This is a genomic window from Halorientalis persicus (genome assembly GCF_900110215.1).
In the GTDB taxonomy this organism is placed as follows: domain Archaea; phylum Halobacteriota; class Halobacteria; order Halobacteriales; family Haloarculaceae; genus Halorientalis; species Halorientalis persica.
The window spans coordinates 54,491-278,105 of the sequence record NZ_FOCX01000004.1 but is presented as its reverse complement, the minus strand read 5'-3'; the positions used below and the strand labels follow the sequence as shown (position 1 = coordinate 278,105).

232 protein-coding genes, 1 tRNA gene and 1 pseudogene (2 of these 234 cut by a window edge) are annotated in these 223,615 nt (G+C 67.2%); 132 read left to right on the top strand and 102 right to left on the bottom strand.

Annotated features, from left to right (window positions below; genetic code table 11):
- The 4 genes from lipA to BMX17_RS06845 form a co-directional block, all read left to right on the top strand.
- Positions 1-484, top strand: the 3' portion of a protein-coding gene (lipA, locus tag BMX17_RS06860) for a lipoyl synthase (protein WP_092658741.1). It extends 443 nt beyond the left edge of the window; the window shows 484 of its 927 coding nt (coding positions 444-927); the start codon falls outside the window, past its left edge; the stop codon is at positions 482-484.
- A 146-nt stretch (positions 485-630) separates the two neighbouring features.
- Positions 631-2,385, top strand: a complete 1,755-nt coding sequence (locus tag BMX17_RS06855; protein WP_139203438.1) for a COG1470 family protein — start codon at positions 631-633, stop codon at positions 2,383-2,385.
- A 210-nt stretch (positions 2,386-2,595) separates the two neighbouring features.
- Positions 2,596-2,907 (top strand): AbrB/MazE/SpoVT family DNA-binding domain-containing protein, encoded by a 312-nt coding sequence (locus BMX17_RS06850; protein ID WP_092658739.1) that lies wholly within the window; start codon positions 2,596-2,598, stop codon positions 2,905-2,907.
- Positions 2,904-3,326: a PIN domain-containing protein gene (locus tag BMX17_RS06845; RefSeq protein ID WP_092658738.1), complete on the top strand. Its 423-nt coding sequence runs from the start codon at positions 2,904-2,906 to the stop codon at positions 3,324-3,326. The genes BMX17_RS06850 and BMX17_RS06845 overlap by 4 nt, the downstream gene beginning before the upstream one ends.
- A gap of 29 nt (positions 3,327-3,355) precedes the next feature.
- Here BMX17_RS06845 and BMX17_RS06840 read toward each other — a convergent pair whose 3' ends face one another.
- On the bottom strand, positions 3,356-4,471 hold the full coding sequence (locus tag BMX17_RS06840; protein WP_092658737.1) for a hypothetical protein: 1,116 nt from the start codon (positions 4,469-4,471) through the stop codon (positions 3,356-3,358).
- A 283-nt stretch (positions 4,472-4,754) separates the two neighbouring features.
- On the opposite strand from BMX17_RS06840, the gene pdhA reads away from it, so the two are divergent.
- Genes pdhA through BMX17_RS06815 form a run of 5 tightly spaced genes read left to right on the top strand, consistent with a single transcriptional unit; the run spans position 4,755 to position 9,125 of the window.
- Complete coding sequence (pdhA, locus tag BMX17_RS06835; RefSeq protein ID WP_092658736.1) at positions 4,755-5,861, top strand: pyruvate dehydrogenase (acetyl-transferring) E1 component subunit alpha; 1,107 nt, start codon at positions 4,755-4,757, stop codon at positions 5,859-5,861.
- A 1-nt stretch (position 5,862) separates the two neighbouring features.
- Positions 5,863-6,870, top strand: coding sequence for an alpha-ketoacid dehydrogenase subunit beta (locus tag BMX17_RS06830; protein WP_092658735.1), 1,008 nt, complete (start codon positions 5,863-5,865; stop codon positions 6,868-6,870).
- A 1-nt stretch (position 6,871) separates the two neighbouring features.
- Complete coding sequence (locus BMX17_RS06825; RefSeq protein WP_092658734.1) at positions 6,872-8,545, top strand: 2-oxo acid dehydrogenase subunit E2; 1,674 nt, start codon at positions 6,872-6,874, stop codon at positions 8,543-8,545.
- A 49-nt stretch (positions 8,546-8,594) separates the two neighbouring features.
- Positions 8,595-8,885, top strand: a complete 291-nt coding sequence (locus BMX17_RS06820; RefSeq protein WP_170845348.1) for a hypothetical protein — start codon at positions 8,595-8,597, stop codon at positions 8,883-8,885.
- Between the two features lie 12 nt (positions 8,886-8,897).
- Positions 8,898-9,125, top strand: coding sequence for a hypothetical protein (locus BMX17_RS06815; RefSeq protein WP_092658732.1), 228 nt, complete (start codon positions 8,898-8,900; stop codon positions 9,123-9,125).
- On the opposite strand, the gene BMX17_RS06810 is transcribed toward BMX17_RS06815, so the two are convergent.
- Positions 9,122-9,652 (bottom strand): HVO_2922 family protein, encoded by a 531-nt coding sequence (locus BMX17_RS06810; protein ID WP_244514943.1) that lies wholly within the window; start codon positions 9,650-9,652, stop codon positions 9,122-9,124. The two genes, BMX17_RS06815 and BMX17_RS06810, sit on opposite strands and share 4 nt — an antisense overlap.
- 72 nt (positions 9,653-9,724) lie before the next feature.
- On the opposite strand from BMX17_RS06810, the gene lpdA reads away from it, so the two are divergent.
- The 11 genes from lpdA to leuS all read left to right on the top strand — a co-directional run bounded on the left by lpdA (position 9,725) and on the right by leuS (position 22,324).
- Positions 9,725-11,149, top strand: coding sequence for a dihydrolipoyl dehydrogenase (lpdA, locus tag BMX17_RS06805; protein ID WP_092658730.1), 1,425 nt, complete (start codon positions 9,725-9,727; stop codon positions 11,147-11,149).
- Between the two features lie 145 nt (positions 11,150-11,294).
- Complete coding sequence (locus BMX17_RS06800; RefSeq protein WP_092658729.1) at positions 11,295-11,921, top strand: hypothetical protein; 627 nt, start codon at positions 11,295-11,297, stop codon at positions 11,919-11,921.
- Between the two features lie 90 nt (positions 11,922-12,011).
- On the top strand, positions 12,012-13,007 hold the full coding sequence (locus BMX17_RS06795; RefSeq protein ID WP_092658728.1) for a hypothetical protein: 996 nt from the start codon (positions 12,012-12,014) through the stop codon (positions 13,005-13,007).
- Between the two features lie 60 nt (positions 13,008-13,067).
- Complete coding sequence (locus tag BMX17_RS06790; RefSeq protein ID WP_092658727.1) at positions 13,068-14,018, top strand: hypothetical protein; 951 nt, start codon at positions 13,068-13,070, stop codon at positions 14,016-14,018.
- A gap of 93 nt (positions 14,019-14,111) precedes the next feature.
- Positions 14,112-14,924 (top strand): prephenate dehydratase, encoded by an 813-nt coding sequence (gene pheA / locus BMX17_RS06785; RefSeq protein ID WP_092658726.1) that lies wholly within the window; start codon positions 14,112-14,114, stop codon positions 14,922-14,924.
- Positions 14,925-14,993: 69 nt separating this feature from the next.
- Positions 14,994-16,310 (top strand): methyl-accepting chemotaxis protein, encoded by a 1,317-nt coding sequence (locus BMX17_RS06780; protein ID WP_092658725.1) that lies wholly within the window; start codon positions 14,994-14,996, stop codon positions 16,308-16,310.
- Positions 16,311-16,371: 61 nt separating this feature from the next.
- Positions 16,372-16,791, top strand: coding sequence for an Hsp20/alpha crystallin family protein (locus BMX17_RS06775; RefSeq protein WP_092658724.1), 420 nt, complete (start codon positions 16,372-16,374; stop codon positions 16,789-16,791).
- Between the two features lie 37 nt (positions 16,792-16,828).
- On the top strand, positions 16,829-17,284 hold the full coding sequence (locus tag BMX17_RS06770) for a peroxiredoxin (protein WP_092658723.1): 456 nt from the start codon (positions 16,829-16,831) through the stop codon (positions 17,282-17,284).
- A gap of 80 nt (positions 17,285-17,364) precedes the next feature.
- Positions 17,365-18,969 carry a bacterio-opsin activator domain-containing protein gene (locus BMX17_RS06765; RefSeq protein ID WP_092658722.1) on the top strand — a complete coding sequence of 535 codons (1,605 nt, stop codon included), beginning with the start codon at positions 17,365-17,367 and terminating at the stop codon, positions 18,967-18,969.
- A 47-nt stretch (positions 18,970-19,016) separates the two neighbouring features.
- Positions 19,017-19,406, top strand: coding sequence for a DUF7344 domain-containing protein (locus BMX17_RS06760; RefSeq protein ID WP_092658721.1), 390 nt, complete (start codon positions 19,017-19,019; stop codon positions 19,404-19,406).
- 56 nt (positions 19,407-19,462) lie between these two features.
- A complete protein-coding gene (leuS, locus tag BMX17_RS06755; protein WP_092658720.1) occupies positions 19,463-22,324 on the top strand; it encodes a leucine--tRNA ligase in 2,862 nt (953 codons plus the stop codon).
- Between the two features lies 1 nt (position 22,325).
- On the opposite strand, the gene BMX17_RS06750 is transcribed toward leuS, so the two are convergent.
- Positions 22,326-24,182: a bacteriohemerythrin gene (locus tag BMX17_RS06750; protein ID WP_092658719.1), complete on the bottom strand. Its 1,857-nt coding sequence runs from the start codon at positions 24,180-24,182 to the stop codon at positions 22,326-22,328.
- 101 nt (positions 24,183-24,283) lie between these two features.
- On the opposite strand from BMX17_RS06750, the gene BMX17_RS06745 reads away from it, so the two are divergent.
- Positions 24,284-24,718, top strand: coding sequence for a pyridoxamine 5'-phosphate oxidase family protein (locus tag BMX17_RS06745; RefSeq protein WP_092658718.1), 435 nt, complete (start codon positions 24,284-24,286; stop codon positions 24,716-24,718).
- 68 nt (positions 24,719-24,786) lie between these two features.
- Here BMX17_RS06745 and BMX17_RS25985 read toward each other — a convergent pair whose 3' ends face one another.
- Entirely contained in the window at positions 24,787-24,939 is a 153-nt protein-coding gene (locus tag BMX17_RS25985; protein WP_211611299.1) for a hypothetical protein, read from the bottom strand.
- A gap of 177 nt (positions 24,940-25,116) precedes the next feature.
- On the opposite strand from BMX17_RS25985, the gene BMX17_RS06740 reads away from it, so the two are divergent.
- Together BMX17_RS06740 and BMX17_RS06735 are read left to right on the top strand one after the other, a co-directional pair.
- Complete coding sequence (locus BMX17_RS06740) at positions 25,117-25,329, top strand: DUF7535 family protein (RefSeq protein WP_092658717.1); 213 nt, start codon at positions 25,117-25,119, stop codon at positions 25,327-25,329.
- A 102-nt stretch (positions 25,330-25,431) separates the two neighbouring features.
- The gene (locus tag BMX17_RS06735; protein WP_092658716.1) at positions 25,432-26,919 is read left to right on the top strand and encodes a methyl-accepting chemotaxis protein; all 1,488 of its coding nucleotides are present in this window, start codon (positions 25,432-25,434) and stop codon (positions 26,917-26,919) included.
- Between the two features lie 12 nt (positions 26,920-26,931).
- Here the strand turns inward: BMX17_RS06735 and BMX17_RS06730 are convergent, their stop codons facing one another.
- Positions 26,932-27,924: an ornithine cyclodeaminase family protein gene (locus BMX17_RS06730; protein ID WP_092658715.1), complete on the bottom strand. Its 993-nt coding sequence runs from the start codon at positions 27,922-27,924 to the stop codon at positions 26,932-26,934.
- Between the two features lie 93 nt (positions 27,925-28,017).
- Here BMX17_RS06730 and BMX17_RS06725 point away from each other — a divergent pair, with 93 nt between their 5' ends.
- Positions 28,018-28,716: a hypothetical protein gene (locus tag BMX17_RS06725; protein ID WP_092658714.1), complete on the top strand. Its 699-nt coding sequence runs from the start codon at positions 28,018-28,020 to the stop codon at positions 28,714-28,716.
- A 221-nt stretch (positions 28,717-28,937) separates the two neighbouring features.
- Here BMX17_RS06725 and thsA read toward each other — a convergent pair whose 3' ends face one another.
- Positions 28,938-30,620, bottom strand: coding sequence for a thermosome subunit alpha (gene thsA / locus BMX17_RS06720; RefSeq protein WP_092658713.1), 1,683 nt, complete (start codon positions 30,618-30,620; stop codon positions 28,938-28,940).
- A gap of 210 nt (positions 30,621-30,830) precedes the next feature.
- Between thsA and BMX17_RS06715 the strand changes: the two genes are divergently transcribed.
- Both BMX17_RS06715 and BMX17_RS06710 read left to right on the top strand, forming a co-directional pair.
- Positions 30,831-31,325 (top strand): hypothetical protein, encoded by a 495-nt coding sequence (locus tag BMX17_RS06715; RefSeq protein WP_092658712.1) that lies wholly within the window; start codon positions 30,831-30,833, stop codon positions 31,323-31,325.
- A gap of 51 nt (positions 31,326-31,376) precedes the next feature.
- The gene (locus BMX17_RS06710; RefSeq protein ID WP_092658711.1) at positions 31,377-32,930 is read left to right on the top strand and encodes a uracil-xanthine permease family protein; all 1,554 of its coding nucleotides are present in this window, start codon (positions 31,377-31,379) and stop codon (positions 32,928-32,930) included.
- Positions 32,931-32,936: 6 nt separating this feature from the next.
- Here BMX17_RS06710 and BMX17_RS06705 read toward each other — a convergent pair whose 3' ends face one another.
- From BMX17_RS06705 to eif1A, 3 genes are all read right to left on the bottom strand, one after another.
- Positions 32,937-33,485, bottom strand: a complete 549-nt coding sequence (locus BMX17_RS06705; RefSeq protein ID WP_092658710.1) for a KH domain-containing protein — start codon at positions 33,483-33,485, stop codon at positions 32,937-32,939.
- A gap of 84 nt (positions 33,486-33,569) precedes the next feature.
- A complete protein-coding gene (gene rio1, locus BMX17_RS06700; RefSeq protein WP_092658709.1) occupies positions 33,570-34,451 on the bottom strand; it encodes a serine/threonine-protein kinase Rio1 in 882 nt (293 codons plus the stop codon).
- A gap of 61 nt (positions 34,452-34,512) precedes the next feature.
- A complete protein-coding gene (gene eif1A, locus BMX17_RS06695) occupies positions 34,513-34,800 on the bottom strand; it encodes a translation initiation factor eIF-1A (protein ID WP_092658708.1) in 288 nt (95 codons plus the stop codon).
- A gap of 206 nt (positions 34,801-35,006) precedes the next feature.
- Here eif1A and BMX17_RS06690 point away from each other — a divergent pair, with 206 nt between their 5' ends.
- Positions 35,007-36,074 carry a zinc-dependent alcohol dehydrogenase family protein gene (locus BMX17_RS06690; protein WP_092658707.1) on the top strand — a complete coding sequence of 356 codons (1,068 nt, stop codon included), beginning with the start codon at positions 35,007-35,009 and terminating at the stop codon, positions 36,072-36,074.
- 40 nt (positions 36,075-36,114) lie between these two features.
- Here BMX17_RS06690 and BMX17_RS06685 read toward each other — a convergent pair whose 3' ends face one another.
- Positions 36,115-37,758: a carboxypeptidase-like regulatory domain-containing protein gene (locus tag BMX17_RS06685; RefSeq protein ID WP_092658706.1), complete on the bottom strand. Its 1,644-nt coding sequence runs from the start codon at positions 37,756-37,758 to the stop codon at positions 36,115-36,117.
- A gap of 164 nt (positions 37,759-37,922) precedes the next feature.
- Between BMX17_RS06685 and BMX17_RS06680 the strand changes: the two genes are divergently transcribed.
- Complete coding sequence (locus BMX17_RS06680; RefSeq protein WP_092658705.1) at positions 37,923-38,117, top strand: DUF7470 family protein; 195 nt, start codon at positions 37,923-37,925, stop codon at positions 38,115-38,117.
- On the opposite strand, the gene BMX17_RS06675 is transcribed toward BMX17_RS06680, so the two are convergent.
- The 3 genes from BMX17_RS06675 to rnz all read right to left on the bottom strand — a co-directional run bounded on the left by BMX17_RS06675 (position 38,114) and on the right by rnz (position 41,539).
- Positions 38,114-40,090 carry a DUF460 domain-containing protein gene (locus BMX17_RS06675; protein WP_092658704.1) on the bottom strand — a complete coding sequence of 659 codons (1,977 nt, stop codon included), beginning with the start codon at positions 40,088-40,090 and terminating at the stop codon, positions 38,114-38,116. The two genes, BMX17_RS06680 and BMX17_RS06675, sit on opposite strands and share 4 nt — an antisense overlap.
- Positions 40,091-40,159: 69 nt before the next feature.
- On the bottom strand, positions 40,160-40,576 hold the full coding sequence (locus BMX17_RS06670) for an HIT family protein (RefSeq protein ID WP_092658703.1): 417 nt from the start codon (positions 40,574-40,576) through the stop codon (positions 40,160-40,162).
- Between the two features lie 30 nt (positions 40,577-40,606).
- Positions 40,607-41,539 carry a ribonuclease Z gene (gene rnz, locus BMX17_RS06665; protein WP_092658702.1) on the bottom strand — a complete coding sequence of 311 codons (933 nt, stop codon included), beginning with the start codon at positions 41,537-41,539 and terminating at the stop codon, positions 40,607-40,609.
- 266 nt (positions 41,540-41,805) lie between these two features.
- Here rnz and BMX17_RS06660 point away from each other — a divergent pair, with 266 nt between their 5' ends.
- From BMX17_RS06660 to BMX17_RS06650, 3 genes are all read left to right on the top strand, one after another.
- The gene (locus BMX17_RS06660) at positions 41,806-43,953 is read left to right on the top strand and encodes a DUF7282 domain-containing protein (RefSeq protein ID WP_092658701.1); all 2,148 of its coding nucleotides are present in this window, start codon (positions 41,806-41,808) and stop codon (positions 43,951-43,953) included.
- Positions 43,954-44,221: 268 nt separating this feature from the next.
- A complete protein-coding gene (locus tag BMX17_RS06655; protein WP_092658700.1) occupies positions 44,222-45,439 on the top strand; it encodes a DUF7282 domain-containing protein in 1,218 nt (405 codons plus the stop codon).
- 79 nt (positions 45,440-45,518) lie between these two features.
- The gene (locus tag BMX17_RS06650) at positions 45,519-46,529 is read left to right on the top strand and encodes an AAA family ATPase (protein WP_092658699.1); all 1,011 of its coding nucleotides are present in this window, start codon (positions 45,519-45,521) and stop codon (positions 46,527-46,529) included.
- Positions 46,530-46,547: 18 nt separating this feature from the next.
- Here BMX17_RS06650 and BMX17_RS25050 read toward each other — a convergent pair whose 3' ends face one another.
- Positions 46,548-46,688, bottom strand: coding sequence for a rubrerythrin-like domain-containing protein (locus BMX17_RS25050; protein ID WP_139203437.1), 141 nt, complete (start codon positions 46,686-46,688; stop codon positions 46,548-46,550).
- 48 nt (positions 46,689-46,736) lie between these two features.
- Positions 46,737-47,744 (bottom strand): THUMP domain-containing protein, encoded by a 1,008-nt coding sequence (locus BMX17_RS06645; protein WP_092658698.1) that lies wholly within the window; start codon positions 47,742-47,744, stop codon positions 46,737-46,739.
- A 162-nt stretch (positions 47,745-47,906) separates the two neighbouring features.
- On the opposite strand from BMX17_RS06645, the gene BMX17_RS06640 reads away from it, so the two are divergent.
- Both BMX17_RS06640 and BMX17_RS06635 read left to right on the top strand, forming a co-directional pair.
- The gene (locus tag BMX17_RS06640; RefSeq protein WP_092658697.1) at positions 47,907-48,470 is read left to right on the top strand and encodes a TATA-box-binding protein; all 564 of its coding nucleotides are present in this window, start codon (positions 47,907-47,909) and stop codon (positions 48,468-48,470) included.
- Between the two features lie 36 nt (positions 48,471-48,506).
- Positions 48,507-48,902, top strand: coding sequence for a DUF7473 family protein (locus BMX17_RS06635; RefSeq protein WP_092658696.1), 396 nt, complete (start codon positions 48,507-48,509; stop codon positions 48,900-48,902).
- Here the strand turns inward: BMX17_RS06635 and BMX17_RS06630 are convergent.
- From BMX17_RS06630 to hisG, 3 genes are all read right to left on the bottom strand, one after another.
- Positions 48,899-49,300 (bottom strand): DUF7344 domain-containing protein, encoded by a 402-nt coding sequence (locus BMX17_RS06630; protein WP_092658695.1) that lies wholly within the window; start codon positions 49,298-49,300, stop codon positions 48,899-48,901. The genes BMX17_RS06635 and BMX17_RS06630 overlap by 4 nt on opposite strands.
- A gap of 90 nt (positions 49,301-49,390) precedes the next feature.
- The gene (locus tag BMX17_RS06625; RefSeq protein ID WP_092658694.1) at positions 49,391-50,332 is read right to left on the bottom strand and encodes a helix-turn-helix transcriptional regulator; all 942 of its coding nucleotides are present in this window, start codon (positions 50,330-50,332) and stop codon (positions 49,391-49,393) included.
- Between the two features lie 52 nt (positions 50,333-50,384).
- Complete coding sequence (gene hisG, locus BMX17_RS06620) at positions 50,385-51,233, bottom strand: ATP phosphoribosyltransferase (protein ID WP_092658693.1); 849 nt, start codon at positions 51,231-51,233, stop codon at positions 50,385-50,387.
- Between the two features lie 131 nt (positions 51,234-51,364).
- On the opposite strand from hisG, the gene BMX17_RS06615 reads away from it, so the two are divergent.
- The 3 genes from BMX17_RS06615 to BMX17_RS06605 all read left to right on the top strand — a co-directional run bounded on the left by BMX17_RS06615 (position 51,365) and on the right by BMX17_RS06605 (position 55,142).
- Positions 51,365-52,948 (top strand): methyl-accepting chemotaxis protein, encoded by a 1,584-nt coding sequence (locus tag BMX17_RS06615; protein ID WP_092658692.1) that lies wholly within the window; start codon positions 51,365-51,367, stop codon positions 52,946-52,948.
- 46 nt (positions 52,949-52,994) lie between these two features.
- Positions 52,995-54,299, top strand: a complete 1,305-nt coding sequence (locus tag BMX17_RS06610; RefSeq protein ID WP_092658691.1) for an amidohydrolase — start codon at positions 52,995-52,997, stop codon at positions 54,297-54,299.
- 132 nt (positions 54,300-54,431) lie between these two features.
- Positions 54,432-55,142: a hypothetical protein gene (locus BMX17_RS06605; RefSeq protein ID WP_211611298.1), complete on the top strand. Its 711-nt coding sequence runs from the start codon at positions 54,432-54,434 to the stop codon at positions 55,140-55,142.
- A gap of 45 nt (positions 55,143-55,187) precedes the next feature.
- Here the strand turns inward: BMX17_RS06605 and BMX17_RS06600 are convergent, their stop codons facing one another.
- The gene (locus tag BMX17_RS06600; RefSeq protein ID WP_170845346.1) at positions 55,188-56,120 is read right to left on the bottom strand and encodes a type IV pilin domain-containing protein; all 933 of its coding nucleotides are present in this window, start codon (positions 56,118-56,120) and stop codon (positions 55,188-55,190) included.
- 114 nt (positions 56,121-56,234) lie between these two features.
- Here BMX17_RS06600 and BMX17_RS06595 point away from each other — a divergent pair, with 114 nt between their 5' ends.
- Together BMX17_RS06595 and BMX17_RS06590 are read left to right on the top strand one after the other, a co-directional pair.
- A complete protein-coding gene (locus BMX17_RS06595; protein ID WP_092658689.1) occupies positions 56,235-57,512 on the top strand; it encodes an adenosylhomocysteinase in 1,278 nt (425 codons plus the stop codon).
- A 39-nt stretch (positions 57,513-57,551) separates the two neighbouring features.
- On the top strand, positions 57,552-58,334 hold the full coding sequence (locus BMX17_RS06590; protein WP_092658688.1) for a class I SAM-dependent methyltransferase: 783 nt from the start codon (positions 57,552-57,554) through the stop codon (positions 58,332-58,334).
- Here the strand turns inward: BMX17_RS06590 and BMX17_RS06585 are convergent.
- Positions 58,326-58,685, bottom strand: coding sequence for a DUF5658 family protein (locus tag BMX17_RS06585; protein WP_092658687.1), 360 nt, complete (start codon positions 58,683-58,685; stop codon positions 58,326-58,328). The two genes, BMX17_RS06590 and BMX17_RS06585, sit on opposite strands and share 9 nt — an antisense overlap.
- 113 nt (positions 58,686-58,798) lie before the next feature.
- Here BMX17_RS06585 and BMX17_RS25045 point away from each other — a divergent pair, with 113 nt between their 5' ends.
- Positions 58,799-58,981, top strand: a complete 183-nt coding sequence (locus BMX17_RS25045) for a hypothetical protein (protein ID WP_139203436.1) — start codon at positions 58,799-58,801, stop codon at positions 58,979-58,981.
- On the opposite strand, the gene BMX17_RS06580 is transcribed toward BMX17_RS25045, so the two are convergent.
- Entirely contained in the window at positions 58,978-59,874 is an 897-nt protein-coding gene (locus BMX17_RS06580) for a DMT family transporter (RefSeq protein WP_092658686.1), read from the bottom strand. The genes BMX17_RS25045 and BMX17_RS06580 overlap by 4 nt on opposite strands.
- Positions 59,875-59,985: 111 nt before the next feature.
- Between BMX17_RS06580 and hjc the strand changes: the two genes are divergently transcribed.
- Positions 59,986-60,519 carry a Holliday junction resolvase Hjc gene (gene hjc, locus BMX17_RS06575; RefSeq protein WP_092658685.1) on the top strand — a complete coding sequence of 178 codons (534 nt, stop codon included), beginning with the start codon at positions 59,986-59,988 and terminating at the stop codon, positions 60,517-60,519.
- Here the strand turns inward: hjc and BMX17_RS06570 are convergent.
- On the bottom strand, positions 60,516-61,127 hold the full coding sequence (locus BMX17_RS06570) for an SWIM zinc finger family protein (RefSeq protein ID WP_244514942.1): 612 nt from the start codon (positions 61,125-61,127) through the stop codon (positions 60,516-60,518). The genes hjc and BMX17_RS06570 overlap by 4 nt on opposite strands.
- A 201-nt stretch (positions 61,128-61,328) precedes the next feature.
- On the opposite strand from BMX17_RS06570, the gene BMX17_RS06565 reads away from it, so the two are divergent.
- The gene (locus tag BMX17_RS06565; RefSeq protein ID WP_244514941.1) at positions 61,329-61,538 is read left to right on the top strand and encodes a DUF7472 family protein; all 210 of its coding nucleotides are present in this window, start codon (positions 61,329-61,331) and stop codon (positions 61,536-61,538) included.
- A 27-nt stretch (positions 61,539-61,565) separates the two neighbouring features.
- Here BMX17_RS06565 and priL read toward each other — a convergent pair whose 3' ends face one another.
- The 4 genes from priL to BMX17_RS06545 all read right to left on the bottom strand — a co-directional run bounded on the left by priL (position 61,566) and on the right by BMX17_RS06545 (position 66,029).
- The gene (priL, locus tag BMX17_RS06560) at positions 61,566-62,660 is read right to left on the bottom strand and encodes a DNA primase regulatory subunit PriL (protein ID WP_092658684.1); all 1,095 of its coding nucleotides are present in this window, start codon (positions 62,658-62,660) and stop codon (positions 61,566-61,568) included.
- Between the two features lie 61 nt (positions 62,661-62,721).
- On the bottom strand, positions 62,722-63,336 hold the full coding sequence (locus BMX17_RS06555) for a cell division protein CdpA domain-containing protein (protein WP_092658683.1): 615 nt from the start codon (positions 63,334-63,336) through the stop codon (positions 62,722-62,724).
- A gap of 54 nt (positions 63,337-63,390) precedes the next feature.
- On the bottom strand, positions 63,391-65,220 hold the full coding sequence (locus tag BMX17_RS06550) for a formate/nitrite transporter family protein (RefSeq protein WP_092658682.1): 1,830 nt from the start codon (positions 65,218-65,220) through the stop codon (positions 63,391-63,393).
- Positions 65,221-65,285: 65 nt separating this feature from the next.
- Positions 65,286-66,029 carry a DNA polymerase sliding clamp gene (locus BMX17_RS06545; RefSeq protein WP_092658681.1) on the bottom strand — a complete coding sequence of 248 codons (744 nt, stop codon included), beginning with the start codon at positions 66,027-66,029 and terminating at the stop codon, positions 65,286-65,288.
- Positions 66,030-66,178: 149 nt separating this feature from the next.
- Between BMX17_RS06545 and BMX17_RS06540 the strand changes: the two genes are divergently transcribed.
- The 3 genes from BMX17_RS06540 to BMX17_RS06530 all read left to right on the top strand — a co-directional run bounded on the left by BMX17_RS06540 (position 66,179) and on the right by BMX17_RS06530 (position 67,953).
- Positions 66,179-66,742: a hypothetical protein gene (locus BMX17_RS06540; protein WP_092658680.1), complete on the top strand. Its 564-nt coding sequence runs from the start codon at positions 66,179-66,181 to the stop codon at positions 66,740-66,742.
- A gap of 100 nt (positions 66,743-66,842) precedes the next feature.
- On the top strand, positions 66,843-67,025 hold the full coding sequence (locus tag BMX17_RS06535) for a hypothetical protein (protein ID WP_092658679.1): 183 nt from the start codon (positions 66,843-66,845) through the stop codon (positions 67,023-67,025).
- A 169-nt stretch (positions 67,026-67,194) separates the two neighbouring features.
- Entirely contained in the window at positions 67,195-67,953 is a 759-nt protein-coding gene (locus BMX17_RS06530; RefSeq protein ID WP_092658678.1) for an RlmE family RNA methyltransferase, read from the top strand.
- On the opposite strand, the gene BMX17_RS06525 is transcribed toward BMX17_RS06530, so the two are convergent.
- The 4 genes from BMX17_RS06525 to BMX17_RS06510 all read right to left on the bottom strand — a co-directional run bounded on the left by BMX17_RS06525 (position 67,954) and on the right by BMX17_RS06510 (position 71,643).
- Positions 67,954-68,676 (bottom strand): queuosine precursor transporter, encoded by a 723-nt coding sequence (locus BMX17_RS06525; RefSeq protein WP_092658677.1) that lies wholly within the window; start codon positions 68,674-68,676, stop codon positions 67,954-67,956. It lies immediately after the preceding gene.
- Positions 68,669-68,842, bottom strand: coding sequence for a ribbon-helix-helix domain-containing protein (locus BMX17_RS06520; RefSeq protein WP_092658676.1), 174 nt, complete (start codon positions 68,840-68,842; stop codon positions 68,669-68,671). The genes BMX17_RS06525 and BMX17_RS06520 overlap by 8 nt, the downstream gene beginning before the upstream one ends.
- A 57-nt stretch (positions 68,843-68,899) precedes the next feature.
- The gene (locus BMX17_RS06515) at positions 68,900-69,238 is read right to left on the bottom strand and encodes a HalOD1 output domain-containing protein (protein ID WP_092658675.1); all 339 of its coding nucleotides are present in this window, start codon (positions 69,236-69,238) and stop codon (positions 68,900-68,902) included.
- A 188-nt stretch (positions 69,239-69,426) separates the two neighbouring features.
- Positions 69,427-71,643 (bottom strand): twin-arginine translocase subunit TatC, encoded by a 2,217-nt coding sequence (locus BMX17_RS06510; protein WP_092658674.1) that lies wholly within the window; start codon positions 71,641-71,643, stop codon positions 69,427-69,429.
- A gap of 109 nt (positions 71,644-71,752) precedes the next feature.
- Here BMX17_RS06510 and tatC point away from each other — a divergent pair, with 109 nt between their 5' ends.
- The 3 genes from tatC (at position 71,753) to BMX17_RS06495 (ending at position 74,111) form a co-directional block, all read left to right on the top strand.
- Positions 71,753-73,084, top strand: a complete 1,332-nt coding sequence (gene tatC, locus BMX17_RS27265; protein WP_170845345.1) for a twin-arginine translocase subunit TatC — start codon at positions 71,753-71,755, stop codon at positions 73,082-73,084.
- A gap of 43 nt (positions 73,085-73,127) precedes the next feature.
- On the top strand, positions 73,128-73,766 hold the full coding sequence (locus BMX17_RS06500) for a histidine phosphatase family protein (RefSeq protein WP_092658673.1): 639 nt from the start codon (positions 73,128-73,130) through the stop codon (positions 73,764-73,766).
- Positions 73,767-73,862: 96 nt separating this feature from the next.
- Complete coding sequence (locus tag BMX17_RS06495; protein WP_092658672.1) at positions 73,863-74,111, top strand: hypothetical protein; 249 nt, start codon at positions 73,863-73,865, stop codon at positions 74,109-74,111.
- A gap of 58 nt (positions 74,112-74,169) precedes the next feature.
- Here BMX17_RS06495 and larE read toward each other — a convergent pair whose 3' ends face one another.
- Positions 74,170-75,063 carry an ATP-dependent sacrificial sulfur transferase LarE gene (larE, locus tag BMX17_RS06490; protein ID WP_092658671.1) on the bottom strand — a complete coding sequence of 298 codons (894 nt, stop codon included), beginning with the start codon at positions 75,061-75,063 and terminating at the stop codon, positions 74,170-74,172.
- A gap of 124 nt (positions 75,064-75,187) precedes the next feature.
- On the opposite strand from larE, the gene BMX17_RS06485 reads away from it, so the two are divergent.
- Positions 75,188-76,537 (top strand): P-loop NTPase, encoded by a 1,350-nt coding sequence (locus BMX17_RS06485; RefSeq protein ID WP_092658670.1) that lies wholly within the window; start codon positions 75,188-75,190, stop codon positions 76,535-76,537.
- A 61-nt stretch (positions 76,538-76,598) separates the two neighbouring features.
- Positions 76,599-78,638, top strand: coding sequence for a helix-hairpin-helix domain-containing protein (locus tag BMX17_RS06480; RefSeq protein WP_092658669.1), 2,040 nt, complete (start codon positions 76,599-76,601; stop codon positions 78,636-78,638).
- 219 nt (positions 78,639-78,857) lie between these two features.
- On the opposite strand, the gene BMX17_RS06475 is transcribed toward BMX17_RS06480, so the two are convergent.
- On the bottom strand, positions 78,858-79,289 hold the full coding sequence (locus BMX17_RS06475; RefSeq protein ID WP_092658668.1) for a DUF1691 domain-containing protein: 432 nt from the start codon (positions 79,287-79,289) through the stop codon (positions 78,858-78,860).
- 304 nt (positions 79,290-79,593) lie between these two features.
- Between BMX17_RS06475 and BMX17_RS06470 the strand changes: the two genes are divergently transcribed.
- The 3 genes from BMX17_RS06470 to BMX17_RS06460 all read left to right on the top strand — a co-directional run bounded on the left by BMX17_RS06470 (position 79,594) and on the right by BMX17_RS06460 (position 84,005).
- Positions 79,594-81,015: a sensor histidine kinase gene (locus tag BMX17_RS06470; RefSeq protein ID WP_092658667.1), complete on the top strand. Its 1,422-nt coding sequence runs from the start codon at positions 79,594-79,596 to the stop codon at positions 81,013-81,015.
- Positions 81,016-81,063: 48 nt separating this feature from the next.
- On the top strand, positions 81,064-82,200 hold the full coding sequence (locus BMX17_RS06465; protein WP_092658666.1) for an ORC1-type DNA replication protein: 1,137 nt from the start codon (positions 81,064-81,066) through the stop codon (positions 82,198-82,200).
- Positions 82,201-82,385: 185 nt separating this feature from the next.
- Positions 82,386-84,005 carry a hydroxymethylglutaryl-CoA reductase gene (locus BMX17_RS06460; RefSeq protein WP_092658665.1) on the top strand — a complete coding sequence of 540 codons (1,620 nt, stop codon included), beginning with the start codon at positions 82,386-82,388 and terminating at the stop codon, positions 84,003-84,005.
- Positions 84,006-84,008: 3 nt separating this feature from the next.
- On the opposite strand, the gene BMX17_RS06455 is transcribed toward BMX17_RS06460, so the two are convergent.
- Positions 84,009-84,707, bottom strand: coding sequence for an SDR family NAD(P)-dependent oxidoreductase (locus tag BMX17_RS06455; RefSeq protein ID WP_092658664.1), 699 nt, complete (start codon positions 84,705-84,707; stop codon positions 84,009-84,011).
- A gap of 255 nt (positions 84,708-84,962) precedes the next feature.
- Here BMX17_RS06455 and BMX17_RS27700 point away from each other — a divergent pair, with 255 nt between their 5' ends.
- Positions 84,963-85,121 carry a DUF7563 family protein gene (locus BMX17_RS27700; protein ID WP_449272158.1) on the top strand — a complete coding sequence of 53 codons (159 nt, stop codon included), beginning with the start codon at positions 84,963-84,965 and terminating at the stop codon, positions 85,119-85,121.
- 38 nt (positions 85,122-85,159) lie between these two features.
- Here the strand turns inward: BMX17_RS27700 and glmM are convergent, their stop codons facing one another.
- Positions 85,160-86,467, bottom strand: a complete 1,308-nt coding sequence (gene glmM, locus BMX17_RS06450; protein ID WP_092658663.1) for a phosphoglucosamine mutase — start codon at positions 86,465-86,467, stop codon at positions 85,160-85,162.
- 85 nt (positions 86,468-86,552) lie between these two features.
- Between glmM and rpiA the strand changes: the two genes are divergently transcribed.
- Positions 86,553-87,233, top strand: a complete 681-nt coding sequence (gene rpiA / locus BMX17_RS06445; RefSeq protein ID WP_092658662.1) for a ribose-5-phosphate isomerase RpiA — start codon at positions 86,553-86,555, stop codon at positions 87,231-87,233.
- 58 nt (positions 87,234-87,291) lie between these two features.
- Here rpiA and BMX17_RS06440 read toward each other — a convergent pair whose 3' ends face one another.
- On the bottom strand, positions 87,292-87,459 hold the full coding sequence (locus BMX17_RS06440) for a DUF1931 domain-containing protein (protein WP_092658661.1): 168 nt from the start codon (positions 87,457-87,459) through the stop codon (positions 87,292-87,294).
- A 283-nt stretch (positions 87,460-87,742) separates the two neighbouring features.
- Between BMX17_RS06440 and larB the strand changes: the two genes are divergently transcribed.
- The 5 genes from larB to BMX17_RS06420 all read left to right on the top strand — a co-directional run bounded on the left by larB (position 87,743) and on the right by BMX17_RS06420 (position 91,575).
- The gene (gene larB, locus BMX17_RS06435) at positions 87,743-88,504 is read left to right on the top strand and encodes a nickel pincer cofactor biosynthesis protein LarB (RefSeq protein ID WP_092658660.1); all 762 of its coding nucleotides are present in this window, start codon (positions 87,743-87,745) and stop codon (positions 88,502-88,504) included.
- 120 nt (positions 88,505-88,624) lie between these two features.
- Positions 88,625-88,774, top strand: a complete 150-nt coding sequence (locus BMX17_RS25980; RefSeq protein WP_170845344.1) for a DUF7563 family protein — start codon at positions 88,625-88,627, stop codon at positions 88,772-88,774.
- Positions 88,775-88,911: 137 nt separating this feature from the next.
- Complete coding sequence (locus BMX17_RS06430; RefSeq protein WP_092658659.1) at positions 88,912-89,157, top strand: GIY-YIG nuclease family protein; 246 nt, start codon at positions 88,912-88,914, stop codon at positions 89,155-89,157.
- Between the two features lie 75 nt (positions 89,158-89,232).
- Complete coding sequence (locus BMX17_RS06425) at positions 89,233-90,606, top strand: phosphoglucomutase/phosphomannomutase family protein (RefSeq protein WP_092658658.1); 1,374 nt, start codon at positions 89,233-89,235, stop codon at positions 90,604-90,606.
- Between the two features lie 96 nt (positions 90,607-90,702).
- On the top strand, positions 90,703-91,575 hold the full coding sequence (locus BMX17_RS06420; protein ID WP_092658657.1) for a winged helix-turn-helix domain-containing protein: 873 nt from the start codon (positions 90,703-90,705) through the stop codon (positions 91,573-91,575).
- Between the two features lies 1 nt (position 91,576).
- Here BMX17_RS06420 and BMX17_RS06415 read toward each other — a convergent pair whose 3' ends face one another.
- A complete protein-coding gene (locus tag BMX17_RS06415; RefSeq protein ID WP_092658656.1) occupies positions 91,577-91,942 on the bottom strand; it encodes a GNAT family N-acetyltransferase in 366 nt (121 codons plus the stop codon).
- A gap of 60 nt (positions 91,943-92,002) precedes the next feature.
- Positions 92,003-92,209 (bottom strand): ubiquitin-like small modifier protein SAMP2, encoded by a 207-nt coding sequence (gene samp2 / locus BMX17_RS06410; protein WP_092658655.1) that lies wholly within the window; start codon positions 92,207-92,209, stop codon positions 92,003-92,005.
- 250 nt (positions 92,210-92,459) lie between these two features.
- Between samp2 and BMX17_RS06405 the strand changes: the two genes are divergently transcribed.
- A complete protein-coding gene (locus tag BMX17_RS06405) occupies positions 92,460-93,437 on the top strand; it encodes a replication factor C small subunit (protein ID WP_092658654.1) in 978 nt (325 codons plus the stop codon).
- Here the strand turns inward: BMX17_RS06405 and BMX17_RS06400 are convergent.
- Positions 93,434-93,946, bottom strand: a complete 513-nt coding sequence (locus BMX17_RS06400) for a TspO/MBR family protein (RefSeq protein WP_092658653.1) — start codon at positions 93,944-93,946, stop codon at positions 93,434-93,436. The two genes, BMX17_RS06405 and BMX17_RS06400, sit on opposite strands and share 4 nt — an antisense overlap.
- Positions 93,947-94,094: 148 nt before the next feature.
- Here BMX17_RS06400 and alaS point away from each other — a divergent pair, with 148 nt between their 5' ends.
- Positions 94,095-96,866 carry an alanine--tRNA ligase gene (alaS, locus tag BMX17_RS06395; RefSeq protein WP_092658652.1) on the top strand — a complete coding sequence of 924 codons (2,772 nt, stop codon included), beginning with the start codon at positions 94,095-94,097 and terminating at the stop codon, positions 96,864-96,866.
- A 12-nt stretch (positions 96,867-96,878) separates the two neighbouring features.
- Here alaS and BMX17_RS06390 read toward each other — a convergent pair whose 3' ends face one another.
- From BMX17_RS06390 to BMX17_RS06380, 3 genes are all read right to left on the bottom strand, one after another.
- Entirely contained in the window at positions 96,879-97,379 is a 501-nt protein-coding gene (locus tag BMX17_RS06390) for a hypothetical protein (protein WP_211611297.1), read from the bottom strand.
- Positions 97,376-98,320: a hypothetical protein gene (locus BMX17_RS06385; protein WP_139203435.1), complete on the bottom strand. Its 945-nt coding sequence runs from the start codon at positions 98,318-98,320 to the stop codon at positions 97,376-97,378. The genes BMX17_RS06390 and BMX17_RS06385 overlap by 4 nt, the downstream gene beginning before the upstream one ends.
- A 133-nt stretch (positions 98,321-98,453) precedes the next feature.
- Positions 98,454-99,557, bottom strand: a complete 1,104-nt coding sequence (locus BMX17_RS06380; protein WP_092658650.1) for a helix-turn-helix transcriptional regulator — start codon at positions 99,555-99,557, stop codon at positions 98,454-98,456.
- A 288-nt stretch (positions 99,558-99,845) separates the two neighbouring features.
- Here BMX17_RS06380 and BMX17_RS25975 point away from each other — a divergent pair, with 288 nt between their 5' ends.
- The 7 genes from BMX17_RS25975 (at position 99,846) to BMX17_RS06350 (ending at position 107,242) form a co-directional block, all read left to right on the top strand.
- On the top strand, positions 99,846-100,007 hold the full coding sequence (locus tag BMX17_RS25975) for a DUF7331 family protein (RefSeq protein ID WP_170845343.1): 162 nt from the start codon (positions 99,846-99,848) through the stop codon (positions 100,005-100,007).
- 1 nt (position 100,008) lies between these two features.
- On the top strand, positions 100,009-102,399 hold the full coding sequence (locus tag BMX17_RS06375) for a hypothetical protein (protein WP_092658649.1): 2,391 nt from the start codon (positions 100,009-100,011) through the stop codon (positions 102,397-102,399).
- A 110-nt stretch (positions 102,400-102,509) separates the two neighbouring features.
- Positions 102,510-104,045 carry a glycosyltransferase family 39 protein gene (locus BMX17_RS06370; protein WP_092658648.1) on the top strand — a complete coding sequence of 512 codons (1,536 nt, stop codon included), beginning with the start codon at positions 102,510-102,512 and terminating at the stop codon, positions 104,043-104,045.
- A gap of 58 nt (positions 104,046-104,103) precedes the next feature.
- Complete coding sequence (locus tag BMX17_RS06365) at positions 104,104-104,892, top strand: alpha/beta fold hydrolase (RefSeq protein WP_092658647.1); 789 nt, start codon at positions 104,104-104,106, stop codon at positions 104,890-104,892.
- A 43-nt stretch (positions 104,893-104,935) separates the two neighbouring features.
- Positions 104,936-105,115 carry a hypothetical protein gene (locus BMX17_RS06360; RefSeq protein ID WP_092658646.1) on the top strand — a complete coding sequence of 60 codons (180 nt, stop codon included), beginning with the start codon at positions 104,936-104,938 and terminating at the stop codon, positions 105,113-105,115.
- 82 nt (positions 105,116-105,197) lie between these two features.
- Positions 105,198-105,926, top strand: a complete 729-nt coding sequence (locus BMX17_RS06355) for a type 1 glutamine amidotransferase (protein WP_092658645.1) — start codon at positions 105,198-105,200, stop codon at positions 105,924-105,926.
- A gap of 152 nt (positions 105,927-106,078) precedes the next feature.
- Complete coding sequence (locus BMX17_RS06350) at positions 106,079-107,242, top strand: acyl-CoA dehydrogenase family protein (RefSeq protein WP_092658644.1); 1,164 nt, start codon at positions 106,079-106,081, stop codon at positions 107,240-107,242.
- A 59-nt stretch (positions 107,243-107,301) separates the two neighbouring features.
- Here the strand turns inward: BMX17_RS06350 and BMX17_RS06345 are convergent, their stop codons facing one another.
- From BMX17_RS06345 to BMX17_RS06340, 3 genes are all read right to left on the bottom strand, one after another.
- Complete coding sequence (locus BMX17_RS06345) at positions 107,302-107,769, bottom strand: cupin domain-containing protein (RefSeq protein WP_092658643.1); 468 nt, start codon at positions 107,767-107,769, stop codon at positions 107,302-107,304.
- A 57-nt stretch (positions 107,770-107,826) separates the two neighbouring features.
- Positions 107,827-107,991: a DUF6757 family protein gene (locus BMX17_RS25970; RefSeq protein WP_170845342.1), complete on the bottom strand. Its 165-nt coding sequence runs from the start codon at positions 107,989-107,991 to the stop codon at positions 107,827-107,829.
- Between the two features lie 62 nt (positions 107,992-108,053).
- Positions 108,054-108,827 (bottom strand): PHP domain-containing protein, encoded by a 774-nt coding sequence (locus BMX17_RS06340; RefSeq protein WP_092658642.1) that lies wholly within the window; start codon positions 108,825-108,827, stop codon positions 108,054-108,056.
- A gap of 107 nt (positions 108,828-108,934) precedes the next feature.
- Here BMX17_RS06340 and BMX17_RS06335 point away from each other — a divergent pair, with 107 nt between their 5' ends.
- From BMX17_RS06335 to BMX17_RS25965, 3 genes are all read left to right on the top strand, one after another.
- On the top strand, positions 108,935-109,222 hold the full coding sequence (locus BMX17_RS06335) for a DUF5789 family protein (RefSeq protein ID WP_092658641.1): 288 nt from the start codon (positions 108,935-108,937) through the stop codon (positions 109,220-109,222).
- A gap of 126 nt (positions 109,223-109,348) precedes the next feature.
- Positions 109,349-111,358, top strand: coding sequence for a beta-propeller domain-containing protein (locus BMX17_RS06330; RefSeq protein ID WP_092658640.1), 2,010 nt, complete (start codon positions 109,349-109,351; stop codon positions 111,356-111,358).
- A gap of 97 nt (positions 111,359-111,455) precedes the next feature.
- Entirely contained in the window at positions 111,456-111,629 is a 174-nt protein-coding gene (locus tag BMX17_RS25965; RefSeq protein WP_170845341.1) for a DUF5786 family protein, read from the top strand.
- Here the strand turns inward: BMX17_RS25965 and BMX17_RS06325 are convergent.
- The 3 genes from BMX17_RS06325 to BMX17_RS06315 form a co-directional block, all read right to left on the bottom strand.
- Positions 111,607-112,326 (bottom strand): DUF7530 family protein, encoded by a 720-nt coding sequence (locus tag BMX17_RS06325; protein WP_092658639.1) that lies wholly within the window; start codon positions 112,324-112,326, stop codon positions 111,607-111,609. The two genes, BMX17_RS25965 and BMX17_RS06325, sit on opposite strands and share 23 nt — an antisense overlap.
- On the bottom strand, positions 112,326-113,255 hold the full coding sequence (locus tag BMX17_RS06320; protein WP_092658638.1) for an NAD(P)H-binding protein: 930 nt from the start codon (positions 113,253-113,255) through the stop codon (positions 112,326-112,328). Before BMX17_RS06320 ends, BMX17_RS06325 begins: the two co-directional genes overlap by 1 nt.
- 124 nt (positions 113,256-113,379) lie before the next feature.
- The gene (locus tag BMX17_RS06315) at positions 113,380-113,886 is read right to left on the bottom strand and encodes a DUF7858 family protein (RefSeq protein ID WP_092658637.1); all 507 of its coding nucleotides are present in this window, start codon (positions 113,884-113,886) and stop codon (positions 113,380-113,382) included.
- A gap of 186 nt (positions 113,887-114,072) precedes the next feature.
- On the opposite strand from BMX17_RS06315, the gene BMX17_RS06310 reads away from it, so the two are divergent.
- On the top strand, positions 114,073-114,933 hold the full coding sequence (locus BMX17_RS06310) for a transcription initiation factor IIB (RefSeq protein WP_092658636.1): 861 nt from the start codon (positions 114,073-114,075) through the stop codon (positions 114,931-114,933).
- 4 nt (positions 114,934-114,937) lie between these two features.
- On the opposite strand, the gene BMX17_RS06305 is transcribed toward BMX17_RS06310, so the two are convergent.
- From BMX17_RS06305 to BMX17_RS06270, 8 genes are all read right to left on the bottom strand, one after another.
- A complete protein-coding gene (locus BMX17_RS06305) occupies positions 114,938-115,672 on the bottom strand; it encodes a DUF8081 domain-containing protein (RefSeq protein ID WP_092658635.1) in 735 nt (244 codons plus the stop codon).
- Between the two features lie 27 nt (positions 115,673-115,699).
- A complete protein-coding gene (locus tag BMX17_RS06300; RefSeq protein WP_092658634.1) occupies positions 115,700-116,383 on the bottom strand; it encodes a MinD/ParA family ATP-binding protein in 684 nt (227 codons plus the stop codon).
- Complete coding sequence (locus tag BMX17_RS06295; RefSeq protein ID WP_092658633.1) at positions 116,380-117,174, bottom strand: DUF7857 domain-containing protein; 795 nt, start codon at positions 117,172-117,174, stop codon at positions 116,380-116,382. Before BMX17_RS06295 ends, BMX17_RS06300 begins: the two co-directional genes overlap by 4 nt.
- Positions 117,175-117,205: 31 nt before the next feature.
- Positions 117,206-118,021 carry a DUF7856 family protein gene (locus tag BMX17_RS06290; protein ID WP_092658632.1) on the bottom strand — a complete coding sequence of 272 codons (816 nt, stop codon included), beginning with the start codon at positions 118,019-118,021 and terminating at the stop codon, positions 117,206-117,208.
- Complete coding sequence (locus BMX17_RS06285) at positions 118,018-118,356, bottom strand: DUF7855 family protein (protein ID WP_092658631.1); 339 nt, start codon at positions 118,354-118,356, stop codon at positions 118,018-118,020. The genes BMX17_RS06290 and BMX17_RS06285 overlap by 4 nt, the downstream gene beginning before the upstream one ends.
- 52 nt (positions 118,357-118,408) lie before the next feature.
- A complete protein-coding gene (locus BMX17_RS06280; protein WP_139203434.1) occupies positions 118,409-119,008 on the bottom strand; it encodes a DUF7504 family protein in 600 nt (199 codons plus the stop codon).
- A gap of 65 nt (positions 119,009-119,073) precedes the next feature.
- Positions 119,074-119,379 carry a DUF7854 family protein gene (locus tag BMX17_RS06275; RefSeq protein ID WP_092658629.1) on the bottom strand — a complete coding sequence of 102 codons (306 nt, stop codon included), beginning with the start codon at positions 119,377-119,379 and terminating at the stop codon, positions 119,074-119,076.
- Positions 119,380-123,393, bottom strand: a complete 4,014-nt coding sequence (locus BMX17_RS06270) for an LAGLIDADG family homing endonuclease (protein ID WP_092658628.1) — start codon at positions 123,391-123,393, stop codon at positions 119,380-119,382. It abuts the gene before it with no gap.
- A 159-nt stretch (positions 123,394-123,552) separates the two neighbouring features.
- Here BMX17_RS06270 and BMX17_RS06265 point away from each other — a divergent pair, with 159 nt between their 5' ends.
- On the top strand, positions 123,553-124,683 hold the full coding sequence (locus BMX17_RS06265) for a hypothetical protein (RefSeq protein WP_092658627.1): 1,131 nt from the start codon (positions 123,553-123,555) through the stop codon (positions 124,681-124,683).
- On the opposite strand, the pseudogene BMX17_RS06260 reads toward BMX17_RS06265, so the two are convergent.
- The 4 genes and pseudogenes from BMX17_RS06260 to BMX17_RS06235 form a co-directional block, all read right to left on the bottom strand.
- A pseudogene (locus BMX17_RS06260) lies at positions 124,684-125,031 on the bottom strand (thioredoxin family protein); the annotation flags it as partial.
- 231 nt (positions 125,032-125,262) lie between these two features.
- Positions 125,263-126,066, bottom strand: coding sequence for a group I intron-associated PD-(D/E)XK endonuclease (locus BMX17_RS06250; RefSeq protein ID WP_092658624.1), 804 nt, complete (start codon positions 126,064-126,066; stop codon positions 125,263-125,265).
- 333 nt (positions 126,067-126,399) lie between these two features.
- A tRNA-Pro gene (locus BMX17_RS06240) sits at positions 126,400-126,472 on the bottom strand.
- Between the two features lie 65 nt (positions 126,473-126,537).
- Positions 126,538-128,409: an SLC13 family permease gene (locus tag BMX17_RS06235; protein WP_092658757.1), complete on the bottom strand. Its 1,872-nt coding sequence runs from the start codon at positions 128,407-128,409 to the stop codon at positions 126,538-126,540.
- Positions 128,410-128,660: 251 nt separating this feature from the next.
- On the opposite strand from BMX17_RS06235, the gene BMX17_RS06230 reads away from it, so the two are divergent.
- Positions 128,661-130,460, top strand: coding sequence for an L-aspartate oxidase (locus BMX17_RS06230; protein ID WP_092658622.1), 1,800 nt, complete (start codon positions 128,661-128,663; stop codon positions 130,458-130,460).
- 18 nt (positions 130,461-130,478) lie between these two features.
- Here BMX17_RS06230 and BMX17_RS06225 read toward each other — a convergent pair whose 3' ends face one another.
- The 6 genes from BMX17_RS06225 to BMX17_RS06200 form a co-directional block, all read right to left on the bottom strand.
- Positions 130,479-132,599 (bottom strand): ICP22 family protein, encoded by a 2,121-nt coding sequence (locus BMX17_RS06225; RefSeq protein WP_092658621.1) that lies wholly within the window; start codon positions 132,597-132,599, stop codon positions 130,479-130,481.
- Positions 132,600-132,667: 68 nt separating this feature from the next.
- A complete protein-coding gene (locus BMX17_RS06220; RefSeq protein WP_092658620.1) occupies positions 132,668-134,707 on the bottom strand; it encodes a DEAD/DEAH box helicase in 2,040 nt (679 codons plus the stop codon).
- A gap of 55 nt (positions 134,708-134,762) precedes the next feature.
- Positions 134,763-135,140: a cupin domain-containing protein gene (locus BMX17_RS06215; RefSeq protein ID WP_092658619.1), complete on the bottom strand. Its 378-nt coding sequence runs from the start codon at positions 135,138-135,140 to the stop codon at positions 134,763-134,765.
- Positions 135,141-135,189: 49 nt separating this feature from the next.
- Positions 135,190-135,747, bottom strand: coding sequence for a metal-dependent hydrolase (locus BMX17_RS06210; protein WP_092658618.1), 558 nt, complete (start codon positions 135,745-135,747; stop codon positions 135,190-135,192).
- A gap of 39 nt (positions 135,748-135,786) precedes the next feature.
- Positions 135,787-136,551 (bottom strand): CDP-alcohol phosphatidyltransferase family protein, encoded by a 765-nt coding sequence (locus BMX17_RS06205; RefSeq protein WP_092658617.1) that lies wholly within the window; start codon positions 136,549-136,551, stop codon positions 135,787-135,789.
- Positions 136,548-138,521: an aldo/keto reductase gene (locus BMX17_RS06200; protein ID WP_092658616.1), complete on the bottom strand. Its 1,974-nt coding sequence runs from the start codon at positions 138,519-138,521 to the stop codon at positions 136,548-136,550. Before BMX17_RS06200 ends, BMX17_RS06205 begins: the two co-directional genes overlap by 4 nt.
- 83 nt (positions 138,522-138,604) lie before the next feature.
- Here BMX17_RS06200 and BMX17_RS06195 point away from each other — a divergent pair, with 83 nt between their 5' ends.
- The 6 genes from BMX17_RS06195 (at position 138,605) to BMX17_RS06170 (ending at position 143,589) form a co-directional block, all read left to right on the top strand.
- Positions 138,605-138,973 (top strand): DUF7475 family protein, encoded by a 369-nt coding sequence (locus BMX17_RS06195; protein ID WP_092658615.1) that lies wholly within the window; start codon positions 138,605-138,607, stop codon positions 138,971-138,973.
- A gap of 176 nt (positions 138,974-139,149) precedes the next feature.
- A complete protein-coding gene (locus BMX17_RS06190) occupies positions 139,150-140,154 on the top strand; it encodes a zinc-binding dehydrogenase (RefSeq protein WP_092658614.1) in 1,005 nt (334 codons plus the stop codon).
- Between the two features lie 145 nt (positions 140,155-140,299).
- On the top strand, positions 140,300-140,692 hold the full coding sequence (locus tag BMX17_RS06185) for a 6-pyruvoyl trahydropterin synthase family protein (RefSeq protein WP_092658613.1): 393 nt from the start codon (positions 140,300-140,302) through the stop codon (positions 140,690-140,692).
- Positions 140,677-141,747, top strand: coding sequence for a glycosyltransferase family 4 protein (locus tag BMX17_RS06180; protein WP_092658612.1), 1,071 nt, complete (start codon positions 140,677-140,679; stop codon positions 141,745-141,747). Before BMX17_RS06185 ends, BMX17_RS06180 begins: the two co-directional genes overlap by 16 nt.
- On the top strand, positions 141,744-142,664 hold the full coding sequence (locus BMX17_RS06175; RefSeq protein WP_092658611.1) for a hypothetical protein: 921 nt from the start codon (positions 141,744-141,746) through the stop codon (positions 142,662-142,664). The genes BMX17_RS06180 and BMX17_RS06175 overlap by 4 nt, the downstream gene beginning before the upstream one ends.
- Positions 142,665-142,800: 136 nt before the next feature.
- Positions 142,801-143,589 carry a GTP cyclohydrolase III gene (locus BMX17_RS06170; RefSeq protein ID WP_092658610.1) on the top strand — a complete coding sequence of 263 codons (789 nt, stop codon included), beginning with the start codon at positions 142,801-142,803 and terminating at the stop codon, positions 143,587-143,589.
- On the opposite strand, the gene BMX17_RS06165 is transcribed toward BMX17_RS06170, so the two are convergent.
- On the bottom strand, positions 143,586-144,320 hold the full coding sequence (locus tag BMX17_RS06165) for a competence/damage-inducible protein A (protein ID WP_092658609.1): 735 nt from the start codon (positions 144,318-144,320) through the stop codon (positions 143,586-143,588). The genes BMX17_RS06170 and BMX17_RS06165 overlap by 4 nt on opposite strands.
- Positions 144,321-144,386: 66 nt before the next feature.
- Entirely contained in the window at positions 144,387-144,827 is a 441-nt protein-coding gene (locus tag BMX17_RS06160) for a hypothetical protein (protein WP_092658608.1), read from the bottom strand.
- A 179-nt stretch (positions 144,828-145,006) separates the two neighbouring features.
- On the opposite strand from BMX17_RS06160, the gene BMX17_RS06155 reads away from it, so the two are divergent.
- Genes BMX17_RS06155 through BMX17_RS06145 form a run of 3 tightly spaced genes read left to right on the top strand, consistent with a single transcriptional unit; the run spans position 145,007 to position 147,622 of the window.
- A complete protein-coding gene (locus BMX17_RS06155; RefSeq protein WP_092658607.1) occupies positions 145,007-145,660 on the top strand; it encodes a LolA family protein in 654 nt (217 codons plus the stop codon).
- Entirely contained in the window at positions 145,657-146,559 is a 903-nt protein-coding gene (locus tag BMX17_RS06150; RefSeq protein ID WP_092658606.1) for a S49 family peptidase, read from the top strand. Before BMX17_RS06155 ends, BMX17_RS06150 begins: the two co-directional genes overlap by 4 nt.
- A complete protein-coding gene (locus tag BMX17_RS06145) occupies positions 146,546-147,622 on the top strand; it encodes a motility-associated ABC transporter substrate-binding family protein (protein ID WP_092658605.1) in 1,077 nt (358 codons plus the stop codon). Before BMX17_RS06150 ends, BMX17_RS06145 begins: the two co-directional genes overlap by 14 nt.
- Here the strand turns inward: BMX17_RS06145 and BMX17_RS06140 are convergent, their stop codons facing one another.
- From BMX17_RS06140 to BMX17_RS06130, 3 genes are all read right to left on the bottom strand, one after another.
- Entirely contained in the window at positions 147,623-148,396 is a 774-nt protein-coding gene (locus BMX17_RS06140; protein WP_342027687.1) for an HNH endonuclease, read from the bottom strand.
- Positions 148,397-148,791: 395 nt separating this feature from the next.
- A complete protein-coding gene (locus BMX17_RS06135) occupies positions 148,792-149,457 on the bottom strand; it encodes a 2-phosphosulfolactate phosphatase (protein ID WP_092658603.1) in 666 nt (221 codons plus the stop codon).
- Positions 149,458-150,516 (bottom strand): phosphotransferase family protein, encoded by a 1,059-nt coding sequence (locus BMX17_RS06130; protein ID WP_092658602.1) that lies wholly within the window; start codon positions 150,514-150,516, stop codon positions 149,458-149,460.
- Between the two features lie 123 nt (positions 150,517-150,639).
- Between BMX17_RS06130 and BMX17_RS06125 the strand changes: the two genes are divergently transcribed.
- The 3 genes from BMX17_RS06125 to BMX17_RS06115 are packed head-to-tail and all read left to right on the top strand — an operon-like array spanning position 150,640 to position 153,174.
- Entirely contained in the window at positions 150,640-151,899 is a 1,260-nt protein-coding gene (locus tag BMX17_RS06125; RefSeq protein ID WP_092658601.1) for an acyl-CoA dehydrogenase family protein, read from the top strand.
- Complete coding sequence (locus BMX17_RS06120; RefSeq protein ID WP_092658600.1) at positions 151,896-152,669, top strand: SDR family NAD(P)-dependent oxidoreductase; 774 nt, start codon at positions 151,896-151,898, stop codon at positions 152,667-152,669. The genes BMX17_RS06125 and BMX17_RS06120 overlap by 4 nt, the downstream gene beginning before the upstream one ends.
- A 49-nt stretch (positions 152,670-152,718) precedes the next feature.
- Positions 152,719-153,174 carry a DUF5814 domain-containing protein gene (locus tag BMX17_RS06115; protein WP_092658599.1) on the top strand — a complete coding sequence of 152 codons (456 nt, stop codon included), beginning with the start codon at positions 152,719-152,721 and terminating at the stop codon, positions 153,172-153,174.
- Here BMX17_RS06115 and BMX17_RS06110 read toward each other — a convergent pair whose 3' ends face one another.
- Genes BMX17_RS06110 through BMX17_RS06100 form a run of 4 tightly spaced genes read right to left on the bottom strand, consistent with a single transcriptional unit; the run spans position 153,175 to position 154,621 of the window.
- Entirely contained in the window at positions 153,175-153,381 is a 207-nt protein-coding gene (locus BMX17_RS06110; RefSeq protein WP_092658598.1) for a DUF8149 family protein, read from the bottom strand. It lies immediately after the preceding gene.
- 43 nt (positions 153,382-153,424) lie between these two features.
- On the bottom strand, positions 153,425-154,225 hold the full coding sequence (locus BMX17_RS06105) for a PAS domain-containing protein (RefSeq protein WP_092658597.1): 801 nt from the start codon (positions 154,223-154,225) through the stop codon (positions 153,425-153,427).
- Positions 154,222-154,362 (bottom strand): hypothetical protein, encoded by a 141-nt coding sequence (locus BMX17_RS25960; RefSeq protein WP_170845340.1) that lies wholly within the window; start codon positions 154,360-154,362, stop codon positions 154,222-154,224. The genes BMX17_RS06105 and BMX17_RS25960 overlap by 4 nt, the downstream gene beginning before the upstream one ends.
- 4 nt (positions 154,363-154,366) lie before the next feature.
- Complete coding sequence (locus BMX17_RS06100) at positions 154,367-154,621, bottom strand: HalOD1 output domain-containing protein (RefSeq protein WP_092658596.1); 255 nt, start codon at positions 154,619-154,621, stop codon at positions 154,367-154,369.
- Positions 154,622-154,974: 353 nt separating this feature from the next.
- Between BMX17_RS06100 and BMX17_RS06095 the strand changes: the two genes are divergently transcribed.
- The gene (locus tag BMX17_RS06095; RefSeq protein WP_092658595.1) at positions 154,975-158,850 is read left to right on the top strand and encodes a PAS domain-containing protein; all 3,876 of its coding nucleotides are present in this window, start codon (positions 154,975-154,977) and stop codon (positions 158,848-158,850) included.
- 19 nt (positions 158,851-158,869) lie between these two features.
- Here the strand turns inward: BMX17_RS06095 and BMX17_RS06090 are convergent, their stop codons facing one another.
- The 3 genes from BMX17_RS06090 to BMX17_RS06080 all read right to left on the bottom strand — a co-directional run bounded on the left by BMX17_RS06090 (position 158,870) and on the right by BMX17_RS06080 (position 160,965).
- A complete protein-coding gene (locus BMX17_RS06090; protein WP_092658594.1) occupies positions 158,870-159,316 on the bottom strand; it encodes a DUF8146 domain-containing protein in 447 nt (148 codons plus the stop codon).
- Positions 159,317-159,413: 97 nt separating this feature from the next.
- Positions 159,414-160,031 (bottom strand): RPA family protein, encoded by a 618-nt coding sequence (locus BMX17_RS06085; RefSeq protein ID WP_092658593.1) that lies wholly within the window; start codon positions 160,029-160,031, stop codon positions 159,414-159,416.
- A 1-nt stretch (position 160,032) separates the two neighbouring features.
- Positions 160,033-160,965, bottom strand: a complete 933-nt coding sequence (locus BMX17_RS06080; RefSeq protein WP_092658592.1) for a replication factor A — start codon at positions 160,963-160,965, stop codon at positions 160,033-160,035.
- Between the two features lie 198 nt (positions 160,966-161,163).
- On the opposite strand from BMX17_RS06080, the gene BMX17_RS06075 reads away from it, so the two are divergent.
- From BMX17_RS06075 to BMX17_RS06050, 6 genes are all read left to right on the top strand, one after another.
- Entirely contained in the window at positions 161,164-161,559 is a 396-nt protein-coding gene (locus tag BMX17_RS06075) for an ArsR/SmtB family transcription factor (protein WP_092658591.1), read from the top strand.
- Complete coding sequence (locus BMX17_RS06070) at positions 161,556-162,008, top strand: arsenate-mycothiol transferase ArsC (RefSeq protein WP_092658590.1); 453 nt, start codon at positions 161,556-161,558, stop codon at positions 162,006-162,008. Before BMX17_RS06075 ends, BMX17_RS06070 begins: the two co-directional genes overlap by 4 nt.
- Entirely contained in the window at positions 162,001-163,164 is a 1,164-nt protein-coding gene (gene arsB, locus BMX17_RS06065; protein ID WP_092658589.1) for an ACR3 family arsenite efflux transporter, read from the top strand. Before BMX17_RS06070 ends, arsB begins: the two co-directional genes overlap by 8 nt.
- 147 nt (positions 163,165-163,311) lie before the next feature.
- A complete protein-coding gene (locus tag BMX17_RS06060) occupies positions 163,312-164,070 on the top strand; it encodes a CPBP family intramembrane glutamic endopeptidase (RefSeq protein WP_092658588.1) in 759 nt (252 codons plus the stop codon).
- 42 nt (positions 164,071-164,112) lie between these two features.
- Positions 164,113-164,394 carry a DUF7091 family protein gene (locus BMX17_RS06055; RefSeq protein ID WP_092658587.1) on the top strand — a complete coding sequence of 94 codons (282 nt, stop codon included), beginning with the start codon at positions 164,113-164,115 and terminating at the stop codon, positions 164,392-164,394.
- A gap of 31 nt (positions 164,395-164,425) precedes the next feature.
- Positions 164,426-165,424 carry a mannose-1-phosphate guanylyltransferase gene (locus BMX17_RS06050; RefSeq protein WP_092658586.1) on the top strand — a complete coding sequence of 333 codons (999 nt, stop codon included), beginning with the start codon at positions 164,426-164,428 and terminating at the stop codon, positions 165,422-165,424.
- Here BMX17_RS06050 and BMX17_RS06045 read toward each other — a convergent pair.
- From BMX17_RS06045 to BMX17_RS06025, 5 genes are all read right to left on the bottom strand, one after another.
- Entirely contained in the window at positions 165,421-166,206 is a 786-nt protein-coding gene (locus BMX17_RS06045; RefSeq protein WP_092658585.1) for an SDR family oxidoreductase, read from the bottom strand. The two genes, BMX17_RS06050 and BMX17_RS06045, sit on opposite strands and share 4 nt — an antisense overlap.
- A gap of 33 nt (positions 166,207-166,239) precedes the next feature.
- Positions 166,240-166,713 carry a Tfx family DNA-binding protein gene (locus tag BMX17_RS06040; protein WP_092658584.1) on the bottom strand — a complete coding sequence of 158 codons (474 nt, stop codon included), beginning with the start codon at positions 166,711-166,713 and terminating at the stop codon, positions 166,240-166,242.
- A gap of 136 nt (positions 166,714-166,849) precedes the next feature.
- A complete protein-coding gene (locus tag BMX17_RS06035; RefSeq protein WP_092658583.1) occupies positions 166,850-167,326 on the bottom strand; it encodes a TRAM domain-containing protein in 477 nt (158 codons plus the stop codon).
- Between the two features lie 189 nt (positions 167,327-167,515).
- Positions 167,516-168,283, bottom strand: a complete 768-nt coding sequence (locus tag BMX17_RS06030; RefSeq protein WP_092658582.1) for an alpha/beta fold hydrolase — start codon at positions 168,281-168,283, stop codon at positions 167,516-167,518.
- A 77-nt stretch (positions 168,284-168,360) separates the two neighbouring features.
- A complete protein-coding gene (locus BMX17_RS06025) occupies positions 168,361-169,200 on the bottom strand; it encodes an alpha/beta fold hydrolase (RefSeq protein ID WP_092658581.1) in 840 nt (279 codons plus the stop codon).
- Positions 169,201-169,313: 113 nt separating this feature from the next.
- Here BMX17_RS06025 and BMX17_RS06020 point away from each other — a divergent pair, with 113 nt between their 5' ends.
- Positions 169,314-169,484, top strand: coding sequence for a DUF5786 family protein (locus BMX17_RS06020; RefSeq protein WP_092658580.1), 171 nt, complete (start codon positions 169,314-169,316; stop codon positions 169,482-169,484).
- Positions 169,485-169,765: 281 nt separating this feature from the next.
- On the opposite strand, the gene BMX17_RS06015 is transcribed toward BMX17_RS06020, so the two are convergent.
- From BMX17_RS06015 to BMX17_RS06005, 3 genes are all read right to left on the bottom strand, one after another.
- The gene (locus BMX17_RS06015) at positions 169,766-170,521 is read right to left on the bottom strand and encodes a hypothetical protein (protein ID WP_244514939.1); all 756 of its coding nucleotides are present in this window, start codon (positions 170,519-170,521) and stop codon (positions 169,766-169,768) included.
- A 114-nt stretch (positions 170,522-170,635) separates the two neighbouring features.
- Entirely contained in the window at positions 170,636-172,582 is a 1,947-nt protein-coding gene (locus tag BMX17_RS06010) for a methyl-accepting chemotaxis protein (protein ID WP_092658579.1), read from the bottom strand.
- 420 nt (positions 172,583-173,002) lie between these two features.
- The gene (locus tag BMX17_RS06005) at positions 173,003-173,998 is read right to left on the bottom strand and encodes a radical SAM protein (protein WP_092658578.1); all 996 of its coding nucleotides are present in this window, start codon (positions 173,996-173,998) and stop codon (positions 173,003-173,005) included.
- Positions 173,999-174,103: 105 nt separating this feature from the next.
- On the opposite strand from BMX17_RS06005, the gene BMX17_RS06000 reads away from it, so the two are divergent.
- The 3 genes from BMX17_RS06000 to BMX17_RS05990 all read left to right on the top strand — a co-directional run bounded on the left by BMX17_RS06000 (position 174,104) and on the right by BMX17_RS05990 (position 176,167).
- On the top strand, positions 174,104-174,658 hold the full coding sequence (locus tag BMX17_RS06000; RefSeq protein ID WP_092658577.1) for a phosphate-starvation-inducible PsiE family protein: 555 nt from the start codon (positions 174,104-174,106) through the stop codon (positions 174,656-174,658).
- Between the two features lie 93 nt (positions 174,659-174,751).
- A complete protein-coding gene (locus BMX17_RS05995; protein WP_092658576.1) occupies positions 174,752-175,834 on the top strand; it encodes a DUF373 family protein in 1,083 nt (360 codons plus the stop codon).
- 84 nt (positions 175,835-175,918) lie between these two features.
- Positions 175,919-176,167: a type II toxin-antitoxin system HicB family antitoxin gene (locus BMX17_RS05990; protein WP_092658575.1), complete on the top strand. Its 249-nt coding sequence runs from the start codon at positions 175,919-175,921 to the stop codon at positions 176,165-176,167.
- Between the two features lie 173 nt (positions 176,168-176,340).
- On the opposite strand, the gene BMX17_RS05985 is transcribed toward BMX17_RS05990, so the two are convergent.
- From BMX17_RS05985 to BMX17_RS05965, 5 genes are all read right to left on the bottom strand, one after another.
- Positions 176,341-177,183: a polyprenyl synthetase family protein gene (locus BMX17_RS05985; protein WP_092658574.1), complete on the bottom strand. Its 843-nt coding sequence runs from the start codon at positions 177,181-177,183 to the stop codon at positions 176,341-176,343.
- A 91-nt stretch (positions 177,184-177,274) separates the two neighbouring features.
- Positions 177,275-178,336 (bottom strand): zinc-dependent alcohol dehydrogenase family protein, encoded by a 1,062-nt coding sequence (locus tag BMX17_RS05980; protein ID WP_092658573.1) that lies wholly within the window; start codon positions 178,334-178,336, stop codon positions 177,275-177,277.
- A gap of 355 nt (positions 178,337-178,691) precedes the next feature.
- Complete coding sequence (locus BMX17_RS05975; protein WP_092658572.1) at positions 178,692-179,663, bottom strand: electron transfer flavoprotein subunit alpha/FixB family protein; 972 nt, start codon at positions 179,661-179,663, stop codon at positions 178,692-178,694.
- Positions 179,660-180,454, bottom strand: a complete 795-nt coding sequence (locus BMX17_RS05970) for an electron transfer flavoprotein subunit beta/FixA family protein (protein ID WP_092658571.1) — start codon at positions 180,452-180,454, stop codon at positions 179,660-179,662. Before BMX17_RS05970 ends, BMX17_RS05975 begins: the two co-directional genes overlap by 4 nt.
- Positions 180,455-180,563: 109 nt before the next feature.
- Positions 180,564-181,769 (bottom strand): helix-turn-helix transcriptional regulator, encoded by a 1,206-nt coding sequence (locus BMX17_RS05965; protein ID WP_092658570.1) that lies wholly within the window; start codon positions 181,767-181,769, stop codon positions 180,564-180,566.
- A 190-nt stretch (positions 181,770-181,959) separates the two neighbouring features.
- On the opposite strand from BMX17_RS05965, the gene BMX17_RS05960 reads away from it, so the two are divergent.
- Positions 181,960-183,222, top strand: coding sequence for a DUF7096 domain-containing protein (locus BMX17_RS05960; protein ID WP_092658569.1), 1,263 nt, complete (start codon positions 181,960-181,962; stop codon positions 183,220-183,222).
- A 27-nt stretch (positions 183,223-183,249) separates the two neighbouring features.
- Entirely contained in the window at positions 183,250-183,714 is a 465-nt protein-coding gene (locus tag BMX17_RS05955) for a type IV pilin domain-containing protein (protein WP_092658568.1), read from the top strand.
- Positions 183,715-183,889: 175 nt separating this feature from the next.
- On the opposite strand, the gene BMX17_RS05950 is transcribed toward BMX17_RS05955, so the two are convergent.
- Complete coding sequence (locus BMX17_RS05950; protein WP_092658567.1) at positions 183,890-184,513, bottom strand: methyltransferase domain-containing protein; 624 nt, start codon at positions 184,511-184,513, stop codon at positions 183,890-183,892.
- Between the two features lie 173 nt (positions 184,514-184,686).
- On the opposite strand from BMX17_RS05950, the gene ahaH reads away from it, so the two are divergent.
- From ahaH to BMX17_RS05890, 12 genes are all read left to right on the top strand, one after another.
- On the top strand, positions 184,687-185,019 hold the full coding sequence (gene ahaH, locus BMX17_RS05945; protein ID WP_092658566.1) for an ATP synthase archaeal subunit H: 333 nt from the start codon (positions 184,687-184,689) through the stop codon (positions 185,017-185,019).
- Positions 185,006-187,273: a V-type ATP synthase subunit I gene (locus tag BMX17_RS05940; protein WP_092658565.1), complete on the top strand. Its 2,268-nt coding sequence runs from the start codon at positions 185,006-185,008 to the stop codon at positions 187,271-187,273. Before ahaH ends, BMX17_RS05940 begins: the two co-directional genes overlap by 14 nt.
- A gap of 199 nt (positions 187,274-187,472) precedes the next feature.
- Positions 187,473-187,745, top strand: a complete 273-nt coding sequence (locus tag BMX17_RS05935) for a F0F1 ATP synthase subunit C (protein WP_092658564.1) — start codon at positions 187,473-187,475, stop codon at positions 187,743-187,745.
- Between the two features lie 21 nt (positions 187,746-187,766).
- On the top strand, positions 187,767-188,351 hold the full coding sequence (locus BMX17_RS05930; RefSeq protein WP_092658563.1) for a V-type ATP synthase subunit E: 585 nt from the start codon (positions 187,767-187,769) through the stop codon (positions 188,349-188,351).
- Positions 188,348-189,412: a V-type ATP synthase subunit C gene (locus BMX17_RS05925; RefSeq protein ID WP_092658562.1), complete on the top strand. Its 1,065-nt coding sequence runs from the start codon at positions 188,348-188,350 to the stop codon at positions 189,410-189,412. The genes BMX17_RS05930 and BMX17_RS05925 overlap by 4 nt, the downstream gene beginning before the upstream one ends.
- On the top strand, positions 189,409-189,735 hold the full coding sequence (locus BMX17_RS05920) for a V-type ATP synthase subunit F (protein WP_092658561.1): 327 nt from the start codon (positions 189,409-189,411) through the stop codon (positions 189,733-189,735). Before BMX17_RS05925 ends, BMX17_RS05920 begins: the two co-directional genes overlap by 4 nt.
- A 3-nt stretch (positions 189,736-189,738) precedes the next feature.
- Positions 189,739-191,499, top strand: a complete 1,761-nt coding sequence (locus BMX17_RS05915) for an ATP synthase subunit A (RefSeq protein ID WP_092658560.1) — start codon at positions 189,739-189,741, stop codon at positions 191,497-191,499.
- The gene (locus tag BMX17_RS05910) at positions 191,499-192,920 is read left to right on the top strand and encodes an ATP synthase subunit B (protein ID WP_092658559.1); all 1,422 of its coding nucleotides are present in this window, start codon (positions 191,499-191,501) and stop codon (positions 192,918-192,920) included. The genes BMX17_RS05915 and BMX17_RS05910 overlap by 1 nt, the downstream gene beginning before the upstream one ends.
- Before the next feature lie 152 nt (positions 192,921-193,072).
- Complete coding sequence (locus BMX17_RS05905; protein WP_092658558.1) at positions 193,073-193,765, top strand: V-type ATP synthase subunit D; 693 nt, start codon at positions 193,073-193,075, stop codon at positions 193,763-193,765.
- Between the two features lie 39 nt (positions 193,766-193,804).
- Positions 193,805-194,197 carry a DUF6276 family protein gene (locus tag BMX17_RS05900; protein ID WP_092658557.1) on the top strand — a complete coding sequence of 131 codons (393 nt, stop codon included), beginning with the start codon at positions 193,805-193,807 and terminating at the stop codon, positions 194,195-194,197.
- Between the two features lie 132 nt (positions 194,198-194,329).
- Complete coding sequence (locus tag BMX17_RS05895) at positions 194,330-194,923, top strand: LemA family protein (protein WP_092658556.1); 594 nt, start codon at positions 194,330-194,332, stop codon at positions 194,921-194,923.
- Entirely contained in the window at positions 194,923-195,672 is a 750-nt protein-coding gene (locus BMX17_RS05890; RefSeq protein ID WP_092658555.1) for a hypothetical protein, read from the top strand. The genes BMX17_RS05895 and BMX17_RS05890 overlap by 1 nt, the downstream gene beginning before the upstream one ends.
- Here the strand turns inward: BMX17_RS05890 and BMX17_RS05885 are convergent.
- Together BMX17_RS05885 and prf1 are read right to left on the bottom strand one after the other, a co-directional pair.
- On the bottom strand, positions 195,661-196,572 hold the full coding sequence (locus BMX17_RS05885; RefSeq protein WP_092658554.1) for a hypothetical protein: 912 nt from the start codon (positions 196,570-196,572) through the stop codon (positions 195,661-195,663). The two genes, BMX17_RS05890 and BMX17_RS05885, sit on opposite strands and share 12 nt — an antisense overlap.
- A 122-nt stretch (positions 196,573-196,694) precedes the next feature.
- Complete coding sequence (gene prf1, locus BMX17_RS05880; RefSeq protein ID WP_092658553.1) at positions 196,695-197,948, bottom strand: peptide chain release factor aRF-1; 1,254 nt, start codon at positions 197,946-197,948, stop codon at positions 196,695-196,697.
- Between the two features lie 269 nt (positions 197,949-198,217).
- Between prf1 and BMX17_RS05875 the strand changes: the two genes are divergently transcribed.
- Both BMX17_RS05875 and BMX17_RS27260 read left to right on the top strand, forming a co-directional pair.
- Positions 198,218-199,060 carry a MinD/ParA family ATP-binding protein gene (locus tag BMX17_RS05875; protein ID WP_092658552.1) on the top strand — a complete coding sequence of 281 codons (843 nt, stop codon included), beginning with the start codon at positions 198,218-198,220 and terminating at the stop codon, positions 199,058-199,060.
- Between the two features lie 87 nt (positions 199,061-199,147).
- Positions 199,148-199,270: a hypothetical protein gene (locus tag BMX17_RS27260; protein WP_280141362.1), complete on the top strand. Its 123-nt coding sequence runs from the start codon at positions 199,148-199,150 to the stop codon at positions 199,268-199,270.
- On the opposite strand, the gene argS is transcribed toward BMX17_RS27260, so the two are convergent.
- The 3 genes from argS to BMX17_RS05860 form a co-directional block, all read right to left on the bottom strand.
- Positions 199,271-201,034 carry an arginine--tRNA ligase gene (gene argS, locus BMX17_RS05870; RefSeq protein WP_092658551.1) on the bottom strand — a complete coding sequence of 588 codons (1,764 nt, stop codon included), beginning with the start codon at positions 201,032-201,034 and terminating at the stop codon, positions 199,271-199,273.
- Positions 201,035-201,300: 266 nt separating this feature from the next.
- Entirely contained in the window at positions 201,301-201,852 is a 552-nt protein-coding gene (locus BMX17_RS05865; protein WP_092658550.1) for an HTH domain-containing protein, read from the bottom strand.
- 47 nt (positions 201,853-201,899) lie between these two features.
- Positions 201,900-202,442, bottom strand: a complete 543-nt coding sequence (locus BMX17_RS05860) for an HTH domain-containing protein (protein WP_092658549.1) — start codon at positions 202,440-202,442, stop codon at positions 201,900-201,902.
- A 186-nt stretch (positions 202,443-202,628) separates the two neighbouring features.
- Here BMX17_RS05860 and twy1 point away from each other — a divergent pair, with 186 nt between their 5' ends.
- The 5 genes from twy1 (at position 202,629) to BMX17_RS05835 (ending at position 207,867) form a co-directional block, all read left to right on the top strand.
- Positions 202,629-203,594, top strand: coding sequence for a 4-demethylwyosine synthase TYW1 (gene twy1, locus BMX17_RS05855; protein WP_092658548.1), 966 nt, complete (start codon positions 202,629-202,631; stop codon positions 203,592-203,594).
- A gap of 235 nt (positions 203,595-203,829) precedes the next feature.
- Entirely contained in the window at positions 203,830-204,531 is a 702-nt protein-coding gene (locus BMX17_RS05850; RefSeq protein ID WP_092658547.1) for a DUF120 domain-containing protein, read from the top strand.
- Positions 204,515-205,192 carry a 3,4-dihydroxy-2-butanone-4-phosphate synthase gene (ribB, locus tag BMX17_RS05845; protein WP_092658546.1) on the top strand — a complete coding sequence of 226 codons (678 nt, stop codon included), beginning with the start codon at positions 204,515-204,517 and terminating at the stop codon, positions 205,190-205,192. The genes BMX17_RS05850 and ribB overlap by 17 nt, the downstream gene beginning before the upstream one ends.
- Positions 205,193-205,517: 325 nt before the next feature.
- A complete protein-coding gene (locus BMX17_RS05840; RefSeq protein WP_170845339.1) occupies positions 205,518-206,744 on the top strand; it encodes a glycosyltransferase family 87 protein in 1,227 nt (408 codons plus the stop codon).
- 193 nt (positions 206,745-206,937) lie between these two features.
- Positions 206,938-207,867, top strand: coding sequence for a branched-chain amino acid transaminase (locus tag BMX17_RS05835; protein ID WP_092658544.1), 930 nt, complete (start codon positions 206,938-206,940; stop codon positions 207,865-207,867).
- Here BMX17_RS05835 and BMX17_RS05830 read toward each other — a convergent pair whose 3' ends face one another.
- From BMX17_RS05830 to BMX17_RS05820, 3 genes are all read right to left on the bottom strand, one after another.
- Entirely contained in the window at positions 207,868-208,146 is a 279-nt protein-coding gene (locus BMX17_RS05830) for a hypothetical protein (RefSeq protein ID WP_092658543.1), read from the bottom strand. It abuts the gene before it with no gap.
- Positions 208,147-208,238: 92 nt separating this feature from the next.
- Positions 208,239-208,892, bottom strand: a complete 654-nt coding sequence (locus BMX17_RS05825; protein WP_092658542.1) for a DUF502 domain-containing protein — start codon at positions 208,890-208,892, stop codon at positions 208,239-208,241.
- 35 nt (positions 208,893-208,927) lie between these two features.
- The gene (locus tag BMX17_RS05820; protein ID WP_092658541.1) at positions 208,928-209,758 is read right to left on the bottom strand and encodes a proline dehydrogenase family protein; all 831 of its coding nucleotides are present in this window, start codon (positions 209,756-209,758) and stop codon (positions 208,928-208,930) included.
- A gap of 85 nt (positions 209,759-209,843) precedes the next feature.
- On the opposite strand from BMX17_RS05820, the gene BMX17_RS05815 reads away from it, so the two are divergent.
- Genes BMX17_RS05815 through BMX17_RS05800 form a run of 4 tightly spaced genes read left to right on the top strand, consistent with a single transcriptional unit; the run spans position 209,844 to position 213,110 of the window.
- Positions 209,844-210,386: a CDP-2,3-bis-(O-geranylgeranyl)-sn-glycerol synthase gene (locus tag BMX17_RS05815; RefSeq protein ID WP_092658540.1), complete on the top strand. Its 543-nt coding sequence runs from the start codon at positions 209,844-209,846 to the stop codon at positions 210,384-210,386.
- Between the two features lie 45 nt (positions 210,387-210,431).
- The gene (hemC, locus tag BMX17_RS05810; protein ID WP_092658539.1) at positions 210,432-211,571 is read left to right on the top strand and encodes a hydroxymethylbilane synthase; all 1,140 of its coding nucleotides are present in this window, start codon (positions 210,432-210,434) and stop codon (positions 211,569-211,571) included.
- A gap of 25 nt (positions 211,572-211,596) precedes the next feature.
- Positions 211,597-212,376, top strand: a complete 780-nt coding sequence (gene cobA, locus BMX17_RS05805; RefSeq protein WP_092658538.1) for a uroporphyrinogen-III C-methyltransferase — start codon at positions 211,597-211,599, stop codon at positions 212,374-212,376.
- Positions 212,373-213,110, top strand: coding sequence for a uroporphyrinogen-III synthase (locus BMX17_RS05800; protein ID WP_170845338.1), 738 nt, complete (start codon positions 212,373-212,375; stop codon positions 213,108-213,110). The genes cobA and BMX17_RS05800 overlap by 4 nt, the downstream gene beginning before the upstream one ends.
- Before the next feature lie 17 nt (positions 213,111-213,127).
- On the opposite strand, the gene BMX17_RS25955 is transcribed toward BMX17_RS05800, so the two are convergent.
- A complete protein-coding gene (locus BMX17_RS25955) occupies positions 213,128-214,540 on the bottom strand; it encodes a HEAT repeat domain-containing protein (RefSeq protein WP_092658537.1) in 1,413 nt (470 codons plus the stop codon).
- Between the two features lie 144 nt (positions 214,541-214,684).
- Here BMX17_RS25955 and BMX17_RS05790 point away from each other — a divergent pair, with 144 nt between their 5' ends.
- From BMX17_RS05790 to BMX17_RS05745, 10 genes are all read left to right on the top strand, one after another.
- Complete coding sequence (locus tag BMX17_RS05790; RefSeq protein ID WP_092658536.1) at positions 214,685-216,097, top strand: RecJ family nuclease; 1,413 nt, start codon at positions 214,685-214,687, stop codon at positions 216,095-216,097.
- Between the two features lie 330 nt (positions 216,098-216,427).
- Positions 216,428-217,198, top strand: a complete 771-nt coding sequence (locus tag BMX17_RS05785; RefSeq protein ID WP_092658535.1) for a helix-turn-helix domain-containing protein — start codon at positions 216,428-216,430, stop codon at positions 217,196-217,198.
- 70 nt (positions 217,199-217,268) lie between these two features.
- Positions 217,269-217,559, top strand: a complete 291-nt coding sequence (locus tag BMX17_RS05780) for a hypothetical protein (RefSeq protein ID WP_092658534.1) — start codon at positions 217,269-217,271, stop codon at positions 217,557-217,559.
- Between the two features lie 36 nt (positions 217,560-217,595).
- Positions 217,596-217,922, top strand: a complete 327-nt coding sequence (locus BMX17_RS05775) for a DUF5783 family protein (RefSeq protein WP_092658533.1) — start codon at positions 217,596-217,598, stop codon at positions 217,920-217,922.
- Positions 217,923-217,964: 42 nt separating this feature from the next.
- Positions 217,965-218,369, top strand: a complete 405-nt coding sequence (locus BMX17_RS05770; RefSeq protein WP_092658532.1) for a RidA family protein — start codon at positions 217,965-217,967, stop codon at positions 218,367-218,369.
- A 76-nt stretch (positions 218,370-218,445) separates the two neighbouring features.
- Positions 218,446-219,927, top strand: coding sequence for an NCS2 family permease (locus tag BMX17_RS05765; RefSeq protein ID WP_092658531.1), 1,482 nt, complete (start codon positions 218,446-218,448; stop codon positions 219,925-219,927).
- 138 nt (positions 219,928-220,065) lie between these two features.
- Positions 220,066-220,440: a NifU family protein gene (locus BMX17_RS05760; RefSeq protein WP_092658530.1), complete on the top strand. Its 375-nt coding sequence runs from the start codon at positions 220,066-220,068 to the stop codon at positions 220,438-220,440.
- Positions 220,441-220,536: 96 nt separating this feature from the next.
- A complete protein-coding gene (locus tag BMX17_RS05755; RefSeq protein ID WP_092658529.1) occupies positions 220,537-220,929 on the top strand; it encodes a hypothetical protein in 393 nt (130 codons plus the stop codon).
- Positions 220,930-220,969: 40 nt separating this feature from the next.
- Positions 220,970-221,509, top strand: a complete 540-nt coding sequence (gene pyrE / locus BMX17_RS05750) for an orotate phosphoribosyltransferase (RefSeq protein WP_092658528.1) — start codon at positions 220,970-220,972, stop codon at positions 221,507-221,509.
- A 7-nt stretch (positions 221,510-221,516) separates the two neighbouring features.
- The gene (locus BMX17_RS05745) at positions 221,517-221,801 is read left to right on the top strand and encodes a hypothetical protein (RefSeq protein ID WP_092658527.1); all 285 of its coding nucleotides are present in this window, start codon (positions 221,517-221,519) and stop codon (positions 221,799-221,801) included.
- A gap of 16 nt (positions 221,802-221,817) precedes the next feature.
- Here the strand turns inward: BMX17_RS05745 and BMX17_RS25950 are convergent, their stop codons facing one another.
- Positions 221,818-221,994, bottom strand: coding sequence for a hypothetical protein (locus BMX17_RS25950; protein WP_170845337.1), 177 nt, complete (start codon positions 221,992-221,994; stop codon positions 221,818-221,820).
- Positions 221,995-222,062: 68 nt separating this feature from the next.
- Positions 222,063-223,615 carry the 3' portion of a cytochrome b gene (locus tag BMX17_RS05740; RefSeq protein ID WP_092658526.1) on the bottom strand. 253 nt of this gene lie beyond the right edge of the window, so only the last 1,553 of its 1,806 coding nucleotides appear in the window; the start codon falls outside the window, past its right edge; it ends in the stop codon at positions 222,063-222,065.

Here is a 223,615-nt window from a genome sequence, read left to right as displayed (position 1 = left end):
CGATCTCGTCCGGAAGATCGTCGACGCCGACCCCGACGTGATCGCCCACAACATCGAGACCGTCGACCGCCTGCAGTGGCCCGTCCGGGACCGCCGGGCCGGCTACGAACAGTCCCTCTCCGTACTCCGGCAGGTGGATCGGGAATCGGACATCTACACCAAGACCAGCCTCATGCTCGGCGTCGGCGAGTACGACCACGAGATCTACCAGACCCTGCGGGATCTCAAGACGGTGGGCGTCGACGTGGTGACGCTGGGCCAGTACCTCCAGCCCTCCCGCTCGCACCTGGAGGTCAGCGACTACGTCCACCCCGACGCCTTCGAGACGTGGCGCAGAGTGGCCGAAGAGGAACTGGAATTCCTCTACTGTGCCTCCGGCCCGATGGTCCGGTCTTCCTACCGGGCCGGCGAGTTGTTCGTCGAGGCCGTGCTGGCGGGCGAGGACCCGGCCGAGGCCCGCGAACGGGCGCGAGCGAGCGAGTAGCGAGAGCGGGTCCGGTACCGGATTGAGCGGACGACAGATCGAACCCCACAGCCCCAGCCACCGCTCGCTCGCGGCCAGTAGTTAATTTAAATTATCTTTAAGTAAAATTATTACTCGCTATCGGCTTGGTAGCGTAAGGGCAAAGAATGATCGCAGCTAGCAGGCGGGCATTGGTCGTCGGGGTCGTGATCGCCCTCGTTGCGGGGACGGGGACAGTCGCGGCCACGACGCCGGCAGCCACACAGTCCGACGACACCCAGAAATTCGAATTCGACCTCGACGGCAACGAGAGCGACGGCAGATTCCAGTTCAGTGGGAACAGCAACGGCTCGGTCTTCGACTTCAGCGAGACCAGGGACTCGCCGGACTTCAGCTTCGGCGAGACAAGTGAACCGCCGGACTTCTCGGGCATCGGTGACGACGACGGGTCACCGTTCGATTTCTCGGGCATCGGTGACGACGGCGAGGCCCCCGACTTCTCCGGCATCGGTGACGACGGCGAGGCTCCCGACTTCTCCGGCATCGGTGACGACGGCGAGGCCCCCGACTTCTCCGGCATCGGTGACGACGGCGAGGCACCCGACTTCTCCGGCATCGGTGACAGTGACGACGACGGCGACGACGGGCAAGAGCCCGGTGACGGTGACAGTACCGAACCGAACGCGCCTGCTACCTTCCAGATCTCGAACATCGGCACGAACTCGCCGGTGACGGAAGGCGAGACGCTTACCGTCGACGCGACGGTCGAGAACGTCGGCGACCGTGAAGGAACCCAGTCGGTCACGCTGTCGGTGCTCGACCAGAGCAGCAGTTCCGACGTGACGCTGGCCGGCGGCGCGACGGAGGAGATCGCGCTGTCGGTGCCTACACAGCCCGGTGACGCCGGCTCCGTCACCGCGATGGTCCAGACGGTGAATGACTCCCTGAGTACGAGCGTGCAGATCAACGAGGCCGACTCGGCGGCGAACTTCCAGCTGTCGAACCTGCAGGCCCCCGAGACCGTCCAGGCGGGTGAGACGATCGAGGGGTCGATCGACATCGAGAATATCGGCGGCCGCGAGGGGACCCAGACCGGCGGGTTCGGGGTCGACGTCGACGGCGACGGCGACATCGAGACGCTGGAGGAGCGCACCGTCACGCTCGCTCCCGGCGAGCGAACGACCGAGACTCTGACGCTCCCGCTGGCGGAGTCGTTGCCCGGCGGAACCGTCACGTTCGGCGTACACACCGAGAACGAGACGGTCACTCGACAGGTCTCGGTCGTGGCGGCGGACGGGTCGACAGCCGACGACCTGCCCGAGTACCGGTCGTTCACGGCCTACGTCGAGGAGGGGTACATCGAGGTCGGCGAGAAGGACCGCCGGGGCGACCTCCCGGACTGTCCGAGCGGGATCCCCGAAAACGAGACGAAAGGCTGTGCGCAGTTCACCGCGAGTTTCGACCAGACCACCGGGGAGTACACCGTCACGCCCGAGAACTTCCGGTTCCCGGTGATCCGTTTCGAGTCGGACACGCTCGACGATATGCCGACCAACATCTCGGCCACGACGACGGTCGAGGGCTCGCTCGACACCGCAACCGGCTACAGCACGTTCGAAGCATCCACCTTCGCCAACCTCCTGATCCCAGAGATCGAAGGCTGTGGGATGCCCGTAGTCGTGAACGGCACGACCGGTGACAGCGGCAGCCTGTCCGGGAGCAACGGGAGCACCAGGTCGGTCATCACGACCGGAACGTCGAACGCCACGCTGGTCGACAACGAGTTCACCGTCCCGGGCGCACGGAGCTGTGACGGTCTCGAAACCGCAATCGGCAACGACGTCGGCCTGCCCGCCGGTGCCGGCGAGAACGAGTTCGTGATGGAACTGTACATCGAGTTCCACGCGGAACCGGTCGCCTGACCGGTCGGCTCCGGCGGTCGGCGACGCGATTTTGCGTCACCAACGCGGCGGCGACGGAGACCCGGAACTCGAACGGGAGCGTGTGGCGCGGGCGAGCGTGTGAGCAAACGCAAGCGGACCGGTGGGGGACAGGCGGTCACGAGGCGACGGCTCGGCGGCGTCAGCAACACCGTTTAGTATGAATCTCTCGAAGTAATGGGTAGAGAAAGTATGAGTGGAACAGAATCAGAGAAAGTGGTCTCGGTGTCGTCGCGGGGGCAGGCGACGATTCCCAAGGAGTTCCGGGAGGAGTTGGGAATCGACACGCCGGGGCGTGTGAAGTTCGTCCGGACAGACGAGGGCGAAATCGTCGTACGGCCGATCCGCTCGGCGACCGATCTCCGGGGCATACTGGCAGGCAAAACCGACGACGAGGGACGGACGGCGACGGAACGGCTCCAGGAGAGTCGAGAGCGTGACGCCGCCAGGGAGACGAAATTGCGCGACCGCGACCGCGACGAAACCGAGGGAACGGACGAATGACAGACGAGTTGCCTGAGACGGTCGTCTTCGACGCCGAACCGCTCATCGCGTACTTCCGCGACGAACCCGGAAGTGACGTCGTCGAGAGATACATCGGCGGCGTGGAGGGATCTGTGGCGGGATACATCTCGGCAGTCAACCTCGCTGAAGTCCACTACGTCGTTCGAGGCCTCGACAGCGAAGAACGCGCAGAGATGATCGTCGACGTGCTCAAAGAGAGCGGGATCGAACGGATCGACACGGCAGAGACCTGGCGACTCGCCTCGGAGTTCAAGTCTCACCACGCACCCGCACTCGGAGACGCGTTCGCACTCGCGACGGCGACCCACGTCGACGGCACGCTGCTCGTCGGTGCCGACGACGATTACGACAGCATCACGGACGTTCCGATCACGCAGTTCCGAGACGAACCGGCATGACCGTGACTGTCCGTTCCAGTGAGTGACGATTATCGTCGGCCACGTTCGCCGTCGGGAACCAGCACCAGCGCCGGGCCGTCGGTGGTCCCGGGACAGCTATCGGCCCGGCGGACCGGGACGGTTCCGAGGTCGCGGATTTCCGCCAGCGACCGTCCCTCGACGCTGTCGAGGAGGACGACGACGCCGTACTGGTGGTGCTCTCCGCCAGCGAGTCGTACCTGGTCGACGGGACTGGCATACTCGTCGTTGCCGACGACCAGAACCGGACCGTGGCCAGCGGTCGTCTGTATTCGCTTGCCGCCGGTGTCGTACAGACAGGCCGTGTACGCCGGAACGTCGGCGGTCCGTTCGAACCCGAACGCGTTGTCGACCGAGACTGTCCCGATGGGTACGGATAGCGACCGAAACCCGTAGTCCGTGATGGAGTACGTGCGGTTCTCGGCGGCCGAGAGGTTCGCCGTCGCTTCGGTGTCGAGATCCGTCGCCGGACGAGGGCCGGACAGGTCGTAGGCCATCACGCCGCCGGCGACGAGCGCGAAGACCACCGCGAGCGAGACCGAGACGCAGCGGTCGATGGGCGAGTTGGTCCCCAGCCAGCCTCGGACGACCAGGAGTGCGATGATTGCGACGGGGACGGCCAACACCAGACCGATGCCGCCGACGAGCAACGACAGCGCCACCGGCACCACAAACAGGTGGGTCGTCGCCGCGGCACTCAAGAAGGCCGTATCGAGACCCTGAACCGACACCGCGTCGCCGAGTAAAACGAATGTGACGACGGCCGCCGACAGCGCCACCAGCGGGAGCGTCGTCGAGAGCCAGTCCGGGACACCGAATACCAGTCCGCCACCGGCGAGGGCCCCGGCGACCGTGGCGACCAGGCTGACGCCGGTCACCTCTTCCCACACCGACGCCGCCGACCCACCCGAAGGATCGGTCGTTATCACGACGATCTGTGAGAGCGGCGCGAGGATCAGCAGGTACAGAACCGCCATCACCGGAATGACGAGGGGCTGACCCCACCCGTCGAGGTGAAGCAACGGAGCGAGCGTCCCGCTGAGAATCCCGAAATGGAACGCCAGCCAGAGCGCGGTCACGGCGGTGACGTACTGCACACACAACCGGACCGGCCCACTCAGTGACACGTTTCGTCCGACCCCGGCCCCCAGAATAAGTTTTGTGTCACTGGCCACATTGTATGACACGCGGACGCGAGCGCGCACGCTCCGCCACGGGCATCGCCGACGAGCGCCACGAAACGTTCGTCCACTTTTCTGCCCGACTCCGCCCGAGAAGTGCGAAGAACAACAGTCCAGAACGACCGTCCGCGAAGCCGCGCGCGCAAGATTGCGTGGTAACGAAAGCTATTTGCCAAAAACATATTAGCGAGCGCCGCGAGGTGTCTGGTATGTGTTGTCGGAGGGCAGTATGAGTACCCTACAGCGTGGCCCGGGCGAACGGGTCGAAATTCTCGACGAGGATGGCCAGGTCCGGGATGGCGCGACGGTACCGGACCTGGGCGACGAGGCGTTGGTCGGGATGTACAGACAGATCACGTTAGCCAGACACTTCGACCAGCGGGCGGTGTCCCTCCAGCGCCAGGGCCGGATGGGCACCTATCCCCCACTCTCCGGCCAGGAGGCCTCCCAGATCGGGAGCGCCCACGCACTGGACGAGGACGACTGGCTGTTCCCGAGCTACCGGGAGGCCGGCGCGGCGGTCGTTCGCGGGGTGCCCCTGGAGAAGATCCTCCTGTTCTGGATGGGCCACGAGGATGGCAACGCCGTCCCCGAGGACGTGAATATGTTCACGATGGCGGTCCCCATCGCCACGCAGGTCCCCCACGCGACCGGGGCGGCCTGGGCCTCGAAACTCGAGGGCGAGCGAAAGGCCTTCCTCTGTTACTTCGGGGACGGCGCGACCAGCGAGGGCGACTTCCACGAGGGCATGAACTTCGCCGGCGTGTTCGACACGCCCACCGTCTTCTTCTGTAACAACAACCAGTGGGCAATCTCGGTGCCCCGCGAGCGCCAGACGGCGAGCGCGACGCTGGCCCAGAAGGCCCACGCCTACGGGTTCGAGGGTGTGCAGGTCGACGGGATGGACCCCCTCGCCGTCTACCAGGTGACCCGCGATGCCGTCGAGAAGGCCAAAGACCCCGACGAGGGCGAGTTGCGGCCGACGATGATCGAGGCCGTCCAGTACCGCTTCGGGGCCCACACCACCGCCGACGACCCCTCGGTCTACCGGGACGACGACGAGGTCGAGGAGTGGAAGCGCAAAGACCCCATCCCACGGCTGGAGACGTTCCTGCGCGAGCGTGGCCTGCTGGACGACGAGACCGTCGCCGCCATCGAGCAGGAGAATTCGGATCGAGTGGCCGAGGCGATCGACGCGGCGGAGTCGGTCGAGCGCCCCGCACCCGACGAAATGTTCGCTCACGTCTACGCGGAGATGCCCCAACGCTTACAGCAACAGCTTGAGTACTTCGAGCGCATCAGGGACCGACACGGCGACGACGCCCTCCTCGAATAACATGAGTCAGGCAACCGATACCGAGACCGAGGCACAGGACCTCACGCTCGTACAGGCCGTCCGCGATGGATTGTACGGCGAGATGCAACGGGACGACGACGTCCTCGTGATGGGCGAGGACGTGGGCGAGAACGGCGGCGTCTTCCGGGCCACCCAGGGGCTCATCGAAGAGTTCGGTGACGACCGGGTGATCGACACGCCCCTCGCGGAGTCGGGCATCGTCGGCACCGCCATCGGCATGGCCGCCTACGGCCTCCGCCCGGTGACTGAGATCCAGTTCATGGGGTTCATCTACCCCGCGTTCGATCAGATCGTCTCCCACGCCGCCCGCCTGCGCACCCGAAGCCGGGGCCGGTTCACCTGCCCGCTCGTGGTGCGGGCCCCCTACGGCGGCGGCATCCGGGCACCGGAACACCACTCCGAGTCCAAGGAAGCGTTCTTCGTCCACGAGGCCGGTCTCAAGGTCGTCATCCCCTCGACGCCGTACGACACCAAGGGGCTACTCGCGAGTGCCATCCGCGATCCGGACCCGGTGATCTTCCTCGAACCCAAACTCATCTACCGGGCGTTCCGCGAGGAAGTGCCCGACGAGCCCTACACCGTGCCGCTGGGCGAGGCCGCGGTCCGCCGGGAGGGCAGTGACGTATCCGTGTTCACCTGGGGTGCGATGACCCGCCCGACGATGGAGGCCGCCGAGACCCTCGCCGAGGAGGGGATCGACTGCGAGGTGGTGGACCTCCGGACGCTCTCGCCGATGGACGAGGACGCCATCAAAGAGTCGTTCAAGAAGACCGGCCGGGCGGTCGTCGTCCACGAGGCCCCCAAGACGGGCGGCCTCGCGGGGGAGATCATCGCCACCATCCAGGAGGACGTCCTCCTCTACCAGGAGGCCCCGATCAACCGGGTGACGGGCTTCGATACGCCCTATCCGCTGTACGCCCTGGAGGACTACTACCTGCCGGAGGCCGCCCGCATCGAGGACGGCATCCGCGAGACCGTGGAGTTCTGAGATGGTCCGTGAGTTCAAACTCCCCGACGTGGGCGAGGGCGTCGCCGAGGGCGAGATCGTTCAGTGGCTCGTCGGCCCGGGCGACCCCGTCTCGGAGGACCAGCCAGTCGCAGAGGTCGAGACCGACAAGGCCGTCGTCGAGGTTCCCTCGCCGGTGAACGGCACGGTCAAAGAACTGCGCGCCGAGGCCGGCGAGGTGGTCCCCGTCGGCGAGGTCATCATCGTCTTCGAGGTCGAGGGCGAAACGGACGAGACTGGAAGCGAACCGGCCGGTGGGGAGGAACCCGCGGACGCCGAACCGACCGACGCCGAAGCGGCGGAGCCGACCGAGGACTCCGCGAGCCCAAGCACGAACGGCGAGTCGGGCGGTCGGGTGTTCGCCGCACCAAGCGCTCGCCGACTGGCCCGCGAACTCGGGGTCGACCTCGCCGCCGTCGACGGTTCCGGTCCCGGCGGTCGCATCACGGAGATGGACGTTCACACCGCGGCCGAGGGCGATGCGACCGAACCCGAACCGACGGCCGAGACGGGGGCGGCCGAGGCTGACGCGACGACTGCCGGCGACGAGGCCGAGACCGCCATCGCCGAGGCCGAGGAACCGCTGGGCGGCGCCCAGCCCACCGTCGTCGAGGGGAGCCAGCCCACGACGGAGGACGCGGGGGCCCCCACAGCGGCCGAACCGGCCGACCGCGACCGCACGCTGGCGACCCCGGCGACCCGCGGCGTCGCGAAGGAACTCGACGTGGACATCGACGCGGTGCCCGCGACCGAGGAACGCGACGGCGAGGCCGTCGTCACGACCGCGGCCGTCCGGGAGTACGCCGAGGCCCAGCGCGAAGCGCAGGCGGCCGACGCCGAGGCGATTTCGGCTGGCGGCGAGCGCGAAGGAGCCCCAGCGGCCGAGTCCGACCGGGCCGAGGTCGCCGCCGGCTCCGAGGAACGGATCCCCTACCGCGGCGTGCGAAGGACGATCGGCCAGCAGATGGAACAGTCGAAGTTCACTGCGCCCCACGTCACTCACCACGACCGGGTCGACGTGACGGAACTGGTCGCGGCCCGCGACGACCTCGCGGAACGCGCCCAGCAACGGGACATCAAGCTCACCTACCTGCCCTTCGTCGTGAAGGCAGTCGTCGCCGCGCTCCGGGAGTACCCGATCCTCAACTCCCAGCTCGACGAGGAGGCAGAAGAGATCGTCACGCGAGGCGACTACAACGTCGGGGTCGCCACCGCCACCGACGCCGGGCTGATGGTGCCCGTCGTCGAGGACGCCGGGCGGAAATCCCTGCTCGACATCGCCAGCGAGGCCAACGAACTGGTCGCGAAGGCCCGCGAGCGGTCGATCAGCCGCGAGGAGATGCAGGGCGGCACCTTCACCATCACCAACTTCGGAGCCATCGGCGGGGAGTACGCCACGCCGATCATCAACTACCCCGAGACCGCGATTCTCGGCCTCGGGGCGATCAAAAAGCGGCCGTGGGTGGTCGAGAACGACGACGAGGACGAGGGGATGTTCCCGAGCGAACAGTCGGTCGGCGGCGAGGTCGTCCCGCGCCACGTCATGACCCTCTCGCTGTCCATCGACCACCGCGTGATCGACGGCGCGGAGGCCGCCCGGTTCACGAACACGCTGAAGGAGTACCTGCGGGACCCGACGCTGCTGTTACTGGAGTAGACCGCGGGCGGACCGCTACTTTTTCGTTGCCTCCATGACACGACTCGGCGTGTCCTCCACCATCGATCCGAAACGGCTGTTCGTCGAAACCGTCGCAGTGGCCGAGATCCTGTTACTCTGGGGTCTCGTTGCCGTTCTCGCGGAGACCCTGGTGCGCGGTTACCGAGCGGCCGGGACCGCGGCGCTCGGTCTTCGGGTGGCCGGAATCGTGATGGCGTTCGTATACGTCGCCGCACGTGCGGACGCGCTCGCGGGGTCCCGGCCGTGGACCGACTGGCCGGGAACGGGCAGCGGACAGATCCGCGAGAACTGGCGGGTCCTGCTGGCGGCCGCACCCTAGGTCCTGGCCGCGGTGGCGACGCGGTTTCTCCCACCGCTGACCCAGTTCGGCGTCCCACCGCTGTATCGAACGATTCTCGACCCGGTGGCGTTCGCGCTCACGGGGGCCGCGGCCGCGCCCGCGGTGCTGTACGCCGTCGCGTTCGGCCTCGCGTGGGTTCGACAGGAGTGGCGACCGCGGGACGACACCGGCGACGCCGACCGTTCGTCCGACGGAAGCGGCGCGACGGCCGACGACTAATCCTCTAGCTCTACGTCCGCACCGGGCGCGTTGCGCTGGACGCTTTCCAGCCCGTTAATCGCGCCACGCTTGCGGTTGTACCCTTCACCGCTGTCGGCCACGATGTTGCCGTTGCGGTGGCGGAGCCGCCAGCGCCACTCGTCGGCCCTGTCCCGGTACACCTCGAAGGCGGCCTGCGAGTCGGGCGTGGCGTTGCCCGGGGCGTTCGTGGGGCCGGTCGTCGTGTCGGCAGCGTCCGTCGTCGGTGGCCCGTCGGTCCCCGCCGACTCGGTCTCCTCGGCCGCTCGCTCGTCGTCGGGGTCCCACGTCAGTTCGACCGCCAGATCGCGTGTCTCACCGTCGTCGGTCGTCACCCGGTCGACCTCGAACTCGATGTCCATCTCGGTCGGGACGCCGACGTCGACGTCTTCCCCGGCCAGGGCGTCGAAACCGATGCCGGACTCCAGATCGTCCGCGAGCGAGCGCAGCAGCGCCGCGGTCGCCGCGGCGTCACGGCGGTCGGTCCGCGAGAACAGTTGCTCTTCCATGCACGGGAACTCGGGGCGACGAGGCATAAAGCCAACCCGCACACTCAAAGTCCGGGGGTGCGTTGCCGTGGTATGGTCGTCGGCGACATCGCGACTGGCACCGACGTACTGGTAATCGGCGCGGGCCCCGGCGGGTACGTGGCGGCGATCCGGGCCGCCCAGCTCGATCTGGACGTGACCCTCGTCGAAAAGGACGCCTACGGCGGGACCTGTCTCAATCACGGCTGTATTCCCTCGAAGGCACTCGTCTCGGCGACGGACGTGGCCCACGAAGCACGCGAGGCCGAACACATGGGCGTCCACGCCGATCCCGCCATCGACATGGCCGGCATGGTCGGCTGGAAAGACGAGGTGGTCGATCAGCTCACCACCGGCGTCGAACGGCTCTGCAAGGGCAACGGCATCAACCTCGTGGAAGGGACGGCCGAATTCGCCGACGAGAACACGGCGCGGGTCGCCCACGGCGGCGAGGGGCAGGGCTCGGAATCGATCGAGTTCGAACACGCGATCGTCGCGACGGGGAGTCGGCCGATCGAACTCCCCTCGCTGCCGTTCGACGGCGACCGGATTCTCTCCTCTCGGCACGCGCTGGCCCTCGACTCGGTGCCCGACGAGTTGCTCGTCGTCGGGGCCGGCTACATCGGGATGGAACTGGCGACGGTGTTCGCCAAGGCCGGCAGCGACGTGCGAGTCGTCGAAGCGCTCGATCAGGCGCTCCCGATGTACGAGGCCGACGTGACCCGCGTGGTCACCCAGCGCGCGAAATCCCTGGGCGTCGACTTTCACTTCGAGGAGGCCGCCGCCGACTGGGAGGCACGGGACGAGGGCCTGACCGTCGTCACCGAGGGTGAGGACGGGACGGTCTCGGAGTACGACGCCACGAAGGCGCTGGTCGCCGTGGGCCGCGAACCCGTGACCGACACCGTCGCCCTGGACGCGGCGGGCGTCGAGACCGACGACGACGGGTTCGTACCGACGGACGACCGCGCGCGCACGAACGTGGATCACGTCTTCGCCGTCGGCGACGTGGCCGGCGAGCCGATGCTCGCCCACCAGGGGATGAAAGCCGGCGAGGTCGCGGCGGAGGTGATCGCGGGCGAACCGGCCGCGCTGGACCAGCAGGCCATCCCCGCGGCGGTGTTCACCGACCCGGAGATCGGGACCGTGGGACTGACCGAACGCGAGGCCGAGGAGGCGGGTTTCGAGCCCGTCGTGGGGGAGTTGCCGCTCCGCGCGTCCGGGCGGGCGCTCACCCACGACGACACCGACGGGTTCGTCCGCATCGTCGCCGACGAGGCCGACGGATTCGTCCTCGGGGCCCAGATCGTGAGCCCGGACGCCTCGGAGTTGATCGCGGAGGTCGGCCTGGCCATCGAGATGGGAGCCACGCTGGAGGACCTGGTCGCGACCGTCCACACCCACCCGACGCTCTCCGAAGCCGTGATGGAGGCGGCCGCGAACGCGATGGGGCAGGCGATCCACACCCTGAACCGCTGAACCGGACCCGTCCGCAGTCGGGCGAAAATCGTTCACATTTTCCGACAGTCGTGGCCCCCTCGGTGGGTTGGTTCGGTGCCGGACACGACCAAAAGAGATATACTTTCGATTTCGAAAGTCGGCACCACGAGCCGATCGGATAGCCATGACAGACGAGACGGACGACCACGACGATATCACGAGCGCGATTCTCTCGGGCTCGATGTACGATCAGTTGCGCCTCCGGCGACGGACCTACTTCTCCCAGCCGACGGTCACGAAACTGACCTGGCAGAGCCTGCTTCTGGGCGGACTCACCCTGCTCTTGCCGATCTATCTCCTCTTTCCCACGACAGTGAGCGAATACGTCCCGTCGGCCGACCCGGCGCTCGCCTCACCGAAGGTCCTCATCCTGGGGCTCGTGGGTGCGAGTATCGTGACGTGTACCGCCCTCCTGTTGATCGGCGGGGCGGTGTACCGCATCCGGAATCACCCGCTCGACGAGTCACAGGCCCGGGCCGTCCTCAACGTCGAGGATTTCGCCTCCTACCTGGCGTTCGGGACCGGCGGGCTGGCCATCGGACTGACCGTCGTCTACTTCCTGCTGGGGTTGGGTGGCGGCGCGGCCGTCGAGAGCTACGTCCAGACGATGGACGGCGTCAATCCCTTCGCGGCCTCCGGCACCGGGCTGTCGGTCGTCGAACTGGCCGTCGCCTCCTTTCTCGGCTGTATCGTCTTGCTCATGATCCGACTGTATCTCAAACTCCGACTGCTCGAACTCGACGGCGTGTGAGCCGATGGCCGCCGAACGCGGCGGTTCAGTGATCGCTGCCGAACCCATACCATCGATCATCTTTTATGTTATTACATACAGGAATGGGGCATGGAGCAGACACGTCGGCGGTTTCTGGCCGCCAGTGCGGCGCTCGGGTCAGGTGCGCTCGCGGGCTGTAGCGCGGTTTCGGACGCGATTCCGTTCATCGGCGGAGGTGGGCTGGGTGACTACGAACAGTGGGTCTACGAGCCGGATCGGTTCGCCAGTGCCGACGAGAGCGGGGAGTTCGGCGACGACAGTGTCGCGTTGAGTATCTTCGCGATCAACCAGCAGTCGATCTACGAGAACCGCGAGGAACTGTACCCCAGCACGTACAGCTCCCTGTCGCGGAACTTCGTGTCGAACACGGGGATTCTCCCGCGGAACGTCTCCATGGTGCTCAACCTCCCGGAGGGAGTGGTCCTCTCGGGGTCGTTCGAGCGGGGCGAGGTCACCGCCGAACTCGAAGCCGACACCAGCACCGAGTACGAGAGCGACGGCAGTCACGAGGGGTACGACCTGTACGTCCGGGCCGAGCGCGAGGAATCGCCCGACGCGTTCGGCGTCGCCGATGGCACCGTCGTGCAGGGCCAGCGGGTCGACAACTTCGGCTCCGACGCCGACTCGGTCCCGGCCACGGACGTGGTCGAAGGGATCATCGACACCAACAGCGGCGGTGCCACCCGGTACGTGAACGCCAACGACGCGTTCGGGACGCTGGTCAGTTCGCTCAGCGGCAGCAGTTTCCTCACCGCCACGGTCCGGAGCGACCCCATCGGCTCCGACGAGGCCGACGAAAACAGCGGTGAGTTCGAGGGACTGGTCGCCAGCGGACAGGCCTCCACGATCAACGGCGCGACGACCGACTCACAGTCGGTGTTCGTCTTCGACTCCCAGAGTGACGCCGACACGGGCGCCGTCACCGACTACGTCGAGTACAACGACAACGAGGGGCAGTTCGCCCGCGCCCGCAACGTCGAGGTCAGCCAGAGCGGCCGGACCATCACCGTCACCGCCACGGCCGACACCTACACCGCCCCCAATCTCGGCAGTGGAACCGAGTAACGGGCCGATCCGGTGGTTACTATCGAATATATTTTATGTGATAACATACACAAATTGCACATGGAGCAGACACGCCGGCGGTTTCTGACCGCCAGTGCTGTGATGGGTACAGGTGCGCTCGCTGGCTGTAACGCGGTCACGGACGCGATCCCGTTCATCGGCGGTGGTGGCCTGGGGGGGTACCAGCAGTGGGTCTATCCGGCCGATCAGTTCAATCAGGACGCGGATAGTCTGAACTTCGACGGGACGAACCAGAAGGGAGTCTACGACAGCCGCAAAGCGTTCTATCCGAGTACCTACAGTTCGCTCGCGGCCAACTACGGCGCGGTCGGGCTCACGGGCCGGTCCGTGAAGATGGACCTCAGCCTGCCCGAGGGGCGCGTGCTGAAAGGGTCCTACGACACGGCCGAGGTCGTCGCCGAACTCGAAGACGATGCCAGCACCGAGTACGAGAGCGACGGCAGTTACAGCGGCTACGAACTGTACGTCCCGTCGGACAGGGACGAGCCCAACCGGGCGGTGGGCGTCTCCGACAGCGCCATCGTGTTCGGCCGGCGCGTCGAGCCGGGGTTCGGTGCCGACTGGGACGCGGCCGCCGCGACGGACGTGGTCGAGGGCATCATCGACACCAAGGGCGGGAGCGCCACTCGCGCTGTCAGCGAGAACGACGATCTGGCGACGCTGGTGAACGCGCTGAACAGCGGGACCAGCGTCAGCGGCGGGACCCGGAGCGACGAGGTCGATTCCGACCGGGCCGACGCCGAGTCGGGCGTCTTCGACGGGCAGGTCGCCAGCGGCCAGTCCTGGTCGGTCAACGGCGACACGACGAGCCGTCAGTGGGTGTTCGTCTTCGACTCCGAGGGCGACGTGAGTACCAGCGACCTCAACGACTGGGTCGAAGCCAACGACAACGGCGGTGCGTTCACCCGCGCCCGCAACGTCAAGGTGAACCAGAACGGACGGGCAGGCGTCGTCACCGCCAAGATCGACACCTACGACCTCTTCCGTTAGACCGGGCGATTACACCGAGCCGCGGCCGCCGCTGGCGATATTTCCGGGCCGACACCACGACGCTTTTCACCGCCAGGAGCGAACACGCCGGCGATGAAGGCACTCACGCTCGGTCCGGCGGGGACCTACTCACACCGGGCCGCGACGGCCGTCGCCGACGAGGTGGCCTTTACCGAATCGGTGACGGCCATCGTCGAGGCCGTGGCGGGGGGCGAGTACGACCGCGGCGTCGTCCCGGTCGAGAACAGCATCGAGGGCAGCGTCACCGAGTCGCTGGACGCCTTCGCCGAACACGACGTGGCGGTCGTCAGGGAACTGATCACGCCCATCCGCCACGCCCTGCTCGCCCAGGGCCCCGACTTCGAGTTGATCGCCAGCCACGCCCAAGCGCTGGCCCAGTGCCGCGAGTATCTGGACGCTGAATACCCCGACGCCGACCTGGAAGCGGTCGCCTCGACCGCTCGCGGCGTCGAGCGCGCCCGCGACGACCCGTCGGTCGCGGCCATCGGCCACCCCGAGAACGCGACCAACGGAACGGACCTCGAGGTGCTCGCGAAAGACATTCAAGATCAGTCCTCGAACGCGACGCGGTTCCTGGTGGTCGCACCGGAAAGCGAGCGCTCCGAGGGCGGCGGCAAGACCTCGCTGATCGTCTACCCCAACGTCGACTACCCCGGCCTCCTGCTGGAGATGCTGGAGCCGTTCGCCGACCGGGACATCAACATGACCCGCGTGGAGTCCCGTCCCAGCGGCGAGCGGCTGGGCGATTACGTCTTCCACATCGACATCGCGGCCGGCCTCTACGAGGAACGGACCCAGGACGCCCTCGACGAGATCGAAGCCATCGCCGAGGACGGGTGGGTCCGCCGGCTGGGGTCGTACGACACCGAACACGTCGTGGAGTGAGACTCGTTATCGCGTTCGATAACCTCGCCGAAACGTTGACGCGGGGGGTCCGAGAACGCTCATGAAGAGATGTCAGAGCACGAGCGGCGCGGGGAAGCGGCGGGCGTCTACGCCGACTTCGACGACGCCGAGCTGATGTGGGTGCAGGCGTTGCAGGATCTGCCCGTCCCCATCGTCGTCACCGACGCGGAGTCGAACATTCTGCTGTTCAACCCGTCGATGCAGGAGTTGACGGCGCTCGATCCCAGGGAAGTGCCGGAGATGGAGGGCCACGAGGTGTTCCGGACCGAGGAGACCCACGGGACGAAGACGACGACGGCCCAGCGGACGATGGCCAACGAGACCCAGATCAGGGGCGTCGAGTCGACACTGCTGAACCACGACGACGAGGAGCGAACGGTCAAGATTACGAGTACGCCGATGTACGACGCAGCGGGCGAACTCACGGGCTCGGTGACGGCGCTCCAGGACGTGACCGAGTTGCGCGAGAAGGAGCGCCGCCTCCAGGAGAGCCAGGAACAGGTCGCCGAGCGGCTGACGGGCGTGATCGCGCGCCTGGAGACGGTCGCGGGGGACGTGGCCGACAACGCGGCCGACATCGAGGACCGGGCGGTCGCACAGGACGACCGGCTCGACGAGATCAGTTCGGAGATGGAGTCGCTCAGCGCCAACATGGAGGAGATCGCGGCGACGACCGACGAGGTGGCCGAGACGGCGGCCAACGCCCGCGAGGCCGCCCGCCGCGGGCAGGACGCGGGGGCGGAGGCCGAGTCGGCGGCCGACGACATCCTCGCGACCAGCGAGGACCTGGAGGCGACGGTCGACCGACTGGCCGACCGGATGGACGACATCGAGGCGGTCGCCGAGATCATCGCCGACATCGCCGAACAGACGAACATCCTGGCGCTCAACGCCAACATCGAGGCGGCGCGGGCGGGCGAATCCGGCGAAGGGTTCGCCGTCGTCGCCGACGAAGTGAAAGACCTCGCGGACCAGACCCGCGAGTACACCGACGAGATCGGCGAGGAGATCGCGGCGATCACCGGCGAGACCGACCGGACGGTCGAGGCGGTCGAGCGGGCGAACGAACGCGCCGTCGAGGTCAGCGACCGCGTCGACGAGACCCTCGATTCCCTAGAAGAGATCGTCGAGCACGTCGAAGACGCCGCCGAGGGGGCAGAAGAGATCGCGACGGCCAACGACGACCAGGCGGCTCACATCGAGGAAGTGACCGCGTCGGTCGAACAGAGCGCCACCGAGGCGACCGAGATCCACGAGACCGCCACCGAGACCGCCGACCTGACCGAGCGCCAGCACGACATCGTCGAGGAGGTACGGGAGGCCGTCGAGGAACTCTCCGAGGACCTCGCCGAAGGGGACGACTGACGCGGGGCCGTCGCCGACAGACAGTTTTAGCAGGCCGTCGTAGTCCCGGTGGGGTGAGCTCATGGATCGACAGAACCCATTCGAGGAGATCGACCGTCTGTTCGACCGGATCAGCAGCGAATTTTCGGAGCTCCCGGCGGCCGGACCGGGTGGCAGCGTCGCCGTCGACGTGGCCGATACGGGCGAGGCCTTCGAGGTCACGGCCGACGTGCCCGGCTACACCAGCGACGACATCGACGTGACGCTACCCGACCCGCGGACGGTGCGGATCGCCGCCAGCCAGGAGACGACCAGCGAAACCGAAGACGAGGACCACCAGTACCTCCGGCAGGAACGGACCCGTCGCTCGATGAGTCGGACGGTGCCACTGCCCGATCGCGTCGAGAAGGAGTCCGCGGAAGCGAGCTACGACAACGGTGTGTTGACGATCACGCTCCCGAAACAGGAGGCCAACGAGGGAACGGACATCCCGGTGAACTAGCACAACGGCCTTCCCGTCGGCCGTCGAACTGCTGGGTATGCTCGAACCGGGCGACCCGGCACCCGACGTGACGGCACGGAACCAGCACGGCGAGTCCATCTCGCCGACGTTTACCGACCCGACGGTGGTCTACTTCTATCCCGAGGACGGGACGCCGGGCTGTACGACCGAGGCCGAACAGTTCGCACGCGAACGCGAGACGTACGACGACGCCGGCGTCACGGTATACGGCGTGTCGACCGACGACGCCGAGTCCCACCGCGAGTTCGCCACGGAGACCGGCGTCGAGTTCGACCTGCTGGCAGACCCCGACGGCGAGGTGGCGGCGGCCTTCGGCGTCCCCCTGGACGCGCCCGGCGACGCGACGCCCCGGACGACGTTCGTCCTCACCGACGGGACCGTCGAGCGCGTCCACACCGGCGTGAACCCGGACGGCCACGCCCGCGACCTCCTGCTCGAACTGCTGGACGACGGCGTCGTCGCGCTGGAGTGACGGGGCCCAGTACGGTACGAGTGGTGATAAAATTTCCACGCTGGTAGTTTTTTTAGTAGTGGATATCGAAACGGTATGTCATGGTCGACGAGAGGTCGCCGGCGGACACTGCTGGGCACGACGGGGGCGGGCGGGGCGGGGCACCCGCGGCGACGAACGGGCAGGCCGGACGATATCAGCTGGCCGCCGACGGGACGGTCGTCGAAGTCGACGACGGGCTCTGCCGGCTCACGGGGTACGACCACGCCGAGGTCGTCGACGAACACGTCTCGACGTTGCTGGGTGCGGACGGGAGCGAGCGGTACGGTGTCGCGCTCGGGAAGGCCCGCCAGCGCGGCGAGTTGTGCCGGACCGACATCGCCGTCACGCTCGACACCGCCGGCGGCGACCGGATCCCCTGCACCGTCCGCCTGCAGGCACTCGGTGGCGGGTCCGGGACGTGGGCGAGTCTCGGCGAACTCCACCCACAGCAGGTCGAGAAGCCAGACGGAGCCACTGATCGACGGGACGAACCGACCGCTGGCCGATCCGCCCAGCCACCGCTGACCGACCGCATCCGCGGCCTCGGCCGCGAACTGGGGACGGCCCCGACGCGCGTCGAACTGGCCGAGCGTGTCTGTGAGCGGCTGGCGGCCGTTCCACAGTACCGGGCCGTCTGGTTCGGCCGGAGCCACTGCAGTGACGCGGTCCTCGAGCCGGACGCGACCGCCGGGGTCGACGACGTGACGCTCCCGACGGACGGGGACGGACCGATCGGACGCGCCGTCGACACCGCGGCGGTGCAGGTAGCCGGGACCGACGCCGCCCGGGACCTCCCGCCCGCGCTGGCGGAGACCGGGACGACAGTGGCGGCCGTCCCGCTCGCTCACGGGGAGACGGTGTACGGCGTGCTCGTCGTGACGGCGACGGGAGCCGACGCTCTCGGCCCGGCCGAACAGACGGCGTTCGCGGACATCGGAACCGCCATCGGGAACGCGCTCTGCTGTCGCCGGGCTCGGCGGACGCTGATGACCGGCCGCGTGACCGAGGTGACGCTCCGGGTCCGTGACGGCGGCTCGGTCCTGTCGGCGCTGTCCGAACGGCTCGACTGTCGCGTCACGGTCGAGGGCGTCGTGGCCACGTCGGACGGGCGGCCCCAGCACTACGTCACCGTTCACAGTGCGGCGACCGACCGGATCCGTGCGATCGAGGGCGACTGGCCCGGCGTCGAGCGGTTCGAGATCGTCAGCGAACACGACGACGCGTGCGTGGTCAGAGTCGAGCCACCCGAACCGACGCTCCACCGGGTGACCGCCGAACACGGGGGGTCGGTCCGGGAGCTCGACTTCGAGTGTGGTGACGCGACGGTCACGGTCGAGTTGCCCGACGCGGACGGCACGCGGGAGTTGCTGGCGGCCCTGCGAGCGAAGTTCGAGACGGTGACGCTGGCGGCCCGGCGGGAGGCCGACCGGTCGATCCAGACCGAACGGCAGTTCCGGTCGTCGCTGCTCGACCGACTCTCGGATCGGCAGCGGACGGCGCTCCGACTGGCCTATCGGGCCGGCTACTTCAACTGGCCACGCGAGAGTACCGGCGAGGACATCGCGGCGTCGATGGGCGTCTCGGCACCGACCTTCCACAAGCATCTCAGACACGCCGAGGCGAAACTCGCCGGTGCGGTGGTCGCGCCCGAGGAGGGGTGCTAATTCTTTACCCGTCTCACTCATAGGCCAGGAGCAGAGACGTATACACAATGGGTAAGAACGGACCCTTCGGCGAGCGTAGCGGCGGTCCGGTCGGGTCGCCGGTCGAGGGGAACACCACCCGGGACGAGTTGTTCAGAGCGCTCGCCCACGCCCGTCGTCGCCGCGTCCTCGCGTACCTCCGCAGCGAGGGGCGCGCGGTCCCGGTCGAGCACGTCGCGACGTACGTCGCCACGACCGAGACGGCCGGCGACGACGACGCGGCCTACACCGAGGTCGAAACCTCGCTGTATCACGTCCACCTGCCGAAACTGATCGACGTGGGGCTGGTCAGGTGGGCCGACCCCGACCACCGGGACGCCGTCCGGTTGACGACGCTGGGTGCGGAGTTGCCGACGACCCTCGGGTGGGTGCCCACCGATCTGACGAGCGGCGAGTGAACGGGCCAGGAGTCGGATAGGGAGTTCTTTTAGGCTTGCCGAGGGAACCGTAGGATATGGATTACGAGCCCCAGGAACTCGAAACGAGGTGGCGTGATCGCTGGGCCGAGGCGGGACGGTACGAGGCCGATCCCGACGGCGAGGCCGAGCCGACGTTCATCACCGTTCCCTACCCCTATCCGAGCGGCGGGATGCACATCGGACACTGCCGGACCTACACCGTCCCCGACGTGTACGCCCGCTACCGCCGGCTCCAGGGCGACGACGTCCTCTTTCCCATCGCCTGGCACGTCACCGGCACGCCGATCATCGGTGCCGTCGAGCGCCTGAAGAAAGGCGAGGAAGACCAGCTGTCGGTCCTGCGAGATACCTACAACGTTCCCGAGGACACGCTCGAAGACCTCGAGACCCCGATGGGCTACGCCCGCTACTTCATCGAGAACCACTACAAGTCGGGGATGAAGCAACTCGGGCTCTCCATCGACTGGCGGCGGGAGTTCACGACCAACGACGAGCGCTACTCGAAGTTCATCACCTGGCAGTACGAACGGCTCAAGGAACGGGGCCTGCTGGAGAAGGGGCTCCACCCCGTGAAGTTCTGCACCGACGAAGAGAACCCGGTCACCACCCACGACCTGCTCGAAGGCGAGGAGGCCGAGTTCCAGGAGTACACGCTCGTGAAGTTCGAGGGCGAGATCGGCAGTGACGACGTGATCGCCCCGATGGCCACACTCCGGCCCGAGACCGTCCGGGGCGTCACGAACGCCTACGCCCATCCGGACGGCGAGTACGTGCGAGCCACGGTGGATTCGGAGACGTGGGTGGTCTCCAGCGCGGCCGTCGAGAAACTGCGTCTGCAGGAACGCGACATCGAGATCCACGAGGAACTGTCGGGCGCGGACCTGATCGGCGAGACGGTCACCAATCCGATCACCGGCGACGAGGTGCTGATCCTGCCGGCGACGTTCGTCGACACCGACAACGCCACCGGCGTCGTCATGTCCGTCCCGGCCCACTCGCCGGACGACTACCTCGCCCTCCAGGAGGCCAAAGAAGACGAGGAGCGCCTGCGCGAGTACGGGATCGACCCCGCCGACGTGGCCGATATCGAGCCGATCCCGATCCTCGACATCGAGGAGTACGGCGACGTTCCCGCCAAGACCGCCGTCGAAGCGGCCGGCATCGAATCCTCGGACGACCCCGAGCTGGCGGACGTGACGGCCGACCTCTACCAGGCCGAGTTCCACCAGGGAGTCATGCACGACGACTACGGCGAGTTCGCGGGCATGACCGTCGAGAACGTCCGCGAACAGTTCCGCGCCCACTACGCCGCGGAAGGCGCGTTCGACGAGATGTACGAGTTCACCGAGGAGGTCGTCTGTCGCTGTGGCGGCGACGTGGAGGTCGCCAAACAGGACACCTGGTTTTTGCGCTACAACGACGCCGAATGGAAGCAGAAGGCCCACCAGGTGCTTTCCGGGATCGACACGATCCCGGAGAACACCCGCGACCAGTACGACCACACCATCGACTGGCTCAACGAATGGCCCTGCATCCGTAACTACGGGCTGGGCACCCGCCTGCCGTGGGACGAGGACTTCGTGATCGAGCCCCTGTCGGACTCGACCATCTACATGTCCTACTACACCATCGCCCACCGGATCGAGGACGTTCCGCCCGAGGACCTCGACACCGACTTCTTCGACGCCCTCTTCTACGGCGAGGACGCCGTCGAGAATCCCGACGAGCGTGCCCTCGACCTCCACGAGGAGTTCGACCACTGGTACCCCGTCGACTGGCGCTGTTCGGGCAACGACCTCATCAACAACCACCTCACCTTCTTCCAGTTCCACCACGGCGAACTGTTCGACGAGAGCAAGTGGCCCGAGGGCATCACGATCATGGGCATGGGCCTGCTCGAAGGGGAAGCGATGTCTTCCTCGAAGGGCCACGTAGTTCTACCTTCGAAGGCAATCGACGAGTACGGGGCCGACACGGTTCGGTTCTTCCTCTTGAACTCCGCGGAGCCGTGGCAGGACTACGACTGGCGCGACGACCTCGTGGGCAGTACGCGCGACCAGCTCGAGCGGTTCTGGAGCCGGGCCCAGGAAGTGCTCGATTTCGACGTACCCGACGAACAGCCCGACCTCGAACACGTCGACCGCTGGCTCCTCTCGAAGCTCCAGGGGACGGTTCGAGAAGCGACCGAGGCCATGGACGGTTTCGAGACCCGGACGGCGAGCCAGGCGGTCTTCTACAGCTTCGAGGAACACCTGAAGTGGTACCGGCGGCGGGCCGACCTCGACCGCGAGGGCGCACAGTGGACGCTCCGTGAGGTCCTGCGGACGCGCCTGCGCCTGCTCGCGCCCTTCGTCCCGTTCATGACGAACGAACTCCACGAGCAGTTGACCGGCGAGCCGGCCGAAGACGCCGACTGGCCTGAACCCGACCCCGCGTTCGAGGACGAACGCGTCGAGCGCCGGGAGCGACTGGTCGAGAGCGTCACCGACGACATCCACGACATCGTGGACGTGACCGGCACCGACCCCGACACGGTGCGGGTCTACGTCGCGGCCGACTGGAAACGCGACGTGTTCGAGACGGTCCGGGAGACCGGCACGAACGTCGGCGCGGTCATGGGCCAGGTCATGGAGGACCCGGACCTCCGCGAGAAAGGCGACGCGGTCAACGACCTCGTGCAGGACCTCGTGGAACTGGTTCGGGAACGCGACGACGACGAGCTCGCCGCGCTGGCGGGCGTCGACGAACAGGCCGTCTACGAGGACGCGGAGGCCTTCCTCGAGACCGAGTTCGACGCCACCGTCGAGGTCTACGCCGAGGACGACCCCGACGCCGACGACCCCGACGGCAAGGCCGACAGCGCGGTCCCGTTCCGACCGGCGATCCACCTGGCGTAGGTCACTCCAGCGAGAGTCGACCGTCCTCGAGACGCCCCTCGGTTCCCGTGTAGTACCAGCCGTCGCGGAGCGCGTGGGCCGTGTTTTGCTCGTCGAGACAGCCGTCCATCACGGTCGGGCCGCCCAGCAGGACGGTCCCGTCCTCGGCCAGCGCCAGTTCGGTGCCAGCCATCGGCGTTCCGTCGGTGCCGGGTCGGAACGACGCGGCGCGGTTCAGGGTCCCGACACCGGCCGTCTCGACGGGGCCGTACAGTTCCGTCAGGGACACACCGACCCCGCGGAAGAACTCTATCAGGTGGTCGTCGAGCCGTTCCAGCCCCGAGAGGGCGTACTCCAGATCACCCAGGCCGAACGCCTCGCGGAGCGGGCGGAAGACCAGCCGTTTCGCGGCGCGGTACTTCAGCGGCGTCCCCTCGCCCGCGAGGATGCCCCGGCCGTAGGCGGTCGCGCGCCCGGCGAGTTTTCGCTTCATCCAGCCCATATCGCCGATCCGGTCCTGCAGGGTCCCGTAGAGTTGCTGGTAGAGTTTTGGCACGCCGACGAGGACGTCGGGGTCGATCTCCCCGAGTCGGTCGATGGCGTCCTCGAACGGCGCGTACGCGACCGCGCCGCCGGACGACCAGAGGTGGTAGGTGAGGACGCGCTGGTAGGCGTGTGCCAGCGGCAGGAAACAGGTACCGGTCGCGCCGGGATCGAGCGGTAACTCGGCGTCCAGCGCGGCGACGGCCGCCCGCAGGTTCCGCCCGGTCAGCACACAGCCCCGGTCGGTCGGCGTGCCCACGTCGAAGACCACCGTCGCCGGGTCGTCGGGATCGGCCTCGAGTCCGGGGAGTGCCCGCGGATCGGCGGTCGGGAGGTCGTCGACGTGGACGACCGTATCCGCGGCTTCCTGGACCGCGACGGGCGTGTCCACGTCCGCGACCAGGCCGTCGACGCCTGCCCGCTCGGCACGCTCACACATTCGGTCGTCGGCCGCGGAGGGGTACAGCGGCACCGACACCAGCCCGGCCAGGTGACAGGCCAGGTCGACGACCGACCACTCGTAGCCCGAGGGGAGCGGGACGGCGACCCGGTCGCCCGGCGTGAGGTCGGTCGTGAGGAGACCGCCGGCGACGGCCCGTGCCCGGTCGTAGAGGTCGTCGAAGGTCCGCTCGGCGTACCCGTCGCCCGTGGGGACGAGCGCGGCCGTCCGGTCGCCGTGGGCCTCCGCGATGTCCGTGAACCAGGTCGCCATCGACTCCGCGGGGACCGCGAGCGACCCGCCGTCTTCGACTTCGCTCCCGAGTGTGACCGACTGGTCCTCGACGACGTCGGCCTCCTCGGCGTCGCCAGCGGTCTCGGGCGTGTCGTCCGTGGAACCGGCGTCGTCGGTCGCGCGGTCGCGTTTCAGCGTCCCCGGACTGTACTCGTAGTCCGCGTCGACCTCGGACTCGTAGTAGTCGCTGTATCGCTGGTCCTCGTCGGCCGCGGCGATGTGTGAGTCCAGCCAGTCCCGGGCGAACACCAGCACGTCCATCGTGACGTACTCGCCGTTCTCGTGTCGCTCGCGGAGTTCGCGGACCTTCTCCTCGAACTGCTCGTGCATCTCCCGGTGGTCGAAAAAGCAGTCCGCACAGTCCATCGCGTACCCACAGTCCTGCATGAACTCCTCTTCGTCGCCGAAGTGATACTCCGTGTACCGCTCCAGTTCCCGCAGAATGTCCCCCACCCGCTCCTCCGAGTGCCCCTCGTCCATCGCAGTGTGCAGATCGTTCAACAGTCCGAACAGTCGTCGATGCTGTTCGTCGAACCGCTCGATACCAGTACTGTACCGGTCGTCGTCCCACTCGGCGAAGGTCTCGCCGGAACGAGAGGTCATAGTCGAGATAGACCGCGGTGGCTGAAAAAGGAGACAACGGGTTCCCGGCGTGTGAAAATACGCCCGACAGTCATTAGGTCGGCGTGTGTGGTATCGGGGGAATGCGACAGCTCAGCGACGCGGAGATCGTCGAGGTCCTCACCGGGAACCGTGTCGGCGTCCTCGCCCTGGACGGGGGACAACACCCCTACCCACTCCCGGTGTCGTTCGGGTACGACCCCGACGCGGACCTGTTCGTCCTCCAGCTCGAAGGCGACGACGAGACCCGCAAGCGGCGCTGTCTGGACCGCGACGACGCGGTCGGATTCACCGTCTACGAGGAGACCGAGCCGGGACGGCGGTGGCGCAGCGTCGTCGTCAGCGGCCGGTTGGTCGAGACGAGCTACCAGGCGGCCGAATCCGCGCTCGCCACGCTCGCCCGGAGCGCACAGTCGGTCCCCAACCCGGTCACCTGGAGCGACGCGTCGGCGGTGACGCCCTTCGAGTTACAGATCGAAGACTGGAGCGGGCGAGCGTTCGACGTGGGCGGCCCCTGAACGACGCCACACCGGGAGACCGCGACGATGCAGCCGAAACGGCCCCCGGATCGAGCCGCCGCCGTCCGCTACACCTCCGTGAGCGAGTCGTACTCGTTCCAGCAGTCACAGTCGAGGTCGTCCAGCGAATTCACCTCGTCCGGCAGGTCCGACAGCGGCATCCACCCCGACTCCTGTTTGGCGCAGTCGTCGGCGTGAACGCTGAAATCGTCACCCGACATATATGGCATATCGAGCCCAACGGCCACAAGATTGAAAACAGTACCGTCGGCTTTGGGGTGAGAAACCGACACCCGACCGATGGCGGCCCCGGCGTAGACGGAGCTTACCGAGACGGCGACAGCTGCGATCGGCGAACGATCACGGTGTTTTATCGGTCCGTTCCTGGAGCAGGCGGCGTGACCGAGCGAGACACCGAGTCACCGCTATCGGAGCCGCTTCGGACCGTGACACCGCCGTACGCCGGGCGACCCGACGCGGAGATGGACGTGATCGGCTGGGCGATCGTCCTCGTGATGGTCGTGGCCGTCCTGCCGCTGGCTATCCTCGGCGGGTTCGGCTGGCTCGTCTGGAAACTTATCACTAGTTTATTCGATAGCGAAGACGAGTAGAGAAACAGTGAGAAATCCCACAGAACTTGTTTTTCCGCCATCGTTCTCCGAAACCCTCCGATAGGTTATTGTGTGGGTCTCAGAAACCCCTCGGCGAGAACCATGGCGTCACAGGACGGAACTGCGGACGGAGTGACGGCGAGCGACAGAACGGGTGCGGACGATCTCCGGTTCCCGCTCTCCTTTGGCCCGATACTCGATCACGTGGACGCGGCGATCTTCGTGCTGGACGCCGACCACGAGGTCGTCACGTGGAACGACGAGCTACGGCGGCTGACGGGCCACGACGAGGCCGAGGCAAAGTCCATGGAGATGGCGAGTCAGGCGTTCTACCACGACGGCCGTCGGTCGAAGACGCTGGCCGACAAGGTACTGGACGCCCCGGAATCGGCCGACGAGGAGTTCGGCGTCCCGCGGGTCGAGGACGTCGACTACACGCTGTACCGGGACACGAGCACGATGCTCGCGGCCGACGGCACCGAGCGCGACATCGAGTTCAGCGCCGCCCCGATGTACGACGACGGGGAGCTGGTCGGTGTCGTCGAGAAAGTCCGGGACCGAACCGAGGAAGTCCAGCGCGAGCGGGAGTTGCAGGGACTGATCGACGAAGTGATCCGGACGCTCGGGGCGATGGCGGACGGGGACCTGCGCGCCCGGGCCAGCTACGAGTCCGAGCGGATCGACGAGGACCTGCTGGCGGTCGTGGACGCAGTCAACGAGATGGGCGAGCGACTGGCGGAGGTGGTCGACGACATCGGTACCCGGACCGACGAACTGGAGCGGTCGGCGGCCGACGTGGCCGAGAGCGCCAGTCAGATCAGTGACCTGGCCGACGGACAGTCCGACGAGATCGAGGCGGTGGCCGACGAGATATCCGATCTCAGCGCGACCGTCGAGGAGATCGCCTCCACGTCCGACGAGGTGGCTTCGACCAGCCGGGAGGCCGCGAACCTCGCCGAGGAGGGGCGCGAGGCCGGTGAGCAGGCCATCGACGTGATGAACGACGTGGGCGACTCGACGGCGTCGGTCACCGACGAGGTCGAGGACCTCCGGAACCGCATCGAGGAGATCGACGCGGTCGTCGAGATCATCAACGACATCGCCGATCAGACGAACATCCTCGCGCTGAACGCCTCGATCGAGGCCGCACGCGCCGGCGAGGCCGGGGAGGGCTTCGCCGTCGTCGCCGACGAGGTCAAGGAGCTGGCCGGCGAGTCTCAGGCAAACGCGAGCGAGATCGAGTCGATGGTCCGGGCGATCCAGGCCGACGCCGCGGAGACCGTCGAGAGCCTCGACGCGATGGCCCGGGAGGTCCAGGCGGGGATCGACGGGGTCGAGCGGGCCGTGGATCGCCTCGACGAGATCACCGAGGTCGCGAAGGAGGCAGCGGACGGCGTCGAGCAGGTGTCGAACGCGACCGACGACCAGGCCGCGAGTACCGAGGAGATCGCGAGCATGATCGACGGGATCGTCGAGCGCGCCGAGGACGTCTCCGCCGAGATCGAGGACGTCGCCGCCGCCAACCAGGAACAGACCGCGTCGATCGGCGAAGTCAACGAGTCACTTACTCGGCTGACCGAGGCCGAGTGACCGCGAGGCCGCTCACAGATCGGTCCCGACGAGTGCCATCGACTCGCCCACGTCGTGGTCGCGGGCGTACTCGTAGACGACGTGGGCGCTGGCCACGTCCTGGATAGCCAGTCCCGTGGAGTCGAAGACGGTGATGCCGTCCTCGTCGGTTCTGCCACTGGCTTCGCCGACCACGACGTCGCCCAGTTCGGCGTGGATATCGTCGTCGGTCAGCGTCCCGGCGGCGTAGGGGACGTTGATCTCCCCGGAGTGGGTACACTGACCGTGGTCGTCGATGACGAGTTTCGCGTCGAGCAAAATTTCGTCGGCGAGTTCGTGTTTCCCCTCGGCGTCGGCCCCCATCGCGTTGATATGGGTGTGCTCGCCGACGGCCTCGCGGGGGACGATGGGCTCGCGGACCGGCGTCGTCGTGGAGACCACGTCACAGCCGACAGCGTCGGCGATGGAGCCTTCCCGAACGTCGAACTCGTCTGCGGCGTCCGCACGGAACGCCTCGACGGCGTCGGAGTCCTTGTCGGCGACGACGACGGTCTCGATGTCCCGGACGGTGGCGATGGCGTCGAGTTGGGCGTGGGCCTGGACGCCCGCGCCGACGAGGCCGAGCGTGGTGGCATCCTCGACCGCGAGGTGGTCGGTGGCGACAGCGGCGGCCGCGCCGGTCCGTTTCATCGTGAGCGTCGTCCCGTCCATGATCGCCAGCGGGACGGCCGTCTCGGGGTCGGAGTAGATCATCGTCCCCATCACGGTCGGCAGGCCGTGGTCGTCGGGATTCGACGGGTGGGAGTTGACCCACTTGACGCCCGCGCCGTCCCACTCGCCGGTGTCCATGAACGCCGGCATCGACCGGAAGTCCCCGTCGTACTGCGGGAGGTCGATGTAGGACTTGGCGGGCATCGTCGCGTCACCGCGGGCGTAGGCGGCGAAGGCCGCCTCCACGGCGTCGACGACCGCCGGTAACTGGGCGCTCTCCTCGACGGCGGCCGGGTTCAACAGCAACGTCTCCATACCCGCATCTGGTCGGCCGGGCGACTTAGTTCCAACCCCGCACCCTGCCGAGCCCGCCCCGAGGTTTATCCCAGCACAGTCCTACCAGTGGTCATGTCCCGCCTCGCGCCGGTCTTGCTGTGCTGTGCCGTCCTCGCGGCCGGCTGTGCCGGGTTCGCCGCCGACGACCCCGAGACCCCCGGGCCCGTCTCCGTGCCAGAGGTCACGGTCCCGACGCCCGAGGCGACGCCGACCGCGACCGCACGCTCGCGGATCGCTCCGGGCGCGACTCGTGCTGGGGTCGTCGACCCCGACGCACTCGTGACCGGGCACGTCGAGCGACTCCGGAACGCCTCGGCCCTGTTCACCTACGAGCGGACGGTCACCGCCGCGAACGGGACGGTCCGGCGCCGGGTGATCGACGGTCGTGTCGACCGCGGCGCGAACACCACGACGACCTGGACCGTGACGACGGCGAGCGACGACGGCACCAGAACCGAAGCACGGTCGGGGGACAACCGGTCGTTCTCACCGTCGTTCCGGGATCGACTGGGGCCGGTTCTCTCGGCGGTCGAACTGGTTCGGGCCGACAATCCCAGCGGGGTCCCACTGCGGACGACGACGTACTACTACCGGGCCAACGCGACGACGGCAACGGTGTTCGGGGAGCGAGCGCGGAACGTCTCGGTCCTGCTGGAAGTCGAGCCCAGCGGCGTCGTGATGTCCTACCGACTGCGCTACGAGCGGGTCGGGACCGGCGAACGAGTGGTCGAGCGCCTGAACTACGGGGCGGTCTGGTTCGGGAACGACTGAGCCGTCGCTGGTCGAGCGGTACCGAAAGAAAGCGTACGTTGCGTTCGACGGAGCGATGCGGGTGCGGTGCGGCGGACACTTGGGTATCGTACCGCACGCGAGGGCCGTCAGGCCCGAGCGCGCGGAACCTCGGCGTCCGACGAACGGGAGGACGCCGAGATTTTCCCCAAGTTTTTGCCGCGAGTCGCGCCTCTGGCGCGACGAGCGTGCAAAAAGTGGGCTTACATCATGCCGCCCATGCCGCCGCCCATGCCGCCCATGCCGCCGCCCATACCGCCGGGCGCGCCGCCGGGTCCGCCGGCAGGTGGTCCTTCGTCACCGTCGTCGTCGCTCTGGCCACCCTTGAGGTCGCCGGCCGCGATGACGTCGTCGATGCGCAGGATCATGACTGCGGCTTCGGTCGCGCTCTCGACGGCCTGGGTCTTGACGCGGAGGGGTTCGACGACACCGTCTTCCTCCATGTCGACGACCTCACCGGTGTAGGCGTCCAGCCCGGACGTGGTGGAGCCGCCGTCGTGCTGACTGCGGAGCTCGACCAGCGAGTCGATGGGGTCGAGCCCGGCGTTCTCTGCGAGCGTGCGCGGGACGACGTCGATGGCGTCCGCGAAGGCCTCGACGGCGAGCTGTTCGCGGCCACCCACGGAGTCGGCGTAGTCACGCAGACCGAGGGCGAGCTGGGTCTCGGGGGCACCGCCGCCGGGCAGGACCTGCCCGTCTTCGAGGGTGACGGACACGACGCCCAGCGAGTCCTCGATTGCGCGTTCGACCTCGTCGACGACGTGGTCGGTACCGCCGCGCAGGATCATCGTGACGGCCTTGGCGTCCTCGACGTCCTCGACGAAGATGCGCTGGTCGCCGCCGATGTCTTTCTCGGCGACGGAGCCGGCGAAGCCGAGGTCGTCCTCGGTGACGTCGTCGATGTTGGAGACGACGCGAGCGCCGGTCGAGCGCGAGAGGGCCTTGATGTCGGACTTCTTGGCCCGACGGACTGCGAGAATACCCTCCTGAGCGAGGTAGTGCTGGGCCATGTCGTCGATGCCTTTCTGGCAGAAGACGACGTCAGCACCGGCTTCCTTCAGGTTGTCGACCATCTCCTTGAGCTGTTTCTCCTCCTGGTCGAGGAACTGCTGGAGCTGGTCGGGGTCGGTGACGTTGACCTCGGTGTCGAGTTCGGTCTCGGGGACCTCGATGGCCGTGTCGAGCAGGGCCACGTTGGCGTCCTCGACGGCGTAGGGCATATTGTCGTGGACGCGTTCCTTGTCGACGATGACGCCCTCGACGAGTTCGGACTCGTCGATGGAGCCGCCGACGACCTTTTCGACTTTGATGTTGTCCGTGTCGATGCCCTCGTCGTCGGCGACGGCGCGAACCGAATCGACGACGAGCGAGGCCAGCGTGTCCTTGGCGTTCTCCGCGCCCTTGCCGGTCATGGCGGTGGCGGCGATCTGCTCGAGGATGTCGGTGTCGTCCTCGTCGACCTCGATGGCCATGTCCTCGAGGATCTCCTTTGCCTTCTCGGCGGCCTGGCGGTACCCCTGAGCCAGGATGGTGGCGTGGATGTCCTGGTCCAGCAGGTCTTCTGCCTTCGCGAGGAGTTCACCGGAGATGACGACCGCAGTCGTCGTGCCGTCGCCCACCTCGTCCTCCTGGGTCTGGGCGACCTCGACGATCATGTTGGCCGCGGGGTGCTCGATGTCCATCTCGTCAAGGATGGTGACACCGTCGTTCGTGACGACGACACTACCCGTGTCGCCCACGAGCATCTTGTCCATCCCCTTCGGACCGAGGGTGGTCCGAACGGACTCGGCGACGGCCTTCCCGGCCGTGATGTTCATCGACTGTGCGTCCTTCCCGGATGTCCGCTGACTCTCCTCGGAGAGTACGATGAGGGGCTGGTTACCCATCTGCTGAGCCATAGTCAAGCAAAAGATTGTATTGCCATTCTATATAACTGTTGTGGTACCCCACAGTCGAAACCGCCAACGGGCGGCCCGTCCGTCTGGCGTGTCACCGGATACCACGACAGGGTTTAAACAGCCCGAAGGCGACCGTTCCAGTCCCCAGGGGTCGGCAGGCACCGGGATTTACGTGACCCGTTGACATACGTTCGACCGATGGAGATTCGCCTACGTCTGGACGACGATCTGGTCGCCGAGTTGGACGAGGAGGCACAGCTCCAGGGGTTCGACGACCGGGGTGCGTACCTCCGATGGATCGTCGCCAACCGCCCGATGTCGGATCTGGCGACGACACAGGCCCCGGCGGTCGCGAGCCGCGTCTCGGAACTGGAAGAGCGCGTGAAACTGCTCGAACGACAGCTCGACCTGGACGAACCGACGAACCCCGACACCGACCTCGGGCAATCCGGCGGCACGGGGACGGCGTCGACGGGTGCCGATACCGGCGGCGCGGAACTGGAGCCGAGTACCACGAGCGAGCCGGACGACACCGCCGGCGGCGAGCCCGCGAGCCTGGACGAGGACATCGAGCCCGAGCAAGAGGCGATGGACCTCGACGAGGACGAGGAGAGCGAGGAGGAGGCCGCGGCCGACGACGACATCGCCGAGGCCATCGGGGACGTATCACTGGAAGACGACGACGAGGAGTGAGCGTCGGCCGAGACCGACGGGGTTTTGCCCGCCAGGCCACAGCCCCGACCGATGGGTACTGAGGCCGAGGCCGACGAGAGTTCGGAAGCGTCGTTCGTCGAGTACGGGGTCGACGACTGGCCGGGAACCTGGCCGTCGATACTGCTCGGCCTCCAGCACTACCTGACGATGGTCGGGGCCAACGTCGCCGTCCCGCTGATCCTCGCGGGCGCGATGGGGATGCCGACCGACGTGACCGCGCGGTTCGTCGGCACCTTCTTCGTCGTCTCCGGCGTGGCGACGCTGGCCCAGACCACCCTGGGGAACCGCTATCCGATCGTGCAGGGCGCGCCCTTCTCGATGCTCGCACCGGCGATCGCCATCGTCACCACCGCGACCGCCACGGCCGGGCTCCCGGGCTGGCAGGCCAAACTCCAGGTCCTCCAGGGCGCGATCATCGTCGCCGCGCTGGCGGAGGTCGCTATCGGCTACCTGGGAATCGTCGGAAAACTCAGAGCCTTCCTCTCGCCGGTCGTCGTCGCCCCCACGATCACCCTCATCGGCCTGGCGCTGTTCGACACCCCCCAGGTCACCGCCGCCACCACGAACTGGTGGTTGCTCGGCCTGACCCTGGGCCTGATCGTGCTGTTCTCCCAGTACCTCGACCGCAGTCACCGCGTGTTCAGCCTGTTCCCCGTCCTGCTGGGCGTGGTGATCGCCTGGGTCGTCGCAGCCGCCCTCTCCGTGACCGGCGTCATCGCCCCGAATGCGCCGGGCTTCGTGGACCTCGGCGCGGTCACCGACGGCCGGCCGCTGTTCCCCATCTACCCGCTCCAGTGGGGGCTGCCCCGCTTCGAGCTGGCCTTCGCCATCGGGATGTTCGCCGGCGTCCTCGCCTCCATCGTCGAGAGCTTCGGCGACTACCACGCCGTCGCGCGCCTGACCGGGAGCGGGATGCCCAGCGAGCGCCGCATCAACCACGGCATCGGCATGGAGGGACTCACCAACGTCTTCTCCGGAATCATGGGGACCGGGGGCGCGACCTCCTATTCGGAGAACATCGGCGCGATCGGCCTGACGGGCGTGGCCTCGCGCGCAGTCGTCCAGATCGGCGCGATCGTGATGCTGGTGGTCGGGTTCGTCGGCTACTTCGGCCGGCTGGTCGCGACCGTGCCCGACCCCATCGTCGGCGGCCTGTTCGTCGCCATGTTCGGCCAGATCGTCGCCGTCGGCCTCTCGAACCTGAAGTACGTCGATCTGGACTCCTCGCGGAACGTGTTCGTCCTCGGCATCTCGCTTTTCGTCGGCCTCGCCATCCCCGAGTACATGGCCAACGTCGGCGACGTGGCCACGTTCCAGGCGGGACTGGCCGGGATCCCCCTCGCCGGCTCGGTCCTGGGCACGGAGGCGGTCGCCAACACGGCCTACGTGATCGGCACGACCGGCATGGCCGTCGGCGGCCTCACGGCGCTGGTGTTCGACAACACGATCCCCGGGAGCGACGAGGAGCGCGGGCTCAGCGACTGGGACCGCATCTCCGAGGCCGAGGACGCCTTCCAGCCGCTGTGGGCGAACTGGTTCGGACGAGGAGCGGCGGATTCGGCGGAGACGACGAACGAAGAGTAACCGGCGTCAGCCCGTGAACTGGTGGTACTCCATACCCTTCTGTTTCATCTCGTTGTGGCGGCGCTCCAGGAACGAGTAGACCGAGCCGTGGGGCGCGCCGTCGAGGATCATCTCGGCGGCCTCCCGGACGGTGTCGACCTGTTCTGGCTCGCCGATGATCGACAGCGTCGAGCCGTAGATGACGACGGCCGCGCCGGACAACTCCTCCATCAGCTCCCGCGTCCGGCCGTCTTCACCGATGAGCCGCCCTTTCTTCCGTCGCATATCTTTCTTGTTCCGGGCGGCGGCCTTCAGGTCGACCACGTCGAACATCATCAGGTCGTCTTCGAGCAGTTCCAGTGCGTCCTCGGGAGCGAACCCGCGGCCGATGGCCTTCACGATGTCCGGGCCGTTCAGCCCCACGATGGGGTCACCGACCGTCTCGACCTTTACCGAGCCGCTCTCGGAGTCGATGTCGAGGCGAACCTCCGCGCGCTCTTCGATCTCGCGCATCGTCTCCCCACCTTCGCCGATGAGCACGCCGATGCGGTCCTGCGGTATCTTCACGTGCTGCATAATATGCTCGTCACTACGATACCACGCGTTTTCAAGCCTTCGCACGGTGGCCGCCACTGAACCGTCGCGGTCCGTGGCCGCCAATCAGTCCGCACCGCCGGTCACGAACGCCAGCAGGTCGTCGTCCTCGACCGCCAGTCCCTGCCGGCGGAAAAACGAGGCGACGTTGTGACAGTCCCGTTCGAGGAAGTCGCGGCTGTTGGGGTGGTGGACAGTGACCGCCTGCCCCAGGTCGATGACGACCAGTTCCTCGCCGTGGAGGATAATGTTGTACTCGGAGAGGTCGCCGTGGACCAGCCCGGCGCTGTGGAGGCGGCGCATATACTCCCGGACCACCTCGAATGCGGTCTCGGGGTTCTCGACGTGGACCTCCGCCAGTCGCTTGGCCCGACCCTCGTCGATCCCCAGCAGTTCCATCACGAGGACGTTGCGCTCGACGGCGATGGGTTCGGGGACGCGGACGCCGGCCGCCTGCGCGCGCCTGAGGTTGGCGAACTCCTTGCGGACCCACGCCTTGACGACATCGCTCTTGTTCGAGCCGATGCCGTCGAACCGGGGGTCGCCGTCGAGGTACCCGCGCATATCCCGAAAATCGGAAGCGTTGATCCGGTAGACCTTGACGGCGACTTCGGGCGAGTCCGCGGCGTCCAGCGCGTCGGCGGCCGCCGACCCGCCCAGCGCGGAGTAGACGTTGGCTTCCTTGCCCGTCGAGATCGGCCCGCCGAACGCGTCGATGTGGCCGTCCTGGACGAGTTTGTAGAGGGCACCGAACGTCGCGTCGTCGAAAACGGATGCTTCGACCTTGAACTGGTCTGCATCTTTGATCCGTTCGCGGAACTGGCTGAACTCCCGGTCGCGGCTCCGGGCGATACGGTCGGCCTCGGTGTCGGCGACGTCGATCTCTTCCCACTCGTCGCCCGGTGAGTCGATATCGTCGGTGTCGACGAGATCGAACTCGGTGGTCATCGTGCCCTCTCTCGGCGTGCCCGCGAGTCAGTCCCGTCGGCACACCCCGCGATGGAACACATCACTCTTGGATGTGACCCTCCTGCCGAAGCTGGTCCGCCTCCTGTTTCTCGTAGCGCCAGGTGATGTCCGCCTTCTCGTCTTGCCAGTCCCACGGTTCGACCAGTACCACGTCGTCTTCGCGGATCCAGATGCGTTTCTGCATCTTCCCGGGGATGCGTGCTGTGCGTTCGACACCGTCCATACACCGGACACGTACCCGGTTCGCACCGAGCATATTCGTGACGACCGCAAAGACCTCGTCGTCGTCGGGCATCCGAAGGTCTTTGCGTCCCTCGTTGTCACTCATAGTCGCCCCTTCGGCGGGCAGACGGTTTAAGTTTTTCAACACCAGGAGACGGACGAACAGCCCCCGAAGCGTCCGATACCGCCCGCACACGCATGATAGCACGCCCCATGAAATACGGCCCCATATAACCGGATAGACCTCAAAAATTGGGGGTATGAAAAGGCCTACCAATGTTTTATTACGGTGTCTCTATTGATAGGGGCTGTATGAAAGCAGCAGTCTTTCAGGGGGTAGAAGAGCCCCTTGAGATTCAGGATGTCGAAGAGCCGACGGCCGACGAAGACCAGGTGGTCGTCGAGACAGAAGCCTGCGGGATCTGCCGGAGCGACTGGCACGCCTGGAAGGGGGACTGGGGACACATCGGCGTGGTCCCGACGGAAGGACTGATCTTCGGCCACGAACCGGCCGGCCGCGTCGTCGAGGTGGGGGACAACGTCGAGCGGTTCCGCGAGGGCGACATGGTGACCGTCCCGTTCAACCTCTCGGACGGTACCTGTCAGCACTGCCGTGACGGCCGCGGGAACATCTGTGACCGCATGGTCCCGCTCGGCTTCCTGGGGATGGCCCCCGGGGCTTTCGCCGAGCGGTTCCCCGTCCGGGAGGCCGACCACAACGTCGTGAAACTACCCGACGACGTGGATCCGGTCAACGTCGCCGGTCTGGGCTGTCGGTTCGCCACCGCGTTCCACGGCCTGGTCAGCCGCGTCGACGTCACGCCCGGCGACTGGGTCGCCGTCCACGGCTGTGGCGGGGTCGGGCTCTCGGCGGTCCACATCGCCGACGCGCTCGGGGCAAACGTGATCGCCGTCGACATCAAGGACGAACAGCTCTGGGCCGCCGAGGAACTCGGTGCCGACGAGATCATCAACGCGACCGATGTAAAGGACGCCGCCCAGGCGGTCAAGGCCCACACCGATTCCTCCCAGGGCGTCGACGTGGCCGTGGACGCGCTGGGCGTCGCCGAAACCTGCAAGGCCGCCATCAACTCCCTCGGGAAGGCTGGCCAGCACCTCCAGATCGGGCTCACAACCGGCGAGAACGACGGGAACGTCGAACTGCCGGTCGACAACATGGTCATGGACGAGCGCGAGTTCTACGGCTCCTTCGGGATGCCACCCAACGAGTACGACCAGATCTTCCGCATGATGTCCCGCGGCAAGATCGACCCCGGCCAGATCGTCACCGAGACCGTCTCGCTCGAAGAAGTGCCGGACGTGATCGGCAACATGGGGAACTACGAAACCGTCGGCATCCCCGTCTGCAACGAGTTCTAGCGGCTTTTCCGACCACTTTCTCGCAAAAACGGGAGTCCGGCTAGTCCGACGGGAACTCGAACGCCGGCGCGTCCGATCCGGCCTCGAAGTCGAAATCCGGCCCCCCGCTGTCGGTGCCGAAGTCGAACGTCGGCGCGTCCGATCCGGTCTCGAAGTCGAAATCCGGGCCATCGGAGCCGGTGTCGAACTCGAACGTCGGCGCGTCCGAATCGCTCGTGTTGACGCCATCGAACGTCGGGTCAGTGTCGTTCCCGATCCCCTCGAACGACAGGTTTGCGTCGGCCGAGTCCTTCCCGATCCCCTCGAACAGGTCGCCACTGGAGTCGTTGCCAGTCCCGAACGTCGGGTCGGCACCGCCGGTGTCGTCGGTGCCGCCGTTGGTGGCCCCGTCGTCGGTCCCGCTACCGTCGGACGTGTTCAGCGACGGATCGACGGTGAGGACGGTCGACGCGGCCGCGTCGCCGCTTTGCACCGTCGCCGTGTAACTCCCGTCGGCGTCGGCGCTCGCCGTCCAGACGAGCGTGACCGACTCGCTCGCACCGGCGGCCACCGAGGCGAACGTGTCGTCGACGGTCTCGCCGTCGACGACGAGCGCCACGGTCTGGCTGACCGTCTCGTCGCGCCGGTTGGTCAGCGACGCGTCGACGGCGACCGTCCCGCCCGGCGCGACCGGATCGGACGTGTCGGCGATTGCAACCCCGAGTGGCGACGCCGAGGCGTTCCGTGCGGTGAGCGAGAGGTCGGTCTCCGTGGTCTGGCCCGCCTGCACGGCGACCTCGCTGGTGGTCGGCTGGTAGCCGTCGGCGTCGGCGACCACCGTGTACGAGCCTTCGGCGATCGTGAGATCGAAGGCACCGTCGGTATCGGTCGCGGCCGACGCCGTGCCGTTCAGCGTCGTCACGGTCGCGTTCGGGATCGGCGTCCCGCTCTCGTCGGTGACCGTCCCGGCGATTCCCCCGTCAGCCCGTTCGATCGTGAAGTTCCGGGTCAGCGTCGCACCCGGCGAGAGCGAGACGGACGTTACCTCGATCTCGTACTCGACGCTCCCGGCACCGAGGTCGTATTCGCCCGGGTCGGCGGCGAGCTGATAGTACCCGTCGGTGTCCGGTTGCGTCCGCGCCACGTACTCGGTCGGGAACTGGGCCATGTCCTCGAACCTGCCGGGTTCGCGCAGTTCGACGAGCACCGGACTGATCGGCTGGCCGTCGCTGTCGGTCACCCGCCCCTTGATCGTCGCGGTCACCGCGACGGTCAGGTCGACGGCCGTCGTCGCGTTCGCCGTCACGTTCACCGACCGCGTGGCGACCTGCTCGCCGGCGACCGACACCGCGAGCGTGTCCGTCCCGGTCGGTACCGTGACCGCGTACTCCCCGGTCGCGTTGGTCGTCGTCGCCGATCCGACCGTGACGGTCGCGTCCGCCACCGCCGAGCCACCCTCGTCGGTCACCGTCCCCGCGACAGTCCCCGTCGCAGTCTCGTTCGTCGTGTCCGTCGAGTCCGTGCCGTTCGTCGTATCGGTGGTGTTCGTCGTCCCATCGGTCGTGTTCGTCTGTACCGTCCCGAGCGACGCGTCAACCGCGCCGGCTGCTGTCACGGTGTCGCCACCGACTGCACCCGCAACCCCCACAGCTGCGATACCGAGTGCAAGGGTGGCGACTACTGCTGCGATTCGTATCTCCCCCATAGTGTTCACTTAATTTCTATATTTTTTGCTTAAAATTTTTCTGTCTGATTTAATTATAAACCTGTGTCGTGTTCCCGTCGCTGAGATCTCCGTTACAGCCGACGGTACCGGCCCTCTCGTGTCGAGTCACCGTTTTTAAGCTATCCGAGACGGGAGGGGAGTGTATGCTGGACAAGATTGGGACGGCAGGAGTTCTGGGGCTGGTCCTCCTGCTCGGTGGGATCGGCGTCGTTGCGATAGAGAACCCCCTCATCGCGGCTGGCATCTGTTTCGTGATCGCCGGACTGTTGCTGGTCGCCTACGGGTTCGTGACGACGATACTGGGCACGCTCGGGATGGGAATGGGTGACGTGACCTAGCTCTCCGGGCGGTCGGCCCGGTGTTCGCTGATCAGTCGATCCACCATCTGCTCGTTGTTCTGTTTCTCGCGTTCCTCGGCCCGGTCCTCCCAGTCGTCGATCACGGTCTCGACCTCGCTTTCGCGAGCCACCGCGAGTTCGTCGACCTCCTGAATCCGCACGTCCTCTGCGGGGCCGACCGGCACGTCGTGTTCGAAGAGCAGGTCGTCGGCGGCCTCGGAGAGCTGGCCGCCGTCCCGCAGGACCACACGCGGGTTCACGTCCGTGAGTCGCTGAGCGGTCGACCGCCCGGCACCGCTCCCGTCTCGCAGGTAGAGCACGTCACCCTCGGCGAGTCCGAAGGCCTCGTCGGCGTGCTCGATGGCGTCTCTGGTGAACTCCTCGATGACCTTCACCGGGACGAGATCGGCCTGTTTCTCCGAGACATCCGCGAAGTTCGAGTGGTCGAGTTTCCACAGCGACTTCAGCCGTTCGAGTTTGGTCTCCAGGTCGTCGACCCGCTCGCGCTCCGCGTCGAGTTCCCGTTCGAGCCGTTCGTTCTCCCGTTCGAGGCGGGTGATCTCCCGCCGCTCGCGAGCCTCGCGGCGTTCCTCGCGGCGGGCCTCCGAGAGCTCCTGCTCGTACTCCTCGATCCGCTCGTCCTTGCGCGCGATGGTGTCTTTCAGGTCCTCGTTGTGGTCCTCTAGCCTGTCGACCCGCGCTTCGAGTCGCTTGATCTTTTTCTCCTCGGCGGTGAGTTCCCGGGGCGTGTGCTCGGTCGTCTCCTCGTCCTCTTCGGGATCGCGTTCCAGCTCCGAGATCACGGCCTCGACGGATTCCTCGCCGGCGACGACGCGGGCCAGCACCTCCCCGAGGTCGAACTGGGGCGGCACCTTCTCGGCGATCCGCTCGAACTGGCCCTCGTGAGCGTCGAACGCCGACAGCGCCGCCGCCAGGGCGTCGCGCTGGTGGTCGTCGTCGTACCCCTCCTCGCGGGTGCGGTGTTTCTTCTCGTCGACCGGGAGGTCGCTGGCGGGCACCCACGCGGCCGCCTCGAAGCTCCGCCGGATCTTCTCGACGGTCTCGGGCATCGGCTCCACGTCGGCGGCGACGACGATGGGCCGGCCGCGCTCGATGATCCACTCGATCACGTCCGCGGTGTCGGCAGTCCGGGTGCTGAACACGTCCAGTACGTCGCCGTGCACGTCGACGACGGCCGCCGCGGTCGTCGTCCCGGGATCGATGCCGACGATGACGTGATCCCGTCGCTTGACCAGCGGCTGGAACTCGATGCCGTCGCGGCGCTCGCGCTCGATTTCGACCCGCACGTCGCCCGAGCGGTGTGCCGAGACGGGAATGTCGGTCGGCCGCCCCTCGACCTCGAAGACCGCGTTCGAGAACCCGCCGTACTTCTCGGTCGCGTCCCGGTCGTAGTCGAGCCCGGCCTCGTCGAGTTCGGACTCGACCTCGCGGGTCCGTTTCTTGACTGCGCCGTGGATGCGGCGGGTGTAGCGGTCCTCCGACCAGCCGCCCTTGCCGGTCGAGCGCCCGCGAGCGACCTTCACACGGGTGGTGTTCGTGAAGGCCGAGACTTCCTGCCCGACGTTCATCGCGGCGAGTCGTGCCGCGGCTTCGGCTTCCTTCATCGGATCCTTGCCGTATGGGACGTTGTGCCGGCCGGCGACCCGCGAGAGCGGTTCCGGGCGCTCCGCCCCCGTGACCTGGACGAGTGTCGTCTCGTCGGGAAGTTCGCCCAGAAAGTGGATCAGGGCGTCCTTGTCCTCTGCGAGTTCGTACGTGTTGTCCGTCGCGACGATGGCCGGCTCCCGGTCGTCGATCAGCCGGCGGAGTTTCCGGCGGGAGACCACGTCTCGGCTCACGGACTCGCCGTCGAAGACGACCAGTGCGTACGACGGTGCCGACCCGCGTACGTCACCGCTCTGAATGTCCACCCCGAAGACGACTGCATCGAGCGCGCTCGTACGGGCGTTCACGACTACCACGGGCTAGGGACCTGCGCGGCATAAACTTCGTGCCGGGTCGCTCTCGCTCGCTCCGGCGATCTACAGTTCCGCGGCGACAGCGTCGGCGAGGGCGTCCAGCCGTTCGCGTCCGGGCTCGGACCGCTCGAATCCGAGCGTCACGTCGTCGTCGGCCGTCCGGGGAATGACGTGCAGGTGGACGTGAAAGACCTCCTGGCCCGCGACTGCGCCGTCCGCCAGGAAGAGGTTGATCCCCTCGGTCGGCACGTCCGACGCCCGCAGCGCCGCCGCGATCTCCTGGCCCACCCGAAACAGTCGGCCGCCGGTGTCGTGGTCCAGTCCGTCGAGCCCCGCCGAGTGGATCTTCGGAATCACCAGCGCGTGCCCCACCGTGACGGGCGCGATGTCCATGAACGCGAGCGTGTCGTCAGTCTCGTGGACGACGCTGGCCGGCGCGTCGCCGCTGACGATGGCACAGAACGGGCAGTCGTCGGGCATACCGGCGATGGGGCGGGCGAGGTGAAAAGTTCAGTCCCCGGCAGTGTCCGGGAAGGGCACGTCGAGTTCGTCGCCGTCGTCGGGGAGGAAGGCCTCGCCGTCGAACACCTCGCAGGCCTCCTTCTCCAGTCGGCCGGACTGGCCGGCGTAGCGCGTCGAGACGTGGGTCAGCGCCAGCCGTTTGGCTCCCGCGCGGTTGGCGATCTCGGCGGCCTGTTTCGCCGTCGCGTGGCCGGTCTGGCCCGCCCGTTCCCGGCGGTCCTCGGCGAAGGTCGCGTCGTGGATCAACAGGTCCGCGTCCTCGGCGGCTTCGACGACGCCCTCGGTGGGACAGGTGTCGCCGGTGTAGACGACCCGCCGGCCCGGCCGTGGCGGGCCGACGACCTGTTCGGGCTGGACGACGGTGCCGTCGTCGAGTTCCACCGACTCGCCGTTGTGGAGCTTGCTGTACTTCGGGCCGGGTTCGATACCGAGTTCCTGCTGGGCTTTCTCGCGGTCGAACCGGCCCTTCCGGTCGTCCTCGACGATGGCGTAGCCGACCGACGTGGTCCGGTGGTCGGTCTCGAACGCCCGGACCTCGAACTCCCCGCCGTCCAGTGCCACGTCGCCGGGCGAGACTTCGTTGACGCGGACGGGAAAGGACGGTTCGTTGCCGGTCACGGTGATCAGGTCCCGGATCCGGCGACGGGTGCCCGCCGGCGTGTGGATTGCCACGGGCTCTTCCCGGTCGTTGAAGTCCCAGGTCTGGATCAGGCCGGGGAGGCCGAGGACGTGGTCGCCGTGGAGGTGGGAGACGAAGACGTGGGAGACGGCGAAGCCGGTGGAAAAGCGCATCATCTGGCGCTGGGTCCCCTCGCCGGCGTCGAAGAGGAAGCGCTCCCCTTCCCGTCGAACCATCACCGCGCTCGGGTTGCGCATCGTCGTCGGAACGGCCCCGCTGGTCCCGAGAAAGGTCACGTGCATATCCGTCGGGAAGTCCGTCGGCGGTAAACCCGCTTCGAAACGGCCCCATGCTGGCGGACTGCGGGCCGTTTCCGACCGTTGCGCGGCTCGAAATTCCAGATTTCTCGCTCGAAAGGTAGCCCTATTCGGTTTCGCGGTCCACGGGACGGAACAATCCCGTCTTAGACACGTTGGGGTCAGCGTACGTCCATAATTCTACGGTGAAATATCTTGAAGTAACTGTCCAGTTTATCCTCCTAAATCCCCACTCGTTCCGTCGCAGGACGATGAATACACGACAGTACGCAGTCTTGATCGCCGGCTTCGTCGCGCTCTCGGCAGGGGCAGCGGCAATCCTCCCCGCGGGGGCACTCGGCAGTCAGGCTCAGGAGACAGCGAGCGTATCGTTCACAGATCAAACCGTCGACGACGACACCGTCACGGTCGAGTCGGCCACCCTCCCCGAGGGCGGGTTCGTGGTGATTCACGAATCCGACGACGGCGATGCGGGTGACGTCGTCGGCGTCTCCGAGTACCTCGAATCCGGCGAGTCGGCGGACATCGCGGTGGAACTCGACGACGACGTCGAGGACGAGGAGGACCTCGTCGCGATGGCCCACCTCGACTCCGACGGCGACGAGGCCTTCGACTTCGTCGAGACCGACGGCGAGGAAGACGGCCCGTACACGACCGACGGTGAGGCCGTGGTCGACAGCGCGACCGTCACCGCCGAAGACCAAGAGGACGAGGGCGGTCCGCCCGAGGAGGCCGGACCGGCGGAGGACGCCGACCCGCCTGACGAAGAGGCGGACGACGATGAAACCGACGAGGCAGCGGTCGACGGGCTCGCAGTGACCGAACTCGACGCGCCCGCGGACGCGGTCGTCGGTGAGACGCTGACCGTCACCGCCACGGTCGAGAACCAGGGCGACTCGGAGACGACCGAGCGGGTGGAGTTCCGCCTCGACGGGCAACTGGTCGCGAATCAGGACGTGACCGCCGAGGCTGACGAGGAAGCGACCGTCAGCTTCGCGGTCGACAGCGGCCTCCGGAACCGCAGCGAGGGCGAGTTCCGCCACGGCGTGTTCACCGAGAGCGACTGGCAACTGGCCTCGATCGACATCGAAGAGTCGTTCGAGCTGGTGGACCTGGACGCGCCCGCGAACGCGACCGTCGGTGAGACCGTGACGGCCGACGCGACCGTCCGGAACCCCAACGAGGCGGAGACGACCCAGACCGTCGCGTTCCGCTTCGACGGCGCGGTCGCGGATAGCACCGACGTCGATCTCGACGGGGGCGAGGAAGAGACCGTCTCGCTGGACGTGAACTCTAGCGGGGTCGATCCCGGGAACTACACCCACGGCGTCTTCACGGTGACCGAGGGTGCCTTCGCCGACATCGAGCTCGTGCCGGCACCGCCCGAGGCCTCGATCGACTTCGACGACCAGCCCGTCGACAACGACACCGTCACGATCGATTCGGTGTCCGTCGAGGAGGGCGGGTTCGTCGCGATCCACGACGACTCGCTGCTCGACGGGGACGCGGTCGGAAGCGTGATCGGCGTCTCCGAATACCTCGACCCCGGCGAGTACGAGGACCTGGAGGTCGAACTCTTCGACGTGCCAGGGGCCGACTTCGAGAACGAGACGCTCGACGGGAACGGGACACTGATCGCGATGCCACACCTCGACACGAACGACAACGAGACCTACGACTTCGTCGCCACGGACGGGGCGGCGGACGGCCCCTACACCGACGAAGACGGTAACGCGACGCTCGACGACGCGGCCGTGACCGTCGAGGAAGCAACCGCAGAGGAAACCGAGGAAGCAACCGAGGAAGCAACCGCAGAGGAAACCGAGGAAGCAACCGAGGAAGCAACCGCAGAGGAAACCGAGGAAGCAACCGCAGAGGAAACTGAAGAGCCGGCACCCGTAGCGCCGGACACTGAAACGGAAGAAGAGACTGAAGAACCGGCTACCGAGGAGAACGAGACCGCGGACGATGAGACCGAGACGCCACAGGACGAGGAGTCCAACGCGACCGCGACCGTCGACCTCGGAGATCAGGCGAGCAACGGGACGACCGTCACGGTCGATAGCGTCGACATCTCCGAGGGCGGCTACGTGGCCGTCCACAACGTGTCACTGCTCGACGGGGACGCGGTCGGGAGCGTGATCGGCGTCTCCGAATACCTCGATCCCGGCGAGTACGAGGACGTGGAGATCGAACTCTTCGACGTGCCTGGCGTCGAGTACGAGCGGGATCGGCTGGCGGTCGGTCAGACGCTCTACGCGATGCCGCACCGCGACACCGACGACGACGAAGCGTACGACTTCGTCGCGACCAACGGATCCACCGACGGCCCCTACGCCGACGAAGACGGTAACGCCATCGTCGACGACGGCAATCTCGTAGTCGAAAGCGAGGAGTGACGCCGCCGCGGCCGTCTCGGTCGTCGACCAGCCCCGTCGACTCCGGACAGCGCGGCCGTCGATGTCCGGGACTCGTCGGCGCGAACGCGGTTTGTGGCTCGGATCGGTGCCGCCAGCGGAGCAGTCGGCCCCGCAGTTTCGTGGGTCACGCTCGGGGGAAACGCGGTCTTACCGTCCGGTAAGACCGGGTTCCAGTTGTTGACGGGCAGAGACTCACGTGCAACGGTTGGGCCGATTTAATCACGCCTTCGTTGACCTGCCGACGGACATGAGACAGACAACGGAGCGCACAGTGGCGACAGCCGTCGCGGTCGTCGTCGTGCTGGGCCTCGGCGTGGCCGGTGCGATGGCGGTCAACGCCGGCACGAGCGGTCCCACGGCGGCCCAGAACGCGCAGGTCGCACAGCAGACACCCCCGGAGGATCCGGGCGTCACCGTGGAGAATCAGGAGACCGAGGGCGACACGGTCACGGTCGATCAGGTTCGCCTCCCCGACGGTGGCTACGTGGTGATCCACGACGGGAGCCTGCTCGACGGGGAGGCCGTCGGGAGCACTATCGGCGTCTCCGAGTACCTCGACCCCGGCACGCACGAGAACGTGACGGTGGACCTGTACGACGTCGAGGGCGCGGAGTTCGACGACGACGAACTGGCGAGCGACTCACTGTTGATCGCGATGGCCCACGAGGACTCGAACGGCAACGAGACGTTCGACTTCGTGACCAGCGACGGCGAGGTCGACCCGCCCTACGCCACCGACGCCGGATGGCCGATCATGGACGGCGCACTCGTCTCCGTCGACGAACCCGACGACGATGGGGACGGCGGGGACGACAGGGACGTGCTTGACATCGTCATCCAGCCACCCGACGACGATGACGACGATGACGGCGATGACGAGGACGAGGACGAGGACGACGATACCCCGACGACCAACACCACGACCCCGAACAACACGACCACGACGGACGACAACACGACGACGGCCCCCAACAACGAGACCACGACGGACGACAACGAGACCACGACGCTACCGATCGGGGACGACATCGATACGACGACGACGCCCGAACCCGCGGAACCGGATACCCCCGAGCCGGACACGCCCGAGGACGACACTGAGACGCCCGATGTCGACATCGGAACGCCGGACGACGAAGCCGACGAAGACGAGGACGCCGACGGTGAGGACCAGGAGGGCGCTGAAGAGGACGACGGGGAAGCCAACGGTGACGAGAACGGTGTCGACGAAGACGAGAGCGACGAGACCGGCGCGGACGAGGACGATGAAAACGGTGCCGACGAAGAAGACGGCGACGAAGAGAACGGCGACGAAGAAGACGGCGGTGAGGGCGAGGAAAATGGCGGTGACGGAGAAGAGGATGGGAACGGTGCCGACGAAGAAGATGGCAGTGACGAGGAAGACGGCGGTGGAGGCGACGAGAACGGCGAAAACGGCGACGAAGAGAACGGCGACGAATCCTGAGCGGCCCGGGCGGTGAAGCGCGGTCGCGGTCGGTCCGCGACCGACCGATTCTTACCGCGGGTCCCCGTAGCCGACCCCAATGGACGCCCCACTGTGGACCGAGGCGCACGCGCCGGAGATCGACGATCTCCCACAGTCCGGGGTCCGCGAGTCGCTGTGGCGAGCGGTCGACGAACCCCTCAATCTCGTCGTCCACGGCCCGCGCGGGAGCGGCAAGACCGCCGCCGTGCGCGCACTGGCCCGCGAGACCCACGCCGACCCCGACAACGACTTCGTGGAGATCAACGTCGACGACTTCTTCGGGATGACCAAAAAGGAGGTGAGCGAGGACCCACGGTTCAGTTCGTTCATCACACCCAAACGTCGCCGCGAGTCCTCGAAGGCCGACCTCATCAACCACGTGCTCAAGGAGTCGGCCAGCTACTCCCCGGTCTCGGGCGAGTACAAGACGATCCTGCTCGACAACGCCGAGTCGATCCGCGAGGACTTCCAGCAGGCGCTGCGCCGCGTGATGGAGAAGTACTACGAGACCACACAGTTCGTCATCGCGACCCGCCAGCCGTCGGCGCTGATCCCGCCGATCCGCTCGCGGTGTTTCCCCGTCCCCGTGCGCGCGCCGACCCACGACGAGACCGTCTCTGTCCTCCAATCGGTCGTCGAGGACGAGGGTGTCGAGTACGACGCCGACGGCCTGGAGTACGTCGCCGGCTACGCCGACGGCGACCTCCGGAAGGCCCTGCTTTCGGCCCAGACCACCGCCGAGACCGAGGGCGAGATCACGATGGACACCGCCTACGCGGCGCTCGGAGAGGTCGGCACCGACGACCGCATCAAAGAGATGCTCGACGACGCCGAAGCCGGCGAATTCACCGATGCCCGGAAGACGCTGGACGACCTGCTGGTCGACGAGGGCTACAGCGGCGAGGAAGTCATGGAAGACCTGTTACGGGTCGCTCGCTCGCGCTACGAGGCCGACCGGCTGGCCCGACTCTACCAACTGGCCGGCGAGATCGACGTGGACCTGAAAGACGGGACCAACGAGCGCCTCCACGTCTCCCACCTCCTCTCGAAACTGGCCCAGACAGCCTGATCGACCTGTGGCCATTCGTCAACGCGGCACCGTCAAATCCTCCAGATACCCACCACAGTCGGGGCAGAGCCGGTCGTCGACCGCCTCGGTGATGCGCCGATCACAGTCCAGACACTCGTAGTAGGGGTCCGTGTCCGGCGTCGGTTCGCTCAGTGGCATTCCTCAGTGCAAGCAACGTCACCGACCCTTGTTAATCCCTTGCACAGTTCAGCTGTCAGCCCGAACCAGTACGAGGACGTGCCGGGTCAGCGACCGGTGGACGCGGCGCTCGAACCGGTCGGTCACCCGCCAGTCGGCCTCGCGGGCGGCGTCGTCCCAGGCCCGGTCGGCGACGACGACGGCCCGCGGTGCGACCCGGCGGGCCTCGGCGAGCGCGCCGGCCACGAGGTCCGCGAGTGGCTGATTGGCGATCTTGGACTGGCGGCCGTAGGGCGCATCGAAGACCACGCCGTCGACCGCGTCGTCGGGGAGGGCAAGCGCGGTCGCGTCCCCGCGGAGCGTGTGCCAGGCACCCGGCTCGGGTAGACCGGCGGGCGACCGTGCGGCCGTGAGGCAGTGTTCGAGGTTCTCGGCCGCACCGCTGACCATCTTCGACTGGGCGTCGACTCCGATGACATCGGCCCCGACCAGCCCGGCCTCGATCAGGCCCCCGCCGGTGCCACACATCGGGTCCAGGATTGTCGCTTCGGGGCCCGCCCCCGCGATGTTCGCCAGCGCACGGGCCAGGAGCGGGTCCATGCTCCCGGGCTGGAAGAAGGGGCGGTCGGTGGGCTGGCGGTCGCCGAAGTCCCGGATACTCTCCTCGGCGAGCCACCCGATCACACAGGCGTCCGACGAGAACACCGCGCGGAGTTCGTGGTCCGGGTCGTCGAGGTCGACGGCGAATCCGCGGTCCACGAGGACCGCGCCGAGTTCCCGCTCGGCGTGCTGGGTGTCGATACCGGCGAGACTCCGAACGTCCCGGGCCCGAACCGCGACCGTCCCCGACCGCTCGATAGCGACGGCCTCCAGCAACGCCCGAGCGCTCGCCACGTCCGGGTCGGTCCGGCCGACGTACTCGCTGGCGCGGTGGGTGTACGCGAGCCCCCGTGTCCGCGCATCGATGCCACGAGCGGTCGCCAGCCCCGGTGCGAGCCGGCTCACGTCCGTCGCGACGGCCGCAGCCTCCCGGGCGGCGAAGGCGTCGTCCTCGCCGGCCAGTTCCAGCAGGTACACGCCCGCAGATGGCGTCCTGTGGCCTATACGCCTTCCGGTCGGGCGTGCCGGGCCCGCCGGTCGGCCGACAGCGACGACCCCGGCGGGACCCCTAAGCACAGCGACCTATCATCGACAGGTACCAAACTTTATAACCCTTAAATACGTGTTTTAAGTCGAGACATGGTTGACCCCAAGGAAACAATCAATATTGAGAACGTCGTCGCCTCGACCGGCATCGGGCAGGAGCTGGACCTCCAGAGCGTCGCGATGGACCTCGAGGGAGCGGATTACGACCCCGAGCAGTTCCCCGGCCTCGTCTACCGGACCCAAGAGCCCAAGTCGGCGGCACTCATCTTCCGGTCGGGCAAGATCGTCTGTACTGGCGCGAAAAGCACGGACGACGTGCACGAGAGCCTGCGGATCGTCTTCGACAAGCTGCGTGACCTGAACATTCAGGTCGACGAGGACCCCGAGATCGTCGTCCAGAACATCGTCACCTCGGCCGACCTGGGCCGGAACCTCAACCTCAACGCCATCGCCATCGGGCTGGGGCTGGAGAACATCGAGTACGAGCCCGAGCAGTTCCCCGGCCTCGTCTACCGACTGGACGACCCCGACGTGGTCGCGCTCCTCTTTGGCTCGGGCAAGCTCGTCATCACGGGCGGCAAACAGCCCGAAGACGCCGAGGAAGCCGTCGACCGGATCGTCTCCCGGCTCGAAGAACTGGGCCTGCTCGACGGATAGCACAGGCTACATACCCACGCCACACCAAGCGCGGGTATGCTACCGCTACAGGTCGACGCGACGGCGACGGGTGGTGGGCCGCTGGCGATCGTCGTCACCTTCCTGCTCGTCGCCGCCTTCTACGCCGTCACCCTCCACCTGGCGGCGACGTTTTTCATCGGTGACGTGCCCAGCCAGCGCGCCGCCTACGTCGCCCCAGCCCCGGCACTGGCCTCCCTGTTGCTCCAGCAGTGGGGCCTGCGTGGGTTCGGTCCCCTGTCACCGAGTCTCGCCGCCGGCATCGCCATCCTGGCGATCCTGGCCGCCGACGCCATCGCTATCAGCTACGTCTACCGGCTCAAGTGGTCGTCGGCGCTCCCGCTCACCCTGTTGCACTTCGGGTTCGCCGCGATTCTCGGCTTCGCCCTGAACAATATCTTCGGCCTGCTCTAGGCCTCCTCGAAAGCCACGTCGTCGAGCAAGCGGTGGAACCGGTCGTCCTCGACGGTGTAGCGGGCTCGCCCGTCGTCCGGATCGTACGTGATCACGTCCGCAGCGTCGAGTTTCGGCAGGTGGGTGTGGTGGAGTTGGATGCGGATCGCCGCCAGCGGGGGTCGGTCGTCACCGGTCGCGGGCACGTCACGCCGGGCCAGGACCCCCCGTGCGAGAACGTCGAGCGAGAGCCACCCGGCGTCCTGGAGGACTCTGAGCGCCGCACGGCGATGGGGATGTGCCAGTGCGTCGAGCATCCACGTGATGTCGTCGGCGTTCAGGGGGGTAGCTGTCCGACGCCGCCCGTCCAGCGTGGTCCGGGTCGCCGTCCACTCGGTCGCCGGGGAGTCCTGGCCCATACGCCCGATAGCGGTCGACTGCCCAATCAGGGTATCCCGTGCACAGTGTGCAGGGGTTGCACGTGCCGCGACGGCAGCACCGCGTCGCGGTCACCACTGCCCGAACGCCGTCGCTTCGGTGCGGTACTCCTCGACGGTGCGTTCGGCCCACCGGCGGGCACGCGCGTCCTCGGTCGCCACCAGTGCGGCGGGTTGCCCGTCGTCGACCAGGCCGAGTTCGACGGTGTCGGCGTACCGACCGAGGTAGTAGGGGAACTGCCCCTCGTAGACCCACAGCGAGGCCGTCTCGGCCGCCTGCAGGTCCGCGACCTGTTCGCGGTAGTCCGGTTCGCTCCGGACGTTCTCCGCGACGGCAGGCGTGACCACCAGTTCGAGATCCGCCCCGGCTTCGGTGACCTGCTGGTGGAGTGCGTCCAGTGCCTGCGCGCAGGTCAGCGGGAACAGCATCCGGAGGTACTCGGCCCCCTCGATGTGTTTGACCTGCTCGTGGATCATCTTCAGCGGGTCGGCCGGATCCGGCGTCGTCACCGACACGTCCATGTGTCGGAGGTCCAGGTCGACCGCGTCCGTATCGACGTGCTCGTAGACCGGCGCGAGTTCCGTCGCGGTGTCGACGGTCCGCACGAGGTGACCGAAGTCCTCGGCGACCCACTCACCGGCCTGTGTGGCGTCGTACTCACGGTTTCGTTCCCGGACCCAGCCCCGTTCGACCAGCGCGTCGAGGTTTCGCTGGACCGTCGTCCGGGCGGCGTCGAACCGTCGCTGGAGGTCGTCACGCGTCAGCGGCCCCGATTCGGCCAGCGCGTCCAGGATCCGGACTCGCGTCTCCGACCGCGCGAGGAACTCGACAGCCCCGATGGCGTCGCTCCGGTCGCCCGCCGTCGTCGGCATCGGTCGCTCACCGCCGGCCCCCGGCGTCGCACCGCCAGCCGTCCCGCCGTCCGTCCGTTCGGTACCCGTCGCCCCGTCAGCCTCCGACGCCCGCTCCTCGGTCCACTCGTCCGGCCGCCCACCGTCTGTCGGCTCGTCCATGTCGCCGTTCTATTCAAACCAGCGACACATAAAACCACACACGCCGTGACGGTCACTCGACCAGCCGCTCGATCTCGGTCACCAGCACGTCCGTCGCCCCCTCTGCCTTGAGATCGGTGATCGTCTCGAACACCGACCGCTCGTCGACGACCGCGTGCACCGCGACCATGTCCTCGCCCGCGATGTCCATCACCGTCGGCCCGCCCATGCCCGGAATCACGTCTTTCACCGCCTCGACGTTCTCCTCGGGGACGTTCATCATCAGGTAGCGTTTCCCCTCGGCGGTCTTGACCGACGAGAGTGCGGTTCGTACCTGTTCGACCTTCGGGTCGTCGGTCACGTCCTCGCGGGCGAACAGTCGCACCGAACTCTCCAGCACGTCGTCGATCACCGCTAACCGGTTCATCCGAAGGGTCGTGCCCGTGCTCGTGATGTCGACGATAGCGTCGGCGATGTCGACGTGTGGCGTGAGTTCGGTCGCACCCGAGACCTCCGCGATGTCGGCGTCGACGCCCCGTTCGTCGAGGTACGCCCGGGTGACGTTGGGGAACTCGGTGGCGACGGTTCCACCGTCCAGATCGCGCACGGACTCGACGGGACCGTCCTCGGGCGCGGCCAGCACGAGCCGACAGGCCCCGAACTCCAGATCGAGCAGATCCACGAGGTCGCCCGTGTCGGCCTCCCGTACCTGGTCGAGACCGGTGATCCCCACGTCGGCGGCCCCGTCGCTGACGTACTCGGGGATGTCGGCGGCCCGGGCGTAGAGGATCGTCACCTCGGGGTCGACGGTGTCGGCGTAGAGTTTCCGGTCGGCCCCGTCGACGACGTGGAGGCCGGCCCGTTCGAGCAGATCGACCGACGGATCGTGTAAACGCCCCTTGTTGGGCACGGCGATGCGCATACCGACTCTTCCGGACCCGCGGGCAATTGCTTTTCGCACGCCGCCCCGAGCGCTCGACCGCCCGGAAAATCGTTATCAGCCGCGATACTGCCGGAGCAATCGACTTATACGGCGCTGGATCACGGGAGAACATGGCAAACGTACTGGATAGGCTCTTTCTCTCACTCCCCGATCCGGTTCGGGAGCGGCTCTGGGGAAAATTCGCGTTCGCACTCGGGACGGTCGCGGTCCTCTCGGTTCTTCTCACGGCGGGCCTCATCGTGGTTTTCGACCTGCCGTGGGTGCCCCTGCTGTTGCAGTGGGCGATCCTGATCGGGCTGGCGACCGGGACCAGTATCTACGTCGGCGCGGACTTCATCGGGCAGATGCAACGCGTCGAGCGCAAGGCCAAGGCCATCGGGCAGGGCGAGTTTGACACGCGGGTGACGACGCCCCGTGAGGACGAAGTGGGGGAGGTCTTCGACGCACTGGCGACGATGCGTGACAAGCTTCAGGAGCGCATCGAGGAGGCCGAGCAGGCCGAGGCGGCTGCCGAGCGTGAGCGGGAGAAAGCCGAGGCACTGAGCGCGGAGGCCGAGGAGTTAAACGACCACCTCGAACGGAAAGCAGGCGAGTTCGGCGAGACCATGGCGGCCTGTGCCGACGGCGACCTGACCCGCCGGCTCGACGCCGACGGCGAGAGCGAGGCGCTGGCCCGGATCGCCACGGAGTTCAACGAGATGATGGACGAGATCGAGGCGACCATCCTCGACCTACGAGCGTTCACGGACGACGTGGCGGCCGCGAGCGACGACGCCAGATCGGGCACCGACGCGGCCCGCGAGGTCGGCTCGGAAGTCCGGGAACACATCACAGATATCGCCGACGGGGCGAGCGAGCAGGATCGAAAACTCCAGTCCGCCTCCGACGAGATGAGCCAGCTCTCGGCGACGGTCGAGGAGATCGCGGCCACCGCCGACGAGGTGGCCGACGTGTCCGACCGCGCCGCGGAGGCGGGCGACCAGGCCAGAGAGGCCGCCGAGGCGGCCGTCGGCGAGATGGATCGGATCACCACCCAGACCACCGAGGCCGTCGAGGAGGTCGAGGAACTCGACGACGAGATGGCCGAGATCGACGAGGTGGTCGGCATCATCGAGGACATCGCCGAGCAGACCTCCGTGCTGGCGCTGAACGCTTCCATCGAGGCCGCTCGCGCGGGCGAGGCCGGCTCCGGGTTCGCCGTCGTCGCCGACGAAGTGAAAGACCTCGCGGAGGAGACCCAGGCGGCGACCACCAGAATCGCCGAGCGCGTCGAGCGCATCCAGCGGCGGACGGAATCGGCCGTCGACGGGATGCACGAGACCAGCGACCACGTCGAGGAGGGGGTAGAGACCATCGCGGCCGGCCTCGACTCGCTGGAGCAGATGGCGGAACTCGTCGGCGACGCCAATCAGGGGGTTCAGGAGATCGACGCGACGACCGACGAGCAGGCCGCCCGCACGCAGGAGATCGTCGCGACCGTCGAGGAAGTCGCCGACATCAGCGAGCGGACGCGCGAGGAGACCGACGCCGCGACCGAAGCCGTCGACCGCCAGCAGGAGACGCTGGAGGCGGCGACCGACACGGTGGACGGCGTCGCCGACCGGACCGACGAATTGCGCGACCTGGCCGACTACTTCGAGGTCGACGCCGACACCGAGCGCGCGACACTCGCGGCGGACGGTCGCGGCGACTGAGCCGGGAGACCCCGTCTTTATACCGTCCGGCCGCGGACGCCCGGACATGACGACACTGCGAATCGCGGACGGTCGCGTCCTCCGCCCCGACCACACCGTCGAGCGGGCGGACGTCCTCGTCGACCAGGCGAGCGGCGAGATTCTGGCGGTCGAACCCGAGGGCGAGGGGCGTGCCAGCGCCGACGACCGTCTCGACGCCGAGGGTAGCCTCGTGATCCCTGGGCTGGTCAACGCCCACACACACGTCGCGATGACGCTGTTGCGGGGCTACGCCGACGACAAACCGCTGGACGCCTGGCTCCAGGAGGACATCTGGCCGGTCGAGGCCGAACTCACCGCCGAGGACGTGCGAGCGGGGGCACGACTGGGTATCCTGGAGATGATCCGGTCGGGCACCACCGCCTTCGCGGATATGTACTTCTTCATGCCCGAGGTCGTCGCCGCCGTCGAGGAGTCGGGGATGCGCGCACTGCTCGGCTACGGCGCGATCACCGTCGGCAACGACGACGAGGCCGCCCACCAGGAGATGCGGGACGGCCTGGACTTCGCCGAGGGCTACGACGGCGCGGCCGACGGCCGCGTCTCGACGGCGTTCATGCCCCACAGCCTCACCACGGTCGGCGAGGACTACCTCCGGGAGTACGTGCCCGAGGCCCGCGAGGCCGGAATCCCGATCCACTTCCACGCCAACGAGACCGCCGGCGAGGTCGACCCACTGGTCGCGGACCACGACGAGCGGCCGCTGGAATACGCCGACGACATCGGGATGCTCGCCGACACCTCCTTCCTGGCCCACGGCGTCCACACCGATCGGACCGAACACGAGTTGCTGGCCGAGCGCGACACCGCCGTGATCCACTGCCCGGCCTCGAACATGAAACTCGCCAGCGGGATGGCCCCCGTGCAGGCGATGCGAGATCGGGGTGTGACGGTCGGCCTGGGCACAGACGGCGCGGCCTCCAACAACGACCTCTCGCTGTTCGACGAGATGCGCGACGCCGCCATGCTCGGCAAACTGGCGGCCGACGACGCCAGCGCGGTCGCCGCCGACGCGGTCGTCGAGATGGCCACACAGGGCGGCGCGGAGGCGCTCGGGCTGGCTTCGGGCCGACTCGAAGCCGGCGCGAACGCCGATCTGGCGGTGCTGGATCTGGACCAGCCACACCTGACGCCGGACCACGATCTCGTGAGCCACCTCACCTACGCCGCCAGCGGGTCGGACGTGCGCCACACCGTCTGTGACGGGCAGGTACTCATGCGTGATCGGACGGTGCAGACGCTGGACGAACAGGCGGTGCTGGCAGACGCTCGCGAGCGCGCACAGGCGCTGATCGACCGCGCCGAATCGTAGCTTGGCGTGTGAATTAAACGCCCAGAGGTGCTTTTGAACGTTCTTCGCCGTTCTAGCAACGTTTTGGACCGCAGTGAATTCACTGAACGGGAATCCGGGTTTATGCGGGTCTCTCGCCTGGATACAGGTGAGATGCAATCGAGAAGTACACTGTTCGCACTCGTGTCCGTGGCACTGCTCGTCGGCGCGGCGCTCGGGCCGGCCGTGGCCGCCGGCTCGCCGACCGCCGTGTCGAGCGGGGCCGCGCTCGCACAGGACGAGACCAACGAGACAGCCACGAACGGAAGCGAACTCAACGAAACTGCCGACGGCAACGAAACCGATCTCAACGAAACTGACGACGACAACGAGACTGAGTCCAACGAGACCCGGGTCCCGTTCGGTCAGCTCGTGTCTGCGTTCATCGAGAACACGCGTTCCCAGATGAACAGCACGAACAGCACGAACGGGTCCAGCACTCCGTTCGGGCTACTGGTCGCGGCGTTCGTCACGGAGAACAACCCCGGGAACGCACCCGACCACGCGGGACCGCCCGCACACGCCGGCCCCGGCGGCAACGAGACGAACGCGAGCGAGCGCGGCCCACCCGAGAACCGCGGCCCCAGCGAGGACAGGCGACAGGGCCCGCCGGAGGACCGCGGTCCCGACGGTGACGACGACCGTCGCGGCCCGCCCGCGGACCGCGGACCCGACCGTGACGACGACGCAGACACCGAGAGCGACGGCGACGACGGCGGCGACGGCGGCGGTCCGCCCGCGAACGCCGGCGGTAACGGTGGCGGTAACGGCGGCGGTAACGGTGGCGGCGGTCCGCCCGCGAACGCCGGCGGTAACGGTCGATAGGCCGACTCTTTTCTGACGCGCCGATTCGTCGCGCGCTCTGACGGCTCAGTCGGACTCGGAGACGGCGACGTTCCGGTACGCCGAATCGTGCGAGCCGCAACTGATCCCCTCGTTCCCATCGCAGTCGTTGACGATGAGCAGTGAGTCGGCGGCGCCGAGGTTGTTCCTGTCCCGGTACACTTCGCCGATGGGGACTTCGTAGCGGGTCCAGCCGTCGCCGGTCTTGTAGTACGATCCACCGTAATCGCTGACGTTGACACCCCATTTCTGGACGCCCGAGAGCTGGACGACCCGGCCGCTGTCCTGCCCACTCCCGGCGTTCTGGAACCCGATGCCGTGGATCGCGCCTTCCGTCGTACTCCTGAACTCGAAGGTCAACACCGTGTCCTCGGTGACCGTGTAGTTGTTCCCGATCAGTTGCCACTTGTTGCCGGTCACTTCGATGCGTCGCCCGCCGTCCGAGATCGTCGTCGTCGCCGACGGGTCGTTGACGTTCCCCTGGAAGTCACTGAGCGAGTCGGCGTCGGCGGTGATCAGTTCGCCGGCGATGCCGTCCGCGATCCAGAACTGCCGGGTGTGCAGGACCGCACCGCTTTCCTCGTGGACGACCGTAACCGCGAGTTCGCCCCGGATCACGTCGTGGGGGAGCCGGTACCGGTCACCGGCGGTGATCTGGTCGTCGTCACCGCCAGCGACTGGGGCGAGCGACGACAGCCTGACGCGCCGCGCGTCGTCGCTGTGACGCAGGACCGCGACCGTCTCGGCGGCCGACAGACCGTCCCCGGCGGTGTGGACGAGGGTGACGTTCCCCGCGGAGACAGACGACGAGAGCGACGCCGTCGTCGGGTCCCGGTTCGTGTCATCGGCGAGCGAGAATCCGAGGACGGCGACCGCACCGATCAGGACGACGCCGACCGCGACGAGCAGGAGGCTCCCGATGACCTCCGACTGCCCCCGACCCCGACCGAAGCCTCGCATATCTGAACGTGGGGTCGCACTGAGTAATCGTTTTCGACCGTCTCGATCCGTGAGCCGGGTCCTCGCCGACCCCGCTTCGGCAGCGTTTTCACGCTGCTGTCCAACTCTCGGACAATGACTGCGCCGATCAGCGAGCGGCTCGACGACCCCGAGACTGCACGGGAAGAGGGCCGCCGGAAGATGGACTGGGCGCGCGAACATATGCCGATCCTCGCCTCGCTCCGCGAGGAGTTCACCGAGAGCCAGCCCTTCGCGGGCGAGGTGATCGGGATGGCGATGCACGTCGAGGCCAAGACGGCCGTACTGGCCGAACTGCTCGCCGAAGGCGGTGCCGAGGTCGCCATCACTGGCTGTAACCCACTCTCGACCCACGACGACGTGTCCGCGGCGCTCGATTCCCACGAGAACGTCACCTCCTACGCCGAGCGCGGCGTCGACGACGACGCCTACTACGCCGCCATGGAGGCCGTCATCGAGCACGACCCGACCATCACCGTCGACGACGGGATGGACCTCATCGCCGCCATCCACGAGGACTACCCCGAACTCATCGACACCATCGTCGGCGGGTGTGAGGAGACCACCACCGGCGTCCACCGCCTGCGCGCGATGGACGACGACGGCGCGCTGGAGTACCCCGTCTTCGCCGTCAACGACACGCCGATGAAACGGCTGTTCGACAACGTCCACGGCACCGGCGAGTCCGCACTGGCGAGCATCGCCATGACGACGAACCTCTCCTACGCCGGCAAGACCGTCGTCGTCGGCGGCTACGGAGACTGCGGCCGCGGTGTCGCAAAGAAGGCCGCCGGCCAGAACGCCCGCGTGATCGTCACCGAGGTCGACGCCCGCCGCGCGCTGGAGGCCCACATGGAGGGCTACGAGGTCATGCCGATGCAGGAGGCCGCCACGGAGGGCGACGTGTTCATCACGACGACGGGCAATCGCGACGTGATTACCGCCGAGGACTTCGAGGTCATGCAGGACGGCGTCTTGCTGGCCAACGCCGGCCACTTCGACGTGGAGATCGACCTCGTCGCACTGGAGGAGATGGCCGCGGAGGTCACCGAACCCCGCGACGGTATCGAGGCCTACGTCATGCCCGACGGCCGCGAGTTGAACGTGCTGGCGGAGGGGCGCCTCGTCAACCTCGCGACGCCCGTGGCGCTGGGCCACCCCGTCGAGGTCATGGACCAGAGCTTCGGCGTGCAGGCGGTCTGCGTCCGCGAGCTCGTCGAGTCCGGCGAGGCGTACGACGCCGGCGTCCACGACGTACCCGACGATCTGGACCGGGAAGTCGCGGAGATCAAACTCGACGCGGAGGGCGTCGCCTTCGACGACCTGAGCGAGGCCCAGGCGGAGTACATGGGCTCGTGGCAACACGGGACCTAGGCCGGTCGATTTTTCCTGTCGCCCTGTGAATCGGCAAGTATGGACGACGGTGCCCGGAACCGCTGGAACCCGGACGACTACGACGGTGACCACGACTACGTCACCGAGTACGGTGAGGGGGTGGTCGACTTGCTCGACCCGAAACCGGGGGAGCGCATCCTCGATCTCGGCTGTGGGACCGGCCACCTGACCGCCGAGATCGCGGATGCGGTGGGCGAGTCGGGGACCGTCGTCGGCATCGACCGGTCGGCCGAGATGGTCCGGGAGGCCCGCGAGACCTATCCCGACCTCTCTTTCCAGCGGACCGACGCACGGTCGTTTCACGCACGCGAACCGTTCGACGCCGTCTTCTCCAACGCCGCGCTCCACTGGATCTCCGACGTAGACCAGAACCGGGTGCTGGCGGGCGTGGCCAACGCGCTCCGTCCGGGCGGCCGCTTCGTCGTCGAAATGGGCGGCGCGGGCAACGTCGACCGGATCGTCACCGCGACGCTCGCCGAACTCGACGCCCGGGGCTACGACGCGACACACCCGTGGTACTTCCCGACGGTCGGCGAGTACGCCCCGCGGCTGGAGACCCACGGCTTCGAGGTCCGCCACGTGCGACTGTTCGACCGGCCCACGGAACTCGACGGCGGCGCGGGCGGGCTCGCCAACTGGCTCTCCATGTTCGGCGACAGCATCTTCGCGGGCGTGCCCGACGACGAGCGCGCGGCCGTCGTCGAAGCCGTCGAAGACCGGCTCCGACCGGATCTGTTCGACGGCGAGACGTGGACGGCGGACTACCGGCGACTGCGCTTTCTCGCCGTCCGCTCAGAGTGAGAGCAGTGTCAGGGCGTTGAGCCCGACGGTGAGCACGGAGATGACGGCGAAGCCGGTCAGGACCAGTTCGGCCGGCCGGTCCGGGAGGAAATGCCAGGTGACCACGAGGACGACCAGCGCGGCGAACTTCAGCAGGCCGATCCCGGAACTGCCGTAGGTCGCCAGGAACGCGCGGGCGACACCGTTACCCTCTGCCAGTCCGGCCCCGAGACCGGTGAGCGTCGTCACCACGTCGAACGCCGCCGCGACGATGATGACCGTCCACAGCACGGCGTGGGACTCGGGCAACTCCCGCTCGAAGCGTTCGAGCGGGTCTGGCCCGTCCGGCGGCGACCCCGATTCCGACCCCATCCTATCGAGGGGGAGACTGGACAACCACATAACGGTCCCTGCGGTGTCGGGACGTGAGCCGTTCGGGACGCCGAGCCGGCAGGTAATTCTTGGTCGTGTGGCCCGTACACAGGGTGACAGCATCGACCATGCCGCTGATCCCACCGCAGACCGACGAGATCCGCGCCGAGATGTCGAAGGACCACCGCCGCTTGCTTCACTGTCTCGACTGTGGCGGGCAGGTCGTCGCGATCCGCCACGGCGGCTCTTGCATCCTCTGTAGCTCCGAGGCCGTCGTGGTCGAAGAGTGGGACTAAAGCGTGATCAGGACGGCCCCGACCACGACCAGCGCCGCGCCGAGGACGACGCCGCGGGTCACCCGCTCCACGTCCCGCAACAAGAGGGCGGCGAAGACGGTCGTGAACAGCGGGGCCGTCGCCGCCAGCGAGTCGACGACGGCGACCCGTCCGGCCTCCATCGAGAGCGCAGTGAAAAAGGACAGCAGGGCGACGGCCGTGACGAGCCCGCTCCCGCTGAAGTACGCGTAGGACGCACGGGGCGTGTCCAGAGCGTCGACCCCCTTCGTGGCGAGGGCGTAGGCCGCCAGCGCGACGAGGGCGGCGGTCTCGTTGATCGTGACGGCCTGCAGGGGCGTCGCGACGGTGTCCCCGAAGCCGTAGCGCCGGAGGACGTTCCCGGCCCCGAACACCGCCGCCGCGCCGACCGGGAACAGCAGGTCCCGGGGCTTCCACCCCGACACGTCCCCGCCCTTGGAGTAGGTCAGGACGACCAGTCCGCCGACGAGGACGACGATTCCGACCCCGGTGAGCGGACCGAGGGGTTCGCCGAGAAAGCCCAGCGCGAGCAGGGTGGCGAACAGCGGACGCGTACTGATGCCGGCGCTGTTGATGCTCGCCCCGACCCGCTCGACGCCGGCGAACACGAGGATGCGCCCCATCGCAGTACCGAAGAGGCCGGCGACGGCGAAAATCGCGACGAGATCGAGCGTTAGCCCCGAGAGCGGGTTCGGCCAGGAGGTCACCAGCAGGGCCAGCCAGTACAGGACGGCGTCGACGACTACGACGACGATGGCGGCCTGGGTCGCCGTCCCGCCGGCGTCCATCCCGCGCTTGTCGAAGATAGGCCCGAACCCCCAGAGAACGGCGGGCAACAGTGCCAGCGCGTACACGGCGAGTGGTGTCCCCGTCACCGACGGCTCACTCCGATCACGTCGGTCCTCGGGGTGGCCCGCTCAAGTGGTTTCCGTTCAGTTCCGCCCCGCTCCCGTGTCCCTTTTGCCCCCACCCGGCCAAGCCGTGGTATGTCCTCGAACCGGAAAGGCGACCGGCGCGAGCGGGAACTCGTCAACGCCCTCGACGAGTCCGGGTTCGCGGTGATGCGTGCCCCCGCCAGCGGGAGCGCCACCGAGCGGGAACTCCCGGACGTACTCGCTGGCGACGGCGAGGCCTTCTACGCCATCGAGGCGAAATCCTCCGCGGGCGATCCCATCTACCTCGACGGCGAGGAGATCGAAGCCCTGCTGTACTTCGCCCAGAACTTCGGCGCGAAACCCCGCGTCGGCGTCCGCTTCGACCGCGAGGACTGGTACTTCTTCCACCCCGGCGACCTCTACACGACCGACGGCGGCAACTACCGCGTCAAGAAAGCGACCGCACTCGCCGAGGGCACCGACTTTGCGGAGTTCGTCGGCGACACCCAGAAGGTCACGCTCGAAGAGGCCGCACAGGCGGCCGACAGCGAGGGCGACGACGCGGACGACGAGGCCGTCCGCGACGTACTCGAAGCGTTCGAGCGCGGCGACATCACGCTCGAAGATGCCGTCGAGATGCTCTAATCGACGAGTTCCGCATCCTCGACCTGCCGGAGTCGCGAGTAGGGGAACGCGTACACGCGAGGGTCGTCGTTGCGTAACTGATCGCCGAGATAGACAGCCTCGACCACCAGGTCGTCGGCCGGGTACGCCTCGTTCGTGTCGTGTTCGGCCACGCTCGCCCCCGTGGCCTCGATGACGTACTCGTCGGCGCGGTCGGGGTGCACCCGGCGGACGACGAGGGTATCGGCGGTCTCGCGGTCGACGGCCACGTCGCCGTCGGCGAGCCGGCAGTCCGCACACAGCGGAACCGCGTCGGTCTCGGGGACGAACGACTCGTGGCCGCAGACGGCGCAGTCGGCCCGCCGCTGGCCCGGGGCGGGGAGCCGACCCTGCGTGATCTCGATGGCGACCCGGCGTCGGTGTTTGCAGTTCGTGCCCCGGTAGCGGTAGTCGGGGCAGGTACAGCGGTGGCCGGGCACGTCGACGGTGTAGGTGTCGTCGTCGGTGTCGACGCGGTAACAGCCGCCGCCCAGCGGCGTGACGGCCATCGACTCGGTCCATGCGCGAACGGTCCGCTCGTCACAGTCCCGGAGGTCGGGTGCGAGCGGGGTCTTGGAAGCTCGTGACATCGGCGATCAGGACGCTGCTGGTTTCCGTCGCGTCCGTTCGAAGTGAGGTGCCCGAGCTACCTAAGTGATACGCCCGGCCTGGCCGAAATCAGCGGGGTAGACGGGCTGTAGAGGGTAATTCCCCGCGCCCAGAGAGTGTCGAAAACGGCCGCGTCCGGCGGCATCGAAGCCCTTTTGCACGGGCCGGTGAAAGCCGCGCATATGAACATCGAGCGGGAGACGGTCGTCGAAGCGGGCGTCTCGTTCGCGGCAGTACTCGTCTTCATCGCGGCCGTCGTGGGCGTCGGCACGGCGTTCGGGACCGACGGTGGCAACCTCTCGGGAACCGGCGGTCTCGCCGTCCTCGGCGCAGTCGTGCTGTTCATCGCCGTCATGACCGGCGTCGGCTACTGGCTCTCCTCTCAGGAGTGATCGGTCCGGGCCGGTGACCCACAGCCGTTACTCCGCGTCGTCGTCCTCGTCCTCGCCCTCTCGCCAGTCCACCAGTTCCTCCTCGTCGGCCTCCTCCAGCCGGTGTTCGTAGTAGTTCAGCGGGTGTGACTCGTTGATCACGTCCTCGCAGATGTCGTCTTTGTTCACGCAGTCGCCGTAGGACTGCATCGTCGCACACGCCGGCGCGGAGTACTCGGTCGGACTGGTCTCCCCGCGGATGTGATCGACCTGGTAGCGCGTGGCCTCCTCGCCGAAGCCGGGGTTGACCTGAAAGAGGTCGACGATCTCGTCGGTTGTCATCCCGATACTCGTCAGGAAGGCGGCGATGGCGAACCGGGAGTGGTGTTCGAGGTGTTCGCCCTTCTGGACCTTGTCGAGCAGGTGGCGCATACACGGCGGGAACAGGTCCGGGACCACCGTGTCGATATCGCGGGTCAGGTCCAGATCGGCCAGCACCTCCCGGACACGTTCGGCTTCGTCCTCGAGTTCAGCGGCGATGGCGTCGGGCACCGAGAGAGGGAGCCCGTCCTCGACGCGGCGACGGACGGCCTGGCGGACGAGCAGGAGGAGTTCGTCCTCGGCGACCGGGACCTGACCGTCGGACAGCGGGCGGTTGACCAGCCGCCACTCGTCGCCGAACTGCCCGGCCGTGTGTTCGAGGTAGGTTCCCACGTCCACCCGGTAGTCTCCGTCTTCACCCGCGACCGCGTGGACGTGCCCCGCCAGATCGAATTCGGCGAGCAGGTCCTGCAGGTCCAGCCGCTCGGTGCGAGTGCTCTGGAACTCCGCCGTCGCGGTCAGTTCCTCGGAGAAGCGATCGTAGGCCGTCGCCGCCTCCGCGCGGGCGTAGCGGCGCAACAGGATGTGTTCGTCGACCAGCGACACGAGGACTCTGGCGACGGGATAGGAGAGCAACTCGACGCGGGTGCGACGGTGTGGCTCGCCGACGGTGCCCTCGGTGACCGCCCACTCGACGCGCTCCAGGCCGCGCTCGACCGCCGCCGAGTCGCTGGCGACCAGCTCGGCCAGATCGACGCCGGCGGTCTCGACCGCCTCCCGGGCGGCCGACAGGAACGGGTAGCGGGCGTGAAGCGCCTTCATCGACGCCTTGGTTGCCGCCGGGTCCGAATAAACCCGACGGTCCGGGGAGTGAGTCGCCGCGTCACCGCTCGTGGCGGTGTTCGATCTCGGTGACGATCTCCTCGTTCTCAGGACCACCGTCGGCCAGTTTCGACCGGTACTCCTGCAGTTCGGCGGGCGTAACCTCCATGCGGCGTGTCTCGCCGCCCTTCTCGATCTCGAGGGTGACGGTGCCGTGAGGGTCGTTGCGCCGGCGGAAGTTCGCGACGGCGACGAAGACGTACCAGAGCGCGACGAACGCGCCGACGAAGTAGACGACAGCCGTCTCGAAGACGAGGGAGTCGGCCGCCCGGACCCAGCGTTGCGGGTAAGCGACGGAGAACAGAGAGACGCCGGCGACCGAGACGAGCGAGCCGGCGACGACCCCGAGTTGCTGGCGGCGCTTCGAGGGCAAGACGGCGACGACCCCGAGCAGGACGGCCGGGCCGCCCAGCCCCGCGAGGACGCCGCCCATGTGTTTGGCGGCGATGGCGTCGGTGGCCCCGAGGAGGTCCCCGAGCGGCGTCGTCACCACGAGCAGGGCGACGACGAGCGCGAGCGCGCCCGACAGCGACACGGCCGCGCCCAGCGCGACCCGGCGTGGGTCACGCTTCCCGCGGTCGCGTCGGTCGGTGTAGGCCTCCGAGAGGCTCGGCATACGTCCGTATGGTCGCTCCTCCTACAAAACGATGCGTCAGACGCGCGTGTGACGCTATCGGCGGCCGAACAGCCGCTCGAGGATCCCGCCACCCTTGCGCTCGGCCATGAGTACCGACACGTCGACGTCGTCGATCACGTCCATGTGCAGGGAGTCGGAGACGAGTCGCGAGAGGAGGCCGCGCTCGGTCGCGCCCATGATCACGAGCGACGCGTCCTCGGCCGCGTTCTCGATGGCCGTCTCCAGATCGCCGGAGTCGTCGACGGTCATCGTCGCCTCGGCGAGGTCCTGCTCGACGGCCCAGTCGGCGAGGAACTGCTCGCCGGCCTCGCGCTCCCCGGGCCCGTCGACGACGTGGAGTAACTCCACCGACGCCCCCGAGACGGCCTGGAGGGTCCGGGCCACCGACGCGCTCAACTCGCAGTTCGGCCCGCCGTCGGTCGGCAAGAGGACGTTCGAGGTGTCCAGCCCGCGGTCTTTGAGGATCAAGAAGTCGCTGGGGAGCCGGCGGGTGAGGTCGCTCAGCGACCGATCCGAGCGGGCCGCCGTCCAGAGACGGTCGTCGCTCCAGCCCATGACCACGGTGTCGGCGTCCTTGCGCCGGACGATGTCGAAGATTTCCTCGAACGAGCGGTGGGAGACGACCGTCGACGTCTCGAATCCCACGTCGTAGCCCGCGGCGGTCTCGTGGAGCGGTTCGAGGAGATTCTCGGACTCGTCGACGATCCGCCGACGGTTCGGGCCGCCGTACCCCCGCACGCCCCGGTCGGGTTTCTGGACGATGTGGACGGCGTGGACGGTCGCCTCGTCGTGACCGCGCGCGAGCATACAGGCCAGTTCGACGAGATGCGTCTCCGTCCGGGGGTTGGCGATGGGGACGATCACGCGGTGGTGATCGCCGTTCTCGGCGGCTGGCTCGACGGTGTCGATCAGGGGGACGTACGAGCGACCGACGAAGCCGCCGAACAGCCACTCACGGATCGAGAGCTGACGGGTCGCGCCCTCGAAGCGGGCCGACTCCAGCCGGGTCTCGGTCGTCTGGAAGTAGTTGACCAGCGTCACCAGCACGACGCCGCCGAGGGTGTTGCCCAGCAGTACCGGGAGGACGAACTCGACCATCCCGGTCACGAAGAGGAGGTCGCCGCGCAACACCAGGTACACCATCTCCGTGAAGGAGACCACGGAGTGATAGAGGCCGCCCAGCGGGATCGACAGGAAGGCCAGATAGATGACCACCAGCCGCGAGATGGTGTCGCGGGCGGCGTACTCCACCCAGACGACGCCGGCGACGATGAGGCCGGCGAACGCGGCCTTGGAGAACAGCGACCACCACTCCGTGGCGATCCCTTTCTCGGCCAGATAGGTCGCCGCCGTCGCGGCTTCCGGCGAGAGGACGCCGCCGAAGACGAGCGCCACTGCGCCGAGCGCGCCCCCGGCGAAGTTCCCCAGCAGCACCACGGTCCAGTTGCGCAGGAGTGCGGGGATCGACGCCAGTCGCTCCAGCGTCAGCGCCACCGGCGGCAACGTGTTCTCGGTGTACAGCTGGTACCCGCCGATGATGATGTAGATGAACCCCAGCGGGTAGAGCATCACGCTCAACACCGTGTCCCCGTCGGTCGAGGCCGTCAGGGAGGCGTACATGAGGAACGTAATGGTGATCGCAAAGCCCGCGGCGAGGCCGCTGAAGAACAGTTCCCGGCTGCCAGCGGTGATCTCCTCGTCGGCCGCCGCGATGATCCGCTGGAACACCTCGTCGGTCGAGAAGCGGTCACGGACGACCCGGCCGACCGCCGGCGCGCCGCTCCGGGAGCGTTCGACGGCCTCGCGAACGGATTCTTCGGGATCGGGCTCGCGGTCGGTCGGTCCGTCGTCGGGTCCAGCCATGACGGGTCAGTGCTCGGATAGAAGCGAGGGCAACGTGATGAAAAGGGCTGTGGTAGACAGCGGGGTCAGTCGCTCTGGATACGCGGCGCGAGCATATACGTTACCGTCCCGTCGCCCTCCGCGATGTCGAAGTGCATCTTGACGGGGAACTCCTCGCCGAGTTCCATCTCGATCTCGGCGTCTTTCGGGATGGCCTTGTTCATGTCCTTCAGATAGTCGAGCGAGAACAGCGAGTGGGCGTCACCAGCCACGAGGTCGATGAGGTCGTCCCGACCGAGCTCGAAGTGGACGTCGTCGGTGTCGCCCTCGGCGTCGACGTAGAACACCTCCTCGTCGGTCTCGACACCGAGCGCGATGTGATCGGAGACCATGTCGGCGGCCGTCACGGCGCGGTCGATATCCTTGCCTTCGAGGACGACCCTCGCGGGCAGGTCCAGGTCGGGCAGGTCGGGTTCCTGCCGGATCGAATCGGGGTCGATCAGCGCAAGGGTCCCCTCTAGCCCATCGATCTGGACGTGAAGCTTCCGGGTCTCTTCGTCGAGTTCCAGCTGGATGAGCTGGCCCGCGTCGGCCATGCCGGCGAACTCCTCCAGCCGCGAGAGGTTGACACCGATGATCCCGCCGTCGGTCTCGTAGGACTCGAAGGCCGCGGCGTCGAGCCGCAGGTCGACCATCCCGACGTTGGCCGGGTCGACCGCCCGGATCTCGATGCCCTCGTCCGTGAGGTGGATCTTGCACTCGTCCACCAGGACGCTCACGGAGTCGAGCGTCGCCCGGAGCGTGTCTGCACTCACGATGGCGTTGAACATCTTGACCCGGGCTACGCCCGCATCTGTTAAAAAGTCCCGTCTTTCCGTTCCCCGGCGGCGTCGCCACGGCGAGGTGAACGACGGCGGCCACAGCGGGGTCACGGGCGACCACCCCCGAAGTTTCGTGTCCGGCCACCGAAAGACGTGGTATGAGCGAACAGACCGCACACGAGTTGATGGAGTCCTACGCTGAACTGGCGGCCGAGGAGGCGAAGTACCGCCGGGAGAAAGGCGACGTACTCGGCACGGTGAGCCGGCAGCTGGCCGACAGCGTCGCCGACGCCGTCGAGGAGACCGGGCTCAACGTCGAGGTCGTCCACGCGTCCTCGGACGGGACCCACCAGACGCTCCGGCCCCGCTTCGATCGGGCCGCCCTCGTCGCGGCCCTGAACGACCACCTCCCCGACGGGTTCGTCGTCGAACACGTCAACGAGGACGGGACACTGACGGTGCAGTGGGACGAGCGCGAGACCGTCCGGGAGCGGCGTCACAACGGCGCGATCCTGAAGGCCATCGTCGCCGAGGAGACCGAAACCGACGGCGACGGCCTCATCGAGTCAGTGCCCACTCGCGAGCGGGTGATCGCCCGGGCCGTCGACCTCGACGTTCCCGAGGACGCCGCCGCGGACCGGCTGGCCCGACTCGCCGACCTGGACGTGGTCGACCTCGCGGACGGGAAGGTCTACCCCGACTCGAACTTCTCGAAGGTCTGAGGGCGCCAGCGAGCCTCGCCGGTACCGTCGAACCGTTCCGCAAGCGGCCGGCGTGGCCAGTGTTCGGTGAGCGCCACAGCAGAGATGAGTTAACGCCGCGGTGTCGTATCCCCCAAACCGTGGCAGACGCGAGCGAGAGGAGCCGGTCGGCTACCAGACCAACCGCTTCGTCTACGGACCCGGACAGTACGAGTTCCGGGATTTCGTCCGCGTCGGCGGCCCACTCCAGGTACTGCTGGCAGTCGTGACGACCGTCGGGATCGCCGCCTTCTGGGGGTTGTAGCGCCGAGTTCGTCAGCCTCGGCCGTCCGAGGACGTGACGAGAGCGGATCGCACGGGACGGACGCCACATCCGATGTCCCTTTCCGCTTCGACGGCGTCTGCCCTCGTATGAACGCAGCTTCGTCCGCAGTCGCCGCGGGCACCGCGCCACGTCATTCGGTGAGCGAACCATGACCGGGAAAGACGAATACTACAACCGTGCCAAACAGGAGGGGTACCGATCGCGGTCGGCCTACAAGCTCAAACAGCTGGATCGGACGGCGAACCTCCTCGACGAGGGCGCGACCGTCGTGGACCTCGGGGCCGCCCCCGGCGGCTGGCTCCAGGTCGCCCAGCAGGAGGTCGGCGAGACCGGCACCGTGGTCGGGGTCGACCGCCAGCGGATCGACGCCCTCGACGGCGTCGAGACGGTCCGTGGCGACATGACCGAGGAGTCGACCAAAGACGAGGTCCGCGAGATCGTTGGCGAAGCGGACGTGGTCCTCTCGGACATGGCCCCGAACATGACCGGCGAGTACGACCTCGACCACGCCCGGTCGGTCCACCTCGTCCGGCAGGCCCTCGAGGTCGCGCTCGACCTGCTCGGGCCGGGCGGGGACTTCGTCGCCAAGGTGTTCGACGGGCAGGACCTGGACGACCTGAAAGCGGACATCGAACCGGAGTTCGAGTACGTCCGCGAAGTCCGGCCCGACGCCTCCCGGGAGTCGTCTTCGGAACTGTTCCTGGTCGGGAAGGGGCGGTTGACCGCGCCCGTCGCCGAGGGCGACACGGTAACCGTCGAGATCGTCGACACGGGCCACGAGGGCGACGGCATCGCCAAGGTCGAGGGCTACACGCTGTTCGTCTCCGGAGCCGAGACGGGCGAGGAAGTCGAGGTGCGGATCGACGAAATCAAGCCGAAGTACGGGTTCGCACAGCCCGTCGAGTGATCACCGGGGCTCGCTCTCGGCCGAAACGACCGGCGAGTCACGTGACCGGACGAACCCGACGACGGCGTAGACGAAGGGGGTGTCGACCAGCGCGATCAGGAGTTTGAGGAGGTACTGGCCGACGATCAGACTGGCGATCACGGGAAGCGGCGGTGCGACGCCGACGCCCAGCAGTTCGGGGACGACCAGAAAGCCGAGCGTGACGAATATCACCGTATCGAGCAACTGGCTGGAGGCCGTCGAGGCGATGTTGCGGAGCCACAGTCGGTCGCCGTCGGTGGCTTCCCGGAGTCGGTGGAAGACGATCACGTCCCAGTTCTGGCTCACGAGGTAGGCCGCCAGACTCGCGATGACGATGTTCGTGCTCGCACCCAGCACCTGCCGGAACTGGGCCGGGTCGATGCTGGTCGGGGCCGCCGGTGCGAGGATCGTACTCCAGACCAGCGCCAGCAGGACGAAGTTCATCACGAAGGCGACGTTGACCATCACCTGCGCGGCCCGCTTGCCGTACAGTTCGGCGTAACAGTCCGAGGCGAAGAACGTCACGGCGTAAGCTAGCGCCGCCCCCGGCAGGGAGAGCGTCGCTCCCGTGACCGGCAGCGAGAACGGGAGCGAGAACGCCAGGATCTTCGCGGCGGTCACCTGCGCGGTCACCAGCGCGGTGACGAACAGCGCGATCAAAGCGACCTGCGGGACCGCGAGTGAGTCAGCCCGCTCACTCATCGTCGAGTCGGCCCTGCCGCTGGTCGATCTCGTCCAGCAGATCCAGCGTCTTGCGGATCGACGCCCGGATCGCCTCGCTCCGGTTGACGAACTTCCCGTCCTCGCCGACGTGATCGTCCAGATCCTGCAACAACTCCTCGGGCACCTCCACGCTTATCTTGGGCATACCGAGATAATACCGCAAGCGCGGCTTAACGGTTTTCGTCGGTCGCTGGACTGGGGATCACTCCGGCGGCAGGCCGTCGGCGATCTTGATGAGCGAGACCTTGCCGTCCTGATCGATGGTGATGCGGTAGCCGGCGTACGAGAAGGAGAGTTGCGCCTGCGCTTCGGGCGAAGGCGGGTTCTCGTACATCTTGGTCACGAGGTGATCGATCCGGTCGTAGATCGGCGGGAGTTCCGTCACGTCGATCCCCTCGACCTCGGCGATCAACCGCAGGAGTCGGTAGTCGGCGTCGCCGGCTTTGGGTTCGATCCGCCGGTGAACGATCTCGTCCTCGCGGTCGGCTCCCTCGCCGCGATCCACTCGGTCGTCACCGTCGGCCGGGCCGTCAGGTCCCATGCGAGGTGATTGTTCACGCCGGTAAAAGTGACAATTGTCGTGATAGTTCCGGAGTGGATACCCGAAGCCCCGGATCTACAGGCGGAGTAGGCCGAGTGCCTCGGGGTCGTTCGGAAATCGAAGATTTCCGTGATGACGAGAGACTCCGTCTCTCGAACCACTTGACCCCGAGGCGGTTCACTTGCGGGTCACTCCACGCTGGGTTCCTGGGGTTGTGGGCGACCCCGACGCCCGCCGAGGGTGATCAGCCACAGCAGGCCCAGGCCGGCGAGATACGCCAGCGCGGCGGGGATCGCCATCAACAGCATCGTGAACACGCCACGGGGCGAGATAAAGGCCGCGAGGCCGAAGATGGCGACGACGACCTCCCGCCAGTACTTGCGCTGGGTGTGGTAGGAGGCGACCCCGCCGACGTGGAACAGCGCCATCGAGACGGGGACCTCCAGCAGCAGACCGATCCCGACGGTCGTGTAGATGACCAGCCAGCCGAAGTTGTTGATCCGGTAGGCGATCACCATGTTGGCGGCGATGGCGTCGGCGGCCAGCCAGGAGATGACGGCGGGCGCGACGAACAGGAAGCCGACGATGCTCCCGACGATCAGCCCGAGGATCAGCGACCCGCCCCAGACGAGCATCACGCGGGCGTCGCCGCGGACCCAGCCCCGCGCTTTCATCGACGGCCAGGCGTAGTACAGCAAGAGCGGCAGCGTCGTCACGATGGCCAGCAGGGTCGAGAACTTGATCTGGAAGATGAGCGCCTCGACGGGGTGGAGCGTCACGATCTCGATGCTCCCGCCGACGCCCTCGGGGACCTGGCGGAAGAAGGTATCCTTCACCGTCCTGATCCCACCCTGGTAGAGCCAGATGAACGAGCCGGCCAGCACGGCCATGAACAGGCCGACCAGCCGGAAGGCCTTGGAGGTCAACGACTCGAGGATGAAGGCGATGTCGTAGTAGTAGCCGCCGATGTCCTCCTCGGTCGTCTCCTCTTCGGTGAAGGCGTCGACCATGCCCGCGGCGGTCGCGGTGGCCGTGCCGGCTTCGTCTTCGTCGTCTTCATCGTCGCCCTCGGCCGCTTGCTCGCGGGCTTCGAGCTGTTCTTGCACCTCGTCGTAGCGGTCGAGGATGGCCTCAGCCTTCTCGTGATCGTCCTCGTCCATGGCCGCCCGGGCCTTGGCGACGGCGTCGTCCTCCGAGAGGTCGGCGAAGGCCTCGGGCGGGGCGGCTCGCACGCCGCCGGCGTCGAGGGCGTCGAGGCTAATCTCGGAGGGCGCGCCGGCGCTGGCCGGAGCGGGACCGGTGACCCTGGCCCGGTCGGCCGCGCCGAGGGCCCGCGAGACGAAGACGAGAAGGGCGACACCGACCGCGACCAGCGCGACGACGAGGCCGAGCAACGCCGCCGCGATGGCGTCGGGCAGGCCGAGCAACTGGGAGGCCCGGGCCACGCGGAAGGACGTGTCGAACGGCAGGGACGCGATGGCCCGGTTGGCCGCGGCGACACCACCGCGAGTGAAGAAGCCGTAGACGGCGACGCCGGCGAGGAACGCCACGCCCGCCAAGACGTTCCAGTTGGCGCGAGCGACACCGGGCACGTCGATCTCGCTCCCGCTCCGTTTGGCGATGACGACGATCTTCGTCAACTGGAGCGAGAAGGCATAGAGGATCAACAGCGGGATCGCCCACATGATCTGGGTGAACGGTTCGGGCGGGGAGAACAGCGCACCGAAGACGAAGATCGCGACGACGGCGTGTCGCCACTTGTCCCGGAAGGTCTCGTAGGGGACGATGCCCGAGTACGCCAGCGCGCTCATCGCCAGGGGCAACTGGGCCGCCAGGCCAAACGAGATGGTCAGCAGGAAGACGAACTCGGCCCACTTGACGATGGAGTAGGTCGGCTGGAACCCGACGTTGTAGGCGTTCGCGGCCAGGAAGTCGAACATGATGGGGAAGAAGATGTAATAGCCATAGGAGACCCCGACGGCGAGCAGGAGAATCGACATACAAACGATCAGGGCGATCTTCCAGCGGGCGACGCGCTCGCCGGGCCAGAGACCGCGCTGGCGGAGGCCGTCCCGCGAGTACCACAGGAAAAGCGGGAGGCCGAGCAGGATCCCGACGGCGAGGCCAATCTTCACTTGCAACAGGATGACGTCGAAGGGCGTGCGGGCGACGATCTCGGTCGACTCGAAGGCTTCGGGATGTTTTGCGGCCAGCCGGGCGAACAGGTCCCGTTTCAGGATCGCCCAGCCGAACTCCCGGAGGGCGTAGATCGTCCCCATGAGACCGAGGACAGCGACGATGAACACCTTCTGGAGGTGCGATTGGGCGGCCGACAGCATCGCCCCGATGGTCTGCCGACCGCTAGTGACGGCTCGGCGGGTGTCATCGTCGATCGCCCCGGACATTATCGTGCGGTGATTGCCGACACCCGGTTATCAACCTTTTCGATGCGCGTGGCCGCGCCGGGGCCGGGAAAAGAAAGTTTACAACAGCCCACCAGCTACTGGTCCTCACATGAGCGACGGCGAACCGGGGCTCTACTCGGAGATGGATATCGAGGGCCCCGACCGCCCGGAGCCGGACCCGAACCCGCCCGGCGGTGATCCGCCGGGGGCAGGGACGGGCACCGGCACCCCGGGCGCGCCCGACGACGAGGAGATGCCCCTGACGGAACACATCGAGGAGATGGTCCGTCGACTGGGCGTCGTCGTCCTCGCCATGGCCGTCGTCGCCGGCGTCGCCTTTCCGTTCGCCGACCGCCTGATCACGTTCCTGTGGTTCTCCTTCCTGCCGGGCGTGGCCTCGCAGTGTCCCCCGCCGGCCGGCGCAACCGCCTCGTCCTGTCCGCGGGTGTACCACCCGCTCTCGCTGATGATCGCCCGCCTGAAGGTCTCGACGCTGGCCGGCTTCATCATCGCGCTCCCAGTGTTCGTCTACGAGACGTACCTGTTCATGCGCCCGGGGCTCTACCCCCGCGAACGGAAGTACTACCTCGCGGCGGTCCCGACCAGCCTGGTCCTCGCGGGCGTCGGCGTCGCCTTCGCTTTCTTTTTGGTCTTGCCGGCCATCTTCACCTACTTCCTCTACTACTCGGAAAGCGCCGCCGTCATCGCCTTCGGCCTGAGCGAGACGTTCAACCTGATGGTGATGATGCTCGGCCTGTTCGCCTTCATCTTCCAGATTCCGCTGTTCGTGATGCTGGCGATCATGATGGGGCTCGTGACCCGGCGCTGGCTCGAAGCCCGACGGCTCTACTTCTGGGGTGGTTTCCTCACCATCGCCTTCTTCTTCAGTCCCGACCCGACCGGGATGGCACCGATCCTCGTCGCGTCGACGATGATCGTCCTGTTCGAGGGGACGCTGGGCCTGCTCCGGTGGACGGGGACGGACGCACGGACCTCGGCCGTCGAGCAGGTGGCGTCGCTGCGCCCGCTCCTGTACACGGTCACCGCCGCCGTCGCCTACGTCGTCAGCCCGGCCCCGATGCCGGCGGGCTACTTCGGCCAGTTCCCGGCGGTCGTGATCGACGGGCTCGCCGCCCTCGGGCTGACCTCGGCCACGCCGATCATCGTCGGCCTCGCCATCATCGGTGCCTTCGAGGGGCTCAACCGCCTCGTCCGACGCGTCACCCGTGACTACCGGGTCCGGCGACTGCTGGCCCGCGCCCGGGTCCCGGTCTGGCTCGGCGCGGTCGTCCTCGGCTACCTCGCCAGTCCGGACCCGACACTGCTCCAGGATCTGGACGTAACCTACCTCTCGTCGGCGGAGACGGCCGTCGCCGTCGGGGCGGTCGTCGTGCTCTACGAGGGCGGCCTGGCGCTGTGGCGCTGGCGACGCAGTCGGTAGCAAACCTGCACACTCTTTTCGACCCCCGCCGAACCCCCACCCGATGACGACGGTCGTGGTGGTCCGACACGGTGAGACCGAGTGGAACCGCGAGGGGCGCATCCAGGGCTGGGCCGCCTCGCCGCTGAACGAGCGCGGCCGCCGGCAGGCACGCGCCGTCGGCCGCCACCTCGACGACACCTACGGCCTCGACCGTATCGTCGCCTCCGATCTCCGGCGTACCCGCGAGACCACAGCCATGGCTCGCGAGGGCGGCGAGCTCCCCGAGCCGGAGTTCACGAAAGGGTGGCGCGAACGCTCCTTCGGCGAGTTTCAGGGACTGACCTACGAACAGGTGTTCGGCGAGTTCCCGGAACACCGCGGGTCGACCGGGATGCTCGGCCTCGAAAGCGTCCCTGCGGGCGGTGAGAGCCTCTTGCAGGCCCGCGAGCGCGTCCTCGTGGCGTGGGAGGACCTGCTGGAGCAGGCCAGCCCGGACGAGGAGGTGCTGGTGGTGACCCACGGCGGCCCGATCTACGTGTTGCTCGCGCACGTCCGCGGGATGGACCTCCCGACGGCGATCACGACGCTCTCACAGCGCAACTGCGCGGTGAACGAACTCCGCTACGATCACGAGACCGGTGAGACCGACGTCGTCCGGGAGAACGAGACCGGGTATCGGGACATCGAGGCGACGGAGTGAGCGACGGTGTCCGTTCTGAGAGACAGATCGGCTGTCGAAGAGATGGTTTTCGGAGCGAAAGAAGTATTGACCCACTGACTGATTTGGCGACTACCGATGTCCAGTTACGACGAGGAATCGAACCCGTCCAGCGGAATCAGTTCGGAGTCGTTCGCGAGGCTGTTGCTCGCACTCTTGCTCGGTTCGGTCGTCGTCGGGACCGCGGTCGTGGCACCGATCGAGTACGCGGTCGCAGCCATCGTCGTCTCGCTTCTCGTCGTGATCGTCTTTCAGTTGTGGGCCCTGTCTCGTTCCGTGGCGGAGCTGAACCAACGGATAGAGGCCATCGAAGAGCGATCCGAGTAGTTCACGCGCCCGTGACTGCGCGACCGGCTCGTCGTTTTGGATCCAGTTTCGCGGACAGTCACTCCCCGGTCGGATAGTCGGCGTCGAACACGTCCTCGACCAGTGGTTCGTCGTCCTCGTCGTCGGGGCTGACGCTGCCAGTCTGGTAGCCGTGCAGGTCCAGCGTCACGTGATCGAAGCCGAGGTCGCCGATGTGGTCCCGTGCCGCTCGCACGAAGTCCGGGTCCAGTGCCACGTCCAGCTCGTCCTCGGCGACCTCGATCCGGGCGAGGTCGTCGTGGTCGCGCACGCGAAACTGCTCGAAGCCCCACGTCCGCAGGAGGCGTTCGGCCTTCTCGATCCGGGAGAGCCGTTCTTCGGTGACTTCTAGCCCCGTCGGGATGCGCGAGGAGAGACAGGCCATCGAGGGCTTGTCGGCGACCGAGAGGTCGTACCGGCGAGCGATCTCTCGAACCTCCGGCTTGGTGATACCGTGTTCCAGGAGCGGCGAGTAGGCGTCGAGTTCCTCGACGGCCCGGAGGCCGGGGCGGTGGCCCTCGCCGGTGTCGGAGGCGTTCGTGCCGTCACAGACGACGCCGATGTCGAGTTCGCGGGCGTGGTCGTACATCGCCGAGAGGCGCAGCGACCGGCAGTGATAACAGCGGTCCTCGCCGTTCTGGACGAACTCGTCGCTGGTGAGTTCCGAGAACTCGACGATCTCGTGCCGGATGCCGATCTCGTCGGTCACCCGGTTCGCGTCCTCCAGTTCCTCGGCGGGGAGGGTCTCGCTTTTGGCTGTGCAGGCGACGGCGTCGTCACCCAGTGCGTCGTGAGCGAGGGCGGCGACGACGCTCGAATCGACGCCACCGGAGAAGGCGATCAACACGCCGTCCATCTCGGCCAGGTCGTCGCGGACGGCCGCGATCTTGTCCGAAACCGCGTCCGCGTCGACACTGGTGTCCTCGGCTGCCATGACCCCGGCTTGGCCGTCGCGGCGCAAAAGCCCGTTGTCTCACGTCCGACAGCGGTGAAATCATTTAAACTGCCGGCAAGTAACGGCGCCGATTATATCAGTCGGTAGTGTCGTGAAACGAACGATGGGGGACGGTATTTACGCAATCGCCGGCGGCAAGGGAGGCGTCGGCAAGACGACGGCAGCGATCAACCTCGGCGTCGTGCTGGGACAGGCCGGCTACGAGGTGGTCGTCGTCGACGCGGATCTGGCGATGCCGGACGTGGGGCGACAGGTACACGTCGAGCACGAACCGGGGCTCCACAGCGTGCTGGCCGAGGAGGCGGCAGTGCGGGAGGCCGTCGTCGACGGCCCGGGCGGCCTCGCGGTGATTCCGGGCGACCGGGACCTCGCGTCGTTCGCCGACGCGAACCCGGACCGCCTCCGGAAGGTGTTCGATCTGCTCGGAATCGCCTACGATGTGGTCCTGGTCGATACAGCCCCGGGCCTGCAGAACGAGTCGGTCATCACCTACCAGGAGGTCGACGGGGTCGTGCTGGTGACGACGCCTGAATCGAACGCCGTCGAGGACATGGAGAGGGCGGGTCGACTCGCCGCCGACGTGGGTGCGGATTTGCTCGGCGCGGTCGTGACCCACGGCGGAGGACGGCGGGCCCGAGCGGCCGCCAGCGAACTCGACAGTGACCTGCTGGGGATCGTCCCACACCACACGACCGGCGGGCCGATCACGGCCGCCGCACCCGACGACGCGGCCGCCGACGCCTACCGGCAGATCGGCGCGGCCCTCCCCGCGGTCGACGCGGCGGCCGTCGTGCCCGACGGAGAGACTGCGAGCCCCGACGGCGTTCCGGACGTGGACCGACACGAACCCGATACTGACGAAGCGACCGCCGACACGGACAGCGGCGCGACCCCCAGCGCCGGGTCGGAACCAGGAGAGACCGGCGCGGAACCGGCGACGACCGGCCCGGAAGAGTCCGAGAATGCCAACTCCGACGACGCCGACCCCGACGACCCCGCCGGGACGGTGGATACCAGCGACGGGGCCGAATCCGGCGCAGACGAGCGGGTCGACTCGGTCGACGCCGGTGCCGACGACACCGAACCGGACGAGCGGGGCGGAGATACGGGCGAACCTGTCGACGCCGTGGCCGCGACGAGCGATGGCGACACCGAAACCGAGACGGGATCGGACGGGACGGCAGAGCCGCGGCTGACGGCCGAGATCCCGCGGGCGACAGCGATGGCCGGGGACGACACGGCGGAGACGGACGGGAGCGCGACCGAAGCCGACGAGGGCGACGTGCTCGAACTCGTCGACGACGCGGTCGAGAGGGCTCAGGACGCGGACGTAGATCACGTGGACGACGAGATCGAGTCGGCCGCGGACACGGCCGACGCGGACGAGCAGGGGGCGGCCGCGGCGTTCGAAGACGAGCCCGACGTGTTCGATCTCGGCTCGGACGGGTCCTGAACGCGGGCCCGTCGTGCCGACCCGGGAACGCTTTTGGCCTCGGGTTCGGTAGGAGGGGGCGATGGACCTGGAAGCGATTCCCGGGGTCGGCGCGAAGACGGCCGAGCGACTGGCCGAACTCGACGATCCCGAGCGTGCGCTCCGGGAGGGGGACGTGGCCGCCATCGCCCGCGCACCCGGCATCAGCGAGGGACGGGCGGCCCGGATCGCGCGCGGCGCGATCAGGCGCGACCACGACGATCCCGGCGGTTTCCTCGGGACCGACCGCGCGAACGAACTCTACCGCGAAGCGCTCGCCTTGCTCCAGGAACGGACGGTCACCGACTACGCCGCTCGGCGACTGGAGACGATCTATCCCAGTGCCACCGCATCCCGGATCGAGGAGGTCCGCGAGTTCGCGACGGCGGCAATGGACCGCGACCCCGACCCGGCGGTCCGGGACGCGCTCGCGGACGTGGAACCGCTCGACGCGCCCGGTGACGTGCGGATCCGCGACCGCTGTCTCGCGACCGGCGACGCCGAGACCTACGCTCGGGCCCAGGAGGCGATCCCGGAGGTCAGCGTCGAACTCGTCGACGACGCCCGGACGCTCTCGGAACTCGCGCGGGGGTACGCCACCGTGATCGCGCTCGACGAGAACTTCACGGGTGTCGAGGTCGACGGCGACGTGCGCGTCGAACCGGACGCGCTGGAGAACCCGGCCGAGGTCGTTCCCGAGCGCGTGCTGACTTTCTTCGCGCGCAACCGCGACAGCCTCCGGGCGGCCGCCGAAGTGGCTCGGCGGGCCGGTATCGACGTGGACTGTGACCTCGACGAACTGGCCGACGCCCTCGCCCAGCTCGACGACGACGGACAGGTCCGGGGCGACGAGGAACTCGACCGGCTGACGACGGCCGTCGACGACCTGGACGCCGCGGTCTCGACCGCCGAGTCCGTGGCCAACGACCGACTCCGCGAGGCCATCGAGGAGCGCGACGTGACCATCGAGGGCGCGGACCTGCTCACGCTGGTCGAGCGCGGCGCGGGCGTCGACTCGCTTTTGGGTCGGGAACTGGCCGACGAGTACGCCGAGGCCGTGGCGGCGGCCCGCGACCACCTCGTGGACGCACTGCAGTTGCGCGACACCGAGAGCATCGCCCGGCAGACGTTCCCGGACGAGCCCACCTTTCCGGTCGAGCGCGACGAGTCCGTCGTCTCCCGCCTCCGCGAGGAGTTGACGGCGGCCCGCGACCGGCGGGCGACCCGGCGCAAGCGAGAACTGGCGGGCGAGCTGGCCGACGCGCGCCCGGCCGCGGAGGAACTGGTCGACGCCGCGCTGGATCTGGACGTAGAGCTGGCAGTCGCACGCTTCGCCCGCGATTTCGACTGCACGATGCCGACGCTGACGAACGCCGACGGGGAACGCGGCTTCGAGATCGAGGGCGGGCGCTCGCCGCTGCTGGACGTGCCCTTCGAGGCCGTCGAGCCCGTGGACTACGGCGTCGACGGCGTGACGCTGTTGTCGGGCGTCAACAGCGGTGGGAAGACCTCGACGCTGGATCTGGTGGCGCTGATCGTCGTCCTCGCGCACATGGGGTTGCCGGTGCCGGCCCAGGCGGCCCGCGTCGAGCGACTCGCCGAACTGCACTACCACGCGAAGACCCAGGGTACCCTCGACGCGGGAGCCTTCGAATCCACGCTCCGGGAGTTCGGCGGGCTGGTGACCGGCGTGGGCGACGAGCGGGGGAATGGTGACGACGGCGAGACGCCCGCCTCGGCGCGGAAGCTCGTGCTGGTGGACGAACTGGAGTCCATCACCGAACCGGGTGCGAGCGCGAAGATCATGGCTGGGATTCTGGAGGCGCTCGACGAGCGGGGTGCGACGGCCGTGTTCGTCTCCCACCTCGCCCGGGAGATCCGGGCGGCCGCCGACTCCGACGTACAGGTCGACGGGATTCAGGCCGTCGGGCTCGAAGACGGGGAGCTTCGGGTGAATCGGTCGCCGGTCAAGGGCGAGTTGGCGCGCTCGACGCCGGAGTTGATCGTGGAGAAACTGGCCGAGGACGGGGACGAGCGGTCGAAGGCGTTCTATCGGAGATTGTTGGCGAAGTTCGAAGAGTAGGGAGGCTCGAACGGACGTAGTCCGTGAGAGGAACGACCCGCGAGTAGAGGGGTCGAGCGGGGCTCCCGTGAGCGGAGCGAGCGGGTGCTCGGAAGACGAGTAAAGCGAGTCTTCCGGTGCGAGACCCCGAGAACGCGAGCGGCGACCGCTGGAGCCGCGAGCAATGTGGTCGAGCGGAGCGAGGACGACCGCAGGGAGCGCCTCCAAAATGCGAGCGGGTCAGACGAGGTGGATACACGCGCCGAGTTCGAAGTCGAGGACGACGGTGAAGATCGCGCCGACGACGGCGGGGAAGAAGGCACCGGCGGTCACCTGGAGTGCGCCGATCATGGCGCGGCGGCCCCGGCGCTGGCGGTCGGCACGGGTCGAGCCGAGAGCGTTGAACGCTGTCGTCGCCTTGATCGCTCCCGCCACGACGTGGAAGACCGCGAGGGCCGCCAGCACGAAGGTGACGAGGTCGCCGATGCCGAGCTGGCACGCGACCGTTCCCACCTGATCGACCGCGCCGGCGCTCGCCGTCCCGACCAACAGCGGGACGGCGACGGTCGGCGCAGTCACTCGGGCGGTCGTGCCCGCTGAGTCACACCCGAGCACACGCAGTGTGACACCAGTACCGACGACGAGAGTCGAGGCGACGAGTACCCAGTGCATTGATCCCCACGTCCCCCGGACGTGTTGCCTGTCGCGATGGTTCTGGTGTCGTGCTGTTAACTCTTTACCACCGCCGGCACACCCGACGGCGACACTGTCTCCCGGCCAGTCGCGTGCGTCGGACGCCGATTCCGGGTCGTGGTGAATCGCGATGCAGCGTCCCACGGGGTTAGGGCCCGAGCTAACCGGGCGGTCGTCGCCGGTTGGCGACGGGCAACGTGTCGGTGGGCGGGAGCGGCAGGCCCCGGTACCGCGTCCGAGGCGGGCAAAAGCGTCATGTGCGGGATCGACATAGGTGCCAAGAATGACGGGTGAAGTAGATTACCGGGCACTCTTCGAGCACGCCGCCGACGCGCTCGTCGTCTTCGATCCCGACACTGGGGAGATTCTCGACGCCAACGAACGGTACTGCGAGTTGCTAGGCTACAGTGCGGACCAGGTCGACGGCGTGACGCTGTCGGACGTGACGGCCGACGGCTGGGAGTGGCCGGCGAGCCCCGACGAACTCGTCGATCGGGCGCGGGAACACGGACCGACGCGGATCGAGTGGTACCACCAGCACAGCGACGGCACGACGTTCTGGACGGAGGTGGCGCTCTCGGTCGTCGGATCGGGTGACGACGAAACCGTCTGTGCCAGAGTCAGGGATATTTCCGATCTAAAAGACTCCGAGCGGGAAGCCACCCTCTACGAGACGATCGTCGAGAACGTGAGCGACGGGGTGTACGTCTTCGACACCGACGGGACGATCGAGTACGTCAACCCGCGGATCGCCACGGTCACGGGAATCGAACGGGAGCGCTGGATCGGCAACACGGTGCGAGTCTTCGCCGAGGAGGGCGTAGCCAGCGAGGAGCCCGTCGAACAGTTCCAGCGGGCCTTCGAGGCGTTCGTCGAGAGCGGCGACGACCGGACACAGCTCGACATCGAGTCGCCGAGCGGTATCTTCGACGTGATCGACATCCGGCTGTCGGCGGTCCGGTTCGGTGGGGAGTTACGGAAGGTCGTCGCGACGGTCAGGGACATCTCCGAGCGGGTCGAACACCAGCGACGACTGGCCGAACGGACCGAACAACTGGCGGTCCTCAACCGGGTCGTGCGCCACGACATCCGCAACGACATGACCGTCGTGCTGGCGTGGCTGGAAGCGCTCGAAGCCCACGTCGACGAGGGGGGCAGGGACGCCCTCGACCGGATCGAGCGGGCCAGCGAACACGTCGTGGAACTCACCGAGATCGCCCGGGATCACGTCGACGTCGTGGTCGGCGACGGGGAGATCGAACCCGAACCGACCGACCTCACCGATGCCCTCGGGACCGAGATCGAGAAACACCGCGAGTCCTACCCGGACGCGACCTTCGAGGTCGACGGCGAGTTGCCCGACGCCCGGGTCGCGGCCGACGGGATGCTCCCGTCGGTGTTTCGGAACCTGCTGAACAACGCCGTCCAGCACAACGACGGGCCGTCGCCGACGGTGTCGGTCGGAGCCGAGCGCGACGGCGACGTGGTGCGTGTCCGCGTGACCGACGACGGACCCGGCGTCCCCGATTCACAGAAGGAGACGATCTTCGGGAAAGGCGAGAAGGGACTGGACAGTCCGGGCTCGGGGATCGGCCTCTATCTCGTGTACTGTCTCGTCGAGGGCTACGGCGGCGACGTGTGGGTCGAGGATCGGCCCGACGACACGTCCGGGGCCGTGTTCGTCGTCGAGTTGCCGGTGGCCTGAGCGAAGGCTGGCGAAACACTAAGTGCGACGGGGAGCCTGGTGAAAGTGATGACCGACGACCCCGAGGAGGGGATGCTCTCGTGGGACGAGTCGGTGTTCCGGGACGAACACGTCTTCGAAATCGACTACCTGCCCGAGACGTTCCACCACCGCGATTCGCAGATGGAGAGCCTGAAGTACGCGCTCCGGCCGGCGGTCCGGGGCTCGCGACCGCTGAACGTCGTCGCCCGCGGCCCGCCCGGAACGGGGAAGACGACGGCGATCCAGAAGCTGTTCACCGAGTTGCGGGCAGAAACCACGGACGTGCGGGCAGTCCGTGTCAACTGCCAGGTCAACGGCACCCGTTATTCGGTCTTTTCCAGACTCTTCGAGGGCATCTTCGACTACGAGCCGCCATCCTCGGGCATCTCCTTCAAGCGGCTGTTCGAGCAGGTGACCGACCGGCTGGTCGACGACGAGGAAGTCCTCGTGGTGGCCCTGGACGACGTGAACTACCTCTTCTACGAGAACGAGGCCTCGGACACGCTCTATTCCCTGCTTCGCGCCCACGAGGAACACGCCGGTGCGAAGATCGGCGTCATCTGTATCTCCTCGGACCTCGATCTGGACGTGATCGAGGAACTCGACGGCCGCGTCCAGTCGGTGTTCCGGCCCGAGGAGGTGTACTTCCCGAAGTACGGCGAGGCCGAGATCGTCGACATCCTGCGCGAGCGGGTCGACCGGGGCTTTCACGACGACATGATCTCGCCGACGGTGCTGGACCGGGTGGCCGAACTCACCGCCGAGTCCAACGGCGACCTGCGGGTCGGGATCGACCTGCTCCGGCGGGCCGGGCTCAACGCCGAGATGCGCGCCGCCAAGGAGGTCAGCGTCGCGGACGTCGAGGAGGCCTACGACAAGTCCAAGTTCGTCCACCTCTCGCGAGCGCTCCGTGGCCTCTCGGACAGCGAAGCGGCCCTCGTCGCCGTGATCGCCGAACACTCCGGCGAGCAGGCCGGCGAAGTCTACGAGACCTTCCACGAGCGGACCGACCTGGGCTACACCCGCTACTCCGAGATCATCAACAAACTCGACCAGCTCGGGATCATCGACGCCACCTACACCGACGTGGACGGCCGCGGCCGCTCGCGGGAGTTGACGCTGAACTACGACGCCGACGCCGTGCTCGATCGACTGGAGACCTGACGGTCGTGGCCCCAGGTAGACGTGTCTCGACTCGACGACACCGACCAGCGGCGGCACCGGACAGCTGAGAGGGGTCAAGCACGGCCGGATTTGTTCGGGCATTTTAATCCTAGATGCTATATCTTCGGCCATTCTTGAATGAGATGGAAAATTTTAATCTTGTTTTTCGGGAAGAAACAGATACAATGGTCGTCCCGAAGCCAGACAGCGGTATACTGAACAGGCTCTACGCGAACCTCGTCGGCGGGAGCGGCGTCGTCTCGCTCGACGTGCCCGAGAAGGTGCTGAAACGGCTCTACACGTACGGGAGTCTGACGAACACCGACGACGGCGTTCGCTTCGAGGTGAAAAACAGGTTGCAAGACGCCGAATTCGGCGGCCTCGAACGGCTGGAGATCAACGGCGACGAGGTCATGCCCAGCGACGTGACCCTCGAAACCTCGGAGGGAGAAACCTACGGGCTCACCGAGGTCGACGAGGACGACCCGCTGGGGTTCCCGGTGGGACGGACGGTGTACGTCACCGTCGCGGAGCTGGAACTCCCGACCGGCGACCACGACATCGAGATCGACTTCGTGGCCCATCCGTTCGGCTCACTGTCGCTGTCGGTCACCGACACCATTCGCGACGAGGAGACGGTGCCGAGCGTCCCCAGGGACGAAGCCGACAACTACAGCGAGGCCGCTATCGACGAGCGCCACGAGTATCTCGCCGAGCGGACCGACACCGACATCGAACACATCGCGGAGTACTCCGTCGATCCCCAGGAACTGGAAGGCAACATCGAGAACTTCGTCGGCGTCGCCCAGATGCCGATGGGGCTGGCTGGCCCGCTCAAGGTGAACGGCGAACACGCAGACGGCGAGTACCCGATCCCGCTGGCCACCACCGAAGGAACCCTCGTCGCCTCCTACAGCCGCGGGATGAAGGCGCTGAACCTCAGCGGCGGCGTCAAAGCCACCGTGGTCGACGACCGGATGAACCGCGCGCCCGTGTTCGTCTTCGAGGACGCCCGCACCGCCCGTGACTTCCGGGACTGGGTGTTCGACCACTACGACACCGTCAGGGAGAAAGCCGAAGAGACCTCCAGCGTCGCCGAACTGGTCGAGATCGAGGACTATCTCACCAACAACCTCGCGTTCCTCCGGTTCGACTTCAAGACCGGGGACGCCGCCGGCCAGAACATGGTCGGAAAGGCCACCTTCGCGGCCTGTAACTGGATCCTCAGCGAGTTCCCCGGCTACGTCGAGAACTTCTATCTGGAGGGAAACTTCGCGACGGACAAGAAACACTCCCAGGTCAACGACATGATGACCCGCGGCAAGCGGGTGACTGCGGAGGCCACCATCCCCGAAGAGGTGTTCACGCACCACCTCGGAGCCGATCCGGAGAGTCTGGTCCACCACGGCGAGGTCGCCAACCTCGGGTCGATGCTGGCGGGGGCCAACACCAACGGTGCGCACCCGGCCAACGGGCTGGCGGCGCTGTACATCGCCACCGGACAGGACGAGGCCAACGTCGCCGAGTCGTCGGCGGCGCTGGTCAACGCCACGTTGCTCGAAGACAACTCGGTCCACGTCTCGGTCACCATTCCCTCACTCATCGTCGCGACCTACGGCGGCGGGACGGGTCTGCCGACCCAGAACGAGGCCCTAGAAATGCTGGACTGTGACGGCGCGGGCAACGTCAACAAGTTCGCCGAGATCGCCGCCGGCGTGGTGCTGGCGGGCGAACTCTCGCTGGCCTCGGCCATCTCGGCCTCGGACTGGGTGACCAGCCACGAGGAACTCGGCCGGAATCGCTGACCCTCAGAAGTTCTCGGTGTGCGGTCGCAAATCGAGCTCCAGCGTCCACGCACCGCGGTCCTGCTCGATCAGGTGCCAGTAGCTGTCGGCGATGGCGTCGGGGTCGAGGTAGTCCGCGTCGTTCTCGACCTCGCCGTCGGGCGGTCGGATCATCCCGTCGAGGACGACGTGGGCGACGTGGACGCCCTCGGGGCCGAGTTCGCGGGCCATCGACTCGGCCATTCCGCGACAGGCGAACTTCGCGGCGGAGAACCCGACCGCGCCCTCCCGACCCCGGACGGAGGTGGTCGCGCCGGTGAAGATCACCGTACCGCCCTCACCGTCCAGCATATCCCCGACGGCTTCCTGCGAGCAGTGGAGCGCGGCTTTCGGTCCGACGGCGAGCGCGCGGTCGAACGACTCGGCGGCGATATCGGTGAGGCCATCCCACGAGGCGGCACTGGCGTGGTTGACGAGGATGTCGACGGGGCCGAAGGCATCGCGAACGGCCGCGAACCCGGCGGCGATGGCGTCCGGGTCGGTCAGATCGGTCGGGACCGCGAGCCCAGCGCCGGCGGTCTCGTCCAGCTCGGCCGCGAGATCGTCCAGATACGACTTCGAGCGGGCGAACAGGGCGACCTGACAGCCCTCGTCGGCGAATCGTCGGGCGATCGACTCGCCGAGTCCGGGCCCAACACCAGCGACGACGGCAGTACGTGCCATAGCCCGGCGTAGGGCCGCCACCGGCAAAAGGCTATGTCGGTGTCGCCCCCGGCGTTCCCGTGACAGCAGTGTGAGAAGACGCGCACGACGATCGGTGACTGCGATCCGGCACATCGCGGTGCCGACGTATCGGCAAGCCGTTCCGGTAGCGACCGGACTGGCGGTCCGTGGCGGTTTCCGAGGCGTTCGTCGGCGCGGGAGAGTGTCACAACCACCACCCAAAGTTAAGACAACACCCTCCTATGCATCGGATGTATGCCGGAATGTCAGAACTGCGGCGCTTTTGTCACTGCCGCGTATGCACGTGTCTTCACACCGAACGGCATCCAAGCACCACGGGTCTGCCCGCAGTGTGAGGACAAGATTCGCGACGGCGCTGACGTCCGACAAGCGCGGTCGACGCGGCGCGGATAGCCACCCCGGCGGGACGCCCGCCACCCGGAACCACCCCTTCACTTCCTCGCGGTTTCCAGCAGGTCCCGAGCGTCCGCGAAGATCGTCTCGGCCCACCCAGCCTCGCGAGCCTCGGCCGTGATCCGGACCAGCGGCTGGGTGCCGCTGGCTCGCAGGAGGAACCAGCCGTCGCCCAGATCGACGCGCACCCCGTCCAGCGTCTCGACGGCGTCGTAGCGCTCGGTGACGAGGTCCCGCACCTGCTCCATCACGGCGGCCTTGTCGTCGACGTCGACGCTGTCGCGGCGGATCGGGTAGGTGTCAACCTCGGCGGCCCGCTCCGCCAGCGGGCGTTCGGCGGCGAGTTCGACCAGCCGGCAGGCCGCCAGCGGCCCGTCGGGACACAGCGTCGCGTCGGGCCAGATCCAGGCCCCGCTGGGTTCGCCGCCGAAGGCCACGCCGTCCTCGGCGACCTGCTCGGCCACGTACACGTCGCCCACTTTCGTGCGCTCGACGGTCACGTCGATCTCGGCGAGGTGATCGGCGACAGCCAGACTCGTGTCGACGGGTGCGGCGACGCACTGGCCGGGCTCGGCGGCCGCCCGGGCGAACAGCGCGAGCGTCACGTCGCCCGAGAGATAGGTGCCGTCCCCCGCGACGGCGCGCATCCGATCCGCGTCCCCGTCGTGGGCGATCCCGAGGTCGGCGTCGGTCTCGGCCACGAGCGTCGCCAGCGACGCGCAGTTCTCGGCGGTCGGTTCGCTGGGACGGCCCGGGAACGAGCCGTCGGGCTGGGCGTTGAGCGTCTCGACGGTACACCCCAGTTCCTGCAGGGCGTCGACGGTGACGCCGCCGGCCCCGTTGCCCACGTCGACGATCACCGACGGCGGATCCGCGATCTCGACGGCGTCGACGAGCGCCCGGACGTGGCGCTCGCGGGCGTCGACCTCGCGGCGGTCCCCAAGGCCGTCCCAGTCCCGCAGGTCAGCTACCTCGTCGCGGACGCGCTGGCTGATGGTCTCGCGGCGGTCGGCGTCGAAGGCCTGGCCGCTGGCCTGCCAGAGCTTGATCCCGTTGTCCTGTGGGGGGTTGTGCGAGGCGGTGATGGAGACACCGGCGTCGGCCTCTTCCCACGCCACGGCGCGGGCGACGGTCGGCGTCGCCGCCAGGCCCAGATCCAGTACGTCGGTCCCGGACTCGCGCAGGCCGGCCGTCAGGGCATCGGTGAGCAGTTCGCCGCTCTCGCGGGGGTCTCGGCCGACGACGACCCGCGCCGTGTCGACCCCGAGGGCACGCCCGACCGAGAGCGCCAGATCCGCAGTCACCGTCTCACCCACCGGGCCCCTGATGCCGCTGGTTCCGAACATACGCGGGGCGACGGGTCTGACCCTCAAAAGTATCCACCTCATAGGAATCCGCGGCTTTTTGTCCGCGGACGCGGTGCCCCCGGACATGAAACGCGGCGGGAGCGACGAGGAGAAGCGACGCGCCGGCGAGGCCGCCGCCGAGGCCGTCGACGACGGGCAGGTCGTGGGGCTAGGCACCGGCAGCACCGCGGCCCACGCCATCCGGGCACTCGGCCGGGCGGTGGACTCGGGGCTGGACATCGAGGGCGTCCCCACGTCCTACCAGTCGCGGGCACTCGCCCGCGAGGTCGGGGTTCCCCTGACGACGCTGGACGACGCGACGCCGGACATCGCCATCGACGGGGCCGATCAGGTGGCCGACGGGAACCTGATCAAGGGCGGCGGGGCGGCCCACACCCGCGAGAAGCTCGTCGACGCCGCCGCCGACCGCCTGCTGATCGTCGCCGACGAGTCCAAACTCACAGACCGACTGTCGGCCCCAGTTCCAGTCGAAGTCCTCCCCGACGCCCGCGAACCGGTCGCCACCCACGTCCGCGATTTGGGCGGCGACCCCGAACTGCGCGACGCCGAACGGAAGGACGGCCCCGTCGTCACCGACAACGGGAACCTCGTGCTGGACTGTGCGTTCGGACAGATCGACGAGCCTGCGGGTCTGGCCGCCGACCTCTCGGCACTACCCGGCGTCCTCGAACACGGGCTGTTCGTGGACCTGGCCGACGCGATCTACGTCGGGACCGACGACGGCGCGACGGTTCGGGAACCGTAGGCGAGACCCGCGGCTGGTGGTCGTTGTACCCGGTGAAAAAACGAATGAACGTGCCAGCCTACAGGTCGCGCGGCTGGACGGTCTTGCGGTCGTTCTCCTCTGCACGACGCGCGGCGTCCTCGAGCAGTTCGTCGACTTCGTCGTCGAGTGCGTCGTAGAAGTCAGATGCGACGTTCATGTCATCGAGCGCTTCCTTCACGGCGGCTTTGACGATCAGGTCTGCCATACAGGCGGCCTTTCCAGAGGGTGGTTTAAATACTTTCCCGTTTGTGCAGTTTCTCGCCGGTACTAACGGGGGTCTGAGCCGATTTCGCGGGTTCCGCTTTTTAAACCCACTGGCCAGTATTTAACGGCCACCCTACATCGACCCTCGCGAACCGGCGAACTGGTCGTGTACACCCGTCAGCCGGTCGCTCGCGCGCGCTTTGGTCCGAAAGAATATATGTCGATTCGTTGTCTTTTTGTGGCCGAGTCGATGGGTAAGAGTGGGTCGAGCGTGGAGGGGGTGTATGCGCGAGTTGCTCGAAGCGGTCGCGGCGGGCGAACTGAGCCCCACCGAGGCCGAGGCAGAACTTGCGGGCTACGCCACCGGCGAGGCCGGACGCTTCGACGCCGCCCGGGTGACGCGATCGGGCGTCCCCGAAGCGATTCTGGCCGACGGGAAGACGCCGGCGGAGGTGGCCGATCTGGCGGCCACGGCCATCGAGACGACCGGCCGTGCCATCGTGACGCGACTGGACGCCGAGGCGCTGGCCACAGTGCGAGAGCGACTGGAGAGCCACGAGGCCGCGGACACGTACCACGAGCGCGCCCGCGTGCTGGTGGCCCACGCCGACGGATTCGAGCGCCCGGAGCTAGACGCCACCATCGGCGTCGTCACCGCCGGCACGTCCGACGCCGAACCCGCGGGCGAGGCGGCGGTACTCGCCCGTGAGATGGGCGCACAGGTCGACCGCGTCGACGACGTGGGCGTGGCCAGCATCGTCCGCCTGCTCGACCAGTTGCCCGCGCTCCGGGACCTCGACGTGTTGATCGTCGCCGCCGGCCGCGAGGGAGCGCTTCCCACAGTGGTCGCCGGTCTCGTCGACACGCCGGTCATCGGCCTCCCCGTCTCGACGGGCTACGGCCACGCCGGCGCGGGTGAAGCCGCACTCGACGGGATGCTCCAATCCTGTACCGCCCTGACCGTCGTCAACGTCGACGCAGGCTTCACCGCGGGCGCACAGGCCGCACTGATCGCCCGCACGATCGACGCCGCCCGCGAGGAGTGAGGACCGAAAACCGAGGGACTGCACGGCCCCGACAGGATACCTTACTGGTCCGGTATGGAGGATATGTACACGCGACCCCTACGTATAGTGTCGGCAGTCGGTCGCTGCCGGCAGTGACGAATGCCAGACTGTAATCACTGCGGCGCGCACGTGTCCGACCAGTTCGCTCGGGTCTTCGCGGACGAGTACGGCGAGGTCCACGCCTGCCCGAGTTGCTCGGCGAACGCTGGCATCGCCGAGGTGGCACGCGAGCGCGCTCACAAAGCGTGACGGCCACTGTGGCCACCCGAATCGTGGTCTAGACACCACGCGAAGCCCATCTCAGCGGCACTGCTCCGGCAGCGGGCCGGGCGACACTGCCCTTTCCCGTCGTAACACTCACCGCCGAGTACGTCCTCCGTCCGGCCGTGCCGGATCACTACGTCTACGTGCTGCGCTGTGCCGACGACACCCTCTATACGGGCTACACGACCGACGTAGAGCGTCGGGTCGCCGAACACGACGCCGGCGAGGGCGCGAAGTACACCCGCGGTCGCACTCCGGTCGAGTTCGTCCACGTCGAGGCTTTCGACTCGAAATCGGCCGCCATGTCCCGCGAGTACGAGATCAAACAGTACTCCCGGGCCAAGAAGGAGCGACTGATCGCGGAGTGAGCGTCGGTCGGCGTGGAACCCCCACAGGATTGTCAGCAACCGTGACTTTTTGCAGGGCCACGAGCGAGAGCACGTATGGACCAGATTTCGTTCGGGACCGACGGGTGGCGAGCCACCCTGGAGACGTTCACCGACCGGCGCGTCCGGATGGTGGGACAGGGTGTCGCCACGGTATTGCAGGCGGAACACGAGGGTGGGACGATGGCAGTGGGGTACGACGCCCGCGAACACTCGCGTGGCTTCGCGGAGGAACTCGCCCGCGTCCTCTGTGTCAACGGGTTCGACGTCTTGCTCCCCGAGCGGGACTGTCCGACCCCAGTCACAGCCTGGACCGTCCGGGACCGTGACCTCGCCGGCGCGCTCGTCGTGACCGCCTCGCACAACCCGCCGGAGTACAACGGCGTGAAGTTCGTCCCCGCCGACGGGTCGCCGGCCCCCGCGGACGTGACCGACCGCATCGAAGCCAACCTGGCCGAACCCGACCCGCGTCCCGAGAGCGACCACGGGACCGTCGAGGAAGTCGACTTCGTCGGCCCGTACGTCGACCACGCCCTGTCGTTCGTCGACGCCGAACTCGACGGGTTGACCGTGGCCTACGACGCGATGCACGGGAGCGGCCGCGACGTGACCGACCGCCTGCTGGAGGCCGCCGGTGCGGACGTGGTTCGCCTGCGCTGTGAGACCGACCCCGAGTTCGGCGGCGAGTCGCCCGAACCCAGCGCCGAGAAACTCGGCGGGCTGATCGAGCGGGTCGAGAGCGGCGACGCCGACCTCGGGATCGCCAACGACGGTGACGCCGACCGGATCGGCGTCGCCACGCCGGAGCGCGGCGTGCTGGACCCCTCCCTGTTTTTCGCCGCCGTGTACGACTACCTGCTCGAATCCGAATCGGGGTCGGCGGTCCGGACGGTCTCGACCAGCGCCATCGTCGACCGAGTGGCCGAGGCTCACGGCGAGACCGTCGCCGAGACGCCGGTCGGATTCAAACACGTCGCCGAGGCGATGCAAGAGACCGACGCCCTGATGGGCGGCGAAGAGAGCGGCGGCTTCGGGGTCCGGGGCCACCTCCGGAACAAGGACGGCGTCACGCTCGCCCTCCTGACCGCGGCCGCGGCCGTCGAGCGCCCGCTCGACGCGCGCGTCTCCGCACTGGAGGCCGACCACGGTGAAGTCCACCAGGACCGTGTCAGCGTCGACTGTCCCGACGAGCGCAAAGCCGAGGTTATCGCGGATCTGGACGGGGCACTGCCCGAGGAGATCGCCGGCACAGCCGTCGAGCGCGTCAACGACGTGGACGGGTTCAAGATCTTCCTGGCGGACGGGGCCTGGCTGCTGGTCCGCCCCAGCGGTACCGAACCCAAACTCCGGGTGTACGCGGAGGCCACCAGCGACGCGCGGGTCGCGGCGCTTCTGTCGGCCGGCCGTGACCTCGTCGAACCTCTCGTCTGAGTCAGGTATCGGAACCGGAAATACCGGGATTAAGAGGCCTCTAGAGGCGATTTTCCCCCAAAGAGCTAAGGAAACGACTGGGGAATACTACCCGCTATGGCGGCCCAACCCCGGGCAGCGCAGCACCTCGATCAGCTGTTCGACCTCGCGGAGATCGTGTTCGATCCGAACCAACCGTTCGAACAGCGGCTGGAGGCGGCGCTGGCGACCGAGAGTGACCACCTCGACGTGCCGTGTGGCTTTCTGACGAACATCGACGTCGAGGCCGACAGACAGGAGATCGCACTCACGTGGGGCATGGCGGGGAACCTCCGGGAAGCTGAGACGGCTCCGCTCTCCGAGTCGTACTGTCGGAAGACGATCGCGTCGGACTCGGGGACCCTCACCGTCGCCGACGCCAGGGCGGAAGGGTGGGACGACGATCCAGCCTACCGACGGTTCGAGCTGGAGACGTACGTCGGCTCGACGGTCGAGTTCGCGGGGCAACCACGGGGGACACTCTGTTTCGCCGACGACACCCCTCGCGACGAACCGTTCGGCGAGACGCCCGTCGCGTTCGTCGAGTTGCTCGCGCGGTGGGCGAGCTACGAACTGGCCCACCGAACGGGTCGTGAGCCGGCGGAGCCGCTCGGGGACCGGCTCGCGTCGTTCCGCGAGGGCGTCGAGCCGTCGGTCGTCGACACGGCGTTGGACCTGCTAGCCAACCGGACTCGTCGGGACCTGCTTTCGTACCTCGCAACGGCGGACGGGCCGATCACCGTCGAGGAGGCCGCCGCCCACCTCGCGAACACGGGCGGCGTGCACGGACAGTCGCCCGGACGGCTCGAAATCGCGCTCGTCCACTCACACGTCCCGAAGCTGGCGGACGCGGGCGTCGTCACCTACGACGCGCCGACAGGGGAACTCGACTATCGGCCGGACGACGCCATCGAGCGGGTCCGCAGACGCGTCCGTCCGCTGGAGGACTGACTCACTCGCGGACACCCCGATACCGCTCCGGTTCGTCCGCGGGTTCGATCTCGAACCCGAGCGACGCCCAGAACGGCCGCACCCGCGGGTCGAACTCGGCGACGAGCCGGCCCCGGCGGTCGGCGGCGGCCTCGACCAGCGCCGCCCCGATGCCCTGATCGCGGCGCGCGCGCCGGACCGCGACTGCATCGATCTCCTCGCCGGCCAGCAGACAGGCCCCGAGCACGCGGCCCTCGGTCGCGGCCACCAGCAGGTCACCCCGGTCGATGGCTTCCCTGACGGCGTCGACGTCGGTCGCCAGCATGGCTCCGTCGAAGACCGTCATCACGGCCGGGAGGTCCTCGACCGTCGCCTCGCGTATCTCCATCGGGTCGATCTTTCCGCCCGCGAGTAAAGAGCGCGTGGGAGCGGGCGCGCCTCGCCGGTGCTACCCGCCCTTGATCAGTCGCAGGATACGGACGTGGTCGGCGTCGACCGCCCGATCCTCGGGAACCGGCTGGTCGTCGACCAGCACGGACACCTCGTGGGGGCTGTAGTCGACGGCCCGCACCAGGTCCGCGTAGGTCGGATCGGACCCGAGTGTCTCGGGGTCGATCTCGCGGGTCTCCTCGCCGACGACTTCGACCGTGACCATGTGCGAACGAGCGGGCGACCGGATTTGAGCGTGTCGCTCACCGCCGGGTCCGTCGGTTCCGGAGGGCACTGGCCAGCACCCAGACCGACAGCCCGAACCCGATGGCGGTGACGAGGCGGAAATCCGTTTCGCGGTCCATACCGGCGGGCGGGCCCGGAGGGCAGTAGTTACTGAGGGCCTACCCGGGGTGGGACGGTCCGAGCAGACCGGTCCCGGGCAGTTTATGACGAGCCCACTCGTTGCCCGGACTATGAGCGAGGCCGACACCGAGTCGCGGGCCGGGCGGGACGAGATCTGGATCGAGAAGTACCGCCCGCAGACGCTCGACGAGATCGTCGGACAGGAGACCATCGTCGAACGCCTCGAAAGTTACGTCAGCAGGGACGACCTGCCCCACCTCATGTTCTCGGGAGAGGCCGGAATCGGGAAGAGCACCGCGGCACTCGCCATCGCCCGGGATCTGTACGGGGAGAACTGGCAGGAACACTTCCTCGAACTCAACGCCTCCGACCAGCGCGGGATCGACGTGGTCCGGGAACGGATCAAGAGCTTCGCCCGGTCCTCCTTCGGCGGGGCGAATTACCGCATTATATTCCTTGATGAGGCAGACTCCCTCACGGCAGATGCGCAATCAGCACTCCGCCGGACGATGGAGGAGTTCTCGAACAACGTCCGCTTCATCCTCTCGTGTAACTACTCCAGCCAGATCATCGACCCGATCCAGTCCCGCTGTGCCGTCTTCCGGTTCAACCCGCTCTCGGACGAGGCCGTCGCGGAGCAGATCCGGATCATCGCCGAGGAGGAGGACATCGAGGTGACCGACGACGGGGTCGAGGCGCTGATCTACGCCGCCGACGGGGATATGCGCCGGGCGATCAACGGCCTCCAGGCCGCCGCGGTCACCGGCGACGTGGTCGACGAGGAGGGCGTCTACGCCATCACTTCGACCGCACGCCCGGAGGAGATCCACGAGATGGTCACGCAGGCGCTGGACGGCGACTTCCTCGCCGCCCGGTCGACGCTCGACGACCTGCTCACAAACGAGGGGATCGCCGGCGGTGACGTGATCGATCAACTGCACCGTTCGGTCTGGGAGTTCGATCTGGACGACGAGGCCGCCGTCACCCTGCTTGACCGCATCGGCGAGGCCGACTACCGGATCACCGAGGGCGCCAACGAGCGCATCCAGCTGGAGGCGCTACTGGCCTCGCTCGCGCTGGACGACTAGTTGAGCCGCCAGAGTTCGTAGTTCAACACTGCCGCGAAACTCACCCACAGCAGATAGGGAACCAGCAACAGCGCCGCCCGTCGGTCCACGCGGGCGAAGGCCCGGATCGTCGCGACGATGGCGAGCCACAGCGCGACGATGACGACCAGCCCGAGCAACGGCGAGCGCAGGCCGAAGAAGGCGCCGGACCACGCGACGTTGCACGCGAACTGGATCCCGAAGAGCGCGAGCGCGAGCCTGACCGACCGGTCGTCGAGACCGCCCCGCCAGACGAGCCACGCGGCTGTGCCCATCAGGGCGAACAGGGTGATCCAGACAGGGCCGAACACCCAGCCCGGCGGGTTGAACGCCGGTGTCGTCAGCGTGGGGTACCACGTCGTGACGCCGGACAGGGAGAGGAGGTTGCCGAGGCTGCCGACCAGTTCGGACGCGAGGATCGCGAGGACGAGCGTGGCGATCGGGCGGCGTTCGGGGAGCCGTGACGCCGTGCTGAGTGCGGTGTCGGCCATGCCGATTACAGACCGGCGAGGGGCAAAAAGAACGCGGCGGCCCCCCGTGATCGGGGCGGCGCTGGATCTCGAAACGTCCAGACGGCGGCGAATCTCGCCGGCTGTTCGGAACTGTTTTACCGCCCGGTTGGCCACATTAGAGCAACGAATGAGTGAGCTCGAGGAGGAGTACAAACTCCAGTACTTCGAGGATAAGGGGTTTCACCGGCTGGAGTGTTCGGCCTGTGGGGACCACTTCTGGACGCTCGACGGGAGTCGGGCAACCTGTGGCGAGCCCCCGTGTGCGGAGTACAGTTTCATCGACAATCCGGGGTTCGACGACGAGCTGTCACTGTCGGAGATGCGCGAGACGTTTCTCTCCTTTTTCGAGGACCACGATCACGAGCGGGTCGATCCCTACCCCGTCGCCGCGAACCGCTGGCGTGACGACGTGCTCCTGACGCAGGCGTCGATCTACGACTTCCAGCCCCACGTCACCTCGGGGCAGTCGCCACCGCCGGCCAATCCCCTCGTGGTCTCCCAGCCCTGCATCCGGATGCAGGACATCGACAACGTGGGCAAGACCGGCCGCCACACCATGGCCTTCGAGATGGGCGGTCACCACGCGTTCAACGCCGCCGAGGATTCCGATTACGCCTACGAGGGCGAAGTCTACTGGAAGGACCAGTGTGTCGAGTACTGCGTCGACTTCTTCGAGTCACTGGGTGCGGACATGGGCGAGTTGACGTTCATCGAAGACCCGTGGGTCGGCGGCGGCAACGCCGGCCCGGCCTTCGAGGTCATCTACCGCGGGCTGGAACTCGCCACGCTCGTGTTCATGTGCTTCGAGCAGGACCCCGAGGGCGAGTACGAGCTCAAGGACGGCAACCGCTACTCCCGGATGGATCGGCGGGTCATCGACACCGGCTACGGCATCGAGCGCTGGACCTGGATGAGCCAGGGTACGCCGACCGTCTACGAGGCGATCTACCCCGACATGATCGCCTTCCTGAAGGACAACGCCGGGGTCGAGCTGACGAGCGAAGAGGAGTCCATCGTCCACGACGCCGCGCGCCTCGCCGGGGGGCTGGACATCGACGACGTGGACGACGTGGAGGCCGCACGCGCCGACATCGCCGCAGAGGTCGGCGTCTCGGCCGACGAACTCCGGGACCTGATGGCACCCCTCGAAGATATCTACGCCATCTCCGATCACGCCCGAACCCTGGCGTATATGCTGGGCGACGGCATCGTGCCCTCCAACGTCGGGACCGGCTATCTCGCGCGGATGGTCCTCCGACGGACCAAGCGCCTCTGTGACAACGTCGGCGTGGACGCGCCGCTGGACGAGCTCGTCGATATGCAGGCCGAACGGCTCGACTACCGCAACCGCGACACGATCCGCGACATCGTCCGCACCGAGGTCGAGAAGTACCGCGAGACGCTCGACCGGGGCGGCCGGAAGGTCCGCCAGCTGGCCGAGGAGTACGCCGCCTCGGGCGAGCCGATCCCGACCGAGGAACTGATCGAGCTGTACGACAGCCACGGCATCCAGCCGGACATGGTCGAGGAGATCGCCGCCGAGCGGGGCGTCGACGTCGCGGTCCCGGACGACTTCTACTCGCTGGTCGCGAACCGTCACGACGCCGAGACCGTCGAGGCCGAGAGCGAGGCGTCGACCCACGGCGAGCGCCTGGCCGACCTGCCCGAGACCGACCGCCTCTACTACGAGGACCAGGAGCGCATGGAGTTCGAGGCGATGGTGCTCGACGTGTTCGAGCGCGAGGACGACGGCTACGACGTGGTGCTGGATCAGACGATGTTCTACCCCGAAGGTGGGGGCCAGCCCGCCGACCACGGGACGATCACGACCGACGACGTGACCGCCGAGGTCGAGGACGTACAGATCGTCGACGGCGTCGTCCTCCACCGGGTCGACGAGGACCCGGGCAAAGGTGAGTTCGTCCGCGGGGGGATCGACGCCGACCGGCGACGGCGGCTCATGCGCCACCATACGGCGACCCACATCGTCGGCCACGCCGCCCGAAAAGTGCTGGGCGATCACATCCGACAGGCCGGGGCGCAGAAACACACCGACAGCGCCCGGCTGGACGTGCGCCACTACGAGCCGATCACGCGCGAGCAGGTCAAGGAGATCGAACGCCTCGCCAACGAGGTCGTGATGGACAACACGTCGGTCAGTCAGGAGTGGCCCGACCGCCACGAGGCCGAAGCCGAACACGGCTTCGACCTCTACCAGGGCGGGATTCCGGCCGGCGAGCAGATCCGGCTGATCCACGTCGACGAGGACGTCCAGGCCTGCGGTGGGACACACGTCGCCCGCACCGGCGACGTGGGTGCGATCAAGCTCCTCAACACCGAACGCATCCAGGACGGCGTGGAACGACTCACGTTCGCCGCCGGTGACGCCGCTGTCGAGGCGACCCAGGCGACCGAGGACGCCCTCTACGACGCCGCGGACACCCTCGACGTGAGTCCACAGGACGTGCCCGAGACCGCCGAACGGTTCTTCACGGAGTGGAAAGAGCGGGGCAAGACCATCGAACAGCTCAAAGAGGAACTGGCGGAAGTCCGGGCGGCCGGCGACGACGGCGAGGAAGTCGACGTGGGCGGGACGCCCGCGGTGATCCAGCGGCTCGACGCCGACATGGACGAACTCCGGGCGACCGCGAACGCCCTCGTCGAGGAGGGGAAGATCGCCGTCATCGGGAGCGGGCAAGACGGTGCGCAGTTCGTCGTGGCGGTGCCCGACGACGCCGGGATCGACGCCGGCGAGGTCGTCGGCGAACTCGCGAGCAAAGTCGGCGGTGGCGGCGGCGGCCCGCCGGACTTCGCCCAGGGCGGCGGCCCCGACGGCGACGCGCTGGACGACGCGCTGGACGACGCCCCGGACGTACTCGAACAGGTCCTGAGCGCCTGAGCGAGAGGCCGACTAGTCTGTTTCCGTGTCGTGCTCGGTGTCGCCAGCGGCGGCCCCGTCTCCCCCACCGGTGTCACGTGCCGGCGGCTGGACTCGCTCGAATCGGTCGGGGTCGAGCGCGAGCAGGTCGGTCGCGTCGAGGTTGACCCCGGCCCACGCGCGGCCGGCGGCGAGGACGAGCGCGAACGAGACGGGCCAGACAGTGACGTGGGCCTCGTTGAACAGCAGGGTAGCGAGGCCGACGAGGGCGGCGAATGCGGCCGCGAGTCGCGGAGCGCGGTCCAGCCGCCACAGGAGAACAGCCGGGAGTGTGGCCACCCCCGCGAGGACCGCGACGGCGAGGAGGACCGCGGCGACGAGTGCCCCGATCCGGTCGCCGTCGGCGTATCCCACAGCGAACAGCCCGACCGCGAGGACAGTCTGGAAGGCGATTCCAGCGACGGCGATGCGTTCGGCGGCCGGCAGCCTGTCGAGCAGGGCACCCAGCCGGCGGAGGTGTGTCGTGGGTGTCATAGGAGCCAGGTGAGGAGGCCGACGACCAGCCGGGCGGCACCGAGCGCGAGGTCGACGACGGCCCACTTGATCGCGGCGAGGGGGCCGACGCCCCGGACCGTGATCTTCCCGGCCGCGAACGCCTGCCTGAGCGCCGCGTCGGACTGCTCGGCCGTCAGAACGCGTCTGGCCGTCGGTTCGTCGACCGTGACGACCAGCGTCGTGTCCGGGTGTGCCCCGGCCCGGAGGTCCCGGATCCGACCGTCCTCGGTCGTCCGGAACGAGACGACGCCGGTGCCACCGTCGGTCCGGTCGATCCGGAGCGTGACGCGTTCGCCGTCGACGTGTGCCCCGAGGACGCCGAGGTCGTAACTGCCGGCGCTGGCGTTGTACGCCGCGACCGTTGTCGCGAGGCGACGATAGAAGCCCGCGCCGAGGCCGGCGGTCCCGCCGGGGTCGGCGGCGATCACGTCCGCGGCCCGGGACTGCACCGCGTCGATCCGGTCACCGGTGACGGTGGCCTCGCGGCGGACGGCGGCGTTCAGCGATACTGTCGCCGTCCGGACCCGCTGGACGCGTCTGTCTACCGCCCGGGCACGCGCCGCGACCGGTCCGATCCGGGCCGCGTAGGCGTCGGCATCGAGCGTCCCTCGCTCACGGGCGGCGCGCAACGAGTCCGTGCGGGCTTCGAGCGTGGTGAGCCGTGACTCCGCGTCGTCGAGCGCGGCGGCCGCGACGCGGGCTCTCGCCGCCGGCGTCTCGGCGGCGGCCAGTCGGTCCCGGAGGTCGGCGGCGGCGAGGTCGCCGTCGAGTTCGGCACGCTGTGTGTCGATGGCACCGGCGACGGCCGTGCCCGGAGCGGTCGCGTTGTGCTCGGGCGGCGTCGCCGCCAGCGCACTCCCGGCGGTCGCGAGTGCGACGAGGAGTGCCACGACGACGACGGCGCGACTGAGTCGAGTCATTCGTCGGTCCACCTCTCGGGTAGGCACCCGGGAGAGTTGAAAGGCACAGACGTTCCGGCCCAATCAGCGCCGTTTCGGAACCGTTCAATCGCCGGACGTGGACGGGGCGATGGGGAACACGGGACGCGCACGGTCACACCTCGATCTCCCCCGGGAGTGCGAGGACGTTCTCGCGGCCGAGTCGGTAGACCTCGATGCGCTCGGCCTCGTGCATCTCGTTGACCACGTCGCTGGCCTTCGTCCGCGACCAGTCGACGGCCGCGATGAGGTCCTGTTGTTTCATGCGACCTCCCTTGGCCTCCAGCAGTCCCAGGACCCGTTCCTCGTCGGTGAGCAGTTCCTCCGGTGGGTCGTCGGCGCTGTCCTCGGCAGTTCCGCTCCCGCGCGCTCTCGTCTCGTCTCCGCCGGCGTCGGCAGGAGCCGCTGTCGTCCCGCCGGCCGGGCCGTCGTCGGCCGTCGCCGACTCGCCCCACCACCGTCCGTAGCCGTACCAGCCGACGGCGAGGACGAGCGCCAGGGCCACGCCGCCGAGGGCCGGCAGTACCGGGTCGAAACCGCCGACGCCGGTCGCGTCCAGCGCGACCGTCGGGTCTTCGGTCCGGAACTGCACGGGCCCCGTCCAGCGGACGGCGTGGGCCTGACTGGCGTCGGGGTCGGGCGTGACCGACGCTCGCTCGAAGGCGTCGGGCCACTCCATCCAGAGCGACTCGTTCGCACCGAGGCGGAGGCCGCCGATGGCGTCGCCGAGGACGTACCGGTCCGACGCGGGCGTCGCGGCGAAGTTCGTCCAGGTGAAGCGGTAGGTCACGACGCCGAACCGGCCGGAGGGTACCGACCGGTGGGTCCGGACCGACCCGTTCTCGACCGCCATCGACCGCCCCGTCTCTCGCTGGGCCCGGTCGACGGCGCGTCGCATCCGTCCCACGAAGACACCCGGCGGATTCGAGACGTTCGTTCGTGCCCGCGCGAAGGCGCGCCGCGCGGCCCGGTCGGTCAGTTCGTAGCGGAATTCCACCTGCCAACGAGCGTCCCCGTCCCGGTCGAGATCGATCCGCGTCACGACGGCGTCGTAGCCCGACACCGGTGCCAGCGCGCCGACGGAAGACGGATTCGACCCCACGGCCCCGGTCGCGCCCGCGGACGCGGACGCACCGAACGCGACCGCGACCAGAACCGTGACAGCCGCTCCGAGGGCGACCAGGCGAACGACTCGATCCCCGATGGCGCTGTCTGACATTCCTCACCCCGCACGACGCGTGTTCGAATCGGTCGTGTTCGTGAACCGACTTGATAGTGGGGGATCGTTCGAAATGACGCCACGGACCACCGGAGTGGCCGTCGGCAAATCGCCGGCGGATGTTCTGCTATTTAAAACCTTTTACCGTTTACGTCCTTACTTCGAGGTCGGAATACAGAATCGCAATACTGCAGTGGTTCTGATTGGCGCGGAGCGTGGGTGAGCGTCGCTGATTGGCGCTGAGGCTGAGGGGTTTATACGTACATCCCGGCCCGAGAAGGGAGTGTGATGGCTCGAAACCACATCACGAACGGTTCGCATCGAGCGACGACCGGCCCGTCGACCGAGACGGTCGAACTCGCGACGGGTGGCGCGGTCGTCTACGACCGGGAGAACAAGGACGCCTGGATACAGGCCGAGACCACGACCGACCTCACGGAGGTGCGGTGAGATGTGCGTTCGCAGTCGACTCCGGCTGGGGCTCGTCGTCGTGGGTGCAGTGTTGCTCACGCTGAGTCTCGTGCCGACGGCCGCCGCCAGCGGGGCGGGTGGCTCGGGCGGCGCACACGCGTCGACCACTGTGGACACGGACGAGTCCTCTGCGGTGACGGTCACGAAGTCCCTGTCGGCGGCCAACGGGAAGACGACCCTCTCCGGGACGGTCCAGTACCGCGGCGTCGACGGGAATCTCCAGCCGGCCCGGCAGGTGACGGTCAAGATCCGACACGACGTGGTCGGCCCGGTGAATCCGGTGATCGCGAGGACGACCACCGACGATCAGGGTCGCTACTCGGTGCAGATCGACGTGGCGGAGTACGAGGCCGACGTGGATTTCGACAAGAAGCTCTTCCTGCACGTGCAGGCAGTCGCGAAGAACCCGGCGGTGAACGTCGTCAACTTCGGGCAGAACCTGGATACGGCCAACGGCAACACCTGGACGCTCAACCAGGAGGCGACGCTCAAGCGCGGACAGAACTCGGCGACGGTCGACCTGACCGCGACGAAAGAAAAGCCCCGCCGCGCCTTCCAGGTCGCCAACTGGACCCTGGAGGCGTACCGCTTCACCGAGCGTGAGGCCGGCTGGACGCGCAACCGCGTGAAAGCGCGGTACCCGGCGGTCAATCCCAACAACAGCCAGTTCAAGTCCCCCTTCGAGAAGTTCGTCATCGGGAGCAACGGCTGGGACGCGGACAAGCGCCACACGGTCCACCACGAGTACGGGCACGCGGTGATGAGCGGCCTGTTCAAGTACAAGGGCTGGCAGATTCCCAAGCCTGCTAACTGGGGCCCACACTGCGTGTGGAGCGACACCGGGCGCATCACCGCCTGGTACGAGGGCTTCGCGGCGTTCTTCGAGGCCGCAGTCAACGACAGCCCCCGGACGGACGGGATGTGGCTCGAACAGCACCACTACTACAACGAGACCAACGAACACGGTCCGCAGTGTCCCGAGTCCCACGCCAACGACGGCTACGACGGGGCGAAGGTCGAGGGCGCGGTCGCGAACGTCCTCTGGGACCTGTACGACCCGGCGGACGAACCCCACGACAACGTCGACGGTGACCTCGGGACGATCTTCGACGCCGTCAACGAGACGGACAACCAGCAGCGGGCGAAACGGCCGTTCAACAGCGACCGGACGACGGACATCCACGACTTCTTCGTCCAGTACCTGGACAACACCGGCCGCCACGAGGACCTCCGGAAAATCTACTTCGAGTACGGCATCGTCAAGCCCGACCGGTTCGATTCGACCGCCTTCGACGAATCCAACCCGTTCGTCGAGTGTTCGGTCCACTACTACCCCTGTTCGAAGCAGCCGAACCAACACTGGACGACCCTCGACCCAGACGAGAGCGTCGACGTGCTGTACCACGGGGGGGAGGCGGACGACTACGTCGTCCCGCTCTCGAAGGGTGAGCGTGCCACCGTGACCCTCGAGGCCGGCGCGGGGAACACGAACCTCGACTACAAGATCGTGAAGGGCTCGCCCCCGTGGAACGGGAACGACATGAGCCACAAACCCTGGCCGCAGGTCGGCTCACCGACCGACAACGGCGACGTCGTCACCCAGACGTTCACGGCGAACGAGAGCGGCGATTACACCGTGATGGTCAGCGACAGCCCCGGCGGCGGTCGGATCTCGGCCTACACCATCTCGGTCAACCACACGACCGAGTCCGGGGACGGTGGCCCGGGATACCGGGGCCCGGACCTGGACTTCGACGGTCCGTGCGACGAGACCCACGAGTCCTGCGAAATCCCGGACTTCGACGACTTCGGCTCGAATAACAGTTCCAGCGGCCCCCGTCCCGACGGATCTGACGACGACTCGGACGACTCCAGCGACCCAGGGACCGACGAGTCGAACACGACCGGCTCGGACGGCAGTTCCGGCGACGACAGCAGTTCGACGACCGACTCCGGAAGCGGTAGTTCGGGGACCGACGCCGATCCCGGAAGCGACGGCGGGTCCGGCGACGGCGACTCGACCGACGGCACGTCGAGTGCGAGTGCAAACGCGACGACCGACTCCGGGTCGGCTGCCGAGAGCGGCACGGGCGGCAACACCACCGACTCCGGGTCGGCTGCCGAGAGCGGCACGGGCGACGACTCGACCGACTCGGGGACCGCCGCGGACGGCGACACCGACGCTTCGACGGGGAGAGACGGTGGGTCGGCGAACACGACCGCGACTCGGACGGTGACCGACAGCGGGGCCGCGGACGACCCCGGCGAGGACTCCAGTGACAGCGACAGCGGTTTCGGCGTCTCCTGGCTGGCGTTACTCGCCCTGCTCCTGGCGTTGCTCGCGGTGCTGATCGCGGTCCTGCGGCGCTGATCGCCCCCGGTTCACATACCGGTCGACGGCACTTTTTCGACGCTCGTTTCCAGCACCCGAGCGACTTCCACAACAGCTAACACCTCCGCCGTGAATCTCGACCCACGGGTATGGGGGGTTTCACGGACAGACTCCGGTCGGTACCGGTGGCGCTGTACGGTGTCGTCGTCCTGGCGGCCGGGCTCAGACTGTACAGTCTCGGTCGTGAGAGCTACTGGCTCGACGAGATCGCGTCGCTGAATCTCGTGGCCGGGCGCACGCTGCCGGAGGTACTGATCCAGGTGCCGACCGTCGACCGACATCCGCCGCTGTACTACGCGCTCCTGAAAGGGTGGATCGACCTGTTCGGAACGGGCGAGGTAATCACGCGGCTTCCGGCGGTGGTGTTCGGCGTCGCGGCCGTCGTCGTCATCTACGGCGTCGGTGCGCGTCTCTACGACCGACAGGTGGGCCTGCTGAGCGCGACGCTCCTCGCCGTGGCGCGGTTCCACATCAACCACTCACAGGCCACGCGGATGTACAGCCTGTTCGCCCTCCTGACGCTCCTGTCGTTCTACCTGCTCGTTCGGGTCGTCGAGCAGCCGACGCGCCGAACCGTCGCCGGGTACGCGCTGGTGACGGTTCTGCTGCTCTACACCCACGCGTTCGCGCTGTTCGTCGTCCTGGCCCAGAACGTCTTCGTGGTCGGCTCCCGATGGCTCGACGACGAGGGACCGGCCGTCCCGTTCCGGACGTGGCTCGCGTCACAGGCCGTCGTCGGGCTGGCCGCGCTCCCGTGGGTCGCGGTGTTACTCGGACAGGCGCTGTCCTCGGGCGGGCCGACGGGACTGAGCTGGATCCCCGAGCCGACGGTCGCGAGTGTCCTCCTGACGTTCGGGGGCTACGTCGATCCCTGGAATCCGATCATCGGCTCGCTGGCGCTGTTGCTCGTCGGGGGGTTCGTCGCCGCGGACTACGCCATCGAGCGGGTCGACGCGGACGGCGACACGGCCGGGGGCGAAGCCGAACGAGCGCCTGCGGCGGACGGGTCGGGACTCGGCACACGAGGGCGGACGGCGTTGCTCGGGTGCTGGATCGGTGTCGTCGTCTTCGTGCCGGTAGTCATCTCCTACGTACTCACGCCGATCTACGTGGCCCGCTACACCATCGGGGCGGCGATGGGGGCGTACGTCCTGCTGGCGGCACTGATCCGACTCGTCGGGAGCGTCGAGATGCGATACATCGTGGGCGGCGTCCTCGTCGTCGCGTTCCTGCTTCCGCTCCCGGTGTACTACACGCAGGACCAGCACGCCCAGTGGGACGAAGTATCCGAAGCCGTCGGGACGAACGCGGCCGCCGGGGACGTGATCCTCATCAGCCAGCCCTCCTACGCGAACCCCTTCGAGCACTACGTTTCGCGCGAGGACGTATCCGTGAAACCGCTCCCGGCGTCGGCGTCGACCACCGAGATCCGGGCCGCAGTTCGTGGCCACGACACCGTGTGGCTCGTCACCACACAGCTCCCGCCGGACGCGGTGCAACGCTACCGTGCCACGCTCGAAGCCAACCGGAGCGACACCGGCGTGACGGAGTTCAGAGGGTTGACGCTGTGGCGGTTCGACCCGGGCAACAGTTCGCGGGCGAACGAGACGGACATCCGGACGTGAGCGGGGACGCGACCGTCATCAGGAGGGTTCAAGCGCGTGGACGGGCAAGCCCGACGTGATGCCGACCGCGACCAACGGCGACGTGGAGTTGTACTACGAGACCGCGGGCACGGGCCCGACGGTCGCGTTCGTCGAACCGGCGGGCTACGGCGCGTGGTGCTGGTCGTGGCTCGTCGACGCGCTCGCCGGCCCCGTCGAGACGCTCGTCTGGGACCACCGGGGGACCGGCCGCTCCGATGCCCCGCCGGGACCCTGCGACGTGGCGACGCTCGCCGCGGACCTGGAAGCCGTCCTCGCCGATCACGGCACCAGGACTGTGCACCTCGTCGGCGCGGGACTGGGTGGGATGGTCGCGCTCCAGCACGCCCGCGACCACGGGCGGGCGGCCACGCTCGCCCTGCTCGGGACGACGGCCGACGGGAGTCGCGTCGACGCCGGAGCCCTGCGAGACCTGCAGGCCCCGCGGGACGACCCCGACGCGCTCCGGAGTTCGCTTCGCGACGCGTTCTCGCCCGGCATCGTCGAGGATCACCCCGAGGCCGTCGACCGGATCGTCGACTGGCGGGCCGAGGACGACGCCGATTCCGCGGGGTGGGAGGCACAGCGGGGTGCGATGACCGACTTCGCGATGCCGGACCTCTACGAGGTGACGACGCCCGCGCTCGTGGTCCACGGGCGACACGACGCCGTGGTCCCGGTCGAGGCGGGCCAGGACCTCGCGGAAGACCTGCCACGGGGAACCTTCGATGGGATCGACGCCGGCCACCTCGTCGCCGCCGAGGAGCCGGCGGTCGTCGCGGACGCGCTGACGGGACAACTGGACGAGCACGCGGACCTCGACCGCTGAGCGAGACCGCACCAGTTATCAGGCAGTAGTGTGTGTTTCGCACATGACTGTTCCACTCCAGATGCTCGGCGGGTACGGCATCGGTCGACTGGTCCTCCTCCTCGTCGTTCCGGTGCTGGTCGTCGCTTTCGGGTCGTACGTCGGTGTTCTGATGGCGCTACAGTCGTTTTTCGGCGCGTCGTCGTGGCAGGAGGCCGTCGACAGCAGCACCGACGAGTCGTGAGTGAGGGTGAGCGCGGGGGCGGGCACGGCAAGACGTGTCGAGACAGACGAGCCTTTCAGTCTGGAGTCGTTGCTAGAGCGTGATGACGCGGCCACGCATCGCCCTGTTGAACGCGGCCCACGACGGTGCAGACACCCGACGGAACTTCCGTCGCGAACTCGACGCGGACCTCGTCGAGTTCCACTGTCCGGAGGGTGAGGTGCCCGAGAGCTTCCGCTACGACGGGTTCGTCGTGACGGGCTCGCGGGCCTCCGTCTACTGGGAGCGGGAGTGGATCGGCCAGTTGAAGGCCTGGGCCGGCGACGCCATCGAGGCCGGCCTCCCCGCGCTGGGCGTGTGTTACGGCCACCAGTTGCTCGCGGATGTCATGGGCGGGCGCGTCGAAGCCATGGACGAGTACGAGATCGGCTACCGAACCGTCGAGCAGGAGGGCGACAACCGACTGCTCGACGGTGTCGACGACGACTTCACCGTCTTCACGACCCACTCCGACCGGGTGGTCGAGGCCCCGCCTGGCGCGACCGTCTTCGCCCGGAACGACTACGGCATCCACGGGTTCCGGAAGGATCGCGTGTTCGCCGTCCAGTTCCACCCCGAGTACGACATGGAGACGGCGGCGTCGGTCACCGAGGGGAAAGACGACCAGTTGAGCCAGGACCGCATCCAGCGGGTACTCGACGGCATTCACGCCGACAACTACGACGCCGCCTGCGAAGCAAAACGTCTGTTCGACAACTTCACCGCCTTCGTCCAGGACGTGCAGAGCGAGCGGACCGGCGGCGACGGGGCGAGGAATGCCGCGGACGACTGACGCGACAGCGACGTTCCGCCGAAACCACGCAATTCTCCCCACAGAACGCCACACAGCACGTTCTCTCTCGACGACCGGGCCGTCGACTCGGCGGTTAACAAACAGCGGTTCGGTTGAGTAGTGTTTTTACCACTGGAAACCTAGGCCGTTGTATGCTCGATTACTACGGTGTGGAAGCGGACCTGTCGGAAGAAGAGCGGATGATCCAGGAGTCGGCGCGGGAGTTCGTCGACGAGAAGGTGCGACCGGACATCGGCGAACACTGGATCGAGGGCACCTTCCCCAAGGACCTGATCCCGGAGATGGGCGAGATGGGCTTTTACGCGCCCAATCTCGAAGGGTACGGCTCACCAAACGTCAGCGAGAAAGCCTACGGCATCCTGATGCAGGAACTGGAAGCGTGTGACTCGGGCCTGCGCTCGATGGCCTCCGTGCAGGGCGCACTCGTCATGTACCCGATCCACGCCTACGGCTCCGAGGAGCAGAAAGAACACTGGCTGCCCAAACTCGGTTCGGGCGAAGCGGTCGGTTGTTTCGGCCTCACAGAGCCGGAACACGGCTCGAACCCCACCGCGATGGAGACTCGTGCGGAAGAAGCCGACGAGGGCTACGTCCTGAACGGCTCGAAGACCTGGATCACGAACTCACCAATCGCCGACGTGGCCGTCGTCTGGGCCCGCGATCAGACCGACCCGGACACGCCCGTCCGCGGGTTCCTCGTCGAGACGGATCGTGACGGCGTCAGTACGAACAAAATCGACGAGAAACTCTCCCTGCGGGCGTCGATCACGGGCGAAATCGGCCTCAACGACGTGTACGTGCCCGAGGAGAACATCCTGCCAGGCGTCGAGGGCATGGGCGGCCCGCTCGGTTGTCTCACGCAGGCGCGCTACGGCATCGCCTGGGGTGCCATCGGGGCGGCGCGTGACGGCTTCGAGACGGCGCGGGACTACGCCACCGACCGCGAGCAGTTCGGCGGCCCGATCGCCCGGTTCCAGCTCCAGCAGGACAAACTCGCCGAGATGGCCACCCAGATCACGCTGGCGCAACTGCTGGCTCATCGGCTGGCGGATCTCAAGGAACGGGGCGATCTGCGCCCCCAGCACGTCTCGATGGCCAAACGCAACAACGTCCGGATGGCCCGTGACCAGTCCCGGATCGCCCGCGAGATGCTCGGCGGCAACGGCATCACCGCCGACTACTCGCCGATGCGTCACATGGCCAACCTCGAAACCGTCTACACCTACGAGGGCACCCACGACATCCACACCCTGATCCTCGGGGAGGATCTGACCGGGTTCGCAGCCTACGAGTGACGCCCTAGGCGGTGCGAGTTCGGTGCGAACGCGGGCAGTGACCAGGTTCGCAGTCTATTCTACTCGAACCGGCCAGTTTCGGCCCCACACTCGGCACAGACCGTCAGAATGGCGTCGCGGTCGTCGGTGAGTTCTAGCTCCTGTTCGGTCTGGCCGTCACAGTCGGCACAGTGGCGGAGCATCTCGGTCTCGCCCATCTCCTGTGGCGCGCCCATGGCGAGCGCGACCACGGGCTCGTCGCCCTCGTTGGTGCCGAGTTGCCACTCGCCGGGAGCGAAGCGGACGCACTCGCCCGCCGTGGCCTCGATCTCGCCGTCTTCCGTGTCGAAGGTCACGGTGCCCTCGGCGATGTAGAACACTTCTTCCTGGTCGCTGTGGCGGTGGTAGCCGAAGCCGAAGCTGTCGCCGGGTTCGAGTTCGTAGTAGTTCAGCGCCATGTCGGTCGCGCCGACGGCGTCGCCGACCTTGCGCTTGGTGTCGGCCGGTCCCATCCGGTCGTCCACGTCGTCGACTGTGGCTCGCTTCATACTCGGGCTTTGCGAGCCGGGATCAAAAGTCTACAGGCGGTCGACTCGGCGGCGGACTTACTCGTGGCCGTCGATGTCGAGTTCCTCTTCGAGGTTCGCGATGGCGTCGCTGTCGGCGAGCGACTCCATCTGTTCGCGGAAGTGCGTCTCACACACGCCCACCTTGACGCCGTCTTTCTCGACCGCGATGTCCGCGTCGCGGTCGCAGTAGTGACACCGCATATCCCAGTCTAGAACGCCCGTGGCTTTGAACCCTGCGAACCCGTCAGCCGACTGTCTGACGGTCAGAGTGTGGCGAGCAATCGCTCGGTCGCCGCCCGGTCCAGTCCGGCTCGGCCCAGCACTTCGTCGTGAGCGTCGCTCCCACCGGTCACGAGCAGGTCGTGGGCCTCGATAGCCCGGTCGACCGGGGTCGGGTCGGCGTCGTGCGCGTAGGGATAGTAGCGCTCGACGGCGTCGAGGTCGCCCGTCAGATCGAGCGCGGCTTCAGGGTCCCCGTACCGGAGCGGATGTGCCAGGCCGACCACGCCACAGGCCTCGGCCAGGACCTCGCGGCCGCGTTCGAAGGTCGGGATGTCGCGGGCGACGTAGCAGGGACAGTCGTCGCCGATCAGGTGGTCGAACGCGTCCTGATAGCCGTAGTCGGCGGGGCTCTCCGCGACGGCACGGGCGATGTGCGGCCGACCCAGCCCTGGCCGCGGTTCCACGTCGAGTGCCACGCCGAGCCGGTTCTCGACACACTCGATGATGGTTCGGCCCCGTTCCGCGCGGTCACGCTGGATTTTCTCGACCAGTTCCGTGAGCGCGGGCGTCCGTTCGACGCCGTAGCCCAGCAGGTCGACCCGCAAATCGCCGGCGTCGACCCGGAGTTCGATCCCGTGGACGAGAGTGATCCCCTCGCGCTCGACGACGGGCGCGTCGAGTGTGGGCTGGATCCGGTCGTGATCGGTCAGCGCCACGACCTCGACACCGGCCGAGCGAGCCGCCGCCGGCACCGCGTCGAGGGTCAGCGTCCCGTCCGAGCGCGTCGTGTGAACGTGTACATCCGCGACGACCATGCCGGCGCTGTGTCCCCCGCCCCCATCGCGCTTCCGGTCGTGGCCCTTAATGTCACTAGAAGACTCGATAGCGAACGTTTATGAACGACCATTAACGACTGAAATGTATGCGACTACTGAGTGGGCTGGACGACCGGATCGGTGCGCAGGCGTACCCGGCGACGACCGAGGAAGTCATCGAGGAGTACGGGGACATCGAACTCGAACTGCCCAACGGCGACGAACAGCTGGGCGACGTGCTGGGGCGACTCGACAGCGAGACCTTCGAGACGGCCGAGGACCTGCGCCTGGCGACGCTGTCGGCCGTCAGCAGCAACGCCATCGGCCGGAAAGGGTACAGCGACCGCGACCCGTCCTGTCTCGGCGAGGACGGCCACGAGCAGGTCTCGTTCTGAGGGGCGAGCGTCGCTGACAGCGGCGTTCGGCGATTCGATCGGTGTCGGTCCGTCGTATAGCCGGAGAGTCAAACGGCCCTTTGAGTCAACGATATAACCTTTATCGCGGCTGTGGGAGTCGCCCGTATGGAACGGACTCGGCTCACGAAGACGGGATTCGCGGTCGTCGTCATCACCGCCGTCGTGGTCGCCGGTGCGCTGGCGCTGGGCGGTGCCACCACGCGCCCGCCGGCGGACGTGGCGAACGACAGCGACGGCGCGCCGAGCGACAACGCGACGGTGACACAGTTCGAGAGCGAAGCGGCGGTCGCGGCGTACGTCCAGCGCGGCCAGCGGCTCGCGGCGGTCGACACGCCGTTTCGGGTGCGGCGCGTCCGGTTCACGGCCCAACCGACCGCCGTCAGCGGAGAGCCGACCCTCGAACAGCCCATGCCAGCACGGACCGACACAGCCGAGAGCGAAAGTGCGTCGGGCGGGGCTGGCAGTGAGAGCGCCCCCGAGCGCGTCTCGAACACGAACGTCCAGGTAGCGGGCCTTCAGGAGCCGGACATCCTGAAGACCGACGGGCGACACGTCTACTACTCGGCACAGCGACAGCGGTTCGAGCCGTGGGGGGAGCCACGCCGACCGGACTACGGCGACGACGAAACCAACGTCCTCTCGGCGACCCCACCCGAGGCACCCGAAGAGATCGGGTCGATCGACGCCAGCGGCCGACTCCTGCAGGTCGAGGACACGCTCGTCGTCATCGAGAACGACGCGGTGCGAGGGTACGACGTGAGTGATCCGGCCGCGCCGACGCAGGTCTGGACCCATCCCCTCGAAGACGAGGTCGTCACCGCGCGCGAACGCGACGGGCGGCTCTACCTGGTCACGCGGTCGTCGGTGTCGGTCGACGACCCCTGTCCGGTGGAACCGCTGGGCGGCGACGCGGCCATCGGTTGTGACGACATCTATCGGCCGACGCGGCAGGTGCCGGTCGACGCAACCTACTCGGCGCTCGCACTCGACGCCGAGAACGGCGCGGTCGGTGACGCGATCAGCTTCGTCGGTACGCAGGACGACACGGCGGTCTACATGTCCAACCGGTCGCTGTACGTGACCTACACCGAACGCAGTGAGCGGGGCGAACGCAGGGTGGACTTCCTGCTCGAACGGCAGGCCGACCGGCTCCCGCCGTGGGCGGTCGACCGACTCGAAGAGATTCAGGGATACAACATCTCCGCGACCTCGAAAGAGCGGGAGGCCAACCGCATCCTCGGGCAGTACCTCGCTACCCTGAACCAGTCGAAACGCGACCGCGTGGCCAGCGAGATCCGGAACGACTACCGGTCGTACCTCGGGGCCAACCAGCGCGACCTGCTCACGACGGGCATCGTCCGGGTCGGCGTCGACGGCACCGACCTCGCCGTCGAGACCGTCGGGACGGTGCCGGGCCGACCGTTGAACCAGTTCTCCCTCTCGGAAGAGGCGGGGACGCTCCGGATCACGACGACGGTGCCGGCCGCGGGGAGTGCCCAGTCGGCCAACGACCTCTACACGCTGGACGCCGAGAGTCTGGATCGGCTCGGTGCCGCGAAAGGCATGGGACTGAACGAGGAGGTGTTCGCCGTCCGCTACGTCGGTGACACCGCCTACGTCGTCACGTTCCGGCGGGTCGACCCCTTCCACGTCGTCGACGTGTCCGATCCCCGGAATCCCGAGGAAGTCGGCAAACTCGAACTCCCGGGCTTTTCCTCGTATCTCCACCCCGTCGACGAGAACCACGTCCTCGGCATCGGCCAGGAGGACGGGCAGGTCAAGGCCGTGCTGTTCGACGTGTCCGACACGTCCGACCCGACCATCGACGACGATCGGCTGTTCGGCGCGGGCTGGTCTGCCATCTCCGAAACCCACCACGCGTTCCTGCTCGACCGCCGCCACGAGGTCTTCTTCCTGCCGACCGGACAGGGCGGGAAGATCGTCGACTACAGCGACGGTGACCTCGCGCTGAAAACGACGGTCGACACCGACGGTGCGGCCACGCGTGCGATGTACGTCGACGACTTCATGTACGTCTTCGGCCGCGACGAACTGGTCGTCGTCGACGAACGCACCTGGAACCGAACCCGGACCGTCGCGCTCGAGGGCTCGTAGCCGGCCCGACGAGCGCGCTATCGGTAAAACATCAACAATCCTATTATTTACCGTTACATTCATAGTCAGCTACCGCCTAGCGTGGGTGTGAGTAACAATGTCGATGGGTGCCTACGACGAGGAAGAGCACGAGCGCCGTGAGCGGAAAAACAGCGAGGTAGACGCTGACTTCGACGACGAGCGGACGAACTACCACGGCGAGGTCGAGTACGACAGCGGCGAGTCCACGGAGGATCTCCTCGACCAGTTCAAGGAGATGAACTCGGAGTAGCTGTTTCTGTCCGGACCCGCAAGAACAGTATCGACGTGCCCGTCACGACAGTGACGGCCAGGACGTGTCCGACGACGGCCGTCCGGAGGACTGGTGCCGAGGCGAGAAACGGAACCAGCACCAGTTGGAGGACGCCAAAGCCCATCGTCTCCAGATCGGCCCGCTGGAGCGCCCGGGCCGTCGCCGGGTCGAACCGGTAGCGGACCGACCGCCACAGTGCCACGACGCTGGCCCACCAGCCCGTCCCGATGCGGTAACACACGTCCCACAGCACCAGCAAGACCAGATAGACCACGAGGATCGGTGGTTCCGGGCCGAACAGCGTGGTCAGCAGCGGCGTCCCCGAGCGCGGGTCGAACACGAACAGGTGCGTGATCAGCGCCACGTACGCCAGCACCGAGAGGACGACCTCGACGCTGGACCCGAACAGCAGGCGGCGGTAGCTCTCTGGCACGGCCTCACCGCGGACGAACCGGCTGATCCGGAGCATCTCGACGCTGCCGGCACTGGCGACGACGACCGCGACGGTGCCCGCGGCCGCCGCCACCCAGAGGTCGTAGATCGCCGCCAGCACGAGGACTGCAACCTCGAAGACGAGAAACTGGATAAAGACGGCCGCTCGCGTCGAGACATCGATGCCCGGCAGTGCCCCCACGATGCTCTCGTAGGTCCAAGTCTCCCCGTATTCGGGTTCCATCACCGCTCCCCCGCGGCGACCGACTTCGGCTCGGGGGTGTCGGCACCGTCGCCGACCGCCCGCCGCACCGCCGTCTCGAACGGCGTCAGCTCGATGGGCAGGTACTCGCGAACGCTGTCGTCTTGCACCACCACCGCGTTCTTCAGTCCCAGAATCAGGGGATGGGCGACGGAGCGCGGCACGTCGGTCACGAGGTTCACCCAGTACGCCGAGAGTTTCGGCGTCAGCACGGGCACCGGGACGATCACCGGCCGCCGGCCGGTGACGATCTCGGCCGTCCGGGCCATCACCTCCTTGTAGCTCATGACTTCCGGGCCGCCGATCTCGACCGTTCGCCCGGCGAGTTCGGGCACGTCGAGGACCCTGACCAGATACGTCACCACGTCGTCGATCGCGATGGGCTGACAGGGCGTGTCGACCCACTGGGGCGTGACCATCACCGGCAGGCGAACCGCCAGCTGCCGGACCATCTCGAAGCTGGCGCTGCCGTCGCCCACGATGATCGCCGCCCGGAGACTCGTCAACGCGAAGTCCGCGTCCGCCAGGATGTGTTCGACCTCCCGCCGTGACTTGAGGTGTTCCGAGAGCCGGTCGCGCTCCTCGCCCAGTCCACCGAGGTAGAGCACTCTCTCGACGCCGGCATCGTCGGCCGCGGCGACGAAGTTCGACGCCGCTCGCCGATCCCGTTCGGCGTAATCCGGCCCCGCCCGCATCGAGTGGACCAGGTAGTACGCCGCCTCGACGCCGTCGAGGGCGTCGTCGAAACTCCCGGGTTCGAGCAGGTCGCCCTCGAAGACCGTCACGTCGTCGGGCCCGTCGTAGCCCGCACGGTCACGGACCAGCACCGACACGTCGTGGTCGGCCGCCAGGAGCGCCGGCACGAGGTGGCCGCCGACGAATCCCGTCGCACCGGTCACCAGTACGCGCATACCATATGCAAGGCCCGATGTCCCTTAACTGGTCCCCAGAACTCCCACAGTGACGACCGCCCGTCTAGGACTCACGCAGGTCGGCGACGATACTCACTCGCAGTCTCAGCGACGAACGCTTCACCTACGGCTCGCGCAGGTCGCTCACGCTACTCATCGCCTCGTCCAGCGGTTCCTCCCCGCCGAGCCCCCGCGAGAGCGTCGCCGCGACGGCCTCCCGTACCGCCGGAATCGGCTCGTGGGTCTCGACGTACGCCGCCAGCGCGAACGCCCGCTCGCTGGCCCCGGCCAGCTCCATCGCCTCGGTCCGGGACAGTTCCGCGTCCATCCAGTCCCGGACGATCTCACGTCCCGTCGGGCCCAGCGGCGAGACCTGTTCGCCACACAGATGTAACGTCTTCGCGGCCGTCGTCGGCGCGACCTCGGCGACGCTTGCCGCCGTCTCGATAGAGCGGCCCTCGGCGTACACCTCGACGACCGTCGCGGCCACCGCCGGCTCGCAGGGAAGCGCGTCCGCGTGGTCTGCCAGGCGCTCGGCGAGGTCCGCGTCGGTCTCGTCGACGGTCGCCACGCCACGGTCCCGCTGCTCCGTCGTCACCTCCACCCCTGCGGCGATGTCCGACAACCCCATACGCGGCGGTTCCGCTATCTCCCCAATAAATGTTCGTGGACCCGCACGAGGACAGTTCCGCGGGAGCGCCGCTCGCTCGCTCCAAACGTACCGGTTACCGGTACGTTCGTCCGGCCGGTTTCGGGCGTTTCCGGGCCGCTCGGACGGTCTTTAAATAGTGATCCCGGGCCAACCTTCGACTGTAAGATGGCTACGTCAACGCAGTGCTGTCCGGAGTGTGAGGGTAGACTCCGCGAGGGCGAGAGTGAAACGGTGTGTGGAGAGTGTGGCCTCGTCGTCGCGGAAGACAACATCGACCGCGGGCCCGAGTGGCGGAGTTTCGCCGACGACGAGACCGAGAAAGAACGGACCGGTGCGCCGCTGACCCGGTCGCGTCACGACCGCGGTCTCACCACGGAGATCGGCCGGTCGACCCGCCTCAAGGGACGCAAGCGCCGTCGGTTCGCCCGGATGCGCCGCCAGCACAACCGGTCTCGTATCAAGTCCAAGGCAGAGCGCAACCGGGTGTACGCCTTCGGTGAGATCCGCCGGCTCGTCAGCGCGCTCGACCTGACCGACCACGTTCGCGATCAGTCCTGCGTCCTCTTCGAGTCCGCACAGAGCGAAGACCTCCTCCGGGGTCGCTCCATCGAGGGGTTCACCGCGGCCGTCGTCTACGCGACCTGCCGGACCGCCTCGGTCTCGCGGACGCTCGACGAAGTGGTCGACGCCGCCCGCGCCTCCGAGGCCGAACTCACCGCGGCCTACGACGCGCTCAATCGCGAACTGGGCCTTCCGACCGGCCCCATCGATCCCGCGGAGTACCTGCCCCGTTTCGCCAGCCGGCTCGACCTGCCCCAGGCCGTCGAGCGCCGGGCCGACGCGCTCGTCGACACCGCCCGGGAACGCGGGCTGGTCTCGGGTCGGGACCCCTCAGGCGTCGCCGCCGGCTGTCTCTATCTCGCCGCACGGCAGGAAGAGTACGACCTCACACAGGCCGAGGCGGCCGAAACCGCCGACGTGACGCCGGTGACGCTCCGGTCGACCTATCAGGACCTGCGGGAGTGATCGCTCAACCCGGGTCGGCCCAGTCGTCGAGCGACCGCTGGTCCGCATCCGTCGGCGTGTCCCGCGACGTTTCGCCGAACTGCTCGAAGGAGACCTCGTACTCTCGGGGGAGGCCCGAAACGTCGACACGAGCGTAGATCACCGGCGTCTCGCGGGCCGCGTATTCGATCAGTTCCCGCTGGGACCGTTCGAGCGAGCCCCCGCCCGTCTTGATCTCACAGCGGTAGCGTGCCACCGTCCGTCCGGCGACCGCGACCGACAGCGCGCAGTCGGGCCGCCAGCGCCCGGGCGTCCCGGGTTTCGTGACTGCCGGTGGCGACTCGTCCACGTCGATCGACAGCGACGTCTCCGGGTCGAGTTCCAGATCGTGGCGCACGTACAGCGCCAGCGGCCGAGCCGTCCCGTCGCCCGCCGTGAGCAGGGCTTCGCCCAGCGCGCCGTACTGGCTCGCGTCGACACCGAACTGCCAGCCGTCGTCCGGCGCGGCTGCCGGGATCGTCGCCCTGGTCCGACTGCCGGCGACCAGATACGCATCGGCGTCGGTGTCGTCCTGGGGCGCGACTCCCTGGATCCGCACCGGACTCTCCCCGCGTCGCGTCAGCTCGGCCGCGTCCGCACGAGCGTCTCCCTCGCCGCCGTAGGAGAGCCGTTCGCCCGCGGTCGCGACCAGTTCCGCGACCGCGGAGTTCCGGTCGATGGCGGAGGGCTTCACCTCGACCCGGAACTCGTCACCAGCCATGCGTGTGGTCGACACGGCCGTCCCGAATTAAGTTCCCGGATTCGTCGCCGACCGGACGGTCGTCCGCACCCCCTCGGCCAGTGCCTCGATACGCGCCGCAGCGGTACTCTCCGGCGCGGCCTCGACGACTGGCTGTCCCCGGTCCTGCGCGTCGGCAAGGGCCGCCGAGTCCGGGATGGCCGTCACCGGCGCGCCGAGTTCCCGGGCGAGCGCGTCGGCCGTCGTCCGGTCGGTGGCCCGGTTCAGGACGATCCGGGCCAGCCCGGCGTCCAGTTCCCGCGCCAGCGCCCGGGCCCGAACCGCGTCGGCGACTGCCGGCTCGGCCGGCGTCGTCACCAGCACACACGCCTCCGCGACACACAGCCCCAGTCCAACGTCGCCACCCAGCCCGGCCGGACAGTCGACGACCACCCGCCCGTACTCGGCCGCGGCCGACTCGACGGCCGAGACCAGCCGGGTCGGCTCGGCCGCCCGCGCTCCCGCCAGCGACCGCCCGCACGGGAGGATGGCGACGGGCCCATCCTCCCGGACCGCTTCGACCGGATCGGCACGGCCGGCGAGGACGTCGTGGAGGTCCGGCCCGCGGGCGGCCGGCAGGTCGGCCATCCCCAGATCCGCGTCGACGACCACCGCGTCCAGTGCGGCCGCCAGGTTGTACGCCACCGTCGACTTCCCGACGCCGCCTTTCCCACCGGTGACTGCCAGAATCATCGCACCCGATCCAGCCGTTCGACCGGTACCGTCACCGCCTCGGCGCGATCCGCGAGCTCCGACGCCCGGGTCGCCAGTCGAGACAGCCGCTCGGCGTCACAGGAGAGCTGGGCCTCTAGGTCGCGAGCGCCGGCGATGCCGCCGACCGCCTGGAGCGTCTCGGTCGCGTCCGGCACTCGCGTCGCCGCCGAGAGCCGTTCGGCAGTCTCGACGCGAACCGCAACGGCATCCAGCGCCGCCCCGACCGGCTCGTCAGCCGGTTTCGGCTCGACCCTGTCACGGTCCACCCTCGTCCCGTCGCCACCGTCGACCGCCCCCGCGGCTGGCGATGGCTCGGCACCGCCGGACTCTGGGGGGCTCAGTTCGGTATCCCGGGACTCCGACGGCCACCCACTATCGGGCGTCGGCACGGCGTCCCGCGGCGGGCGGGGCGCACCGAGCGCCCTGACGACCCCGTCGGCCGTGGACTCGACGGCCGGCACGGCGACCCGTGGCTCGACACCGCCATCGTCGGCGTCGACGGGGTCGGTCTCGGCGACGGTCAGCGGCGGATCGGCTGGCGGTGCCGGACTCGCGAACCCCAGCGACCGGACCTCGCCGGCCGCCAGGACGCACTCGAACCCGTCCTCGTCCCAGCCGTCGGCGGGCACGCCCTGTCGACGCGGCGGCCAGAGCGGGCCGTCGAGACGACTCCGCAGTCGGACGCGACGACGGTCGTCCGGGTTCTCGACGCGACCGGTCACGAGCGTCACGCCGTTCTCGCGCGACGCGGTACAGGAGAGCGTCACCATGGGACGGGCTGGTCCCGGCTTCGGACTTAAACTACAGGCGAAGGACCGCGGCGTCCAGCCAGTCCGCCGCCGTCGCCGGGTCGGCGAAGCGATCACAGGACAGCACCACCGGCGCGCGCAGGTCGGCAACCCGTGCTACCGCCAGCGCCGCCGTCACGTCCCCGACCTGGAACGGGTCGGTCGGCGTCTCCCACGGCGCGACCGCAACCGCCTCCCGATACTCGTCGGTGAGGCCGTCCGCGAGGGACGCACGGGCCGCCCGCCGGCGGTTCGCCAGTCGGTCTTCCAGTTCCATCCGTCGCTCGCGGGCGTCCCGTGCCGCCCGAGCGGCCTCGGTCGCGGCCTCGTGGTTCTCGCGAGCGGCGATCAGGTCGGTCTTCGCCGCCGTGAACTCCTGTATGGCCGCCGCCAGGTCGGCCTCCACGTCGTCGGTCTCGGCGTCGCGCTCGCGAAGCGCCTGCACCCGCCCGCGCAACTCCGCCACCCGTTCGTCGAGTCGCTCGACGTCGTCGGCCCGGTCGGCGACGGCCGCCCGTTCCGGCCGCGTCGACGCCGTCGGGACCGTCAACTCGGCCAGTTCCGATTCGATCTCCGCGATCCGGTCGGCCTGTGGTGCAGTGTGGCCCCGCGAGCGCGCCGCCGCCGCGAGTGCCGTCCGGATCGAGACGCCGATTTCCGGGTGTACGTCCCCGACCCGCTCGTGTGCGGGACCGGGTTCGGGACACTCGACGGTGACGGCCGTGGCGTCCCTCCGGATGGCCGCGACGGCATCGGCCCGCGAGAGATTCAAGTCGCGTGCGTCGACGACGCGCCCCGCCCGAGCCGTCTCACCGTCGTCGAGTCTCATAGCTCGCGGTCCTTCATCGCCGCCGGGTCGGGATACTCGTCCCCACTCGCGAACTTCGCGTACGGCGTGCTGGCGTGCTCCCGGTCGGCGTAGGCCCGAGCGGCCTCGCGGACGCCATCTGGGACCGTCTCGAACTCGTTGAGCGGTGCCGTCCGTTCGACCTGCACGTCGACACCGTACTCCGCCCGGAGCCTGAGTGCGAGGAAGGCCCCGAACTCGGTCTCCTCGAACAGCGCCGCACGGCCGAGCCGGCGCACGACCGTCTCCTCGTGGGCCTCACACGCGTTCCGGAGCGTCTGCCGGGCCGCCCGGGAGTAGGCGATTACCAACAGCACAGACGAATCGCCACCCCAACACGTCAAAAAAGTATCTGAATCCGCCGATCAGTCACCCGACGAGATTGCGAGTGCGGACGCTCGCGGTCTCGTCTTCGCCGAGTCGAACTTCGGCGTCGAACAGCGACAGCAGTGTGTCGATGGTCTGCTGGTCGTGTGCGTTCGGGTCGATGTGGAAATGGGACGTAGCGCCGACCGAGTACAACTGGCCGGTCAGCGCGTGGAGGAACTCGTAGGCGGTTTCCAGGTCCACGTACTGCAACAGGGCGGTCAGCGAGTCGAAACAGACCGCGATCTGCTCGTCGCGTCCGGAGATGAACTCACTGACCTTGATGCCGATGCCGGTGAGGTCGCTCGCGTTCGAGATCGTCTGGACGGCCTGGGGATCGATGTCGGCGTTCCCGCCGCCACCGCCGACCGTCTCACCGACGACGATCACACCGAAATCCGCCGGGTCCGTATCGTGAACCGACCGCCAGCGGTCGAGACAGGCCCCGGCCGGCTTGGTAAAGGACACCCACAGAACGCTCACCGCCCCGGGATCGTCCTGTGTGAGCAGGTCGACACAGGTCGCGTCGGCCCCGCCGCTCATCGACGGCGCGCCGAACATGACTGTCGTCGCGTCCCCGATTCGCTCGTTGATATCAGACATCTCGGCTGTCACCGGCGCTCTGTCACCCTATTTGGGAGAGTCTGCTAAAACCCTTCGGGTGTTGTCTAGTCGCCCGACTGGCCGGCCCCGACGTCGGCGATTCGGCCCACGTCGACCGCCCCGTCCGACACCCCGTCGAACAGTGAACGTACCCGCTCGCGAGCCTCGGGTTCACCGGTCGCCATCACGACCGCCCCCGCCATCCGTTCGGGACTGGTGACCCGATAGGCCGCCAGCTCACCCTCGAACTCCGTCGCGTACGTCCGCAAGATACCACGCACGTCCCGTTCCAGTCCCTCGAGATCCGTCTCTCCGTCCTCGAACGATTCGAGGGCGTCTTCGAGGTTCCGTAGCGCCGAGATCCGGTCCATCTATGTCGTCCTGAGGTGGTCGTTCCGAGGCTCGTACACCTCGCCTTGCTGTTTGAGCTTGTCGATCTCGTGTTCGGCCTTCGAGCGTTCCATCCCGGCCTCCTCGGCACGTTCGAGTACGCGCTCGACCGGTGCCCCCTCGTCGTACTCGTCTTCGATGTCGCCAATCAGCGTCTTCAGGTTCTTGATCCGGTCGCGCTGGCTCTTGGAGGTCCCCGTCTCGATCACGTCCGCGTCGAGTTCGCCCGTCTCCGGGTCCATCCCGATGTCTTCGAGAGTCCGCTGGACGATCTCGATCACCCGCTGGGCATCGTGGACCTCGACCGTATCGGACAGCCGAATCCGGGCACTCGCCTCAGCCAGTCGCACCAGCGCCTCCAGTTTCCGGGCCGTCACCGGCACCGGCGCGTCCTCGTCGGTCCCCTGGGAGCGCAGGTCGACGTAGAACTCCCGGATCTCGGCTTTGGCCTCCTCGGTCATCGTCGGGAACACGTTCCGCTTGGCGTAGGCCACGTACTTCCGGAGCAACTCGGCGTCGATTTCGGGCGCGACCTCGTCGGTGACCCGCGCGACCTCCTCTTCGGTGTAGTCGGACGCCTGTGTCTCCGTCCGGTGGGTGTTCAGTTCCCCCGCGTAGTTGGTCGTCAGGATGTGTTCCGCGAGGTTGCGGTCGGCCTCCTCGTCGGGCTTGTCCGTCACCGTGAAGATCAGGTCGAACCGGGAGATGAGCGCCGGTTCGAGGTCGATCTGCTCGGCGATGGGCTCGTACTGGTCGAAGCGACCGTACTTCGGGTTGGCCGCGCCGAGGAGTGAGCAGCGACTTTTCAGCGTGGCGTTAATACCAGCCTTAGAGACCGAAATCGACTGCTGCTCTAGCGCCTCATGCATTGCTGAACGGTCTTCTGAGTTGTGAACGACCATCCCATTGGCAACGAAATTATGTGTACCTTCGACGGTCAGATCGTACACTTTTGGTTCTCGATTGGACTCAATGGAGTCGAGTAATTCGGTCGCTTCGTCGTTGATTTGGTCGATTCGATCCTCGACAGTCTGGCGAACATCATCGAACCGATCCGTTTCGACGACTCCGTTGAACCAGCGAGAGATCGTCGATCCGGCGACACCGAGATCGCGTCCAATATCCTGATACGAAATGCCGTACGTATCGAGTGTCGAATCCAAATCGTCCCACGTGTCAGTAGCCGGGTCGGCGGACAGTAGCTGACGAGCGCGCTGTTCAGCAACGTCGGTGTCACAGCCCAGTAGATTTGCGAGTTGCTGTTTCTGAAGAAGGATCTGGTCCTCGTTAGCTTTCGTAGACGAAACAGTCTCGGCCGTCTGGACTTTTCGCCATTTCACGTCGCCATAAACAAGGGATTGCAGTCCGCTCAAATCAGTCTCTGCGACGGCAGTGACAAACTCCGAGAGGCGCTCGCGCACACGTTCCCGAAGTGCCTCATTACTCCCCCACAGTCGTGACACTTGTTGCTGGCTATATCGCGTTCCGTCTGCGATCTGCTGTTGCGAGACGTGATATCGGTCTCGCAGCTCCGTTAGCTGCGACCAGTCGGCGTTTTCGATGCGGTGCCGGTCGGTCTGGGCCTGCTGCTTGCGCTTTCTGAACGCTTCCAGCACCGTCCGGGCCGCACGGATGGAAATGTTGGCATCGCCGTTCTCGAAGTTGCAATAGGTCGAATCGACGAGACCACACTCCGACTGGTGGAGGCGAAGTGATTCTCGTCTCTCCCCAAGCAGATCACCGATATCCGGGACCACATCGAGAATCGTCCGGTCGCCGGAAACGGTCTCGACTACGTCGTCGAGTGCGCGTTGTTTCCTGTCGAGCGTGAAGCCGACGTACTGATCGAACGCAGCCAGCGACTCGGCGTCAGTGATCGCCAGCACGTAGAGGTCCCGCCGCCCGTCCCGCTCGCGTGTCTGAATCTGGCTGGAAATTCCGAACTCCAAGAGAAGATGTTTCGTCCCCATGAGGAGTTCGTAACTGGCCGAGTGGATCCTCACGTTCCTGTCGTCGACCGTTCCCTCGCTATCGGCGAGCGCGCGGACGAATGCAGCCTTTGCAGCCCTCCCGGCCGTGGAAACGCTTTCAGGAAGACGCTTCCCGTCGTACGTTTCAAGATTCATACCGGCGTCGAGTACCGTGTCGGCGTGCTCTTTTCCGGGGACGCGAACCGTCTCGACGCCGTCATCACGCTGTTCACTTACCGGGCGAACCGGCTGTGTGTCGAAGGCGTCGCGGCACGCTCGCTCGAAGTCTACCAGCAGTTCCTCTTCGGCGTTCGTAAACCGAATCCCGTAGACACCCTCGTCTCGGTTATAGTAGACGTTTCCATCGCCGGACAGATAACCGAGAACGGTTGCCAGCGACGTGGAAAGTTGCGACTTCGTATCCACTGTCGGGTCTGCAGCCGTCGCGACGCCACCATCTGTCGCTGTTTCGGATAGCTGGCGTGGGACGTAAACCCAATCGTCCGGTTCGAGTTCTCCCGCTGGCTTCTCGATACGCTCCCCGTCGTCAAAGACGAAGAACGGATGATCCTCGGTCGCAGTCAGTCGCTCCCCGCTCTGGAGCCTCACTTGCGTCAGTTCTTCGGGCGAATCGTACTCGTGAATCGCCGTCACCGGTCGACGGGCTAACTGGCCGTCGTCGGTCATCGTCCAAGCCTGGACGTCGGGGTCTCTGATACTCCGGCCGTTGGGTAGTTCTTCAATCCGACCGTTTTCGGACGCTTCGTTCGCCAATTGGCCGATACGACAGATTCGCCCATCTCCAAGGTGAACTAGCGTGTCGCCGGTCACACAGCGCATCTTGTCCAGTTCGTCCACCGCTGCGATGCCCTGATCGGCGAGAACGAGCGCGCCTGCCTCCAGTGTCCACTGCTGACCGTCACCGAAGTCGTCACGGACGGCCGCCGCAGTGAGCCCCGCCGAGGACGAACCTTTACCTGATGTATAGACAGAACGAGGCGCGATCTCTCGGATGTACTGAAGCATCTGCGATTTGCCCGTACCAGGGTCCCCTATCAGGAGCATGTGCAGGTCGCCCCGAATCCGCGATTCGTCGGGGAGGTGCTTCGTGACGCCGGAGAAGAGCTGGAGGATCATCGCCAGTTTGGCCTGGCGGTAGCCGTAGATCGAGGGGGCGATGGAGTCGACCATCTGCTCGTAGATGTCCTCTTCCTCCGAGAGGGAGACGATCTCCTTTTTGTCCTCGTCGGTGATGTCCATGTCCTCGAACTGCTCGTCTTCGATCTCGACGGCCGAACCGTCCATGTACACGTCGAACATGGCCGATTTCTCCCCCTGGTTGCTCCGTTGATCGAGGTTGAGTTCGCCGCTGACCCGGACGTGGTCGCCGGCAGTCACCCGACCGGTGATGTCGTCTTCGATGTTCACGTCGATGCTCTGGGGCGTCTCGCCGCCCCGGAGCCCTTCGGGACTCTCCTGCACGCGGAGTTTCTGGGCGTCGACGAACTCCGATTGGTCGTAGTTGATGCGGAAGGGACCCTGGCGTTCACAGCCCTGGCACTCGTGGGGTTCCTGAAAGTCGCCGGCGGCCTGGGGGATGCGGGTGAGTGTACCACAGCGCTGGCACTCGAAAGCGGCGGTCGTCACTTTGGGGCGCACGTCGGTGGCTTTCCGGACGATCCCTGTGACGGCGATCAGCTTGCCGCGGTGGTCGGCCCGGATGTCGCGGATGCCGGTCGTCTCGGGCAGATTCTGGACGCGGACGTGGGCCTGCCCGAGTTTCACGTCCACAGGTAAGTCGTAGAGTCGCAGGGCCTCCTCGGCGTAGTCCTGGAACTGGCTGGGGTGGTTGCGGTAGTCGTCGGCCAGGTCGGGATCGAATCGGTAGAGGTCCTGCCAGTCGACGTAGAGAGACTTCTGCTCGTTGGGGTACTTCTGGGCGAGTTCACCGATCTCGTTGCGGTAGTAGTTGCGGTAGAACTCCTCGAAGAGATCGATTACTTCGGTGTCCTCCGCGCGAGCCATCTGTCGTCACCGGGTTGTGCCCACTCGCCTAAGAAGGTTCGCAACGCAGGGTGAAAGTGACCCTCGTCCGGGACAGTCGGATCGCGGGCGTGTCGTACGCTGGCAGTAAAATCGGTCGGATGGACAGAGTTAACACGCCAACCACACATCCACGAACTGATGCGCCGCCGCACCCTCCTCGCGACCGTCAGTGCCGGGCTCGTAACCGGCTGTTCGGAGTCGATCCCGGTTCTCGACGACGACACCCCCGCGAACACCGAGTCCACACCACCGAACGGCGAGTCACCTTCCGAATCACCGCCGACCGAGACGGCCGACGCGACCGCGACGGACACAGAGCCCACCGAAGAACCCACCGAGACCGAGACGCCGAACCGGGCCGAGCGTCAGGGTGCCGAAGTCATCGGAACCGCCCGCGACCATCTCGGGACCGCCTACGAGGCGTACGTCGGCTTCGCCGACGCCGGTGGAACCAGCGGCGGGAGCGAACCGGCCACGCTGCTCGATGTGACCGTCGCGACCGAGGTAACGTTCTCGCGCGTGACCACTCCCGTCGGCAAGGCCCGCAGTACGCTCGCGGAACTCCCGCGTCGGGCGAGCGGTGAGCAGTACGACGCGAGGCGGCGACTCCGTGGCGTCGCGACCCTCCTCGATCAGGGGATTCGCTGCCAGGACGACCTCCGCGAAGCCTACGACGAATTCGAGTTCGTCCTCGGCCGGATCTACGCCGACAACACCGGAACGGTTCCCAACGCCCTCGGCAGAATACGCACCACCCGGTCGGCCGCCGCCGAACACCTCGCCACCATCGAGAGCGAGACGGCAGTCGAGGACGTCGACGCGTTCGACCGGATCGACGCGTCGGCCTACGAGGCGAAAGTCGCCCAGCTCCAGCGTGCCGTCGCGGCCTTCAGGACGCTCCCCGACGCGCTCGCGAACGTCAAGCGCGGGCTCGACGCGTTCAGGAGTGCCGCCCAGAACTACCGAAACGAAGGGTACCTCTCCGCGGAACGAGAGTTCGTGACGGCCGCGGACGCACTGCGTCAGGCCAGCGACACGCTGTCGAATCTCGACGCACCCGAACCGATGGCCGACGACATCACGGATCTTGCCGGCGTCACCGACGCGCTCGCGCTGGCCGCCGTCGACCTCGAAACCGCCGCCGGTGCGGGCTCGCGAGGCGAGCGCGAGAACCGCGAGGCCGCACTCGCCGACGCGAGGGCGCACCTGCGCGAGTCCGAGGTGGCCGTCGAGCGCCTCGAAGTCGTCCAGCGCCTCTTGAACCAGTAGCTACGCCTCGACGAACCCTTCGAGTTCGTCCGCACCCACGAACCCCTCCGCTTTCCGCGCGACGGGCTCGCCGTCCTCGAATAGGACCAGCAACGGGACGCTCTGCACCCGAAACCGGTCGACCAGCGGCGGATCGTCGCGGGGATTCACCAGCCCGACCGGGACATCCGTCGCCCGCGCCACGTTCCCCAGCACCGGCTCCATGCTCTGGCAGATCGTACAGCCATCCGTGTAGAACTCCACCAGCGCGCGGTCGTGGTCGTCCACGAACGCGTCCAGTTCCGCCTCGTTTTCGAGGTTCACGGGCCGGTTCTCTGTTTGCTCGCTCATACGCTCCCGAGGGGTTCGAGCCGTTTAGCCTCGGCGGCCTGCACCTGTCGGCTGCTCTTGACTCGCGCCGGCCGAGCCTCGACGCCACAGTCTCGAAAGGGGAAAGAACTGGAAGCGGCTGGCGTCCCGCTGGATATCCCGGCGATGACGGTACTGGAGTTGTACATCGGGATCGGGAAAGTCGCCAGCACCCACAGGGACGACAACAGGTCGAGGCCATCCTCGGAATGACCGAAATAGCGAGAGAGATCAGGTGAGTTGGTCAACACGAGAACCGAGTTCGTACTCCTCGGCCCAGTTGATTTGAGGGCGATTCTGCACGTCGTCATCGACACGGAGCGAGATTGACTTGTCGAACTCATCCGAAGAAACGAGATAGCAGGTCTTGAGTTCGGCTGCATACACCACAAACCAGTCTAAACGTTCCCTGTCTGTGGAACCGGGATCGAACGTCACACATCCATCTCTCAGCCAACCGGGTGTAACAGTAATCCGCTGGAACTGCTTACCGTCCGATTCGACGATTATATCACACCCGTCGAGGTTCAGTGAACGAGCGACCGAGAGTTCGTGTCTTTTCAGCTCGGCGGCGACCGTATCGACGATTTGGCTTCGCATCGCGCGGTTACAGTCGTCCGATTGCGGCGGCCATCGCTCGTCGAACTCGTACTCCTCGGCCCAGTTGATCGTATGGTGAACCTGCTCCGGTTCCTCGACTCTGAGTTTCATCGAAGAATCGAACTCCCACTCACCGACGACGTGAATCGTCTCCAGTTCCGGGGTGTAGACGAAGAAGTAGTCCACGTCACCGTCGTACTTCTCGTACGAATTCCCCGTCGAATTGGTGTGCTGTGAACGGGTGTGAAAGTCGATTTTGCCGTCAGTTAGCCGACCAGTTTTGATTTGCACCCTGAGAATCCGGTTTTCCGGTGTTTCAACCAGTACATCGTATCGTTCGTTATCACCGACTGGCTTGGAAACTGGAATCGCACGGCGTTTCAGTTCGGCAATGACTGTAGCTTCAGTCGCATCACCCCGTAGGTGCGTCTGCATTTGATATCCCCTCAGTAACCAATCGTTCGCCGCTATTTATAAAGTTGCGTAATGTTGCAACCCCGTCGTCTATTACGATCCGAGAAAATCACTCAGGAAATGTCGCGTGCGTTACTGACAGAAACCGAGCGTAAACGCATCGCTGGCGAAGTGGAGAACGAACAGCGGCGTCACGAATCGATCTCACGAGTTCGGCGGCGAATCAGTGAGGAATTGCCCCGAGATATAGAGATTCTTCGACAGAATCATCCAACGCTGTTCGCCGAACTGGAATCCGTAGTCTGTGACGGCGAGGATTAAAATCAGAGCCTCGTCGATTGAGAGCGACGAAAGTGGGATCGCCCGGATTTGAACCGGGGGTATGGCGTCCCAAACGCCAAAGGTTACCAAGCTACCCCACGATCCCGTAGGTACCAATCGCCGACGGCGAGAGGTAAGCGTTTCGTTGCGGGACTGCTCCGTCCAGCTCGGCTAGAGCCCGAAGAAGAAGGCGATCCCGAGCGTCGTGGCGACGGCGAAGATCACCTGTAGTGGGCCGCCGACGCGGATGTAGTCGGTAAAGCGGTAGCCGCCGGGACCGTAGACGAAGAGGTTGGTCTGGTAGCCGACGGGGGTCATGAAGGCGGTCGAGGCGGCGAAGGTGACCGCGAGGACGAACGAGAAGGCCGAGGCACCCAGTTCGATGGCGACGGTCACCGCGACGGGGACCATGAGGACGACGCTGGCGTTGTTGCTGATGACGTTCGTCAGCAGGGCGGTGACGACGTACATCAGGCCCAGCACGGCGATCGGGGGGAGCGACGCCGCGGCGAGGACGACCAGATCGGCGATCAGGTCAGCGCCGCCGGTCTGTTCCATGGCGATGCCCAGCGGGATGACGCCGGCCAGCAGGAAGATCACGTCCCACTGGACGGCCTCGTACACCTCGGGCGGGCGCAGACAGCCCGTCGCGACCATCGCTAGTGACCCCGCGAGCGCGGCCGTGACGATAGGCAGGAGGCCGATAGCGGCGAGGCCGACGACGGCGGCGACGATCCCCAGCGCGACGGGAATCTTCGACTCCCGGAAGTCGGGGCGTTCGATCTCGCCGGCGACGATGAAGTTGCGGTCCCGGTCGAGTCGCTTCAGCGACTCCGGCGACCCCTGCACGAGCAGTGTGTCGCCGACACGCAGCGACACGTGGTCCATCCGTTTCCGGAACACCTCGCCGCCACGCCGGAGCGCGAGGACTGTCGCGTCGAACTGCTGGCGAAACTCCGAACTCGCGAGTGTCTCGCCGACCAGCCCTGCACCGGGCGCGACGACGACTTCGACGAGGTTCTGGCGCTCGTTCGCGGCCTCCAGTTCGGCCTCGTCCACGTCGACTTCGGGGAGCAGGTCGAACCCCTCGGCGTCGCTGACCTCCACGAGCGTGTCCCGGTCGGTCCGGATCGCGAACACGTCGCCGGCCCGGATGGTCTTCTGCCCGAGCGGTTCGAGGAAGACCTCGTCGTCGCGGATCAACTGGATCAGGTCCACGTCGAAGTCGAACTCCCCCATGGCCCCCCGGACCGTCCGGCCGACGACCGGTGAGTCCTCCCGGACGACGACTTCCGTGAGGTACTCTCCCATCTCGAACTCCTCGGTGAGGTCCTCGTCGGGCTTGATCCGGGCGGGCGTGAGCCACCGGCCGGCGGTCATGAGGTAGGCCGCGCCGACGACGGTCAACACCAACCCGAGTTCGGTGAACTCGAACATCGAGAACGTGTGCAGGTCCAGCGTCGGGTACCGCTCGCCCAGCCGCCCCGCGATCTCCGAGGCCAGGATGTTCGTCGAGGTCCCGATCAACGTGAGCATCCCGCCGAACATCGAGGCGTAGGACAGCGGGAGGAGGAGTTTCGAGGGCGAGGTCTTCCCCTCGTGGGCCAGGTCGGTCACCATCGGCAACAGGATCGCGACCGCAGCGGTGTTGTTGATAAAGCCCGAGATGGGGCTGACGAAGCCGATGGTGGCCCCGAGCTGGCGGGCCTCGCTGTCGCGGGTGATCGCGGCGATCTTGCGGCCGGCGATCTGGATGATGCCCGTCCGCTGGACGCCGGCGCTCAGGATGAACATCGCCAGCACGGTGATCGTCGCCGGATTCGCAAAGCCCGAGATACCGCGTTCGACGGCCGAGATACCGCGTTCGGGATCGCTGAGGACGATCAGCGGATCGGCCAGCAGGCCGAGATCGGCGGCGAGCACCGAGAGCGGTTCGACGAGCAAGAGCGCGACCATCACGCCGATCGCGGTGATGTCGATGGGCACCGGCTCCGTCGCGAACATGACCAGCGCGACGAAGATCAGCGCGAAGACGAACACCATCCCAGGCGTGATCGGCGCGAGTGCCACGCCTGACCTCTCTCGGGCGAGGTTTGAAAAACCAGAGGATGTCGACGAGCGGGAGTGCCGTCCAAATAATAAGTTTCTTTACCGTTCTATCCGGCCTCGAAATTCGGTCGGTGAATCTACCCGATTCCGGCCTTTAGCGCCCTCTCGTGCACACTCATTAGGGTTTCGACGGTGCATACTTGAGCGCAGAGCCCCTAGCATATATCGAGGAAACCATACGAATTATGACTACTATCACACCGGTCGAGACCGACGCGTCCGAGGGCGAGCGCGGGGACTACGAGGAGGTCACGGTCCCGGTGCTGGTAATCGGGGCGGGGGCAGCGGGCGCGCGGGCGGCCATCGCGCTGGCGGACCACGGGATCGAATCGCTCGTGATCGGGAAGCGCGACCACGGTGACGCACACACGGTGTGGGCCGCCGGCGGGATCAACGCCGCGCTCGGGAGTCTCGATCCCGAGGACGACTGGGCGATCCACGCGGCCGACACCATCGACGAGGGCCACCACCTCAACGATCCGACCGCCGTCGAGACGGTGACGCGGGCGATGCCCGACCGGATCCGCGAACTCGACGAGTGGGGGACGGAGTTCGCCCGGACGCCGGACGGAGAGATCGACCAGCGGTACTTCGGCGCGCAGTCGTTCAGACGGACCTGCTTCGTCGGCGACCGGACGGGCGAAGCCATGCTCGACACGCTGGTCGGGCGAGCCCAGGAACTGGAGATCCCCTACCGGGAGAACGTCATGGTCACGAAACTCCTGTCGGACGGCGACCGCGTCTACGGCGCGGCCGGCTACGACATGGAGGACGGCCAGGCGATCCTGTTCCGGGCGAGTCACGTCGTCCTCGCGGCTGGCGGGTTCTCGGCGCTGTGGTCGCGCCACTCCTCCCGCGAGGACGAGAACACGGGCGACGGACCGGCGCTGGCACTGGAGGCCGGCGCGAACCTGCTCGACGTGGAGTTCGTCCAGTTCCACCCGACCGGTATGGTCGCGGACGACGAGTGGGACGACGACTGGAACGGTCGCCTCGTGACGGAAGCGGTCCGCGGCGAGGGCGGCCGCCTCTACAACGCGAACGGCGACCGATTCATGGAGCGGTACTCGCCGGACCAGATGGAACTGGACGCCCGCGACGTGGTGGCTCGCGCCATCCAGGCGGAGGTCGACGCCGGCCGCGGCACGGACAACGGCGGCGTCTACCTCGACATCAGCCACCGCGACCGGTCGTTCCTGCAAGAGCGCCTGCCCCGGATGTACGAGCGGTTCCAGTCGCTGGGCGTCGACCTGGCCGCGGAACCGGTCGAAATCGCCCCGACGGCCCACTACACGATGGGCGGTGTCGACGTCGACTTCAGGACCGGCGAGACGAACGTCGACCGGCTGTACGCGGTGGGCGAGACCACCGCCGGCGTCCACGGTGCCAACCGACTCGGCGGCAACTCGCTGGCCGAGACCGTCGCCCTGGGAAAGATCGTCGGCGATCACGTCGCGACCGAATACGCGCCCCGACGCGTCGACCGCCTGCCCGAACGGGTGCGGGCGACCGCCGAACGGGAGTTCGACCGCCTGGCCGCGCTCGCGGCCGCCGACGGCGACGAAGACCCCCGGGCCCTGATCGAGGAACTGGGCGAGTTGCTCTGGGAGTACGCCGGCATCCGCCGGGACGGGCCCTCGCTCGCCGACGGCCGTGCGGCCCTGGCCGACCTGCGCGAGCGAGCTCGCCACGTCGGCGTCGTGGGCGACCGCACCGGTCGTCCCTTCGAGTTCGCCGTCGACCTGGGCTTCATGCTCACGCTCGCCGACGCGGTCCTCGGGGCCGCCGCCCGCCGGACGGAATCGCGGGGCGCACACTACCGGACCGACTACCCGGAGGTCGACTCGGACTGGCGGCGGAACGTCCTCGTCAGCCTGGACGGCGACGACCTCCGGCTGTCGACCCGAACGCCGGGGACGCCCAGCGAGCGGGTCCAGCGAGCGCTCGACGAGGGCTACGAACTCGACTACCACCACCTCGAATAAGCCGACGATCCGACCGCCTCACGTACCCAGCCGATCCCGGATGGCCGCGTAGGTCGCGGCGAACGAATCGTCGCCCCGGAAACACCCCGCGGCGACCCCGAGCGGGTCCAGCCGCGCGACGCCGTTTGCCCCCTCGACGACGAACTGCAGTCCCGCCTCGCCGTGCTGCCACTCCCCGCCGACAGTTCCCTCGATCACCAGCGCGAAGTAGCCGCCGACCTCGGTCACGCGGTCGATCTGGAACTGCGAGTCCGGATCGTCGAGGTCGAAGTCCGCGAACGTCGCCGCGTCGTACTCCTCGGTGACGAGGCGGTCCAGCCGCTCCAGCGAGTCCGGCGAGAAGTCGAGATCGTAGCCCGGGTACGTCGCCGCGAACGCCTCGGCGTTGTCGTGTAACTCCGCCGGCGTCGGCAGCGTCGGCCCCGACTCGGCCGGCCCGCTGTCGCTGATCTCCGCGGCGAGGGCCTCGCGTTCGGCGTCCCCATCCGGGTCCGACCCGCCGGCTCCGGCGTCAGGCGTGGCCGCCGCGGAATCCTCGTCGTCGGATCCCGGACCGCCGTCGGCCGGTTGCGCGTCTGTCGTCGCCATCGTCTCGGCGGCGTCGGGTCCGTCGGAATCAGTCGCGGCCGCGGTCGTCGCCGTCTCGTCTCCCTCCCCATCTTCGTCCGGACGGTCGACTAGCCCCGCCGCGACCGTCTCTGCGATGGCGGTTTCGAGCGGGGACTTCCCCTCTGGGTCGACCGTGGGCTCGGCATCGGTCGCTTCGTCGGCGGCCTCGGCATCGGCGGTGTCGGCCACCCTGTCCGTTTCCGCGTCGACGCCGCCGTCATCGGCGGCATCGGTTCCGGTGGGTCCGGGTTCCGTCACCCTGTCTGCACCGTCTTCGGTAGCCGTGTCGTCCGCTCCATCGACCACCGACGCGGCCAGCGCATCGGTGTCGTCTCCGTCGTCAGGATCGTCGCCGGTCGGCTCCGTATCCGTCTCGGCCACCACACCGCCGTCGACCGACTGCGCGTCGGCCTCCGCATCGACCGCCTGAGCCGTGTCTGCCGGGTCGTCGGTGGTCTCGGCGTCGGCAGCGGTCGCCGGCGTCGCCGGTTCGGTATCGACATCGGCCTCGTCGTCGGTCTCGCTGTCGGGTTGCACCGCGGTCAGGTCCTCGTCCTCTCGGTTCGTGGCGGCGGGGGTCTCGGCGCTGGGTGTCACGCCCGCGGTTGTCGCTACCGCCGGGACTTCCAGGTTCACCCGGTCGGTCAGCTCGTTGAACCGCGTGGCGAACACCGACGGCCCGGACAGCGAGTCAGCGGCGACCGAGAAGACCGGAACGGGGACCGGCGGTGCACTGGTATTACCTTCGACGGCAACGACGATGTCGTCGTCCCGGCGGGTCCACTCGGCGTCGAGGCTTCGGATCAGCGTCTCGCCGTAGTAGCTGCCGAGTTGCTTGACCAGTTCCGTGTACATCCCCGAGTCCATGTCCTCGCCGCCGAGTTCCGCGTCACGGAAGCGGTCGTCGTCCCACTCGCTGTCGGCGAGTTCGTCCAGTCGAGCCAGCGAGCGCGGCGCGAAGTTCAGGTCGTAGCCGTCCCAGTACGCGGCGAGTTCCTCGGCGTGGGACTCGATGTCGCTCGTGTCGACGGGAGCGGGTCCCGAGTCCTCGGCCTGGTCGTCGTCCTCGGTGAACCGGTCGGCAACCTCGCCGAAGACCGGTTCCTCCGCGAAGGAGTGGCCCGCCAGCTCGAACACGTCGACGGTGGCGCGGTCGCCCTCGTACTCCAGCGAGACGGCCCAGCGCTCGCCGTCTTCTACCCACTCGCCGTCGCGCTGGCGGACGAGTACCTCACCGAGGTAGCTCCCGGCCTGGATGGTGTAGCGGGTGTGAAGGTCGGCGACGGTGTCGTCGCCCTCGTCGTGCATCACGTCGAGTTTCGCGCCCTGCTTGTCGGCGAAGTCGTCGAGTCTGGAGAGCGAGTCGAGCGAGTAGTCCAATTCCTGGGCGTCCCAGTCGGCGACGGCGTCGGCGGCCTTGTTCCGGAACGTCGTCGGCGTCGGGTCCCGGCGCTCGGGCGCGGCCGCGTCGTCGTCCCCCGGCTCGTCGTCCCCCGAGACGAGTCCGCGGACGGAGTCGAAAAGCCCCATACTCCGCTGTCCGGTCGCGGCGCGAATATGTGTTACGGGGGACCGAAACACGTCCGGCAGCGGACCCGTCACTCCTCGTCGCGCAACTCCAGATCCGCGACGATTTTGGCCGGATCGTTCCCCTTCCGAATCCCGTCGAGCATCAGGAAGGCCTGATCGGGCGCGAGGAAGTGCCGGGTCACCGCCCGCCCCAGCGGTGTCGGGGAGAGCCCGTCGATGAACTCGTACTCCAGGAGTTTCCCCAGCGCGTGTTTCGTCGGCACTTCCCCGACCATCCGGTCGTTGAGCCGCTTTGCTCCCTTCCCCGCGACCGTGACGTTCGCCAGGGTCTCCTCGACCGCGGCGCTCTCGTCGTAGCGGGTGATGACCGGCTCCATGTCGCCTTTCAGGAGCTTGAACGCCACCTCGTCCTCGGTCATCTCCATGCTGTTGTGGTAGACGCCGTCGGGTTCGACCAGCATATACACCGTCCCCTCGTCGTGGTAGTCCGGCCGACCCGCCCGGCCGAGCATCTGCTCGAACTCCTGGACGGTGAGCCACTCGATCCCCATGGCCAGCGAGTCGAAGATCACCTGCGAGGCCGGGAAGTCGACCCCAGCCGCCAGCGCCGCGGTCGTCACGACCGCCGCGAGCTCCTGGTCGGCGAACTGTCCCTCGACCTTTTTGCGGCGTTTGTAGTCCAGCCCCGCGTGATAGGGCGCGGAGTCGTACTGCAGTTTCCGGGAGATTTCGTGACAGCGTCGCCGGGAGTTGGTGAAGATGATCGTCTGGCCGCGATACCCCTTCGAGGACTCCTGGTCGAAGGCTCGCTTGACCAGTTTGTCCTCCACGTCGAGTTTCTCGCGCCCGTCCGCGAACGTGAGGTGCCGTTCGATGGGGACCGGTCGCTCCTCGAACTCGATCAACTGGGCGCGGAGCTTCTCGGCCAGCTGACCGGGGTTGCCCACCGTCGCCGAGAGGTAGATGTACTGGGTGTCGGCCGCGCTCTGATGTGTTTCAGTGTAATACTTCAGCCGCGAGATCAGGCCGTCCAGTCGGTGGCCCCGCTCTTCCTCGCCCAGCGTGTGGACCTCGTCGATGACGACGGTGCCGATGTCGCCCAGATCCTTCCCGGTCCGGAGCGCGTGGTCGATGCCTTCGTATGTCCCGACGATGATGTCGGCCTCGGGGGAGAAGCGGTTGCCGTCGTCGTTGATGCGGCTGGCACCCACCCGGATCGTCACGTCGGCGATATCGCCGTACCGTTCCTCGAAGGACTCGTGTTTCTGGTTGGCCAGCGCGACGAGCGGGACGAGAAACAGCATCTTGCCCTCCCCGTTGAGAACGCGGTCGAGACCGGCCATCTCGCCGATCAGGGTCTTCCCGGTCGCAGTGGCGCTGACCACGAGTTGGTCCCGCCCGTTCAGCACGTCGTTCTCGACGGCCAGACTCTGGACCGGGAGCAGGTCGTCGAACCGCCCTTCGAGTTTCGACTGGATGCCCGGGTGCAGGGAAAGCGAGTCGACGGGGACGGGCTCCACGTCGTCGAGCGTCGCGCTGATCTCGTCGAACTTGGTCAGGTCGGGGTCGAGTCGGCCCTCCAGTAGATTGGTGATGCGGTCGAGGTCTTGCACCTCCAGCAGGAGTTCTTCGAGGCGCTCGCGGGCGCTGGCGCTCATCGACCCCTGCATCGTCACCTGCCGGTCGAGTTCTTCTTTCGCGCAGTCGGGACAGATCGCCTCGTCGTCGGCCTCGATGGCCGTCTCACTCGTGATCGGCGAGTAGCGGCCGTCCCGGGCGCAGAACCGACAGGTTCGGACGACCTTCGCGTCCAGTTGATAGCCGTCGAGCATCGCCAGCAATCGCTGGCGGCCAGTTTGAGAGGTCTGCTGTGAGATGCGGATGCGCGAGGCCCGGCGCGCGATGTCGACGAATTCGTCGGGGCTGCGCGGTTCTTCGCTGGTTCCCTCCTTGATCCGGAACCGCCCCGGGCGCGGGCCGGCGTCGGTCTCCTTGAGTTCGAGGACGGCCTGGAACAGCCGCTGGCCGTCCCGCTCGACGACCACCCGGTAGTCGTCGCCGGACTCGTGGAGGAACAGCGTATCGACCTGCGCGACCTGCCGTGACACAGGTCCCGATACTCGGGTGAGGTATTTCAGTCGCTCGGAACCCGAACAGGTCCGGTCAGTCCACGAGTTCGATCTCGTCGTCGCCGTTGGGCACCGCACAGACGAACGCACCCGTCTCGTCGCCGTCGTTGCGATACCAGTGGACGACGCCGGCGGGGATCAACAGCGAATCGCCCGCGGAGACCGCGTACGCCTCGCCGTCGATCCCGACGGTGTACTCCCCCTGCAGGACGTACTGCTCGTGTTCGATCTCGTTGGTATGTTCCGGAATCTCACCGCCCGGCGCGATGGTGAACCGCCGGATCGCGAAGTTCGGCGCACCGTGATCTTCGGTTATCAGGACGCCCTTCTCGACGCCTTCGGCGGCGTCGACGGTCTCGTAGTCGATCTCTGCGGCCCGGCGGATCAGCGGGTCGGGGTCGCTGTCGCTCATAGTATTCGGTACGACCGGCAGTCCCAAATCGCCACTGGTGGCGACGCCCTCACTCGACGATGGGCTCGAAGTACTTCGGGAGCCGCTTGCGCAGGGCGGTGTAGACGCCGGCACCGGCGACGAGCGCCAGCGTCAGCCAGCGGATCGGCCCGGAAAAGACGAGGACGACCGGCACCGCGAACGCGGCCGTGACCAGGAAGTCACGCGGTGCGCCGTCGTAGGGGACGACGTACCGAGCGCGCAACCACCGGCCGGCGGCGTGGCAGTAGACGGCGTTCGGGTTGGTCCGCTCCCAGGGGCGCAGTTCCTCGCCGGCCCCCAGGGCGTCGCTGGCGGAGTGGACGGCCGCCGCGAGGAACGCGACCGCGACCGCGACCGCGAGCGGCGTCGGTGCGGCCAGCGCGAGGCCGGCGGCCAGCGCCGCGGGGACGAACAGGAGCGCGGGCGCGTGCAGCGTCCGACGGTGCTGGCCGACGAACAGGTCCACGTCGGGCGCGGCACCGCCGATTGCGCCACCGATCGCGGCGGCGGTCCCCAGCGACGGCTCGACAGTCGCGACGGCAGCCCCGAGCGCGAGTCCGACCACGACGTGTGTCGGTGCCATCATGGCTGTGCAGTTCGGGCCGGGGTTGGGACGGGGCGAGTATCACTGTTCCGCCGCCTGCGACAGGTAGCCGGCCACGACCAGGTAGTCCCGGGCGAACAGCGCCAGCGACGGGGCCAGCACCACGGCGGCGAGAACCGCGAGTGGGCCAGCCGGAACGAGCGGGACCAGCGCGACGGTGACGAACACCATCTGCAGCCCCGACAGTTGCCGGCGGCGCTCGCTGGGGGGTAACTCGTGGACCGGCTGGCCGCGAACGCGCCGGAGCCCTCGCCCGGCCTTGAACAGGTACCGGGCCGCCGACAGCGACAGGTACCAGACCGGGAGCCGTCCCCAGACGACGGCGACGACCGGGGCGACGAGAAAGCCCAGCGTGTCGAACGCCATGTCGAGCCGTTCGCCCAGCCGCGTCCCCCCGCTCGTCCGGCGGGCGATCCGGCCGTCGAGCCAGTCGAGAGCGACACCGGTGCCGTAACAGAGCCCCGGGAGCCAGGCGACCAGCGCCGTCGGCGACAGGACGGCGAAGCCGGCGACGGCGGCGTAGAGCCACCCCCGGACTAGCGTGACGGCGTCGGCGACCCGCAGGGCCGGCCCCGCGGTCGACACCCGATCACGCCGGGAGTGGTAGAACCAGGCCTCGAAGCCGACGATGGGGATCACGACGAGCGCCCAGGCGGCCGCCCCGGCCGGATCGACCAGCCGTGCGAGCGCGGCCGCGCCGGCCGTCGGCACCAGCACGGTCCCAGACCCGAGGAACAGCCACCGCCGCCGTCGCCGAGTGAGACGTGCGCGTTCGGTCCCGCTCATCGTGAGAACTCCGGATCTTCGAGCGTCGCGATCCGGGCCCGCGCCTCTGGGTCCAGTCGCTCCCCCGCCGCCGCGAGGTTGGCGACGACGTGGGCTTCGTCGTTGCTCGACGGGATCGGGACGACCCCCTCGGTCACGTTCCACGCGATGACGACCGCGGCGGGCGAGAGCCCCCGGTCGGCCGCGATCTCGTCGAGGACCGGTTCGTCGAGGAGGCCGGGAGCCGACAGCGGCGAGTGAGCGATCACGCGGATGCCCCGTTCGTGGCAGAACTCCACGAGTTCCGTCCGGGGCTGGTAGGGATGGCGCTCGACCTGCACGACCGCGGGTTTCACCGAGCCAGCCTCCAGGACGGCCTCGACTTGCTCGCGGGTGACGTTACAGAGCCCGAGCGTCCGCGCCCAGCCCCGGTCGTGGACCGTCTCCAGATTGGCCCAGGAGTCGGCGAGCGACAGCTCCACCGTCTCGATCTCCCCCGTCTCGTCCTCGGGGAAGGCGATGGCTTCCTGCTCGGGGACCGGTTTCTCGGCGAGTCGTTCAAGCGGCCCCTGATACGCCCACGAGTCGGGCCAGTGCAACGCGTAGCAGTCGAAGGTCTCGATCCCGAGTTCCGCGCGGCTCCCGGCACACGCCTCTGCGACGTGGCCGTGGTTCGTGTTCCAGACCTTCCCGAACAGAAACAGGGAATCCCGGTCGGGCGTCCCGGGCGCGGCCAGCAGGTCGCCGATCCGGTGTTCGTTGCCGTACAGTTCGGCGGTGTCGAGCAACCGGTAGCCGGCGTCCAGCGCCGTCGCGATGGACTCGACCCGACCCACGTACTCGTCGCCGCGGTAGCGCGAACAGCCGAAGCCGATGGGCGGGAGGCGGAGCGAGCGGTCGTCCTCGAACGGCGAGCGGGGGCCGTCCTGGCGCGGACGAACGGACGGTTTCGCCGGTCGATCCGCCGCCGTGCCGAAGTCGGGGACCGGGGCAGGATCGGCCCCCGCCGCGACGCGTTCGACGGCATCACAGATCGCGACGACGTGTGCGCCGCGGCGGGCGGTCGCACGGGGTCGTCGCCCGTCGGCCACGGCGGCCGCGAGCCGTTCGACGCCGTCGAGGTAGGTGCCGGCGCGGGTCGGCTGTTGGGCCGGCATGGGGGTGTACTCCCGGCCCTGGCGGCCGAACGAGACCGAATCGACCGCGGCGTCGAGCGTGCCGGCGTCCCGGAGCCGCAGGGAGCCGTCGTCGCCGTGGAGTTCGACGCCGTAGAACTCCCGGCTCCGGTGGGGCGCGTAGAAACTCGCCGTCAGGCGGACGACCGGCCCCGAGGCGAACTCCAGGGTCGCCTCGACGTGGGTCGGGGCCTCGGGAGTCGCGGCCTCGCGGGCCGGCCACACGTCCAGCGCGTCGGCGGCCCGGACCCGTTCGACGGGGCCAAAGAGCGCGACGAGCACGGTGAGCGGGTAGACCGCGCCGTCGTACAGCGGTCCGACCGACAGGAAGCCATCCGGACTCTGGTGCCACTCGGTGACCCGCCCGACGTGCGCGTAGGCGTAGCCCAGCCCGACCCGACCGAGTCGGCCGTCGGCGACGGCGCGGCCGGCGAGTCGCTGGGCCGGGCATCGCGGTGCGACCGGCGCACAGCCCAGCGCGCGGTCGCGGTCGGCGGCCAGCGCGAGCAGATCCGTGGCGGTGTCGGCGTCGAGCGCGAGGGGTTTCTCGCTGTAGACGTGGCGGTCGGCGGCCAGCGCGCGCCGCGTCACGGTCGCGTGTGCGCCGTGACTCGTGAGGTTCACGACCACCGGGGCTCCGCAGGCGGCGAGTGCGTCGTCGATGTCGACGTACGCGGCGGCCTCGTGGCTGGCGGCCAGCGCCTCGGCGCGGTCGGCGTCGGTGTCACAGACGCCCGCCAGGGTGAGCGGGCCGTCCGCGAGCCCGGCCGCGTACCGGTCGGCGACGGCCCCCGCACCCACGAACAGGCAGTTCACAGACCTATACAGGGATTGAACGGCATAAATTCACGGCCGGATCGGCGGCCAAAATTGAAGCCACTCGCGTTCCCACTAGGGATATGACAGAGACAGCCGCGGGCGGACGCACGGTCGACACGGCATCGCTGTCGCCGCTCCACTGGGTCGCGTTCGGCCTCGCGGCGATCACCGGCGTGTTGCACATCTGGCTCGGCGTGCAGTTCGTCTCCTCGCCCGTGGGGATCAGCTTCCTGCTGGCCGGCGTCGGGTTCTTCGCGGGCGCGGCGCTGGTCGCGGTCGACTACCGCCGGCGACTGGTCTACGCCATCGGCGTCCCCTTCACCGCCGTCCAGATCGTCGCCTGGTATCTGGTCAACGCACCCGACTTCTCGCCGATCGGCTACCTGGACAAGGCCGTCCAGGTCGCCTTCATCGTGGTGCTGGTGGTGCTGTACCGGCGCGAAGGGTGACCGACAGCCGAACCCGGCGGCCGAGCGAGGGATTCGTGGAGAATTTCCGCCACACACAGGTTTTATCGGTTACAGCCCTTGGCGATGCCATGGCGATTCAGCCCGCGTCGACGTTTCGGACCGAGATCGCAAATCGGATCAGCGACGACCGACGCCGAACCCGGGCGTGATCGACCGTGGCTGCACGCTCGCTCTACTTCACCGGACCGCGTGAAGTGACGGTTCGCGAACGCCCGGTCCCGGACCCCGGACCCGACCAGGTGCGCGTTCGGACGGAACGCTCGGCCATCAGCCCCGGGACCGAACTGTTGCTCTACCGGGACGAAGCGCCGGCCGGCGTCGAGATCGACGAGACCATCGACGCGCTGGACGGGACCCTCTCGTACCCACTCCAGTACGGCTACGCGGCCGTCGGCCGCGTGACCGCGACCGGCGCGAACGTCGACGCCGACTGGGAAGGCCGCCGCGTGTTTGCGTTCCATCCCCACGAGAGTCACTTCCTCGCGACGCCCTCGGAACTGATCCCGGTCGACCAGCCCGCCGAGCGGGCGACGCTGTTGGCCAACGCCGAGGCCGCCGTCAACTTCGTGATGGACGGCCGGCCACGCGTCGGTGACCGGGTCGCCGTCTTCGGCCAGGGAATCGTCGGCCTGCTGACGACCGCCGTCCTCGCGGAGTTCCCGCTGGGTGAACTGGTGACCGTCGACCCCTACGAGCGGCGGCGAGAACTCTCGGAGCGACTCGGCGCGGACGCGGCCGTGGCCGACGCCGGCGCGCTCGGCGATGCGGTGGCGAGCGACCACGTCGACGGCGCGGACCTGACTTTCGAGCTCTCGGGCAACCCGGACGCGCTCGACGACGCCATCGACGCGACTGGCTACGCCGGGCAGGTGATCGTCGGCTCGTGGTACGGCGACAAGCCGGCGACGCTGCACCTCGGCGGGGAGTTCCACCGGAGTCACGTCCGGGTCCAGAGCAGTCAGGTCAGCCGCATCGATCCGGACCACAGCGGCCGCTGGGACAAGGAACGCCGGCTCTCGCTGGTCCGTGACCTCCTGGCCGAACTCGACGTGTCGGCGCTGTTCAGCCACGAGTTCCCCGTCGAGCGGGCCGAAGACGCCTACGAACTGCTCGACGACGCGCCCGAGCGCGCGTTGGGTGTCGTGTTGACGTATCAGTGACCGGGAGATGCGAGCGGAGCGAGTATCTCCGGACGAGCGAGCGGTGACGACGGAGCCGCGAGCCGACGGATGCGCGAGCGGACCGAGCCGCGAGGCCTTACACCAGCGGCGGGAGACTTAGGTGGCGACGGGCACAGGAACTGGTATGTACACAGTCACGGTGCTGGAGTCGTTTATCGCACAGCACTTTCTCACTGTACCGAACGCGGGCCCCGAGGGGGAGCCACACTCCCACCGCTACGAGGTCGAACTCACGTTCAGGGGACCGGAACTGAACGAGTTCGACTACCTCGTCGACATCGACGACGTGGAAGCGGCGCTGGATGGACTCCAGAGTCGCTACGCCGACGCGATGCTGAACGACCTGCCGGAGTTCGAGGGACATAACCCCAGCGTCGAGCGGTTCGCCCGGGCGGTCTGGGAGCGGGTGACCGAGAAGGTGACCGACGACACGGTGACCGAACTGACCGTGACGATCTGGGAAGACGACCAGGCACACGCGGCGTACGAGGCATCCGTCCCATGCGCGTCGGCCTGACGCTGTACGGGAGTCTCGACGACCAGTCGGGCGGGTTCCGGTACGACCGCCGACTCGTCGAGGCGCTCCGCGACGCCGGCGACACCGTCGACGTGATCGAACTCCCGCGCCGCCGGTACGCCCGTGGCCTGCTCGACAACCTCTCGTCGTCCCTGCGCGACCGACTCGCCGTCGACGTGGACGTGATGCTCCAGGACGAACTCGCCCACCCGTCGCTCGTCCGGGCGAACCGCGACCTGCCCTACCCCGTGGTCAGCGTCGTCCACCACCTGCGAGCCAGCGAAGGCCGCCACCTCGCCGGCCTCTACCGGGCCGTCGAGCGCCGCTATCTCGGCGGCGTCGACGCCGCCGTCTGTAACAGCACCGCGACCCGGAGCACCGTGACCGAGACCGGCGGGCCGCCGAAGGGTCGAACGGTCGTCGCCCCGCCCGCCGGCGACCGCTTCGATCCGGACATCGGCACCGCGACCATCGAATCTCGGGCCCACGAGGGGGCACTGAGAGTTGCCTTCGTCGGCAATATCGAGCCCCGGAAGGGGCTGGACACGCTCGTCGACGGGCTTGCCGAGGTCGACGAACCCTGGGAGTTGACGGTCGTCGGGCGGGCGGAGAACCCCTCGTACGTCCGGACGGTCGAGAACGCGATCGCTCGCAGCGGTGCCGGCGGCCGCATCGACCTCCGCGGGCGGCTCGCGGACGACGAGCTCGCGACCGTGCTCCGAGGGAGTCACGTCCTGGCGATCCCCGCGCGACACGAGGGGTTCGGCATCGCCTATCTGGAGGGGATGAGCTTCGGCCTGCCGGCAGTCGCGTCGGCCGCAGGCGGGGCACGGGACTTCGTGACCCCAGGTGAGACGGGAGCGCTGGTCGAGCCAGACGACCCAGAGGGTGTGGGGCGAGTGCTGGGCGCGCTCGCCCGTGACCGCGACCGCCTCGCGCGGATGGGGCAGGCGGCGCGCGAACGATACGAGGCCCACCCCGGCTGGTCCGAGACGACCGCGCGAGTCCGGGAGTTCCTGCAGGGAGTGGCCGGCGGCGGAGGGGTCGCCGCATGACGGCCGACGACTTCCAGCGGTACCTCGACGCCAAGCGGTCCGTCGACGACCGGAGTCTGGACCGCCGGCTCTGGCGACAGCTCCGGATGAACCTGGCGACGGCGGCCGACGACGAGGGACCGTTCCGCGTGCTGGAGGTCGGTGCCGGAATCGGGACGATGATCGAACGCGCCGTCGAGTGGGATCTCTTCCCCGGGGACCGGGACGTGGTCTACACCGCCGTCGATCAGGAGCCCGACAACACCGCGGCGATCCCCGGCCGCCTCGCGGACTGGGCGGCCGACCGACCGGTCGAGGCCAGCGAACGCGACGACGGAATCGACCTCGTCTGGCCGGAGCGCACCGTCGCCGTCCGGCCCGTCACCGCCGATGCCGAGGCCTTCGTCGCCGACACCGACCAGTCGTGGGATCTGCTGGTCGGCCTGGCCGTCCTCGACGTGATGGGCCTGGAGACGCTGCCGACACTCCTGTCGGGGCTCGCGTCCGGCGGCTACTGGTACTTCCCGATCACCATCGACGGCGGGACGCGGTTCACACCGGACCACCCGGCCGACGACGCCGTCGAGCGCGCGTACCACGGCCACATGGACACGAAACCGGGGGGCGACAGCCGCGCGGGCCACCACGCGCTGGCGCGACTCCGGGACCTGCACGGCGCGACGGTCGCTGGCGTCGCGGGGTCGGACTGGGTCGTCTACCCGGACGAGAACGGGTACCCGGACGACGAGGCGTACTTCCTGCGGTACATCCTGGACACCATCGAGGGCGCACTCGGGGAGGGCGACCGCGGCGCGAAGCTGGACGACGACAGCCTCGACGACTGGCTCCGGACACGCCGCGAGCAGGTCGCAAACGGTGAACTCGTCTACGTGACCCACCAGCTGGATCTGCTCGGCCAGTGGACGGGCGAAGAGTGAGGCGGGGCGGGGACACCTCGGTCGAGCCTCCCTGCTCGCGGCTCCGTCGTCACCGCTCGCGTGTTCGACGGACTCCCTTCGGTCGTCCGTCCGGCTTCCAAAGAACAATACTACTCTACCCCGTACGACAGGTGTCGTGACAAACACGCAGGTTACGCTGATCCAGATCGACAACTACGGGCCCTGGACAGTCACGCCGACGCCGCGCCGTGAGGTCGACCTCCAGACGATGCAGTCGCGGCTGTACGCCGACGTGTCACAACTCGTCGGCAACCGCCAGGGGTACGCCTTCTTCGGCCGATTCGACAACATGGTCGCCGTGACCAACGGGTTAGACGTCGAGGACCTCGCACTGGTCCAGGAGTCCATCGGCAACCGCTATCCGGTCACCGCGAGCGTGAGCGTCGCGGTGGACGCCTCGCCGGTCGCCGCGCTGGGCCGGGCCTCCGACCGCCTCCAGGACGCCGGGAGCGCACAGGACGAGACCCGCCGCGAGATCCTCCGCGGTGAGACGCTGGCCGACGAAGATCGGACGGACGAGGACGTGCAGATCGCCCACTTCGACGTGAACGACGCGACAGGCAAGTACACGGACGAACTCAACGAGTTCGACACGTTCATCCGGATCGAGCAGGGCTACGCCGAGTTGATGCGGTATATGCGCCAGGCCCACGACTCGCTGTCCTTTTTCGTCGGTGGCGACAACGTCATCGCAGTCTGTGCCGACCTCGACGCGGCTGACTACCGCGACGCCATCGACCACGTCAACGAGGCCGTCGACGTGGACCTCAAGGTCGGCGTCGGGCAGTCGGGCGTCGCCCAGGCGGCTGGGATGGGCGCGAAACACGCCCTGGAGGAGTGCCGCGAAGACGGGACGGCAGTCGAATTCGCCGAGCGGCCAGCGGTCGTCGCCGACGACGATTAGTCGTCCTCGTCGCGGGGTTCCTCGCCCGCGTCCACTTCCGCGGCCAGCCACGCCGTCGCGGCGTCGACCTGGTCGGGATCGTCACCGGTCACTTTCAGGCGATTGTGCCCCGCGTCCCGGTCCGGGTAACAGCCGACGGTCACGTCGAACTGCGCGCCCGCGTCGGTCAGCGCGTCCACGAGGTTGGCCTCCGGTTTCTCCGTGTAGAGGAACTCCGAGACCGAATCCCCCTCGAACTCGTCTTCGATGTCCTCGAACATCGTCTTCATCTCGTCGGGGATGCCCGGGAGGACGTAGACGTTCTCGATCACACACCCGGGAGCCAGTCCACCGCGATTGATGAGGGGGCGACTCCCCGCGGGAATCGTCGCCTCGGCTCTCGCGTCGACTTCGAGGTCGGGATAGTCGCCGGCGATGGCTTCGAGGGTCTCTTCCACGTCGGCCAGCGCCAACTCGTCGACGGCGAGGTCGCTGTCGAAGGCGTCGGCCACGGCCGCCATCGTCACGTCGTCGGGCGTCCCCCCGAGTCCGCCGGTGACGAGGACGGCGTCGTAGGCCTCACTGTAGGCCCGCACGCGTTCGGCGATCTCCGTGCGCTCGTCGGGCACGACCAGCACGCGCCGCACCGACACCCCACGCTCGGCGAGGCGCTCGGCCAGCCACGCGGCGTTCGTGTTCACCGTATCCCCCGCGAGCAACTCGTCTCCGACCGTGACCAGTGCGACCTGCACGGTCGATGGAACGGACCCGCCCGCAAAAGAGGTAACGGGGACCGACGGTCACAGCTGGCGGCACCACTAGATCAGGATCTTCCCGACCAGCGGGACGAGTCCGTCGTTCACCAGTGATCCCTGTTTCTCGATGGCCGCCGCCGAGAGCCCGCCCGCCAGCCGGACCGACTGGGTGGCCGCGAACAGCGGGAGCGAGACCAGCGACGCCGCAGGCACGTCGTTGCGGGCGTGCCCGAACGGCTGGTAGTGCGGGTTGACGCGGTCGAGCGACACCACCCATCGATCCCGGTACTCCTTGAGCTGGACGTGTTCGCCCGGGCTGTCCTCCCGATAGACCCGGAGCGCACCGCTGTGAATCGACCACGGGAAGTTCGACGACCGGAGGTCGAGCGACTCGGGCAGACCCGGCTCGTCCACTTTGGAAACGACGACACGGTTCCCGTGCCCCACCTGTCGCACGCGAGCCAGGCCCTCGTCCCACCCCGCCGCCTCGTAGGTCTCGACCATGTGAGATCCTTGTCACGGCGTAAAATAAAACGCTCCGTCTGTCATCGGCCGAGCCGTCCGTGATCGATACCGAGGCCGAGATCCCAGCCAGCCCAGGGTATAAAGCTTGTGGCCAGTGTGCTGTCTCAGAAACTACGCGAGAAGGCCATGTACGTCCTGTGTGTAGATAGGGGCGAAACATGACACCACCACTGCGGAGCAGACACCGGCGCGCGTTACTCGGCGTCGTCGGTCTCGTGTTCGTGACGGCCGGCTGTCTCGGGGCACCCGGGACGGAAGTCGACGATCCGTCGGTCGTCGCCGAACAGGTCGAATCGAGATACGAACGATTGGACGGATTCCAGGCGACGATGATCCAGCGGGTCACGGTCGGCAGCGAGACCGAAACCACGCGGGCCACCGTCACCTTCGACAAGGGTGACTCGCTCCGGATCGCCTACGAAACGGGCCCGAAAGCCGGCGATGTCGCCGTGATCGAGAACCCATCGGCGAAGCTGTTCGCCGGTGAGGCCCGCACCGATGCCGAGGCCAGCGCGCGCCTCGGAACGGTCGCCGCCGACCTCGTGCGCGAAAACGAGGTCGTCTTCGAGGGGACCGAGCGACTCGACGGTCGCTCGACGGCGGTCTTCTCGATCACCCCGCCGGACGACGGCGCCGCGACCCAGCCGGAGCGCCGCGTCTGGGTCGACGCGAAGCAGGTCGTCCCCCGCCGGATCGAGTCGACCTGGACCGAGGACGGCCAGCGGGTGAACGAGACGATCCGCTTCGAGAACGTCTCGCTGGGCGTTCCCGCGACCGACGCCGATGCGACTCCGGGAGGTGCGACGGCATGAACCGTGAGCCTGGCCTCCTCGACCGACTCGGCGGTCCAGTCGTCGTGTTCGGCGTCGTCGGCCTCGTCGTCGGTGCCGCACTCGTCCCGTACGCCTGGGGCGCGTCGACCGAGCCCGACGGGACCGTCGCCGTCGTCGAGATGCACGGCACCATCAACGGCGACACCGCCACGGCGGCCATCGAGGACCTTCGCGAGGCACGCCAGAACGACTCCGTACAGGCCGTCGTCCTCGACATCAACAGCGGCGGCGGGCTGGCCTCGGTCAGCGAACAGCTCTATCTCGCGGTCAAACGGACCAGCGAGCAGATGCCCGTGAAAGTCGCCGTCACCGGGATGGCGGCCTCGGGAGCGTACTATATGAGCGCCCCCGCCGACGAGATCTACGTGACGCCGGCCAGCACCGTCGGCAGCGTCGGCGTCCGGGCGGTCGTTCCCCCGGGCGGCGCACCGGACAACCAGATCACGACCGGCCCCGACAAGGCGACCGGCGCGACCGAGGCCGAAGCGCGCCAGCGCGTCGAGGCACTCCGCAGTGCGTTCGTCGACAGCGTCGTCGCCGAACGCGAGGACGAACTCAACCTCTCGGCGAGCGAGTTGTCCTACGCGAAAGTGTACTCCGGCACCCGTGGCGTCGAACTCGGACTCGCCGATCAGATCGGCGGGCTCGACGCCGCTGTCGACGCTGCGGCCGACGACGCCGGTCTCGACGACTACCGGACCGTCCGGAAGGAGTCCCCCACTCCCAGCGCACTGAGTTCGATCGGACTGAACAGCTCCGGCCCAACGGGCGGCGACGGCCTCACCGTCGAGACGACACAGTACCTCATGCTTCACGGACAGCTGGATACCCCCGGCGACGGGAACGTAACGGAGGTGAGCGCCGATGGCGCGAACTAACCTCCTGAAAGGAATCGGTGTGTTCGCAATCGTCGTGATAGTGGTGGTCGGAGCGACTGCCGCCACCGGAACGCTGCTCTCGGGTGCGTCCCCGTCCGGCGACACGGAGGCCCCGGCCTACGACTCCGGACTGCTCCCGACCGCCGTCGACGACAGCGGCACCGTCGAACCGCCCCAGAGCGACGAGACCAAAACCGTCGTGATCGACCAGAGCCACGGCAACGCGGTCGGCGAGAGCGACATGGAACCGCTGGTCGACGCCCTGATCGAGAGCGGGCACGACGTGCGGTTCTACTCCGGCGGCACCGACAGCGGCTTCGGGGGCGGCACCGGCGGCCTCTCCAGTGGCGGATCCGGCCTCAACGCGACGCTCCGGTCCGCCGACGCCTTCGTCGTCGCCAACCCCGCCAGCGCCTACACCAGCGGCGAGATCAACGGCATCGAGTCATTCGCCGACGCCGGCGGCCGCGTGCTGTTGCTGGCCGACCCGGTCCCGCCGTCCGCGTCCACCCAGTCGATCCCGGTCAACATCCCGATCGGCACCGGGAGCGGCACCGCGACCACGCCCGGCCAGCCGACCAATCTCGCCGCCAACTTCGGCATCTCCTTCGGCGCTGGCTACCTCTTCGACATGGAGAACAACGCCAACAACTACCAGCGCATCTACGCCGATCCGTCCGGCGACGATGCCCTCACTGCCGGCGCCGATCGACTGGTCTTCGACGACGCGACCGCGCTGACGACCGACGCCGACGCGACGCCGATCGTCCAGAGCGACGCCCAGTCGTCCGCGACCCGCCGCGACGGCACCTACCCCGTCGCCGTCCGGACCGACAGCGTCGTCGCCATCGGGAACACCGAGTTCCTCGCACCCGACAGCGCGACCGTCGCCGACAACGACGCCTTCGTGAGCAACATCGCGAGCTTCCTCGTCACCGGCGACAAACAGCCCGGTGTGCCGGAACCGGCGGACGCTGCGACCGGCCCCGGCACCGGCACCGGCGGCTTCGGCGATCAGCCCGACACGACGCCGACGCTCCCGGGCAACGGCACCTCGCCGTAGTCACTCCGCGGCCGGCGGCTCTTTTTCGAGCGGACGTGGACCTCGTTCTCGATCGATCCCGCCCGAGGATCCACACGTTTCCTGCCCCGTCGAGACGGACGACCGGAGCCGTTCCTTCGGAATCGCGCCGAAGTCCGCCTTCCGGTGGCAGTCGACACACAGCGACACGACGTTGTCCAGGAAGTGGGCGTCTTCCTTCTCGTACTCCTCGGCCCCCGCGAACACTCGCACCGGAACGATGTGATGCACGTCGGGATTTCGGCCGATCTCTTCCTTGGACTTCCCGCAGTGCGTGCACTCGTAGCCGTCCCGCTCCAGTGCCTGCTTTCGCACGCGGTTCCAGCCTTTCCCGTAGTTGCCCGTGTCGCCGCCTTCCCAGTTGGGGTGACCCTCGCCGGTGAACGCCTCGGAGAGCCACTTGTACTGGCACTCGTCGCTGCAGAAGGTCGCTTCGCCGTTGATGTTCCAAGAGTTGCGCTCGACCGTTTCGCCACACTGTTCGCAGTCGAGTTCCCGCTTGCCACCGGACCAGCGGTAATGGTCCGACCCACTGATCTCCGGCGGCTCCCGCCAGTCAGCGTTCTCGACACACTCAGGACAGTACAGTCCTTCCTTCTCCGAGGGATAGTATTCGAAGGACGTGCCACAGATTTTGCACTCGGCTTCGGTCTTCCCACCGTCGTAGTTCGGGTTGTCCTCGCCCTCGTAGGAAACGGCCGCATCCCGGCAGTCCTCGGAACAGTATCTCTTCTCGTGTTTACAATGGAAATCCATCCCACACTCCGCACACCTCCGGTTCGGTAACTTCTCGTCGTGTGCGTGGCTGTGATGGACAGAGAGTCCGCGACGACTGTCGAACCCCTCTCCGCACGTCGGGCATTCTTCTTCCGGCATGGCCTGTTGTTACACACGCCCAGCTCTTCATTCCGAGCCGCCCGTGGTGAAAGTGAAACTGGAGATGGGTCTCGCTGGCTTGTTATTTGTAAAATGTTTTATAGGTCCGGGCGTGGGAATCGAACCCACTTCGTATCCGCCACAGGGATACAGGATACCAGTACCCCAGCCCGGACACGCACGTCAAGGTAGGCTACCTACACCTGAAATACGTTACGACTCCCGGAACGCCCTGCAACGGTGTGACAGGGCACTCGCCAGTCGTACCCGGCCCGTCACTCGTGGACGAACCGACCCTCCCGCAACCGCGGCACCACGGCGCTTTCGTCGAACGTACAGAGGTCCTCGACCTCGTTCTCGAAGCCCAGGTCTTGCAGCCACTCGGCGGTGCCGCTCTCGCGGACCTGCCTGGCGAGGTCGTCGGGCGTGAACTCGGCCGCCTCGTCGGCGTAGTGGCGACGGATCAACTCGACGCCCGCGGAGTCTTCGGGCGTGCGGTCGCCCTGCCGGCCGGCGGCGACCAGCCACACGTCGCCGTCGCGTTCGCGCAGATGGTCGGCCACGGCGGCGGCGTTGACGGTGCTGCCGATCAGGATTTCGGCGTCGGGGCCGATACGGTGGACGGCGCGGGTCCCGTTGGAGGTGAGGATGCCTACCGGGCGGTCCTCGAAGTCCCGCTCGGCGATCAACGAGGGTAGCGGCGAGCAGTCGAAGCCGTCGACGGGCTGACCGCCCTGCTCGCCGACGAGGACGGCGTCGTCGGTGTCGATCGCGAATTCACGGGCCTCGTCGGCCTCGGCGAAGGGCCGGACGTAGCTGGCACCCGCTTCGAGCAGGCGGACGATGCTGGTCGAGGAGATTATCACGTCGACGACGACGAAGACGCCGTCGGACGCGGGCTCTGGCACGTCCTCCAGGCGGTCGACGGTGTGGACAGTCATCTACAGGGGGCGTTCGCCGTCGATGATCTCGACAGCGTGGTCGGCCATCGTCGGGACGCCGTCCTCCATCATCTGGTAGAGGGTGTTGTCGGAGTTCCCCATCAGGTAGCGGGCGAAGAACATCTCGCCCAGCGCGGCCATCTTGTACACCGCGAGGACGCGGTAGAACCGCTGGTTCTCGACGGTGACGCCGGTCTGGTCCTCGTAGCGTTCCACCAGTTCGCCGCGGGTGAGGTAGTCCTCGTCGGCGGTGAAAGAGGGAGCCATCGTCTGCATCAGCGGCGAGAGGTCGTCTTCGGGATCGGGCCAGAAAAAGAGGAGCCACCCCAGATCACAGAGCGGGTCGCCCAGCGTCGACATCTCCCAGTCGAGGACGCCGCCGATCTCGGGCGGCGAGCCCGGCGTGAAGATCACGTTGTCGAGTTTGTAATCACCGTGGACCAGTGCGTGGGCGGACTCCTCGGGGACGTTGTCGTCGAGCCAGTCGCCGATGCGGTGGATCTCGGTGACTTCCCGCTCGTCGGTTGTTTCCTCGAAGGCCCACTCGAACTGCTCGGTCCAGCGGTCGACCTGCCGCTGGGCGAAGCCCTCGGGGGTGCCGAAGTCGCCGAGGCCCACAGTTTCGACGTCGACGGTGTGAATGGCCGCGAGCGTGTCGACCATCTCCTCGCCGACCTGTCGGCGCGAGTCGGCGTCGGAAAAGCGGTCGAGTTCGACGAACCGCATGACATCGCCGTCCAGTCGCTCCATGACGTAGAACGGACAGCCCATCACGTCGGTGTCCTCGCTCTCGGCGACGGTCGTCGGGACGGGCACGTCGGTGTCCTGCAGGGCGTGGACGACCTCGTACTCCCGGAGCACGTCGTGGGCGGTGTCGGCGGTCTCGCCCGGCGGCGGGCGACGGATGACCAGTTCACGGTCGCCCCAGGTGACGAACAGCGTCTCGTTGGAAAAGCCCTGATCGTGTCGTTCGACATCGAAGGTATCGGTCTCGCCCAGTCGCTCCGCGAGGAAAGCCCGCAGGCGGTCGCGATCGACGAGATCGGCTTCGTCTGGCATTGCCACGGCGTAGCGTGGTCTGCAGTAAATGCGTTGTCATCCCACTGCCACTATCCGAGGGGGTTAAAACAGCCTCGTTAGGGCGGCAGTGCAACTAACCCCGCTGTTTCACACTGGTAGGGCATGGATCTCACGTACCAGGATTCCGAACGAGCGCGCGAGGTTGCCGAGCGGGCACGCGCGTTCGTCGACGAGGAAGTCCTACCTAGAGAGCGGGAGCTACTGGGCCAGCGCGACGCGGCGAGCGACGCCGACCGCCAGGAAGAGGGGCACGAACTGATGGAGGACCTGCGGGAGATCGCCCGCGAGCGGGACGTGTTCGGCCCGCAGATCCCCGAGGAGTACGGCGGCCTCGGCATGGCGTTTTCGGACCTGCTCCCCGTCTTCGAGCAGGCCGGGCGGTCGATCTTCGCGATGGGGGCGATGCACGTCGCCGCGCCCGACGAGGGCAACATGGAGATCCTCGAACAGGCGGGCACCGAAGCACAGAAGGAGGGGTATCTCCGGCCGCTGGTCGACGGCGAAGTGTCCTCGGGGTTCTCGATGACCGAGCCGATGGACGGGGCCGGCTCCGACGCCAAGCAGATCAAGACGACCGCCGAGAAGGACGGCGACGAGTGGGTCATCGACGGCCACAAGTGGTGGACGAGTTTCGGGCACAGCCAGCCCGACTTCCTGATCGTCGTCGCCCGGACCAACGAGGACGCCCACCCCTACGTCGGGACCTCGGCGTTCATCGTGGACGCCGACGCCGACGGCGTCGAGTACGTGCGTGACATCCCACACATGGGTGAGTCCGGGATGGGCCACGCCGAGATCGTCTACGACGGCGTGCGCGTTCACGACGACCAGATGCTCGGCCCGAAAGACGGCGGTCTGGCCATCGCCCAGCAACGCCTGGGCAAAGCGCGGCTCACCCACTGTATGCGCTTCATGGGGATGGCCGACCGGTCGCTGGACATCGCCAAGGCGTACATGGACGAACGCTCGGCCTACGGCGACAAACTGAGCCAGAAGCAGGCGCTCCGGTTCGACATCGCCGACGCCGAGATGCGGCTCCACGCCGCCCGGACGATGGTGCGCCACGCCGCCCGGACCATCCAGGAGGAGAGCCAAGCCGACACCGAGGTCTCGATGTCGAAGGTGTTCGCCGCCCGAACGGTGCAGGACATCGTCGACACCTGCGTCCAGGTGTGTGGCGGCAACGGCATCGGCAAGGACCTCCCGCTGGCGGACTTCTACGAGAACGTCCGCGCGTTCCGCATCGTCGACGGGGCCGACGAGGCACATATGCGCTCGATCGCCAAGGGTGCCTTCGACGACGACGAGATCGTGCCCGAAGAACTCGAGTACGTCACCCGCTTCGGGGAGCCCCAGCGATGAACGCACTCGACAAATTCCGACTCGACGACGAGGTGGTCCTCGTGACGGGCGCGGCGTCGGGCATCGGGAAGGCGATCTCGGAAGCCTGTGCCGACGCGGGGGCACGGCTGGCGCTGGCCGACAAGGACGTCGAGGGCGTCGAGACCGTCGCAGAGGAGGTCGACGCCGAGACGCTGGCGATTCCGGCGGACGTGTCCGACCACGACCAGGTCGTCGCGATGGTCGAGGAGACCGTCGAGGAGTTCGGCGGGCTGGACGTGACCTTCGCCAACGCCGGCATCGGCCGGCTCGGTGCGACCGTCGACGACTACGACATCGACCAGTGGCACCAGGTGATGGACGTGAACTTAGACGGCGTGTTCTACACGATCCGGGAGGCCGCCGCGGTGATGGAGGAGGGCGGCCGCATCGTCACCACGGCGTCGGTTCTCAGCCAGATCGCCTCTGACTTCCCCGGCGTCGCGGCCTACGTCGCCTCGAAGGGCGGGGTCGCCCAGCTGACGAAACAGGCCGCCGCCGATCTGGGCCCGCAAGGTATCCGGGTCAACGCCATCGCGCCGGGCTGGGTCCACACCGGTATCGGCGGCGGTGCCTTCCGCAAGGACTCGGGCATGGACCACCTCCACGAGCAGATGGAAGAGGAGACCATCATGGGCCGGCTGGGCGAGCCCGAGGACCTGAAAGGCGTCGCGCTCTTTCTCGCCAGCGAGGCCTCGGCCTACTGTACCGGGAGCGTGCTGACCGTGGACGGCGGCTGGACGACGACGTAGGGGCGGTCCGAGACACTTTTGCGCGTCAGCCGTCAACGAAGGGGTACGCGTGGCCATCACGGACAAGATCTACGTGAAGAACCACCGGCAGATCGCCTCCCAGCTAGAGACCTCCATCCCGAAGGGGGCCTTCTCCGGGGCGACGCTGGACATCCTCTATCAGGGCGACGGGCTGGCCAAACTCGACGACGCCACCCGCGACCGGGTACTGGAGTTCGCGGAGGACTTCCTGGACTGTGACTGTGAGGCCAACCCCCACTGTGGCCACCCCGAGGAGAAGTTCGTCGACTACCTGCTGGAGTTGCGTGCCCAGGGACTGGGGCCCGACGCCATCGTCGACGTGATGGGTGACGATTATATGCTCTATGCCTATCCGGGCGACATCCTCTCCTTTCTCGACGACTCCGTCCGGACGCTAGAGGCCGTCGAGGCGCTGGCCGACGTGGACGACGCCCCCGAGATGGCCGACCGGGCGCGGCGACTCCGACAGGATCTGGTTCGGTAGCTACTCCTCGTCGAGCAGTCCGAGGTCGTCGACCACCAGGTCGGCGAGGTGATCGGCGATGTCGGGGTCGACCTGTGCGATCTCCTCGCCGTCGTGGAGCTGGTCGTTGTGGCGCTCGATGGCCTCGCCCACGTCGTCCAGCGGCACTCGCGTCGTGGTCCCGCAGTCGTCACAGAAGACCGGAACGGACGGCTGTTCGTCAGACATCGGTGTGTAGTACTCGCCCAGCGGACGGTATAACGGGGTCGGTTCAGGACTGTGCTGCGTCGCCGTCGTGAACGATCACGAGGCTCGCGTCTTCCAGGCGAACGATGCGGGCCTGCACGGCGACCGTGTCGCCGTCGTTCCGGCGGGCGACGCACTCGCCGGTCCAGCGCCAGTCGTCGGCGACGGCCGGTAGGACCGACGAGGCGATCCGGTCGGCCTCGGCGTCGGTATAACAGTCCTGCCACGGCCGCCCCTCGATCTCGCCGGGCTCGTAGCCGAGCCGTGTGGCATAGACGGTGTTGACGAACTCGACGATGCCGTCCGGGTCGACGATGGCGATTCCCTCCCCTGCGGCCTGGGCCGCTGCCAGCCCCCGCTGGGCCGTGATCCTGGTGGTCTGGTGAGCCACGAGTCGGCGGACGCGCTGGTCGAGCAGTTCCAGCGACCGGAGGCCGTTCTTTTCGAGATAGTCAGTCCAGAGCCCGTCGAACGTGGTCCCGGGCACGTCACGGAGCGATTTGACCGTAAAGAGGACGAACGGGAGCGTCTCGTCCCGGTCCCGGACGGCCGCGAGCAGGTCGTCACCGTCCGGGGTCGAGCCGTCGAGGTTGCTGACGACGCAGTCGACGCTGTCGAGGTGTTCGAGTGCCGCCTCGACAGAGCCGACCGTGACCACGTCGAGCCCCTCCTCGGCCCCGAGTGTCGCGTCGACCAGCGAGGCGAACTCCGCGTTGTCGTCGGCGTAAAGGACCCTGATCGGCGCGGACGAGGCAGTCAAACCCGGGCCCGGAAGCTGGTCCGGTGCCGGTCCCGCCGCCGTCCCGTCGTGCCAGTGCCGGCTCATGGTTCGACCGGCCGGGTGACGTTCGATTGGATCCAGGCGTGTTCGTTCTCGCTGTCCGAGATCATAGCGACCGTGACCGATCCGAGTTCGTACTCCTCGTAGATATCGCCCATCCGCTGTCGGAAGTCGTCGTACATGGTATCAGGCCTCGTAGACCGCGCCGCCGACCTCGATACGACCGTCGCCGTGGACCGTCACCGTCGTGCCGTCGTAGGTGAAGGTGACTGCGATGTCGTCGGTGTCGCCGCCACAGAGCCGGTCCAGTGCTTCGAGGTCGATCTCCCAGTACAGCGGAACGTCGAGTTCGGTCGGGTCGACACCACGTACGTCCGCGATTGCCTCGATCACCCGCGTGCTGAACCGCTCGGCCGTCTTCGGTCGAGAGTGCGCTCCCATACACGCTCGAAGGGGACCCGTCACCATCCGTCTCTCCAACATATGCCGAGCCACCGGTCCGATCCGGACGCTATGTGTATAGCCCCACCGTGTCGACGGCCGTTCCGTCGGCCGATCCGTCGGCGCTGGGCTGTCGATTGCGGCGGGTTCGTCGGGTTCGGTCGGCACCTGCACGGGAGTGTGCTGCACCGGTTGCCACTTCTCGGCGGTTCCGTGTCGATTTCGTTCAACGATCGTGTAGATTTTTCAACCTGCTGTCCGTAGAGGAACGGGTGTGCGCTCGCGTTCGCTGTCATCCGGTCGGCTGGGGGCGACCGGGACGAGGATGGCACTGGGTCCTGGCGGTCATACTCGTGGCCGTCGGGAGTGTGTGGCTGGCGGTCTCCGGCGGGGCGTGGCTCCGATGGCTCGCCGGGAGAGCCGCCGGTGAGGGTATCGTCCCGGTACTGTTCGTGGGGCTCGCGGTCGATCACGACGCCGATGGCGTCATCGACCGCCTGATCGAACAGGTGCGACGGCTCGAAGCCGGCAACTACGACCTCGACCTGCCGACCGACCGTGACGACAGCGTCGGCGAACTCGCGACCGAACTCGACGAACTGGCGACGGCACTGGCAGCCGCTGACGACCCAGAGACAGCCACCGACCGCGAAGTGCCAGCGGTCCCACGTGACAAGCGCCGGTTCGAGGCCGTCTTTCAGGACCCGGAGATGCTCGTCGGACTGCTGGATCCCGACGGGACCCACCGGCGGAGCAACGACACCGCGATGTCCTACATCGACGCGGACGCGGACGCCGTGGCTGGCGTTCCCTTCTGGGAGACGCCGTGGTGGGCGGGGGACGAGGAGGCACAGTCGATGATCCGGAGAAAGATCGAACGGGCGGCCAGCGGCGAGTACGTCGGGTACGGGGCTGACCTCACCGACGCGAACGGCGAGCGGTTCAGCAGGGAAGGGACGATTCGACCCGTCACCGAGGACGGCGAGGTGGTGTCGCTGGTCGTCTCGGCCCGTGACGTGACCGAGCGCAAAGAACACGAGCGAACCCTCGAACGGTACCGGAGCATGGTGAACGCGATGCGGGACTCAGCCTGTATCTACGACGCGGACGGGCGGTTCGAAGTCGCCAACCAGGCGCTCGCGAACTTCTACGGGACGACCCCCGAGGACCTCGAGGGCAGGCAGAGCCACCTCGTCGAGCAGGTCCGAGCGGACGCCGACGGCGACCCATACCAGGAACTGGTCGACGGGCAGAGAGCGGAGATTCGCGGGGAGTACGAGTCGGCGTATCCGAACGCCGGGCACGCAGTCGTCGAGTACCGGATGACACGCCTGACCGTCGACGGTGAATTCGAGGGTGTCGTCGCGGTCGCACGCGACGTGACAGAGCGCAGAGCACGCGAGCGCCAGCTCAAGGCCATCGTCGAGAACACGATCGACCCCATATACATCAAAGACCGCGAGGGCAACTACCAGTTCGCCAACGAGGCCAGCGCCGACTTCTTCGGCCTCGACCGGGACGAGATCGTCGGCAAGACCGACCACGATCTGTTCGACGAGGAGAGTGCGGCCTCGATCCGCGAGGACGACCGGGAGATCCTCGAAACCGGCGAGTCCATCGTCGTCGAGCGGATCCGGCGTATCGACGGCGAGAAAGCCGTCTTCCTCGACAACAAGTATCCGTTCCGCGACGAGAACGGTGAGATCGTCGGCACCATCGGAATCAGCCGGGACATCTCCGAGCGCAAGGCCAAAGAGCGAGAACTCGAACGCTACAAAGAGTTCACGGACGACATCCTCGACGCCATCGACGACGTGTTCTACGCGCTCGACCGGGACGGCACCCTCGATCGGTGGAACGAGAGCCTGGTGGACGTGACCGGCTACGACGACGCGGCGATCGCCTCGATGCACGCCACCGACTTCTTCGCCGAGAGCGACCGGAGCGAGATCGAGACGGCAGTCGACGAAGTGGCCGAAACCGGGCGCACTCGCTTCGAAGCGGACCTCCTGACCAGCGACGGGGAACGACTCCCCTACGAGTTCGTGGCGACGCAGGTACAGACCCCCGACGGCGAACCTGCCATCGCCGGCATCGGCCGGGACGTTAGCGAGCGCGAAGCGCGCGAAGCACAGCTCCGCGAACGGGAACGGGAACTCTCGACGCTGATCGGCAACATCCCCGGCATGGTCTATCGCTGTGCGAACGAACCGGACTGGCCCTTCGAGTTCGTCAGCGAGGGGTGTCGCGCCGTGACCGGCTACGAGCCCGAGGCGATCGAGGACAGCGACGTAAACTGGGCCGAAGAGGTCATCGACGACGACAACGACGAAATCTGGGCCGAAGTCCAGCGCGCCATCGACCGCCGGGACCCCTTCCAGGTCACCTACCGGATCGAGGACGCCGACGGCGAGCGCCGCTGGCTCTGGGAACAGGGCCGCGGTGTGTTCGACGACGGCGACCTCCAGGCGCTCGAGGGCGTCATCATGGACGTCACCGACCGGAAGGAGCGCGAGCTGGCCCTGCAGTCGCTCCACGACGCGGCCCGCCGCCTGCTAGGAACCGAAACCGAGAGCGACGTGACCGAACTGGTCCTCGACGTTGCGACCGAGGTCGTCGACACGCACACCGTCGGCATCTACCTGCTCGACGACGAGACGAACACGCTCGAACCGGTCGCGTGCACCGAGTCATTCACCGACCTCTACGACGGGCCGCCCGCGGTCACCGTCGGCGACGACGATTCGCTCGTCTGGGACACCTTCGTCACCGAGACCCGGACCGTGGTCGAGGACGGTGAGGCGACCGACGACACGGGGCTGTTCGACGACGGCGTCCGGAACGGCGTCCTCGTCCCCATCGGCGACCACGGCGTGTTCGTCGCCCTCTCGCGGGACGGACGGATCGACGGCACCACTCGCCAGCTCGTCGAGACGCTCGTGGCGACCACCGAGGCCGCGCTGGACCGACTGGACAGCGAGGCGACGCTCCGAGAACGTGACGCCGAACTCAAAGCGCAAAACGAGCGTCTCCGCCGACAGATCCAGATCACCGAGATCATCCGCTCGATCGACCAGTCGCTGATCGGCACGCACACCCACGAAGAGATCGAGCGTGCGGTCTGTGAGCGACTGGTCGCCGACGACACCATCGGCTTCGCCTGGATCGGCACACTCGCTCCGGACGGCGAGTCCGTCACCGCCCGCCAGTGGGCCGGCGAGGGCGAGAGCTACCTCGATGCCATCGCCGCCGACGGCAGTGCGGCCACCCCGGAACCGGCCTGGCAGGCCGCCCGGACCGACTCCCCCGTCGTCGTCGAGAACGTCGTCGACGACCTCCGACGGGAGGGATGGCGCAAGCCCGCACTCGCTCACGACTTCCACTCGGCGATCGCCGTCCCCCTCGTCTTCGACGAGTACTCCTACGGCGTCCTCGGGGTTTACGCCACCGAACCCGGTGCATTCGGCGACCTCGAACGCTCCGTGTTCGCCGAACTCGGCGAGACCATCGCCAACTCGATCACCGCCGCCAAGACCCGCCAGGCGCTCCACGCCGAGACCCTGCTCGAACTCGACCTCCGGTTCGAGGACGCCGACGACCTGCTGGCCCGCATCGCCCGCGAGGCCGACTGCCGCGTCGAGTACGAGGGACTGGCCAGCGTCCCCGACGACGACGACCGGGTCTTTTTCGTCGCGCGTGACGCCGACCCCGACGCCGTCCGCGACGTGCTGGACGGCCTCGTCTCCGTGACCGACAGTCGCCTGATCAGCGACGCCGACGGCTCCCTGTTCGAGGTGACGACCGCCGCCCCGCTGGTCGCCGCGAAACTCGTCAGCCACGGCGGCCGCCCCCAGTCCATCACCGCCGACCACACCGGCATGGACGTGGTCGTCGACCTCCCGACCGGCACCGACGTGCGCGAGTTCGTCGAGATGCTCCAGGAGGACCACCCCAGCGTCGAACTCGTCGCCCGGCGACACGTCGAGCGCAGCACCCACACCAGGCGGGAACTCGTCACGACGCTGTTCGAGACACTCACCGACCGCCAGCGCGAAGTGCTCGAAACCGCCTACCTCGCGGGCTTTTTCGAACAGCCCCGCGAGACGACGGGCGAGGAGCTCGCCGCGATGCTAGGTGTCGCACAGCCCACCATCAACCGCCACCTCAGACTCGCCCAGCAACGGCTCATGGAACAACTGTTCTCGACCGGCACAGGAAATATCGAGTGATAGAACCGAGACAGCCGGGTCAGAGCGACTCGTCGAAGCTACTGCCGATCCGATAGGACGGTTCGTCGTCTTCTTCCTCCTCGCCGTCTAAATCTTCGAGTTGGATGACCTCTTCACCGTCCTCGTGGGCGTCGAGTTCCTGCCGGAGCTTCGTCACGTAGCGTTTGTGTTCCTCCAGTTGCTCGCGGAGGTGTTCGGCCTCCAGTTCCAGCCGCTCGTGTTCGCGGACGAAACTCTTTGGCACTTCGACTTTCGGCGGGAAGCTCGTCCCGTCGCTCGTGTCTGTACTCTCCGTGATCTCGTGTTCCGGGACGACCTCGACCTGGCCGTCGTGGGCAACGAGCAGGTCCACGTAGTCGCGGAAGACGGCCGAGAGCGAGAGATCCCGCTCCTCGGCGATCTCGCGGAGCGTCTCGAACTTCTCCTGGCTCACGCGAAAGGAGATCGTCTTGTTCTTGTTGCCCATCGTATGCCCAACTCGTCACTACTCCTACTTGAAGGTTTGTCAGACGCTCGCACGTCACCGTGGCGGGTGAAAGAAAGTCGAGCGCGGCCCGGTCGTGTCAGGGAGAGGCTTCGACCTGCTCGTCGTCCGCTTCGAGACTCTCCAGGGCCTCGGTGGCGGCCCGCCGGTAGTTCTCGACCGGCAGGTCGTACTCCTCGCGGGCCATCGAGACGTACTCGTCGACGGCCGCGCCGTCTTCCCCGTCGGCGGCCTGGTACTCCTGGATCCGCTCGATCGTTCGCTCGGCGGTCTCGACGACCCAGCGGTCGCGGGTGGCCTCGCCCACGGTAGTGATCGATTCGGGCCGAACCGAGACGTTCACCTCGCCGTCGTCGGTCTCGTAGGTCCGGGGTTTGCCGACGACCGAGACGTACGCCGGCGGTTCGAGTTCCCGGAGCATCGAGGCGGCGTCGGGCTGGTACTGCCCGGCGTACATGAAGAACGTGTTACCGTTGGGATCGACGACCCGACCCTGCCAGTACTCGCTGTCCTCGCCCACGTCCTCGGTCTCGGTGAGCGTGCCGACCAGGAAGATCCGATTGGCCCGCTCGCCCGTCGGGAGCAACAGGTAGACCGGCGCGCGTTCGTCGTCCGATTCCTTGAACGTGTAGCTCGCGTCGTTGAACTCGCGGGCGAACACGCGCCGTGCGACCTCGCGGGATGGGACTGCTGCCATGTTAGATCGACCTCGCTTTGATGAGCGTCTCTTCGGCATCGACCGGCCCGTCCAGCTCCTCGACCTCGTCGGCCAGGACGTACCGGCTGAAGGTCGGCCCCGTCACCCGGTAGTACCGACCCAGCGTCTCCTTGCGCATCTTGTCGGCCACGACGGTGGTGTCCAGCGCGTCCATGGCCATCTCTTTGGCCTCTTCGAGCGTGATCCCCGTGAAGTCCTCCGTGGCTTCCTTGTCGAAGATCACCTCGTGGACGTCCTCGCCGTCGTCGAGCACCCCCTTGATCCGGAGGTCGAACTCGCCTTCGGCCTCGCCGTGTTCCGAACAGCGGCCGTTCTGGAGCACGCGCGTACAGTCCTCCTCGGGACAGCGCTTGATGAGCCCCGAGCCGCTCTGGATGTCCACCAGCGCGCCCTCCACGGTCGTGTCGTCGTCGCCGACCTCGATGTCTTCCTCGGCGTCCTCGATCACCGTCGTCCGGTTCAGTTTGACCGAGAACCGACCCTGGTACTCGTCGGTCACGACGTTCCGCAGGTGGTAGACCTCCCCCTCTTCGAGTTCCTGCAGGTCCGACTTCGACCACTTCGTGAACTTGATCGTGCCCGTCTCGTCGCCGAGCAGGCCGACCTGTGCCACCGCGTCGCTGTTTGGCTCCCACAGTTCGACGACCTTCGCCGTCAGGTCGACCCACTGTTCGGCCGCGTCCACGTCGCTGACCTGGACCTGCTCGTTGCCGCCGCCGCCCGACAGCTCCTCGCGGTCCATGCCCGCTTCGTCGAGGTACGTGCTCGTGACGCTGCGCCGCGCCTCGTCGAGGGGCACCTTGTACTCGTCGACCAGCGTCTCCAGTCGCTCGTGGACGTCGTCCACGTCGATCTCCAGCTGATCTGAAAACTGCTCGTGTATCTCTTCCGCCTGGGTACGCAAATCTGTCATTGCTCTCACTGCCTCCGCGTCGTTTTCAATGGGAGGCATTCGACGGTTGGTCGCCTTCGGTCATAAAGGCTCGCCCCACCCGGAGTGAAAGTGTAACCGAGAGACAGGAGCCGTATGGCGTGACGACCGGGCGGCTGTCGCGACGGCCCGCCCCGCGATCCGACAAGTCTATATGAACAGTTGCTCAGATATGCAAGTGTGAGCGAGACCGAGCGGATCGAGCGGCTCATCACCGAGGAGTCGGGGGAGTGCTGTGCCGCCGACGTGGAGGAACGGCTGGACACGCTCAGGGAGTATCGGTCGTCCGTGGCCGGCGACGACTACACGGGCGATCTGAACGCGCTGAAGACGCTGGGCGACGACACGCGCTACGAGATCGTGCGGCTGCTGACGGCGGCCGGGCGGGAACTCTGTGTCTGTGAGATCGACCCCGTCGTCGACGTGAGCGACAGCGCGATCAGTCACGCGCTCTCGGACCTCCGGGAGGCCGGGCTCGTGACCCGGCGGAAGGACGGCACCTGGCGCTACTACGAGGCGACCGAGCGGGCCGAGGCACTGCTCGCCGCGCTGGACGACACGCGGGGTGAGCGATGACCGTCCGCGTCGCCTTCGTCTGCGTCCAGAACGCCGGCCGGTCCCAGATGTCGACGGCCTTCGCCGAACGGGAACGCGAGGAGCGCGGACTCGAAGACGAGGTCGAGATTCTGACCGGCGGCACCCACCCAGCCGAGGAAGTCCACGACGAAGTGATCGAGATCATGGACGAGGCCGGATTCGACCTCTCGGGCCGGGAGCCCCGCGAGATCGGCACCGAGGAGTTGCACGCCTGTGACTACGTCGCGACGATGGGCTGTTCGACGCTCGAACTGGACGCGGACGGGCCGGACGTCCGCGACTGGGCACTCGACGATCCGGACGGACAGGACCTCGACGACGTGCGCGAGATCCGTGACGAGATCGAGAGCCGCGTCGGTGACCTCTTCGACGAGATCGAACGAGTGGTCGAACGGGACGGTGCGACGGAGGTGGCTGCCGATGAGTAACGCCGCCCACGACCACGGCCCGGACTGTGAGTGTGAGAGCTGTGGCGACCCGCGGTCGATGGACTTTCTCGACAAGTACCTCACCGTCTGGATCTTCGGCGCGATGGCCGCCGGGGTCGGTCTGGGCTTCGTCGCGCCCGAGGTAACGAGTCCGATCCAGGACTTCCATCTCGTGGAGATCGGGCTGATCGCGATGATGTACCCGCCGCTGGCCAAGGCCGACTACTCCCAGTTGCGCGCGGTCTTCAGCAACTGGCGCGTGCTGAGTCTGAGCCTCGTCCAGAACTGGCTCATCGGCCCGACGCTGATGTTCGGGCTCGCGGTCGTGTTCTTCAGCGGCCTCGTCCCCGGCCTGCCCGCGCGGCCGGAGTACTTCCTCGGGCTCGTGTTCATCGGCATGGCTCGCTGTATTGCCATGGTGTTGGTCTGGAACGAACTGGCCGAGGGCTCGACCGAGTACGTCACCGGCCTCGTCGCGTTCAACAGCCTCTTCCAGATCCTCACCTACGGGGTCTACGTCTGGTTTTTCGGCCTGTTCCTGCCGCCGCTGTTGGGCATGGACGCGCTGGTCGCCGGCATCCAGACCTTCGACGTGACGCCGATGCAGGTGTTCGAGGCCATCGTGATCTTCCTCGGCATCCCCTTCGCCGGCGGCTTCCTCACCCGCTACGCCGGGACCCGGTGGAAGGGCGAGCGGTGGTACGACGAACAGTTCGTCCCGAAGATCGATCCCCTGACGCTGGTCGCGCTCCTCTTTACGGTGATCGTGATGTTCGCGACGCAGGGCGAGAACATCGTCGCCGCGCCCGGTGACGTGTTGCTCATCGCCGTCCCGCTGACGATCTACTTCGTCGTGATGTTCCTCGTCAGCTTCGGCATGGGCAAGGGCATCGGCGCGGACTACTCGACGACGACGGCCATCGGTTTCACGGCCGCCTCGAACAACTTCGAGCTGGCCATCGCCGTCGCGGTCGCGGTGTTCGGCGTCGGTTCCGGGGTCGCCTTCACGACCGTCGTCGGCCCGCTGATCGAAGTCCCCGTCCTGCTCGCGCTAGTCAACGTCGCGCTGTACTTCCAGCGGCGGTTCGACTGGACTGGGACCACACCCGATGGTCGTGACCCGTCGCCCGCCGACGTAACCACCGAGGACGATTGACGAGGGCCGCGAGACTCGACCGAACGGAGAGTCTCGAAATGCGAGCGGGCCTTGCCCGCGAGCCGGGCGGTTCGCTCGCCCGAGCAAAACCGTCGGGCAGGCGATGAGAACTCGCCGGTATTTTGGTCGGTCACACGAACACTCGGTATGGACGTATCGACGGCGCTGCCCTGGCGACGCCTCGGGCTGCTCACGGCGGGTCTGGGCCTCACGATCGGCGGCATCGTTCTCGGCCTGGCCGTGCTGTTCACCCTCATGGCCGTTCTCATCTTTGGTCTCGGACTCGAACTGTCGAGTCAGAGTCTCCTGATCTTGAACCTGATCGCCGTCCAGGGCGTGGGCTTTCCCGTCGCCGGCTACGCCTACCTCCGGTACCGTGGACGGCGCGTTCGGGAGTTCGTGCCGACCACCGTCCCGAGTCTCGGCCAGATCGGCGTGATCGTCGCCGGGTGGATCGGAGCGCTCGTCCTCGTCAGCATCGCCGGTGTCATCATCCAGATCACCGGCACGACGGCCGCGGAGAACCAGGCCGGACAGGTCGTCACCGAGAATCCCGAGTTCGTCCCCTACCTGTTGCCCTTCGTGTTCCTGCTCAACGGCCCCGGCGAGGAGTTCCTCTTCCGCGGGGTCATCCAGGGTCGGTTCCGCGAGGAGTTCGGCCCTGCGGCCGCCATCGTGCTGGCCACGCTGATGTTCGCGCCGATCCACGTCGTCTCCTTCGTGGGTGCCACCCCACAGGCGGCGCTGGTCACGATCAGCATCCTCACCGTCCCGAGCCTGATCTTCGGTGCAGTCTACGAGATTACGGACAACTTCACCGTCCCGGCGCTGGTCCACGGCCTCTACAACGCGACGCTGTTCGGCGGCATCTACCTGAGCAGTCTCGTCGGCACCGCGGGCTGGTAGCCCGAACGCCGTCCCTTAGTAGCCGGCCCGCCAACTTCGAGTATGGACGATGACGGGCGACTCAGTCGGTTCGTCGAGAACCTCCGGTCGGCCGGCGACCAGTTCGCCGAGGCCAGACGCGCCTACAGCGACGCCAAGCGGGCCGCGCTGGCCGACCTCCCGCAGGACGACCGGGGCCGCGCGAAGCTCGTCTGTCGCCGCTACGCCGAGAGACGCGCCGTCACGCTCGACGAGGACGGCCGCCCGGAGTGTTTCGACCCCGACCACCGCGACTGCCGGGGCTGTGTCGAGGACGTGCGCGAGGGCATCGTCGAGACCTGGTAGGCTTTTTCCCCCGAGCGGCCGTCACGCCGGTATGGACCGTCCGCTCGTCGCCGTCGTCCTCGCCGGCGGCACCGGCACGCGGCTCTACCCCGCCAGCCGGAGCCACCGGCCCAAGCAGTTCCAGTCGTTCGGCCACGAGCAGTCGTTGCTCTCGGCCACCGTCGACCGCGCCGGCTTCGCCGACGAGGTGTACGTCCTCACCCGCCCGGAGTTCGCCGAGTCCGTCCGGGAGCACGCGCCCCAGGCCGCCGTCCTCACCGAGCCCGAACCGCGAGACACGGGCCCAGCCATGGTGTACGCGGCCCACCGCATCCGCGACCAGCTGAGCGAGGCCGTCATGGTCACCCTGCCCAGCGACCACCGAATCGACGGCGACTTCGCCGGCACCGCCCGCACCGCCGCCGAGGTCGCCGACAGCACCGGCGGCCTCGTCACCGTCGGCGTCGAACCCACCCGCCCCGCGTCGGGCTACGGGTACATCGAACCAGGGGAAAGACGAGACGGCTACCACACCGTCGCCTCCTTCACAGAGAAGCCCGACCGCGACACCGCCGAGCAGTACGTCGATCAGGGCTACTACTGGAACGCTGGCATCTTCGCGTGGACGCCCAACGCCTTCCTCGGCGAGGCCCGCCAGTCCCCGCTGGGCCCGCTCGTCGAGGCCATGGACGACGGCGACCCCGAGCGGGGCTTCGCGGCCGTCGATCCCGTCAGCGTCGACTACGCCGTCCTCGAACGCACCGACAAGGCCTACGTCGTCCCCGCGAGTTTCGAGTGGGACGACCTCGGGTCGTGGGACGCCGTCGAACGCCTCTTCGAGGCCGACGAGGCGGGCAACGTGGTGCTGGGTGACGCGCTACGTTCCGACGCCACCGACAACGTCGTCGCCACCGACGGCCACGTCAGTGCCGTCGGCGTCTCAGACCTGGTGATCGCCAGCTACGGTGACCGAACGCTGGTGATCCCAAAAGACCGCGCACAGGAAGTCCGCGAGGTTGTTGCGCAGTTGCGCGAGGAAGACCGGTATTAACTCCGCAGACTCCCGCCGTCGACCGGCACCGCCGCGCCGGTGACGTAACTCGCCGCCTCGCTGGAGAGCCACGCCACCGTCTCGCCCAGCTCCTCGGGGTCGCCGATCCGTTCGAGGGGAATGCCGTCCGACCAGTCGTCCAGCCCCTCGTCGTAATCGTCGTACTCGCCGCGGTCGATGTTCTGCTCGATCAGCTCTTCGATCCGACTGGTCTCGTGGGCCCCCGGCAGGACCGCGTTGACCCGCACGTCGGGCGCGAACTCCCGAGCCTGGGTCTTCATCAGCCCGATCACCGCCCGGCGGACCGAGTTCGAGAGGACCAGGCCGTCGATGACCTCCTGGACCGACCGGGAGGTGATGTTGACCACGGTCCCGGCGTCGCTGTCCTGCAAGTGCGGATAGGCCTCGCGAGTGGTCCGCACGACGCTCATCACCAGCAGGTCGTACGCCGAGTAGAAGTCCTCGTCGTCCATGTCGAGGAAGGGGCCGCTCGGCGGGCCGCCTGCGCTCGTGACGACGTGATCCAGCCCGCCGAACGCGTCGACCGTCTCGGCGACGAAGCGCTCGATGTCGTCGGCCTCGGTGATGTCGGCCTCGACGGCCAGCACGTCGCCGTCGCCGAGTTCCTGCAGGTCGGCCTCGGCCTCGTCGAGTCGGTCGGCCGAGCGGCCACAGATCGCCACGTCCGCGCCCTCGCGGGCGAACGCCTCGGCGCTGGCCAGCCCGAGGCCGCTGCTGGCTGCCGTGCACAGTACCGCGTTCCCGTCGAGTTCGAGATCCATATCCGGGCCGACGAGCGCCGACGGCTAAAAGGCTCACTCCTCGGGCCGCTGGCGCACCCGCACTGCCCCGTCGCTGGTGACGCCGACGAACAGCCGCCGCTCGACGTTGCGCCCGACCACCGCGTCGCCCGCCTCGTCGCTGATCCGCTTCATCAGTTCCGGGGCCGTGTGGTTCACCTTCACACCGACCTCGTCACACTCCGCGAACACCCGCGCCGGCACGTCGTAGAGGTCCGTCCCCGGCTCGACGGTGATCCGGACCGGCGCGCGCAGCGTCTCCGCGAACGCGATCGTCTCGCGCGCCTTCGAGACGTTGTCACGAGCGCTGGACTCGACGCTGGAGACGTTCGCTCGTGACGTACCCAGCAGGTCGGCGATTTCGGCCTGGGCCAGCCCGCGCTCGCGCAGTGCCAGCACTTCCGCCTGTCGCCGCGTCAGAACGTTCTCCGCGGAATCGAATCCCGCCCGGTCGAGAATCCCGTCGACGTCGATCTCGTCGTCAGTCATTCGTGTCTCCCACGCGTCCGTTGCACAGCGTAGCACCGCCCCCGCGAAAAACCCACCGTCCGAACGGCCACCGAACTGCGACCGCCGGCGGACTGGATTGTCCACAGTCCTGCCGGTCACGACCCCGCGGACCGCCCTAGCTGCCCCAGAAGTTGTCCCGGCTCCCGAGGTGTGGATCGTCCTCGTCTTCGTCTTCGTCCTCGTCGACCTCGTCGGTCTCGGCCTCGTCGCCGACCTCGGCCGCTTCCGCGTCGTCGTCTGCCTCCTCGTCCTCGTCTTCCAGTGGCAGCCGCTCGATCTCCTCGGCCTTGGCGTGGTTCGAGTGGACGCGCGTGATCTGTACGCGAGACCGGGCCTCCGGCAGAACGCCGTCGACCATCACGATGAACCCGTCCTCGGTGCGGCCAACGCCGGCCCCACTCTCGTGGATGTCTTCGACCGTCACGACGACTTCCTCGCCCGGCTGGACCGGCTGTTCTTTCAGGTCGCGGATCGGCTGGTTGTAGTGATTGCACCACTCCGCGCCGCCACGGTCCCCGTAGTGCTGGCACCCCATGCCTTCGATTCGTTCGCTAAAACTGGGGCAGTCGTCGGCCAGTGGACAATCCGGCATACTGAGGCGTAGTCAGAGGGGCAATTAAACGCTTACGACCCACCTTTTTACTGCGGGGGGTGGCGGCGAGCCGCCACCCCCGCTTGCAAAAACGTGGGCGAAAAAGGCGCGAGCGCGGCGATGCCGCGCTCGCGTAGAACCGCGCGCCACAGGCGCGCGGATGCTCGACATCTTTCGCTACCGCCTCCGCTACCGCACCGCCGCCGCGAACCGCCTGACTTCCGTGGCGACCTGCGCGGGGTCCGAGAAGATCGCCGTGTGGCCCACACTCTCCAGCTCAGCCACCTCGGCGTCGGCCAGCCGGTCGTCCAGTTCCCGTACCGCGTCCCGCAGGTGTGTCGGCCCGCGTTCGCCCGTCAGGAGAAGCGTCCGCTGTGGAAGTGTGAGGTCGTCGGCCAGCCGGTAGTCCTCGACGGCGTAATTCTCCCGCACGACCGTCTCCGCGAGGTGGAAGTTCACCCCCTCTGGCCAGAACGGAAGCCGTTCGGGATCATCGACCTCCCCCGAATCTCGGAAGAACGCTGCCATCGCCTCGCGGCGCTCGCCCTCGTCGAGGTGGGCGTCCATCCGGGCGGCCAGGTCGTCACCGCGATGCTCGCCAACCAGAATGGCCGGCTCGTAGAGAATGGTACCGGCGAGCCCGCCGTCGCTGGCGACTTCCAGCGAGACCAGTCCACCGAAAGAGTGCCCGAACAGGATCGGCTCCCCCTCGACCGCCTCGACGACCGCCCGTACGTCCGCGACCTCGCGGTCGAGGCTGTACGCGTCCGAGTCACCGCTCTCGCCCCGTCCCCGGCGGTCGGGAGCGACGACCGTGAACGCCTCGGTGAGAAGGGGCACCAGCGCGTCCCAGCTGTGGTGCGTCCCGGACCCACCGTGGACCAGCACGAGCGGCTGGCCGTCACCGGTTCGTTCGCACGCGATCTCCGTTCCATCTGCGGATTCGACCGTGAACATGAGCGGGCTTCCGCGTTGTGGGGTGACCAGAATAACCCCTTCTCTCACTACTTGGAGTGTTGAAGTACCGCCACGACTCAGGCGAAAAACTCCCGGATCGGCTCGATCTGTTCGGGCGTGTTCAGCGCCGGCGCGTGCCCGCAGTCGATCTCGACCGTCTCGGCGTCCGGTTGCACGTCGAGCATTCGCTCGTAGGCATCCGCCGGCAGGATGTCGGAGTCGACGCCACGGAACAGCAGGATCGGCACGTCGATGGCCGCCCACACGTCCCAGGGGTCCGGCCCGTCGTCCTCGCCCGAGACGAGAATCTCGGGGTCGTACGCCGGCGCGAAGTCGCCGTCCCCGGTCCGCCGCGCCGAGGTCATCGTCAACCGGCGGTACTCGTCGTCGGTCATCTCGCTGAACCGCCCCTCGTACAGGTCTCTGAAGTAGTCCTCCAGTTCCGAGAGCGTCCCGACCGTCGGCGGGTTCGGGACGTACTCGACGATCCGGCCCATCGCTTCGGGCTCGGCGTCTGCCTCCGGGTTCGGCGGCACGTCGTTGACCACCAGCCGCTCGATCCGGTCGGCGAGTGGCCCCCCAGCCAGCGCCATCCCCAGTCCACCGCCCATGGACGTGCCGACGTACCGGAGCGATTCGAGTTCCAAGGCGTCACAGAACCCGACAAGCGTCTCGACCAGCGCCGCGTTGGTGTAGCGCTCGGCCGGTTCGTCTGCCCACTCGCTCCAGCCCCGCCCCGGTATGTCCGGACAGATGACGTGGTAGTCGTCCTGCAGGTCGCGGGCCAGCGGATCGAAGTCCCGTCCGTTCCGGGAGAGCCCGTGAACGCACAGCACTGGGGGATCGGCGGAGTTGCCCCACGCCGAGTAGTGGATCTCGATCCCATCGACGGTGACGAACTCGTCACTTCGTGACATAGCCTCGCTTGGACGGGCCCGCTCAAAAGTCCCGGTGGCGTGGTGGGGAGTCACACTCACAGCACCGCGAGACCGGGGCAGTTTTACTCCGGGAGTCTCTGCGGTTGTACACAATGGGCTTTGGAAGCTACGACGAAAGCGAGCAGAAAGATCAGAGCGTCGAAGCCGACGAGGACGAGGCCGTCAACGTCCACGAGGACCACGACACCGGCGACGTCGAGTTCCAGTCCGACAAGGACACCGAGGAGCTGGTCGACCAGCTCCAGCACATGAAAGAGGACTGAATTTTCATCGACTGAATTTTTACTTCGTCGGGTTCGCGCTCCGCCCGAACCACTCCTCGCAAAAATTTAGTATAAAAACTGCCTCGACGCGACCAGCGGTCGCGTCGAGTGTGCCCGCGAGTGACCGCAGGGAACGAGGGGGCGCTCGTCAGAGCTTTGCTCTGACGGTGAACCGCGCTCGTTTCACTCGCGCGGATGCTAGTTTCGACGAGAGGCGTGTGCAACGGCGGCTACAGTGGGAGTGTGACCTGATCGAACATTCGGGTAGTACAACTGCCGAGCTACGCCCTCTCGGCGCTCCGATTCTCGAGCCACCAGCCGAATCCCGTTCCGGGAAGCCCGAGCAGAAGTAGTGGCAGTAGCAGATAGAGCGCGGAAAGCGTGTTCCCCGACAGAAGCACTGCCACCGAGAGGAGCAAAGTGCTCATCGCCATCACACCAACGTCGTACTCTCGCCGTCGAAGTGCGATGCCAGTCAACACGGGGACTCCGGCTGCGAGACCGAACGAAACGTTGCCGAACCAGTCGACGACCGACAGCGTCGGGGCGGCGAGAGCGTTCGCACTCACGAGTGCGACGGTTGCCCCTGTCGGGAGTGCGATCAGAGTGAGGAAGTGACGACTCCGATCTCGGACCACGAGACCAGCCCCGATCAGTATCCCGCCGATAGCCAGGAGAGAATCGAGCACGATTCCCTCGAAAAGCCCTCCGCTACCGTCGACAGACGTCGTTCTGATGTAGAACACGCCCTCGTCTGTCCGGATATATCTGTCCCCTTCGAGAGCGTCGACGGCCCGATAATCGTCGTAGGTCGAAAGCGTCGTCCGACCCTGTTTGACTACCGCATCGACGACTACTTGAGCGGACCGAGGCAGATCTGAATACGCCGTCACTGTCGCATTACGTGGTGGCTCGCCCTCACTGACGACTTCCGAAACCATCGTTCGATCTCCCGCCGCCGAGAGTGCCGTCACAGCAATTCCGACGACGAGCAACCCCACCACGACGTAGATCGCGGTCTCGGTTCTCGAATCCACGGTTACCCGTTATTTCAATCCTATAAATATTTTCTCTGTGCTGACTAGAAAGTATCCCCGTCTCGGAACGTGGCACCCGACTGAGTGAAAGTTCAGCAGGGAAAATTCAGCGTCTCACCGACCACCGTCGCCGGCTGTGGGTTTCGAGCCCGTCGCGTCTCGACTCCCCGGCTGAACCGTGAACTGCGACAGCAGCGACTGCAGATCCTCGGCGCGGGTCCGCAGCGTCGAGACGGCGGTGTCGACCTCCGAGATCGACGCGGACTGTCTCTGGGCGACCGACGACACCGTGTCCGTCTCCTCGGCCGTCTCCCGGCTCAGATCCGTCACTTCGTCGATCATCGCGACGGCCTCCTCCGTGGACGCGGCCTGCTCGTCGACCGTGTCGCTGATCTCCTGGACGCCGCTGTCGGTTTCGGCGGCGTTCTCGGCGACGTCCTCGAACGCCGCCACGGCGTCGTTGATCGCGTCGATCCCCTCGACGACGCTCGATTCGGCTTCCTGTGCTTTCGTGACTGCCGCCTGACTCTCCGCACGGGTGCCCTCGATGAGCCCTTCGATGTCGCCCGCGGCCGACCGCGTCTCCTCCGCGAGGTTCTTCACCTCGTTCGCGACGACAGCGAAGCCCTCGCCAGCGTCCCCACCGCCACCGTTCCCGGCACGGGCGGCTTCGATATTGGCGTTCAGCGCGAGCATATTCGTCTGCTCGGCGATGTCGCCGATCAACTCGACGATCTCGCCGATCTCGTCCATCTGCGCGTCGAGTGACTCGACACGTTCGACGGTCGTCTCGATGGCCGCCCGTACGTCCTGGGCCTGCTCGCGGGCACGGTGGGCGGTCTGCTCGCCGCGGTCGGCCACGTCGGCCGTCGCCTGTGAACTCTCGGCGACGGTCTCGGCCGAGGCGGCCACTTCTTCGATGGTCGCCGACAGATCGGTCATCTCGTCGGCCGTGGCTTCGAGTTTCTCGCGCTGCTGGTCGGTGGCGGACGTGATCCGCTGGACGGACTCCGTGAGCGACTCCGAAGCAGTCCGTGCCTCGGCGGCTTCGGTCGAGACCTGATCGCTCTCCGTCACGACCTCGTCGGCGAAGGCCTGGATCTCGTCGACCGTCGACTCCAGTTCCGTGAGCATCTCGTTGAACGCCGTCCCGATCTCGCCCATCGCATCGTTCTCGTCGTCGACCTCGACACGGGCGCTCAGGTCGCCGTCCGCCGCCCGATCCATCTGGGTCCGGTACCGGTTGGCGACCCGTTCGAGGCGCTCGTTGCGCTCGCGTACCTCGCCCATCTTGCGTTCGGCGTCGGCCTGTGCCTGTTCTGCCTCCTCACGCTTCCGTTCGATCTCGGCCTGCTTGGCCTCCAGATCGTCGATCTGCTGGGCGCGGTCTCGTGCCTGTGCCAGCTGTTCGCGGGCGTCCTCGCGGGAGCGTTCGGTCGACACCCAGTTCGACATGAGCGCGAGCGCCAGAAAGAGGACGAAGATCCCGTGGATGAGCCCCCAGACCCACGGGTTGTTGATCGCGGCCGTGTGGTTGTACACGCGACTGGCCTCGATGGTTCCGAAGACACCGTGAGTGAAGACAACGTATCCCAGGCCGAGCGCGAACGGGAGCCAGTCCTCGTAGGTCGCGACGACCGCCATCGCGACGAAGAAGTGGAAGTGCGCCTCGATGTACCCGCCCGAGAACTGCACGAGGACAACCGACGAGGCCAGAAGACTGGTTATCGCCAGTGCGGTCCGGACGCGCCGCGAGAACGGACCGGCCCAGGCCAGTGCGGCGAGCCCGAACACGATCCCGATCTCCAGCAGGATCAACGGAAGCGGCGTCGCCGGAATCCGTGCCTCCGCGATGGGCGTCGTGCCGCTGTAGATTCCGAGGAGAAACCAGATCGGCAATTGCAACAGCGTCGCGGCGATCACGTTTCGGTGGCGCGCCCGCCACGTCGACTCGGGAATCGTCGTCCCGTCCGGAATGTACGATACGAACGTCGCGAGCGCGTCCCGGAGACTCTCGTCCCCTGGCGCACTCGCCCCGGCTGTACCAGATGCCCCTGACATAGCTCTACCATCAGTACTGCAAATAAGAAACTTCGGCCAACGTACTCAGAGTTGATAATGTGCTCGGACCAGCGGGAGTCAGGGGGTTCGCGCGGAGCGTGAATCTCCCTGCAGTAAAGATTTAGACAGGCGTCCGCTCCACGACCTGCCCGTCGTAGGACGGATACTGCCACGAGCACCTTTTTCTCCGCGGGTGGTCTCGCAGTCGCTCGACCACCACTCGTCGAAAAAGCTGCACCAAAAACGCTCGCTCCCGCCGGTCGCTCGCGTCAGGCAACCGGCGTCCGCTCTACGACCTGCCCGTCGTAGGACGGATACTGCCGCGAGCACCTTTTTCTCCGCGGGTGGTCTCGCAGTCGCTCGACCACCACTCGTCGAAAAAGCTGCACCAAAAACGCTCGCTCCCGCCGGTCGCTCGCGTCAGGCAACCGGCGTCCGCTCTACGACCTGCCCGTCGTAGGACGGATACTGCTCGACGATCTCACCCTCGTCCAGATCGCCGTCGGCGATCATCTCTTCGAGCAACCACCACGCCACCTCGACGTGGTCGGATTTCACAGTATAGAACTCCTCGGGCACGCCCAGGTTCTCGAAGCGCTCGGGATCGGCCCAGGTCTTCCCGTAGACGAGCGTCCCGTCGTCGGTCACCTCGTCGAACGGTCGGCGGATCGTGCGAGCCATCCGTTTGAGCCGCCGCCGGTGCTGGGCAGCGTCTTTGAATACGGAGGTACAGAAGTAGACCTTCTCGTGATCGCCCATGACCTCCAGAATCTCCTCGCGGGAGTTCTCGACGGCGCTCATGTGCCCCTCTTTCCGCTCGTACCCTTCCTCCTGCATCCGCCGGTAGTTGCCGTCGGACATCTCGAACTCGTTGATGTTGCAGAAGTCGGCCGCGCCCTCCTCCAGGAACTCCAGAAACTCCGTCTCCGGGCGAATGCCGGGGATCTCGAAGGCAGGCGTCAGCCCTTCCTCGCGGGCGACATAGAGGATGTCTTCCCACTCGGTGCCGTGGAGGTCGCCCCACTGCTCGAAGGGTGGGTGAAAGCGGATCTCGTCGAGGCCGGCCGCCGAGAGGCGGCGCATATTCTCGCGGCCACCCGTGATACCGGTGTAGAGGTGGGTGTGGAAGTCCTCGCCGTACTCGTCTTTGAGCAGGGAGAGATAGCGAGTGGTCCGCTCCATCGCCTCCTGGGGTTCGCCGCCGGTGATCGAGGCTCCGAGGGCGTCCATGCGCTCGGCCTCCTCAATTACGTCCTGGTCGTCCTCGACGAGGCGTTCGTTGGCATACACGTCGGTGACGTTCTTGCGGTTCTCGCCGAGCGGGCAGTAGAAACAGTCACGCTGGTCGCAATAGCCGTAGACGAAGAGGACGAGCTTGCCGCCCTCGGCGCACTGTTCACAGCCCTTGGATATCATCGGTTACCCCTGTTTTCCCGTCCACGGGCAAAAGCCGTGCGAAACTGAACCGGGGATGTCCCCCGTCGACACGGACCTTTTCGGTCTCCGGACGTTGGTATGGGTATGAGTGGCGAGGACTCGGACCGTGACGAGGGGTCCACCGACGAGGCCGACGAGTCGCCCGCCGTCGCGGCGGGATCGACGGCCGGAACCCTTGGAGGGCGAGTCGACCCGTTCGTCGACTTCTCCGAACGGGTGATGCAACTCGTCGAACTGATCGCGGGGTTCGTCCTCGTCGTGCTGTTCGCCATCGGCGTGTTCGATCTCGGTCTCCAGATCGTAAACGAGATCCGGAGCGGCGACATCAGCGACCCGCTTGTCGTCATCGGGTTCATCGACACCGCACTCCTGCTTTTCATCATCGTCGAGGTGTACAACACGGTCATCGCCTACGCGCGCTCCGACGAGACGGCCCGGATCCTTCGGCTGGTGATCTTCACGGGGGTGATCGCGCTGGTCCGGAAGGCAATCGTCTTCCGCACCGGCGAGTTCGCGACGAAGGCGGACGCACTGATGGTCGCGGCCGCCTACGCCCTGCTCACGCTGACGCTCGCGGTACTGCTGTTCGTCAGCTACCAGTACGTCGGCAGCGAGGGCAACGAACCGGCCGGGCTCTGAGACAGTGATCGCCGGATCGACGGGAGTCGATCCACCTGCCGGATCGGTCCGTCCCCCAAAAGCAGATAAGCGACAGCGGTGAACTATCGGGTGATGCTGCTGGTCCTGTGTGTGGACCTCGACGACGACCTCGGACGCAAGACCGGTGTCGACACGCCGGTTATCGGCCGTGACGCCGTCGAAGAGGCCGCCGTGGCGCTCGCGACCGCAGACCCCGAGGACTCCGACGTGAACGTCCTGTTCGAAGGGCTTCACATCCAGAAATCGATCGACGACGAGGACGTCGAGGTCGCCGCAGTGACCGGCGTCGACGGCAAAGACGTGGCCGCAAACCGCAAAGTCGGCGAGGAAGTCGACACCGTGCTGGCGAGCATCTCCGCCAGCGACGACGTGCGCGCCATCGTCGTCACCGACGGAGCCCAGGACGAGAGCGTCGTCCCCGTCATCCGGTCGCGGGTCTACATCGACGGCGTCCAGCGCGTCGTCGTCCGTCAGGCACAGGACCTCGAATCGATGTACTACACCATCAAGCAGGTGCTCGACGACCCCGAGACCCGCGGGACGATCCTCGTCCCCCTCGGGATTCTCCTGTTGATCTATCCGCTGGCGATCATCGCCGACCAGCTGGGCCTGCCCGGCGCGGTCTTCGGCATCACGTCGGGCCTGCTCGGCCTCTACATCCTGGGCCGTGGCCTCGGCGTCGAGCGGGCGCTTGACTCGGCCATCGACCGCCTCCGGTCGGTATTCTACGCCGGTCGCGTGACGCTCATCACCTCCGTCGTCGCCGCTGCCCTCCTGCTCATCGGTGGTGTCGAGGGCGTCCAGTCGCTGGAAACCGCCCAGACCAGCCGCGGGACGCTGAGTGCACTCGAAGTGCTGGCGGCACTCGTGATCGGTGCCGTCCGGTGGTTCGCCGCTGCCGGCATCACCTCCAGCCTCGGCCGCGTCACCGACGAGTTCCTCGCCGGCGAGTTCGAGTGGCACTACCTCAACGCCCCCTTCTACGTCGTCGCCATCTCGGCCGTCCTCTACGGCATGAGTGCCTACTTCCTCGATCTGGTGACCCTCTCTTTCCTCGCGGCGACGCTCACTGGCGGCACTATCCTCGGCCTCGTCAGCACCCTCGCGTTCGCCGTCGTCGAGTCCCGGATCCGGGCGGACCGGCCACCGGCCTGAGCTACCACCCCGAAACCGCCCGGCGGCGTGACCACTGTCGAGTTCGACAGAACGCTTATTCCACCCACGGTCGTAGGCGATCGTATGTCCAGCCGGGAGATCCGTCTCATCGAAGAGGACGACGGCCAGTGGTCCGCGGTCGACGTCGAAACCAGCGTCGTGAGCCAGGGCGAAACCCGCCAGCAAGCGCTGGAAGTGCTCGACGAGGCCGTCGCCCTCTACACCGACGACGACGGCACGGCCATCGGCGACGAAGTCGCCTACCTCGAAGACCACGGGATCGACCCGGCCGAAGTCACCGATCCCCGGGATCTCCCGGACGTCATGCAGTAGGGTGCCCTCGGTACTTACGAACGGAGCGGTCCCTCGGAACAGCGAGCGGTGAAACCGCGAGACAGAGCCCTCGTTACCGTTCTCTCACTGCGTTCGCGGCACGCTCGTTCGCGGTCTCACTTCGCTCGACCGCACGCCCACCGCTCACGAACTGCGTTCGCGGTTCCCTTCGGTCACCGCTCCCGTACAACCACGAACTCCGCCAGATCCTCCAGATACGCCAGCGCCTCGGAGTCCTCGGCGTCGACCGTCGACAGCGACGCCAGCGCCTCGTCGGACATCTCGCGTGCGCGCTCGTTGGCTTCCTCGGGCGTCAGATCGGTCACCTGCACCAGCGAGGGACGATCCATCGCCGCGTCGTGACCCGTCGGCTTCCCCAGGTCGTCGGCCTCGGCGGTCGCGTCCAGCACGTCGTCGCGCATCTGGAAGGCGATCCCGACGCGCTCGGCGTACTGCCCGAACGCCTCGACCGTGTAGGCGTCGGCGTCGGCCGCGATCGCGCCCAACTCGGCGGCGGCGCGAAACAGCGCCCCTGTCTTCCGGCGAGCCAGTTCCATGTACTCGGTCTCGTTTTCCGGCTGGGCGACCAGTTCCGTCGCTTCCCCCTCGCCGAGTTCGACCATCGACTCGGCGACGGCCTGCATCGCCCGCTCGTCGCCGGAAAAGAGGGCAAAGGCCTCTCCGAGCAGGCCGTCGGAGGCGATGATCGCCGGGCCGAAGCCGAATTCGGCCCACGCGCTCGGGACGCCCCGCCGAACCTCCGAGTCGTCGATGATGTCGTCGATCACCAGAGACGCGTTGTGGACGAGTTCGATGCCCACGGCGAAATCGACCGCGTCCGCCGGATCACCCCCCAGCGACTCACAGACCAGCACCGTCACCGTCGGCCGGACGCGCTTCCCGCCCGAGAGCGTGACGTGGCCCAGCTCGTCGGCCAGCTCCGCCGGCTCGACCCCGTCGAGGACCGCCTCCAGTCGCTCCTCGACGCGCGCCCGTCGGCGCTCCAGATACTCCATTGCTGGAGGCTTAGGACCAGGGCCCAATGAGGTTGACGAAGCGACGCGTCGTGGGACACGGGCGCGACCGCCGACCGCCCGCCGCGACCGCTCAGAACGAGTCGACGACCGGAATCCCGTCCGTCTCGAAGTCCGTCATCGCCGCCAGCTTGTCCGAGACGTCTTCGAGTCCGACAGTCTCGGACACCACCGCGCTCGGATCGATCTTGCCCGTCGACACCATCCGGAAGATCTCGTCGTACCTGGAGACCGGCATTCCGTACGAGCCGAGGAACTCGATCTCCCCCATCACCATCGCGTCGCTGGGCAGGGGAATCGACCCTTTCTCTTCTTCCGTCGTTAGCCCGATCTGGAGGTGCTGACCGCGAGTACCCAGACTCAGCACGGAGTTGCGGCTCGTCTCGGCCACGCCGAGCGCGTCGACGCTGACCGCCGCGCCGCCATCGGTAAGCCCCTTGATCGCCTTGGGGACGCGCTCTGTCTCGGCCGCGTTGATCGTCTCGACGGCACCCAGTTCCTCGGCCTGGCGCAGTTTGTCGTCTTTCAGGTCGACCGCCACCACGTTCGCGCCGAGCGCGTCCGCGATGTGGACCGCCGAGAGCCCCACGCCGCCACAGCCGTGGACGGCGACCCAGTCGCCCGCGCCCACGTCCGCGCGGTGGGCCAGCCCGTGGAAGGATGTCATGAACCGACAGCCCAGGCCCGCCATGTCGACCGACGTGACCCCGTCAGGGAGCTGGACGGCGTTGAAATCGGCGAAGGGGACGTGGACCTGCTCGGCGAACGCGCCCTGGGCCTGCTCGACGAATCCCAGCGGAATACCGTTCTCGCAGGTGTTCGAGTGGCCCGTCCGACACTCCGGACAGGACCCGTCGCCGAGGCTGAACGGGATCGCGATATGGTCGCCCTCCCGAACCTGTTCGACCTCGTCGCCGACCGCGACCACGCGGCCGGCCGGCTCGTGACCGAGGATCTGACCCGCGCCGGCGTCGATGCCCAGCCAGTCCCAGTCGCCCTGCCAGACGTGCCAGTCGCTCCGGCAGATCCCGCAGGCTTCGGTGTCCACGACGACTCCGTGGGGGTCCGGTTCCGGCGCGTCCACGTCCTCGATAGCCAGTGGCTCCCCGTGTTCCTCGATGACTGCTGCGCGCATATCGTCAATACCCTCGGGCGGTTCAGGGATAAAGCTTGACGCGGGGGTGTGAACCCTACTAAATCGGGGACAGCGTGCCGACGGCTCCGAAACCAGAGTGCTACCGCTCACGACCAGTCGCCGCGCGGAAAAAGAATCGAGTTGGCCCGACTTACACGTCCGGCACGTCGCCGCCGAACTCCTCGGATGCCACCTTTTTCCGCTCGGGGTCGCGGGGCGACCCACTCGCGCAAAAACGTGGGCGAAAAAGCCGGACACTCGGCCTCCGGCCTCGCGTCCGGTACAATATCAGCCCAACGACAGCAGTGGCTCACGACCAGTCGCCGTGCGAAAAAACGAAGTAGATTTACCCGACTTACACGTCCGGCACGTCGCCGCCGAACTCCTCGATGAGGGCCGGCACGACCTCGAAGAGGTCGTCTTCGATGCCGTAGTCGGCGAGGTCCCAGATGGGTGCGTTGGGGTCGGTGTTGATCGCGACGATGGTGTCTGCGCCCTTCATCCCGGCGACGTGCTGGACGGCACCGGAGATGCCGATGGCGATGTACACGTCGGGCGTGACGACCTTCCCGGACTGGCCGACCTGCCGGTTGGCGGGGAGCCAGCCGTTGTCGACGATCGGACGGGACGACGACAGCGTGGCGTCGGTCGCCTCGACCAGCGCCTCGATCAGCGGGAGGTTCTCCTCCTCGTCGATCCCACGACCGATGGAGACCAGGAAGTCCGCTTCGCTGATGTCCACGTCGCCGCCGGCGACTTCCTCGAAGCCGGTGACGGTCGACTGGATCTGGCTCTCGTCGATGTCGGCGTCGAACGCCTCGATGGCGGCGTCGCCGTCACCCTCGGCCTGGGGCCACTCGGCCGGCCGAATCGTCACGGCGGCGTGGTCTTCTTCCACGTCGATGGTCGTTTCGACCTTGCCACCGTACTGTTCGCGCGTGACGGTGAGGCCGTCGTCTGCCGCCAGATCGACCGCGTCGGTGACCAGCGGCAGGGAGAGGCCCTCGGCGACGGCCGGGGCGTAGTCCATCCCGTTGACCGAGTTGGGGGCCAGCAGGTACTGCGGGTCGACCTCGGCGTAGAGCTGTTCGATGGCCTGCGTGTAGACGTCGTGGTTGAACTCCTCACCGTACTCGACGGTGTGGATGGCGTCGACGCCCTCACGGTTGACCTGCTCGGCGTAGTCGTCCACGTCGCCGCTGATGACGGCCAGGTGGAGGTCGCCGCCGGTCTGGTCGGCCAGGTCGCGGCCGGCCGTGACCATCTCGAGGCTCACGTCGCGCAGTTCGCCACGGCGGTGCTCGGTGACGGCGAGAACGTCCGTCATCCTTCGACCACCCCTTTGTCGCGGAGGAATTCAGCCAGCTGCCCGGCCGTCTCCTCTGCGTCACCGCTCCAGACCGTCGCGTCGCCCTCGGACTCGGGCTCGTACATATCGGTCTGGGCCAGCGGGCTCTCGAGGTCGTCAGCCGAGAGGCCGACGTCGTCCAGCGTCTGCACGTCGAGGGGCTTGCTCTGGGCCTGGCGGATACCGCGCAGGCTGGCGTAGCGGGGCTCGTTGATCCCGGACTGGATCGTCAGCACGGCGGGGCTCTCGACCTCGGTGAGTTCCTCGACACCACCTTCGAGTTCGCGGTGGACGTTCGCGACGCCACCCTCGATGTCGAGATCGAGCTGGTTGACGACGGCAGCCCACTCGAAGCCGATCTTTTCCGCCAGTGTGACGCCCGTCGCGCCGTTGGACTCGTCACCGGCCTGGACGCCGGTCAGGACCAGATCGGGGTCTTCCTCCTCGACGACGCCCGCGAGCAGTTCGGCCTTGGTGTCGACGTCGAGCTTGCCCGTGCTCTCGATGTCGTCGTCCCACACGCGGATCGCGCGGTCGGCACCCTTCGCCAGCGCCATCCGGATGGTCTCCTCGGACCGCTCCGGACCGATCGTCGCCGTGACGACCTCCACGTCGTCCTCGGCCTCGCTGATCTGGACGGCTTCCTCGACGGCGTAGTCGTCCCATTCGTTGAGGTCGTATTCGAGATACTGCTCGGCGATATCGCCGCCGGAGATCTCGAACTCGTCCTCGACTTCCGCCACCTCCTTTACCGTTACGAGAATCTTCATGCTCACCCGACTCTGGGAATTACTCCCCGTTAAACGTTTCCGAACGGCGTAAGCGCGGAAAACTGTTCATCTCCGACCGGACCGGGACGATCGCGGCCGGTCGTCGTATCTACCCGCTGTTTTCCGGCTCCTCACCGTTCGTATCCGTGATGTCCTCGTCGGGGAACGAGATGAGGTTCTCCCGCCCGATCCGGAGTTTGTCGATGCGGCCCTCGTCGTCCATCGAGGACAGCAACTGGGACACCTTCGCGTTCGACCAGTCGGTCTCTTTGACGATGTTGGCCTGTTTCATGCGCCCACCGTTCCGTTCGAGCAGGCGCTCGATCCGTTCCTCGTCGCTCAGCAGTTCCTCGTCGATCTCGTCGTCGCCGGTGTCGGTGGCCGTGGCCGCCGTCCCGCCGTCGGTCGTCGAGGCGGCCGTCCCAGTCGCCGCCGGGGGCGGGTCGTCACCGTCGCTGCCGCCGTCGGTACCACCGCCGGTCGGGGAAGCCGGCGACGGCACGTCGAACTCCCGCGTCGCGAGCAGGTACGCGATCACACCGGCGACGACGAGGACCACGATCCCCACGAGCACGAGCGGAGGGATGCCGCCCGACTGGGAATCATCGGTCCCGTTCGGCGACGTGACGCTCCCGGTTCGCCGGTAGACGACCGATGGCGGACTGGTTCCGAAGGTCGCCGACTCGGTCCCTTCCCAGCGGAGCGATCCGTTCGTCACCGAGTAACCCCTCGGCGAGGCGCTGATCAGATCGTACGTCGTCGGCGGAACGATGGTGAGCGTCTGGTTCACACCCAGGGTCGGGAACCACGTCCGGTCGGCCGAGAGGAACACGTCGTCGACGTAGAGGGAGGTCCCGGATTTGCGAGCGAACCCGGACCAGGTGAACGTCAACACGAGTTGGCCGGTCGAATTGACGACGGTACTTCGCCGGGTCACGTCGCTGATCTCCATCTGCCGACCCGTGGCAGCGCTGGCCTGTTCGCCGGCTGCACGGACTGTCTGTACGGTCCGGGACTCGCGTCCGTTCTCGAATTCCTGTGCCGTCGACTCGAACGCCGCTCGCCGCGCCTCGGTTCCGAGCGTGTAGTTTCGCCTGATCGTCCACACCGCGTCACCGTCGGATCGGATCCCGACTCGAAACGTCGTGTCGGTGCGGTTGAGGTCGGTATCCTGTGTCTGGAGGGAGACTGCACCGCTCGAGACCGCCGGCTGGTGCGCCTCGGCCCCGTCGGCGAGCGCCGGGGCCGCCACCGGACCTGCGGTCAGGAGGAGGGCGAGTGAGGCGAGCAGGACGGCATGTGCCCGCGTCAACATTAGTCCTCTCTGGTCGCGCCTCGGGGAAAACACTTTCCATCAGGTGAAAAAACGTCAGGAGCGGCTGTGAAAGGTCTAAGCGGCGCTCATACGGCGATGGAAAGATAGTCTCAGTAACAGATGTCGGGGATCGACGGCGAGAGTCGGTCGGGTTTTTTGTAGTCGCACCTCCATGTGGCAGGTACTCGCTATGCGATACGCACTCCCCGCGCTCGTGGTCGTGTTCGTCGTCACCGCGGCGGTGACCGGCGGCACGCCAGCCCTCTCCCCCGAGCCACAGTCGACCACGGCGACACAGGCCACGCCCGACGCCGTCGCCGCTCCCGTCACGGCGACGGAGAACACGAGTAGCTACCTGGAACTCCCCACTGGAGACAGGCGGAGCCGGATCGGCAACGTGTCGCTCGATCTCGGCGCTGCGGCGGCCGCCGACAGCACGAGACTGCGGGAGACGTTCACCAGCGAGACGGAAGTCGAGCAGTTCCGCGCCGCACCCAACTCGTCGGCCAAGACCGCCGTCCTTCGAGAGACGGCGTCGAGCCTCAGAAACAGGACGAACGCGCTACGCCAGTACCAGCGGCGCACCATCCAGCAGTTCGACGACGGGCAGATCTCGGCCACGGTCGTGTTCAGACGGTTCGCAGTGATCGATTCCCGCGCTCGAGCGATCGAAGAGAGTGCGGTCCGCATCCAGGGTCTCGCCCAGTTCACGCCACAGTACACCGTCCCGTTCGAGATCGACAATCGGTTCAGCGACGCCAGACAGCGGGCCGGATTGTACTACACCGACCCGCGGCAGAGTATCCGGGCGTCACTCGTCGGCACGCGAAATACGAAGCAGTTCCTGGTCCAGACCGGCGGTAGCGGTGTCGTTCTGGCGAGTACCGACAGCCGCCGGCAGACGTACCTTCGTGAATCGTTCATCGACAACCGGTTCCAGCAGGGCGGTTCCGATCGGTTCGACGGTGACATCACCACGGCAATCGACTTCGTGTACGACCTGTACCCGTGGGCCGCCAGGGACAGCAATCAGCGCAACGACGACATCGACTCGATACTCGACGGCGTGTATCAGGCCAGCTTCGACCACAAGCACGGTGAGTTACTGACCTATCTCGACGGCTCGAACGCGGAGATCTTCATGGAGGTACAGAACAAGCGGCTGTCGAGGCTCCCGGTCAGCGACACCATCACCGCCGAGAACGAGAGCGCCGACCTCGCCGTCGAGGCGAACCTGACGCACCCGACCGGCCCGATGGAACTCACGGTCCGAAACACGGCGACCGACGCCCCCGTCGACGCGCGGATCAAGATCGACGGTCAGTTCGTCGGCACGACCGGCGTCGACGGCCGTCTCTGGACGGTACAGACCGAAGACACCACAGCGATCGAGGCCGTCGCCGGCGAGGACCGCGTCACGCTCACCGCCACCACCGCGGCCGCCGGAGGTTGAAGTAGGAAGCCGGGACCACCGGCCGGCGTGTCGACCCGCGCGCTCGGTTCCGTCGTCGGCGTCGTTCTGTTGCTCGCGGTCGCCGTCCTCACAGCCGCCGCCGTCGGACTGACCGCACTCGGCGCGGCACCGCCCGACGACGGCCCGACCCGGGCCACTTTCGATCTCCGAGTCGACGCCGACGCGGACCGGCTCACCCTCGTCCACCGCGGCGGCGACACCGTTGCCGTGTCCGACCTGCGCGTCCGCCTTCGGATCGACGGCCGTCCGCTCGCCCACCAGCCGCCGGTCCCCTTCTTCGCCGCCACCGGCTTCGAGTCGGGCCCCACCGGCCCGTTCAACACCGCCGCCGACGGCGACTGGCAGGCCGGCGAGCGCACGAGCCTCCGGCTGGCCGGCACGAACGATCCGGCGCTGGACCCAGGGTCACAGGTGAGCGTCGCACTCTATCTCGGCGAGCGGAAACTGGCAGAACTGGAGACGACAGCCTGAGCGGCCCGAATACGGACGCTACTCCGGCACCGTCGCCACCGTCGTGATCGCGATCTCCGGGTTGTAGTCCCACCTTTTTCGCCTCGGGTCGTTCGCTGCGCTCACGACCACTCGGCGAAAAACGTGGGCGAAAAACCCGAGCGCTCACGTCCTTCGCGCTCGGGCCCACACCCCGCTACTCCGGCACCGTCGCCACCGTCGTGATCGCGATCTCCGGGTTGTAATCGGGCCCCATCGTGTGGTGTTCGAAGTCGACGAAGCCGGCCTCGCGGAACATCCGGTCAGCCTCGCGCTCGTCGTAAAAGAGCATGATGGCGTCGGCGAGTCGCTGGAACACCGAGGAGTTGGGGTAATTGGGGCCAACGATCAGCACCTGGCCGCCTGGTTTGGCGACGCGGCGACACTCCTCGAGGGCGTCGACGGGGTTGGGCCAGTACTCGATAGAGCCCGAGGACCACACCACGTCGAAGGTGTTCTCGCGGAAGGGGAGCCGTTCGGCGTCGCCGAGGTGGAACTTCACGGGGCCGTCCCGTTTGCCGAACTTCTCGTAGGCTTTCTCCAGCTGGTGGGGGCTCTGATCGAGGCCGTACACCGTATCGACGCGGTCGAGCAGGCCCTCGGTCGCGAAGCCGGTGCCACACCCGATGTCGAGGACACGGTCGTCACGCTCGATGTCGAGCAGGTCGATGGACGCCGTACGCATCTCTTCGTTCCAGATGAACGGATTGATCTGGTCGTACACCTTCGAGAGGTACTTGTAGAAGAGCCGGGCCCGGGACTTGTTCTCGAGGACTCCCATTGGCTCGACGGTTGGGCGCTGAGAGTCATAATTCCCCGGATTTCCGGCCGCCAGCGGGACGGGTCGACGGGGCGAGGTGCCGTGAACGTGTCACACAGCTACGAACGGGTGGGTTGTGGCGGCAAACTTCGCAACTACCATATAGCCGCTTCTGTAATCTCCGGGTGATTCAAATGCCAAGGCCAGAGGTTCTCGATCGGATCAAAGAGACCGAGGAGGAGGCCGACGAAATCGTCGCCGAGGCCGAGCAGGAGGCCGACGCGACGATCTCCGAGGCTCGCGAGGAGGCCGAGGAGATCCGCCAGCAGGCCCGTGAAGAGGCCGAGGAGATGGCCCAACAGCGACTCGAAGACGCCAGAGAGGAGATCGAGGCCGAGCGCGAGGAGATCCTCGCGGCGGGCGACGAGGAACGCGAGGAACTCGAAGACCAGGCCGCTCAGCATCGTGACGAGGTGATCGAACACGTGACAGACCTGTTCGAGGAGGCGGTGCATGCTCAGACCTGAGCGAATGAGCCGGGTCTCGGTGACCGGCTCCAAACAGGTCATGGAGACCGTCGTCGAGACCGTACACGAACTGCGACTGGTCGATCTCAGCGACTACGACGGCGCGTGGGACGGCTTCGAGCCCGGCCAACCGGCCGATGGCGGCGACGAGGCCTCGGAGAAACTCGTTACCGTCCGCTCGCTGAAGTCCATCCTCGGCGTCGACGAGGCCGACGCCGGCCCGACCCGGCTGGTGACCGATGAGGCCCTCGACGAGGAACTCGAGGACATCCGCGAGGAAGTGAACGACCTCGACGACCGCCGGGAGGAACTGAAAGACGAACTCCGGACCGTCGAGGAACGCATCGACAGCGTCGAGCCGTTCGCGGCGCTAGGCATCGATCTCGACCTGCTGACCGGCTACGATTCGGTCTCGGTCGCCGTCGGGGAAGGTGACGCCGAGGCCATCGAGGCCGAACTGACTGGGGCCGACGGCGTGGCGGCCTTCGAGGTGTTCTCGGAGGGTGACGCCGTCGCCGTCTTCGTCTACCCCGAAGACGCCTCACCCACCGAACCCGGCACCGACCTCTCCGTGCAGGATCTCCTGGTCGGGGCCCGGTTCCAGGCCTACGAGATTCCCGACGCCGAGGGCAGTCCCGAGGAGTACATCTCGGAGCTGAACCACCGCAAACAGCAACTCGAATCCAAACTCGACACGGTCGAGGACGAACTCGAGGACCTGCGACTCGACGTGGCCGGCTTCCTGCTGGCCGCCGAGGAGACGCTGGCCATCGAGGCCCAGAAGGCCGAGGCACCGCTCTCGTTCGCGACGACCGAGAACGCCTTCGTCGCGGAAGGGTGGCTCCCGACCGACGAGTACGATCGCCTCGAATCGGCCCTTCGGCAGGCCGTCGGCGACCGCGTCGAGGTCGAGGAACTCGAACGCGCCGAGTACGACGACGACGGGCACGTCCACCACACGGAGGACGTGACCGAGGAACGCGGCGGATCGGGCGGAGCCGAAGTCGGCTCGCCGGTCAGCACCGAGTCGCCCGAGAGTACCGAGAGCGAACAGGAACAAGAGAAGGAAAAAGAGCCAGTCGCCGACGGCGGGTCGGTCACGATGGGCGACGACCAGCCGCCGGTCGTCCAGAAGAACCCCGGTGCCGCCAAGCCGTTCGAGGCACTGGTCGGGGTCATCAACCGACCCAAGTACTCGGAGTTCGACCCGACCGTTCTCCTGTTCCTGACGTTCCCGGCCTTCTTCGGGTTCATGATCGGGGACCTCGGGTACGGGATCCTCTACGTCGCGCTCGGCTACTGGCTGTACAGTAGCTTCGACAGCGACATGATCCGGAGTCTCGGTGGCGTCGGCATCTGGGCCGGTGCGTTCACCGCGATATTCGGGATCCTCTACGGCGAGATATTCGGCACTCACATGGTCGCAACGTACCTGTGGGGCGGTTCCGCGCCCATCCATAAGGGCCTCCAGCCGTACCACAGTAGCTGGGCGCAGGCCTGGCTCGTGTTGAGCCTGCTGGCCGGCGTCGTCCACCTCGCGATCGGGTGGATTCTGGACTTCATCCAGAACCTCCAGGGCCACGGCCTCGGCGACGCGATCGGCGAGAGCGGGTCCTGGCTGCTGATGCTCTTTGGCATCTGGGCGTGGATCTTCGGCGGTGCCTTCGGGAGCGCCCCCGGCCTGCTGTACGGATCCGGGAGCGTCTTCAACGGCAACCCGCTCCCGCTCGGGTTCACCGGCTTCCCGGACCCGGTGGGGGCCGTCGGCCTGGGTGTCTTCTTCGTCGGACTCGTCTTGCTGGTCCGGGCGGACCCGATCGAGACCGTCGAGTTCCTGAACGTGCTGGTCAACGTGCTGTCGTACACCCGGATCGCCGCGGTCTTGCTGGCCAAGGCCGCGATGGCCTTCGTGGTCAACCTGCTGGTGTTCGGCGTCTACATCACCATGGACCACGGTGACGAAGTCTGGCACTTCGGGATCGGCGGGATGCCCGAAGTCGGGTCGATGTCCCACGGCCACGAGGTCGTCGGCCACATGTTCGGCGGGCTAGTCCACTCGGGGATCGCTGGCGTCCTGGCCGGCATCCTGATCCTCGTGATCGGGCACATCCTCGTGCTGGCGCTGGGTGTCACGAGCGCCGGTCTGCAGGGTGTGCGTCTCGAGTACGTCGAGTTCTTCGGGAAGTTCTACGAGGGCGGCGGCCGGAAGTATATGCCGTTCGGCTACGAGCGGGAGTACACCGCCGAGGACTGAGTCCCCCCGTTTCCGCCGTCGGTCGCCGGTGTGAATGTTGACGGTATCACAACGCGCAGACGGTCGTCCGACCGAACGCCGAGGAGCCGTGAGACCGTCTCGCACGGCTCGCTCACGCACTGACGACGGTATTTGAGAAGTTTTATGGGGGCGCTAGGGCCATATCCGGTTGTTCGGAGAGCCACTTGAGGACCCAACTATGATCGAAGCACTCGAACTCACGACGGTGCTGGTAACGCTTCTTCAACAGGGCGGACAGACGGTAGAGGCAGCCCCTGCCATTCCGACCGGCGCGGCAGCCGCGCTGGCGGTCGGTCTGGCGGCGCTCGGCGCGGGCTATGCGGAGCGGGGTATCGGTGCGGCGGCCGTCGGGGCCATCGCCGAGAACGACGAGATGTTCGGTCGTGGGCTCATCCTGACAGTCCTGCCGGAGACGCTCGTGATCCTGGCGCTGGTCGTCGTCTTCGTCTAAACCGCCTTCCCATTTCTAACGATGAGCCTTGATACAGTTGCAGAGGACATACGGGAGAAAGCCCGCGCGCGTGCGGAGGACATTCGGTCCGAAGCGGAGGCCGAGGCCGAGGAGATCCTCGCCGAGGCCGAACGCGACGCCGAGGAGATCCGCAGCGAGCGCGAGGCTGACGTAGAATCGACTATCGAACAGGAGCGCGAACAGCGCCTCTCCAGCGCGAAGCTGGAGGCCAAACAGGCTCGCCTCGAGGCGCGCCGGGACGTCCTCGGCGACGTGCGGGAGACGGTCGAGGAAGAGATCGCCGGCATCGAGGGCGACGACCGCGAGGACCTGACCGCCGCGCTGCTCGAGGGAACCGTCGCGGAGTTCGAGGACGACGCGACCCTCGAAGTGCAGGGCCGGGCCGACGACGAGGAACTGATCGAGTCGCTGCTTTCGGAGATGGACTACGACGGGGAGTACGCCGGCGAGTACGACTGCCTCGGTGGCGTCGTCGTCACCAGCGAGGGGTCCCGCGTTCGGGTGAACAACACCTTCGACGCCATCCTCGAAGACGTCTGGGAGGAGAACCTGGGCGAGATCAGCGACGAACTGTTCGAGCAATGATCGACACCGAAAAAACGAGCGGCCCCGGGAACTACGAGTACGTGATCGCGCGGGTCCGTTCGCGCCGGGCGTCGCTGTTCGACGACGACGACTACCGGAAGCTGACCCGAATGGGACCGGGCGAGATCGCCCGGTTCATGGAGGAAAGCGAGTACGAGAGCGAGATGAACGCGCTCGGCGCGCGTCACTCGGGGGTCGACCTCATCGAGTACGCGCTGAACCGCAACGTCGCCAAACACTTCGAGGATCTGCTTCGCTGGTCGGAGGGCGAGCTGTACGGGTACATCGCCCGCTACCTCCGGAAGTTCGACGTCTGGAACGTCAAGACGATCGTCCGCGGGAAATACTCCGGCGAGAGCCGCGAGAACGTCGAGACCGACCTCATCAGGGCCGGCGAGTTCGACGAGGGACTGCTGGACGAGTTGCTGGCGGCCGGCTCGATCCAGGGCGTGATCGAACGCCTCGACTCGACGCGATACGGCGACGCGCTCGCAGCGGCCTACGAGGAGTACGAGGAGACCGACGTGCTGGTGCCAATCGAGAACGCCCTCGACCGGGCGTTCTACGAGGATCTGCTGACCGGGCTCCCGACCGAACCCAGTCGGCCGATGGAGCTGTACGTCGAGTTCCTCAGCGCGGAAGTCGACTTCCGGAACCTCCGGAACGCCTTCCGGATCGCCCGGAGCGGTGCGGACATGGAGGCCGCCGAGTACTACATCGAGGGCGGGGATCTGTTCACCCCGGCCGAGATCCGCCAGCTGGCCGGCGACATGGATCGGCTGGTCGAGCACGTCCGGCAGAGCCGCTACGGCGAGGAGTTGCGCGACGGGCTCGACGCACTCGAGGAGGCCGGGAGCCTGCTGGAGTTCGAGCGCGCCGTCGACGCGGCACTGCTGGAGTACTCCCGGCGGCTGTCGAGCCGGTATCCGCTGTCGATCTGTCCGGTCCTGGCGTACGTACTCGCAAAGGAGCGGGAGGTCGACAACATCCGCGCGATCGCCCGCGGCCGTGAAGGTGGCCTCTCACAGGAAGAGATCGAGAACGAACTGGTGATACTATGAGCCAGGAGATCGCGGTGATCGGCAGCCCGGACTTCACGACGGGCTTCCGGCTGGCCGGCGTCCGCAAGTTCGCGGACGTGACCGAGGACGAGAAGGCGGCCGAGCTGGACGACGCAGTGCAGGGGATGCTCACCGACGACGAGGTCGGCATCCTCGTGATGCACGAGGACGATCTGGAGCATCTCTCGCGAGGCGTCCGCAACGACGTCGAGACCAGCGTCGAACCGGTGCTCGTCACCCTCGGCGGCGAGGGTGCCGGCAGCGGCGGCCTGCGCGAGCAGATCAAACGAGCTATCGGTATCGACCTCATGGAGGAAGATTAGATTATGAGTCAAGCGACAGAATCCGACGTCCGCGAAGACGGACAGATCGAGAGCGTAAGCGGTCCCGTCGTGACGGCGGTAGACCTCGACGCGAAGATGAACGACGTGGTCTACGTCGGTCACGAGGGACTGATGGGCGAAGTCATCGAGATCGAGGGCAACATCACGACCATCCAGGTCTACGAGGAGACCTCCGCGGTCTCCCCGGGCGAACCCGTCGAGTCGACGGGCGCGCCCCTCAGCGTCGACCTCGGACCCGGAATGCTCGACGCCATCTACGACGGCGTCCAGCGGCCCCTCGACGTGCTCGAAGAGAAGATGGGCAGTGCGTTCCTCGACCGCGGTGTCGACGCGCCGGGGATCGACCTGGAGAAGACCTGGGAGTTCAACCCCGAGGTCGCCGAAGGCGACGAAGTCGGTCCCAACGACATCGTCGGGATCGTGCCCGAGACGCCCAGCATCGACCACAAGGTGATGGTGCCCCCCGACTACGAGGGCGGGGAAGTCGTCGACGTACAGTCGGGCGACTACACCGTCGAGGACACCGTCGTCGAACTGGACAACGGCGAGGAGATTACGATGCACCAGGAGTGGCCCGTCCGCTCCCAGCGCCCCGCCGACGAGAAACAGACCCCGACGACCCCGCTGGTCTCGGGCCAGCGCATCCTCGACGGTCTGTTCCCCATCGCGAAGGGTGGGACGGCCGCGATTCCCGGTCCGTTCGGCTCCGGGAAGACGGTCACCCAGCACCAGCTCGCCAAGTGGGCCGACGCGGACATCGTCGTCTACGTCGGCTGTGGCGAGCGTGGCAACGAGATGACAGAAGTGATCGAGGACTTCCCGGAACTGGAAGACCCCACGACCGGGAACGCGCTGATGGACCGGACGTGCCTCATCGCGAACACCTCGAATATGCCCGTGGCAGCCCGTGAGTCCTGTATCTACACCGGGATCACCATCGCGGAGTACTTCCGGGACATGGGCTACGACGTGGCGCTGATGGCCGACTCCACCTCACGGTGGGCCGAGGCCATGCGGGAGATCTCCTCGCGGCTGGAGGAGATGCCCGGCGAGGAGGGGTACCCGGCGTACCTGGCCGCCCGCCTCGCGGAGTTCTACGAGCGGGCCGGCTACTTCCAGAACATCAACGGCACCGAGGGCTCGGTCTCGGCGATCGGCGCGGTCAGCCCGCCGGGCGGAGACTTCTCGGAGCCGGTCACCCAGAACACCCTGCGGATCGTCAAGACGTTCTGGGCGCTGGACGCCGACCTCGCGGAGCGTCGGCACTTCCCGGCGATCAACTGGAACGAGTCCTACTCGCTGTACCGGGATCAGCTCGACCCGTGGTTCGAGGACAACGTCGCGGGCGACTGGGCCGAACAGCGCCAGTGGGCCATCGACGTACTCGACGAGGAGACGGAACTGCAGGAGATCGTCCAGCTCGTCGGGAAGGACGCCCTGCCGGAGGATCAACAGCTGACGCTGGAGATCGCACGCTACCTGCGTGAAGCCTGGCTCCAGCAGGACGCGTTCCACGACACCGACACCTTCTGTGAGCCCGAGAAGACCTACGCCATCCTCGGTGCCATCAAGACCCTCAACGACGAGGCCTTCGAGGCGCTCGAGGCCGGCGTTCCGGTCGAGGAGATCACGGACATCGACGCCGCGCCGCGGCTCAACCGTATCGGTGTGCAGGAAGAGTGGGAAGCGTACGTCGAGGAACTGGAAGACGACATGACCGAACAGCTCAGGGAGCTCTACTAATGCAGAAAGAATACCAGACCATCACGGAGATCAGCGGTCCGCTAGTGTTCGCCGAGGTCGACGAACCCGTCGGGTACGACGAGATCGTCGAGATCGAGACCGGCGACGGCGAGACCCGTCGCGGCCAGGTACTCGAGAGCACGAGCGAGTTCGTCGCGATCCAGGTGTTCGAGGGAACCGAAGGGATCGACCGGAACTCGTCGGTCCGCTTCCTCGGTGAGACCATGCAGATGAAGCTCACCGAGGACCTGCTCGGGCGCGTCCTTTCAGGGACCGGTGAGCCCATCGACGGCGGCCCCGAGATCGAACCGGACGAGGAACGACCGATCGTCGGCGAGGCGATCAACCCCTACTCCCGGGAGTACCCCGAGGAGTTCATCCAGACCGGCGTCTCCGCCATCGACGGTATGAACACGCTGGTCCGGGGCCAGAAGCTCCCGATCTTCTCGGCGTCGGGACTGCCCCACAGCGACCTCGCACTCCAGATCGCCCGGCAGGCGACCGTGCCGGAAGAGGAGGAGGGCGACGACGACGAAGGGTCGGAGTTCGCAGTGATCTTCGGCGCGATGGGTATCACCCAGGAGGAGGCCAACGAGTTCATGGACGACTTCGAGCGCACCGGCGCGCTGGAACGCTCGGTCGTCTTCATGAACCTCGCGGACGACCCCGCGGTCGAGCGGACGGTCACGCCGCGACTCGCGCTGACCACCGCCGAGTACCTCGCCTTCGAGAAGGACTACCACGTCCTCGTCATCCTGACGGACATGACCAACTACTGTGAGGCACTGCGCGAGATCGGTGCCGCACGGGAGGAGGTCCCCGGCCGCCGTGGCTACCCCGGGTACATGTACACGGACCTGGCCCAGCTCTACGAGCGGGCCGGCCGTATCGAGGGCAAGGAGGGCTCTGTCACGCAGATCCCGATCCTGACGATGCCCGGCGACGACGACACCCACCCGATCCCGGACCTGACGGGTTACATCACGGAGGGACAGATCTACGTCGACCGTGACCTCAACAGTCAGGGTGTCGAACCGCCGGTCAACGTCCTGCCCAGCCTCTCGCGGCTGATGGACGACGGGATCGGCGAGGGCCTGACCCGCGAGGACCACGGTGACATCTCCAACCAGATGTACGCCGCCTACGCGGAAGGTGAGGACCTGCGCGACCTCGTGAACATCGTCGGCCGCGAGGCCCTCTCGGAACGTGACAACCTCTATCTCGACTTCGCCGACCGCTTCGAGGAGGAGTTCGTCCAGCAGGGCTTCCAGACGAACCGCGACCTCGAAGAGACGCTGGACCTGGGCTGGGAACTGCTCTCGATGTTCCCCAAAGAAGAGCTCAACCGCGTCGACGAGGACCTCATCGAGGAACACTACGTCGAGGGCGAGTCGGCCGAAACCGTCGAAGCCGAGGAGTAACCGTCTTCGTTCCACTTTTCGTATCTTTCGCGGCGTCGGACGATCACGGCCCGAATCGAGACGGGGGTCCGCGGTTCGGAGGCGAGCGGCCGTCGTTCCCGCGTGCGCGCGGTCTGTAAAGAGTTAACCGCCTGGGTCGGTAACGCCCGGTAATGGCTAAGGACGTCAAACCGACCCGGAAGAACCTCATGGCGATCGAGGACCGGATCGAACTCTCCGAGCAGGGTCACGACACGCTCGAGAAGAAGCGTGACGGCCTCATCATGGAGTTCATGGACATTCTGGACCAGGCCCAGGACGTGCGCTCGGACCTCAACGAGAACTACGAGCAGGCCCAGCGCAAGATCAACATGGCCCGCGCGATGGAGGGCGACGTGGCCGTGCGAGGGGCGGCCGCCGCGCTGAAGGAACACCCGGAACTCACGACTGAATCGAAGAACATCATGGGCGTGGTCGTCCCCCAGATCGAGTCCTCCAAGGTCAAAAAGAGCCTCGACGAGCGGGGCTACGGCGTCCTCGGGACGAGCGCGCGCATCGACGAGACCGCCGAGGCCTACGAGGAACTGCTGGAGACGATCATCCTCGCCGCGGAGGTCGAGACGGCGATGAAGAAGATGCTCGAGGAGATCGAGACCACCAAGCGCCGCGTCAACGCTCTGGAGTTCAAGCTCCTGCCCGAACTCAAGGAGAATCAGGAGTACATCGAGCAGAAACTCGAAGAGCAGGAACGTGAGGAGATCTTCCGGATGAAAAAGATCAAGGCCAAGAAAGAAGAGGAGGAGAAAGAAGAACGCGAGGCCGAGGCGGCCGAGCAAGAGGCCGAGACCGTTCCGGCCGACGATTAATCGGGATAGCCTTTTCCGCTGGCCGGTCCTTTTGGAGTTATGAACTGTCCACACTGTCAGACGCCGCTGTTGCGGTTCCCGGTGGCCGACGAGTGGCGACCACACCTCCCGGAGGACTCGCCGGGCGCGGCGATCTGTCCGACCTGTCTCACACTCGAACCGGACCCGGAGCCGCCGTCGACGACGCCCGATTTCGGGGAGATCGGTGAGCCGTTCCCCGAGGGTGACGCGGCGGTACCGATGGTGATCGCGATCGGGCTGCTGGACTCGCTGGCGCTCAACCGCTCGGAGATCGCGGAGCTGTTCGCGGCGGTCGAGGAAGCCGGGACTGATCCACTGCTGGTGCTGGACCGACTCGCGACGACGGGGAGTGTCGACAGCCGAATCGACCTGCAGGGGCGGCGACAGCAGCTCGAACAGTTGCTGGAGTGACGGCTCGCCGCCGCCGGCACGAATGCCGGCGGGTGACACGTCTCGAAGACACCCCGGGAGCCGGGACGCCGCGAGTCGATACACGGAATCGAGGAAACTTTCAACTATCCTACCCGTAATCGTCCGGTAGGAATGGTCGATTTCGCCACCGTCGTGCTGGGATTCGGGCTCGTCGTGCTCGCCTACAGCGTCGTCAAGTACCTCGGGAGCGCACACAACAACGTCGTCGAGGCACACGAGCGCTGCGAGAAAGCGTGGAGCGACATCGACGTGCTACTGGAGCGGCGAGCGGGGGAAGTAGGGGACCTCATCGACCTGACGCGCGAACACGTCTCCCACGAACAGGACGTGCTGGAGGACGTCATCGAAGCCAGGGAGCGAGTGGTCGAAGCGAGCAATCCCGACGAGGCTGCGGACGCCGTCGTCGCGCTCCGATCGTCGCTGGACGAAGTGTACGATCTCTCGACGGAGTACCCGGATCTGGCGTCGAGCGAGCGGTTCGACGAACTCAGCGACAGCATCCGGACCATCGAACAGCGCATCGAGAACCGGCGCGAGCAGTACAACGACGCGGTCCGGGCGTACAACACGCGGTTGAAACGGGTTCCCGAGCGCTTCGTCGCAGATTACTACGGGTACACGTCCAAGACGCCGTTCGTGGCGTCGGCGTCGGCCCGCGAGGGCGTCGACGTGGGAGACCGACTCTCGCTGTCCGACGAGGACTGATGGTGTTCGCGTACGCCCTGTATCTGGGCCTGATCGGCGGGTCGTTGCTCGCGGTCCTGTTCGGGCTGGCCCGCGTCGGCGAGGGGTTCCGGCGGTGGCGGCAGGCGACCGCACTGCACGACGTCCCGATCGCGTCGCTCGACGCCGTCTCGATCGGCGAGGCCGCGGTGGTCGGTCGACTGGCGGGGGCCGAGCGGGACTGTGCCGTTCCCGTCGCGGACCAGCAGTGTGTCTGCTACGACCTCGAGGTGGTCGACAGCACCGACACGCTCCCGGTCCACGAGGAGCGGGAGGCGGCCAGACTGTTCGTGACGACCGACGAGGGGCGGATCCGGGTCGACCTCGACGGGTTCGAGTTCGACCTGACGGACGATCGGACCGGCTCCCTGTCGGTCAAGAGTTACGACGATCCGCCGGAGGGAGCCGTCGCGTTCGCCGAGGAACACGACCTGCCCGACCAGGGGATGCGCCGTGACCGGGAGTTCCGATACGAGTTCCTCCGGGACGGGGACGAGGTGTACGCCTACGGGACGGTCGAACCGGACCCGGAGCGCGAGGCCGGCGCGGGCGAGAAGGGGGTCGTGCTGGTCGCCGGCGACGACGGGTTCCTCTCGAACAAGTCCACGGCGACGCTCCTCCGCGAGCGACGGTTCACGCTGGCGAAGTCGGTCACCGTGGGGGCCGTCGTCGGGACCGGCGGCCTCGCCGCCTTCCTCTGGCTCACCGGCATCGCGCAGCTATTCCTCTAGCTCCTCGACGTCACCGACCAGCCCCAAATAGACGCCCTCGGCCAGCCCCCGGAGGACGGCGTGGACGAAAAACCCGAGGAGCAGACTCGCGACGGCCAGCCCCCACGTGATCTGGTCGGACGGCGAGCCGATCAGCGTCTCGTAGCCGCCGATCAGCGCGACCAGCACCAGCAGGACCGCGGCGAAGTACGTCAGGACGAGCCACCAGAACCGGACGACCCGATAGCCCTCGTGGATCGTCGCTCGCACCGAGCGCGGGAGCGAGGGGAGCTCCGGCAGCCACGGCAGTTTCGACCGCAGACCGCCGTCGTCGAGCGACTGCGCCCACTCGTGGTTGGCCCGGACGGAGTCGTGGGGGCCGACGATCCAGGCCGGCGCGGTCGGTGCCCACTCGTCGGACTCGTAGGCGGTTCGGCAGGTCGAACAGTACGACTCCGGGTTGCCGTCCAGTTCGGCGAGGGTCGTCACGTCGTCGACGACGCAGCCCTCGTGCCAGTCGCTGCCGTACAGCGCGCCGGCGACTGCCCGGGTCAGCTTCCCCAGCCGCTCCGTCCGCCGACCGTCGTCGGGGAGTCCAGCGGTGGACACGACGGCGGCCTCGCCGCCCTGGCGCGACAGTGTGAACTGCGTCTCGTCGTCGTGTCGCCAGATCCGCCGGTCCGTGACGGCGAGACACTGGTCCGCATCGACCTGATTCGCCACCTCCCTGACTGCCCGGTCGTAGTACATGATCTCGCCGTCTTCGAGCGCCTCCTCGGGTAAGTCGACCGGTTCGGTCCGAACCGTCGCCCCGAACGCGTCCTCGTAAGCGGTCGCCACCGTTTGCACTGCGGACTCGTCGGGCGTCCCCAACCGTCCCACGACGACCGACGGCCGTTCCCCGTGTGGAAACGTCGGCATCGGCGAGGAGTGGACTGCGCACTGCTATCAGTATTTCGACTTTATCGCTGAGCGACACGTCGAGAACAGTCCGTGATCGAGGCGGCGGGCGGGGCAGGCGTCCCGTGGAGCAGGTTCCGGGATCAGACGCCAGTGTCGTACCGGAGGATGCCGGCGACGCCGCCGAAGGCGTTCAGCAACTGTTCGCCTTTCTCGAAGTCGGTGGAGATGAACTTCGTCTCGGTGCCCCGTTGGTCGGCGATCTCCATGAGGTGGTCGATGAGGTCCTCACGCTCGGCGTCGTCGGCGGCGACGGTCTCGCCACAGCGCGAGCAGTCGTGATCGGGTGTGTCCTCGCGGCGCTCGACGACCTCGCGTTCCTCGTGACCGTTGGGACACTCGTAGGTGATCACGTCCTGGCGCAGGTCCTCGGAGATGAGCAGGCGGTCGACCGCGCCCATGATCAGGTTCTCGCGGGTGGCCTCGAACCCGTAGGTCGCGAGATCGCCGTCGTGGAGTTCCTTGAAGAACTCCTCCATCTCCGATTTGTCCTGCATCACCTCGTACTCGTCTAAGATGTCCTGGGCGGCGTCGACGAGATCGTAGAGGCCGGACTCGTCGGTGTAGGACACGTCGAACTTTCCCAGCACCATGTCCTGCAGTTCGTGGTGGAGGTAATCGCCGTCGAGGAACTCGTCTTTGGTCGGGGAGGGGCCGCCCACGAGGATGCCGTCCATCTCGTGGCGCTGGTCGACGAACAGGTCGTCGGCCATGCCGGCGACCTCCTGGTAGAAGTTGTCGATGGCTTCCAGCCGCAGGCGGGCGAATCGCTGTGCGGACTGGCCACCTTTGCGCTGTTTCCCGGGGACCAGCGACGAGGCGGACTTGACGGGTTCGACCCGTTTGCCCTTGAGCCAGCCGACGTTTGCCTCCCGCCGGTCCAGCACGATGAGGCCGAACAGCCCCTTGTCGCCGAGCATCTCCTCCAGCGGTTCGGTGAGGAAATCCGAATCGCAGTGGTAGCGGAACGACTCGATGGGCTGGGGCGGCGACTCCAGCACCTTCGTCACCATGTCGGTGCGGCCGCCGCCGGTGTCGATGGCACCGGAGAAGATGACCATCCCGTTGTCGGGCGGATACACGTCGTAGTAGCGCAGGCGGTCCTTGATCGAGGTCAGGGCGTCCTGCACGGCCGTCCGGGTCTGCTTGGACTTGATGTTGGATGCCTCGCTGTGTTCCTGGGTGACGTGTTCGACGACGGAGCTGATCTGGCGGTCGTCGGGGATGTAGATGGTGACCAACTGCGTCCCCGACCCCTCGTACTCCCGCAGGTCCTCGATGACCTTCTTGAACTCGTATTTTTGTTTGTCCGTCTGATCCTGCTCGGAGCTACTCATTACTCCAGTATAGCCGAATGGGCGGTAAGTAACTGTTGACCGGGCGGGCCGGCCACGCGAGTGCGTCACATACCTTCATATGATCACTGGTTGAAATGGACCGTGGCGCTTTTCAACCATTGCGGGCGTGTATCTACCTAGCAGACGTCCGGGTGTCGGTGGCGGCGGTTCCGTTGTCCCGGGCGGGGCGCAGTCGTAGACGAGGGATAAAGCCCGTCAGACGCACGGGTTTATATGTTTCCCTTGTCTGTACCAAGTTAACAGGAAGTATGACGGGATACGTCTACACAATCGCAGGCGGGAAGGGCGGCGTCGGGAAGACCACGACGGCGATCAACGTCGCCGTGTCGCTCCAGGACGCCGGCCACGACGTGGTCGTGGTCGACGCCGACCTGGGGATGGCGAACCTGGGGGCGATGCTCGACGTGGACCACTCACCGAGCCTCCATCAGGTGCTCGCTGGCAAGGCGGCCGTCAGCGACGCGATTATCGAGGGGCCCGGCGGGATCACCGTGGTCCCCGGTGAGCGCAACCTGGAGGCCTTCGCCGACGCCGACCCCGCGAAGCTCCGAAAGGTCGTCAAGGCGCTCTCGACCGCCTACGAGATCGTCCTCATCGACACCGGAGCCGGGTTGAGCCACGAGACGACCGTCCCACTGGGACTGGCCGACGGCGTCTTGCTCGTCACCACCGCCGACGAGGTCGCCATCGGCGACACGATCAAGACTGCCCAGCTGGCCGAGCGGATCGACGGCGACGTCGTCGGCGCAGTGCTGACGCGGGCCGACGACGATACCAACGTCTCCGAGGTCGCCGACAAACTCGACATGGAGATGCTGGCGGTCGTCCCCGAGGATCAGGACGCGACCCGGAACGAACCGCTGCTCATCAACGACCCGGACAGCTACGCCGCCGAGGCCTACCGCCGCCTCGCCTCCACGCTCGAAGAGATCTACGAGGCAAACACCGAGGGCGGCGTCGAACCCGACAAGGAGTTCGAGCCGAGCGCGACGCCCGACACGGACGAAGAGTCACTCGACGAGAGCGAGGGCGACGACGACGGCGATGACGACGAGGACGACGAGGAAGGCGTGTTCGGCCTGTTCAACTAACCATTTGTACCCGCCACCCCCGTCGGGGCCGCACGCCCGTTCTTTCGAAGCGGTACATCTAAACCGTCCCTCCTGCCACGTCTCGGTATGGCAGACGACTCGATCCGACTGAGCTGGGTGCTGATCTTCCTGCTGTTGGCGCTCGGACTCGGTCTCGCGGCGGTCCAGTTCGCCGGGGGATCAGTGCTTCCGACGCTGTTCCCGGTATAGTCACATCGACTCGGGCGCAGCGACGCCGAGGACACGCAGAGCGTTGCCCACGGTGTGGCGTGCAGCGGCCACCAGCGCGAGCCGTGCGTCCCGTGTCTCGGTGTCGGCATCGAGCACCGGACACTCCCGGTAGAAGGCGTTGAACGCCTCCGCGAACTCCCGGGTGTAGGTCGCGACGACGTGTGGGTGGTGGTCGTCGGCCGCGTCCTCGATCACCGCCGGGAACCGGGCGATGGTCGCGAGCAGGCGACGTGCTTCCGGCGTGTCCAGGGCGTCGGCGTCGAAATCGGCGACCTCGGGCACCTCGTGGCCGGCCTCTCGGGCTTCCCCCAGGATGCCACAGGCGCGCGCGTGCACGTACTGGACGTACGGCGCGGACTGGGCCTCGAAGTCCAGCGCCCGGTCCCACTCGAAGGTGATGGCCTTGGCCGGCTGTTTCGAGACGATGTCGTACCGGACCGCGCCGATCCCGACCTGGTGGGCGATCCGTTCGACATCGTCCTCGTCCAGGTCGTCGTTCCGGAGCCGGTCTTCGAGGCGGTCCTCGACTTCCTCGCGGGCGCGGTCGATGGCCTCGTCCAGCAGGTCGTCCAGGTCGATCCCGGTCCCCTCGCGGGTACTCATCTTCCCCTCCGGGAGGTTGACGTACGAATAGAGGACCTGATCGAGCGGGTCGGTGTCGTGCCCGAGCAGGTCGAGGGTGGTCCGGACCTGCTGGGCCTGGAGCTTGTGGTCCTCGCCGAGTACGGTCACGGCGCGGTCGTAGTTCTCGAACTTCCACTCGTGGTGGGCCAGGTCCCGCGTGGCGTAGAGGCTGGTGCCGTCCGACCGCAGGAAGACGAGGTTCTTGTCGATCCCGTGGTCGTCGAGTTCGAGCTGCCAGGCGTCCTCCTCGTAGACCGCCTCGTCGAGGTCCTGTAGACGCTCGACCAGATCGTCGGTCGCCCCGTTGCGCATGAAGCGGGTCTCCTTGACGAACTCGTCGAACTCGGCGGGGAGACGGGCCAGACACTCCTGCATCCCGCCGAGGACGGTGTCGACGACCTCGCTGACGCGTTCGTAGGTCGCCTCGTCGCCCGCCTCCAGACCCTGCATGATCGACTGGATCTCGGCTTCGGCGGCCTCGACCTCGGACTCGGGAGCCTCGTCGAGGAAGGTGTTGCCCCGACGGTAGTACCGAACCATGTCGTACTCGGCGCGGTCCCGTTCCGGTTCGGGCAACTCCGCTTCGTCGAATGTCTCGTAAGCCCAGGTGAACACGGCCATCTGGCGGCCGGCGTCGTTGACGTAGTAGTGGCGATCCACGTCGTACCCGGCGAAATCGAGGACGTTCGCCAGCGCGTCGCCGATGATGGGGTTGCGCGCACGACCGACGTGGACCGGCCCCGTGGGGTTGGCGCTCGTGTGTTCGACGGCGACCGAGGCCCCCTTCGGGTCGAGTCGGCCGTACTCGTCGTCCTGGGCAGCTTCGAGTGTCGCCGCGAAGTAGGCGTCGCTGGGCAGGAAGTTCAGGTACGGCCCCTGCGTGGTCACGTCGCCGACGTAGTCGTAGTCGGCGGGGTCGATCTCGGCGGCGATGTCGGCGGCCACCTCGGGTGGGGCGGCACCGACTTCGCCGGCCAGCCGGAAGGCGACGCTCGATGCGAGGACGGCGTCGACGTCTTCCGGCGGCTCCTCGATCCCGAGGTCGTCGGTGGGGAGGTCGAGTGCGTCGAGTGCCCCCTCGACAGCGGCTTCGACCTCCCGGCGAGCGGCAAGGAACATACCCGCCTCTCCTCGGTCGCCGAATAAAGGGATGACGAACTGTCTGCCGCGTGTTCACCAGCGGTTCTCGGCGTCCCCGCGAGCGAAGCGAGCGGGGGCTCAGGAGAGCCTTGCTCTCCTGGCGTCCGGCTGAGCTTTGCGAAGCCGGGCTCGAAACCGTTTACCAGAGGGTTTCGGCGTCCCCGCGAGCGAAGCGAGCGGGGGCTCAGGAGAGCCTTGCTCTCCTGGCGTCCGGCTGAGCTTTGCGAAGCCGGGCCCGAAACCGTTTACCAGAGGTTTTCGGCGTCGCCCGAGACCGTCGGCGCCAGGCATCGGATCCCGTCCGTCGCGGCTTCGAGGCGAGCGAGTCCGTCCTCGACGCTGTGGTGCTCGCCGTCGAGCCAGCAGGGATAGACACCGGTGAGGCGGCCGCGCCGCCTGATCGTGAGACAGACCACCGGGAACACAATGTCACGCTCGCCCTCGTCGGTCGCACCGTCGGTCAGATCGGCCGGTGTGACGGAATCGAGTGTCTCTTGCTCCTGGAAGAACGGATGGAGGCGACCGCCGGCCTCGTCGACGGCGGCGCGCAACTCCTCGTAGAGGGAGACCGCTTCGACGGCCGCAGTCCCCTCGGGGGCAGGCACTCGAACGCGGTCACTCCAGTGCCCGGTCCGGAGTGTCGTCTCGTCGGCCCCCTCGGCAATCGTCTCCAGTCGCTCGGCGAGGCGTTGCTGTCGGCGTCGTGCGACCGACGACGGGTCCGAGCGAAGTCGGAGCGTCACCGTCGTCGGTCCGTCCGGAATCGTCGATGCAACGTCGGATTTGCGTGCTGTCATGGTATCCGGCCCTCCGTCACGGTAGTCCCGACGACTCGATCATTCACTCAGAGGTTCTCCGGGTCGCCCGGTTCCGTCGCGAGCGCGGAGAGCCCGTCCTCCACGCTATGATGGTCACCGTCTTTCCAGCAGGGGTACAGCCCTGTGAGGTCACCGTCCCGGCGGACGGTCAGACAGACCACCGGGAACACGATGACCCGATCCGTCGGTGGCCCCGCCGAGAGCAGACCGCCGACGGCCTCCCGGGTCTCGAAAAAGGGTTCGAGACGCGCGTCCGCGCGCTCGGCGGTTGTCTCGAACTCCTCGTACAGTTCGACCGGGGCCCGGTCACCGTCGTCACCGTCCGAGGGAACGGTCACCTTCGAACTCCAGCGCTCGACCCGAAGCTCGGGGACGACACCGTCGGACGCGAGCGACCGCAACCGGTCCAGCACGGTCCGTTGCCGCCGCGTCGCGGCCGCCGGAGCCGAGGACCGCAGATGCAGCGTCACCGTACAGTCGGTCTCGACCGCCGTTTCCGGTTCGGTCTCGGTCGTGCGCTCGGTCTCTCCCTGCTCGCCGCCGCGTTCGTTCACGACGTTCGTAGCCATACACAGACTTTGGGAAATAACACTAATAGTCTTTGCTCACAACGATCGTAGACTTCTGATCCTATTTCTACAGTGTTTGTATTATCATTCAGAGTTTCGAGGAACAGACGCGGAGGTGTGGGGCGAGCATCGAAACGACGCGACACCCGGGGGCTTTTGCCCGCGGGCGCGCAACGGAGTTTCAACATGAGCGACTCCGAGTCCGGGAGCGGGGGCCCCAAGCAGGTCTCGAATCCAGATTACCACAGCGAGAACCACACCGCCGCCCAGACCTGCGGGTGGACCAAAAACGCGCTCCGTGGGGAGGGGAAATGTTACAAAAAAATATTCTACGGGATCGAATCCCACAGGTGTATTCAGATGACGCCGGTCGTGAAGTGCAACGAGCGGTGTGTCTTCTGCTGGCGGGATCACCAGGGCCACGCCTACGAGATGGACGAGGTGGAGTGGGACGATCCCGAGGCCGTCGTCGACGCCAGCATCGAACTCCAGACGAAACTCCTCAGCGGCTTCGGCGGCAACGACGAGGTGCCCCGCGAGATGTTCGAGGAGGCCATGGAGCCCCGCCACGTGGCAATTTCCCTCGACGGCGAGCCCACCCTCTACCCCTACCTGCCGGAACTCATCGAGGCGTTCCACGACCGCGACATCACGACCTTCCTCGTCTCGAACGGGACCCGTCCAGAGGTACTGGCCGAGTGTGACCCGACCCAGCTCTACGTCAGCGTCGACGCCGCCGACCGGGCGACCTTCGATGAAACTGTCAAAGCCGTCGAGGACGACGCCTGGGAACGGTTGATCGACACGCTGGACGTGCTGGCCGAGAAAGACGAAACCCGGACGGTCCTGCGGACGACCTGCATCGAGGGACTGAATATGCACAATCCCGGCTGGTACGCATCGATGTACGAGCGGGCCGATCCGGACTTCGTGGAACTGAAAGCGTATATGCACGTCGGCCACTCGCGGGGGCGGCTGGACCGGGACTCGATGCCCGACCACGAGCGCGTCGTCGAGTTCGCCGAGGACGTGATGGAACATATGCCCCACGACGTGCTCAAGCAGGTTCCCGCCTCTCGCGTCGCGCTGCTCGCGACGGAGCGGAACACGCTGGTGCCGAAACTGCAGAAAGACAGCGAGTTCTGGGAGTAGCGAGGCGGGATCGGCGAGCGGTGAACGCAGTGAGCCGCGAGTAGCGAGACCCGGTTAGCGAGGTCTGACGCGACCATACCGACCACCGGTTCCCGAACACCTTCGAAACAATGCCTTTACATCGTTACCTCCAAATATCGAATCAGGAAACACTGTTTCCGTTCCTTTGCGTTCCAAAGACGTTACGCTCCCCATATTCGTTACGCTTATCCCTGCGACAGTCCAAGATTGGAGTATGGCACAGGCGAGTGAGGGGACGGTCGGATACGACGAGCTGGCGACGTTGAAATTGCTGGCGCTCGAGGGCGCACTCGAGGGTCAGGAGAAGGTGTCGTGTTCGGTGCTGGCCGAGGACCTCGACGCGTCGAACCAGACCGCCTCCCGCCGACTCCAGCGGCTCGACGACGCCGACTACGTCGAGCGGGAGATGGTCAGCGACGGGCAGTGGGTCGAGATTACCGGCGAAGGCGAGTCGGCGCTGCGCCGCGAGTACGCCGATTATCGGCGGATCTTCGAGCGCGACGCGGCCATCGAACTGCAGGGGTTCGTGACCAGCGGGATGGGCGAGGGTCGCCACTACATCTCGCTGCCGGGCTACATGGAGCAGTTCATCGAGAAACTCGGGTACGAGCCCTTCGCCGGCACGCTAAACGTCGATCTGACAGACGAGAGCGTTCGCGCCCGCGCCGGGATGGCTTCGCTGGAACCGGTCACCATCGAGGGCTGGGAGGACGACGAACGTACCTACGGCCCGGCCTTCTGTTATCCCGCCAGCGTCGAGGTGGGCGACTCCATCTACGAGCCGGCCCACGTCATCGCGCCCGAACGGACCCACCACGACGAGGACCAGCTGGAAGTGATCGCCCCGGAGAAACTCCGCGAAGCGATCGGGCTCGAAGACGACGACGAGGTCACGATCAATGTCACGGAGCGATAAGATGCACACGGAATCCCGGACCGGCGTCGACGACGCGCTCGCGGCCTTCCGCGACGGCGAGCCGGTCCTGATCCACGACGCCGCCGACCGCGAAGGCGAGACCGACCTGGTGTATCCCGCGGCGGCCGTCACCCCCGACGCCGTCGCCCGGATGCGCAACGACGCAGGCGGGTTGATCTGCACCGCGTTGAGCGACGAGGTGGCCGAGGCCTTCGACCTGCCCTTCCTGCAGGAAGTCATCGATCACCCCGTCGCGGCCGACCACGATCTGGACTACGACGAACGGTCGTCGTTCTCGTTGACGGTGAACCACCGCGACACGTTCACCGGCATCACCGACGAGGACCGGGCCCTGACCATCACCGAACTGGCCCAGGCCGCGGGCGACCCCGCCGACGCGGACTTCGCCGAGGCGTTCCGCGCTCCCGGCCACGTCCACCTGCTCCGAGCCGCACCGAACCTGCTGGACGATCGGCTCGGCCACACCGAGTTGGGCGTCGCGCTCGCGGCCGCCGCCGACCAGTCCCCGGCCGTCGTCGTCTGTGAGATGCTCGACGACGAGACCGGTGAGGCCCTCCCGCCCGCAGCCGCCCGCGCTTACGGCGAGCGCAACGACATCCCCTACGTCGAAGGGAGCGAGATCGTCGACCGCCTTCGCTAAGTCGCCTGCCACTCTTTTTCGCGCGTTTTGCCGCGTTTCACCTGCCCGACACAGACTCGTCGTCGACCCTTCGATAAACCAAATACCGCGATATAGAAATGGCGGTGGCGCGCACAGCACGGGCTCGGGAGGTGGGTGATGGGTTCGACGGGACGTTCGAGACGGTTCGTCCCAGGCCCAGAGCGGGAGGGGAGCCATCACGCACGAATTACAGGTCGATTCATTGTCAAAACCACAAGACACTTACTAGCCAGTGGACCAGTCGGAGACAGTGGCGCGAGAGAGAGCCGAGAGACAGCGATGGCTCGCACGGTGTGTTCTCGGGGTGGGGATACTCTTCGGACTCGGCTACCTGTGCTATCGGACGACGGTGACGCCGGATGGACTCGCGCTCGATTTCGAGATCTACCGGGCCGCCGCGGCCCATCTCTGGGGCGGGGAGCCGGTGTACGGGGAATCGCCGATCGGCGTGCCCGGACTCACGTATCGCTATCCACCCCTCCTGTTGCTGTGGTTCTCGCTGTTCCTGGGCGTGCCGCCAGCGATCGGGTTCGCCCTCCACACCGCCGTCGCGCTGTGTCTCAGCGGCGTTCTCGGGTGGACCCTGATCCGCCAGATCGAGCGATACGGTCCCGATCTGTACCGCCTCGATCGCGCCCTGATCGTCGGGTTCGTCGCGGTCAGTCCCATCGGCGCGCCGTCGCTGTTTTTCGGGAACGTGAACCACTACATGGCGGTGGCGATGGGGCTCGGGCTCGTCTGGCTCGACAGCGGGAAACAGGGCCGTGCCGGTGTGGCGCTCGCGCTGGCGGCTCTCCCGAAGGTGTTCCCGGCGGCGATCGGCATCTGGCTCCTCTGGCGACGTGCGTGGCGGGCGATCGCAGCGGCCGTCACGACGGGCGTCGGCTGTCTCGTCGCCGGGGCGGTTCTGTTCGGGCCGGCACGGACCAGGAACTACGTCACGCACGAACTCCTCCCGCGGTCGACACCCGACGTGTTCGCCGGCGGGTTACCACCGTCGAGCGTGTACGTCTCGCTCCGTCGGCCACTGTCGGTCGTCGTTCCCCGTGCGACGGCGGCCGAACTGGCCCTCGGGGCAGTGCTCCTCGTTGCACCCGCCCTGTACTACACGTACACCCGGAGTCGCGGCCCGGTCGACAGGATGGTCGCGGTGCTCGCGACGCTCAGTGCCGTACTGTTGGTCGTGCCGTCGTACAGTATGTACTTCGTGCTCCTGTTCTACCCGTTGCTTCCGCTGTTGTATCTCCTCGACCGCCCGGAGTCGACCGTCTTTGCCACCGGGGCCGCCCTCCTGACGCTGACACTGAAATTCGACGACGTCGTGCAGGTACTCGAATTCGCTGGGTTGCCGATCCCAGCCAGGGTCGCCGTTCTGGCCGGCGCTCGAACGGCCTACACGTTCGGGACGCCCGTTCTGTGGGGGACGCTATGTCTCCTGCTGGCGGGAGTCTGGCGGTTGCACGGACGCCAGGAAACCACCGCCGAGCCCACGAGTGCGAGCGGACAGCGGCGGCCACCCGGAGAGAGCTGAGCACCCGACGCCCCATTTCTATATCGCGAATATCGGTTTATCGGGTGCGATCGGGGACTTCGATCACGGGCCGTGTCCGGCGTATTGGTCCCACAAGTGACGTTTCAATGATAGTTAGAGGCCGGCGGTCGCCACGTGAGCCGTCGGCACGGCACGAAAACTGTTAAGAGCGGATTGGGCCAACCAATGAGCAATGGGATTCGACGAGATGGACGTCGACACGATCTGGCAGGACGGTGAGTTCGTCGACTGGGAGGACGCACAGGTTCACGTTCTCACACACGGGCTCCACTACGGCACCGGGATCTTCGAGGGCGTCCGGTGTTACGACACCGAGAACGGCCCCGCGATCTTCCGCTGGGAGGAACACCTCGACCGGTTCTACCAGTCGGGGAAGCCCTACGACATCGACATCCCGTTCAGCCGGGAGGAACTGACCGAAGCCACGAAGGAACTGATCCGCCGGCAGGATCTGGAGTCCTGTTACATCCGGCCGGTCGCGTTCTACGGGTACGAGGAACTCGGCCTGAACCCGTCGAACTGCCCGGTCGAGGTCGCCATCGCCGTCTGGCCGTGGGGCGCGTACCTCGGCGAGGAAGCGCTCGAAGAGGGCGTCGACGTGTCGATCTCCTCGTGGCGCAAGTACGGGTCCGATCAGATCCCAACCAACGCCAAGACGACCGGGCCGTACGTCAACAGCGTCCTCGCGAACCTGGAGGCGACGGGCAACGGCTACACGGAGGCCATCGTGCTCAACGGCGAGGGCAACGTCGCCGAGGGACCGGGTGAGAACATCTTCCTCGTCCGGGACGGCGAACTCTACACCACCGGGCTCGCCGAGTCGATCCTCGACGGCATCACGCGCCAGTCGCTCATCACCATCGCCGAGGATCTGGGCTACACCGTCCACGACGACGCGACGATTTCGCGGGGCGAACTGTACACCGCCGACGAGCTGTTCTTCACGGGGACGGCGGCGGAGGTCACGCCGATCCGGAGCGTCGACGACAACGAGATTGGCAGCGGGACCAAGGGCCCGGTCACCGACGAGTTGCAGACGAAGTTCTTCGAGGTCATCGAGCGCCGGACCGACGAGTACGAAGCGTGGTTCGACTACCTCTAACTAGCGGTTCTGAATCATCCGCTCGACGGAGTCGATGACGCCGCTGCGACCCGTTATCCGGTCCAGCACGCTTCCCATCCGTCGCTGCTCGAAGTAACTGGCGAAAGCCAGGAACGTCGGCGGCCACAGCCCGACGAACAGGCCCATCTCCTTGTTGTCACGGAGGAAGAACTCGTACCACGACAGGATCACCGACGCACCGGCGGCGATGACCCAGGGGTCAGTGCCGGTTTTCTGTGCCGCCTCGGTGACTTCCCGTTCGGGAGTGCTCGTTGCCATGCCCGCGAGAATTGTGTGAGGACGGGTTTAGTTACCCACCGCTTGGACGCGTCACGGAGAGTAAGCCCGGCTTCAGTACGGGTAAGCTCTGCTTAGTCGTCGCTGCCGTCCCCGTCGCTCGACAGTTCCTCGGTGACACTGATCGCGACGCTGTCGTCGCGTGACTCGCCGAACCCGGCACTGAGGATGCGCGTCAGGGCGTCCTCGACGCGTTCGTCCAGTTCCTCGTACTCGTCGGGTTCGACCTCGACGACGAATCCGGTGGTGATGTTGGGCGCGGTCGGGAGAAAGAGGACGTCGCGGCCGTCGGGCGTCGTCTTGCCGGTCTTGAACGCGGTCATGCGCAGGCCGTCCCAGGTCTCGATCTTGACTGGTTTCTGGAGGTCGTCGGTACCCGAGACGGCGGTTTCGACGGCCATCTTCGAGGCGTTGTAGACCACCCGCAGGCCGGGCAGGCGGTTCATCAGGTTGTCGAGAATGTCCTCGAAGATGTCGCCGAAGGCCGTCCGGCTGAGATACCCCACGGACAGTACCAGCAAGAAAAAGACCACGAGCGTCGTGAAGACGCGGATCAGCCCCAGTGCCTGCCGTGGCACCCCCAGACTCACCAGCACCTCGAAGTCGATGTTGAAGATGGCCGTCGAACTCGCGATGATCCCGTAGAGGTACGCGATGACGTACAGGGTGACGATGACGGGCAGCAAGACGATGAGTCCGCTCGCGATGTCCCGCTTCCAGGAGGCCATATTGCGGTGGGAAGTGGTTCTTGTGCCTCCCTTTACTAGTTGACGATTGCCCGCAAGGCGAAGGTCAGATTCCCCCGGCGTTCGGCGACGCGCCGGTAGAAATACGACAGCCACTTCTCCCCGTAGGGGACGTACTGCCAGACCTCGTGGTCGGCGGCCAGCCGCTCCTGAGCAGGTTCGCGCACGCCCATCAGCATCTGGATCTCGAACGGCGTCCCGTACTCCGCGTGGAGTCGGTCGGCGGTCGCGATCATCGCCGGGTCGTGACTGCCGACCGCGATGCCGCCCTCGCGCTCGGCGAAGGCCTGTGCCAGCAGCGTCCGGTAGGCGTCGTCGACCTGCTCGCTCGGCAGCGCCACCTCTTTCGGCGGGTCGTAGGCGCCTTTGACCAGCCGCACCTTCCCGGGGCAGTCGGCCAGCCGCGAGAGATCGTCGGGGGTGCGCCGGAGGTTCGCCTGGAGACAGACGCCGACCCCGCCGTCGTGGGCACGGGCCTCGGCCTCGTAGGCGTCCAGAGTGGCGTCGGTCGTCGTGTGATCCTCCATGTCGAGCCAGACGAACACGCCCGCCGCGTCGGCGTGGTCGACGATACGGGCGAGATTCTCCCGGAAGACCGACTCGTCCACGTCGAGACCGATCCCCGAGGGCTTGACCGAGAGACAGGCCCGGAGGTCCGTGCCGGCGATGTCTTCGAGCAGTGTGCAGTAGGTCGCGGTGTCCGCGTCCGCCGGCCCGCGCTCGTCGTAGTGTTCGCCCAGGAGATTGCAGATCGTCCCGATGCCCCGCTCGTCGAGTCGCCGCGCCCGCTCCAGCGCCACGGCCTCGGACTCCCCGGCGACGAACCGACTCGCGATCGGCGGGATCATACTGGCAAATATTGCCCCCACGGTACTGAGTCTGTCGCCCAGTTCGGGACCCTTAAGGACGGTGCTGACCCAGAACGGGGCAGGAATGGACATCGTCGGCGTACTCGCGGTGGCGTTCTGGGCGATGTTGCCCGCGTACGTACCCAACAACGCCGCAGTCCTGGTGGGTGGGGGGCCACCGATAGACGGCGGGCGGACCTGGAACGGGAAACGGTTGCTCGGCGACGGGAAGACCTGGCAGGGGACCGCCGGAGGGATCGCTGCCGGCGCGGCGCTGGCGCTGCTTTTGAATGCGATCCACCCGGTCGTCTCGGGGACGGTCGGCGGGCTCCCGGAGTTCACGCTCGTCGCCGCTGTCACGCTCCCGGCCGGCGCGTTGCTGGGCGACATCGGGGCGTCGTTCCTGAAACGCCGGACGGGGCGGGAGCGCGGGGCGGCGTTCCCCGGCCTCGACCAGCTCGACTTCGTGGTCGGGTCGCTAGGGCTCACAGTCGTGTTCGCACCGGACTGGTTCTTCGCGACCTTCACGGTTCCCGTGCTGGTGGTCGTGCTGGTCATCACGCCCGTCCTGCACGTCGGGACGAACTTCGTGGCCTACAAGCTCTCGCTGAAGAGCGAGCCGTGGTAGGGCCGAACTGATGTACTTTTCACCCCAGGCCGACGAGGGGCGGGTATGACTACAGACAGGACGCTCCGGCTGGCGACCCGGGGGTCCGACCTCGCTCTGCGGCAGGCCGCCACGGTAGAGGAAGCCCTGGCGAGCCGGCGGCAGTCGGTCGACCTCGTCGAGGTCGAGACCACCGGCGACCAGATACAGGACGAACTCATCCACCGCCTCGGCAAGACCGGGGCCTTCGTCCGCAGTCTCGACCAGCAGGTACTCGACGGGGAGGTCGACGCCGCCATCCACTCGATGAAGGACGTTCCGACCGAGAGCCCGCCGGACCTGATCGTCGCCGGCGTCCCCGAACGCGGCCCGGCCGGTGACGTGCTCCTGACGCCGGACGGCACAGGACTGGCAGACCTCCCCGAGGGCGCGACCGTCGGTACCGCCAGCCTCCGGCGGGCAGCGGAGCTTCGGGCCGAGCGCCCGGACCTGGAGATCGAACCGCTCCGGGGCAACGTCGACACGCGCGTCGAGAAGTTACTCGCCCCGTCGCTCCAGCGCGAACACGAGCGGCGACTGGAGCGTGCTGTCGGGGAGCAAAACGACGACGACGTGGACGCCGACGACCTCGACCCCGAGAACCTCTCTGCGGCCGTGATGGCCGAGATCGAGGACTGGTTCGACGGGCTCCACGAGATCGAGCGCCGCGCGACCGAGCGCGAGGTCGAAGTCGAGTACGACGCCATCGTCCTCGCGGAGGCGGGGCTGGACCGGACGGGCCTGCTCCACGCCGTCGAATTCGAGCGGTTGCCGACGGATACGTTCGTGCCCGCACCCGGCCAGGGCGCGCTGGCGGTGACGGCGCTGGACGACGACGTGGGTGCCCAGATCCACGACCGGCTCGATCACCCGTCGACGCGGGTGGCGACGAGCGTCGAACGGATCGTCTTAGACGAGTTGGGTGGGGGCTGTGTCGCGCCCATCGGCGTCCACGCCACGGTGCAGGGGTCAGTCGTCCACACGGTCGTCCGCGTCCTCAGCCGGGACGGGACCGAGGAAGTGGCCGCCTCGCGCGATCTCCCCGTCGAACGCCACGCACGGGCCGCCAGCGATCTGGCCGCGGAACTCCGCGAGCAGGGAGCCGCCGACCTGATCGAGCGAGCCAAACGCGAGGAACCGGACGAACGGAAACGAGAGGACTCTTAATCGGGGACACGAAAGGCCGCTCATCATGACAGCCGACGCCGACATCGCACCGGGGACAGTCTACCTCGTCGGGAGCGGCCCTGGCGACCCCGACCTCCTGACGGTCAAGGCGAAACGCCTGCTCGAGGAGGCCGACGTGGTCCTCCACGACAAACTCCCCGGCCCCGACATCATCGGGATGATCCCCGAGGAGATCCGCGAGGACGTGGGCAAGCGCGCCCGCGGCGAACGCACCTCCCAGCAGTACACGAACGAACGCATGGCGGAACTTGCCCACGACGGCAAGACCGTCGTCCGGCTGAAAGGCGGCGACTCGTTCGTCTTCGGCCGCGGGGGCGAGGAGATGGTGTACCTCGCCAAGCACGCCGTTCCCTTCGAGGTCGTCCCCGGCGTGACCGCCGCCATCGCCGGCCCGGGCGTCGCGGGGATTCCGGTTACCCACCGCGACTACGCCTCCTCGGTGTCGTTCGTCACCGGCCACGAGGATCCCACGAAAGAGGACTCGGCGGTCGACTGGGGGGCGCTGGCCGACACCGGCGGGACCATCGTCGTCCTGATGGGCGTCGGGAAGTTGCCCGAGTACACCCGCGAACTCCGGGAGGCGGGCATGGACCCGGACACGCCCGTCGCACTGGTCGAACGGGGAACCTGGCCCGACCAGCAGGTCGCCACGGGGACGCTTTCCACCATCGTCGACGCCCGCGACGATATCGGGATCGAACCGCCCGCAGTCACCGTCATCGGCGACGTGGCTCGCGAGCGCCAGCGCGTCGTCAAGTTCCTGCAAAACGGGGCCGAGTCGTGACCGACCGCCCCCGCATCGCCGCCTTCCGGCCCGACGACGAGCGCATCACCGAGGCGGTCGAGTTGCTCGACGAACTGGGAGCCGATCCGGTCCCGGACCCGATGCTCGAAGTCGACCCGACCGGAGCCGTCCCCCGCTCCGACGCCGACTACGCCGTCTTCACCAGCAAGACCGGCGCGGAGTTGATCGCCGAGGCCGACTGGACTCCGGGCGAGACGACGGTCTGTGCCATCGGCGACCCCACCGCGGCCGCGCTGGCGGCCGAAGGCTACTCCGTCGATCTGGTACCTGCGGAGTTCTCGTCGTCCGGACTTGTCGATACCCTCGAAGGAACCTGTGACGGAGCACGAATCGAGGTCGCCCGGAGCGACCACGGGAGTTCGGTGTTGCTCGACGGGCTGAACGACGCCGGGGCGTACGTCCACGAGACGGTGCTGTACCGGCTCACCAGACCTGCCGAGGCCGGCGAGTCCGCCGAGCTGGCGGCCGCCGGCGAGCTGGACGCGGTGCTTTTCACCTCCTCGCTGACCGTCGAACACTTCCTGGACGCGGCCGACGACCGGGGGGTCCAGGACGACGCAGTGGCGGGCCTCGCGGACGCCGTGGTCGCCGTCATCGGCGAGCCGACGGCCGAGACGGCCCGCGCACACGGACTCTCGGTCGACGTGGTTCCCGACCAAGCGGACTTCGAGACACTGGCTCGCGACGCGGTCGCGGCGGCCAGTTCGGACTGATTTACACGAAGGCAATTCTACTCGTCGACGGTCAGTGAGACGTTTCGTGCCCGGAACGCGCGGCCCTCCTCGAAGACCGCCATCATCGGTTCGGTCCCGAACGGGCGGAAGGTGATACGGTAGCCCTGGTGTTCGTTCTCGCCGGTGACCCGGTAGCGGCCGTTCCGGTAGCCGGCGGTCCCGACCCGCACGTCGTGGGTCGCGCCTTCGAGTTCGAAGGCGAGGCGGTCGCCGGGTGTGGCGGCGAGCAGGCGGGCGCGACCGGGTTCGAGTGCCAGCAGGTCTTCGACGCGGTAGTCGTGGCAGTCCTCGCCGTCGACGTGGGTCGCCTCGATGCCGTCGGTCGCCCGGTGGAGCGTGATCCCGTAATCGGCGGCGGGGTTGTGGAGGTGGACGACGGCGCGGTCGCCGGAGGGCGGGAATCGCGGGGCGGCGAGCCACTCCTGGCGCGTCTCGAAGTCCTCACGGCGGACACTGTGTGACGCCATGGCCGCCTCGTCGGTCGCGGTGTAGTCCCGGACGACGCTGGTGGTCTTGCCGACGAGAAACGGTGTGCCGTGTCGGTCGCTCTGAGCGTCGGTCGTGTCCCCGCCGTCACCCGAATCCACCCCGACGGCGTCGGTCCGGACCGCGACCCACGTCCCCAGGGTCGCACTCTCGAACGCCGAGTCGGGGACGGTGGGGTCGGTGTGAGTCGCGGCGGCCGCTCTGGCGGCGCGGGCCCGTTCCCGAACCAGCGGGTGGCTGTCCGCCCGGGCGCGCTCCCGGAGCGCCTCGTCGACCCAGGACTGGTCGGTGACGGCGGCCAGACGGCAGGCGGCCTGGCGAACGCTGGCCACCGCCGCGGTCACGAGTTCGCGGAGGCGGTCCGACACCACGTCACACAGGCCAGGATAGGCGCGTTCGAGCGGGCGCAGTGTCCGCAGGACGGACACCTGCACGGGGTAGTGTTCGTCGAGCAACGCCCGGGTGAGTTCGTCCGCGTGGGGTTCGAGCAGTTCGGGATAGGACGGCGCCAGCGAGGACAGGGCCCAGGCCACGTTGCTCCGGACGCTTTTCACGTCGGAGAGCGGTGCGATCAGCGCGGGGACGGCAAACCGGACGCGTCGTGGGCGTTCGGCGGCCAGTTCCGCCAGCGGGCGGGCGACGCAGGCCCGCACGGCGGTCACTTCGTCGTCCAATGCCCCGACCAGCGGGTCGACCACGGGCGCGATAGCGGTCGGTTCGGCGACGCCGACCTCGAACAGCGCGTTGGCCACGTCCCGGCGCACCGACTCCTGCTCGTCGCCGAGCGCGTCGACGAGCCGCGCGAGCGAGCCCTGCAACCGCAACGGTTGCTCGGCGGCCGCCTCCCTGATCGTCCGGGCCGCGAGCCGCCGCTCGGTCTCGCTACCCTCGCTCAACGCCCGCAACGGGAGGTCGGTGGTCATGCCAATCCGTGGTACGTGGTCCCGCCACACGAGCCTAAGTCTTCCGGAAACCGGGGAAACCACCGGACAGCAGTCCGATCCATGGCCGATAGGTCGGGTCGCGGACCGGAGGTTTAAACCGGAGACCGCGATAAGAAACGCGCGATGGCCGGCCCAGTGCAAGCGCTCGAAGATCGCGCCGTGGCGTGTGCAGACCGCCTGCAGTCCGCCGAACGGGTGTTGCTCGCCTCACACATCGACGCGGACGGACTGACGAGCGCGGGAATCGCCGCGACGGCTCTGGAACGGGCCGGGATCGAGTTCGAGGTCGTCTTCAAGAAACAGCTCGACGACAACGAGATCGCGACCATCGCGGCCCGCGAGGAAGAGACTGTCCTCTTTACCGACTTCGGGAGCGGCCAGCTCGACGCCATCGCCGCCCACGAGGCCGCGGGCGATTTCACGCCCGTGATCGCCGATCACCACCAGCCCGCCGAGAGCGACACCGAGTACCACCTGAATCCGCTCCTCGAGGGACTCGACGGGGCCTCGGAACTCTCCGGGGCGGGCGCGAGTTACGTCCTCGCGCGGGCGCTGGAGGGCGAGGACGTGGACAACCGCGATCTGGCCCGTCTGGCGGTCGTCGGTGCCGTCGGCGATATGCAGGCAGTCGGTGGCGAACTGGTGGGAGCCAACCGCGAGATCGTCGCCGAGGGCGTCGAGGCGGGCGTCCTCGAAGAGGGGACCGACCTCGCCTTTTACGGGAAACAGACCCGCCCACTCCCCAAGCTGCTCGAATACGCCAGCGAAGTCAGGATTCCGGGGATCTCCAACGACGGGAACGGGGCAATCCGGTTTCTCGACGGACTGGGGTTGGACCTGAAACGCGACGGCGAGTGGCGGCGCTGGGTCGATCTCGACCACGAGGAGCGCCGGACCGTCGCCAGTTCGCTCGTCCAGCAGGCGCTCAAGAAGGGCGTCCCGGCCGACAAGGTCGACGGCCTCGTGGGGACGACCTACACGCTGCTGGCCGAACCCGAGGGGACCGAGTTGCGCGACGCCAGCGAGTTTTCCACTCTCCTGAACGCGACCGCTCGCTACGAGCGGGCCGACGTGGGCCTGGCGGTCTGTCTCGGCGACCGCGCCGACGGCCTCGACCGAGCGCGCAAACTCCTGCGGAACCACCGCCGGAACCTCTCGGAAGGGCTCCAGTGGGTCAAAGAGACCGGCGTCACCCAGGAGGAGAACCTCCAGTGGTTCGACGCGGGCGAGGAGATCCGCGAGACCATCGTCGGCATCGTGGCTGGAATGGCCGTCGGCGTCGACGGCGTCGATCGGAACCGCCCCATCGTCGCCTTCGCCCGGAATAACGACGAGGAGACGAAGGTGTCGGCGCGAGGGACCGGCCGCCTCGTGGCCCAGGGACTGGACCTCTCGGCGGTGATGGGCGAGGCCAGCGAGGCCGTCGGCGGCGGCGGGGGTGGTCACGACGTGGCCGCCGGCGCGACCGTCCCCACGGGTCGAGAGCAGGAGTTCGTCGAAGTGGCCGACGAAATCGTCGGCGACCAGCTCGGGTAGGTCGCCAACCGGCGAATTTGATATAGCGACATCGGCTGTATTACTGCAGCCCAGCGCCACCGTCGTGAAGACGGCGAGAACTATCGGTAACGGTCGTAATCGTCGGCAAGAGAGGGGTAGCGGTGCAGGAGGCCGGGAGAGTTGGGCGGTCGGTGGTCACTCGGTTTGGTCAACGAGACGGATACCGACGCGGGTTGGACGCGCTACCGCACAGCCGTCCCATCGGCCGTCCCGAAAACACCGGAAAGCCGGGTTCGTCACGGCCGTCGCCATCCCCCCTGGCGCTACCGCCGCGTCCGCACCGCATACGGACGGAGGTGTGGCTTGGAGATGTGTGTTCTCACGGTCATGCTCATATTTTTATATGTCGTGGACGTACTCGACGGTGAAACAGTGGGGGAGATCATGCAGGAAGTCGCGTTCAGATTGACGCCGGAACGGGGGTACTTCGACCGCGGGGAGCGGGCGCTGTGGGACGTCGACGTGTACTTCGAGGCCATCCGCTCGTTCGAGTTCCTGTCCGACGAGTCGGTGGTCGTGGTCTACGAGGTCGACGGGGACGCGGAGACGTTGCGTCGGTGTCTCGACGCGGTTCCGGAGAAGGTCCGCGACGCGACGATTACGGCGGAGGGTGACACACTGGTCGCGCAGGTGCACTTCTACCCCGATGAGACGTTCGCGGAACTGCTTGCGGTCCACCGGTCGTTCGGTGCCTCCGTCGAGTTCCCCATCCAGTTCGTCGACCACGAGCCTTCGATACTGGAACTGGTCGAGACGGGGCCACAGACGGTGTTACGGGAGCGACTGGCGAAGACGCGCGAGTTGGCCGACGTGCACGTCGAGTACGTCCGTCGCCACGAGCCCCAGACAGCACGCCGGTTCGGGGGACTGACCGACCGCCAGCGTGAGGTGCTGGTCGCCGCCGTCGAGTGTGGCTACTACCGGACCCCGCGGGAGGCGACCCACGAGGACATCGCGGCGGAACTGGATTGCTCGGCCAGCGTCGTCGGCCAGCATCTCCGCCGGATCGAGCAACAGCTCGTCTCGGCGACGGTGCCCGAGCAACTGGCCGACGGCCGCACCAGCGACGCGAACAGCTGATTCCGCGGTCGACGACGGGGCATGGTAACGGCCACCAGACCTAAGCCAGTCCAACCACCACTAAGGTGCCATGACCGATTCAGACGCCGACGAGGCCACCGAACGGGAGCGGCTCATCTTCGGCGCGGGCTTTGCCTTCGGCGTGATGTTCACCATGTCGATTCTGGCGGTCGTGGTCGCGACGGTCGTCCCACGGCCGGTCGGGCTGGCGAGCCTGCTCACGTCGGCGGTCCTGCTCCCGATCGTCGCGGCGGTCCTGCTCGCGGCGGTGGCCGGCGTCGCGCTGTACACCTTCGCGCTCCCCGAACACGGGTTCGGGCTGGCCGGGGTCACGCTGTTCGGCGACGCCGACGGCGAGTAACGGATCGTTTTAGGGCTGGCTCACCCAGAGACAGGTATGGCCGAGTTCGACCCCGAGCAGTTCGAGGACAAGTACGCGAACTACTTCACGGAGCTCCAGCGGGCCTACAAGAACGCCTTCCAGACCATGAACGACCGCTTCGATTCGGAGTTGATCCACGGGATCGACCAGTTCGTCCTCTCGGAGAGCGAGCCGTTCTACGAGGGCGAGGGCCAGTTCCGGATCGAGTTGCCCGAGGATCCCTACGACCGGCTCCAGGGCGTCGTCGTCGGCGAGGAGAAGTTCGAGGAGATCATGGATCGGTATCTCGACGAGATCGAGACGGAGCTCCAGCGCGTGTTCGGGTTCGACACGAGCGAGTGAGCGGTCGGGTAGCTATTTTGTGGTGGCGGGCGACGGCTCAGTATGGACCGGCAGCGCGTCTCGTCGGGCACCGAGTGGGAGGAGCAGGTGGGCTACTCGCGGGCCGTCCGCACGGGTGACAGAGTGGTCGTCTCGGGGACGACCGCGACCGACGACGACGGCGAGCCCGTCGCCGTGGGTGACCCGTACGGACAGACGAAACGAGCCCTCGAGATCGTCGAATCGGCGCTGGCCGAGGCCGGCGCGAGCCTCGACGAGGTGATCCGCACGCGGCTGTACGTCGTCGACGCCGACGACTGGCCGGCGGTCGGGCGGGCCCACAGGGAGGCGTTCGGTGAGGCCCGTCCCGCCGCGACGATGGTCCAGGTCGACGGCCTGATCGATCCCGACCTCGCGGTGGAGATCGAGGCCGAGGCCGTCGTCGGCTCGACCCGAGACCGGCGGTAGAGAGGTGTTGACTCCCGAACACTACCTCAGAAGTAATACATAACACCCTGGAGATTTTCCTTGGCGACAACACAGTATGTCCGACGGACCGGCGGCCGACGACGTGGCGACGGACGGGGGCCAGAACTCCTGGTTCGCGAACTACTTCGGGTTCGCAGAACACGGCACGGACCTGCGGACCGAGATCGTCGCGGGGATCACGACCTTCCTGACGATGAGTTACATCGTCGTGGTGAACCCGGCGATCATGACGCAGTTCCCGGGGCCGAACGGCAAGCCCGGGATCGCCATCGAGGGGTATACGCCAGGCGAGGTCCAGCAGATGCTCGCCGTCGTGACGATCCTCGCGGCGGCAGCGGCGATCTTCGTGATGGCCTTCTACGCCAACAGGCCGTTCGGACAGGCCCCTGGCCTCGGTCTGAACGCCTTCTTCGCGTTCACGGTCGTCGGTGCGATGGGGGTCCCCTGGCAGACCGCGCTCGCCGCGGTCGTGACCGAAGGGGTGCTGTTCATCCTCCTGACGGCGGTCGGCGCGCGCAAATACATCATCGAGTTGTTCCCCGAACCCGTGAAGTTCGCCGTCGGGACCGGGATCGGACTCTTTCTTGCGATCATCGGCCTGGAAGCGATGCGGATCGTCGTGGACGACCCCGAGACGCTCGTGACGCTGGGGCCCATCGCCACCGATCCTGTCGCGATCCTCTCGGTGATCGGCCTGTTCCTGACGCTGATGCTGTACGTGCGCGGTCTGAAGGGTGCGATCGTCATCGGCATCCTGGCGACGGCGATCATGGGTGCGGTCGCGACGCTGGCCGGCCTCGTCGAACCGGGCGTGGCGGCCGCGGACTTCGTCCGCAACGGCGGCCTCGACATGAGTCAGATGACCGCGGCCCAGTACGACATCACGCCGCTGTTCGGCGCCTTCCTCGACGGGTTCGCGAACGTCGACGCCTTCGCGTTCTCTCTGGTCGTGTTCACCTTCTTCTTCGTGGACTTTTTCGACACCGCCGGCACGCTGACCGGCGTCTCACAGGTCGCGGGCTTTCTCGACGACAAGGGGAACCTCCCCGAGATCGAGAAGCCGCTGATGGCCGACGCCATCGGGACGACCGTGGGCGGCATCCTCGGCACCTCGACCGTGACGACCTACATCGAGTCCTCGACCGGCGTGGAGGAGGGCGGCCGGACCGGCATGACCGCGCTCGTGGTCGGCCTGCTCTTCCTCGCGGCGCTGATCGTCGTCCCGCTCGCGGCGGCGATTCCGCTCTACGCCTCCCACATCGCGCTGGTGGTCGTCGCCCTGCTGATGCTCCAGAACGTCACGGACATCCAGTGGGACGACCTCTCCCACGCCGTGCCGGCGGGCATGATCATCCTGATCATGCCGCTGACCTACTCGATCTCCTACGGGATCGCCGCGGGGATCATCAGCTATCCCCTCGTGAAAGCCGCACAGGGCGAGTGGCGTGACGTGCACGTCGGCCAGTGGCTGCTGGCCGCTGCCTTCGTCGTCTACTTCGCCGTCCGGACCAGCGGCGTGCTGACGACGGTCGCCTGACCACAGCGGTTCGCGAGCCCGCCAGAAATCTCCGATTTCTGGAGACGTCTTTGCGCGAGTGGGTCGCTTTGCGACCCCGAGCGGAAAAAGGTGGGAGACCAAAAGCCTAAGCACGGTGAAAACGTAATCGGAGATACCATGAGTACCGAAACCGAGGGCGGCGACGACGACCTTCGAGAGCAGATCTCGAACTTCCTGCGCCGGAACTTCCCGCAGATCCAGATGCACGGCGGGAGCGCGGCGATCGAGAGCATCGACCGGGAGACCGGCGAGGTCTCCATCCAGCTCGGCGGCGCGTGTTCGGGCTGTGGCATCTCCCCCATGACGATCCAGGCGATCAAGACCCGGATGACCAAGGAGATCCCCGAGATCGAGACGGTCCACGCCAACACCGGCGGCGGCATGGGCGGTAACGAGGGTATGGCCGGCGGTTCCACCAGCCCCTCGTTCCCGGGCCACGAGTCCAGTAGCGGCGACGACAGCGACGACGAAGGCCCCGAAGCGCCGTTCTGAAACCAGGCTACTTTTTTCGTCACACGACCGGCGAAGAGTGACCGGTCGGCATCCGGTATCACAAGCTACTCCCCCCGGGCGGCCCCTGACACGGCCATGCCACGAACGACGCGCGAGAACGCGCTCGTACTCGGTGCACTCGTGCAGACCGTGGGCGCGCTCGGACTGGCGGCCGCCGGTGGCTACCGGCTCGTCCGGGGCATCGAGGCGCTCCCACTCGCGCTACTCGTCGCCGGGGGTTCCCTCGGTGGCGTGCTCGCGCTGGGTGGCGCGCGACTGCTGTACGGCGAGGCGACTGGCCGACAATCGCTCAGAAGTCCCGGGGGCGTCGCCACCGGGTCGCTCTCCTTGCTCGTGGGGAGTTCGCTACCGCTGCTGGTGGACCTCACCGGACCACCCTACGGACTCGCGCTGGCGGCGCTGGGCGTGGTCCCGGCGGTGTACGGGCTGTTCCGAATCAGCGTCGGCGTCGGCGAGCCACCCGGCTAGTTCCGGCGGGTATTAGTCCCGTCGGGCCGGGAGTCGAGATATGGCCAATCAGCAGCTCATCGACGCGCTCAGGGACGCCGACGCCGTGAAGTTCGGCGAATTCGAGCTGTCCCACGGCGGCACGTCCAGTTACTACGTCGACAAGTACGTCTTCGAGACCGACCCCCGGTGTCTGGAACTGATCGCCGAGGCCTTCGCCGACCGCGTGGGCGACTCGAAACTCGCCGGCGTCGCGCTGGGCGCGGTCCCGCTGGTGGCGGTCACGAGCGTCGAGACCGGCCAGCCCTACGTCATCGCGCGCAAGCAGGCCAAAGAGTACGGCACCGGCAACCGTATCGAGGGCGAGCTTTCGGAGGGCGAGGAGGTCGTCGTCCTCGAAGACATCGCCACGACCGGCCAGAGCGCCGTCGACGCCGTGGAGGCGCTCCGGGAGGCGGGCGCGGTCGTCGATCGGGTCCTCGTCGTCGTCGACCGGCAGGAGGGCGCGGCCGACCATCTGGCCGACCACGACATCGAACTGGAGTCGCTGTTGACCGCCGACGACCTGCTCGAGGACGCACCCGACGAGATCGACGGTTGAGGGGAGTATGCGCGAGGAACCCCCTGGCCCGGAGGGGGCCGACGGCTTCTTCGACCGGTTCGTCCACCCGTGGCTGGCGCGAGCGGCGACGCTGGGCTTTGGCCTCTGGATCCTCGCCTTCTTGCTGGCCGCGGGTGGCCTGGCGGGCAACCGCATCCCGGGCGACCAGTACGAAGTCTTCCTCTTTCTCTACTCGGGCGTGATCGGGACGCTCGGCATCATCGTCCTCGGGATCTGTACGCTCGTCCTCGCAGGGTTTTTCGTTCGCAGAGAGTGGCAGGGCGGGCGGTGAGTCCGGTCCGTCGAGTTCACTCGGTGGGTTCCAGAAAGATCGTCCCGCCGCCGATCAGGAGGCCGGCGAGCCCGCCCACGAGTGACCACTCGCCGAGCGCGCCCTCGAAGGCGGCCGCGAGCAAAACGAGCCCGGCAAGCTTGCTCACGCGGTCGAGCCAGCGGAGGCCGTGCGGGGAGAGCGGGACCTGCATCTATCGACGGATCGGTACGCTGGAGGGTTATACGTGGTGATGACCGACGCCGGCCGCGAGCGTCGCCCTCAGAGTCGGGTCGATCGCGAGGCCGGTTTTGCGAACGCCGGGGCGACACCGAGGGCCAGCCCCATCAGGACGAGCGCCAGCGCGAGGTACACGGGGGGCACCGGCAACAGCAACAACAGTCCCGCGAACACGCGAGCCAGCCAGAACAGCTGTTCGATCACCGGCAGACCGGTGAACGACGACGCCAGGGTAGCCGACCCCGTCACCAGTTCGATCCCCACCGCCAGAAAGCCCAGGGCGAGGACGGTCAGTCCCCGGTCGAGCCACCGAACGGCAGTCGCCGAGTACGGGAGCGAGACACCTGGGCCGGTCGGGCGACCCAGCCGACGCTGGCGACGGGTCAACCAGACGTAGACGCGAACCGTGAACAGGAGGGGGATGGCGAAGGTCATGAGGACCAGATACGGGTAGAGCGTGCTGGAGGGAGCGCCGATGACCTCGGAGAAGGTCCCGCGCATCCCGTCGATCGAGAGCACGATAGTCAGCATGATCGCACCGACACCGAGGGCGGTCTGGGCGGGGCGGTCGAGCGGATCGACGGTGAAGTGCTGGGGTTCGTCAGTGTTGTCGATCAGCGGCCAGACGATCATGACGCCGATGATCACCATCGGGATCAGGATGCCGCCGATAAACTCGGCCCACCCGCCGAGGACGATCGTCGTCCCGGCGAGTGACAGTTCCGCGGGGATCATCTTCAGCGAGCCGAACACCCACATGAAAAACCAGTCGGGGCTCGGACTGCTCGGGGAGTCCAGCCCGATGGCGGCGATCCGCTGGACGGGAAACAGCGCCGCCAGGAAGGAGATCGTCGCGGCCGTCAACAGCAGGACGACGACCGAGAGCAGGAACTGCTGGGGGAACAACGGCGACCCGACGACGAACGAATCGTCGTCGGCCGCGGGCGTGCGGTCGCCACCCCGGGAACTGGGCGCGTGTTCGGTGTGTTTCTGGCGCATCAGGATCATCATGTGCAGGCCGATGATCCCGACGAGCAGTGCCGGGAACAGGAAGACGTGCAGGAAGTACATGTGCGGGATGACCTGCCCGACCTGACTCGGGAAGGCACCGCCGAAGGCCAGCGCCTGTAACCACTCACCGATAACCGGCACCGCACCCGTCATGTTGAACCCGATGGTCGTCGCGGCCTTGCTGAACCCGTCCAATGGGAGGGCGTAGCCGAAGAATCCCTCCGCCAGCGCGAGCAACAGCAGGACGCTCCCGACGAACCAGTTGGGTTCGTGGGGATTGCGGTAGGCACCGCTGAAGAACACCCGGAACATATGCAGGGCGATGGCGGCGATGAAGATGTACGCCGCCCAGTGGTGGGCCATCCGCAGGAACATCCCGAACGGCGTGTCGTAGGTGATCGTGAGGACACTCGCGAACGCGCCCGGAACCTCCTGTCCCGCCCACTCCGCCGCGTTGCCCTCGTAGGTGACCTCCGAGGCGACCGGTTCGTACATCAGTCCGAGGAACGAGCCGGTCAGCGCGAGGAAGATGAACGAAAAGAGGGCGATCTCGCCCAGCAGGAAGGATCCGTACTTGTCTTCGG

Coding starts and splice junctions, on each gene's coding strand:
- BMX17_RS06415 (WP_092658656.1), bottom strand. CDS start 91,942: ATGGAGATACGCGAGGCGACGGTCGAGGACCTCCCGGCCGTGATGACG.
- BMX17_RS05900 (WP_092658557.1), top strand. CDS start 193,805: ATGAACTGTCCACACTGTCAGACGCCGCTGTTGCGGTTCCCGGTGGCC.
- BMX17_RS06055 (WP_092658587.1), top strand. CDS start 164,113: ATGGACGATGACGGGCGACTCAGTCGGTTCGTCGAGAACCTCCGGTCG.
- BMX17_RS06725 (WP_092658714.1), top strand. CDS start 28,018: ATGTCCCGCCTCGCGCCGGTCTTGCTGTGCTGTGCCGTCCTCGCGGCC.
- BMX17_RS27700 (WP_449272158.1), top strand. CDS start 84,963: ATGCCGGAATGTCAGAACTGCGGCGCTTTTGTCACTGCCGCGTATGCA.
- BMX17_RS05975 (WP_092658572.1), bottom strand. CDS start 179,663: ATGACGGACGTTCTCGCCGTCACCGAGCACCGCCGTGGCGAACTGCGC.
- BMX17_RS06295 (WP_092658633.1), bottom strand. CDS start 117,174: ATGGTGACGCTCTCCTGTACCGCGTCGCGCGAGAACGGCGTGACGCTC.
- BMX17_RS06050 (WP_092658586.1), top strand. CDS start 164,426: ATGGACCGTCCGCTCGTCGCCGTCGTCCTCGCCGGCGGCACCGGCACG.
- BMX17_RS06520 (WP_092658676.1), bottom strand. CDS start 68,842: ATGCCCAAGATAAGCGTGGAGGTGCCCGAGGAGTTGTTGCAGGATCTG.
- BMX17_RS06635 (WP_092658696.1), top strand. CDS start 48,507: ATGCTACCGCTACAGGTCGACGCGACGGCGACGGGTGGTGGGCCGCTG.
- BMX17_RS25050 (WP_139203437.1), bottom strand. CDS start 46,688: ATGCCACTGAGCGAACCGACGCCGGACACGGACCCCTACTACGAGTGT.
- BMX17_RS05950 (WP_092658567.1), bottom strand. CDS start 184,513: ATGGGAGTCCTCGAGAACAAGTCCCGGGCCCGGCTCTTCTACAAGTAC.
- BMX17_RS05940 (WP_092658565.1), top strand. CDS start 185,006: ATGCTCAGACCTGAGCGAATGAGCCGGGTCTCGGTGACCGGCTCCAAA.
- BMX17_RS06145 (WP_092658605.1), top strand. CDS start 146,546: ATGGCGCGAACTAACCTCCTGAAAGGAATCGGTGTGTTCGCAATCGTC.
- BMX17_RS06475 (WP_092658668.1), bottom strand. CDS start 79,289: ATGCACTGGGTACTCGTCGCCTCGACTCTCGTCGTCGGTACTGGTGTC.
- BMX17_RS06140 (WP_342027687.1), bottom strand. CDS start 148,396: ATGGATTTCCATTGTAAACACGAGAAGAGATACTGTTCCGAGGACTGC.
- BMX17_RS06250 (WP_092658624.1), bottom strand. CDS start 126,066: ATGCAGACGCACCTACGGGGTGATGCGACTGAAGCTACAGTCATTGCC.
- BMX17_RS06525 (WP_092658677.1), bottom strand. CDS start 68,676: ATGAGTGAGCGGGCTGACTCACTCGCGGTCCCGCAGGTCGCTTTGATC.
- BMX17_RS06750 (WP_092658719.1), bottom strand. CDS start 24,182: ATGACCTCTCGTTCCGGCGAGACCTTCGCCGAGTGGGACGACGACCGG.
- BMX17_RS25970 (WP_170845342.1), bottom strand. CDS start 107,991: ATGCGGTGTCACTACTGCGACCGCGACGCGGACATCGCGGTCGAGAAA.
- BMX17_RS06230 (WP_092658622.1), top strand. CDS start 128,661: ATGACTACTATCACACCGGTCGAGACCGACGCGTCCGAGGGCGAGCGC.
- BMX17_RS06110 (WP_092658598.1), bottom strand. CDS start 153,381: ATGTCTGACGAACAGCCGTCCGTTCCGGTCTTCTGTGACGACTGCGGG.
- BMX17_RS06850 (WP_092658739.1), top strand. CDS start 2,596: ATGAGTGGAACAGAATCAGAGAAAGTGGTCTCGGTGTCGTCGCGGGGG.
- alaS (WP_092658652.1), top strand. CDS start 94,095: ATGAGTGAGCTCGAGGAGGAGTACAAACTCCAGTACTTCGAGGATAAG.
- BMX17_RS06770 (WP_092658723.1), top strand. CDS start 16,829: ATGCTCGAACCGGGCGACCCGGCACCCGACGTGACGGCACGGAACCAG.
- pheA (WP_092658726.1), top strand. CDS start 14,112: ATGAAGGCACTCACGCTCGGTCCGGCGGGGACCTACTCACACCGGGCC.
- BMX17_RS06465 (WP_092658666.1), top strand. CDS start 81,064: ATGACCGACGACCCCGAGGAGGGGATGCTCTCGTGGGACGAGTCGGTG.
- BMX17_RS06090 (WP_092658594.1), bottom strand. CDS start 159,316: ATGGGCAACAAGAACAAGACGATCTCCTTTCGCGTGAGCCAGGAGAAG.
- BMX17_RS06705 (WP_092658710.1), bottom strand. CDS start 33,485: ATGCAGCACGTGAAGATACCGCAGGACCGCATCGGCGTGCTCATCGGC.
- BMX17_RS06360 (WP_092658646.1), top strand. CDS start 104,936: ATGACTGTTCCACTCCAGATGCTCGGCGGGTACGGCATCGGTCGACTG.
- BMX17_RS06640 (WP_092658697.1), top strand. CDS start 47,907: ATGGTTGACCCCAAGGAAACAATCAATATTGAGAACGTCGTCGCCTCG.
- BMX17_RS05860 (WP_092658549.1), bottom strand. CDS start 202,442: ATGGCTACGAACGTCGTGAACGAACGCGGCGGCGAGCAGGGAGAGACC.
- BMX17_RS05930 (WP_092658563.1), top strand. CDS start 187,767: ATGAGCCTTGATACAGTTGCAGAGGACATACGGGAGAAAGCCCGCGCG.
- BMX17_RS06565 (WP_244514941.1), top strand. CDS start 61,329: ATGAACATCGAGCGGGAGACGGTCGTCGAAGCGGGCGTCTCGTTCGCG.
- BMX17_RS05960 (WP_092658569.1), top strand. CDS start 181,960: ATGCGATACGCACTCCCCGCGCTCGTGGTCGTGTTCGTCGTCACCGCG.
- rnz (WP_092658702.1), bottom strand. CDS start 41,539: ATGCACGTGACCTTTCTCGGGACCAGCGGGGCCGTTCCGACGACGATG.
- BMX17_RS06175 (WP_092658611.1), top strand. CDS start 141,744: ATGACGGCCGACGACTTCCAGCGGTACCTCGACGCCAAGCGGTCCGTC.
- BMX17_RS06600 (WP_170845346.1), bottom strand. CDS start 56,120: ATGCGAGGCTTCGGTCGGGGTCGGGGGCAGTCGGAGGTCATCGGGAGC.
- BMX17_RS06180 (WP_092658612.1), top strand. CDS start 140,677: ATGCGCGTCGGCCTGACGCTGTACGGGAGTCTCGACGACCAGTCGGGC.
- BMX17_RS06275 (WP_092658629.1), bottom strand. CDS start 119,379: ATGGACCGGATCTCGGCGCTACGGAACCTCGAAGACGCCCTCGAATCG.
- cobA (WP_092658538.1), top strand. CDS start 211,597: ATGACAGCCGACGCCGACATCGCACCGGGGACAGTCTACCTCGTCGGG.
- BMX17_RS06280 (WP_139203434.1), bottom strand. CDS start 119,008: ATGTCTGATATCAACGAGCGAATCGGGGACGCGACGACAGTCATGTTC.
- BMX17_RS06455 (WP_092658664.1), bottom strand. CDS start 84,707: ATGGCACGTACTGCCGTCGTCGCTGGTGTTGGGCCCGGACTCGGCGAG.
- BMX17_RS06000 (WP_092658577.1), top strand. CDS start 174,104: ATGAGTGGCGAGGACTCGGACCGTGACGAGGGGTCCACCGACGAGGCC.
- BMX17_RS06735 (WP_092658716.1), top strand. CDS start 25,432: ATGGCGTCACAGGACGGAACTGCGGACGGAGTGACGGCGAGCGACAGA.
- BMX17_RS06235 (WP_092658757.1), bottom strand. CDS start 128,409: ATGGTGTTCGTCTTCGCGCTGATCTTCGTCGCGCTGGTCATGTTCGCG.
- BMX17_RS06730 (WP_092658715.1), bottom strand. CDS start 27,924: ATGGAGACGTTGCTGTTGAACCCGGCCGCCGTCGAGGAGAGCGCCCAG.
- BMX17_RS06265 (WP_092658627.1), top strand. CDS start 123,553: ATGCGCCGCCGCACCCTCCTCGCGACCGTCAGTGCCGGGCTCGTAACC.
- BMX17_RS06685 (WP_092658706.1), bottom strand. CDS start 37,758: ATGGGGGAGATACGAATCGCAGCAGTAGTCGCCACCCTTGCACTCGGT.
- BMX17_RS06625 (WP_092658694.1), bottom strand. CDS start 50,332: ATGGACGAGCCGACAGACGGTGGGCGGCCGGACGAGTGGACCGAGGAG.
- BMX17_RS06745 (WP_092658718.1), top strand. CDS start 24,284: ATGCGACAGCTCAGCGACGCGGAGATCGTCGAGGTCCTCACCGGGAAC.
- BMX17_RS06655 (WP_092658700.1), top strand. CDS start 44,222: ATGAGACAGACAACGGAGCGCACAGTGGCGACAGCCGTCGCGGTCGTC.
- ribB (WP_092658546.1), top strand. CDS start 204,515: ATGTCACGGAGCGATAAGATGCACACGGAATCCCGGACCGGCGTCGAC.
- BMX17_RS25955 (WP_092658537.1), bottom strand. CDS start 214,540: ATGACCACCGACCTCCCGTTGCGGGCGTTGAGCGAGGGTAGCGAGACC.
- BMX17_RS06130 (WP_092658602.1), bottom strand. CDS start 150,516: ATGCCAGACGAAGCCGATCTCGTCGATCGCGACCGCCTGCGGGCTTTC.
- BMX17_RS05910 (WP_092658559.1), top strand. CDS start 191,499: ATGCAGAAAGAATACCAGACCATCACGGAGATCAGCGGTCCGCTAGTG.
- BMX17_RS06845 (WP_092658738.1), top strand. CDS start 2,904: ATGACAGACGAGTTGCCTGAGACGGTCGTCTTCGACGCCGAACCGCTC.
- BMX17_RS06300 (WP_092658634.1), bottom strand. CDS start 116,383: ATGATTCTGGCAGTCACCGGTGGGAAAGGCGGCGTCGGGAAGTCGACG.
- prf1 (WP_092658553.1), bottom strand. CDS start 197,948: ATGAGTAGCTCCGAGCAGGATCAGACGGACAAACAAAAATACGAGTTC.
- BMX17_RS06765 (WP_092658722.1), top strand. CDS start 17,365: ATGGTCGACGAGAGGTCGCCGGCGGACACTGCTGGGCACGACGGGGGC.
- BMX17_RS05775 (WP_092658533.1), top strand. CDS start 217,596: ATGGCCGAGTTCGACCCCGAGCAGTTCGAGGACAAGTACGCGAACTAC.
- BMX17_RS06325 (WP_092658639.1), bottom strand. CDS start 112,326: ATGGAACCCGAATACGGGGAGACTTGGACCTACGAGAGCATCGTGGGG.
- leuS (WP_092658720.1), top strand. CDS start 19,463: ATGGATTACGAGCCCCAGGAACTCGAAACGAGGTGGCGTGATCGCTGG.
- BMX17_RS06385 (WP_139203435.1), bottom strand. CDS start 98,320: ATGACTCGACTCAGTCGCGCCGTCGTCGTCGTGGCACTCCTCGTCGCA.
- BMX17_RS06310 (WP_092658636.1), top strand. CDS start 114,073: ATGGCTACGTCAACGCAGTGCTGTCCGGAGTGTGAGGGTAGACTCCGC.
- BMX17_RS05875 (WP_092658552.1), top strand. CDS start 198,218: ATGACGGGATACGTCTACACAATCGCAGGCGGGAAGGGCGGCGTCGGG.
- twy1 (WP_092658548.1), top strand. CDS start 202,629: ATGAGCGACTCCGAGTCCGGGAGCGGGGGCCCCAAGCAGGTCTCGAAT.
- BMX17_RS06070 (WP_092658590.1), top strand. CDS start 161,556: ATGACCGTCCGCGTCGCCTTCGTCTGCGTCCAGAACGCCGGCCGGTCC.
- BMX17_RS06550 (WP_092658682.1), bottom strand. CDS start 65,220: ATGGCTGGACCCGACGACGGACCGACCGACCGCGAGCCCGATCCCGAA.
- BMX17_RS06215 (WP_092658619.1), bottom strand. CDS start 135,140: ATGAGCGACAGCGACCCCGACCCGCTGATCCGCCGGGCCGCAGAGATC.
- argS (WP_092658551.1), bottom strand. CDS start 201,034: ATGTTCCTTGCCGCTCGCCGGGAGGTCGAAGCCGCTGTCGAGGGGGCA.
- BMX17_RS06060 (WP_092658588.1), top strand. CDS start 163,312: ATGGACGTATCGACGGCGCTGCCCTGGCGACGCCTCGGGCTGCTCACG.
- BMX17_RS06040 (WP_092658584.1), bottom strand. CDS start 166,713: ATGACTGACGACGAGATCGACGTCGACGGGATTCTCGACCGGGCGGGA.
- BMX17_RS06335 (WP_092658641.1), top strand. CDS start 108,935: ATGCGACTACTGAGTGGGCTGGACGACCGGATCGGTGCGCAGGCGTAC.
- BMX17_RS06615 (WP_092658692.1), top strand. CDS start 51,365: ATGGCAAACGTACTGGATAGGCTCTTTCTCTCACTCCCCGATCCGGTT.
- BMX17_RS06290 (WP_092658632.1), bottom strand. CDS start 118,021: ATGAGACTCGACGACGGTGAGACGGCTCGGGCGGGGCGCGTCGTCGAC.
- rpiA (WP_092658662.1), top strand. CDS start 86,553: ATGAAACGCGGCGGGAGCGACGAGGAGAAGCGACGCGCCGGCGAGGCC.
- BMX17_RS06330 (WP_092658640.1), top strand. CDS start 109,349: ATGGAACGGACTCGGCTCACGAAGACGGGATTCGCGGTCGTCGTCATC.
- BMX17_RS06495 (WP_092658672.1), top strand. CDS start 73,863: ATGTCCAGTTACGACGAGGAATCGAACCCGTCCAGCGGAATCAGTTCG.
- BMX17_RS06630 (WP_092658695.1), bottom strand. CDS start 49,300: ATGGGCCAGGACTCCCCGGCGACCGAGTGGACGGCGACCCGGACCACG.
- BMX17_RS06315 (WP_092658637.1), bottom strand. CDS start 113,886: ATGGGGTTGTCGGACATCGCCGCAGGGGTGGAGGTGACGACGGAGCAG.
- BMX17_RS06830 (WP_092658735.1), top strand. CDS start 5,863: ATGAGTCAGGCAACCGATACCGAGACCGAGGCACAGGACCTCACGCTC.
- BMX17_RS06085 (WP_092658593.1), bottom strand. CDS start 160,031: ATGGCAGCAGTCCCATCCCGCGAGGTCGCACGGCGCGTGTTCGCCCGC.
- BMX17_RS06375 (WP_092658649.1), top strand. CDS start 100,009: ATGTGCGTTCGCAGTCGACTCCGGCTGGGGCTCGTCGTCGTGGGTGCA.
- BMX17_RS05780 (WP_092658534.1), top strand. CDS start 217,269: ATGACCGATTCAGACGCCGACGAGGCCACCGAACGGGAGCGGCTCATC.
- BMX17_RS06370 (WP_092658648.1), top strand. CDS start 102,510: ATGGGGGGTTTCACGGACAGACTCCGGTCGGTACCGGTGGCGCTGTAC.
- BMX17_RS05980 (WP_092658573.1), bottom strand. CDS start 178,336: ATGCGCGCAGCAGTCATCGAGGAACACGGGGAGCCACTGGCTATCGAG.
- BMX17_RS06210 (WP_092658618.1), bottom strand. CDS start 135,747: ATGATGGCACCGACACACGTCGTGGTCGGACTCGCGCTCGGGGCTGCC.
- BMX17_RS05995 (WP_092658576.1), top strand. CDS start 174,752: ATGCTGCTGGTCCTGTGTGTGGACCTCGACGACGACCTCGGACGCAAG.
- BMX17_RS06080 (WP_092658592.1), bottom strand. CDS start 160,965: ATGACAGATTTGCGTACCCAGGCGGAAGAGATACACGAGCAGTTTTCA.
- BMX17_RS25975 (WP_170845343.1), top strand. CDS start 99,846: ATGGCTCGAAACCACATCACGAACGGTTCGCATCGAGCGACGACCGGC.
- BMX17_RS06825 (WP_092658734.1), top strand. CDS start 6,872: ATGGTCCGTGAGTTCAAACTCCCCGACGTGGGCGAGGGCGTCGCCGAG.
- BMX17_RS06595 (WP_092658689.1), top strand. CDS start 56,235: ATGACTGCGCCGATCAGCGAGCGGCTCGACGACCCCGAGACTGCACGG.
- BMX17_RS06530 (WP_092658678.1), top strand. CDS start 67,195: ATGACCGGGAAAGACGAATACTACAACCGTGCCAAACAGGAGGGGTAC.
- BMX17_RS05990 (WP_092658575.1), top strand. CDS start 175,919: ATGTCCAGCCGGGAGATCCGTCTCATCGAAGAGGACGACGGCCAGTGG.
- BMX17_RS06585 (WP_092658687.1), bottom strand. CDS start 58,685: ATGGGGTCGGAATCGGGGTCGCCGCCGGACGGGCCAGACCCGCTCGAA.
- hisG (WP_092658693.1), bottom strand. CDS start 51,233: ATGCGCATCGCCGTGCCCAACAAGGGGCGTTTACACGATCCGTCGGTC.
- BMX17_RS06345 (WP_092658643.1), bottom strand. CDS start 107,769: ATGAAGCGAGCCACAGTCGACGACGTGGACGACCGGATGGGACCGGCC.
- BMX17_RS06800 (WP_092658729.1), top strand. CDS start 11,295: ATGACAGACGAGACGGACGACCACGACGATATCACGAGCGCGATTCTC.
- larB (WP_092658660.1), top strand. CDS start 87,743: ATGCGCGAGTTGCTCGAAGCGGTCGCGGCGGGCGAACTGAGCCCCACC.
- BMX17_RS05830 (WP_092658543.1), bottom strand. CDS start 208,146: ATGGCAACGAGCACTCCCGAACGGGAAGTCACCGAGGCGGCACAGAAA.
- larE (WP_092658671.1), bottom strand. CDS start 75,063: ATGGCAGCCGAGGACACCAGTGTCGACGCGGACGCGGTTTCGGACAAG.
- BMX17_RS06810 (WP_244514943.1), bottom strand. CDS start 9,652: ATGGAAGAGCAACTGTTCTCGCGGACCGACCGCCGTGACGCCGCGGCG.
- BMX17_RS25960 (WP_170845340.1), bottom strand. CDS start 154,362: ATGTACGACGACTTCCGACAGCGGATGGGCGATATCTACGAGGAGTAC.
- BMX17_RS06855 (WP_139203438.1), top strand. CDS start 631: ATGATCGCAGCTAGCAGGCGGGCATTGGTCGTCGGGGTCGTGATCGCC.
- BMX17_RS06025 (WP_092658581.1), bottom strand. CDS start 169,200: ATGTCACGAAGTGACGAGTTCGTCACCGTCGATGGGATCGAGATCCAC.
- BMX17_RS06670 (WP_092658703.1), bottom strand. CDS start 40,576: ATGCCCGACGACTGCCCGTTCTGTGCCATCGTCAGCGGCGACGCGCCG.
- BMX17_RS05815 (WP_092658540.1), top strand. CDS start 209,844: ATGGACATCGTCGGCGTACTCGCGGTGGCGTTCTGGGCGATGTTGCCC.
- BMX17_RS06555 (WP_092658683.1), bottom strand. CDS start 63,336: ATGCCGAGCCTCTCGGAGGCCTACACCGACCGACGCGACCGCGGGAAG.
- BMX17_RS06605 (WP_211611298.1), top strand. CDS start 54,432: ATGCAATCGAGAAGTACACTGTTCGCACTCGTGTCCGTGGCACTGCTC.
- thsA (WP_092658713.1), bottom strand. CDS start 30,620: ATGGGTAACCAGCCCCTCATCGTACTCTCCGAGGAGAGTCAGCGGACA.
- BMX17_RS06100 (WP_092658596.1), bottom strand. CDS start 154,621: ATGGGAGCGCACTCTCGACCGAAGACGGCCGAGCGGTTCAGCACGCGG.
- BMX17_RS05925 (WP_092658562.1), top strand. CDS start 188,348: ATGATCGACACCGAAAAAACGAGCGGCCCCGGGAACTACGAGTACGTG.
- BMX17_RS06365 (WP_092658647.1), top strand. CDS start 104,104: ATGCCGACCGCGACCAACGGCGACGTGGAGTTGTACTACGAGACCGCG.
- glmM (WP_092658663.1), bottom strand. CDS start 86,467: ATGTTCGGAACCAGCGGCATCAGGGGCCCGGTGGGTGAGACGGTGACT.
- BMX17_RS06225 (WP_092658621.1), bottom strand. CDS start 132,599: ATGGGGCTTTTCGACTCCGTCCGCGGACTCGTCTCGGGGGACGACGAG.
- BMX17_RS06790 (WP_092658727.1), top strand. CDS start 13,068: ATGGAGCAGACACGCCGGCGGTTTCTGACCGCCAGTGCTGTGATGGGT.
- BMX17_RS05885 (WP_092658554.1), bottom strand. CDS start 196,572: ATGCCGACGTTTCCACACGGGGAACGGCCGTCGGTCGTCGTGGGACGG.
- BMX17_RS06760 (WP_092658721.1), top strand. CDS start 19,017: ATGGGTAAGAACGGACCCTTCGGCGAGCGTAGCGGCGGTCCGGTCGGG.
- lpdA (WP_092658730.1), top strand. CDS start 9,725: ATGGTCGTCGGCGACATCGCGACTGGCACCGACGTACTGGTAATCGGC.
- BMX17_RS05905 (WP_092658558.1), top strand. CDS start 193,073: ATGGCTAAGGACGTCAAACCGACCCGGAAGAACCTCATGGCGATCGAG.
- BMX17_RS05920 (WP_092658561.1), top strand. CDS start 189,409: ATGAGCCAGGAGATCGCGGTGATCGGCAGCCCGGACTTCACGACGGGC.
- BMX17_RS05745 (WP_092658527.1), top strand. CDS start 221,517: ATGCGCGAGGAACCCCCTGGCCCGGAGGGGGCCGACGGCTTCTTCGAC.
- hemC (WP_092658539.1), top strand. CDS start 210,432: ATGACTACAGACAGGACGCTCCGGCTGGCGACCCGGGGGTCCGACCTC.
- BMX17_RS06650 (WP_092658699.1), top strand. CDS start 45,519: ATGGACGCCCCACTGTGGACCGAGGCGCACGCGCCGGAGATCGACGAT.
- hjc (WP_092658685.1), top strand. CDS start 59,986: ATGTCCTCGAACCGGAAAGGCGACCGGCGCGAGCGGGAACTCGTCAAC.
- tatC (WP_170845345.1), top strand. CDS start 71,753: ATGAGCGACGGCGAACCGGGGCTCTACTCGGAGATGGATATCGAGGGC.
- BMX17_RS06005 (WP_092658578.1), bottom strand. CDS start 173,998: ATGATATCCAAGGGCTGTGAACAGTGCGCCGAGGGCGGCAAGCTCGTC.
- BMX17_RS06470 (WP_092658667.1), top strand. CDS start 79,594: ATGACGGGTGAAGTAGATTACCGGGCACTCTTCGAGCACGCCGCCGAC.
- BMX17_RS06380 (WP_092658650.1), bottom strand. CDS start 99,557: ATGTCAGACAGCGCCATCGGGGATCGAGTCGTTCGCCTGGTCGCCCTC.
- eif1A (WP_092658708.1), bottom strand. CDS start 34,800: ATGAGTGACAACGAGGGACGCAAAGACCTTCGGATGCCCGACGACGAC.
- BMX17_RS25965 (WP_170845341.1), top strand. CDS start 111,456: ATGTCGATGGGTGCCTACGACGAGGAAGAGCACGAGCGCCGTGAGCGG.
- BMX17_RS06340 (WP_092658642.1), bottom strand. CDS start 108,827: ATGGTCGTCGCGGATGTACACGTTCACACGACGCGCTCGGACGGGACG.
- BMX17_RS06570 (WP_244514942.1), bottom strand. CDS start 61,127: ATGTCACGAGCTTCCAAGACCCCGCTCGCACCCGACCTCCGGGACTGT.
- BMX17_RS06160 (WP_092658608.1), bottom strand. CDS start 144,827: ATGGTCGAGACCTACGAGGCGGCGGGGTGGGACGAGGGCCTGGCTCGC.
- BMX17_RS06500 (WP_092658673.1), top strand. CDS start 73,128: ATGACGACGGTCGTGGTGGTCCGACACGGTGAGACCGAGTGGAACCGC.
- BMX17_RS05865 (WP_092658550.1), bottom strand. CDS start 201,852: ATGACAGCACGCAAATCCGACGTTGCATCGACGATTCCGGACGGACCG.
- BMX17_RS25985 (WP_211611299.1), bottom strand. CDS start 24,939: ATGTCGGGTGACGATTTCAGCGTTCACGCCGACGACTGCGCCAAACAG.
- BMX17_RS06545 (WP_092658681.1), bottom strand. CDS start 66,029: ATGTTCAACGCCATCGTGAGTGCAGACACGCTCCGGGCGACGCTCGAC.
- BMX17_RS06425 (WP_092658658.1), top strand. CDS start 89,233: ATGGACCAGATTTCGTTCGGGACCGACGGGTGGCGAGCCACCCTGGAG.
- pdhA (WP_092658736.1), top strand. CDS start 4,755: ATGAGTACCCTACAGCGTGGCCCGGGCGAACGGGTCGAAATTCTCGAC.
- BMX17_RS06480 (WP_092658669.1), top strand. CDS start 76,599: ATGGACCTGGAAGCGATTCCCGGGGTCGGCGCGAAGACGGCCGAGCGA.
- rio1 (WP_092658709.1), bottom strand. CDS start 34,451: ATGACCACCGAGTTCGATCTCGTCGACACCGACGATATCGACTCACCG.
- BMX17_RS06610 (WP_092658691.1), top strand. CDS start 52,995: ATGACGACACTGCGAATCGCGGACGGTCGCGTCCTCCGCCCCGACCAC.
- BMX17_RS06440 (WP_092658661.1), bottom strand. CDS start 87,459: ATGGCAGACCTGATCGTCAAAGCCGCCGTGAAGGAAGCGCTCGATGAC.
- BMX17_RS06660 (WP_092658701.1), top strand. CDS start 41,806: ATGAATACACGACAGTACGCAGTCTTGATCGCCGGCTTCGTCGCGCTC.
- BMX17_RS06775 (WP_092658724.1), top strand. CDS start 16,372: ATGGATCGACAGAACCCATTCGAGGAGATCGACCGTCTGTTCGACCGG.
- BMX17_RS05760 (WP_092658530.1), top strand. CDS start 220,066: ATGAGTACCGAAACCGAGGGCGGCGACGACGACCTTCGAGAGCAGATC.
- BMX17_RS06420 (WP_092658657.1), top strand. CDS start 90,703: ATGGCGGCCCAACCCCGGGCAGCGCAGCACCTCGATCAGCTGTTCGAC.
- BMX17_RS25950 (WP_170845337.1), bottom strand. CDS start 221,994: ATGCAGGTCCCGCTCTCCCCGCACGGCCTCCGCTGGCTCGACCGCGTG.
- arsB (WP_092658589.1), top strand. CDS start 162,001: ATGAGTAACGCCGCCCACGACCACGGCCCGGACTGTGAGTGTGAGAGC.
- BMX17_RS06460 (WP_092658665.1), top strand. CDS start 82,386: ATGGTCGTCCCGAAGCCAGACAGCGGTATACTGAACAGGCTCTACGCG.
- BMX17_RS06710 (WP_092658711.1), top strand. CDS start 31,377: ATGGGTACTGAGGCCGAGGCCGACGAGAGTTCGGAAGCGTCGTTCGTC.
- BMX17_RS06135 (WP_092658603.1), bottom strand. CDS start 149,457: ATGACTGTCCACACCGTCGACCGCCTGGAGGACGTGCCAGAGCCCGCG.
- BMX17_RS06350 (WP_092658644.1), top strand. CDS start 106,079: ATGCTCGATTACTACGGTGTGGAAGCGGACCTGTCGGAAGAAGAGCGG.
- BMX17_RS05785 (WP_092658535.1), top strand. CDS start 216,428: ATGTGTGTTCTCACGGTCATGCTCATATTTTTATATGTCGTGGACGTA.
- BMX17_RS05895 (WP_092658556.1), top strand. CDS start 194,330: ATGGTCGATTTCGCCACCGTCGTGCTGGGATTCGGGCTCGTCGTGCTC.
- BMX17_RS05890 (WP_092658555.1), top strand. CDS start 194,923: ATGGTGTTCGCGTACGCCCTGTATCTGGGCCTGATCGGCGGGTCGTTG.
- samp2 (WP_092658655.1), bottom strand. CDS start 92,209: ATGGTCACGGTCGAAGTCGTCGGCGAGGAGACCCGCGAGATCGACCCC.
- BMX17_RS06195 (WP_092658615.1), top strand. CDS start 138,605: ATGACAGAGACAGCCGCGGGCGGACGCACGGTCGACACGGCATCGCTG.
- BMX17_RS06510 (WP_092658674.1), bottom strand. CDS start 71,643: ATGTCCGGGGCGATCGACGATGACACCCGCCGAGCCGTCACTAGCGGT.
- BMX17_RS27260 (WP_280141362.1), top strand. CDS start 199,148: ATGGCAGACGACTCGATCCGACTGAGCTGGGTGCTGATCTTCCTGCTG.
- BMX17_RS06680 (WP_092658705.1), top strand. CDS start 37,923: ATGCTGGACAAGATTGGGACGGCAGGAGTTCTGGGGCTGGTCCTCCTG.
- BMX17_RS06485 (WP_092658670.1), top strand. CDS start 75,188: ATGGGGGACGGTATTTACGCAATCGCCGGCGGCAAGGGAGGCGTCGGC.
- BMX17_RS06185 (WP_092658613.1), top strand. CDS start 140,300: ATGTACACAGTCACGGTGCTGGAGTCGTTTATCGCACAGCACTTTCTC.
- BMX17_RS06120 (WP_092658600.1), top strand. CDS start 151,896: ATGAACGCACTCGACAAATTCCGACTCGACGACGAGGTGGTCCTCGTG.
- BMX17_RS05755 (WP_092658529.1), top strand. CDS start 220,537: ATGCCACGAACGACGCGCGAGAACGCGCTCGTACTCGGTGCACTCGTG.
- BMX17_RS06270 (WP_092658628.1), bottom strand. CDS start 123,393: ATGGCTCGCGCGGAGGACACCGAAGTAATCGATCTCTTCGAGGAGTTC.
- BMX17_RS06150 (WP_092658606.1), top strand. CDS start 145,657: ATGAACCGTGAGCCTGGCCTCCTCGACCGACTCGGCGGTCCAGTCGTC.
- BMX17_RS06355 (WP_092658645.1), top strand. CDS start 105,198: ATGACGCGGCCACGCATCGCCCTGTTGAACGCGGCCCACGACGGTGCA.
- BMX17_RS06540 (WP_092658680.1), top strand. CDS start 66,179: ATGAGCGAACAGACCGCACACGAGTTGATGGAGTCCTACGCTGAACTG.
- BMX17_RS06320 (WP_092658638.1), bottom strand. CDS start 113,255: ATGCGCGTACTGGTGACCGGTGCGACGGGATTCGTCGGCGGCCACCTC.
- BMX17_RS06795 (WP_092658728.1), top strand. CDS start 12,012: ATGGAGCAGACACGTCGGCGGTTTCTGGCCGCCAGTGCGGCGCTCGGG.
- priL (WP_092658684.1), bottom strand. CDS start 62,660: ATGAAGGCGCTTCACGCCCGCTACCCGTTCCTGTCGGCCGCCCGGGAG.
- BMX17_RS06405 (WP_092658654.1), top strand. CDS start 92,460: ATGAGCGAGGCCGACACCGAGTCGCGGGCCGGGCGGGACGAGATCTGG.
- BMX17_RS05825 (WP_092658542.1), bottom strand. CDS start 208,892: ATGGCCTCCTGGAAGCGGGACATCGCGAGCGGACTCATCGTCTTGCTG.
- BMX17_RS05770 (WP_092658532.1), top strand. CDS start 217,965: ATGGACCGGCAGCGCGTCTCGTCGGGCACCGAGTGGGAGGAGCAGGTG.
- BMX17_RS06155 (WP_092658607.1), top strand. CDS start 145,007: ATGACACCACCACTGCGGAGCAGACACCGGCGCGCGTTACTCGGCGTC.
- BMX17_RS06205 (WP_092658617.1), bottom strand. CDS start 136,551: ATGAGCGGGACCGAACGCGCACGTCTCACTCGGCGACGGCGGCGGTGG.
- BMX17_RS05965 (WP_092658570.1), bottom strand. CDS start 181,769: ATGTTGACGCGGGCACATGCCGTCCTGCTCGCCTCACTCGCCCTCCTC.
- BMX17_RS06590 (WP_092658688.1), top strand. CDS start 57,552: ATGGACGACGGTGCCCGGAACCGCTGGAACCCGGACGACTACGACGGT.
- BMX17_RS05850 (WP_092658547.1), top strand. CDS start 203,830: ATGGCACAGGCGAGTGAGGGGACGGTCGGATACGACGAGCTGGCGACG.
- BMX17_RS06045 (WP_092658585.1), bottom strand. CDS start 166,206: ATGGATCTCGAACTCGACGGGAACGCGGTACTGTGCACGGCAGCCAGC.
- BMX17_RS06780 (WP_092658725.1), top strand. CDS start 14,994: ATGTCAGAGCACGAGCGGCGCGGGGAAGCGGCGGGCGTCTACGCCGAC.
- BMX17_RS06390 (WP_211611297.1), bottom strand. CDS start 97,379: ATGACACCCACGACACACCTCCGCCGGCTGGGTGCCCTGCTCGACAGG.
- BMX17_RS05765 (WP_092658531.1), top strand. CDS start 218,446: ATGTCCGACGGACCGGCGGCCGACGACGTGGCGACGGACGGGGGCCAG.
- BMX17_RS06515 (WP_092658675.1), bottom strand. CDS start 69,238: ATGGGACCTGACGGCCCGGCCGACGGTGACGACCGAGTGGATCGCGGC.
- BMX17_RS06400 (WP_092658653.1), bottom strand. CDS start 93,946: ATGGCCGACACCGCACTCAGCACGGCGTCACGGCTCCCCGAACGCCGC.
- BMX17_RS06020 (WP_092658580.1), top strand. CDS start 169,314: ATGGGCTTTGGAAGCTACGACGAAAGCGAGCAGAAAGATCAGAGCGTC.
- BMX17_RS06715 (WP_092658712.1), top strand. CDS start 30,831: ATGGAGATTCGCCTACGTCTGGACGACGATCTGGTCGCCGAGTTGGAC.
- BMX17_RS06105 (WP_092658597.1), bottom strand. CDS start 154,225: ATGAGCCGGCACTGGCACGACGGGACGGCGGCGGGACCGGCACCGGAC.
- BMX17_RS06690 (WP_092658707.1), top strand. CDS start 35,007: ATGAAAGCAGCAGTCTTTCAGGGGGTAGAAGAGCCCCTTGAGATTCAG.
- BMX17_RS06305 (WP_092658635.1), bottom strand. CDS start 115,672: ATGGCTGGTGACGAGTTCCGGGTCGAGGTGAAGCCCTCCGCCATCGAC.
- BMX17_RS25980 (WP_170845344.1), top strand. CDS start 88,625: ATGCCAGACTGTAATCACTGCGGCGCGCACGTGTCCGACCAGTTCGCT.
- BMX17_RS05790 (WP_092658536.1), top strand. CDS start 214,685: ATGGCCGGCCCAGTGCAAGCGCTCGAAGATCGCGCCGTGGCGTGTGCA.
- BMX17_RS05915 (WP_092658560.1), top strand. CDS start 189,739: ATGAGTCAAGCGACAGAATCCGACGTCCGCGAAGACGGACAGATCGAG.
- BMX17_RS05985 (WP_092658574.1), bottom strand. CDS start 177,183: ATGGAGTATCTGGAGCGCCGACGGGCGCGCGTCGAGGAGCGACTGGAG.
- BMX17_RS06125 (WP_092658601.1), top strand. CDS start 150,640: ATGGATCTCACGTACCAGGATTCCGAACGAGCGCGCGAGGTTGCCGAG.
- BMX17_RS05935 (WP_092658564.1), top strand. CDS start 187,473: ATGATCGAAGCACTCGAACTCACGACGGTGCTGGTAACGCTTCTTCAA.
- BMX17_RS05820 (WP_092658541.1), bottom strand. CDS start 209,758: ATGATCCCGCCGATCGCGAGTCGGTTCGTCGCCGGGGAGTCCGAGGCC.
- BMX17_RS06010 (WP_092658579.1), bottom strand. CDS start 172,582: ATGTCAGGGGCATCTGGTACAGCCGGGGCGAGTGCGCCAGGGGACGAG.
- BMX17_RS06030 (WP_092658582.1), bottom strand. CDS start 168,283: ATGTTCACGGTCGAATCCGCAGATGGAACGGAGATCGCGTGCGAACGA.
- BMX17_RS06035 (WP_092658583.1), bottom strand. CDS start 167,326: ATGCCGGATTGTCCACTGGCCGACGACTGCCCCAGTTTTAGCGAACGA.
- pyrE (WP_092658528.1), top strand. CDS start 220,970: ATGGCCAATCAGCAGCTCATCGACGCGCTCAGGGACGCCGACGCCGTG.
- BMX17_RS05835 (WP_092658544.1), top strand. CDS start 206,938: ATGGGATTCGACGAGATGGACGTCGACACGATCTGGCAGGACGGTGAG.
- BMX17_RS05970 (WP_092658571.1), bottom strand. CDS start 180,454: ATGAAGATTCTCGTAACGGTAAAGGAGGTGGCGGAAGTCGAGGACGAG.
- ahaH (WP_092658566.1), top strand. CDS start 184,687: ATGCCAAGGCCAGAGGTTCTCGATCGGATCAAAGAGACCGAGGAGGAG.